Annotated in this window: 237 protein-coding genes, 7 pseudogenes, 3 riboswitches and 1 other annotated feature (2 of these 248 cut by a window edge); of the genes and pseudogenes, 193 read left to right on the top strand and 51 right to left on the bottom strand. The window is 36.3% G+C overall.

What is annotated here, in order from left to right:
• The 3 genes in view from nagA to phnF are tightly spaced (at most 4 nt apart) and all read left to right on the top strand, a layout consistent with a single transcriptional unit that may run on beyond the window.
• On the top strand, positions 1-93 hold the end of the coding sequence (gene nagA, locus AC1M36_RS19265) for an N-acetylglucosamine-6-phosphate deacetylase (protein WP_479846114.1). It extends 1050 nt beyond the left edge of the window; only the last 93 of its 1143 coding nucleotides appear in the window; the start codon falls outside the window, past its left edge; it ends in the stop codon at positions 91-93.
• A 4-nt stretch (positions 94-97) separates the two neighbouring features.
• Positions 98-886, top strand: a complete 789-nt coding sequence (gene nagB / locus AC1M36_RS19260; protein ID WP_336452182.1) for a glucosamine-6-phosphate deaminase — start codon at positions 98-100, stop codon at positions 884-886.
• Positions 816-1547, top strand: coding sequence for a phosphonate metabolism transcriptional regulator PhnF (gene phnF, locus AC1M36_RS19255; RefSeq protein ID WP_336452181.1), 732 nt, complete (start codon positions 816-818; stop codon positions 1545-1547). Before nagB ends, phnF begins: the two co-directional genes overlap by 71 nt.
• Before the next feature lie 74 nt (positions 1548-1621).
• Here the strand turns inward: phnF and AC1M36_RS19250 are convergent, their stop codons facing one another.
• Positions 1622-2440, bottom strand: a complete 819-nt coding sequence (locus AC1M36_RS19250; RefSeq protein WP_479846107.1) for an HAD family hydrolase — start codon at positions 2438-2440, stop codon at positions 1622-1624.
• A 165-nt stretch (positions 2441-2605) separates the two neighbouring features.
• Between AC1M36_RS19250 and glcT the strand changes: the two genes are divergently transcribed.
• The 4 genes from glcT to ptsP all read left to right on the top strand — a co-directional run bounded on the left by glcT (position 2606) and on the right by ptsP (position 7964).
• The gene (gene glcT, locus AC1M36_RS19245) at positions 2606-3454 is read left to right on the top strand and encodes a glucose PTS transporter transcription antiterminator GlcT (RefSeq protein ID WP_336452179.1); all 849 of its coding nucleotides are present in this window, start codon (positions 2606-2608) and stop codon (positions 3452-3454) included.
• Positions 3455-3790: 336 nt separating this feature from the next.
• Positions 3791-5854, top strand: a complete 2064-nt coding sequence (ptsG, locus tag AC1M36_RS19240) for a PTS glucose transporter subunit IIABC (RefSeq protein WP_479846106.1) — start codon at positions 3791-3793, stop codon at positions 5852-5854.
• A 134-nt stretch (positions 5855-5988) separates the two neighbouring features.
• Positions 5989-6252, top strand: a complete 264-nt coding sequence (gene ptsH / locus AC1M36_RS19235; RefSeq protein ID WP_000411078.1) for a phosphocarrier protein HPr — start codon at positions 5989-5991, stop codon at positions 6250-6252.
• Positions 6252-7964, top strand: a complete 1713-nt coding sequence (ptsP, locus tag AC1M36_RS19230) for a phosphoenolpyruvate--protein phosphotransferase (protein ID WP_336452177.1) — start codon at positions 6252-6254, stop codon at positions 7962-7964. The genes ptsH and ptsP overlap by 1 nt, the downstream gene beginning before the upstream one ends.
• Before the next feature lie 65 nt (positions 7965-8029).
• Here ptsP and AC1M36_RS19225 read toward each other — a convergent pair whose 3' ends face one another.
• From AC1M36_RS19225 to AC1M36_RS19215, 3 genes are all read right to left on the bottom strand, one after another.
• Positions 8030-8389, bottom strand: a complete 360-nt coding sequence (locus AC1M36_RS19225; RefSeq protein WP_336452176.1) for a DUF3915 family protein — start codon at positions 8387-8389, stop codon at positions 8030-8032.
• Positions 8390-8717: 328 nt separating this feature from the next.
• Positions 8718-8936 (bottom strand): hypothetical protein, encoded by a 219-nt coding sequence (locus AC1M36_RS19220; RefSeq protein ID WP_336452175.1) that lies wholly within the window; start codon positions 8934-8936, stop codon positions 8718-8720.
• Positions 8937-9154: 218 nt separating this feature from the next.
• Entirely contained in the window at positions 9155-9772 is a 618-nt protein-coding gene (locus tag AC1M36_RS19215; RefSeq protein WP_336452174.1) for a nitroreductase family protein, read from the bottom strand.
• Between the two features lie 360 nt (positions 9773-10132).
• Between AC1M36_RS19215 and AC1M36_RS19210 the strand changes: the two genes are divergently transcribed.
• The 4 genes from AC1M36_RS19210 to AC1M36_RS19195 all read left to right on the top strand — a co-directional run bounded on the left by AC1M36_RS19210 (position 10133) and on the right by AC1M36_RS19195 (position 13868).
• Positions 10133-11425: a GGDEF domain-containing protein gene (locus AC1M36_RS19210; protein ID WP_336452220.1), complete on the top strand. Its 1293-nt coding sequence runs from the start codon at positions 10133-10135 to the stop codon at positions 11423-11425.
• Positions 11426-11517: 92 nt separating this feature from the next.
• Complete coding sequence (locus AC1M36_RS19205) at positions 11518-12648, top strand: serine hydrolase domain-containing protein (RefSeq protein WP_336452173.1); 1131 nt, start codon at positions 11518-11520, stop codon at positions 12646-12648.
• 4 nt (positions 12649-12652) lie between these two features.
• A complete protein-coding gene (locus AC1M36_RS19200) occupies positions 12653-13531 on the top strand; it encodes an NAD(P)-dependent oxidoreductase (RefSeq protein WP_336452172.1) in 879 nt (292 codons plus the stop codon).
• A 4-nt stretch (positions 13532-13535) separates the two neighbouring features.
• The gene (locus AC1M36_RS19195) at positions 13536-13868 is read left to right on the top strand and encodes a DUF3909 family protein (RefSeq protein WP_336452171.1); all 333 of its coding nucleotides are present in this window, start codon (positions 13536-13538) and stop codon (positions 13866-13868) included.
• A 120-nt stretch (positions 13869-13988) separates the two neighbouring features.
• Here AC1M36_RS19195 and AC1M36_RS19190 read toward each other — a convergent pair whose 3' ends face one another.
• From AC1M36_RS19190 to AC1M36_RS19165, 6 genes are all read right to left on the bottom strand, one after another.
• Positions 13989-14264 carry a hypothetical protein gene (locus tag AC1M36_RS19190; RefSeq protein WP_241818003.1) on the bottom strand — a complete coding sequence of 92 codons (276 nt, stop codon included), beginning with the start codon at positions 14262-14264 and terminating at the stop codon, positions 13989-13991.
• Positions 14265-14576: 312 nt separating this feature from the next.
• The gene (locus tag AC1M36_RS19185; RefSeq protein WP_336452170.1) at positions 14577-15089 is read right to left on the bottom strand and encodes a cupin domain-containing protein; all 513 of its coding nucleotides are present in this window, start codon (positions 15087-15089) and stop codon (positions 14577-14579) included.
• Entirely contained in the window at positions 15067-15705 is a 639-nt protein-coding gene (locus AC1M36_RS19180) for a methylthioribulose 1-phosphate dehydratase (RefSeq protein WP_336452169.1), read from the bottom strand. Before AC1M36_RS19180 ends, AC1M36_RS19185 begins: the two co-directional genes overlap by 23 nt.
• Entirely contained in the window at positions 15702-16361 is a 660-nt protein-coding gene (locus tag AC1M36_RS19175) for a 2-hydroxy-3-keto-5-methylthiopentenyl-1-phosphate phosphatase (protein WP_336452168.1), read from the bottom strand. Before AC1M36_RS19175 ends, AC1M36_RS19180 begins: the two co-directional genes overlap by 4 nt.
• Positions 16358-17602 carry a 2,3-diketo-5-methylthiopentyl-1-phosphate enolase gene (gene mtnW / locus AC1M36_RS19170; RefSeq protein WP_479846105.1) on the bottom strand — a complete coding sequence of 415 codons (1245 nt, stop codon included), beginning with the start codon at positions 17600-17602 and terminating at the stop codon, positions 16358-16360. The genes AC1M36_RS19175 and mtnW overlap by 4 nt, the downstream gene beginning before the upstream one ends.
• A 64-nt stretch (positions 17603-17666) precedes the next feature.
• A riboswitch (SAM riboswitch) is annotated at positions 17667-17772 on the bottom strand.
• A gap of 52 nt (positions 17773-17824) precedes the next feature.
• Positions 17825-19015 carry a pyridoxal phosphate-dependent aminotransferase gene (locus AC1M36_RS19165; protein WP_336452166.1) on the bottom strand — a complete coding sequence of 397 codons (1191 nt, stop codon included), beginning with the start codon at positions 19013-19015 and terminating at the stop codon, positions 17825-17827.
• A gap of 14 nt (positions 19016-19029) precedes the next feature.
• On the opposite strand from AC1M36_RS19165, the gene AC1M36_RS19160 reads away from it, so the two are divergent.
• From AC1M36_RS19160 to AC1M36_RS19145, 4 genes are all read left to right on the top strand, one after another.
• Entirely contained in the window at positions 19030-19896 is an 867-nt protein-coding gene (locus tag AC1M36_RS19160; protein WP_336452165.1) for a carbon-nitrogen family hydrolase, read from the top strand.
• Positions 19897-19969: 73 nt separating this feature from the next.
• Positions 19970-20111, top strand: a riboswitch (SAM riboswitch).
• A gap of 90 nt (positions 20112-20201) precedes the next feature.
• Entirely contained in the window at positions 20202-21380 is a 1179-nt protein-coding gene (mtnK, locus tag AC1M36_RS19155; protein ID WP_336452164.1) for an S-methyl-5-thioribose kinase, read from the top strand.
• Positions 21377-22465, top strand: a complete 1089-nt coding sequence (mtnA, locus tag AC1M36_RS19150) for an S-methyl-5-thioribose-1-phosphate isomerase (RefSeq protein WP_336452163.1) — start codon at positions 21377-21379, stop codon at positions 22463-22465. Before mtnK ends, mtnA begins: the two co-directional genes overlap by 4 nt.
• A gap of 222 nt (positions 22466-22687) precedes the next feature.
• Complete coding sequence (locus AC1M36_RS19145) at positions 22688-22849, top strand: YvrJ family protein (protein WP_017151057.1); 162 nt, start codon at positions 22688-22690, stop codon at positions 22847-22849.
• 44 nt (positions 22850-22893) lie between these two features.
• On the opposite strand, the gene AC1M36_RS19140 is transcribed toward AC1M36_RS19145, so the two are convergent.
• Complete coding sequence (locus AC1M36_RS19140) at positions 22894-23670, bottom strand: 3-hydroxybutyrate dehydrogenase (protein ID WP_336452162.1); 777 nt, start codon at positions 23668-23670, stop codon at positions 22894-22896.
• Positions 23671-23864: 194 nt separating this feature from the next.
• Between AC1M36_RS19140 and AC1M36_RS19135 the strand changes: the two genes are divergently transcribed.
• From AC1M36_RS19135 to AC1M36_RS19120, 4 genes and pseudogenes are all read left to right on the top strand, one after another.
• Positions 23865-24197, top strand: a complete 333-nt coding sequence (locus tag AC1M36_RS19135; RefSeq protein WP_336452161.1) for a PadR family transcriptional regulator — start codon at positions 23865-23867, stop codon at positions 24195-24197.
• Positions 24197-24964, top strand: a pseudogene (locus AC1M36_RS19130) (DUF1129 domain-containing protein). The gene AC1M36_RS19135 and the pseudogene AC1M36_RS19130 overlap by 1 nt, the downstream one beginning before the upstream one ends.
• 52 nt (positions 24965-25016) lie before the next feature.
• Positions 25017-25778: a DUF1129 domain-containing protein gene (locus AC1M36_RS19125; protein ID WP_479846104.1), complete on the top strand. Its 762-nt coding sequence runs from the start codon at positions 25017-25019 to the stop codon at positions 25776-25778.
• A gap of 20 nt (positions 25779-25798) precedes the next feature.
• Positions 25799-26557, top strand: a pseudogene (locus AC1M36_RS19120) (DUF1129 domain-containing protein).
• Between the two features lie 195 nt (positions 26558-26752).
• Here the strand turns inward: AC1M36_RS19120 and AC1M36_RS19115 are convergent.
• Positions 26753-27370 carry an ImmA/IrrE family metallo-endopeptidase gene (locus AC1M36_RS19115; RefSeq protein WP_336452160.1) on the bottom strand — a complete coding sequence of 206 codons (618 nt, stop codon included), beginning with the start codon at positions 27368-27370 and terminating at the stop codon, positions 26753-26755.
• 412 nt (positions 27371-27782) lie between these two features.
• On the opposite strand from AC1M36_RS19115, the gene AC1M36_RS19110 reads away from it, so the two are divergent.
• The 3 genes from AC1M36_RS19110 to AC1M36_RS19100 all read left to right on the top strand — a co-directional run bounded on the left by AC1M36_RS19110 (position 27783) and on the right by AC1M36_RS19100 (position 29961).
• A complete protein-coding gene (locus AC1M36_RS19110) occupies positions 27783-28076 on the top strand; it encodes a DUF3928 family protein (RefSeq protein WP_336452159.1) in 294 nt (97 codons plus the stop codon).
• A gap of 120 nt (positions 28077-28196) precedes the next feature.
• Complete coding sequence (locus AC1M36_RS19105; protein ID WP_336452158.1) at positions 28197-28646, top strand: NUDIX hydrolase; 450 nt, start codon at positions 28197-28199, stop codon at positions 28644-28646.
• 139 nt (positions 28647-28785) lie between these two features.
• Positions 28786-29961 (top strand): acetyl-CoA C-acetyltransferase, encoded by a 1176-nt coding sequence (locus AC1M36_RS19100; RefSeq protein ID WP_336452157.1) that lies wholly within the window; start codon positions 28786-28788, stop codon positions 29959-29961.
• A gap of 47 nt (positions 29962-30008) precedes the next feature.
• Here AC1M36_RS19100 and AC1M36_RS19095 read toward each other — a convergent pair whose 3' ends face one another.
• A complete protein-coding gene (locus tag AC1M36_RS19095; protein ID WP_336452156.1) occupies positions 30009-30767 on the bottom strand; it encodes an AAA family ATPase in 759 nt (252 codons plus the stop codon).
• A gap of 10 nt (positions 30768-30777) precedes the next feature.
• Positions 30778-31013: pseudogene (locus AC1M36_RS19090) on the bottom strand (hypothetical protein).
• A 180-nt stretch (positions 31014-31193) separates the two neighbouring features.
• Here AC1M36_RS19090 and AC1M36_RS19085 point away from each other — a divergent pair.
• The 3 genes from AC1M36_RS19085 to AC1M36_RS19075 all read left to right on the top strand — a co-directional run bounded on the left by AC1M36_RS19085 (position 31194) and on the right by AC1M36_RS19075 (position 32883).
• The gene (locus tag AC1M36_RS19085; protein WP_420792347.1) at positions 31194-31619 is read left to right on the top strand and encodes a DUF4184 family protein; all 426 of its coding nucleotides are present in this window, start codon (positions 31194-31196) and stop codon (positions 31617-31619) included.
• 61 nt (positions 31620-31680) lie between these two features.
• Positions 31681-32433, top strand: coding sequence for a hypothetical protein (locus AC1M36_RS19080; protein ID WP_479846103.1), 753 nt, complete (start codon positions 31681-31683; stop codon positions 32431-32433).
• 264 nt (positions 32434-32697) lie between these two features.
• The gene (locus AC1M36_RS19075; RefSeq protein ID WP_336452153.1) at positions 32698-32883 is read left to right on the top strand and encodes a hypothetical protein; all 186 of its coding nucleotides are present in this window, start codon (positions 32698-32700) and stop codon (positions 32881-32883) included.
• A 32-nt stretch (positions 32884-32915) separates the two neighbouring features.
• Here AC1M36_RS19075 and AC1M36_RS19070 read toward each other — a convergent pair whose 3' ends face one another.
• Positions 32916-33341 (bottom strand): DUF3997 domain-containing protein, encoded by a 426-nt coding sequence (locus AC1M36_RS19070; RefSeq protein ID WP_420792346.1) that lies wholly within the window; start codon positions 33339-33341, stop codon positions 32916-32918.
• A 156-nt stretch (positions 33342-33497) separates the two neighbouring features.
• Between AC1M36_RS19070 and AC1M36_RS19065 the strand changes: the two genes are divergently transcribed.
• The 3 genes from AC1M36_RS19065 to AC1M36_RS19055 all read left to right on the top strand — a co-directional run bounded on the left by AC1M36_RS19065 (position 33498) and on the right by AC1M36_RS19055 (position 35207).
• Entirely contained in the window at positions 33498-33953 is a 456-nt protein-coding gene (locus AC1M36_RS19065; RefSeq protein ID WP_336452151.1) for an RDD family protein, read from the top strand.
• A 580-nt stretch (positions 33954-34533) separates the two neighbouring features.
• Positions 34534-34632: a flagellar motor protein gene (locus tag AC1M36_RS19060; protein WP_098336102.1), complete on the top strand. Its 99-nt coding sequence runs from the start codon at positions 34534-34536 to the stop codon at positions 34630-34632.
• Positions 34633-34697: 65 nt separating this feature from the next.
• On the top strand, positions 34698-35207 hold the full coding sequence (locus tag AC1M36_RS19055; protein ID WP_336452150.1) for an SDR family NAD(P)-dependent oxidoreductase: 510 nt from the start codon (positions 34698-34700) through the stop codon (positions 35205-35207).
• A gap of 73 nt (positions 35208-35280) precedes the next feature.
• Here AC1M36_RS19055 and AC1M36_RS19050 read toward each other — a convergent pair whose 3' ends face one another.
• The gene (locus tag AC1M36_RS19050) at positions 35281-36381 is read right to left on the bottom strand and encodes an ABC transporter ATP-binding protein (RefSeq protein WP_336452149.1); all 1101 of its coding nucleotides are present in this window, start codon (positions 36379-36381) and stop codon (positions 35281-35283) included.
• A gap of 239 nt (positions 36382-36620) precedes the next feature.
• Between AC1M36_RS19050 and AC1M36_RS19045 the strand changes: the two genes are divergently transcribed.
• Positions 36621-38315 carry a glycoside hydrolase family 13 protein gene (locus AC1M36_RS19045; RefSeq protein ID WP_479846102.1) on the top strand — a complete coding sequence of 565 codons (1695 nt, stop codon included), beginning with the start codon at positions 36621-36623 and terminating at the stop codon, positions 38313-38315.
• Positions 38316-38508: 193 nt separating this feature from the next.
• On the opposite strand, the gene AC1M36_RS19040 is transcribed toward AC1M36_RS19045, so the two are convergent.
• Entirely contained in the window at positions 38509-40269 is a 1761-nt protein-coding gene (locus tag AC1M36_RS19040; RefSeq protein ID WP_336452147.1) for an alpha-glycosidase, read from the bottom strand.
• Positions 40270-40585: 316 nt separating this feature from the next.
• Between AC1M36_RS19040 and AC1M36_RS19035 the strand changes: the two genes are divergently transcribed.
• From AC1M36_RS19035 to malR, 4 genes are all read left to right on the top strand, one after another.
• Positions 40586-41845: a sugar ABC transporter substrate-binding protein gene (locus tag AC1M36_RS19035; protein ID WP_336452146.1), complete on the top strand. Its 1260-nt coding sequence runs from the start codon at positions 40586-40588 to the stop codon at positions 41843-41845.
• A 77-nt stretch (positions 41846-41922) separates the two neighbouring features.
• Positions 41923-43224 carry a carbohydrate ABC transporter permease gene (locus AC1M36_RS19030; RefSeq protein WP_336452145.1) on the top strand — a complete coding sequence of 434 codons (1302 nt, stop codon included), beginning with the start codon at positions 41923-41925 and terminating at the stop codon, positions 43222-43224.
• Positions 43225-44067, top strand: coding sequence for a maltosaccharide ABC transporter permease MalD (gene malD / locus AC1M36_RS19025; RefSeq protein ID WP_336452144.1), 843 nt, complete (start codon positions 43225-43227; stop codon positions 44065-44067).
• Between the two features lie 276 nt (positions 44068-44343).
• The gene (gene malR / locus AC1M36_RS19020; protein ID WP_336452143.1) at positions 44344-45366 is read left to right on the top strand and encodes a maltose operon transcriptional repressor MalR; all 1023 of its coding nucleotides are present in this window, start codon (positions 44344-44346) and stop codon (positions 45364-45366) included.
• Between the two features lie 13 nt (positions 45367-45379).
• On the opposite strand, the gene AC1M36_RS19015 is transcribed toward malR, so the two are convergent.
• Together AC1M36_RS19015 and AC1M36_RS19010 are read right to left on the bottom strand one after the other, a co-directional pair.
• Positions 45380-46543, bottom strand: a complete 1164-nt coding sequence (locus tag AC1M36_RS19015) for an aminotransferase A (protein ID WP_479846101.1) — start codon at positions 46541-46543, stop codon at positions 45380-45382.
• Between the two features lie 99 nt (positions 46544-46642).
• A complete protein-coding gene (locus AC1M36_RS19010; RefSeq protein ID WP_017151082.1) occupies positions 46643-46843 on the bottom strand; it encodes a hypothetical protein in 201 nt (66 codons plus the stop codon).
• A gap of 309 nt (positions 46844-47152) precedes the next feature.
• On the opposite strand from AC1M36_RS19010, the gene AC1M36_RS19005 reads away from it, so the two are divergent.
• Complete coding sequence (locus tag AC1M36_RS19005; RefSeq protein ID WP_479846100.1) at positions 47153-48427, top strand: ATP-binding protein; 1275 nt, start codon at positions 47153-47155, stop codon at positions 48425-48427.
• A gap of 251 nt (positions 48428-48678) precedes the next feature.
• On the opposite strand, the gene AC1M36_RS19000 is transcribed toward AC1M36_RS19005, so the two are convergent.
• Positions 48679-49422, bottom strand: coding sequence for a DUF3967 domain-containing protein (locus tag AC1M36_RS19000; protein WP_336452140.1), 744 nt, complete (start codon positions 49420-49422; stop codon positions 48679-48681).
• Between the two features lie 238 nt (positions 49423-49660).
• Between AC1M36_RS19000 and nucA the strand changes: the two genes are divergently transcribed.
• Together nucA and comJ are read left to right on the top strand one after the other, a co-directional pair.
• Positions 49661-50095, top strand: a complete 435-nt coding sequence (gene nucA, locus AC1M36_RS18995; RefSeq protein WP_336452139.1) for a DNA-entry nuclease — start codon at positions 49661-49663, stop codon at positions 50093-50095.
• 41 nt (positions 50096-50136) lie between these two features.
• Positions 50137-50526 carry a competence protein ComJ gene (gene comJ, locus AC1M36_RS18990; RefSeq protein ID WP_336452138.1) on the top strand — a complete coding sequence of 130 codons (390 nt, stop codon included), beginning with the start codon at positions 50137-50139 and terminating at the stop codon, positions 50524-50526.
• Between the two features lie 172 nt (positions 50527-50698).
• Here the strand turns inward: comJ and metE are convergent, their stop codons facing one another.
• The 3 genes from metE to AC1M36_RS18975 all read right to left on the bottom strand — a co-directional run bounded on the left by metE (position 50699) and on the right by AC1M36_RS18975 (position 55834).
• Complete coding sequence (gene metE / locus AC1M36_RS18985; protein WP_336452137.1) at positions 50699-52987, bottom strand: 5-methyltetrahydropteroyltriglutamate--homocysteine S-methyltransferase; 2289 nt, start codon at positions 52985-52987, stop codon at positions 50699-50701.
• A 129-nt stretch (positions 52988-53116) separates the two neighbouring features.
• A riboswitch (cobalamin riboswitch) is annotated at positions 53117-53305 on the bottom strand.
• Between the two features lie 346 nt (positions 53306-53651).
• Positions 53652-54206: a PadR family transcriptional regulator gene (locus AC1M36_RS18980; protein ID WP_336452136.1), complete on the bottom strand. Its 555-nt coding sequence runs from the start codon at positions 54204-54206 to the stop codon at positions 53652-53654.
• Positions 54207-54298: 92 nt separating this feature from the next.
• A complete protein-coding gene (locus tag AC1M36_RS18975; protein WP_336452135.1) occupies positions 54299-55834 on the bottom strand; it encodes an MDR family MFS transporter in 1536 nt (511 codons plus the stop codon).
• A gap of 582 nt (positions 55835-56416) precedes the next feature.
• Here AC1M36_RS18975 and AC1M36_RS18970 point away from each other — a divergent pair.
• A complete protein-coding gene (locus AC1M36_RS18970) occupies positions 56417-56929 on the top strand; it encodes a hypothetical protein (protein WP_336452134.1) in 513 nt (170 codons plus the stop codon).
• A 28-nt stretch (positions 56930-56957) separates the two neighbouring features.
• Here AC1M36_RS18970 and AC1M36_RS18965 read toward each other — a convergent pair whose 3' ends face one another.
• A complete protein-coding gene (locus AC1M36_RS18965) occupies positions 56958-57191 on the bottom strand; it encodes a phage holin (RefSeq protein ID WP_336452133.1) in 234 nt (77 codons plus the stop codon).
• Between the two features lie 455 nt (positions 57192-57646).
• Here AC1M36_RS18965 and AC1M36_RS18960 point away from each other — a divergent pair, with 455 nt between their 5' ends.
• Complete coding sequence (locus tag AC1M36_RS18960; RefSeq protein ID WP_336452218.1) at positions 57647-58267, top strand: YkyA family protein; 621 nt, start codon at positions 57647-57649, stop codon at positions 58265-58267.
• 30 nt (positions 58268-58297) lie between these two features.
• Here the strand turns inward: AC1M36_RS18960 and AC1M36_RS18955 are convergent, their stop codons facing one another.
• Complete coding sequence (locus AC1M36_RS18955; RefSeq protein WP_336452132.1) at positions 58298-58756, bottom strand: YkyB family protein; 459 nt, start codon at positions 58754-58756, stop codon at positions 58298-58300.
• 179 nt (positions 58757-58935) lie between these two features.
• Here AC1M36_RS18955 and AC1M36_RS18950 point away from each other — a divergent pair, with 179 nt between their 5' ends.
• Positions 58936-60474, top strand: a complete 1539-nt coding sequence (locus AC1M36_RS18950; RefSeq protein WP_336452131.1) for a Ppx/GppA family phosphatase — start codon at positions 58936-58938, stop codon at positions 60472-60474.
• Positions 60475-60581: 107 nt separating this feature from the next.
• Positions 60582-62690, top strand: a complete 2109-nt coding sequence (locus tag AC1M36_RS18945; RefSeq protein WP_336452130.1) for an RNA degradosome polyphosphate kinase — start codon at positions 60582-60584, stop codon at positions 62688-62690.
• A 306-nt stretch (positions 62691-62996) separates the two neighbouring features.
• Here AC1M36_RS18945 and AC1M36_RS18940 read toward each other — a convergent pair whose 3' ends face one another.
• Positions 62997-63230, bottom strand: coding sequence for a hypothetical protein (locus tag AC1M36_RS18940; RefSeq protein ID WP_174099227.1), 234 nt, complete (start codon positions 63228-63230; stop codon positions 62997-62999).
• A gap of 99 nt (positions 63231-63329) precedes the next feature.
• Positions 63330-64187, bottom strand: coding sequence for a metallophosphoesterase (locus tag AC1M36_RS18935; RefSeq protein ID WP_336452129.1), 858 nt, complete (start codon positions 64185-64187; stop codon positions 63330-63332).
• Between the two features lie 296 nt (positions 64188-64483).
• Here AC1M36_RS18935 and fadH point away from each other — a divergent pair, with 296 nt between their 5' ends.
• From fadH to AC1M36_RS18920, 3 genes are all read left to right on the top strand, one after another.
• A complete protein-coding gene (gene fadH, locus AC1M36_RS18930; RefSeq protein WP_336452128.1) occupies positions 64484-65248 on the top strand; it encodes a 2,4-dienoyl-CoA reductase in 765 nt (254 codons plus the stop codon).
• A 266-nt stretch (positions 65249-65514) separates the two neighbouring features.
• Positions 65515-66732: an EAL domain-containing protein gene (locus AC1M36_RS18925; RefSeq protein WP_479846099.1), complete on the top strand. Its 1218-nt coding sequence runs from the start codon at positions 65515-65517 to the stop codon at positions 66730-66732.
• Positions 66733-66915: 183 nt separating this feature from the next.
• On the top strand, positions 66916-67416 hold the full coding sequence (locus AC1M36_RS18920) for a DUF3993 domain-containing protein (protein WP_336452126.1): 501 nt from the start codon (positions 66916-66918) through the stop codon (positions 67414-67416).
• 11 nt (positions 67417-67427) lie between these two features.
• Here the strand turns inward: AC1M36_RS18920 and AC1M36_RS18915 are convergent, their stop codons facing one another.
• The gene (locus AC1M36_RS18915; protein ID WP_336452125.1) at positions 67428-67670 is read right to left on the bottom strand and encodes a glutaredoxin family protein; all 243 of its coding nucleotides are present in this window, start codon (positions 67668-67670) and stop codon (positions 67428-67430) included.
• A gap of 234 nt (positions 67671-67904) precedes the next feature.
• Here AC1M36_RS18915 and AC1M36_RS18910 point away from each other — a divergent pair, with 234 nt between their 5' ends.
• The 12 genes from AC1M36_RS18910 (at position 67905) to AC1M36_RS18855 (ending at position 76675) form a co-directional block, all read left to right on the top strand.
• The gene (locus AC1M36_RS18910) at positions 67905-68141 is read left to right on the top strand and encodes a YkuJ family protein (RefSeq protein ID WP_000055151.1); all 237 of its coding nucleotides are present in this window, start codon (positions 67905-67907) and stop codon (positions 68139-68141) included.
• A gap of 208 nt (positions 68142-68349) precedes the next feature.
• Positions 68350-68499, top strand: a complete 150-nt coding sequence (locus AC1M36_RS18905; protein WP_174099232.1) for a hypothetical protein — start codon at positions 68350-68352, stop codon at positions 68497-68499.
• A gap of 75 nt (positions 68500-68574) precedes the next feature.
• A complete protein-coding gene (locus AC1M36_RS18900) occupies positions 68575-69093 on the top strand; it encodes a ribonuclease H-like YkuK family protein (protein ID WP_336452124.1) in 519 nt (172 codons plus the stop codon).
• Between the two features lie 87 nt (positions 69094-69180).
• Positions 69181-69372 (top strand): antirepressor AbbA, encoded by a 192-nt coding sequence (gene abbA, locus AC1M36_RS18895; protein WP_336452123.1) that lies wholly within the window; start codon positions 69181-69183, stop codon positions 69370-69372.
• Positions 69373-69619: 247 nt separating this feature from the next.
• On the top strand, positions 69620-70063 hold the full coding sequence (gene cbpB / locus AC1M36_RS18890) for a cyclic-di-AMP-binding protein CbpB (protein WP_336452122.1): 444 nt from the start codon (positions 69620-69622) through the stop codon (positions 70061-70063).
• Positions 70064-70542: 479 nt separating this feature from the next.
• A complete protein-coding gene (locus AC1M36_RS18885) occupies positions 70543-71400 on the top strand; it encodes a LysR family transcriptional regulator (RefSeq protein ID WP_420792344.1) in 858 nt (285 codons plus the stop codon).
• A gap of 71 nt (positions 71401-71471) precedes the next feature.
• On the top strand, positions 71472-72194 hold the full coding sequence (gene dapD, locus AC1M36_RS18880) for a 2,3,4,5-tetrahydropyridine-2,6-dicarboxylate N-acetyltransferase (RefSeq protein ID WP_174099237.1): 723 nt from the start codon (positions 71472-71474) through the stop codon (positions 72192-72194).
• 58 nt (positions 72195-72252) lie between these two features.
• Positions 72253-73383 (top strand): N-acetyldiaminopimelate deacetylase, encoded by a 1131-nt coding sequence (locus tag AC1M36_RS18875; RefSeq protein WP_336452121.1) that lies wholly within the window; start codon positions 72253-72255, stop codon positions 73381-73383.
• Between the two features lie 192 nt (positions 73384-73575).
• Entirely contained in the window at positions 73576-74124 is a 549-nt protein-coding gene (locus AC1M36_RS18870) for a peroxiredoxin (RefSeq protein ID WP_336452120.1), read from the top strand.
• A 73-nt stretch (positions 74125-74197) separates the two neighbouring features.
• A complete protein-coding gene (locus tag AC1M36_RS18865; RefSeq protein ID WP_336452119.1) occupies positions 74198-74656 on the top strand; it encodes a TlpA disulfide reductase family protein in 459 nt (152 codons plus the stop codon).
• A gap of 399 nt (positions 74657-75055) precedes the next feature.
• A complete protein-coding gene (locus tag AC1M36_RS18860) occupies positions 75056-75922 on the top strand; it encodes a cytochrome C oxidase assembly protein (RefSeq protein ID WP_336452118.1) in 867 nt (288 codons plus the stop codon).
• Between the two features lie 87 nt (positions 75923-76009).
• Entirely contained in the window at positions 76010-76675 is a 666-nt protein-coding gene (locus tag AC1M36_RS18855) for a potassium channel family protein (protein ID WP_431613207.1), read from the top strand.
• Positions 76676-76720: 45 nt separating this feature from the next.
• On the opposite strand, the gene rnjA is transcribed toward AC1M36_RS18855, so the two are convergent.
• A complete protein-coding gene (rnjA, locus tag AC1M36_RS18850) occupies positions 76721-78388 on the bottom strand; it encodes a ribonuclease J1 (RefSeq protein WP_336452116.1) in 1668 nt (555 codons plus the stop codon).
• Positions 78389-78391: 3 nt separating this feature from the next.
• A complete protein-coding gene (locus AC1M36_RS18845) occupies positions 78392-78604 on the bottom strand; it encodes a DNA-dependent RNA polymerase subunit epsilon (RefSeq protein ID WP_003199941.1) in 213 nt (70 codons plus the stop codon).
• Between the two features lie 593 nt (positions 78605-79197).
• Between AC1M36_RS18845 and AC1M36_RS18840 the strand changes: the two genes are divergently transcribed.
• A complete protein-coding gene (locus tag AC1M36_RS18840) occupies positions 79198-79971 on the top strand; it encodes a Cof-type HAD-IIB family hydrolase (RefSeq protein WP_336452115.1) in 774 nt (257 codons plus the stop codon).
• 60 nt (positions 79972-80031) lie between these two features.
• On the opposite strand, the gene def (AC1M36_RS18835) is transcribed toward AC1M36_RS18840, so the two are convergent.
• Entirely contained in the window at positions 80032-80586 is a 555-nt protein-coding gene (def, locus tag AC1M36_RS18835) for a peptide deformylase (RefSeq protein WP_336452114.1), read from the bottom strand.
• Positions 80587-80776: 190 nt separating this feature from the next.
• Positions 80777-80923 (bottom strand): YjcZ family sporulation protein, encoded by a 147-nt coding sequence (locus tag AC1M36_RS18830; RefSeq protein ID WP_000274566.1) that lies wholly within the window; start codon positions 80921-80923, stop codon positions 80777-80779.
• 512 nt (positions 80924-81435) lie between these two features.
• Here AC1M36_RS18830 and pdhA point away from each other — a divergent pair.
• The 5 genes from pdhA (at position 81436) to AC1M36_RS18805 (ending at position 86839) form a co-directional block, all read left to right on the top strand.
• Positions 81436-82551 (top strand): pyruvate dehydrogenase E1 component subunit alpha, encoded by a 1116-nt coding sequence (pdhA, locus tag AC1M36_RS18825; protein WP_017151120.1) that lies wholly within the window; start codon positions 81436-81438, stop codon positions 82549-82551.
• 3 nt (positions 82552-82554) lie between these two features.
• Positions 82555-83532: a pyruvate dehydrogenase complex E1 component subunit beta gene (gene pdhB / locus AC1M36_RS18820; protein ID WP_017151121.1), complete on the top strand. Its 978-nt coding sequence runs from the start codon at positions 82555-82557 to the stop codon at positions 83530-83532.
• Between the two features lie 89 nt (positions 83533-83621).
• Positions 83622-84911 carry a pyruvate dehydrogenase complex dihydrolipoyllysine-residue acetyltransferase gene (gene pdhC / locus AC1M36_RS18815; RefSeq protein WP_479846098.1) on the top strand — a complete coding sequence of 430 codons (1290 nt, stop codon included), beginning with the start codon at positions 83622-83624 and terminating at the stop codon, positions 84909-84911.
• Positions 84912-84916: 5 nt separating this feature from the next.
• A complete protein-coding gene (lpdA, locus tag AC1M36_RS18810) occupies positions 84917-86329 on the top strand; it encodes a dihydrolipoyl dehydrogenase (protein ID WP_336452112.1) in 1413 nt (470 codons plus the stop codon).
• A gap of 276 nt (positions 86330-86605) precedes the next feature.
• Positions 86606-86839 carry a hypothetical protein gene (locus AC1M36_RS18805; protein ID WP_336452111.1) on the top strand — a complete coding sequence of 78 codons (234 nt, stop codon included), beginning with the start codon at positions 86606-86608 and terminating at the stop codon, positions 86837-86839.
• Here the strand turns inward: AC1M36_RS18805 and AC1M36_RS18800 are convergent.
• The gene (locus AC1M36_RS18800) at positions 86836-87228 is read right to left on the bottom strand and encodes a DUF1885 family protein (protein WP_336452110.1); all 393 of its coding nucleotides are present in this window, start codon (positions 87226-87228) and stop codon (positions 86836-86838) included. The genes AC1M36_RS18805 and AC1M36_RS18800 overlap by 4 nt on opposite strands.
• A 135-nt stretch (positions 87229-87363) precedes the next feature.
• Here AC1M36_RS18800 and AC1M36_RS18795 point away from each other — a divergent pair, with 135 nt between their 5' ends.
• From AC1M36_RS18795 to AC1M36_RS18775, 5 genes are all read left to right on the top strand, one after another.
• Positions 87364-87660: a DUF3055 domain-containing protein gene (locus AC1M36_RS18795; protein ID WP_003199960.1), complete on the top strand. Its 297-nt coding sequence runs from the start codon at positions 87364-87366 to the stop codon at positions 87658-87660.
• A 201-nt stretch (positions 87661-87861) separates the two neighbouring features.
• Entirely contained in the window at positions 87862-87990 is a 129-nt protein-coding gene (locus tag AC1M36_RS18790) for a GapA-binding peptide SR1P (protein WP_000536782.1), read from the top strand.
• A gap of 61 nt (positions 87991-88051) precedes the next feature.
• Complete coding sequence (locus AC1M36_RS18785) at positions 88052-88183, top strand: GapA-binding peptide SR1P (RefSeq protein WP_336452109.1); 132 nt, start codon at positions 88052-88054, stop codon at positions 88181-88183.
• Positions 88184-88245: 62 nt separating this feature from the next.
• A complete protein-coding gene (locus AC1M36_RS18780) occupies positions 88246-88377 on the top strand; it encodes a GapA-binding peptide SR1P (protein WP_336452108.1) in 132 nt (43 codons plus the stop codon).
• Positions 88378-88439: 62 nt separating this feature from the next.
• Positions 88440-88571, top strand: a complete 132-nt coding sequence (locus AC1M36_RS18775) for a GapA-binding peptide SR1P (RefSeq protein ID WP_336452107.1) — start codon at positions 88440-88442, stop codon at positions 88569-88571.
• A gap of 31 nt (positions 88572-88602) precedes the next feature.
• Here the strand turns inward: AC1M36_RS18775 and AC1M36_RS18770 are convergent, their stop codons facing one another.
• Both AC1M36_RS18770 and AC1M36_RS18765 read right to left on the bottom strand, forming a co-directional pair.
• Positions 88603-89433 carry a protein-glutamine gamma-glutamyltransferase gene (locus tag AC1M36_RS18770; RefSeq protein ID WP_479846097.1) on the bottom strand — a complete coding sequence of 277 codons (831 nt, stop codon included), beginning with the start codon at positions 89431-89433 and terminating at the stop codon, positions 88603-88605.
• 75 nt (positions 89434-89508) lie between these two features.
• A complete protein-coding gene (locus AC1M36_RS18765) occupies positions 89509-90981 on the bottom strand; it encodes an aminotransferase class I/II-fold pyridoxal phosphate-dependent enzyme (RefSeq protein WP_479846096.1) in 1473 nt (490 codons plus the stop codon).
• Between the two features lie 609 nt (positions 90982-91590).
• On the opposite strand from AC1M36_RS18765, the gene AC1M36_RS18760 reads away from it, so the two are divergent.
• Complete coding sequence (locus AC1M36_RS18760; RefSeq protein ID WP_336452104.1) at positions 91591-91860, top strand: UPF0223 family protein; 270 nt, start codon at positions 91591-91593, stop codon at positions 91858-91860.
• 82 nt (positions 91861-91942) lie between these two features.
• On the opposite strand, the gene AC1M36_RS18755 is transcribed toward AC1M36_RS18760, so the two are convergent.
• A complete protein-coding gene (locus AC1M36_RS18755) occupies positions 91943-92569 on the bottom strand; it encodes a YktB family protein (RefSeq protein ID WP_336452103.1) in 627 nt (208 codons plus the stop codon).
• Positions 92570-92776: 207 nt separating this feature from the next.
• Between AC1M36_RS18755 and AC1M36_RS18750 the strand changes: the two genes are divergently transcribed.
• A complete protein-coding gene (locus tag AC1M36_RS18750) occupies positions 92777-92965 on the top strand; it encodes a hypothetical protein (RefSeq protein ID WP_001250169.1) in 189 nt (62 codons plus the stop codon).
• 88 nt (positions 92966-93053) lie between these two features.
• Positions 93054-93845 (top strand): inositol monophosphatase family protein, encoded by a 792-nt coding sequence (locus tag AC1M36_RS18745; RefSeq protein ID WP_479846095.1) that lies wholly within the window; start codon positions 93054-93056, stop codon positions 93843-93845.
• 44 nt (positions 93846-93889) lie between these two features.
• Here AC1M36_RS18745 and AC1M36_RS18740 read toward each other — a convergent pair whose 3' ends face one another.
• Positions 93890-94069 carry a DUF5325 family protein gene (locus AC1M36_RS18740; protein WP_336452101.1) on the bottom strand — a complete coding sequence of 60 codons (180 nt, stop codon included), beginning with the start codon at positions 94067-94069 and terminating at the stop codon, positions 93890-93892.
• Positions 94070-94209: 140 nt separating this feature from the next.
• On the opposite strand from AC1M36_RS18740, the gene typA reads away from it, so the two are divergent.
• The 3 genes from typA (at position 94210) to AC1M36_RS18725 (ending at position 96882) form a co-directional block, all read left to right on the top strand.
• Positions 94210-96054, top strand: coding sequence for a translational GTPase TypA (typA, locus tag AC1M36_RS18735; protein ID WP_336452100.1), 1845 nt, complete (start codon positions 94210-94212; stop codon positions 96052-96054).
• A 236-nt stretch (positions 96055-96290) separates the two neighbouring features.
• A complete protein-coding gene (locus AC1M36_RS18730) occupies positions 96291-96593 on the top strand; it encodes a YlaH-like family protein (RefSeq protein ID WP_336452099.1) in 303 nt (100 codons plus the stop codon).
• Between the two features lie 13 nt (positions 96594-96606).
• Positions 96607-96882 carry a hypothetical protein gene (locus AC1M36_RS18725; protein WP_479846094.1) on the top strand — a complete coding sequence of 92 codons (276 nt, stop codon included), beginning with the start codon at positions 96607-96609 and terminating at the stop codon, positions 96880-96882.
• A gap of 36 nt (positions 96883-96918) precedes the next feature.
• Here AC1M36_RS18725 and AC1M36_RS18720 read toward each other — a convergent pair whose 3' ends face one another.
• On the bottom strand, positions 96919-97119 hold the full coding sequence (locus AC1M36_RS18720) for a YlaI family protein (RefSeq protein ID WP_026049164.1): 201 nt from the start codon (positions 97117-97119) through the stop codon (positions 96919-96921).
• 141 nt (positions 97120-97260) lie between these two features.
• Between AC1M36_RS18720 and AC1M36_RS18715 the strand changes: the two genes are divergently transcribed.
• A complete protein-coding gene (locus tag AC1M36_RS18715; RefSeq protein WP_336452097.1) occupies positions 97261-97713 on the top strand; it encodes a pyridoxamine 5'-phosphate oxidase family protein in 453 nt (150 codons plus the stop codon).
• A gap of 278 nt (positions 97714-97991) precedes the next feature.
• Positions 97992-99320 carry a PhoH family protein gene (locus tag AC1M36_RS18710; RefSeq protein ID WP_336452096.1) on the top strand — a complete coding sequence of 443 codons (1329 nt, stop codon included), beginning with the start codon at positions 97992-97994 and terminating at the stop codon, positions 99318-99320.
• Between the two features lie 180 nt (positions 99321-99500).
• Here the strand turns inward: AC1M36_RS18710 and AC1M36_RS18705 are convergent, their stop codons facing one another.
• A complete protein-coding gene (locus AC1M36_RS18705; RefSeq protein WP_336452095.1) occupies positions 99501-99998 on the bottom strand; it encodes a molybdopterin-binding protein in 498 nt (165 codons plus the stop codon).
• A gap of 153 nt (positions 99999-100151) precedes the next feature.
• Between AC1M36_RS18705 and AC1M36_RS18700 the strand changes: the two genes are divergently transcribed.
• The 3 genes from AC1M36_RS18700 (at position 100152) to pyc (ending at position 105519) form a co-directional block, all read left to right on the top strand.
• Positions 100152-100439 (top strand): Fpa/YlaN family protein, encoded by a 288-nt coding sequence (locus AC1M36_RS18700; protein ID WP_336452094.1) that lies wholly within the window; start codon positions 100152-100154, stop codon positions 100437-100439.
• 123 nt (positions 100440-100562) lie between these two features.
• On the top strand, positions 100563-101744 hold the full coding sequence (locus AC1M36_RS18695; RefSeq protein WP_336452093.1) for an FtsW/RodA/SpoVE family cell cycle protein: 1182 nt from the start codon (positions 100563-100565) through the stop codon (positions 101742-101744).
• A gap of 328 nt (positions 101745-102072) precedes the next feature.
• Positions 102073-105519 (top strand): pyruvate carboxylase, encoded by a 3447-nt coding sequence (pyc, locus tag AC1M36_RS18690; protein WP_336452092.1) that lies wholly within the window; start codon positions 102073-102075, stop codon positions 105517-105519.
• A gap of 116 nt (positions 105520-105635) precedes the next feature.
• Here the strand turns inward: pyc and AC1M36_RS18685 are convergent, their stop codons facing one another.
• The gene (locus AC1M36_RS18685; protein ID WP_336452091.1) at positions 105636-106583 is read right to left on the bottom strand and encodes a COX15/CtaA family protein; all 948 of its coding nucleotides are present in this window, start codon (positions 106581-106583) and stop codon (positions 105636-105638) included.
• A 487-nt stretch (positions 106584-107070) separates the two neighbouring features.
• On the opposite strand from AC1M36_RS18685, the gene cyoE reads away from it, so the two are divergent.
• The 7 genes and pseudogenes from cyoE to amiF all read left to right on the top strand — a co-directional run.
• Complete coding sequence (cyoE, locus tag AC1M36_RS18680; protein ID WP_479846113.1) at positions 107071-107994, top strand: heme o synthase; 924 nt, start codon at positions 107071-107073, stop codon at positions 107992-107994.
• Between the two features lie 96 nt (positions 107995-108090).
• Positions 108091-109140, top strand: coding sequence for a cytochrome c oxidase subunit II (gene coxB / locus AC1M36_RS18675; protein WP_336452089.1), 1050 nt, complete (start codon positions 108091-108093; stop codon positions 109138-109140).
• A 60-nt stretch (positions 109141-109200) separates the two neighbouring features.
• Positions 109201-111036, top strand: coding sequence for a cytochrome c oxidase subunit I (ctaD, locus tag AC1M36_RS18670; protein WP_336452215.1), 1836 nt, complete (start codon positions 109201-109203; stop codon positions 111034-111036).
• Positions 111036-111659 (top strand): cytochrome c oxidase subunit III, encoded by a 624-nt coding sequence (gene ctaE, locus AC1M36_RS18665; protein WP_000557899.1) that lies wholly within the window; start codon positions 111036-111038, stop codon positions 111657-111659. The genes ctaD and ctaE overlap by 1 nt, the downstream gene beginning before the upstream one ends.
• Before the next feature lie 3 nt (positions 111660-111662).
• On the top strand, positions 111663-112001 hold the full coding sequence (gene ctaF, locus AC1M36_RS18660; protein WP_017151147.1) for a cytochrome c oxidase subunit IVB: 339 nt from the start codon (positions 111663-111665) through the stop codon (positions 111999-112001).
• Between the two features lie 88 nt (positions 112002-112089).
• Entirely contained in the window at positions 112090-112995 is a 906-nt protein-coding gene (gene ctaG / locus AC1M36_RS18655; RefSeq protein WP_479846093.1) for a cytochrome c oxidase assembly factor CtaG, read from the top strand.
• Positions 112996-113457 (top strand): annotated as a pseudogene (gene amiF / locus AC1M36_RS18650) (formamidase); the annotation flags it as partial. It abuts the gene before it with no gap.
• Between the two features lie 45 nt (positions 113458-113502).
• Here the strand turns inward: amiF and AC1M36_RS18645 are convergent.
• The gene (locus AC1M36_RS18645) at positions 113503-113868 is read right to left on the bottom strand and encodes a YugN family protein (RefSeq protein WP_336452087.1); all 366 of its coding nucleotides are present in this window, start codon (positions 113866-113868) and stop codon (positions 113503-113505) included.
• Between the two features lie 201 nt (positions 113869-114069).
• Between AC1M36_RS18645 and AC1M36_RS18640 the strand changes: the two genes are divergently transcribed.
• The 6 genes from AC1M36_RS18640 to AC1M36_RS18615 all read left to right on the top strand — a co-directional run bounded on the left by AC1M36_RS18640 (position 114070) and on the right by AC1M36_RS18615 (position 117494).
• Positions 114070-115107, top strand: coding sequence for a CAP domain-containing protein (locus tag AC1M36_RS18640; protein ID WP_336452086.1), 1038 nt, complete (start codon positions 114070-114072; stop codon positions 115105-115107).
• Positions 115108-115196: 89 nt separating this feature from the next.
• Positions 115197-115610 (top strand): YlbD family protein, encoded by a 414-nt coding sequence (locus AC1M36_RS18635; protein WP_336452085.1) that lies wholly within the window; start codon positions 115197-115199, stop codon positions 115608-115610.
• A gap of 12 nt (positions 115611-115622) precedes the next feature.
• Complete coding sequence (locus AC1M36_RS18630) at positions 115623-115868, top strand: YlbE-like family protein (protein WP_336452084.1); 246 nt, start codon at positions 115623-115625, stop codon at positions 115866-115868.
• Positions 115869-115945: 77 nt separating this feature from the next.
• Positions 115946-116518 (top strand): histidine phosphatase family protein, encoded by a 573-nt coding sequence (locus AC1M36_RS18625; RefSeq protein WP_336452083.1) that lies wholly within the window; start codon positions 115946-115948, stop codon positions 116516-116518.
• Positions 116519-116637: 119 nt separating this feature from the next.
• Positions 116638-117090: a YlbF/YmcA family competence regulator gene (locus AC1M36_RS18620; RefSeq protein ID WP_336452082.1), complete on the top strand. Its 453-nt coding sequence runs from the start codon at positions 116638-116640 to the stop codon at positions 117088-117090.
• A 137-nt stretch (positions 117091-117227) separates the two neighbouring features.
• Positions 117228-117494 (top strand): YlbG family protein, encoded by a 267-nt coding sequence (locus AC1M36_RS18615; protein ID WP_026049165.1) that lies wholly within the window; start codon positions 117228-117230, stop codon positions 117492-117494.
• A 71-nt stretch (positions 117495-117565) separates the two neighbouring features.
• Here the strand turns inward: AC1M36_RS18615 and AC1M36_RS18610 are convergent, their stop codons facing one another.
• Positions 117566-117955, bottom strand: coding sequence for a DUF7147 family protein (locus AC1M36_RS18610; protein ID WP_336452081.1), 390 nt, complete (start codon positions 117953-117955; stop codon positions 117566-117568).
• Between the two features lie 567 nt (positions 117956-118522).
• Here AC1M36_RS18610 and rsmD point away from each other — a divergent pair.
• Together rsmD and coaD are read left to right on the top strand one after the other, a co-directional pair.
• Positions 118523-119089: a 16S rRNA (guanine(966)-N(2))-methyltransferase RsmD gene (gene rsmD, locus AC1M36_RS18605; protein WP_336452080.1), complete on the top strand. Its 567-nt coding sequence runs from the start codon at positions 118523-118525 to the stop codon at positions 119087-119089.
• Positions 119086-119577: a pantetheine-phosphate adenylyltransferase gene (gene coaD / locus AC1M36_RS18600; protein WP_017151158.1), complete on the top strand. Its 492-nt coding sequence runs from the start codon at positions 119086-119088 to the stop codon at positions 119575-119577. The genes rsmD and coaD overlap by 4 nt, the downstream gene beginning before the upstream one ends.
• On the opposite strand, the gene ylbJ is transcribed toward coaD, so the two are convergent.
• Entirely contained in the window at positions 119569-120801 is a 1233-nt protein-coding gene (gene ylbJ, locus AC1M36_RS18595) for a sporulation integral membrane protein YlbJ (RefSeq protein ID WP_479846092.1), read from the bottom strand. The genes coaD and ylbJ overlap by 9 nt on opposite strands.
• Before the next feature lie 113 nt (positions 120802-120914).
• On the opposite strand from ylbJ, the gene AC1M36_RS18590 reads away from it, so the two are divergent.
• Together AC1M36_RS18590 and AC1M36_RS18585 are read left to right on the top strand one after the other, a co-directional pair.
• Complete coding sequence (locus tag AC1M36_RS18590; protein ID WP_336452078.1) at positions 120915-121706, top strand: patatin-like phospholipase family protein; 792 nt, start codon at positions 120915-120917, stop codon at positions 121704-121706.
• On the top strand, positions 121699-122724 hold the full coding sequence (locus tag AC1M36_RS18585) for a SepM family pheromone-processing serine protease (protein ID WP_336452077.1): 1026 nt from the start codon (positions 121699-121701) through the stop codon (positions 122722-122724). The genes AC1M36_RS18590 and AC1M36_RS18585 overlap by 8 nt, the downstream gene beginning before the upstream one ends.
• Positions 122725-122844: 120 nt before the next feature.
• Here the strand turns inward: AC1M36_RS18585 and AC1M36_RS18580 are convergent, their stop codons facing one another.
• Positions 122845-124086, bottom strand: a complete 1242-nt coding sequence (locus AC1M36_RS18580; protein WP_336452214.1) for a nucleotidyltransferase — start codon at positions 124084-124086, stop codon at positions 122845-122847.
• 153 nt (positions 124087-124239) lie between these two features.
• Here AC1M36_RS18580 and AC1M36_RS18575 point away from each other — a divergent pair, with 153 nt between their 5' ends.
• From AC1M36_RS18575 to AC1M36_RS18565, 3 genes are all read left to right on the top strand, one after another.
• Positions 124240-124740, top strand: coding sequence for a YceD family protein (locus tag AC1M36_RS18575; RefSeq protein WP_336452076.1), 501 nt, complete (start codon positions 124240-124242; stop codon positions 124738-124740).
• Positions 124741-124801: 61 nt separating this feature from the next.
• The gene (gene rpmF / locus AC1M36_RS18570) at positions 124802-124975 is read left to right on the top strand and encodes a 50S ribosomal protein L32 (protein ID WP_001984764.1); all 174 of its coding nucleotides are present in this window, start codon (positions 124802-124804) and stop codon (positions 124973-124975) included.
• 202 nt (positions 124976-125177) lie between these two features.
• Entirely contained in the window at positions 125178-125699 is a 522-nt protein-coding gene (locus AC1M36_RS18565) for an RsfA family transcriptional regulator (RefSeq protein WP_336452075.1), read from the top strand.
• A 28-nt stretch (positions 125700-125727) separates the two neighbouring features.
• On the opposite strand, the gene AC1M36_RS18560 is transcribed toward AC1M36_RS18565, so the two are convergent.
• Positions 125728-126201, bottom strand: coding sequence for an N-acetyltransferase (locus AC1M36_RS18560; RefSeq protein ID WP_479846091.1), 474 nt, complete (start codon positions 126199-126201; stop codon positions 125728-125730).
• Positions 126202-126511: 310 nt separating this feature from the next.
• On the opposite strand from AC1M36_RS18560, the gene AC1M36_RS18555 reads away from it, so the two are divergent.
• From AC1M36_RS18555 to pyrE, 40 genes and pseudogenes are all read left to right on the top strand, one after another.
• The gene (locus tag AC1M36_RS18555) at positions 126512-127393 is read left to right on the top strand and encodes a 2-dehydropantoate 2-reductase (RefSeq protein WP_336452073.1); all 882 of its coding nucleotides are present in this window, start codon (positions 126512-126514) and stop codon (positions 127391-127393) included.
• Positions 127394-127472: 79 nt separating this feature from the next.
• The gene (gene bshC, locus AC1M36_RS18550; RefSeq protein WP_336452072.1) at positions 127473-129089 is read left to right on the top strand and encodes a bacillithiol biosynthesis cysteine-adding enzyme BshC; all 1617 of its coding nucleotides are present in this window, start codon (positions 127473-127475) and stop codon (positions 129087-129089) included.
• A gap of 371 nt (positions 129090-129460) precedes the next feature.
• A complete protein-coding gene (rsmH, locus tag AC1M36_RS18545) occupies positions 129461-130393 on the top strand; it encodes a 16S rRNA (cytosine(1402)-N(4))-methyltransferase RsmH (RefSeq protein ID WP_336452071.1) in 933 nt (310 codons plus the stop codon).
• Positions 130394-130410: 17 nt separating this feature from the next.
• Entirely contained in the window at positions 130411-130773 is a 363-nt protein-coding gene (gene ftsL / locus AC1M36_RS18540; protein ID WP_336452070.1) for a cell division protein FtsL, read from the top strand.
• Between the two features lie 21 nt (positions 130774-130794).
• On the top strand, positions 130795-132942 hold the full coding sequence (locus AC1M36_RS18535) for a penicillin-binding transpeptidase domain-containing protein (protein ID WP_336452069.1): 2148 nt from the start codon (positions 130795-130797) through the stop codon (positions 132940-132942).
• 100 nt (positions 132943-133042) lie between these two features.
• Entirely contained in the window at positions 133043-134965 is a 1923-nt protein-coding gene (locus tag AC1M36_RS18530; RefSeq protein WP_336452068.1) for a stage V sporulation protein D, read from the top strand.
• Positions 134966-135251: 286 nt separating this feature from the next.
• Entirely contained in the window at positions 135252-136727 is a 1476-nt protein-coding gene (locus AC1M36_RS18525; protein WP_431613208.1) for a UDP-N-acetylmuramoyl-L-alanyl-D-glutamate--2,6-diaminopimelate ligase, read from the top strand.
• A gap of 22 nt (positions 136728-136749) precedes the next feature.
• On the top strand, positions 136750-137724 hold the full coding sequence (gene mraY, locus AC1M36_RS18520) for a phospho-N-acetylmuramoyl-pentapeptide-transferase (RefSeq protein ID WP_241815805.1): 975 nt from the start codon (positions 136750-136752) through the stop codon (positions 137722-137724).
• Positions 137725-139077, top strand: coding sequence for a UDP-N-acetylmuramoyl-L-alanine--D-glutamate ligase (gene murD, locus AC1M36_RS18515; RefSeq protein ID WP_336452066.1), 1353 nt, complete (start codon positions 137725-137727; stop codon positions 139075-139077).
• A 90-nt stretch (positions 139078-139167) separates the two neighbouring features.
• Complete coding sequence (gene spoVE / locus AC1M36_RS18510) at positions 139168-140259, top strand: stage V sporulation protein E (RefSeq protein WP_336452213.1); 1092 nt, start codon at positions 139168-139170, stop codon at positions 140257-140259.
• Between the two features lie 108 nt (positions 140260-140367).
• The gene (gene murG, locus AC1M36_RS18505; RefSeq protein ID WP_336452065.1) at positions 140368-141462 is read left to right on the top strand and encodes an undecaprenyldiphospho-muramoylpentapeptide beta-N-acetylglucosaminyltransferase; all 1095 of its coding nucleotides are present in this window, start codon (positions 140368-140370) and stop codon (positions 141460-141462) included.
• Between the two features lie 60 nt (positions 141463-141522).
• Complete coding sequence (gene murB, locus AC1M36_RS18500) at positions 141523-142428, top strand: UDP-N-acetylmuramate dehydrogenase (protein WP_336452064.1); 906 nt, start codon at positions 141523-141525, stop codon at positions 142426-142428.
• A gap of 98 nt (positions 142429-142526) precedes the next feature.
• On the top strand, positions 142527-143297 hold the full coding sequence (locus tag AC1M36_RS18495; RefSeq protein ID WP_336452063.1) for a cell division protein FtsQ/DivIB: 771 nt from the start codon (positions 142527-142529) through the stop codon (positions 143295-143297).
• A 124-nt stretch (positions 143298-143421) separates the two neighbouring features.
• Positions 143422-143538, top strand: a pseudogene (locus AC1M36_RS18490) (DUF1290 domain-containing protein); the annotation flags it as partial.
• Between the two features lie 158 nt (positions 143539-143696).
• Entirely contained in the window at positions 143697-145004 is a 1308-nt protein-coding gene (ftsA, locus tag AC1M36_RS18485) for a cell division protein FtsA (RefSeq protein ID WP_336452062.1), read from the top strand.
• A 39-nt stretch (positions 145005-145043) separates the two neighbouring features.
• Entirely contained in the window at positions 145044-146201 is a 1158-nt protein-coding gene (ftsZ, locus tag AC1M36_RS18480; protein ID WP_336452061.1) for a cell division protein FtsZ, read from the top strand.
• A gap of 486 nt (positions 146202-146687) precedes the next feature.
• Positions 146688-147605 (top strand): sigma-E processing peptidase SpoIIGA, encoded by a 918-nt coding sequence (gene spoIIGA / locus AC1M36_RS18475; protein ID WP_336452060.1) that lies wholly within the window; start codon positions 146688-146690, stop codon positions 147603-147605.
• A 19-nt stretch (positions 147606-147624) separates the two neighbouring features.
• The gene (gene sigE / locus AC1M36_RS18470) at positions 147625-148344 is read left to right on the top strand and encodes an RNA polymerase sporulation sigma factor SigE (RefSeq protein ID WP_174099297.1); all 720 of its coding nucleotides are present in this window, start codon (positions 147625-147627) and stop codon (positions 148342-148344) included.
• Between the two features lie 172 nt (positions 148345-148516).
• Positions 148517-149296: an RNA polymerase sporulation sigma factor SigG gene (gene sigG, locus AC1M36_RS18465; RefSeq protein ID WP_336452059.1), complete on the top strand. Its 780-nt coding sequence runs from the start codon at positions 148517-148519 to the stop codon at positions 149294-149296.
• A gap of 151 nt (positions 149297-149447) precedes the next feature.
• Positions 149448-149726, top strand: coding sequence for a YlmC/YmxH family sporulation protein (locus AC1M36_RS18460; RefSeq protein WP_174103545.1), 279 nt, complete (start codon positions 149448-149450; stop codon positions 149724-149726).
• Positions 149727-149842: 116 nt separating this feature from the next.
• The gene (pgeF, locus tag AC1M36_RS18455) at positions 149843-150652 is read left to right on the top strand and encodes a peptidoglycan editing factor PgeF (RefSeq protein ID WP_336452058.1); all 810 of its coding nucleotides are present in this window, start codon (positions 149843-149845) and stop codon (positions 150650-150652) included.
• A 6-nt stretch (positions 150653-150658) separates the two neighbouring features.
• Positions 150659-151333 (top strand): YggS family pyridoxal phosphate-dependent enzyme, encoded by a 675-nt coding sequence (locus AC1M36_RS18450; protein WP_336452057.1) that lies wholly within the window; start codon positions 150659-150661, stop codon positions 151331-151333.
• 19 nt (positions 151334-151352) lie between these two features.
• Positions 151353-151817 (top strand): cell division protein SepF, encoded by a 465-nt coding sequence (locus AC1M36_RS18445; RefSeq protein ID WP_003199801.1) that lies wholly within the window; start codon positions 151353-151355, stop codon positions 151815-151817.
• A 6-nt stretch (positions 151818-151823) separates the two neighbouring features.
• Positions 151824-152087, top strand: a complete 264-nt coding sequence (locus AC1M36_RS18440; RefSeq protein WP_336452056.1) for a YggT family protein — start codon at positions 151824-151826, stop codon at positions 152085-152087.
• Positions 152088-152102: 15 nt separating this feature from the next.
• Positions 152103-152876, top strand: coding sequence for a YlmH family RNA-binding protein (locus AC1M36_RS18435; RefSeq protein WP_336452055.1), 774 nt, complete (start codon positions 152103-152105; stop codon positions 152874-152876).
• Between the two features lie 91 nt (positions 152877-152967).
• Entirely contained in the window at positions 152968-153474 is a 507-nt protein-coding gene (divIVA, locus tag AC1M36_RS18430; RefSeq protein WP_016116021.1) for a septum site-determining protein DivIVA, read from the top strand.
• Positions 153475-153525: 51 nt separating this feature from the next.
• Positions 153526-153750 (top strand) — a binding site (T-box leader).
• A 73-nt stretch (positions 153751-153823) separates the two neighbouring features.
• The gene (gene ileS2, locus AC1M36_RS18425) at positions 153824-156589 is read left to right on the top strand and encodes an isoleucine--tRNA ligase (RefSeq protein ID WP_336452054.1); all 2766 of its coding nucleotides are present in this window, start codon (positions 153824-153826) and stop codon (positions 156587-156589) included.
• A gap of 217 nt (positions 156590-156806) precedes the next feature.
• Positions 156807-157136, top strand: a complete 330-nt coding sequence (locus AC1M36_RS18420) for a TraR/DksA C4-type zinc finger protein (protein WP_336452053.1) — start codon at positions 156807-156809, stop codon at positions 157134-157136.
• A gap of 123 nt (positions 157137-157259) precedes the next feature.
• A complete protein-coding gene (gene lspA, locus AC1M36_RS18415) occupies positions 157260-157718 on the top strand; it encodes a signal peptidase II (protein ID WP_336452052.1) in 459 nt (152 codons plus the stop codon).
• Positions 157719-157722: 4 nt separating this feature from the next.
• The gene (locus tag AC1M36_RS18410; RefSeq protein WP_336452051.1) at positions 157723-158631 is read left to right on the top strand and encodes an RluA family pseudouridine synthase; all 909 of its coding nucleotides are present in this window, start codon (positions 157723-157725) and stop codon (positions 158629-158631) included.
• A gap of 203 nt (positions 158632-158834) precedes the next feature.
• Complete coding sequence (pyrR, locus tag AC1M36_RS18405) at positions 158835-159377, top strand: bifunctional pyrimidine operon transcriptional regulator/uracil phosphoribosyltransferase (RefSeq protein WP_174103535.1); 543 nt, start codon at positions 158835-158837, stop codon at positions 159375-159377.
• A 146-nt stretch (positions 159378-159523) separates the two neighbouring features.
• Positions 159524-160807, top strand: a complete 1284-nt coding sequence (uraA, locus tag AC1M36_RS18400) for a uracil permease (protein ID WP_479846090.1) — start codon at positions 159524-159526, stop codon at positions 160805-160807.
• A 147-nt stretch (positions 160808-160954) separates the two neighbouring features.
• Positions 160955-161869 (top strand): aspartate carbamoyltransferase, encoded by a 915-nt coding sequence (pyrB, locus tag AC1M36_RS18395; RefSeq protein ID WP_336452049.1) that lies wholly within the window; start codon positions 160955-160957, stop codon positions 161867-161869.
• Positions 161853-163139 (top strand): dihydroorotase, encoded by a 1287-nt coding sequence (pyrC, locus tag AC1M36_RS18390; protein WP_336452048.1) that lies wholly within the window; start codon positions 161853-161855, stop codon positions 163137-163139. Before pyrB ends, pyrC begins: the two co-directional genes overlap by 17 nt.
• The gene (locus tag AC1M36_RS18385) at positions 163136-164233 is read left to right on the top strand and encodes a carbamoyl phosphate synthase small subunit (protein ID WP_336452047.1); all 1098 of its coding nucleotides are present in this window, start codon (positions 163136-163138) and stop codon (positions 164231-164233) included. The genes pyrC and AC1M36_RS18385 overlap by 4 nt, the downstream gene beginning before the upstream one ends.
• Positions 164218-167436, top strand: a complete 3219-nt coding sequence (gene carB / locus AC1M36_RS18380; RefSeq protein WP_336452046.1) for a carbamoyl-phosphate synthase large subunit — start codon at positions 164218-164220, stop codon at positions 167434-167436. The genes AC1M36_RS18385 and carB overlap by 16 nt, the downstream gene beginning before the upstream one ends.
• On the top strand, positions 167433-168212 hold the full coding sequence (gene pyrK, locus AC1M36_RS18375) for a dihydroorotate oxidase B electron transfer subunit (protein WP_336452045.1): 780 nt from the start codon (positions 167433-167435) through the stop codon (positions 168210-168212). The genes carB and pyrK overlap by 4 nt, the downstream gene beginning before the upstream one ends.
• Positions 168209-169120, top strand: a complete 912-nt coding sequence (pyrD, locus tag AC1M36_RS18370; protein WP_336452044.1) for a dihydroorotate oxidase B catalytic subunit — start codon at positions 168209-168211, stop codon at positions 169118-169120. The genes pyrK and pyrD overlap by 4 nt, the downstream gene beginning before the upstream one ends.
• Positions 169121-169122: 2 nt before the next feature.
• On the top strand, positions 169123-169839 hold the full coding sequence (pyrF, locus tag AC1M36_RS18365) for an orotidine-5'-phosphate decarboxylase (RefSeq protein ID WP_336452043.1): 717 nt from the start codon (positions 169123-169125) through the stop codon (positions 169837-169839).
• Positions 169836-170468 carry an orotate phosphoribosyltransferase gene (gene pyrE, locus AC1M36_RS18360; RefSeq protein WP_336452042.1) on the top strand — a complete coding sequence of 211 codons (633 nt, stop codon included), beginning with the start codon at positions 169836-169838 and terminating at the stop codon, positions 170466-170468. The genes pyrF and pyrE overlap by 4 nt, the downstream gene beginning before the upstream one ends.
• A 92-nt stretch (positions 170469-170560) precedes the next feature.
• On the opposite strand, the gene AC1M36_RS18355 is transcribed toward pyrE, so the two are convergent.
• The gene (locus AC1M36_RS18355) at positions 170561-171145 is read right to left on the bottom strand and encodes a LysE family transporter (protein ID WP_336452041.1); all 585 of its coding nucleotides are present in this window, start codon (positions 171143-171145) and stop codon (positions 170561-170563) included.
• A gap of 117 nt (positions 171146-171262) precedes the next feature.
• Between AC1M36_RS18355 and AC1M36_RS18350 the strand changes: the two genes are divergently transcribed.
• Positions 171263-171820 carry a helix-turn-helix domain-containing protein gene (locus AC1M36_RS18350; protein ID WP_336452040.1) on the top strand — a complete coding sequence of 186 codons (558 nt, stop codon included), beginning with the start codon at positions 171263-171265 and terminating at the stop codon, positions 171818-171820.
• Positions 171821-171950: 130 nt separating this feature from the next.
• Here AC1M36_RS18350 and AC1M36_RS18345 read toward each other — a convergent pair whose 3' ends face one another.
• Both AC1M36_RS18345 and AC1M36_RS18340 read right to left on the bottom strand, forming a co-directional pair.
• A complete protein-coding gene (locus AC1M36_RS18345; protein ID WP_336452039.1) occupies positions 171951-172205 on the bottom strand; it encodes a YbeF family protein in 255 nt (84 codons plus the stop codon).
• Positions 172206-172368: 163 nt separating this feature from the next.
• A pseudogene (locus AC1M36_RS18340) lies at positions 172369-172440 on the bottom strand (transporter); the annotation flags it as partial.
• A 189-nt stretch (positions 172441-172629) separates the two neighbouring features.
• Here AC1M36_RS18340 and AC1M36_RS18335 point away from each other — a divergent pair.
• The gene (locus AC1M36_RS18335; protein ID WP_336452038.1) at positions 172630-173007 is read left to right on the top strand and encodes a YoqO family protein; all 378 of its coding nucleotides are present in this window, start codon (positions 172630-172632) and stop codon (positions 173005-173007) included.
• Between the two features lie 154 nt (positions 173008-173161).
• Here the strand turns inward: AC1M36_RS18335 and AC1M36_RS18330 are convergent.
• Together AC1M36_RS18330 and AC1M36_RS18325 are read right to left on the bottom strand one after the other, a co-directional pair.
• A pseudogene (locus AC1M36_RS18330) lies at positions 173162-173628 on the bottom strand (aminopeptidase P family N-terminal domain-containing protein); the annotation flags it as partial.
• Positions 173629-173921: 293 nt separating this feature from the next.
• On the bottom strand, positions 173922-175631 hold the full coding sequence (locus tag AC1M36_RS18325; protein WP_336452037.1) for an Rqc2 family fibronectin-binding protein: 1710 nt from the start codon (positions 175629-175631) through the stop codon (positions 173922-173924).
• Between the two features lie 104 nt (positions 175632-175735).
• Here AC1M36_RS18325 and AC1M36_RS18320 point away from each other — a divergent pair, with 104 nt between their 5' ends.
• From AC1M36_RS18320 to spoVM, 17 genes are all read left to right on the top strand, one after another.
• A complete protein-coding gene (locus AC1M36_RS18320) occupies positions 175736-178456 on the top strand; it encodes a calcium-translocating P-type ATPase, SERCA-type (RefSeq protein ID WP_336452036.1) in 2721 nt (906 codons plus the stop codon).
• 99 nt (positions 178457-178555) lie between these two features.
• Positions 178556-179431 carry a YicC/YloC family endoribonuclease gene (locus tag AC1M36_RS18315; protein WP_336452035.1) on the top strand — a complete coding sequence of 292 codons (876 nt, stop codon included), beginning with the start codon at positions 178556-178558 and terminating at the stop codon, positions 179429-179431.
• Between the two features lie 67 nt (positions 179432-179498).
• Positions 179499-179762, top strand: a complete 264-nt coding sequence (remA, locus tag AC1M36_RS18310) for an extracellular matrix/biofilm regulator RemA (protein WP_001251459.1) — start codon at positions 179499-179501, stop codon at positions 179760-179762.
• A gap of 13 nt (positions 179763-179775) precedes the next feature.
• The gene (gmk, locus tag AC1M36_RS18305; RefSeq protein WP_174101783.1) at positions 179776-180393 is read left to right on the top strand and encodes a guanylate kinase; all 618 of its coding nucleotides are present in this window, start codon (positions 179776-179778) and stop codon (positions 180391-180393) included.
• Position 180394: 1 nt separating this feature from the next.
• Positions 180395-180607 carry a DNA-directed RNA polymerase subunit omega gene (gene rpoZ, locus AC1M36_RS18300; protein ID WP_174101784.1) on the top strand — a complete coding sequence of 71 codons (213 nt, stop codon included), beginning with the start codon at positions 180395-180397 and terminating at the stop codon, positions 180605-180607.
• Positions 180608-180810: 203 nt separating this feature from the next.
• The gene (gene coaBC / locus AC1M36_RS18295; protein ID WP_336452034.1) at positions 180811-182016 is read left to right on the top strand and encodes a bifunctional phosphopantothenoylcysteine decarboxylase/phosphopantothenate--cysteine ligase CoaBC; all 1206 of its coding nucleotides are present in this window, start codon (positions 180811-180813) and stop codon (positions 182014-182016) included.
• A complete protein-coding gene (gene priA / locus AC1M36_RS18290) occupies positions 182013-184418 on the top strand; it encodes a primosomal protein N' (RefSeq protein WP_336452033.1) in 2406 nt (801 codons plus the stop codon). Before coaBC ends, priA begins: the two co-directional genes overlap by 4 nt.
• Before the next feature lie 11 nt (positions 184419-184429).
• On the top strand, positions 184430-184906 hold the full coding sequence (def, locus tag AC1M36_RS18285) for a peptide deformylase (RefSeq protein ID WP_003199655.1): 477 nt from the start codon (positions 184430-184432) through the stop codon (positions 184904-184906).
• Positions 184907-184922: 16 nt separating this feature from the next.
• Positions 184923-185867: a methionyl-tRNA formyltransferase gene (gene fmt, locus AC1M36_RS18280; protein ID WP_336452032.1), complete on the top strand. Its 945-nt coding sequence runs from the start codon at positions 184923-184925 to the stop codon at positions 185865-185867.
• A complete protein-coding gene (gene rsmB, locus AC1M36_RS18275) occupies positions 185864-187198 on the top strand; it encodes a 16S rRNA (cytosine(967)-C(5))-methyltransferase RsmB (RefSeq protein WP_479846089.1) in 1335 nt (444 codons plus the stop codon). The genes fmt and rsmB overlap by 4 nt, the downstream gene beginning before the upstream one ends.
• Positions 187199-187202: 4 nt before the next feature.
• Complete coding sequence (gene rlmN / locus AC1M36_RS18270) at positions 187203-188291, top strand: dual-specificity RNA methyltransferase RlmN (protein WP_336452030.1); 1089 nt, start codon at positions 187203-187205, stop codon at positions 188289-188291.
• Between the two features lie 4 nt (positions 188292-188295).
• Entirely contained in the window at positions 188296-189048 is a 753-nt protein-coding gene (locus AC1M36_RS18265) for a Stp1/IreP family PP2C-type Ser/Thr phosphatase (RefSeq protein ID WP_336452029.1), read from the top strand.
• 8 nt (positions 189049-189056) lie between these two features.
• Positions 189057-191030 (top strand): Stk1 family PASTA domain-containing Ser/Thr kinase, encoded by a 1974-nt coding sequence (gene pknB / locus AC1M36_RS18260; protein WP_336452028.1) that lies wholly within the window; start codon positions 189057-189059, stop codon positions 191028-191030.
• A 287-nt stretch (positions 191031-191317) separates the two neighbouring features.
• Positions 191318-192199, top strand: a complete 882-nt coding sequence (gene rsgA / locus AC1M36_RS18255) for a ribosome small subunit-dependent GTPase A (RefSeq protein ID WP_479846088.1) — start codon at positions 191318-191320, stop codon at positions 192197-192199.
• A gap of 2 nt (positions 192200-192201) precedes the next feature.
• Positions 192202-192846 (top strand): ribulose-phosphate 3-epimerase, encoded by a 645-nt coding sequence (gene rpe, locus AC1M36_RS18250; protein ID WP_336452026.1) that lies wholly within the window; start codon positions 192202-192204, stop codon positions 192844-192846.
• A gap of 105 nt (positions 192847-192951) precedes the next feature.
• The gene (locus tag AC1M36_RS18245) at positions 192952-193593 is read left to right on the top strand and encodes a thiamine diphosphokinase (protein ID WP_479846087.1); all 642 of its coding nucleotides are present in this window, start codon (positions 192952-192954) and stop codon (positions 193591-193593) included.
• A 66-nt stretch (positions 193594-193659) separates the two neighbouring features.
• On the top strand, positions 193660-193740 hold the full coding sequence (gene spoVM, locus AC1M36_RS18240; protein WP_001213600.1) for a stage V sporulation protein SpoVM: 81 nt from the start codon (positions 193660-193662) through the stop codon (positions 193738-193740).
• 71 nt (positions 193741-193811) lie between these two features.
• Here spoVM and rpmB read toward each other — a convergent pair whose 3' ends face one another.
• Positions 193812-194000 (bottom strand): 50S ribosomal protein L28, encoded by a 189-nt coding sequence (gene rpmB / locus AC1M36_RS18235; protein WP_000124776.1) that lies wholly within the window; start codon positions 193998-194000, stop codon positions 193812-193814.
• Positions 194001-194377: 377 nt separating this feature from the next.
• Between rpmB and AC1M36_RS18230 the strand changes: the two genes are divergently transcribed.
• From AC1M36_RS18230 to dxr, 37 genes are all read left to right on the top strand, one after another.
• On the top strand, positions 194378-194740 hold the full coding sequence (locus AC1M36_RS18230) for an Asp23/Gls24 family envelope stress response protein (RefSeq protein ID WP_336452024.1): 363 nt from the start codon (positions 194378-194380) through the stop codon (positions 194738-194740).
• A 22-nt stretch (positions 194741-194762) separates the two neighbouring features.
• The gene (locus tag AC1M36_RS18225) at positions 194763-196439 is read left to right on the top strand and encodes a DAK2 domain-containing protein (RefSeq protein ID WP_336452023.1); all 1677 of its coding nucleotides are present in this window, start codon (positions 194763-194765) and stop codon (positions 196437-196439) included.
• A gap of 365 nt (positions 196440-196804) precedes the next feature.
• A complete protein-coding gene (gene recG, locus AC1M36_RS18220; protein WP_336452022.1) occupies positions 196805-198853 on the top strand; it encodes an ATP-dependent DNA helicase RecG in 2049 nt (682 codons plus the stop codon).
• A gap of 90 nt (positions 198854-198943) precedes the next feature.
• Complete coding sequence (gene fapR / locus AC1M36_RS18215) at positions 198944-199537, top strand: transcription factor FapR (RefSeq protein ID WP_336452021.1); 594 nt, start codon at positions 198944-198946, stop codon at positions 199535-199537.
• Positions 199534-200526 carry a phosphate acyltransferase PlsX gene (gene plsX / locus AC1M36_RS18210; RefSeq protein WP_336452020.1) on the top strand — a complete coding sequence of 331 codons (993 nt, stop codon included), beginning with the start codon at positions 199534-199536 and terminating at the stop codon, positions 200524-200526. The genes fapR and plsX overlap by 4 nt, the downstream gene beginning before the upstream one ends.
• A 14-nt stretch (positions 200527-200540) precedes the next feature.
• Entirely contained in the window at positions 200541-201491 is a 951-nt protein-coding gene (gene fabD, locus AC1M36_RS18205; protein ID WP_336452019.1) for an ACP S-malonyltransferase, read from the top strand.
• Positions 201485-202225, top strand: a complete 741-nt coding sequence (fabG, locus tag AC1M36_RS18200; RefSeq protein WP_336452018.1) for a 3-oxoacyl-[acyl-carrier-protein] reductase — start codon at positions 201485-201487, stop codon at positions 202223-202225. Before fabD ends, fabG begins: the two co-directional genes overlap by 7 nt.
• Positions 202226-202296: 71 nt before the next feature.
• The gene (acpP, locus tag AC1M36_RS18195; protein ID WP_000786063.1) at positions 202297-202530 is read left to right on the top strand and encodes an acyl carrier protein; all 234 of its coding nucleotides are present in this window, start codon (positions 202297-202299) and stop codon (positions 202528-202530) included.
• A 59-nt stretch (positions 202531-202589) separates the two neighbouring features.
• The gene (gene rncS / locus AC1M36_RS18190; RefSeq protein ID WP_336452017.1) at positions 202590-203327 is read left to right on the top strand and encodes a ribonuclease III; all 738 of its coding nucleotides are present in this window, start codon (positions 202590-202592) and stop codon (positions 203325-203327) included.
• Between the two features lie 148 nt (positions 203328-203475).
• Positions 203476-207048 (top strand): chromosome segregation protein SMC, encoded by a 3573-nt coding sequence (gene smc / locus AC1M36_RS18185; RefSeq protein ID WP_336452016.1) that lies wholly within the window; start codon positions 203476-203478, stop codon positions 207046-207048.
• A gap of 14 nt (positions 207049-207062) precedes the next feature.
• A complete protein-coding gene (gene ftsY, locus AC1M36_RS18180; protein WP_174101814.1) occupies positions 207063-208052 on the top strand; it encodes a signal recognition particle-docking protein FtsY in 990 nt (329 codons plus the stop codon).
• Positions 208053-208185: 133 nt separating this feature from the next.
• Positions 208186-208518, top strand: coding sequence for a putative DNA-binding protein (locus AC1M36_RS18175; RefSeq protein ID WP_000891062.1), 333 nt, complete (start codon positions 208186-208188; stop codon positions 208516-208518).
• A gap of 12 nt (positions 208519-208530) precedes the next feature.
• Positions 208531-209880 carry a signal recognition particle protein gene (gene ffh, locus AC1M36_RS18170; protein WP_336452015.1) on the top strand — a complete coding sequence of 450 codons (1350 nt, stop codon included), beginning with the start codon at positions 208531-208533 and terminating at the stop codon, positions 209878-209880.
• A 101-nt stretch (positions 209881-209981) separates the two neighbouring features.
• Positions 209982-210254: a 30S ribosomal protein S16 gene (rpsP, locus tag AC1M36_RS18165; RefSeq protein WP_000268748.1), complete on the top strand. Its 273-nt coding sequence runs from the start codon at positions 209982-209984 to the stop codon at positions 210252-210254.
• Positions 210255-210268: 14 nt separating this feature from the next.
• Positions 210269-210496 (top strand): KH domain-containing protein, encoded by a 228-nt coding sequence (locus tag AC1M36_RS18160; protein WP_174101817.1) that lies wholly within the window; start codon positions 210269-210271, stop codon positions 210494-210496.
• Between the two features lie 120 nt (positions 210497-210616).
• On the top strand, positions 210617-211132 hold the full coding sequence (gene rimM, locus AC1M36_RS18155) for a ribosome maturation factor RimM (RefSeq protein ID WP_336452014.1): 516 nt from the start codon (positions 210617-210619) through the stop codon (positions 211130-211132).
• Entirely contained in the window at positions 211132-211866 is a 735-nt protein-coding gene (trmD, locus tag AC1M36_RS18150; RefSeq protein WP_336452013.1) for a tRNA (guanosine(37)-N1)-methyltransferase TrmD, read from the top strand. The genes rimM and trmD overlap by 1 nt, the downstream gene beginning before the upstream one ends.
• A gap of 147 nt (positions 211867-212013) precedes the next feature.
• On the top strand, positions 212014-212358 hold the full coding sequence (gene rplS / locus AC1M36_RS18145) for a 50S ribosomal protein L19 (RefSeq protein WP_017151244.1): 345 nt from the start codon (positions 212014-212016) through the stop codon (positions 212356-212358).
• Between the two features lie 101 nt (positions 212359-212459).
• Entirely contained in the window at positions 212460-213011 is a 552-nt protein-coding gene (gene lepB, locus AC1M36_RS18140) for a signal peptidase I (protein WP_336452012.1), read from the top strand.
• A 22-nt stretch (positions 213012-213033) separates the two neighbouring features.
• Positions 213034-213912, top strand: a complete 879-nt coding sequence (ylqF, locus tag AC1M36_RS18135) for a ribosome biogenesis GTPase YlqF (protein WP_336452011.1) — start codon at positions 213034-213036, stop codon at positions 213910-213912.
• A 55-nt stretch (positions 213913-213967) separates the two neighbouring features.
• Positions 213968-214741, top strand: a complete 774-nt coding sequence (locus tag AC1M36_RS18130) for a ribonuclease HII (RefSeq protein ID WP_336452010.1) — start codon at positions 213968-213970, stop codon at positions 214739-214741.
• 194 nt (positions 214742-214935) lie between these two features.
• Positions 214936-216096 carry an ADP-forming succinate--CoA ligase subunit beta gene (sucC, locus tag AC1M36_RS18125; RefSeq protein WP_003199470.1) on the top strand — a complete coding sequence of 387 codons (1161 nt, stop codon included), beginning with the start codon at positions 214936-214938 and terminating at the stop codon, positions 216094-216096.
• A gap of 19 nt (positions 216097-216115) precedes the next feature.
• A complete protein-coding gene (gene sucD, locus AC1M36_RS18120) occupies positions 216116-217018 on the top strand; it encodes a succinate--CoA ligase subunit alpha (protein WP_336452009.1) in 903 nt (300 codons plus the stop codon).
• Positions 217019-217106: 88 nt separating this feature from the next.
• A complete protein-coding gene (gene dprA / locus AC1M36_RS18115; RefSeq protein WP_336452008.1) occupies positions 217107-217976 on the top strand; it encodes a DNA-processing protein DprA in 870 nt (289 codons plus the stop codon).
• Between the two features lie 144 nt (positions 217977-218120).
• Positions 218121-220199: a type I DNA topoisomerase gene (gene topA / locus AC1M36_RS18110; protein ID WP_336452007.1), complete on the top strand. Its 2079-nt coding sequence runs from the start codon at positions 218121-218123 to the stop codon at positions 220197-220199.
• Between the two features lie 51 nt (positions 220200-220250).
• Positions 220251-221555, top strand: coding sequence for an FADH(2)-oxidizing methylenetetrahydrofolate--tRNA-(uracil(54)-C(5))-methyltransferase TrmFO (gene trmFO / locus AC1M36_RS18105; RefSeq protein WP_336452006.1), 1305 nt, complete (start codon positions 220251-220253; stop codon positions 221553-221555).
• A 65-nt stretch (positions 221556-221620) separates the two neighbouring features.
• A complete protein-coding gene (gene xerC / locus AC1M36_RS18100; protein ID WP_336452005.1) occupies positions 221621-222520 on the top strand; it encodes a tyrosine recombinase XerC in 900 nt (299 codons plus the stop codon).
• A 42-nt stretch (positions 222521-222562) separates the two neighbouring features.
• Positions 222563-223105, top strand: a complete 543-nt coding sequence (gene hslV, locus AC1M36_RS18095) for an ATP-dependent protease proteolytic subunit HslV (RefSeq protein ID WP_003199482.1) — start codon at positions 222563-222565, stop codon at positions 223103-223105.
• 22 nt (positions 223106-223127) lie between these two features.
• Positions 223128-224519, top strand: a complete 1392-nt coding sequence (gene hslU / locus AC1M36_RS18090) for an ATP-dependent protease ATPase subunit HslU (protein ID WP_336452004.1) — start codon at positions 223128-223130, stop codon at positions 224517-224519.
• Positions 224520-224596: 77 nt separating this feature from the next.
• The gene (gene codY / locus AC1M36_RS18085) at positions 224597-225376 is read left to right on the top strand and encodes a GTP-sensing pleiotropic transcriptional regulator CodY (RefSeq protein WP_000421288.1); all 780 of its coding nucleotides are present in this window, start codon (positions 224597-224599) and stop codon (positions 225374-225376) included.
• A gap of 350 nt (positions 225377-225726) precedes the next feature.
• On the top strand, positions 225727-226428 hold the full coding sequence (gene rpsB, locus AC1M36_RS18080; RefSeq protein ID WP_012094919.1) for a 30S ribosomal protein S2: 702 nt from the start codon (positions 225727-225729) through the stop codon (positions 226426-226428).
• Between the two features lie 82 nt (positions 226429-226510).
• A complete protein-coding gene (gene tsf, locus AC1M36_RS18075; RefSeq protein WP_336452003.1) occupies positions 226511-227398 on the top strand; it encodes a translation elongation factor Ts in 888 nt (295 codons plus the stop codon).
• Positions 227399-227464: 66 nt separating this feature from the next.
• A complete protein-coding gene (gene pyrH, locus AC1M36_RS18070; RefSeq protein WP_336452002.1) occupies positions 227465-228187 on the top strand; it encodes a UMP kinase in 723 nt (240 codons plus the stop codon).
• Between the two features lie 2 nt (positions 228188-228189).
• Positions 228190-228747 carry a ribosome recycling factor gene (gene frr, locus AC1M36_RS18065; RefSeq protein ID WP_336452001.1) on the top strand — a complete coding sequence of 186 codons (558 nt, stop codon included), beginning with the start codon at positions 228190-228192 and terminating at the stop codon, positions 228745-228747.
• Between the two features lie 85 nt (positions 228748-228832).
• Entirely contained in the window at positions 228833-229609 is a 777-nt protein-coding gene (gene uppS / locus AC1M36_RS18060) for an isoprenyl transferase (RefSeq protein WP_336452000.1), read from the top strand.
• 17 nt (positions 229610-229626) lie between these two features.
• Positions 229627-230418 carry a phosphatidate cytidylyltransferase gene (locus AC1M36_RS18055; protein ID WP_336451999.1) on the top strand — a complete coding sequence of 264 codons (792 nt, stop codon included), beginning with the start codon at positions 229627-229629 and terminating at the stop codon, positions 230416-230418.
• Positions 230419-230438: 20 nt separating this feature from the next.
• Positions 230439-230686 carry the start of a 1-deoxy-D-xylulose-5-phosphate reductoisomerase gene (dxr, locus tag AC1M36_RS18050; protein ID WP_336451998.1) on the top strand. 895 nt of this gene lie beyond the right edge of the window, so 248 of the gene's 1143 nt are visible here — the first part of the coding sequence; it begins with the start codon at positions 230439-230441; the stop codon falls past the right edge of the window.

The following is a 230686-nucleotide window of genomic DNA, read 5'->3' as shown; positions in this document are numbered from 1 at the left end:
TCAGGGAAAGATGCAGATTTTGTTGTCATGACTGAAGATTTACATGTATATGACACAGTTCGATTAGGAATTCATATGAAGGAAGGGAAGTGAGTAGATGAATATTCTTGTTGTAAAAACGCCAGAAGAATTAGCAGAAGCAGGTTATAAATTAATTGAAGAAGTTGTAAAATCAAAAGAAAATTCAACATTAGGAATGGCTACAGGAAGCTCTCCACTTGGTATTTATGCAGAAATGAGAAAAAATAAACTTGATACAAGCCGTGTAACCACTGTAAACTTAGATGAGTACGTAAATTTACCACACGAAGATAAAAACAGCTACCATTATTTTATGCAAGAACAGTTGTTTGATCATCTTCCATTTAAAGAAACTTATGTACCAAATGGGATGGCAAGTGATTTAGAAGAAGAGTGCAAGCGTTATGAAGGCATTCTAGCAGCTAACCCAGTTGACCTACAGATTCTTGGAATCGGTGAAAACGGTCACATCGGATTTAACGAGCCAGGAACAGCTTTTGATTCTCCAACTAACATTGTAGAATTAACAGAGTCTACACGCCAAGCAAACCTTCGTTTCTTCGAAAAAGAAGAAGATGTACCAACTCATGCAATTACAATGGGGATTGGTAGTATTATGAAAGCGAAGCAAATTCTACTTGTTGCTATGGGACCGAAAAAAGCAGAAGCAATCAAAGAACTACTGCAAGGTGAGTATAGCGAAGCGTGTCCTGCTACAGTACTGCAACGTCATCCGAATGTAACCGTAATTGCTGATCCAGAAGCTCTATCTTTATGCAGTGAGGCGATTGCTGATGAACATCGACAAGTATTCACCATTTCCGATCTATTATCAGATTCAAGAGTGGGTGAAACAGCTAATTGAGGACGGTGAATGGACGCCGGGAGATAAAATTCCATCTGAGAATGAACTTTGTGATAAGTTCGAAGTAAGTCGCATGACAATCAGACAGGCAATTAATAATTTAGTGGAACAAGGGTATTTATACCGAAAACGTGGAATTGGAACATTTGTTCAACTTCCAAAAGTGGAGCAGAAACTGCAAGGGATGACGGGATTTACAGAAGATATGCTTTCCCGTGGTATGAAACCAAGCAGTCAGTTATTAAGCTTCCGTCTCGTTCCAGCTACTGCTAAAATAGCAGAACGGCTTAAAATTCAAGAGGGAGAATCGGTATATGAAGTGAGACGTATTCGTCTAGCTGATGACGAGCCGATTGCTTTTGAGACAACATATTTGTCACCAACTCTTGTAAAAGATATTAACGAAGAAATTCTGCAACAATCTTTATACGAACATTTAGAGAAAAAGTTAGGCTTTAAACTTGTTCGTGCTACCCAAGCAATTGAAGCTTCAATTGCAACAGATGATGAAGCAGAACATCTGCATATACCTAAAAAAGCACCTGTGCTTGTAATGCGACAATGGTCATATTCAGAAGGCGAATTACCGTTAGAATATGTAAAATGTATTTATCGTGGTGATCGTTATAAGTTTATTACGAGTATTTCACGAAACAAGTAATATACCTCATTTTTTGAAACATAGTAAACTTTCGATCAATTAGGTATGTAAAGAAATAAAAATACGACTCATCCTTATATGGAGTGAGTCGTATTTTTATTTTGCTTTGAATTGAAGGCTAGAACGTGTTCGACAGCATCTTTTACAGAGTCTACGACATAATGAGAATGCTCTTTTACTGCGTCATCTGCTTGCGCCATGGCAAAGCTATGAGGTGTTAGTGCGAACATTGGAATATCGTTATAAGAGTCACCAATACAAGCAATTTCTTCAGGATTTATTTGGAATTCCTGTAATAAAACTGAGATAGCTGAGCCTTTACTAATATTGGGTGGCATAACATCTAGGCACTGTTCAGCAGAAATAAAAGTGCTGACCTTCCCATGGAATCTTTCATCAATTTTCTTCTGAAGAGCTTGTAAGTCCTCTTTCATGCCACCAACAGAAATTTTATTTGGGAAGATTGTATCATCAATTTTTTCTAATAAATTTGGTTCTTCAACAGAAGTCATTGTGACTTGTTTTTCAAGTTCATGGATAAAAGGTGTTTTTTCTTCGATGTAATAATTATGTTCATCACTTACATAACGAAAATACGGTTCCTCTTTTGTCATAGCTAACAAATCGGGTAAAATATTTGAATCAAATGTCGCTGACAATAGTTGTTTATTGTCATGTGTATATACAAAGACACCGTTCACACTGATGCGGTGAAAATGAGCACCAACCTCTTTCATTAAACCAGCAATTTCATTATCTAGCCTACCAGAGGCGAAACAAAGAATTACATTTTGTTCTGCGAGACTACGAAGTGCGGCAATATCTTCCTGATCAATGATGCCTCCATGTTGCATCATTGTACCATCAATATCGCTTACAAACATTTTAATCATGTTGCTCTCTCCTTTCTATGTACATATGCTCTTACATTATACGTATATCGTACAATCATGTCTAAAAAATGAATTTTTCTAAAATGGTAGATGTTTTGCATTGACGAAAAAGAAGGATGTTCTGTAACATAAAAGCAGGCTATTTAAGTACGAGGGTGGTGTTATATGAATAATTATCTAGAAATTAAAAAAGTTTTAAATAATAATGTCATCATTGCGAGCCATCCGGAACATGAGGAAGTAGTAGTGATTGGCAAGGGAATTGGATTTGGAAAAAAAGCAGAAGATATGTTAGATGCGGAACAAATTGAAAAAATGTTTGTTTTAAAAAATGAACGGGACCGTGAACAATATAAACTTTTAGTGCCACATGTGAGTGAAAAGTTAATTGAATTGATGAGCGATATTATGCTGTACATTCAAGAAAAAGCGCAGTCACCATTAAACGAGCATATTCATATTGCCTTAACAGATCATATTTCTTTTGCAATTAAAAGACTGAAACAAGGCTTTACAATAGATAATCCTTTTTTAGTTGAAACAAAAATGCTGTACCCTGAAGAATATAAAATCGCTGAGGGAGTTGTACAACTTCTGAATTCCCGCTTGCAAATTACATTACCAGAAGGGGAAATTGGTTTTATTGCACTTCATATTTATAGTTCACTCACAAATTCTGATTTATCGTCTGTTAATCAAAACTCCCGTCTTATTGCACAGCTTGTTTCTTTAATTGAAACAAACTTACACCTTACATTAGATCCAGAAAGCATTCATTATTTACGTCTTATTCGTCATTTGCAATATGCAATTGAACGAGTGAAAAAGGGAGAAAAGGTAGAAGAATCGCAAGGGTTTGCTGATTTGTTAAAAGCAGAGTATCCAGTTTGTTATAATTTAGCTTGGAAACTTGTGAAGGTGATGCAAAAAGAATTACAGCTTCCTGTATATGAAGCGGAGAGCATTTATTTAACGATGCACTTGCAAAGATTAGTAAAAGCAGAGCACGTGTAAAAGGCATATATTTTGTCTAAAATGAAAACGTTAAAAAAAATGATTGAATCGCTTACAATTGTTTTGTATAATAAGTCATGCAAAGTTATACAAAATTCGACAAACAAATGAAAGCAAATAACGAAAACGTTTGCTTTAAAATAGTGAACTTATAAGTAAACCTATTTTTGACACGTGTTACTGATTCGATCAGGCATGAGTGGAGAAAAGTCAGGAATGTAAGCTAGAGAAAGGGACATACTACCCTTTGTATAGCTACCGTTCTATCTTTTTTTTCCTCATGCCTTTTTGGCGTTTGTCGAAAAGTACAATATAGATAAGAGAGGAAGGGTTTCCATGTTTAAGAAGATCTTTGGTGTTCTTCAAAAAGTCGGAAAAGCGCTTATGCTCCCAGTAGCGATTTTACCGGCAGCAGGTATTTTACTTGGATTTGGTAACGCATTTCAGAATGAAACGTTAACAAATTTCATTCCTGCTTTAAAAGCAGATTGGTTTGTCATGGTTGCAAAAATCATGGAACAATCTGGTGATATTATTTTCGCAAACCTAGCGTTATTATTCGCAGTTGGGGTAGCGATTGGTCTAGCGGGTGGAGACGGGGTAGCTGGATTAGCAGCGTTCGTCGGCTACTTAATTATGAACAAAACAATGAGTGTTTTCTTAGAAGTAGACAAGCTAGTAAAAGTAACAAGTACTGGATCTGACCCGGTTAAAATCGGTTTTACAGATCCTGCGTATGCGAATGTATTAGGGATTCCAACACTGCAAACAGGGGTATTTGGTGGTATTATCGTCGGGATATTAGCGGCGTATTGCTATAATAAATACTTCAATATTGAATTGCCACCATACTTAGGATTCTTTGCAGGTAAACGTTTCGTACCGATTGCAACGGCAGCATTCTCTTTATTATTAGGGATTTTAATGTGTTTCATTTGGCCTACGATTCAAGGTGGTTTAAATACGTTCTCACATCAAATGATTGATGCAAACAAAACGTTAGCAGCATTTATTTTTGGATTAATTGAACGTTCCTTAATTCCATTTGGACTACATCACATTTTTTATTCACCATTCTGGTTTGAATTTGGCCAATATACGAATGCGGCAGGCGAGTTAATTCGCGGTGACCAAAAAATCTTTATGGCACAGTTAAAAGACGGTGTAGAATTAACAGCTGGTACATTTACAACAGGTAAATACCCATTCATGATGTTTGGTCTTCCAGCAGCAGCTTTAGCAATGTATCATGAAGCTCGTCCAGAAAATAAAAAATTAGCAGCTGGTATTTTAGGGTCCGCTGCGTTAACATCTTTCTTAACAGGTATTACAGAACCACTTGAATTTTCATTCTTATTCGTTGCACCAGTATTATTCGGAATCCATGCTGTATTTGCTGGTTTATCGTTTATGACAATGCATATTTTAGGTGTTAAAATTGGGATGACATTCTCTGGTGGTTTAATTGACTTTATGTTATTCGGTGTACTTCAAAACCGTACACCATGGTGGTGGGTAATTGTTGTTGGTCTTGTACTTGCAGTGATTTACTACTTCGGATTCCGCTTTGCAATCCGTAAATGGAATTTAAAAACACCTGGTCGTGAAGTAACAACAGATACTGATGGCGCAGGGAAAACAGAAGCAGGCGAACTTCCACGTGAAGTACTAGTAGCGCTTGGTGGTAAAGAGAATATCGCTTCTTTAGATGCTTGTATTACACGTTTACGTGTTCAAGTTAACGAACAAAAAAATGTAAACAAAGATCGTTTAAAAGAACTTGGGGCAGCAGGAGTACTTGAAGTTGGAAATAACATTCAAGCGATTTTTGGACCGAAATCAGACACACTAAAATCACAAATTCATGATATTATGTCAGGTCGCACGCCTCATGTTGAAAAAGAAGAACTTGTAAAAGTAGAAGAGCCTGTACAAAAAGCTGATACAAATGAAGCAATTGTATCTCCAATTGAAGGTAAGATTTTACCGATTACAGAAGTACCTGACCAAGTGTTTTCAGGGAAAATGATGGGTGATGGATTTGCAATTGAGCCAACAGAAGGAACAGTAGTTTCTCCAGTTGACGGTGAGATTGTCAACGTCTTCCCGACAAAACATGCGATTGGTATTCAATCTGAAGGTGGAAAAGAAATTTTGATTCACTTCGGTATTGATACTGTAAAATTAAATGGTGAAGGTTTTGAAGCACTTGTAGCGCAAGGTGATCAAGTGAAACAAGGACAACCTTTATTAAAAGTAGATTTAGGATTTGTAAAAGAAAATGCACCATCTATTATTACACCAATTATTTTTACAAATTTAGCGCAAGGACAACAAGTTGAATTGAAAAAAGAAGGTAATGTCAAGAAAGGTGAAACAGCTATTATTGACATTCAGTAAGAAATTGACGCAAAATGTTTATAATTATAATAGGCGATGTGGTTGACCGGACATCGCCTATTATATACAATAGATGATGTAGTACTCACGTCTATACAACTAAAAAATACTGTATTTAAAGGAGATAGATTATTATGGAAAAAATCTTTAAAGTAACTAGTGACTCAGGAATTCATGCTCGTCCAGCAACTCTACTTGTTAACACTGCAAGCAAATTCGGTGCTGACATTAACTTAGAGTATAACGGTAAAAACGTTAACTTAAAATCAATCATGGGTGTTATGTCTTTAGGTATTCAACAAGGCGCAGAAATTAAAATCACTGCAAATGGTGATGATGCAGCTCAAGCACTAGCAGCTATCGAAGAAACTATGAAAAACGAAGGATTAGGAGAATAATGACTCTTAATATTCAAGGGATCGCTGCATCAAGTGGGATTGCTATTGCAAAGGCTTTCAGACTTGAAAATCCTGAATTTAACATTGAAAAGAAAACGATTACGAACGAAGCTGCAGAAATTGCACGCTTAGACGCTGCGCTTGAGAAAGCAAAAACTGAATTAGAAGCAATTAAAGACCATGCTTTTGCTGAGCTTGGTGCTGATAAAGCTGCTATCTTTGAAGCACATTTACTAGTACTAAATGATCCTGAACTAGTAAATCCAGTAAAAGATAAAGTAAACAATGAAAAAGTAAATGCTGAATTTGCAATGGATGAAGTTGCAACAATGTTCATTACTATGTTTGAAAACATGGATAACGAATATATGAAAGAGCGTGCAGCGGATATTCGCGACGTAACAAAACGCGTTCTTGCACATTTACTAGGAATTAACTTCTCAAATCCAAGTACAATTTCTGAAGAAGTAATCATCATTGCTGAAGATTTAACACCATCTGATACAGCTCAATTAAACCGTAAATATGCAAAAGGTTTTACAACTGATATTGGTGGACGTACATCTCACTCTGCAATTATGGCTCGCTCTATGGAAATTCCAGCTGTTGTTGGTACAAAAGTTGTTATGGAGAAAATCCAAAATGGCGATATGGTAATCATCGACGGTTTAGATGGAGAAGTAATTGTAAATCCATCTGAAGAAACTCTTCGCACTTTCCAAGAAAAGAAAGCGAAATTCGAAGAACAAAAAGCTGAATGGGCTAAATTAAAAGATCAAGCAACTGTAACAAGCGATGGACATCATGTTGAGCTTGTTGCAAACATCGGAACACCAAATGATGTACAAGGTATCATTGACAATGGTGGAGAAGGCGTTGGTTTATACCGCACAGAATTCTTATATATGGGTCGTGACAACCTTCCAACAGAAGAAGAGCAGTTCGAAGCGTATAAAGCAGTTCTTGAAGGTGTAAAAGAAGGTCAACCAGTTGTTGTTCGTACACTTGACATCGGTGGAGATAAAGAACTTCCATACTTACATTTACCAAAAGAAATGAACCCATTCTTAGGTTACCGTGCAATTCGCTTATGCCTTGAAGAACAAGATGTGTTCCGTACACAACTTCGTGCATTACTTCGTGCAAGCGTATATGGTAATTTAAAAATTATGTTCCCAATGATTGCAACTCTTGATGAATTCCGTCAAGCAAAAGCAATTTTATTGGAAGAGAGAGAGAGACTTGTTCAAGCTGGTACAACTGTTTCTGAAGATATTGAAGTAGGTATGATGGTAGAAATCCCTGCTTCTGCGGTATTAGCAGATCAGTTTGCTAAAGAAGTTGATTTCTTCTCTATCGGAACAAATGATTTAATCCAATATACAATGGCTGCTGACCGTATGAATGAGCGTGTATCTTACCTATACCAACCGTATAACCCATCTATTTTACGTCTTGTAAAAATGGTTATCGATGCTGCTCATAAAGAAGGAAAATGGGCTGGTATGTGTGGTGAGATGGCAGGAGATTCACTTGCAATCCCATTATTACTTGGATTAGGTTTAGATGAATTTAGCATGAGTGCAACATCTATCCTTCCTGCAAGAACACAACTAAGTAAGTTGTCAAAAGCAAAAATGGAAGAGTTAGCACAAAAAGCATTAACAATGTCAACTGCTGAAGAAGTTGTTGAATTAGTTAAAAGTATTTAATAGTAAAAAGAAAACCTGAGACCGATTTGAAATCGGTCTCAGGTTTTTTGTACAAGGTTAATCTTCTAACAAATTGCAATTGCGATTATATCCTCTGGGCAAACACGTAATAATCCTTTAAAATCGTCTTTGTGTCTGTTGTTATCACCTGAATCATGGTGATGATCGTTTCTGCAGTTATTCTTGGAGAAGAGAGCCACACCACAAGAAAAACCTTCGAATACTACATCACGGAACGTACCACAATCTTTAACTTTTAGAAGAGAAATTTTTGTTCCAATTGAAATGTTAACAAGGACATTGCATAGTGATTTTCTTTGAAAATCATCATTTCTAGAATCATCTTTTCTAAAATCATCTTTTTTACACCCATCGTCAAAGTTACAACCTCTGAAGTCATCACGACATCCAAAAGATCCAAACATAATTCTTCACCCCCTTCACACTTATAATGTATGTAAGTTCCATATGTGGTGATTGGACATAGCGTGGAATTTTTGCTGGGATATTTTCTTATTTTAAATGACTAGATGGGTATTTGTTACTTAGTGGTATTTGGATAAGGACAAATGACAGGGGAAGATAGATTGCAACTTTTATTCGTGTGTTTTTTTATTCAAGCATCGGAATTTTAGGGGGAGTTATTTTGTATTTCTCATCTTTGAATCAACAAGAATCTTTAGGGGAGATTTGGCTATTCGCGAATAACCGGATACATAGAAAAAGACACCTTCATTTATAACGAGGTATCCTTTACACTTTTCTACTTTTATATAAAACGATTGCATATACGGGAAGAGCCAACAGTAATGGTACGATAGATTGTGAGATATGTAGTCCTTCTTCTAGCTGTAGTGCCTTTTCTTTTGGAAATTGTAATATTGTAATATTTGTGGCATCACCAATAAAGTATAGAAGCAGAACAGTTACGGTATAGCTTAAAAATGCAATAAAGCTTCCATATGAATTCAATGAAAATCCCTCTCTTGTTATCTGTTTGTTACCATTGTATCATAATTGTAACAAAAAAACACCCTTTATATTTCAGTATGTAACAAAATTCGACAAAACACTACGGTTCAAAGGGGGAAAGAGGAGTGTTTTGTTATTTATATATGTTGAAATATTACAAAGAAATGACATAAAAACCGAAGGAATCTCCTTCGGTTTTTATGTCATTGTGAGACGGTTTACTTTACCCATTCGGCTACTTGTTCGACATTCATACGTGGTGCTGGATGTCCTTTTAAAGTCGATTCTCCAATTGTAATTAACATGATTGGTACATAGCGAGAAGAAACATTAAATTCATCCATTAGTGCTTGTGGATTAAAGCCGCCGATTGCACAAGTATCCCAGCCAGTTGCCTTTGCTGCAAGCATAAGCTGCATTGCTGCTAGAGATGCATTAGAGAAGGCTGCATCTCGTGGATATTGTTCACGTTTATATGCAGATTCAATATTTTGTGCCAAACGTTCTTTGGCCTCTTCCTTCATAAATCCTTGCTCTACGATTGGTCCATATACAGGATCAATGTTTTTATTCGCTTCTAAGTCACCTAAAATAGCGACTACTGCAGAGGCGTCAAGAATTTGTTGTTGATTATAAGCGATTGGATGTAAACGACTTTGTACATCTTTACCTTGGAAAACAAGAAACTTCCAATGTTGTAAGTTCCAAGCTGATGGTGCTTGGCACGCTGCTTTCAAAATTTCTTGTAATTCTTCTTTTGAAATTTCCTTTTCAGGATTGAATGCACGATTAGATGTTCGTTCATATAAAACAGTAAAAAAATCTTGCTGTGTCATAATATACCTCCAAGTTTTATATCGATTTACAAAAAATACTATATGTAATTTTCACTTACGTTTTGTAAGTTATCACTGTAAAAGAATATAATACCTTTATTTTAATTGTCAAGTTGTTGAGAATAGAATAAAAAGAGGACATTCGTACAATCGCTGCCGTTCATAAAGTCATACAATAAAAAGATGATTCACAGATTAAGAAAGAAATATGTAAAGAGAAGCTCCTGTCAGTGGGAGGGTTCTTCGTTCCTGCTGATACTCAGCCCTCATCAATCGGGTTCTTTTGATAGCGGTCCCTTATAGAAAAGGATAGTGAAGAATTCAGTAGAACAGGATATATGAAGTGAGTGAAGACCAGTGGTGAACATACTACATTTTTTATTAGAGAATACGGTTTTTCAAAATGTATTACAAGATCTCCATGTAAATGTACTTTATATAGAAGAAGGGTGTAATCACCAGTATACGATTGACAATATACATCCCAAATGTATGTTTATAGCAAATAGTTTTGAAGAAGGAGAACTATTATATGAAAAAGTGCGACCACAAATTGTAATCATTTATGTGTCGAATGGTGCACAAGTAGAGTATATAAAACACATATATAATTCAATGAGTTCTTTTATTATTATTTGGGATCAGCCGGTGACATCAAAATTTGTAGATCTACTTACAATAGGGGTACGTAATATTGTGATGGCTCCTGTTACACCGCAGGTTGTGCTAGAAGAGGTAAACAAAACTCTTTACCAATTATCACTATTGCAGCAATTGACTATTCAACAAGAGCTTCTTCAAATGATGTTTGATTTTCAAAATGATTTATTATTTATTGTAGAAGATGATGAAATTGTCGACTGTAATACGAACTTTTTAAGTTTTTTTGGATATGAAAATTTACTTTCATACCGTGAGAATCATATGGTATTTGCGGAACATTTTATTCAAGAGAATGGATATTACACAACAAATCACGATATAACTTGGCTCGATGATTCTTTAGAGCAATCCAGAAAAATAAAAATGTATAATTATGAAGGTGAAGAGTTCGTTTTTTTATTACGTGCCGTATCTGTACCAGAAGATTTGTCTAGGTTTATTGTTAAGTGTACCGATATTACGGAATTAGATGAATTATATCAAGAGCAAGAACAGCTTGCTGCAATTGATTCTTTAACAGAAATATACAACCGTTTGAAGTTTCAACAATTATTAGAAGAAAACTGGAAAAGTGAGAAACGAATGAATCAAACAATGGCGGTTATTCTTTTTGATATAGACGATTTTAAAAAAGTGAATGACACATATGGACATGATTTTGGTGATTTAGCATTAATTCAATTAGCCGAACTTATGAAATCTAAAATAGCATCTCAGCATATTCTGGCACGGTGGGGGGGAGAAAAATTTATTATATTAGCAACAAATACGACGGAAAAAGAGGCTTTCCAAATTGCTGAATCGCTACGTTTTTTCATTGAAACAAAACAATTCTCTAGTATTTCAAAATTAACCGCAAGTTTTGGAGTTGCTTTATATGAGCAAGGAATTACAAAAGAGGAATTGATGCAACGAGCAGATATTGCTTTATATGAAGCGAAAAAGAATGGGAAAAACCAAGTACGTTTATATAGAGAAGAAAAAATGTGAATTTTTCGCAACAAAGTGTTGCGATTTTTTTCTGTTGTTTGATAATAGAAAGAGGGCGCCATTTATGATGAAGTAACTGTGGAGGTTTTTAAATGTTAAAAAGATTGATTATGATGGTCTTGTGTTGCTTTTTAGTATGCGGAATTGTGTACTATTTTTGGGATACGCCGGAGAAGCCAAAAGCGCCAATAGCAAAGGCAATCCCTTCTGTTAAATCTAAATTGCAGGATAATTTGGAAGAAAAAAAGCGACCATCAACTGATTATGCTAGTATTGCACAAAAGTTAGATCAATATTTAATAGATAAAGACTTTAATGGAACGGTTCTTGTCAAGGATAAAGGTCATGTGTTACTCAATAAAGGTTATGGATATGCGGATGTGCAAAATAAAATTAAAAATACACCACAAACAAAATATCGCATCGGTTCAATTACTAAGACTGTTGTGGCAACATCCATTTTACAGTTGCAAGAGCAGGGGAAAGTAAATATTCGGGACAATGTAAATAAATATATCCCTTCGTTCCCCGCAGATAAAAATATTACATTATACCACCTTCTCACACACACTTCTGGTTTACCAGGGAAGGGAAAAGGAAAAGTGAATGCTGCATCCCGTTTGGCTTTAGTTACTTGGATTGGAAACCAGCAAGTAGCTTTTCCACCCGGTACTGGCTGGGAATACACTGACTATAATTATATGGTGCTTGCTTATATTATAGAAAATGTATCTAAGAAGTCTTTGGGGGAATATGTAAATGAGAATATATTTGCGCGAGCAGGCATGCATGAGTCAGGTATGGGGAAAATGGCGCCAGGAGAGAGACATTTCACGAAAGGGTATAAAAAGGAAAATAATATACTTGTACCAGCTCCAAAATTAGCAATGAACTGGCTATATGGCTGCGGCGAGATGTATACTACAGTTGGGGATATGAAGAAATTAGATGAAGCGATTATAAATGGAAAACTTCTTTCACAGAAAAGTATACAAGCAATGTTTATACCTTCAGCAGAAAAAAAGTATGCATTGAGTTTTTATATTTATTCTGATTATTTTCATAATCATGGTGTAGTAGCTGGTTGGAATACATTTAATAATTTTAATAAAGATAAGAGAACGTTTGTTATCTTATTTTCAAATGTACAAAATAGCATAAATGATGATTTCAATAAGGAATTTCGAAAAATGGTAAGTGACTTATTAGAAAAAAGGGGATGAGTAGATGAAACAAGTAATTTCATCAATAGGTTTTATAGGTACAGGTGTTATGGGGAAAAGTATGGTACATCATTTATTACAAGGTGGTTATACAGTATATGTATATAACCGTACGAAAGAAAAAGCAACTTCTTTATTAAATGAAGGAGCACATTGGTGTGATTCACCAAAAGAATTAGTAAAGAATGTAGATGTTGTTATGACGATGGTAGGATATCCGCATGATGTAGAAGAAATTTATTTCGGAACAGAGGGAATTCTAGAATATGCAAATGAAGGAACAATTACAATTGATTTTACAACATCGACACCAACGTTAGCAAAACGTATATATGAAGATGGAAAAACAAAAAATGTACATACTTTAGATGCACCAGTATCGGGAGGCGATATTGGAGCGAAAGAAGGAAAACTTGCCATTATGATTGGTGGAGATGAAGATGTGTATGAAGCTTGTTTGCCGTTATTTGAGATATTAGGGGAAAACATTCAATTACAAGGGCCGGCAGGAAGTGGACAGCATACAAAAATGTGTAATCAAATTGCAATCGCTTCTAATATGATAGGAGTTTGTGAAGCGGTAGCATATGCAAAGAAAGCAGGATTAGATCCAGATAAAGTATTACAAAGTATCTCAACTGGAGCAGCTGGTAGTTGGTCATTAAGTAACTTAGCTCCGCGTATGCTAAAGGAAGACTTTGCACCAGGGTTTTATGTAAAACACTTCATGAAGGATATGAAGATTGCATTAGATGAGGCTGAAAAGTTAGAATTACCTGTACCAGGTTTAACGCTCGCGAAAGACTTATATGTACAATTAATAGAAGCAGGAGAGGAAGACAGTGGAACACAAGTGTTATATAAAAAATACATAAGGGGGTAATATGATGAATTTAGAAAAATTTGATGGAATGATTGATGCTGTGCAGCGTACAACTTGTATGCCGATTAATGATAAACAACAAGCAGCATTTAAACAAAAATATGATTTTGAGCCAACATTTGAATATGGACGTGATGAGAATGACCATTATGTTATTCGAACATCAAAGAAAATGCTAGAAGAAATGGAATTTTATTTAGCTTTAAAGTACGATCGTGAAGGTATCGATCTTTATATGCATGCTGAAATTGATGGCGTATGTTATGTATCTGTTAGCTACGGAGAAGATGCTCTTCATTTACAAGAACTATTTCAGTTTTTGGAAGATAATAAATAAAAAAGTCCTTGTTTGAGGACTTTTTTATTTTGTTTAAAATATTTTTTTGAAAGCTGGAGGCTCATTTTGACAAAGGTAGGTTGCATGAAAGTAGGTGTATGGAGAGGATATAGTAATGGATTATAAGCTAGAAGCACGACGAGAGCGTTCAATTGGAAATGGAATGATTTGGGCCATATGATTGCGATTGAATTGTTTTGTGCGAGCGTGACGTAATATATATAATGAAAAGAGAATAGCGACAGGAATAGCACCGTACAAGCCAAAAAGTAAAGCGCTTACAGAAGATGCGACAAAACCTAACATACCAATTTCTAATTCCTCCATAATTGCCCCAAGAATAGCAGGAATAGCCCCACAAGTAACCCCAAGTATAAGTGCTATAATTAAATTCATGTTCTTCCTCCTTTTTTTTACAGTTTTTTCGATACATTTTCTATTATTTGTATTATAACACAATTTAAACAGAATTTTCAGAAAAAGTTCAAAAAATGTTCAAAAATTATTGATAAATATACTTGATAAAATGGAAAAAGAAAAAATGAGGATCATTCATTCTAGGTGATGAATTTACGAAGTAGGAGAAAATAAAAAAGCAGGCTTATTTCAAAAATATGAAATAAGCCTGTTCCATAGGAGGATGTATATATGTAGAGTGAATAAAAGGAAGGAAAAGGGGGTCCAATTCCTTTTATTCAACTAACTACCTTAGTAAATAGGAACCCAACCTTCCGTTGTAACAAAGATACGAATGGCTACAACTTGGCGATCATCTTGTAATGTGAAATAATGTCTTGCATTTTCAGGTACAGAGATTAAATCACCAGGCTCAAGTTCAACATCGAAGAAGCGACCATCTTTGTCTTGGATGGCAAAGATGCCATGCCCACTGACAATAAAACGAACTTCATCGTCAGTATGATGATGCTCTTGTTTAAAGTTAATTAATAACTCATCGAGGTTAGGTGTTGCCTTTGAAAGGGAAATAACATCATGTGCTTTATAACCTCGACGTTCTGAAACATCAACAATTTCTTTAGAGAATACTGTTAAAATTTCTTTTTTGTCTTCATCAGTTAAGGAGTAGTTTTCTTTTAAATGAGCAGGAAGCTTTGAAATATCCCATTTCTCATATAAAACGTTTTCTCCTTGTAAAAATTGCTTCACTTCTACTTCATTTTCAATGCGGGTATTTATTTCATGAATACGAATTTGCGCCATATGAAACGCCTCCTTGAATTGATAATAGTTTTATATGAAATTGGAATAAAAACTCATATGCTTCTAATCGTTTCTTTGTATCAAAGCTATCTTTTCCCCAAACGGTAATACCGTGGTTTCGGATTAATATAGCCCCTGAATCTTCATGGATGTGCTTCTTGAATTTTTCCCCAAGCGAAGGGATGTGGGCATCATTTTCAATAATTGGAATGTGAATGGTTGCACCTTCTTCCCAAATATCAAGAGCTTTAATAATTTCTTGGTTACGAAGAATAACTTCTTCTTTATATAAATTTGTGATGACATTATTATCAGTTGTATGGACATGTAGGACGCAACCAGCATTTGTATGATTGTAAATATGCGTATGCAATATGGTTTCGGCAGAAGGACGTAAATCGGTATCTAAGACTGGTTTTCCTTGATAATCAACTAATAGGAAATCATCAGGTGTTGTTTTTGTTTTATCCTTCCCGCTTGCTGAGATAAGAAAAGTAAGTGGTTCGTGATTTACTTTTATAGAAATATTTCCACTTGTTGCTGGAAACCAGTTGCGATTGGTTAATTCTTTTTTTAGTTCACTTAAGTTATGCCATTGATGAAAAAGTTGTTTCATAGCTTTACCTCCAACAAGTGCTGTAATTCCGTTTGAATATCATAAAATGTTTCAAATGGTGTGTAAGGAATATGGTGTTCTTCACATTTTGTAATAAGAAAATCCCGGGCGAATACTTTGTCGGCTTGTTTGGCTGCTTGTAAATCTGTGATGGAGTCGCCTATTACAATATGAAGATCATCGTTAGAGCTAAGATGTCGAATTAATGTTGATTTACAAAGACCACAAGCATAATTACAATGTTCATCGCAAGGGTGTGGCCATTTTACTTTGATGAATTCTTCAGAAAAATCAGTTTTATTGCAATAAATTCGATTTTCTGGAACGAGTCCTTCTAAGAGGGGATGAACGAAGAAATCCATTCCTCCAGAAATAACATAAAAAGAAATATTATTTTCATTTATAAACTGTAAAAATTCTTCAAAACCAGTGCGTATACTAGCCGTTTCTTTTAGGAACTTGATGATATTATCATGCAAAGTTGTTGGTAATAATTTAAAAAGTTGTGAGACTCCTTCTTGAATAGAAAGATCTTGTGATAATATCCTTCGTTTTATTTCCTCAGCTTCTGGTGGAGCGAATTTTTCCATAATGGCAACGATATTATCATTGTTCGTAATCGTACCATCGAAGTCACAAAAAATTTGAAGACTCATAGTTTCACCTCGTAAGATGGATTTCCCCATAATTGTAGTGCAGCATGTAAATCAGTGTTATCTACTTCATGCAATGGTGTTCCTTGCAAAGCGGCATCAATTGCTGCTCGGAATGCTTTTCCTCCGCCTTGTGCACTGCTTGGATGACCGTGAATACCACCACCTGCATTAATGACAACATCCTTGCCAAAATCGCGAAGGATAAATGGAACAAAACCAGGATGAATACCAGCTGATGGAACAGGGAAGCTTCTTTTTAAATCGGAAGCTTCTTTTGTTAGTGCTTCTGTAATAAGAAGGGCTTCTTTTTTTTCTAATGCAACACTGCCGTATGGCGATGGAAATAAAGAGAAGTCTGCACCAGCATAACGAAGCAATTTTCCAAGTAACAATGGTGAAGAAAATCCGTATAATTTTGATGATGCATAAGCACCGCTAACAGCAGGATGAGCCATGATAGGAATAGAAATATCTTTATCCTCTGCAAGTGATTGTAGTACATCTAATCCGTACGCGAAGACATTAAAAAGTAGGATATCTGCACCGGATTCAATTGCTCGTTTGGCATGTTCTTTTAAATCATAAGTACGTCCCGTTAAATTCACTGCATATAAAGTCTTATGACCATATGTTTCGTATACAGATTGTAATACTTCTTTTCCAGCATGAATTCGTTTCGTAAGTGGCGTTAATGAGTTTTCAAATAAAATCTCATCATCTTTTACAATATCTACACCGCCAATTGCTTGATCACGTAGTTGAGTTTTTAAATATCCGATATTACGTCCAAGCATTCCCTTGAAAATACTCATTAGAAGTGGACGATCGTGAATATGTAAGAGATGTCGAATACCTTCAATACCAAATTTAGGACCAGGGAAATGTTTTTTTAAGTCATCTGAAAATGTTAAATCAATTAATTTAACTTCACCATCTAATGATAATTTTCCAAATGTTGTTGTTAAAATGGCCGGTAAATCAGGACTGAAATTTAGTGATGGATAATGAATTTTAATGAGTCCACGCGTTACTTTTTTTCCAAGGTACGCATTTACATGTTCTTGTTCTTCTAACTTTTCGACATGAATGACATTGCCTTTATGTTGTTTTAATTGTTCTTGTAATAAGTGTGGTAAATGGGTCCATGAACCAATTGTCAAACCGAGAGCAATTTGTTCTGCTTTTTTGTTTACATTATGAGAATCATCATGGATTAAATAAGTTGCTGTTATTCCGCTCATTTTCATAACCTCCTAGTTAAATAAAAAAACCTCTCAGCTAAGGAGAGGTTTTTTTACAACCAGCTCCTTATCTGTCAGCGTAATGCTGCGAGAATTAGCACCGTGCCTACAATTGTAGATCGGTTGCCGGGTTTCGTCGGGCTCGTCCCTCCACCTGCTCTTGATAAGAAGTATTTAGAAATGTTTAAATTTTTTCGATATCTGAATTTTGACAGAGTTTCTTTATAGTGTCAATGTTTTTTTGAAAATTTTTAATTTCTGGATTCGTTGAATAGCTTCTTGTAATCGCTCTTCTGTATGTAATAACCCAATACGAACGTAGCCTTCGCCATGTTCACCGAATCCGACTCCAGGTGCAACTGCTACATGTGCTTGTTCTAACAATAAGTCAGTAAATTGTTCTGATGTATACTCATTAGGAACAGGAAGCCATGCGAAAAATGATCCCTTCGGTGCGACAACATCCCATCCAATTGAACGGCACGCTGTAATGAGTGCATTTCTCCGTGATTCATAGCGTTCTACAAGTTCATTTACACAAGATTGTGAACTTAATAGCGCCTCACAAGCCGCCTCTTGCACAGCACCAAAAATGCTGACATACATATGATCTTGCAATAAATTAATTGTTTCAATGACACTTTCGTTACCGATCGCAAAGGCGATACGCCAGCCAGCCATATTAAATGTTTTTGATAGTGTATAAATTTCAATGCCAACATCTTTTGCGCCGTTTGCTTGTAAGAAGCTAGTTGGTTTGTTGCCATCAAAGCCAATTGCTCCATAAGCGAAGTCGTGAACTACTAAAATATCATTTTCATGTGCAAATGATATTGTTTGTTCAAAGAACGTTTTTGATGCAATAGCACCAGTTGGATTATTAGGATAATTTAAAAACATCAATTTGGCTTGTTTGGCAATAGCATCATTAATTTTAGTGTAATCCGGTAAAAAATCATTTTCTGCTAATAATGGCATCGTCTCAAACTTTGCTTTCGCTAAAGCGACGCCTGATAAATAGTCAGGATATCCTGGATCAGGTACAAGTATTGTGTCACCAGGATTTGTAAAACAAAGCGGTAGTTCAACCAGCCCTGCTTTACCACCAAATAAGATAGCGACTTCTGTTTTAGGGTTTATTTTGACTCCGTATTCACGTTTATAGAATGTCGCAACGGCTTTTTTTAAGCTTTCATGTCCGCGGAATGGCGGGTATTTGTGATGAACTGTTTTTTCTGCTGCACGTTGTAAAGCTGTTACGATATGCGGCGGTGTTGGTTGATCTGGATTGCCTTGACCTAGATTGATAACATCATGCCCTGCTTCAACGACTTTGTTAACTTTTGCAACAAGTGAAGCAAAAAATTGTGTTGGTAATGATGTTGTAATCTCGGAAGGTTGAAAATGTTTCATACTTTCCACCTCTTTTGAAAGTTGTTACAATTCTAGTGACAAATGATATAACCTTTCTAAGTTTTTGTAAAGAAAAAATAATTGAAGATGGGGTCGATAGAATGAAAGTCGCATGTATTCAAATGGATATTGCTTTTGGTAATGTAAAAATAAATATTGAAAATGCAAAGAAAAAAATAGAAGAAGCGATGCAAGGAAACCCGGACATTATCGTATTACCAGAACTTTGGACGACTGGTTATGATTTAGAGAGAGTGCCGGAAATTGCAGATGGGGATGGTATTCAAACAAAGCAACTTCTTTCAGAATGGGCCCAACAATATTGTGTGAATATTGTTGGGGGGTCTATTGCGAAACAAACAAAGCACGGTGTTATGAATACGATGTATACAGTGAATCGGGAAGGAAAACTACAAAGTGAGTATAGTAAGGTTCATTTGTTCCAGTTGATGAATGAACATAACTATTTAATAGCAGGTGATAAAACAGGAGAATTTACATTGGATGGTGTACAGTGCGGTGGTGTCATTTGTTACGATATTCGTTTTCCAGAATGGCTGCGTGTTCATACTGTAAGAGGAGTAAATGTATTATTCGTTGTAGCAGAATGGCCGCTTGTTCGCTTAGCTCATTGGCGCTTACTTCTTCAAGCGAGAGCAATTGAAAATCAATGTTATGTGGTTGCATGCAATAGAGCAGGAGAGGATCCAAATAATGTGTTTGCTGGACATTCTCTAATTGTTAATCCATGGGGAGAAATTGTAGCAGAAGCAGGAGAAGAAGAGTCTATTTTGTATGGGAATGTAGAGTTAGAAAAAATTAAAGAAGTACGAAAGGGAATTCCTGTTTTTGCTGATCGACGTCCGGAATTATATAAATAAAAATATTGACAAATGATTTTTATTCTTGTTATATTCTGTAACAGAAACTTAAAAATTTGAATAAATCATGCAACTCTTATCAAGAGCAGGTGGAGGGATTTGGCCCGATGAAACCCAGCAACCGACCGTAATACCATTGTGAGATGGGGCGCTTATGCGCCAAAAAGGCACGGTGCTAATTCCAGCAGAAAGGATGGCTTTCTGACAGATAAGAGGGGAGAAGATCAACTTCAAACCTCTTTCTTCATGGAAAGAGGTTTTTCTTATAATGAAAAGCCTCTGAATTTAATAAAGGGGGATAAAAAATGGGATATTGTTCATTAACAAAAGAAACAGCAGTTGAGTATGTAAAAGAGCAGGGGTACTTTGAGCAAAAAGCAAAGGTGACTTGCCATGAAATAGGGGATGGGAATTTAAATTATGTATTCCGGCTCCATGATGGAGAACGCGGTATCATTGTAAAACAAGCTCTCCCGTATGCGAAAGTCGTTGGGGAAAGCTGGCCACTTTCGCTAAGAAGAGCCACAATTGAAAGTCAAGCATTGCAAGTTTTTGCGAAATATGTACCAGAATATGTTCCGAAAGTATATGGTCACGATGAAGAGTTAGCTGTAACGGTAATGGAGGATTTATCATCTCTTACTATTACTCGTAAAGGTTTGATTGAAGGGGAAGATTATCCACTTTTATCCCAGCATATTGGACGCTTTTTGGCACACGTTCTTTTTTATACGTCAGATTTTGGTCTATTAGCAGAAGAGAAAAGGGTGCTAGACGGAAAATTTGTAAATCCTGATCTTTGCAAAATTACAGAAGATCTTGTGTTTACAGATCCGTTTGGAAATTATGATACAAATAATTATGAGAAAGAATTACAGCCTACATTAGATGAACTTTGGTGTGATAAGAAATTGAAATTACAAGTAGCGCAGTATAAATATAAATTTTTAACGAGAAAAGAAGCACTAATTCATGGCGATTTACATACAGGTAGTATTTTTTCATCACCTTCTGAAACAAAGATAATTGATCCAGAGTTTGCAACATTTGGGCCATTAGGATTTGATCTAGGTCAATTTATAGCAAATTTATTATTAAATGCGCTATCAAGAGAAGAGAAGCGAAGTGTATTATTCTATCATATTGAAAAAACATGGAGTAATTTTGTAGAAGTATTTACAAAGCTATGGGTACTAGAAGGAGTAGAATCATATACAAAGGAGAAACAATGGCTTGCAATTGTACTGCAAAATATTTTTGCTGATGCAGTTGGATTTGCTGGGTGTGAAGTCATTCGTCGAACAATTGGATTAGCACACGTAGCAGATTTAGATGGAATTCAGGATAAGAATAGAAGAATTCAAACTAAAAAGCATGCATTAAACTTGGGCAGAGAACTATTGTTACATGAAACGACAGGTGCAGATACTCGATTGTTCCAAACGTTATTTCAATATATTGTTTCAGGGAAGGTGAAAGCATGATGACAACAGTTGCCATTCCGCGTTCTATAAGCTGGAAAGGAGATTCTATTGCATTATTAAATCAAACGAAATTACCGCATGTTGTAGAATATAAAACGTTAACCAGTATTGAGGATGTGTGGAAAAGTATTGTTATGTTAGAAGTGCGCGGGGCACCTGCAATTGGTATTACCGCCGCTTTTGGTTTAGCACTTGCCGCAAAAAAATATAATGCTGCGAATATCACTGACTTTGAAAAACAATTTAAAAGAGATTGCAATTATTTAGCAACCTCACGTCCGACAGCTGTTAATTTATTTTGGGCAATTGATCGTATGACTGCTTCTATCAAGCAAGTAACAACTATTAAAGAAGCAAGGAAAATATTAGAAGAGGAAGCACTTAAAATTCAGCAAGAAGATGAAAGTGTATGCCGTAGCATAGGAGAGCATGCTTTAACTAGATTTAAAGATGGTGATCACATTTTAACGATTTGTAATGCAGGAAGTATTGCTACAGCTCGTTATGGAACAGCGCTAGCTCCGTTTTATATTGGAAAAGAGCATGGGGTGAACTTACATGCTTATGCATGTGAAACAAGGCCGGTTTTACAAGGAGCGCGCCTTACTGCCTGGGAATTGCAACAAGCTGGTGTTGATGTAACGCTCATTACAGACAATATGGCAGCCCATGCGATTCGAACAAAAAATATTTCTGCTATCATTGTAGGAGCAGATCGAATTGTTGCAAACGGTGATACGGCAAATAAAATAGGGACATTGAATTTAGCTATACTAGCGAAATATTTTCATATTCCTTTCTATGTTGCTGCTCCGCTTTCTACATTTGATATTACGAAGAAAACAGGGGCTGAAATTGTGATTGAAGAACGCGATGAATCTGAAGTTACAAAGGTTTTTGGAAAACAAATTGCTCCAGAGGGCGTCGGTGTTTATAATCCTGCATTTGATGTAACTCCGCATGATCTTATTACTGGAATTATTACTGAAAAGGGAATTCTACAAGGAGATTATTCAGTAGAGATTGCTTCATTATTCGAGAACACAAGCTCAACAAATACGCATGGAAAGGCCGGCATAAAGTAGTGGAAGAGAGCATCCGCTCATGGGTAGAGGCGGTCAGTTCCTTTTTTAGCCACATGCCATATGAAAACAGAAGGGGAAAATGAGTGGTGAACCTCTTTTGTTTTTATAACTGTGACTTATATGACGGAAAATGAAAAGGTATATAATATACAGTATTTTATTTTTTTATTGCCAAATTTCCTTTCTTTTTTCTATTTATTTAAAAGAAAGGAGGAGAAGTAGATGGAGGAATGGATATCTATGATCGGTAATGTTGGATTTCCAATTGTTGTGACTTTATATTTACTGCATCGTATTGAAAGTAAATTAGATGGTGTAATTGTTGCAATTGAGAAATTACCACAACAGATGACAAGGTATGAAGCTCCGCATGAAACAAAATGACAAAAGGCTTTGCTCTCAATGAGCAAAGCCTTTTGTTACAAAGATTATTGTGCTGTATATCCCCCATCAATAACGACCGCTTGGCCAGTTATTCCTTTTGTTTTTTCGCTTGCTAAAAATAAAGCATAGTCAGCAATTTCCTCTACAGCTAGCAATCGTTTTTGTGGTACGAGTGGATAAATAACATCCTCTAATACACGCTCTAGTGGAACATTTCTTGTTGTTGCTAAATCTTGGAGTTGATTTCGAACAAGCGGTGTATCAACATAGCCGGGGCAGAGGGCATTTACCGTAATTCCATGTGTAGCGCCTTCTAAAGCGGCAACTTTTGTCAAACCAATCACACCGTGCTTTGCACTATTATAGGCAGCCTTTCCAGCAAATCCAACAAGCCCATTAATAGAGGCGATATTAATAATGCGTCCATACTTTTGCTTTTTCATAATTGGAAAAGCATGTTTTATTGCGATGAAAGGTGCGATTTGCATAATTTGAATCAGAAGTTCAAATTTATCGGTTGGGAACTCTTCAATAGGTGAAACGTGTTGCATACCAGCATTATTTATTAACACATCAAGTGAGCCGAATTTTGTAACAGTTTCAGAAATAGCCTCGGATATTTCTTTCTCAGATGTAACGTCACATCTTAGACCTATTGCTTCATAACCTTCCCTGCATAACTGTTCAGCAGCTTCCTTCGCACGATCTTCAAGACGATCACTAATCACAACTTTTGCTCCTTCTTTCGCAAAAGCATTTCCCATTTCATAACCAATTCCACTTGCAGCACCTGTTAAAAAAACGACACGATTTGAAACCATGATGAGAGCACTCCTTTATATAAAATTTGTCTTAGTGCTCTATTTAGAGGGAATGTAATGAAAATCCTGCAAAGATTTGGAAAAATATACTGAACTATCTTGTTTTGCAAAATAGCTTTTGCTATACTATTTTGTAAAGCAAGATACTTACGCTTATCTATCTTGTAAAACAAGATAGAGGGAGGATTTGAATTATGTCGACAAGTCAAATGCTGAAAGGGATTTTAGAAGGGTGTCTCCTTGCAATTATTTCTGAAGGAGAAATATATGGATATGAAATGAGTGAAAAGCTAGCTAAGTATGGTTTCACTATGGCAAGTGAAGGAAGTATTTATCCGTTATTAATAAGGATGCAAAAGGAAGGGCTAATAGTAAGCACAATGAAGGAATCTCCATCTGGTCCAAAGCGAAAATATTATACATTAACAGAAAGAGGTGAAGATGCGTTAGATGAGTTTATGGAGCGTTGGGGGACAATGCAGAGTAGTGTAGAGCGTTTGCTAGAAGGAAAAGGGAGACGACGATGATGCTATCTACCGAAGCGAGAAAATTCCTATTAGATATGAGCTTGTTTTTAACAGCAAAGGGTGTAAAAGAAAGTGATGTTGAGAGCTTTTTAGAAGATGCAAAGTTACATTTAATCGAAGGTGAAATGGACGGGAAAAGTGTAGCAGATATTTTTGGAAGCTCACCAAAAGAATATGCAAATGAACTTGTTAAAGTAATGGAAAAAGATCGCAGGGAGAGCTGGAAACAAATCGGATATACAGTGATGAATATTGTTGCGTTTTGGATTATTGCCTCTATCTTAGTTGTAAATGATAGTGGGCAATTACAGATTTCAGTTGTTCAATGTATTGGCTATGGGATGTCACTAATGGTTGCGCTTGTAGTGCCCAATCTGGCTTTTCGTAAAATGGCTTTTCGATTACATTTTTCAAAATAATTGTTTGTCCAAGCGTTATTGATGGCAGTTCCGATGGTTTTATTAGGAGCAGTAATTATACTGGATATCATCTATCCTACACCAATGATTCAATTAACTCAGTTGCAGAGCTATATGATAGCAGGCGCAATCTTCATCGTAACAGTAATTATAAACGTGTACTTTGAAGGATGGTATAAAGTTTTATATTTAGTGGTTCCACTTGCTATTATGCTCGTCTTTAAAACATTTACATCAGAGGATTTAATTCCGATGTTATTTCAGATTGTGTGTTTGTATGGCAGTCTATTTATTCTTATTATTATTGAATTTATTATGAAGGCGAATAAAAGAGAGACAGCTAGGTAAATTTGGTAGCTGGTATATGCTCATTAAATAGTTAAATAAAAGGAGGAAAATAATGTTTTCAAAGGAAGCGCAGAAATTTCTAGATGATACAACAGTATATTTAGTAACGAAGGGAGTAAAAAAGGAAGACATTGATTCTTTTATAGAAGATGCAAAACTTCACTTAATAGAAGGAGAAAAGGATGGGAAAACAGTTGCAGATATTTTTGGAGATTCACCAGAGGTATATGCTGAAGAGTTAGCAAAAGAAATGGAGCTTGATAAAAAAGAAAACATGAATCTATTCATTTCCTTTATCATTGGAGTTCTTGCGTATTGGTCTGTTCCAGATCTTTTATTTCATGGGGTGAATGAGCCGGTATCTATATCATTAATCAGCTTAATCGGTTATCCAATAGTATTGGCTATTAGCATTCCTATGGGGATCATTGCTTTTCGTAAATCTACATTTATAACAAGTAAATTAAAGGAATTCTCTATTTTGTATATATGTATATCCCTTTTACCAGTCGCGTTGATTGTTTTGGTTATGCTACTAAATAAATGGTATGAACCACCGCTCTTTTATTTATCACCAGTGCAAAGTTATCTATTAGGTGGATTATTACTATGTGTATTGGCCATTATCAATATGCGTTTAGCAAGCTGGATGGGCTTACTTCAAGTAGCTGCATTATTTACCATTATGTTTGTGTTTGAATGTACAGCAATTAAAGATACGAATTTCGGAGCACTGGAACCGCTCTTTTTATATGGAAGTTTAATTCTATTGATGAAAATAGATTTGAAAAGAACGGAGACTTCTAACATATAAAATAGATGGGAGGTAGAACAATGCTTATAAAAGAATCACAAAAATTTATAGAGGAGACACGCGCATATTTACGAGTAAAGGGGATTAAAGAATCTGACATTACTTCCTTTTTAGAAGATGCAGAGCTTCATTTAATAGAGGGTGAAAAACAAGGAAAGACAGTCGTTGATATTTTTGGGGATTCACCGAAAGAGTTTGCCAAACAGCTTGCTAGAGAGATGGAGGTTGATAAGAAGGAGAATTATAGTTGGTTAGTCTATTTCATTGTGAATGCATTGGCGTTCACAATGGTGAAGAGTGTATTTTTTAGTCAGGTAGATCATCGTTTATATTATTAGTTAATCTAAATAATTGGTTATCTAATTATATTTGCTATAGGTGTTATGATATTGATTTTTGGGATGCGAACAGCTGCTTTTAAACGTAAAGGAATTGAATTCATTATTATGTGTACCACTGGAGCGCTGTATTTCTTATCAATTTTTAGCATCGCACTATTAAATGAGTTTTATGGTACGACAGTTATATAATTTACTACAGGGCAAAGCTATTGTATTGTAGGTGCTATATTCCTCATAGCAGCATTTGTAAATATAAAGGTTGGTGGTTGGTTTACTCTATTATATTTAATGATTCCTATTACAATAGAGTATGTATTCTTCAAAATAGATTTGTCAAGTGTGCCAGGTCTGTATATAAAACAATTCATATTTTTAGCTATTTTATTTGTCCTTGTAATGATTCATATGAAATTAGAGAAAAGAAAAGCGAATATATAAGATTAAGAGAGAAGTAGCTTATATACAACTTTATTTTAATGTTTCGACATATGAGTTGTTGCTACAAAGAATGGTAATTTTCACTTACTTTCTGTTTTTACTTGGCATGGGCAGGAAGGGAATTTGACCGCTTCTATACATAGTCAGACTCTCTTTCCCACCTACAAGGTTTATTTTAAACAGTAACTGATATGGTTACTGTTTTTCTCTGTGTAATAAAGAACTCTGTAAAGATAATGCTCGCTGTTCTTTTGTTAATAAAGATTCAATGTGTACTTGATCAGGGCGAGGTACGATTGGGTACATAAGATTGGTGGAAGAAGGGTGATGCTCAGAACCGGTTGGAGAATGTGGATCTGCATGGGTAAGCTTTCCATTAATACGCCTTGTAAATAAAATATGTCCTATTTCATGAGCAAGTGTATATATATTTTTCATAGGAGAAGCAGCATTAGTAAGAATGATATAACCTGTGAGGATTTGGTTTATAACGAATGAGTAGGCACATGCAATTACAGATTGTTCTTTAAAATAATTACTCCCAATATAACAAATATAAATATCACAATCGGGAACTTCTGATGAACAGGTGTTAAAAAAGGAAGAAACTTTAGGTTGATTTTTGACAGAATCCATATAGCTAATTTCACCATCATGAAATCTAAAGGATTCATTTAGTATAATGACATCTTTCATTTGAAATGAAATGGGGTGCCAGATTGATTCAGCAACTGCTAAGTCTTTGGCAATGCGATCTTCTGTAATATCAGAGCCTGGGGCAATGCAAATACATATATTTACGTACGGATCCATTAGAAACACCTCAAATGGAAAATAGTTTATTAATATACTATGTGAAAGGAAAAGGGTATGTATGGATATAATCCCTATAAATTAGGTGTATTTTGGTGTGTTGGAATTGATGAGAAAATAGAATATCTATATATTCGCAATATGTTTTATCTCGTATTAACAGGCAGTAAGACTCATACCTCAAAATTCAGCGAAAATAAAGAAGTTAGATGAGAGAACTGCTCGTAAAATCTCGATTGGTAAGGAATGATTAAAGTTTTCTTTTATGAATAGCTATGTTTTTACCTGAGAATATATAGAGGAGTGGATAATATGGATATAAGGATGAATGGAAGAAGTCGGAAAATATTCATAGTTTAATTCAATTATATGTGATTCATTCTGCTATAGTAAAAGAAAAGGGGGAGAATGTATGTATACATTAAAAATTGTTTCAGATCGAGAAGCTGTTTATCAGTTTGCAAGTTATGTAAGGGTCGTTCAAGGGGTAGAGAATGTATATGTAGAAGTTGGAGAAGCTTTATATGAACATCCACTTATGAAATTTTATGTACATGTAACGATTGAAGAGACATATGAAAAGCAAAAAGCATTACAGGAAATTGCTCGATTAGTAGAATTAGGACGTTTTACATATGTTCATTATCGAAATGAAGAGATTGAAAAGGCGTTTGAAGCAGTTAAATATGAAAGTTTTCGAAAATAAAAATGATTAGAAGGGAGCAGATGCTCCCTTTTTTTGCTAGTAGGAATATTTTTTTTCATCGCACAAAAAAATAAGGAATTTTGCTATGATAAGGAAGGGTGAGGAAAGGAGAGATTTATAATGGGGTATATCGAAGAGTTGCGAAAATCAGTCGGTACAAGACCGTTAATTCTTGTAGGATCAGCTGTGATCATTTTAAATGAAAAACAAGAGGTATTGCTTCAATACCGCTCGGATACATATGATTGGGGTATACCAGGTGGTGCAATGGAGTTAGGTGAAACGACGGAAGAAACGGCTCGGCGAGAGCTTTTTGAAGAAACAGGATTAGAAGCGAAGGTGTTGCAGTTTCTTGGTGTCCTTTCTGGGAAAGATGTGTATTATCGTTATCCAAATGGAGATGAAATTTATAATGTAATTCATCTATACCAAGCGCATCACGTGAGTGGAAAAATAGAACTTGATGAAGAAGGGCTGGATCTCAAGTATTTTCCTGCTGAAAAGTTACCGAATTTAAATAAAACAACAGAGAAAATTTTACAAAAATTCTTATATGCATTAACGGAATAGAGGGTTGATTCCCTCTATTTTTACTATATCAAATATTTTGATTTTTTAGTATGTTTGTAGTATGATAAGTTCAGATATACATCTTCTGCTATTCCATCCAAAAACTTACTAGGGTACATAAGAGAGGGGCAAGTGCAAGATGCATAATGTTGTCATTACAGCCGCAGTTCGTTCGCCAATTGGAACTTTTGGAGGAGCACTAAAAAATGTAACGCCAGTAGAACTAGCTGTTCCTGTGCTTCAAGAAGCTGTCAAAAGAGGTGGAGTAGACCCTCATGAAGTGGATGAAGTCATTTTAGGACACTGTATTCAAAGAACAGACGAAGCAAATACAGCGCGAACAGCTGCATTAGCAGCAGGGTTTCCAGAAACAGTTACAGGTTACACAATTCAGCGTCAATGTTCTTCAGGTATGCAAGCGATTATGTCAGCAGCAATGCAAATTCAGCTAGGTGTAAGTGATGTTGTTATTGCGGGTGGAGTAGAAGCGATGAGCTCAAGCCCTTATGCATTAAAACAGCACCGATGGGGACAGCGTCTTCAACATGGAGAAATTCGTGATACGGTGTGGGAAGTTTTAGAAGATCCGATCCATCATATTATGATGGGAGAAACAGCTGAAAATTTAGTTGAACAATATGAAATTACAAGAGAGGAACAAGATGAAGTTGCGTTGCGTAGCCATCAATTAGCGCTTCAGGCGATTGAATCAGGTTATTTTGATGAACAAATTGTTCCTATTACGATAAAAGAACGTAGAAAAGAAGTAGTATTTTCAAAGGATGAACATCCGCGTGCTGATATTACAGCTGAAAAATTAGCTGGACTTAAGCCGGCATTCCGTAAAGGTGGGTCCGTAACGGCAGGGAATGCGTCCGGTATTAATGATGGAAGTGCGGTTTTAGTATTGATGAGTGAAGAAAAGGCTAAGGAAAAAGGTTTACAACCGTTAGCTAGAATTGTTGGCTATTCTGTAGCTGGGGTAGATCCGAAAGTTATGGGAATCGGTCCAGCACCAGCAATTCGTAAGGGGTTAGAGAAAGTAAATTGGTCATTAGAAGATGCCGATTTATTAGAGATTAATGAAGCTTTTGCAGCACAATATTTAGCGGTTGAGAAGGAACTTGGATTAAACCGTGAGAAAGTAAACGTTAACGGAAGTGGTGTTGGTCTTGGACATCCAATTGGTTGCACAGGAGCGCGTATTACGGTAAGTTTAATTCACGAATTAAGAAGACGTGGACTAGAAAAAGGTATTGCATCTCTTTGTGTCGGTGGTGGCATTGGGGTAGCATTATTTATAGAAGCGTTGTAAAAAGAAGCAGCAATTGCTGCTTCTTTTTTATTGATGAGAGTTCAAATTCATGATTGAAACAAATGATGGAATAACCGATCACGATTTTCAAAGAAGAGTTTTGTTGTTTGATAGTGTTCAGTTTCTTCTAAAGTCGATTCATGAATTCCTTCTTGTGTTAAAGAATATATAGTGGACTCTGGGTAAGCCATTAAAATAGGAGAATGTGTTGCGATGATGAATTGTGATCCTTGTTTAGCTAATTCATGCATCCGAATAAGCATAGAAAGTTGCCTCATAGGAGACAAAGCGGCTTCAGGCTCGTCTAAAATATATAAACCTTGTTCTGAAAAACGCTTCATAAATAAGGAAAAGAATGATTCCCCATGAGATTGGTCATGTAAGGATATACCACCGTATGAATCAATTACCTTATTGCCTAATATGGCATCCTCATTTGCATCCACCTCATCAATATAGGAAGCAACGTTATAAAATGACTCTGCCCGCAGAAAGAACCCATCTTTAGGTGTAGCAAAGCTTTTGGCAACTCGAATATACTTGTGTAAGGAAGAGTGAGAATCGTAAGTAGTGAAACGAAAATTTTTTGTACCACCTTCTGCATTAAATCCTAAAGCGACAGCAATTGCTTCTAGTAATGTTGATTTTCCAGTTCCATTCTCTCCGATAATAAATGTTACATTAGGATGGAAAGTGAGTGATTGCAATGTTCGGATCGCAGGTAAACAATACGGGTACACGGAAAAGCTAGGAATCTGTTCTTTTTGCAAGGAGACACTTTTTAGAAAGGGCGTATGTTCATTCAATATATAAACCTCAATTCATTGATGATTTCGTTTCTAATATGGCTGCAAATACAAGGGTTAGACAGCTTGTGAATAAGATGGTAAATTGGAGAGCATCAAAACCTAAGCCTTCCCAGCCATATGTATTTCTCTTTAAGGTAAAATCAATAATACGGTAATAGGACCTGATAGTGCTGGAATATATTTTACTATTTTTAAGTGTTTTCATAGAAGAAATCCTATGTATGTGCTTATGAAAAAGTACAATAAGACTAAGTAAAAAGGCGAGAACGAATGACAATTTAATCCCTACTGATCTTCTATATACTACATAAAAATTGTATCATTTAAAGTATAGATATTCCAATGTCAAAATAAGTGTTGCATAAAAAGAATTGATATCGTTATGATAGATTATGTTCTACTTACTATCGTTATGTAGCATCAATCCCATGGAAGTTTACTTCAGGGAAAGGAATTTTGGTGTTTCTCTATTCTACAGTATTTGGTATGCTTACACATGTTGTGTGGGATACGTTTTCCCATAAGACGGGTTATTTTGTTATGAATCTATCCTTTCTACAACAAACTATTTATTCGATACCAATATATAAATTGATGCAACATGGGAGTACATGTTTTGGCTTTATATTCATTATATTTGTTCTTTTGAAATATAGAGATTCTCCCCAAAAAATGGATAGGGTTTCAGGGAGAGAGAAAGTAAAATACTGGGGATGGTCCATGATCACAGCGCTTGGGATATTTATTGCTCATGCATTGTTAGACCCGTATTTTCAAATTTTACATATAGGGAGTATAATAGTATCCGGACTTACAAGTGTTTATTTGGTATATTCATTGTTTCAGTAGTATATCAAATAAGGAGATCATTTAGTGAACTATGAATGAGAGTGTTAGGAGTAATAAAAAGATGAAGATATGGAAAAGTATTTGTATTTTATGTAGTTTTCTCATTATATTAAGTGGTTGCTTCCAAAAGGAAGAAAAAAAAGATGCTAAGAAGAAAGAGTCAATTCCAGAGACGACTGAATATGGTGGCAAGGAATTAAAGAAAGTCGGACAAGCTGTAAAAGAAAAAGGATGGGGAACGTTTAAATTAGAACAACTAAAACATGTGAATCAAACGTTTGAAGTAACTCCGATGAAAATACATGTGCAAGATGTAAAGGTTATTGCATTATCACAAATGAGCCAAGAGGCAAAAGATACATTGAAAGTATATACAGCATTGACTCCAGAAGAAGTGCAGCGCAGGCTTGGAGATAAAGTTAATCGAGAAGATGCTGAGTTGTACGCTTCGTTAAGTGGAAAAGATATTAAAGATAAAATACGTTATGTTGAAATTACATATAAGGTAGAAAATAGTGGAGATAAAGATATGCAATTTTTCTCTTTGAATGATGTTACAATTAATGAAACACAGCAATTTAATGTTCCAAAACAAAACTTTCTATATGAAGAGGACACGCTTGTAGGTACAAAAAGTGTTGCAAGAGAAGAGTACAAATCAGGCGAGACAAGGGAAGGAATAATTGGATTAATACTCGAGGATGAGAAAAAAGAGGTTACTCAAATCGCATTTACAACAGATGTTCTGGCCACGGGCGATACACATGAAACAGTTGTAGAACCGCAAACATTTAACATCTCACTGTCTAAGTGAGATGTTTTTTTGTATATATAAATTCAAGTTGAAAAATCGACATAAACCTCTTCTTTTTAGTTTGAGAGAGGATCTGAAGCGGTCAAATCTTTTTTCTGCCCCATGCCAAGTAAAAATAGAAAGAGAAAACAAGTAGCGGCTACCTTTTTTTCTTCGAATGAGCGACTTATATGTTGAAAGACTAAAATGGATTTACATAGAAAATGAACAGGAAATTTGTCAAATCAAAGCGAATGTATTATAAAGTGCAAAGGGGGAAGGGAAATGGAAAAAAGATGTTACGAATGTGGTAGTAAAGAGATAGAAAAAGCAACGATAGCACCAAACCAAAAAAACTATCTTACTTTATTTGCACAAACAGTCGCGGAGGTAGAAATTTGTAAAAAATGCGGTACTGTTATCACAATAAAAGAGAAGCATCCAAGTTATCTAAATCAACAGATGGACTGAAAAAGTTTTGATTTTGAAACAAACAGCCGTTTTTAGGTGTTTGCTGACTGTTTATTTTGCTCGTCTAAATACACTTCTACGGTTTGTAATTGTTTAGAAATTCGAAATGCTTCCTTTTGTTCCTGAAATTGTTTTTCATTATAAGGACCAAAACGTCGATTGTTGTTCATATCAATAATCCAATAATGTTCACTCTGTTTATTTATAATACTAGATTCCGGGTTATTGGGATCAGATTTTTCTTCAATTTGTTTTGCAATAATATATGTATCGTCCCAAGCAATTTCTACAATTTTAGCTGGTACATATTGCGTAGCGTATATAGCGTCTTGTTTTGGAAAAAGTTCAAATGCATTTCCGGAAGTATTTATTAGTTCATATTCATCATTGATGGTGTAAGCTGAGTGGCTAGAATTTGCTGTGCAACCAGTCAGCAACATAATGGCAATTGCGGTCATCAATCGCTTCAATATGAGGCCCTCCTTAAAAATACTTATTGTAAACACATTGTACAGGAAACGGAAAGGAAACGCCAATATATGAGTTATTTACAATGGTTTTTAGAAATGGTACGATGAAGCAGGTAAAGAAGGATGTAAAGGAGTCGACATAAAATGAAGTTAAAGATGCATCGTCCAGCGATGGTAATGAATCGCATAGGTGCCTCCATTATTGATATGTTTTTTATCTCGGTTATGTACGGTGCGGTTGTGGCCATTGTAACAGGAAATTATGGAGCCATTTTCAATCGTTTTAATATAAGCTTAGGTGACTACCGATATGATCTTATGATTGTTTTTATATTAATGGCTATATATTTTATTTTTGTTCCATTCATATGGAACGGTTGTACAATTGGTAAAAAAATTACACGAACAAGACTTATATCATTAACAAGTGAAAAGTTAACAATTCAAACGCTAACAGTACGGTTCTTTGTATTGTTATTACCAAACATATTGCTACTAGGAATTCCATCTATTTGTAATGTATATATGATGTTGTTCCGTCAAGATAATTGTGGCTTCCATGATCTAATTATGAAAACGAAAGTGATGAGTCTCGTTTAAAGAATAATAGAATGATAAAGGTTTATATTTTGTAAAGCCCCTTTTTGAAAGGCAATATGCTATTCAAAGAGGGGTTTTATTTAGGTTTATCCCGCTACTTTAGGGCAGTAATACTCTCACCTCAAAATTCGGCGAGAGCAATGTCCGGCTCTAGCGGCTAGAATCTCCGGTCGTTTCGCCCCCTCGGACGAGGCAAAAAGCGCCTCTCTGCCTAGGGCGCGGGCGTCCTGCGATTCTGAGTGAGCCGCTTCCGCTCTTCTAAAGAAGTTAGGTGGGAGATAAACTGCCCGTAAAGGCCCGATTGGTGAGGGCTAATAATCAGTAGGGGATGAAGAAACCCCACTGATTAAAGTTTCACTTTATTAAAAAACATGTGTATCCTTAAAGTTTTATAAAATTTGATAAATTTAATTGGTATAGTGAAGTTCATATAAGGATGAACATCTCTTATAGAGTACCTCCATATTGACGTAGGATGTGTTAGAAAGTCGGTTTTTAACACATCCTATTTTAATTAGATTGAAAATTAAGAAAATGATATAATAAAGAAAACGTGTTATACAACAAGGGGGAGATCGAAATGACAGAAAGTAGCTTAATTTTTTGGGGGATACTTATTTTTATCGGTCTAGCTTTTGATCAATATAATAGTAAGAAAAAAGAGAAAATAAACAAGTAAACGGTTACAAATAATGATATTGACTTTTCCTGCTTGCAGAGCTACAGGCGAAAGGAGTATACTGAATGACGGTAAGACTTACAGAAGGGGTAATGACGATGAAGCTTGCAGGAAAAGTTGCCGTTGTAACTGGCGGTGGCATCGGTATTGGACGTAGTACAGCTCTTTTGTTGGCAAAACAAGGTGCAAAAGTAATTGTGACGGATATTGATAAGGAAAATGGACAAGCAACAGCAGAGGAAATTGTAGATTTAGGTGGAGAGGCACTTTTTGTTACTCATGATATGGCGAAACAAGGAGATTGGCAACGTGTCATTGAAGTAGCGATTGACGCTTATAATCGTATTGATGTGTTATTTAATAATGCTGGCTTATATAAAATAGATTCTATTTTCTCGCGGCAACAAGAGAACGATTCCAATGTACTTTGTATTAATGATGTTTGGATAGAAATAAAACAATTGACATCATCGTTTATGAAACACCAAGAAGAAGTAACGCTAACTGATTTACCTATTTTTGGTATTATTAGTACAAAAGAACAGTCACTTCATACAGTAGGAACCCTAGTATAATAATAGAAAACCGCCCAAAATACATATGTGGACGGTTTTTTTGTATTTGTATGATGCAAAGAAAAGTGCTATTTTAGCGAATGCGTTTTTCAGTTTTACTATCAAAGAAATGTGCTTTATTCATATCAAATGCAAGTTTAATTTGATCACCGTGTGCAAAAGTATGTCTTGCATCAACGCGTGCTGCAAAATCTTGATTTCCAAGTTTCATATATAAAATAGATTCTGCCCCTAATAATTCTGCAACTTCAATTTGAGTTGTAAATATTGTTCCTTGTGAAGCTTCTAAAAATAGAAGTTCATCATGAATATCTTCTGGACGAATCCCTAGTACAACTTCTTGATTCACATAACCTTGTTCGCGTAATAATTTCATTTTGCCTTCAGATACTTTAATCTTTACTTTATCATCTATAACAAAGTCTTGTTCTGTTAATTTACCACGGAAGAAATTCATTGCAGGAGAGCCAATAAATCCACCAACGAAAATATTTTCTGGTGTTTCATATACTTCTTTCGGAGAGCCGATTTGTTGAATCTTTCCATCTTTCATAACGACAAGGCGTGAAGCCATTGTCATCGCTTCTGTTTGATCATGTGTTACATAAATTGTTGTTGTTCCAAGTTTTTGATGCAGTTTAGAAATTTCTGAGCGCATCGCTACACGTAATTTTGCATCTAGATTTGATAACGGCTCGTCCATTAAGAAAACTTTTGCGTCACGGACGATCGCACGACCTAGCGCAACACGTTGGCGTTGTCCACCAGATAATGCTTTTGGTTTTCGATTTAAATATTCCGAAAGTCCTAAAATTTGAGCTGCGTCTTTTACACGGCGATCAATTTCGTCTTTTGGGATTTTACGAAGCTTTAATCCAAATGCCATGTTATCGTAAACGCTCATATGTGGATAGAGTGCATAGTTTTGAAAAACCATTGCAATATCTCGATCTTTTGGAGGAACATCATTCATTACTTTACCATCAATAGAAAATTCCCCTTTTGAAATGTCTTCGAGTCCAGCTACCATTCGTAATGTTGTGGATTTTCCACATCCAGATGGACCAACGAAAACGATAAACTCTTTATCTTGAATATGCAAATTGAAGTCTGTTACTGCTGTGACGTTATTATCATAAATTTTATAAATATTTTCTAACTTTAGTTCTGCCATGACTTTTCCCCCTAGAAAAAATTATGCAAACGTTTTCTTTGAATTCATTATATACGAATGAATTCAAAAAATAAATAAAAAGGGATAAAAAAATAAAACGTTTTCATAATTTGTGTGGAATGAACAGTAAAATCACTTAAATAGATTATAAAAATTGTAAGCGCTGTTTTCATTTCTTTTAAAATCTGTTATCATTCATTAGTGAAAACGTTTGCGCCTGGATTTTTTTGATTTAAAAAATGAAATGGGGTAGCATGATGAAAAAACAATGGTGGAAAGAAAGTGTTGTATATCAAATTTATCCACGTAGCTTTATGGATAGTAATGGTGATGGGATTGGTGATCTTCGCGGAATTACTGCAAAGCTTGATTATTTACAAAACTTAGGTATAGATGTTATTTGGTTATCACCAGTCTATGAATCTCCAAATGATGATAATGGCTATGATATTAGCGATTATCGAAAGATTATGGATGAGTTTGGGACAATGGAAGATTGGGACGAATTATTAAGCGAAATGCATAAACGTAATATGAAATTAATGATGGATTTAGTTGTTAACCATACGTCCGATGAGCACGATTGGTTTATCGAATCTCGTAAGTCAAAAGATAATCCATATCGAGATTACTATATTTGGCGTCCTGGGAAAGATGGAAAAGAGCCAAACAACTGGGGGGCAGCTTTTAGTGGCTCCGCTTGGCAGTATGATGAAACGACAGGTGAATATTATTTACACTTATTCTCTAAAAAGCAACCAGATTTAAATTGGGATAATGAACGGGTGCGAAAAGAGGTTTATGAGATGATGGAGTTTTGGCTTGAAAAAGGGATTGATGGTTTCCGTATGGATGTGATTAACTTTATTTCCAAAGAAGAAGGATTTCCAGCTGTGAAGACAGAGGAAGAAGGTTATGTATCTGGACATCAACACTTTATGAATGGACCGAATATCCATACATATTTGCATGAAATGAATCAAGAAGTATTGTCCAAATACGATATTATGACAGTTGGTGAAATGCCTGGTGTAACAACAGAGGAAGCTAAACTTTATACAGCTGAAGAACGTAATGAACTACAAATGGTATTTCAGTTTGAACATATGGATTTAGATTCTGGAAAGGGAGGAAAGTGGGATGTAAAACCATGTTCACTCCTTACATTAAAACAGAATTTAACAAAATGGCAGAAAGCGTTAGAACAAACAGGATGGAATAGTTTGTATTGGAATAATCATGACCAGCCTCGTGTTGTCTCTCGTTTTGGTAACGATAAAACATATCGCATAGAATCAGCGAAAATGTTAGCGACGGTACTTCATATGATGAAAGGGACTCCTTATATTTATCAAGGAGAAGAAATTGGGATGACAAATGTTCACTTTGATTCGATTGATGACTACCGAGATATTGAAACGCTGAATATGTACCGTGAAAAAGTAATAGAACGCGGTGAAGATGAAGAAACAGTAATGCAATCGGTTTATATAAAAGGGCGAGACAATGCTAGGACACCAATGCAATGGGATGCCACTGTGCATGGTGGGTTTACAGCGGGGCAACCATGGATTGGATTAAATCCTAATTATAAAGAAATCAATGTAGAACAAGCGTTACAAGACTCGAACTCTATTTTTTATTACTATAAAAAATTAATTGAACTTCGTAAAAAACATGAAATGATTGTGTATGGAACGTATGATGTAATTTTAGAAGAACATCCTTCAATTTTTGCTTATGTAAGAACATGGGAAGATGAAAAATTACTTGTTATTGCGAACTTTACTGAGGATAACTGTATATTTGAAATGCCAGAAGGGCTAAATTATAATAGTTCAGAATTGTTGATACACAATTATGATGTACAAGATGCAGGGGTTAAGAGTATCGATTTACAGCCATATGAAGCGAGAGCATATAAATTAAAATAATGAAAAGCCTTGTGTAATCTCTGACACAAGGCTTTTATATTTTACCTCGCTATTCACGGACAGTAATACTCTCACATCAAAATTCAGTGAAAGCAAAGAAGTTAGGTAGGAGATAAACCGCCCGAAAAAACCCGATTGGTGGAGGCTAATAATCAGTGGGGATGAAGAAAACCCCACTGATTAAAGTTTCACTTTACCATTTCAAAATTGAGAAACCATATGGTGGAAGTGTAACTTGTAATGAGTTTGTTTCCGCTGAAAATTCTTCTTTTGTATATAGGTTGATGATTTTTTTACTAGAAATATCAAAAGGTACAGGAGCTGAGATTTCATGATTTGTTGAATTTAAAACAAAGAAAATTGTTTCTTCTCCATATGTTTTCGTATAAGAAATGTAACCCTGTTCATCATTTGCTTCAATACATTGAAATGTTCCGTGGCCACCAAATGCTTTGTATTGTTTTCGCAATGAAATTAATGTTTGTATATGTTTAAATAATACTTTATCTTGCTTATCTTCATCCCAAATCATACATTTTCGGCACTCAGGGTCCATCCCGCCATCCATCCCAATTTCATCACCATAATAAATGCATGGTGAACCGATGAAAGAAAGATGAAATACATAGAGTAGGTACATTTTATCTTTCTTTCCGTTACAAGTTGTTAAAATTCTCGGTGTATCATGACTGTCTAATAGATGAAAAGCCGCTTCGTTTACGTTCATGGAATACGAGTGAAGAGATGCTGTAATTTGTTCCATAAATTCACTTGCTTGAATCGTTTCATTTGCGAAATAAGAAAGGAGTGCATTTGTTATAGGGTAACTCATTACCGCATCAAATTGATCACCTTGTAACCATGGCAGAGCATCATGCCAAATCTCTCCTAGAATATAGACTTCAGGGTTAATGGTCTTTATTTCGTTACGGAACTCTCTCCAAAAGCTATGATCGACTTCATTTGCTACATCAAGCCGCCAGCCGTCAATGTGAAACTCTCGTACCCAATAACGCCCTACTTCAAGTAAGTATTCTTTTACATCAGGATGGGCTGTATTTAATTTTGGCATATATGGTGTAAAGGCAAAAGTATCATAGTTCGGAATTGGTTTTGTTACTACCGGAAATTCATGAATATGAAACCAGTCGATATAGCGAGATTTCTCACCTTTTTCTAGAACGTCTTGAAACTTATCAAAGAAGTAGCCACTATGATTAAAAACAGCATCTAACATTACTTTTATACCACGTTCGTGGCACGCATTAACAAGCTTTCGAAACGTTTCCTTCGTCCCAAACTGTGGATCAATTTCCATATAGTCAATCGTGTCGTACTTATGATTAGAGTGTGCCTTAAAGATAGGTGTAAAGTAAATGCCGGTAATCCCGAGTTCTGCAAGATAATCAAGGTGCTCGATAATACCTGCAAAATCTCCACCGAAAAAATTAGTAGCTGTAGGATCAGTACTTCCCCATGGAAGTGTATGTACTGGATTGCATCCAGCATCTCCATTAGCAAATCTCTCTGGAAAAATTTGGTACCATACTGTATCTTTTATCCATGAAGGAGCCCTAAAAACATCCTGTTCATGAATAAATGGAAAGCAAAAAAAGTTGCCTACATCATCATGAGGTGTTTCGTGGAAAAAGCCACGTTCCGTATAAATGGTCGTTTCTGTATTGCTTTTTAATTCAAACCCATATCGTAAGCGCTTGAATTTCGGTTCAATTGAAATGAACCAATAATCAAATAAATTTGTTGATCCGCTTTTTTTCATCGGTATGTTTGATGTAATCCATTTTCCATCTTGCCATTCATAAGGATCGCCATGAATGAGTGAGACGATATCCACATCATTTTTTTTTGTACGCAATCGAATATGAAGTGTTTTTTTATCGTAAGCGTATGCATAATTATCTTTTGGTCTATGGTATATAGCTTCTTTAAACATATAGAAAATCCCCCTTTGATATTTCTATAAATAAGAATATATTGCAAACGATTGCTTTTGGTATTACTTTAATATTGCTTATAAGAGTAGTATTCATTTCATATAAAGTCAATGGATATAAAGAATAATGTTATAATTTTTTTGAAAAATATAGAGAGAAAATATTTGCAAAAAATATAAAAGAATGTATAATGATAGACAAATGGCGCAAACGTTTTCATAGATTGGAAGATTGTTTGCGCTCCTATTAAACAAGCGAGTGAAAACGTTTTCATTTATTAAACTAGTACATATATAACTTGGGGAGGTTTTGAGGGTGAAGAAAGCATTATCATTATTAACAGTTTCAGCTTTGACAATTGGTATGTTATCGGCGTGTGGTCCGAAAGATTCAGGGAAAAAGGAAGCAAGTAAAGAAAAGAGAGATTATGATCTTCTTGTTTGGGAAGATCTTAAAAAAGGTCCTGCATTAGAACCAGCGGTAAAGAGCTTTGAAAAGAAATATAACGTGAAAGTAAAAGTGGCTGAAATTCAAATGACCGATCAAACAAAAAAACTACGTCTTGATGGTCCAGCAGGTACAGGTCCTGACGTTGTAACATTACCGCATGATCATATTGGAAATGTGGTTACGGAAGGTTTAATTGATGAAGTAAAAGTTGATGATGCTGTGAAGAACAAATTTACGGACTTATCTATAGAAGCTCAAACATATAAAGGGAAATTATATGGTTTACCAAAAGCAATTGAGACACCTGTTTTTATCTATAATAAAAAGCTTATGCCAAAGGCACCAGAAACAATGGATGAATTATACAACTTCTCGAAAGATTTCACGAAAGATGGGAAATATGGCTTTTTAGCATTAGGAGATAATTTGTATTTTGCGAATGCATTTATGGCTGGTATGGGAGGATATGTATTTGGTGAGAAAGATGGTAAACCGAATACAGCGGACATCGGGTTAAATAATGATGGAGCCGTACAAGGTATGGAATATATTCAAAAATGGTATAAGGAGAATTTATTTCCCAAAGGTATTATTGGTGAATCTGGTGGGGCAGCTGCAGATGGATTGTTTAATGAAGGAAAAGCTGCATCCATTATGAACGGTCCGTGGGCATTTCAAGCTATGGAAAAAAACGGAATTGATTATGGTGTAGCACCGATGCCTAAATTACCAAATGGTCAACCAATGAAAACTTTTGTTGGTGTAAAAGGATGGCATGTAACGAGTTTCTCAAAAAATAAAGATTTAGCAACGAAATTTGTTGATTGGGTAACGAATGAAGAAAATGCAAAAATTCGCTATGAAAAATCAAAAGAAATTCCTCCTGTAAAATCAGTAATGGAAGATCCAATGATTAAAGACAGTGAAGCTGCAAAAGCGATAACTACACAGGCTGAGACAGGTATTCCGATGCCGAATATTCCAGAAATGCAAGAAGTATGGGAGCCAGCAAGGTTTGCATTAGAGTTACTTGCGGCTGGAAAACAAGAACCCAAACCAGCACTTGATGAAGCTGTGAAACAAATTAAAGGAAACATTGAAGCAAATCATAGTAAGCAAAAATAAGACGGAATTCGTATCTCTTATAAAGGGGAGGTACGAATTCTCCTCCTTCCAAGGGGAAGAAAAAAGGGGGAAGAAATATGCACACATCCATTGAACCAGTGAAAGAAGCGAACGGTTCAAAACACCGTAAAACAGCTGTGATGTTGTCAATCATTCCAGGTGTTGGTCAAATATATAATAAACAATATGTAAAAGCACTGATCTTTCTTGTATTAACAGGTTCATTTATTGTAGCATTTGCTGATTTGTTAAATATGGGATTGTGGGGAATTGTCACGCTCGGTACAGAAGTTCCTCGGGATCACTCTATCTTTCTATTAGTAGAAGGAATTTTAGCACTAATCGTTATTGCATTTGGATTAAGCATATATGCTTTTAATTTATATGATGCCTATCAAAATGGGAAAAAGCGTGATGTAGGAATACCATTAAATTCTGTGAAAGAACAATACCGTAATTTATTAGATCAAGGTTTTCCATATTTGATGGTTTCCCCAGGATTTTTGCTATTGATTTTTGTAGTTGTGTTTCCGATTATTTTCGTATTTTTAATTGGATTTACAAACTATGATTTGTATCATTCTCCACCAGCGAAATTAGTAGAGTGGGTTAGTTTCAAAAACTTTATTGATATTTTCACTTTACCAATGTGGAGAGATACATTTTTAAGCGTATTCTCTTGGACTGTGATTTGGACTTTTGTTGCAACGACATTGCAAGTAGCTCTTGGTATTTTCTTAGCGATATTAGTAAATCAACCTGGTATTAAAGGGAAAGCAGTAATTCGTACAATCTTTATTTTACCGTGGGCAGTTCCAGCATTCGTATCTATTCTTGTCTTTGCTGGTATGTTCAATGAATCATTTGGAGCGATTAACAACCAAGTATTAGCGCTATTTGGAATTGAAAAAATTGCGTGGATGACAGATCCGTTTTGGGCAAAAATCGCTTTAATATTTATTCAAACATGGCTTGGTTTCCCGTTTATCTTTGCAATGACAACAGGAATATTGCAATCGATTCCAGGGGAATTGTATGAAGCTGCTACAGTAGATGGGGCAACCGCTTGGCAACAATTTCGGAAAATCACATTGCCACTTGTTTTGTATGCAACAGCACCAATCTTAATTACACAATATACGTTTAACTTTAATAACTTCAGTATTATTTATCTGTTTAATGGCGGGGGGCCTGCAGTGTCAGGACAAAATGCAGGTGGAACGGATATTTTAATTTCCTGGATTTATAAATTAACGATGACATCAGCACAATATGGAAAAGCAGCCGCACTTACGATGATTTTATCGTTAATTGTTATTTCAGTGGCGTTATGGCAATTCAAAAGAACAAAATCATTCCAAGAAGAGGATATGATGTAAATGAATATAAAACGACAGAAGATGTTGCGTCTTTCATTAAGTTATTTCGTAATTTTCATAATGTGTGTCATTATTTTCTATCCATTATTATGGATTGTTGGCTCATCGTTTAATCCAGGAGATAGTTTATCTGGATCAAGTATCATTCCGAAAAATGCAACGCTAGATCATTATCGAGAATTATTAGATCTTGATAAAAGTAATTATTTACTTTGGTACAAAAATACGCTGAAAGTTAGCGTTTTGACAATGACTTTCTCGGTACTATCCATTAGCTTCACTGCATATGCTTTTTCAAGATATCGCTTTGTCGGAAGAAAGAATGGATTATTAACGTTTTTAATTCTACAAATGATACCGAATTTTTCAGCGTTAATCGCACTCTATGTGTTAGCTCAATTGACAGGATTAATTGACACGCATTTAGCGTTAATTTTAATTTATGTCGGCGGAGCAATTCCAATGAATACGTGGCTTATGAAGGGTTACTTTGATACGATTCCAAAAGAGTTAGATGAGTCAGCTCGTATGGACGGGGCAGGACACTTCCGGATTTTTTGGCAAATTATTATGCCGCTTGCAAAACCGATTGTGGCAGTTGTAGCGCTGTTTACCTTCATCGGTCCGTTTACAGATTTTATTTTAGCGAGTATCATTTTACGTACGCCAGAAAATTATACATTAGCTGTTGGATTATATGAAATGGTAGCGAAGAAGTTTGGTAATGAATTTACAACATTTGCAGCCGGGTCTGTATTGATTGCAATCCCGATTTCAATTTTGTTCTTATCATTGCAAAAATACTTTATTTCGGGTTTAACAGCTGGAGGTACGAAAGGGTGAAAATGGGACATTATGTCCCATTTCTCTTTTTTAGGGAGAATTTCGATTCATATGACATTGTAAGGGGAAAGATGTGAAAAAAATAGTATATTATAGTATAGGAAAATAAGCTTATATCCCTTACAATACATGGAGAGGGAGAATATTAGTTTACATTAATATAATTTTTTGAGGAATGAAATAAAGTAATGGCGGCTTTCGTTTTCTCCTATTACCTGTAGAACTACGGGATAAAAATAGATATGAATGAAGAATGAGAAGAGAGGAGGAGATTTTATGACAGTTACCATTAAAGATGTAGCGAAAAAGGCAAATGTTGCACCATCTACAGTTTCTCGTGTAATTGCTGATAACCCAAGTATAAGTGAAAAAACAAAGCGCCGTGTTCGTAAAGTAATGAACGAATTAGGATATCACCCGAATTTAAATGCGAGAAGCCTTGCCAATCAAACAACAAAAACAATCGGTCTTGTTATGCCGAGTTCTGCAAGTAAAGCATTTCAAAATCCATTTTTCCCAGAAGTAATTCGAGGGATTAGCTCGTTTGCACATGTCGAAGGTTATGCGCTATATATGTCAACTGGTGAAACAGAAGAGGAGATTTTTAATGGCGTTGTAAAGATGGTACAGGGGCGTCAAATTGGCGGAATTATCCTGCTGTATTCACGTGAGAACGATCGTATTATTCAATATTTACATGAACAAAATTTCCCATTTGTTTTAATTGGAAAACCATACGAAAGAAAAGATGAAATTACATATGTAGATAATGATAACTATACAGCTGCAAGAGAAGTAGCAGAATACTTAATTTCACTTGGACATAAACAGATAGCGTTTATTGGCGGTGGTTCGGATTTACTTGTTACAAAAGATCGTTTAGCTGGAATGAGCGATGCTTTAAAACTAGCTGACATTATGTTGCCAGATGAATATATTTTACATTTTGATTTCTCAAGAGAGAGTGGTCAGCAGGCTGTAGAAGAGTTAATGGGACTCGAAAAACCACCAACAGCAATTATGGCAACAGATGATTTAATAGGTCTTGGGGTATTAAGTGCGCTTGCAAAAAAAGGAGTGGCCATACCGAAAGATGTTTCAATCGTCAGTTTTAACAATGCTTTATTATCTGAAATTGCGAGCCCACCGCTTACTACGGTCGATGTGAATATTTATCAATTAGGGTATGAAGCTGCAAAAGCGTTAGTTGATAAGGTAGAGCATTCTGAGTCTACTTCAAAATGCATTATTATTCCGCATAAATTATTGAAGCGTCAAACTTGTGATCATTATGCGTAAAAAGCTAAGAGGCTTACCTCTTAGCTTTTTGTTTTAAAAATTCTTCTAAACGATCGCAGCCTTCTTTTAGTGTTTCCATACTATAAGCGTATGAAAGACGGATATACCCTTCACCATACTCTGAAAATGCTGTTCCTGGAACAACAGCGAGTCTAGCTTCTTTGACAAGCTCAATGGCAAAATCAAATGATGAAGATGTAAGATTCCCGATGTATGGGAATAAGTAAAAGGCACCAGTTGGTTTCTCAACAGTTAAGCCCATTTGAATGAGTCTGTTATATACGTAATCACGGCGCTTTTTATATTGATCACGCATCATTCGTGGTGCATCTTTTGCCGCTGTTAATGCTTCAATTGCAGCGTATTGTGCGATTGAAGTTGCACATGTAACGTTATATTGATGCACTTTTAAAATATGCTGTGCTACATAGCTTGGAGCAAATAAAAAGCCAATGCGCCATCCTGTCATTGAATGTGATTTTGATAGACCATTAATAACAATTGTTTTATCTCGCATTTCTGGAAAATGGGCAATGGATGTGTGACTTTCTTCATATACAAGTTCGCTATAAATTTCATCGGAAAGAACGAAAATGTTTTTATCTTTTAAAACAGATACAATATCTTGCAGCTCTTCTTTTGACAGTGTAACACCAGTCGGATTAGAAGGATAAGGTAAGACAATACACCTTGTTTGATCTGTAATTGCATTTTGAATCGCATCCGCTGTTAAGCGAAATCCAGTTTTACGAACGTCTACAAAAACAGGTGTTGCACCGCATAGTCTAATAATGGGTTCATAGCCTGGATAAATAGGGGCTGGTAAAATAACTTCTGTTCCAGGCTCTAAAATGGTACGAAATGTGACATCAATCGCTTCACTAGCACCGATTGTAACGATGGTTTCGTTCTCAGGTGAATAGTGTAAATCGTAATTTTCCTTTAAAAAATGACAAGCTGCTTTGCGTAACTCTAATAGGCCAGCGTTGTGAGTATAACTCGTGTAGTTTTCTGTGATTGCTCGTTTTGCAGCTTCCTTTACTAAAGAAGGTGTTGGAAAATCTGGTTGTCCAATTGTTAAAGAAATGAGATTATCATAGTTTTGAATCATATTAGAGAACTGGCGTATACCAGAAATTTGAATATCTTTTACTTTAGGATTAATGAATTGTTCCATCTTGTTCTCCCTTTCTGCCGCTTGAAAATTAATTTCATTTTACCATATTTGCAATATTTTCGCTTGGTAGCGAAAAAAAAAGCCGCATAAAGCGACTTTTTAATAACCATATTCCCAATCTATTTCATCTTCATTCCAAAGAACCGAAGATACTTTTCCGAGATACATAACAGATTCATTCACAGCGCATGTGCAATGTTCTTCACCAGTTTTGTCTTGTAATTCTTCGTATACTGATTTATCCACATTTTCGAGAACAACCAAATTTTCCTCTTTTAAAACAAGCGTAGTTCCTGCCATATTTATCTTCCTCCTACTAAAATAATGGTCACTTATTTGTAAACATAGATAGTATGGATTATATGCTGTATGTTGTTATAGTTGTCCGTTTACTGGACTGTTTTATATTTTATTTTTAATCCGTATTCATTGTATCTTGCATTGTGATAATTTGGTACAGGGTTTACAATCATTTCGGAAATTTGTAACATTTATAAACGGTTATTCACAAATGATTTACAAATATGTTAAGAAAAATCTAAATTTTAAAACAAAAGTGACTATAAAATGATATAATCATATCAAAATACATGTAGAGGATGAAAGGGTATGGAGCTAATCCGTGACTTAATGATCCAAGTTGCTATCATTATTTTGCCACTGTTTTTATATGAAGCGATTCGTCTAAATCGCTATCAAGATATGCTTCCAAAGCCCAATCGCTATTTTATTATGTTTTTATCTAGTATTACGCTTGTTCTTTCTATGACGTATTCGATTTGTTTTGGCGATGTTTGTGGTTATAATTTCCATCCGATTCCAATTATTAGTGCTTTTTTGTACGGTGGGATTGCAGGGGTTATCCCGGCTTTTATCTTTGTTATATACGAATGGTTTTTGAATGGTTTACAGTGGTTTCGAATCATAGAAGTTTTATGTCTTGCAATTATTCCTTTATTGTTATCAAAAAAGTGGTCTGTATTTCCAAGAGAAAAAAAACTTATTTTAGCTCTTATTATTTCATCTTTGTATGTTCTTGTCGGTTTAGCATGTAGTATGTTTGGAATTTTATTGAGAGTAGGCTTTACGCCACCTATATCGCATTTATATAGTGAATACATATTCGCTTCTCTTGTTATGGTTATGACGATGGTATTTCAAGTGTATTTAACAGAGTATTTAAATGAAAATGCATTGTTACGTACGGAAATGCAAAAGTCTGAAAAGCTGAACATTGTAAGCGAGCTAGCGGCGAGTGTAGCACATGAGGTTCGAAACCCCCTTACAGTTGTTCGTGGTTTTATTCAGCTATTAGAGAGTACAGAAGATATGAAGAATAAAGATTATATGCGTCTTGTACTAGCTGAGCTTGATCGGGCTGAACAAATTATTTCAGATTACTTAAATTTAGCTAGACCACAAATTGAAAAAAAGGAACATATATGTTTATCTGCGCAGCTCATAGAAATGACTACTTTAATGTCTTCGTTTGCAGCTATGCAAGGCGTTTATTTACAAGTTGAAATTTCTGAGAATCTTTATACAATCGGTGATAAGACAAAGTTAAAACAAGCAATTATGAATATCGTTAAAAATGGAATTGAAGCGATTCAAGAAAACAAAGGGTATTTAAAAGTAACCGCTGTTCAAAAAGATGATTTTATTATAGTGCGAGTAAAAGATAGTGGTGTTGGAATGACGAAAGAACAGTTAGCTAGGCTTGGACAACCGTATTATTCATTAAAAGAAAAAGGAACAGGTCTAGGGCTTATGGTTACCTTTAGCATTTTACAAGCACATAATGGTACGTTGGAATATAAAAGTGAGAGTGGGAAAGGAACAGAAGCAATTATTACATTACCAGCAGTTAGAAATAAGGAATAAAAGTTAAAAAAACAACATAATCCCCTTCTTTTTAGTTGGGAGAGAGGATCCAGCCATGTATAGAAGCGGTCAGATCCTTTTCCTGCCTCATGCCAAGTAAAACAGAAAGAGACAACAAGTAGCAATCACTGTTTCTTTTTCACGTGAGCGGCTTATATGTCAAAAGTTAAAATGGATTTGTATACGTGAAAGTGAAAGGTCTGTAAAACTTCTACCTTGGATGATGAAAAGCGAGCGATGAAGGTTTTACTTTATTCATTTGTTTTTTCTGGTTTAACTCGAACAAATAAATTTTTAAATGATTGAAATAAACTTTGCTCTTTTGAGGCGGCGATTAGTCGTTTTGTCTCTTGAATTTCACGAATGACTTGCATAAGTTGTGCATCTCGATTGTTGTCTTTCGTGTAAACTTGATTGACAAGCTTGTTCATTTTTTCTTCTTGTTTTGATTCACGCTTATACATATGATTCATCAATAAATCCATTTTTTCTTTTTGCAGGGCATCTGTTTGGGCAGCGTGATCAATAAGTTTTTGTAGCATTTCTTCCTGTGTTCCTTCTTTTACATAGACTTGTTGCATTAATTCATCTAGTTTTTCATCTTTTAAGCGATTCTGAGTAATTAAAGTTGAGTTTTGATGAATAATTGCTTCGTTTAATTGCGCAAGCATCTCAAGCTTTAGCATGAATTCTTCAAAGTTTCGACCTTCTTCTTTTGATTGAACTTCTTGATTTTTCTTTATCACCGGCACAGGTGGATTTTCTTTTTCTTTTAAAATGATAGGAATTGTTTCTGTGATGTCTTCTTGCAGTGTAGCTGCTCGTTCATGGATGGATTTTAAAAGCTTCATATCATCCATTTTATATATACGAGCATCAGCGGTTTTTGTGATTATATACCCATGTTCTTCTAAAAGTTGACTATATTTTCGAACTATATGTTTCGGGATTCCTGTTTTATTTGTAACATCTTTCGTTTTATATGTCGCCTCCATAACATTTCCTCCCCAAAAAGTATCGTATATACAAATTCCATCTTTTATTTGGACTTCCTTTGAAAAAGAATGTCGGAAGCCCAGAAGTTTTCTACATGATTAGCGAAAAGTTGCATAAAAATGAATATTTTTGGCGTAAGGGAGAGGAAGGGATAAAATAATGTCTGAAAACATGTATCGAGAAAGTTTGTTATAATAGCCTGGAAAAAGAAATTGGGTCAAAAACGGAGGTACATATATGAAACAATTAAAAGGCATTATTATTTCGATTATTGCAATTCTTTCTATTTTGGTTGCTGTTTATGAAGCGTTTATACTAGAGGAACCAAAGAACCAGAAAGAAGTTACATATGATCAAGTTCTAGAATTTCCAAAAGAACGCTATCCCGAGACAGGAAAACATATTGCAGATGCGATGAAAGAAGGACATTCTAAAGTGTGTACGATTGATCGAAGTGGTGCAGCTGATAGAAGAAAGTTGTCTCTAGCTCCATATCCAGCGAAAAAAGGGTATGATCGTGATGAATGGCCAATGGCGATGTGTAAAGAAGGTGGAAAAGGTGCACATATTGAATATATTAGTCCAGCCGATAATAGAGGTGCAGGTTCGTGGGTTGGGAATAAACTAGATAAGTATCCAGATGGTACGCGCGTGAAGTTTATAGTGAAGTAGTAGAAAGCTATTCTAATCAGTGATTGAAGGGAATGGTATATATGGAATTAACAATTTCTTATTCACAATTAATTGTGATGAATTATGATGGAGAACAGCCTTATGTAGACTGGACGAATGAAGATTTTGAGAGAGGATATGTCGAAACAGAAGGTGTAATTATTTTTGAGGCGATTTCTGATTATACATGTGAAATCAAAGCGACTATTGGAACGCATACTGAGAAAGAAGGTATAGTGAGAACGGTATCAGCACCATTTACTGTAGGTAGTGAGGGTGTTTTTATAAGCAGCATTCTTTCAAGTAAATTACATATTTCTATTCCGCAAGGTGAATATATGTTAGTGATGCAAGCAATCCCGCTTGAAGAACCGACAGATAATGAGCTGTACAAGGTTCGGTATGAATTGTTTTTCGAAGAGAAAGAATGAAAAAGCCACTGCAATGTGGCTTTTTATTTGTACGAGTTTATGATTAGCACTTGAATGTCGCTTGGGTCTTTTATCATTTTTATAGGGTATCACTGATGCGAATTGAGAAGAAAGCTAGTTGAAAATGTATAGTATTAAAAGAAGATGTCTCAAAAAGACATCTTCTTTTTAATTATGCGTTTGTTTTTAGAAGAGAACGAGCCTCTTTAGCTGCTTGAACCATATGCTCTAAAGCAGGGATAACTTCTTCTGTTCTTCTTGTTTTTAAACCACAATCTGGGTTAATCCAGAAGTATTTTGGATCACATACTTTTAAGGATTGTTCTACAATTGTATACATTTCATTTTTACTTGGAACGCGAGGGCTATGAATATCATAAACTCCTAAACCGATTCCTTTTTCATATGTTGTATGTTCTAATGTATGAATGAATTCACCATGGCTTCTTGATGTTTCGATAGAAATAACATCAGCGTCTAATGCGCGAATTGCATCAACGATATCTTCAAAGTTGCTGTAGCACATATGTGTATGAATTTGTGTTTCGTTCGCTACAGAAGAAGTTGCTAAAAGGAATGAATGAACAGCCCATGTAATATATGCGTCCCAATCTTTTTCTTTTAGTGGCATACCTTCTCGGAGCGCTGGCTCGTCGACTTGAATAACACGAATACCGGAAGATTCAAGTAATTCGATTTCATGGCGAAGTGCTAATGCAATTTGATAAGAAACTTCTTTTCGTGAAATATCATTTCGTACGAATGACCAATTTAGAATTGTTACAGGACCTGTTAACATACCTTTTACAACTTTATCTGTAAGGCTTTGTGCATATGCAGTTTCCTTAATTGTCATCCCATCAATAAAGGCAACATCACCATAGATTACAGGTGGTTTTACACAACGAGAGCCGTACGATTGTACCCAACCGTTCTTAGTGAAAGAGAATCCAGCAAGTCGTTCGCCAAAATATTCCACCATATCCGTTCTTTCAAATTCACCATGTACAAGTACATCAAGACCAATATTTTCTTGATGACGAATCCACTTCTCAGTTTCTTTTTCGATAAATTGTTCATATTGTTCGTTTGTAATATCACCACTTCGCCATTGTTTACGCGTTTGACGAACTTCAGTAGTTTGTGGGAAGCTACCGATTGTTGTTGTTGGAAGTAGTGGTAATTGTAATGCTTCTTGTTGCAGTGCATAGCGTTGTTCGAATGGAAGAGGACGAGAAAAGTCTTCTTCTTTAAGAGCTGCTCGTGCTGCTTTCACATCTTCACGATTACGTGCAGCTGAAGAACGTATAGTCTCATGAGCAGTACGGTAAGTAGTTAATTCAGTACTAACACTTTCTGCACCTTCAGAAAGTGCACGTTTAATTACTGTAAGTTCTTCTAACTTTTGGTTTGCAAATGCAAGAGCATCAAAAAGTTCTTTTGATAAATGTGTTTCTTCTGTTTTGTCAATTGGAGTGTGTAGTAAACTACAAGAAGGTTGAACAATCCAATCTTTCGGTGTAACACGACCCTTTAATGTTTTAAATAAAGAAAGGACTTCATCGAGATCAGCTCTCCAAATGTTGCGGCCATCTATACAACCAACAGCTAAAATTTTATCTGTTGGGAAACCATGCTCTAAAATAGCTTTTACATTACCTTCTTTACCGTGAACAAAGTCCAATCCAATGCCGGATACAGGGAAGGTAATAATCTCTTCATAGTTTTCTTCTACGCTATCAAAATAAGTTTGTAGAATAAGAGATAAATGTGGAACTTCTTTACGAATTGTTTCATAAAGTTTTTTTGCTTCCACGATTTCTTCTTTTGTTAAAGATGCAAAGATTGGTTCGTCAATTTGTACGAAGCGTGCGCCAGCTTCATGTAATTCAGTTAATAGTTGTACATAAGGAGCAACTAGTTGTTGTAAGATTGTTGCAAATTGATTCTCTTTATATCCTTTTGCTAATTTTAAGAATGTATACGGCCCTAATATAACTGGTTTCCCATCGATTCCTAGCTCTTGTTTTGCTTCTTCATATAAGCGAAGAGGTCGATTGTCTTTTAAAGAAATATCTAATCCTTCTTCATATTCAGGAACAATATAATGATAATTCGTGTTAAACCATTTTGTCATTTCGGAAGCAACGTGATCTTTAGAGCCTCGTGCCATTGCGAAGTATACATCAAGATAAGAAGAGAACTCAGAAAAACGTGATGGAATAAAGCCGAGCATGTAGGCTGTGTCCAGCACATGATCATAATATGTAAAGTCGCCAATTGGAATTAAATCGATTCCTTTTTCTTGTTGAACTTTAACATGTTGCAGACGAAGCTCTTTCATTGTTGTTGAAAATTGTTGCTCATCAATCTTATTTGACCAAAAAGCTTCCAACGTTTTTTTCCATTCTCGGTGTAATCCAATACGTGGATATCCTAAACTACTTGTTTGAATTGCCATTTAAATTTCCTCCCTAATTGAAAGTAAGCATTTCCGTTTACTCGGAAATGCATGTAACGAAAAGTATAAAGGTACAGAAAATAGCCCTTTCTCCTCGTTCATAACACCTAATCATCATCCGTGAGTCTATCAGTGTTGTTAAAATAGGCAGGTCTCCTGACTTATGCTTTATACGATTTCTTTCACCTTCCCGTTTTCACAGTGGTATAGAAAAGAAGTCTTTGCACTTACAGTGGCGGGACCGCGTTGGAATTTCACCAAACTTCCCTTTTAAACACGAAATAAGAAACTCCGTGTACCTATTTTCCTTTATGAAAGGAATTTAACAAGCGAATATGATATTGAAACAAATTCTAACACAATTTTTAAAATTTTGTCTACTGTTTTGAAATAAGAATATTTTAAAGTTTTTAATTCTTATTATTCAGAAAAATAAAGTTACTAAAATTGAAAAAATAATAAAGAAAGATGTTTTTCATCATTAACTCGCATCCAAGAATAACGAGAAAATATGAGGTGAGTGTTAAAAGAAAACAAGAAGACGAATGTTTCTTGATTAGAAAGTAGATAAGAACAAAAATAGAGAAAAACTGCTCGTAAGAACTTGATTAATGAGAATTCTTACGAGCAGTGGGAAGAAAAGCATCCAGGTATAGAAGTTTTACTATATATCCATTCCAATTTCAGAAAGACATCCAGCGCTTGCATCCTTATGTAGCTCATTTAACCAACGTAATTCAACGGTAATATGTTCAATAACACTTTTTAAAATATAAAGTTGTGCACGTGGAACATTTTCTTTGCTATGTTTGTATATGGTTTGCATTGTATGTAAATATTGAATCGTGTCATCCCTCTTTTTTTCTAAAATAGGAATGAGTGTTTTTTCATCACCAAAATGAGCGAAAGATAGTGCTGAATAGATTGGTTTATATATTTGGTTTTTTGCTTCAAATTGTTTTAAAAGCAGTGTATGGAAAAGTTCTATTCCTGTTTTAGTTATATGAAAAATAGTCTTATCTGGTCGATTGGTATCTCGTACTACGTTTGTAATTGCAATTGCCCCTTGCTTTTCTAATTGTTCAAAAGCGTAGTAGAGGGAGCCTTTTGCATATTTAATATAACAATCCATTTGCCGTTCTTTCATTGTGTGCTGCACTTCATATGGATGTTTATCTCCTTCGAGTAGTAAACCGAGAATGACTAGTTTCATACTCATGCTGTCTCAACTCCTGTAATATAAACTTTATACATAGTATAAACGGTATATCTCTTTCGATAAAGAGATATACCGTTTCATTTTGTCATATATTAACTTACTTGTTTTTGTTTTTTCATTGTTCCAGTTAAGAGACGTTCTTTACCCATCATTGTAATGCAGATAATACTTAGAATAGCTGGGATAAGCGCCCAGAAAAATGTATCAGCAATAGATGTCGCAAGTGCTTGTTTAATTCCACCCAATATTTGAGGTGGGATCTTTTCAGTGGCATGCGGTGATAATAAAAAGCTTGTATCCCCACCTTTGGGTGCCATCTTTGCTAACTCTGGAGGAAAAACAGTTTTTAATTTGTCAGTGAAAATATGGTTTTGAATCGTACCAAAAATTGTTACACCAAGCGTCATACCGAGAGAACGGAAGAATGAGTTTGTGGATGTGGCAGAACCCCGGTCTCTCATTTCTAAGTTATGAATGGAAGACATACTTAAAACAGAGAAAGAGAAGCCGACTCCAAGTCCAGCAAGAATCATAAAGAGTGTTACGAGTACGCGGGGTGTTTCCATTGTTAAGGTGCTGAGTAAATAGATACCAAGTACAAAGAAAATGCCTGACACGACCATAATGTTACGGTAACTTGTTCGTGAAGCGAATTGTCCACCTGTTTGGCTTCCAATTACAGAACCAACCATCATCGGTGTTAAAATTAATCCGGCATTTGATGCTGAGCCACCAAGGACGCCTTGGACAAAGATTGGAATATAAACTGTGCAAATAATAAAAGCTGCTCCATAGAAAAAGGCAACACCTTGACTTGCTGCAAATAACTGCTTTTTAAATAAATGGAAAGAAATAATCGGTTCTGTAGCTCGTTTTTCTACAAAGACAAAGATAATGAGCATAATAGCAAAAGTAGCAAATAATCCAAGAATCATATTGGAATTCCATGCGTATTCCTTACCACCAAGTTCTAGTGCAAACATTAAGCAAACAATGCTTATTACAAGTGTAATAGCACCAGCCCAATCAATTTTTTGTTTTTTATATTGTAGAGATTCTTTGTAGTACTTGGAAATGAAGAAGAAAGAAATAAGACCTAATGGAATATTGATATAAAAGACCCAGTGCCAACTTATATAATCAGTAATATAAGCACCTAATAAAGGGCCGAATACGCTTGATGTTCCAAAAACTGCTCCGAATAATCCGGTCATTTTCCCGCGTTTTTCTGGTGGGAATATATCATACATGATTGTGAAGGCAATTGGCATGAGGGCACCGCCACCAACCCCTTGAATTGCTCTATAAATACTTAGCTGTTCAATGCTTGTTGCTGTACCACAAAGAATAGAGCCGACTAAGAAGAGAAGTAATCCGCCGATATAAAAACGTTTACGACCATACATATCCGAAAGCTTTCCGAAAATCGGCATTCCTGCCATTGTTGCTACCATATAAGCTGATGTGACCCAAACAAATTTGTCAAATCCTCCTAGATCTCCAACAATTGTTGCCATGGCAGTGGCAACGATTGTATTGTCCATTGCTGCCATTAAAATACCAAGTAACAATCCAGCAACAACAAATTTTGTTTTACTTACTTTGTTTTGAGATGTTTGTTCTTGCAAACATACCCCTCCTTTTATATAAGATTCACTGCTCTTTAAGATAGTGGCTCTCGCTTTAATATGTCTTTATGTACGACTATGATTTCATTATTCCTTTTATATAAAGTGCCATAAAGAGATAGAAAGTATAAATCATATTATAGTCAAATTTGACTAAAAGGCAAATTTTTTTACTTACTCCATCTATTTGTGGGAAGTAAGATCCTCAGCTCGATATTCAAGGAAAGCATAGAAGTTAGGTGGGAGATAAACGGTTCGTAAAAGTTCGATTGGTGAGGGCTAATAATTAGTAGGGGATGGAGCCTCGACTGATTAAGGTTTCACTTTATAGCTTTTAATATCGAAGAAACAAAAGGAAGTTAGTGGATGACATGGTGTATAGCTATTTAAAATGGTTTTTTAATCGCGTTGTCGAATAAGATAAAGAAGAAAGATAAAAAATGGTGAAGATTTATATTTTTTATTGAAAGAAAATGGGAGGGTGCTTTAAAGGGAACGAATTGGAGAATGGTGTTTTATTATTGAAGAGAGCAGAATAAATTTGTACAGATAATAACATCTGGAATGAGGTGAATTGTTATTGTGAAAATGTGGGAAATAAGTATGGGTAAAGAAGTGTTCCCTTTGTCTTTACAGCCTGTTATGTGGATGGAAGGTGGTTCGAAAGAAGTTACGAGCAAACAATCTAATCCAAATGTAGCAGTAACATTACAAATTCGCAGTCAAAAAGAGAAGTGTTTTTCACAAAAAGTTGTTTATGATGTACATGAAATTCTTTTTATTCAATTAGAAGTTGAAAACATAGGAAGTGAAGGGGTTTCTCATGTGATCGTTAGTCATATGATTCGGGACCATTTTGCATATATCCCCAACACATTACAAATACAAAAAGGAAAGGGAGAGTTTTTATTTCAACTTGTAAGATGGCGTATTGATGAATTACTATCAGGTGAAAAGGCTCAATTAACCTGTCAGGTAAAAGCATCACGTATACCAATCCCGTCCAGTATTTCATTACGTGCTACATACACGTTCCAGCAGAAAGGTCAATTATATGGGCCACTACAAACAAACGAAGTGATGTTGATACAATAAAAGAGGAACCCGGACATGGGTTCCTCTTTTATTGAAGGTTATGCTTCTTTAGTAATTCTTTTTGTTCCAGGCCTTTTTTTCCTACATAGTTATTTTTATATCCAAAGTATAAAATAAATAAGAAAGAACCAACATTTATGATTGCATCAATTTGGTCATTTGTAATAAATGAAAGCCCGAACGATTCAAATAATAGTTTTAATGATAAGAGAAATCCGGCTAAAAAACGAAGGATGTCTGAAATGTTTTCTCTTTGTAGCATTTTCTTCTCCTTTCGATAATGGCTATATACTATATATATGAAATAGAAAAGAAGATGAATACAAGTTGTAAGAAGAAATGGATGATAAGAACGTCCATTTTTTGTTTTGCAAAAAAACATTATTGTTATAGAGGCATATAGTAGTGTAAAAGAGGATTTTCGTAACAAATTTTTCTCTTTTGTTACAAAAAAACAGTATCTTGTAACAAAAGTCTTTAAAAATAGATATAAACATCATATAATTGTGATGGATGTGTCAATACATTTTTGCACAATGGTTTTTCATTTAAAAAGTGTAGGGGAACAATCTCTACACTTTTCCTTTTGGGGAAATAAAAAGAATATTTGTAAATTGTTGCAAGTAAACCTTTACACTGTGTAAAATGGACAAGAAAAGATTGTAGGGGGAAAAGAAGTTGAAATATAATAAAATAGCAATTGTAGCAGTTTTATCTATGACATTATTAGCTGGTTGTTTCGGACCAAAACCAGAAGAGGAATTATATGTAGCATTTGAAAATGCTGCGAAACAAGAAAAGCCGATGTTTGAAGAAGCAAAAAAATTAGAGACATTAGAAAAAGAAGGTCAAACATTATATGATCAAATTGTGCAAGAAGGAAAAGATAATAATCAAGTTGTGAAAGAGAAGTTAGATCAAGCAATGAAAAATACAGCAGAACGTGGAAAAGTAATCGATAAAGAGAAAGAAGCATTGAACAAAGCACAAGAAGAAGTAAAATCAGTTGAAAAATATGTGAAAAAAATCGAGAATGGTAAATTAAAAGAACAAGCAGATAAAGTGAAAAATACATATGAAAAACGACATGAGTCTTTTAAGAAGATGTATGATAACTATAGTAAATCTTTAAAGTTAGAAAAAGAATTATTTACAATGCTTCAAGATAAAGGAGCAAAATTAAAAGATATTAGTGATAAAGTAAAAACGGTGAACGAATCTTATAAAAATATTGATGCTGAAAAAGATAAGTTTAATGAATATACAAAATCATATAATACAGAAAAAGTAGCATTTTATAAACAAGCGAACATTAAAATAAAAGAAGAGAAAAAATAAAGCAGGTTGGCCGTTATGGCCAAACCTGCTTTATTTTTTTGTGTACGTACGACGATACCAAGGAATCGGTTCGCTTAATTTTTTTTCTTGTTTTAGTGCTTCCGGCCCAATGTAGTCTTGAAGTGTTTTTTTCGCTATTGCTAAAGAAAGAGTTGTTTTTGGGTTTCTATAGGAAGATTCGAGGCTACCGAGATGCGGGAGATTACTGAAATCATCTTTTGTAGGAGGAATATGAAAAAAGTAGTCACCTAATCGAACGAGAACATCTGATTGTTGCTGACTAAAACGCGGATTTCTAGAGAAATGCAACCCTTCTTTTATTGCTTTCTTTTCATTAATCAAACGCTCCAAAGCAATCTTTTTCAACCAATATAAATATTTAGGATTTGTAGCAGCTTTGGCATGCCGGTTCACAATGAAAATAGATTGAGCCAATCGATCGATAGAATGTTGCTTGTATGACTGAGACTGTGGTTGTGAAGGTTTCATAGTGGGACCCCTTTCTAGTTTTTCAATATTATAGCATAAATAAAAATAGTTTTTATTATATGCAAAAAATGATTGTATATATTTTCAATATTAATGCAATATTGTTACAAAAAACAACTATTTTGTATAATAGTGATAGGAACGTTTTCTAGAAATTTGATGACGAAAGAGTGAGAATTGTGAAAGATATATTGAAACAGCAATATGCCATTATTGATATTGGTTCAAATACGATGCGATTGGTGATTTATGAAAAACAAAATGGGGGCTTTTATAAGGAAATTGAAAATACAAAAGTTGTGGCACGGTTAAGAAATTATCTAATAGATGGTATGCTAATAGAAGAAGGAATGAATACACTTTTGCAAACATTGCTTCAATTTCAAGAAAGCACAAGGTTTCATGGATTACATAATGTGTTATGCGTTGCGACAGCAACTATTAGACAAGCAAAAAACCAAGAAGAAATAAAAAAGCTTGTAGAAGGAAAAACTGATTTTGTACTTAGGGTATTATCTGAATATGAAGAAGCACGTTATGGTTATTTAGCTGTGATGAATTCAACTTCTTTTACGGAAGGAATTACTGTCGACATTGGTGGAGGAAGTACAGAGGTTACATATTTTCGTGATCGAGAAATTATAGAATATTATAGCTTTCCTTTTGGAGCACTTTCTTTAAAACAACAATTTATTCATCATGAGACACCAACTGCAGAAGAATTAGAAGAGTTAAGAAGATATTTATGGTATCAATTTGAAACGTTACCTTGGTTAAAGGCAAAAAGGTTACCTCTTATTGCGATAGGTGGAAGTGCTCGGAATATGGTGAAGATTCATCAAAATATAATTTCTTATCCAATAGCAGGTTTACATTTATATAAAATGAAAGAAGCGGATATACGAGGTGTAAAAGAGGAATTAGAAAGTCTTTCTTTTGTAGAATTACAAAAATTGGATGGGTTAGCAAAAGATCGGGCGGATACAATTATTCCAGCGGTAGAAGTATTTTATATGCTAACAAATATCATACAAGCTCCGTCCTTTGTATTAAGTCGGAAAGGGTTACGAGAAGGTGTTTTTTATGAGGAACTTACAAAAAATTTAGGTGTTTCTTATTATCCAAATGTGATAGAGGAGAGTTTACATTTATTGTCCTATGAATATGAAATGGATATGAAATTTGTTGTTCAACTTATCAAGTACGGAACGTTAATTTGCAAACAGTTAGAAGAGTCTGGAATTATATCTTTTTCAGAAAAAGATTGGTGTATATTTTATCAAGCTGCAAAAGTGTTTAATATTGGAAAATACATAGATGCAGAAGCAAGTCGTCTACATACATTCTATTTATTAGCGAACAAAACAATTGACGGCATGATGCATAAAGAGCGTATTAAACTTGCACTCATCGCATCTTATAAGTCGAAAATGTTATTTAAACAGCATTTGGAACCATTTGAAGGGTGGTTTGATAAAAATGAACAGAAAAAGATTCGTTTGTTAGGAGTAATTTTGCAATTTTCTGCCGCTTTAAATGTGAGGCAAAGAGCACTGATTGAAAAGATTGAAGTGAAGAAAAATAAAGAGGGGCTTGTCTTTCATATTGTGTGTGAACAATCGGCTTTAGCGGAAAAAGTGCAGGCTGAAAAGCAAAAAAAACAACTTGAAAAAGTATTGAAGATGAACATTCAACTCTTGTTTGAAGGGGAATATTAAGTTGTACGGATGTCTTTACAAAAAATTTACACTTAAATAATTTGGGATTTGATACAATAAATGTAATTAAATTATATTGAAAAAGTTTCAAAGGGAAGTGTGAGAAAATGGAATTGATGAAGGAGAATCCTGTAAAATTCAATGATACAGCTTACTATAATAATCGTGAATTAAGTTGGCTTGCTTTTAATGAACGTGTTTTGCAAGAGGCACAAGATGAAAGTAATCCACTTTTGGAAAGATTAAAGTTTATTAGTATTTTTAGTTCAAATTTGGATGAATTTTTTATGGTACGTGTTGCAGGATTAAAAGATCAAGTAAAAGCGGGTTTTAATCAACCAGAAAATAAAGCTGGTTTAACACCGAAACAGCAGCTAAATAAAATTGCTACAAAAGCTCATGAATTGATGACAGTTCAGTATAATACATTTAAAAATGCTATATTGCCAGCGCTTGAAATGGAAGGTATCGAGCCGTTAACGTTTCAAGATTTAACGAAAGAACAACGTGAATTTATTGAAGAGTATTTTGATGAACAAATTTTCCCTGTGTTAACCCCCGTGGCAATAGATGCGTATCGCCCGTTTCCTATGTTGTTAAATAAAAGCTTAAACTTGGCTACTATTTTGTATGATGGAAAACAAACAGAGGAAGAGAATCGAACAAAGCTTGGAATCGTTCAAGTGCCATCATTGCTCGAACGTTTTATTTTTTTACCGAGTGAAGACCAAAAACATAAATTTATTTTATTAGAAGACGTAATTAGTAGCTTTACTCATAAATTATTTACAGGATACAAAGTATCCTCTGTTACTCGTTTTCGTATTACACGTAATGCGGATTTAACAATTCATGAAGAGGGTGCACGAGATTTATTAAAAGTGATTGAAAAAGAGTTAAAGAAACGTAAATGGGGAGCGGCTGTTCGTTTAGAAATTGGTAAAGAGCATGTGGATGAAAGAGTTTTAGCTTTATTGTATGAAGTGTTAGAAGTGAAAGATGAAGATGTATATATGATGGATGGACCATTAGACCTAACATGCTTATTCTCCTTATATAAAAAATTAGCACCTTTATATGAGCATCTTGTTTATCCAGCTCTTATACCGCAGCCACCTCAAGATTTAGATGATGAAGAAGATATATTTGAAAAAGCGATAGAGCATGATATTTTACTACATCATCCATTTGAATCATTTCAGCCAGTTATTGATTTTGTACGTGATGCGGCAGATGATTCCAATGTACTAGCAATAAAACAGACGTTATACCGCGTAAGCGGGGATTCGCCGATTATTCAGGCGTTAAAGACTGCAGCGGAGAAGGGAAAACAAGTAACAGTACTTGTTGAATTAAAAGCACGTTTTGATGAAGAAAATAACGTCCATTGGGCGAAGGAACTCGAACAAGCCGGTTGCCACGTTATTTATGGTGTAAGTCATTTGAAAACACATAGTAAAATTACCCTGGTTGTAAGAAGAAAACACGGAAAAATCGAAAGATTCGTACATTTAGGGACAGGAAATTATAATGATGCGACAGCAAAATTATATACAGATTTTGGCTATATTACATCCCGAAAGGATTTCGGGGTAGATGCGACAAATTTCTTTAATTACTTGAGTGGTTATACAACAAAGCCACATTTTCATTACTTGTCAGTAGCACCGTTTGATATACGTCATCAATTTATGGAATTGATCGATGAAGAAGTTCGTTATCATAAACAATATGGAAATGGACATATTGTGGCAAAGATGAACTCATTAACAGATAAACCGTTAATTCAAAAATTATATGAGGCATCACAAGCTGGAGTAACAATAGAGCTTATCGTTAGAGGAACGTGCTGCTTGCGGCCTGGTATTAAAAATATAAGTGAAAATATTCGTGTGATCAGCCTTGTTGGACGTTATTTAGAACATAGCCGTATTTATTATTTTCATCACAATGGGGATGAAAAAGTGTACTTATCTTCAGCCGATTGGATGACAAGGAACATGGAAAAACGGGTAGAAATTTCATTTCCAATTTTAGGATTTGAAATGAAAGCACGAATCAAAGCAATTTTGCAGCTTATTTTAGCGGATAATGTAAAAACACGTGAACAAAATAAAGATGGTGAATACTATTATGTAATAAATAATGGTTCACAAGAAATTGATAGCCAAGTGAAGTTATTTAAGATGGCTTATCAAAATACAGATGCGGAGTAATGTGTAAATTCAAAAATGATATAAAACCATATTTTTTAGTTGGGAGAGAGGATTCGTCCATACATAGAAGCGGCCCGATTCTTTTTTAGTCCCATGCTAAGGGAAAAAAAGGGGGAAAATGAGTGGAAGTCCTCTTTGAGTTTCCTAGCAGTGACTGATGTGCCAACAAATTAAAATGAATTTATATATGCAATAGTTAAGTTTAATAATTTGAGAACAAGTAAACTCCTGAATTCAAGATCATGAGAATACGACGAAAAAAGCCTCTTACTAAATAAAGAGGCTTTTTCATAGTTTTTGTTTATATTAATAATAATACGGCTGGCACGGACCTCCGTAACAAGGAAACGGCGTTGGCGGATATGGCGGTGGGTATGGAGGGTAGTAAGGTGGTCTAGGACCAAATGCTAATGCTCCGCCAATTAAGCCGCCAGCAAGTCCTGCTAAGAATGGAACGCCGAAGAATGGTAAGAAGCGTGAGTCACTTACTGGGCCAATAGGTCCTGAACGAACTAGATAGGGCTGAGGATATGGGTACATAAAAAAACCTCCTTTATTGGACTCATTGTTATCATATGGTGAAAAAGCATGGATGAGCGAGTACAAGAAAGGATATATAAGAAAATAGGCAATTATAGGTTACAAGTGCTGGAGAGTAAATACTGTAATTTCAGGGATGGACAAAAAACGAAAAGGAACACGCGTTCTTCCAAGGCCGCGATTTACATAAAGAAGTAATTCTTGGATATGATAAAAACCTTCGATGTAATGTTTTGCTAGTGCTGGGGTAACGATTGCACCTAAAAAGGGAAGTTGTACTTGTCCACCATGGCTATGTCCAGAAAGCTGGAGATTCACTGGAAAGTTAGCAATTTTAGGTGCTATATCAGGTTCATGTACGAGTACTATAGTATATAGCTCTTTCTGCACATGTTGTAGTGTTACGTCGATTTCTGGTTTACCAAGAAGCATGTCATCGATTCCAAAAATAGAAATCTCGCTATTATCTAATAAGCGAATACGTTTTTCGGTATTTTGTAATACTTCAAAACCTGCATTACTCATAATTTGACTATAGTATTCGGTTCCATACCCACCATGATCGTGATTTCCATAGATTGCAAATTTACCAAAGGGTGCACGGATGTTTCGTAAAATTGAAGAAACAAAAGGAATTTCACTATATGTTTGGTAGTCATCGATTAGATCACCAGTAAAAAGAACAATATCGGGTGCAGTCTTATTTATTTTTGAAACGATTGTAGAAAGGTGTTGGAGAGAAAAATAGTATCCTAAATGTAAATCACTAAATTGAACAATTTTCATACCATGAAAGTTTGGTGGAATGAGTGGAGAGCTCAGTGTATGATGAGTCAAAGAAAGACAGTACGGTTCAATATACTTTGCATAGTAATAACCGATACTAGCCGTAATACAGGTATAGAAACAAGATCGTATTCCGTTTTTTATAAAATTTCTTCTTGTTATTTGTTTCATAGAAATATGAATGGGCCTATATAATAAAAAAAGTGGGATAAGTATTATATGAATGTGGTGTAGGCCACAACAGCTCTCCTTTCTTTTTATCTCTTCTTAAAGAAGTATAATTGAGTCGATTAACCTTGTCATCTAGTGAAAATACGATTTAGTAGAATAGTCTAGAGTTAAGAGAATGGTTATTATGAAAAAAAGGGATTGTATATAAAGATATCAGAAAAGTTTAAAAATATAAAGATTTCTATTAAATAAAGTGGTAAAATGAATGTGCATTCATTTTTTGGGAGGGGATATATTTGAAAGAAAAAGTAGTGATTATAACTGGTGGTTCAAGTGGAATGGGAAAAGGAATGGCAACTCGTTTTGCGAAGGAAGGAGCACGCGTTGTTATTACGGGACGTACGCAGGAAAAACTTGAAGAAACAAAAAAAGAGATTGAGCAATTTTCAGGGCAAGTATTGACGGTACAAATGGATGTTCGTAATATTGAGGATATAAGTCGTATGATTGAATATATTGATGAAAAATTTGGACGTATTGATATTTTAGTTAATAATGCAGCAGGAAATTTCGTTTGTCCTGCAGAAGATTTATCTGTTAATGGTTGGAATGCAGTTATTAATATTGTATTAAATGGAACATTTTATTGCAGCCAAGCAGTAGGGAAGTATTGGATTGAGAAAGGGATAAAAGGAAATATCATTAATATGGTAGCGACATATGCATGGGATGCAGGACCTGGTGTCATTCATTCTGCAGCTGCGAAAGCGGGTGTATTAGCAATGACGAAAACACTTGCTGTTGAGTGGGGGCGTAAATATGGCATTCGCGTTAATGCAATTGCTCCTGGACCAATCGAACGAACAGGCGGGGCGGATAAATTATGGATTTCAGAAGAGGCAGCTAAGCGTACATTGCAAAGTGTTCCACTTGGGCGGCTTGGTACACCAGAAGAAATAGCAGGCTTAGCTTTTTATCTATGCTCTGATGAGGCTGCATACATAAATGGGACATGTATGACAATGGATGGTGGACAGCATTTACATCAGTATCCGTTTTAAAGGGGATTATATAAAGTGAAACGTAGGGATTAAACCCCCATTTATGCGAGGTAAAATGTGACGAATTTGTGACATATGAAAGAAAGGTATTTACAATAGGTTTTATATAAGGTATATTTAAGACCTCTTTTTTCTTCATAGTAGAATTGCTAATTCCCCTTAGCATTTTACCCCTCTAATCCCTTCAGGAAAACTGAAGGGATTTTTTATTATTTTTCTATACATATCATGTTATAATTTTTGAAAAGTAAAGGGAGGGAAACATTTTGATAGATGCATTAGATGTAATGAGTAATTTGGATAAAGTCCTTCCTTATTATCAAGCTATTTTTAGTGCTGATGAGCATACAGTAATTGGATATGAGGTAGTAGGGCGTATCCAAACGGAAGAAGGGATACAAAGTCTTTCTTCTTTTTTTCATGATGATTCCATTCCGGGTGAATTCCAACTAGAGGCAGATAATGTCATAGTAGAAAAAGCATTAGAACGCTATTTGGAAACAAATCAAAATTTTTTATTGTTTATACATCGTAATGCAAACATATTAATGAATGATGAAGATGAAAGTTTACTTCATTTATTGTTAATGTATGAAAAAAAAGGATTAAATTTAGGACGTATCGTTTTAGAAATAACAGAGCACGAGTGCAAGGAAGATATAGAACAATTTAATCATTTACTGATGTATTACCGTACATATGGTATTCAAATTTCCATTAACAAAGTGGGAACAGGTACGAGTAATCTGGAACGGATTAGTGTACTAGCACCGGATATTTTAAAGGTGGATTTAACGAATTTAAGACAAACTGCACTCTTACAATCTTATCAAGATATTTTATATTCCTTGTCGTTATTAGCAAGAAGAATTGGTGCGACATTATTATATGAAGAGATTGATGCTTTTTATCAGTTGCAATACGCTTGGAAAAATGGCGGAAGATATTATCAAGGAAATTATTTAAAAGAGTGTTTACCAGACTTTATTGAAGCGGATATTTTAAAAGAACGTCTTGGTAATGAGTGTCATCAATTTATCCAGCATGAAAAGAAAAAACTACAAAAAATTTATCAATTGACAGAAACATTGCGTGATCAAATTGGGAATGTTTTATCTAAGCAGAAAAAGAATGAAGACGTTAATGATTGGTTGTTACATTTTAGTCAACATGTATCACATTATAGTTTTCGAATCTTTATTTGTAATGAAGACGGCTTCCAGCAATCGGGAAATATTATGAAAAAAGATGGTGAATGGATTGTTATGCCAGAGTATTATATGAAAAATTGGAGCTGGCGCCCATATTTTTTAGAAAATATAATGAAAATGAGATTTGAAAATAAAGCAAGACTCTCTGACTTATATGCAGATATAGAAACAGGAGAGATGGTACGAACATTTTCCTTTCCAATTGATGAAGAGCATTTTTTATTTATTGATTTGTCCTATGAATTTTTATATGAAGAAGATGTTTTATTTTAATGCACGGAGCAATTCGTGCATTTTTTTTGTTTGTTTTTATCATAAATTGGTAATAGTGAAAAAGATGGCAAAAATGCTGTCTATCATTGTAAAGATTTTACGAACGAAACCATCCCTTTCTTTGCATAATCATTGTTACAATGAATACTACAAAGACAAGCTCTGTTAAAGGAAGGTGAAAGAATGAGAAAATATGGAATTTGGTTTGTTCTATTTCTGTGTGTTGCCTTTCTAGTTGGGTATAGTGTGACAACGGTTCTTGGTAAAGAAGAAATAAAAGTGGATCGAAAAGAAGTATTTACAACGATTCAAAAGGGATATGAGGCACAATTTTCAATTCGTGGGAAGCATTTATCGATGAGTAAAATGTATGATGCATTATCACCTTATTTTACAAATAACTTTCTTCAAGTTTTTACGGATGAAAATAGTAATGGTGATAAACAAAGTGGCGAATATTTACTCCCTACAAAAGAAGCTCCTTTTTCTTTTACTTCTCAAACAAAATTAGCATATGGTGAAGAACATAGACTTTTATATGTATATGAACGGATGAAAAATGAACAATATCAAATTATTACATTGCAAAAGGAAGAAGGGAAATGGAAATTAGCTGGTTATCATGAGAGTCAGCAACTTTTGACAGAAATGCAAAAATTACAGGAGTTGAAAGAAGAGGAATAGGTAAAGGGTACCTATTCCTCTTCTAAATTTAGTAATTGTTGTAATTTTTCAATTTGAAAACCAGAGACAACTTCTCCATCAATGACAACAGTTGGAGTTGAGTATGAGTTATAGTCATATAAAAGACGGTTGCGAGCAGAAGCATCCTTTTTGACATCAAATTCTTCGTATGTTATGTTATTGTGCTTTAAAAACTCTTTTACAATGGTGCAGGGTGGGCAATCTGGTTGTGTATAAACCTCTACTTTTTTCATTATTAAATCCTCCTCTTTTTCTGCTTTTTATTATATTCCGCAGCTATAAAAACCGCAATAAAGGAAGATAAAGATTTTCTTTCTGCTTTTTACTTCTTTTTTCGACAAATTTTAGTTGAGTTTCTTGCCAAGAAGCTTTATCCTAGAGTGTGGAACATTTTTTCTGTTATGACGGATAGAATGAGTATAGCTGTAAAACCTATTGGTAGGAAGATTAGAGAAAGGGGAGATTTCATGTCTCTACTCCAAGGAATTTTAACTCGACTTGTTAGTCTACAAGAACAAGCTGAAAGCGGTGAAGTAGCACAACGCTATTTTGAAGTGAACGGTGAACGTAAATGTAGCGTGAAATTTTTTGATAAAAGTGAAATGTATGAGTTAGAAGTGTATCAACAAGGCGAAAAGCCACAAGTATATCAATTCGATAACATTGACATGGTTGCAATTGAAATTTACGATATTATTTCTTGATACATACAAAAAAGGTACCGCGAGAAGCGGTGCCTTTTTTGGTTATTATAATAACTAATAGTAAGAGGATAAGGAATTGAAGAAGATATGGGGAGATAACGATAAGAAAAAAACGATTGCTGGGGGATGATTAAAGTTTCACTTTATATGTATAAGATTTTTTTGATCTTCCTACACTGGTATTAAAAGTTAGAAAGGAATGTGGAATGTGGAGCGATTACCAATTGTTGTTTGTCCAAAATGTCATATGTCATTTGAAATGGATCAAGTATTAACAGCGCAGTCTAATCAAAATGTAATTTATATTTGTCCAGCATGTAAGTATTCCATCCGAAATATAGAAACGAGTAAAGGATAATAAAGTCATATTTTGTTCTTTTGTCCCATACAATGAGAATGCAAAAAGTCTGTCTAATTGAAGGGACGTGACTATATGGACGGTGAGTATCGATTTTATAATGTATCAGAGAGGCATATGGATTTTGAAACAGTTTTCTCACGCATTTGCACTTTTATTGAAAGGGATCCCCGAAATTTATACCGCTTATCTATTGGAACAGATTCACAAGCGCATCAAAAAGATACCCGTTTTATTACAGCAGTGCATATTCATCGTGTTGGAAAAGGAGCATGGGGATGTTTGAAACATAAAGCAGTACATAAAAAGCCACCGACCTTACGTGAAAAAATATATTTAGAAACACAATTTAGTCAAGAAGTTGCCTGTTTGTTTACACCGGAACATATAAGGCGTATATGGGAGATTTTACATCCATATGCTCATGAAGGAGCTGGATTTGTAATGGAAATTCACTTAGATATTGGAAATGATGGATTAACAAAAGAGTTCATTTCAGATATGACAGCAAAGGTTAAAGCAATGGGACTAACTGCAAAAATTAAACCTGATGCTTATGCAGCTTTTAGTTATGCAAATCGCTATACAAAATAAAAAAACTGAATCTTTCATCTATTAAATTAAACGAATATTTTATATAATAAATAATAAGAAAAAGCATAAGCATAAGGAGAGGGGTATATGCAGAAGGAAATTACTTTAACAACAGAAGAAAAAAGCTTGTTGTTAGATATTTTATTTCGCCAAAATTATGCTAGTGAAATTCTAGCTGTTGAGCTTACAGATATTGAAAATGGCTTAAAAAAAGCTGATATTTCCCAGTATAGAAGAATTACAAGGTTATTTAATCGATTAAAAAATGAAGGATACTAAGTGCTACCAGAAAGGTAGTCTTTTTTTTGTGTTCTATGGTAGAATGAACTGTGTATCATTATTTTTGTTGGAATAAATAAGGACAAAATAATAATATGAAAACGCTATCATAAGATGTGAATAGAAATGGGAAATAAAGTGAAACTTTTAATCGTGGATATGATTAACTCTAAACAGTAAGCCTTATGGATTGTCGAATGGAGATCATGTTAGCAGGAAAAAAGGGAGAAAAAGTGGGGGATATAATATGATTAGTATTCCAAAAGATGAGTTTCAACAAGTTCTTGTTAAGGATTTAATGATTTCATCAGAAAAAGTCGCGCATGTTCAAATTGGAAATAGCTTAGAACATGCTTTGCTTGTTCTTGTAAAGTCGGGATATTCTGCGATTCCTGTTTTAGATCCAATGTATAAATTGCATGGATTAATAAGTACTGCGATGATTTTGGACGGTATTTTAGGGTTAGAACGCATTGAATTTGAAAAGCTGGAAGATATGAAAGTGGAGAATGTAATGAAAAAAGACATTCCGCATCTTGGACTTGAGGATTCATTTGCTAAAGCATTAGAAATGACAATTGATCATCCATTTATTTGTGCTGTAAATAATGATGGGTACTTTGAGGGGATTTTGACAAGGCGTGCTATTTTAAAATTGCTGAATAAAAAAGTGAGACAATATAATCGATAAAGAAGGGTAAGCGACTTCGTAATGAAAAAGAAGTCGCTTTTTTACCATGCGTCTCTTTTCATTTTATCCCGCATTAACAGGCAGTAAGACTCCCACCTTAAAACTCAGCAAAAGCAAAGAAGTTAGGTGGGAGACGGGCTGCCCGTAAAAGCCCGATTGGTTAAGGCTAATAATCAGTGGGGATGAAGAACCCCACTGATTAAAGTTTCACTGTATCCGGTTATTCGTGTTTAGTAAGACCACCAACCTTTAAGAGAGAAGCGAGAGAGGCGGAGGCTAATAATGAGCGGGAGATGAAGCCACCTCCGCTGATTAAATTTTCGCTTTTATATAATAACTGGAGTAAACAGGTATAAAAGGTTAGGTGAAAATGCCGATTCATCTGAGCTTTTTGAAAATAAAAATGAAATAATGCATGTTAGAGAATAGTGCAACGTATATATTAAAGTTACATGTAAGATGAGGAAAGAGGGAGAAAGTTGCAAATTGATGATTTTCAAATGATGGTTGTTTTAGCACAGGAATCCAATATGAGAAAAGCTGCGGAGCGCCTATTCGTTTCACAGCCTGCACTTAGTCAACGATTACAATCAATGGAAAAACAGTGGGGAATGAAATTTTTTATTCGTTCTCAAAAAGGATTGACGATAACACCAGAAGGGGAAAAAGTGGCCAAATATGCAAAAGATATGTTGCAAAGAGAAGAGGCAATAAAAAGTGAATTAGCAATCTATCGTACAGAAACATATGGAACATTAAAGATAGCTGTGGCATCTGTGATTGGCCAATATTGGTTACCACCTGTTTTAAAGAGGTTTGTACAAAAATATCCATTTGTTAAAGTTTCTCTTTTTACAGGGTGGAGTAGTGAGGTGCAAAAGCACTTTTATGAAGGGGATGTGCATGTAGCTATATTGAGAGGGAAACAAGAATATAAAGGGCATAAAGAGCAATTGTTTGAGGATGAGTTGTATTTAGTTGACACGGAAATTAAAGATATTTCTATGCTGAAAGATACAAACAGACCGTTTATACAATTTAAAAGTGATTCGACATACTATGGACAAATCCAGAATTGGTGGTATGGTTTATTTTCTAATCCACCTAAACGAACAATTGTAGTTGACCAAATTGAAACATGTAAGCAACTCGTTTTAAATGGAATTGGTTATGCACTGCTGCCTTCTACTGTTTTAAAAGAAGTGAGAGAAAAGACGTATAAAACACCTGTTCAATTGACTCGAGAAACGTGGTTATTGACAAGTGATTCTGCAAGGCAATTGAAACAAGTACAAGCGTTTTTGGATATTATAGAAGAAATTCAAATGGAAAAATAAGATTATTGTCTTGCTAGTAGCTCTTTCGTTTGGTAGAGTAACATTATAAATGGATTTAGGAGGCAACAAGCATGAAAATGATGGATGCAAACGAAATTATTTCGTTTATTCAAAAAAGTGAGAAGAAAACTCCTGTAAAGGTATACATAAAAGGGGATTTAAAAGAAGTAACATTCCCTGAAACGGTACAAGCATTTGTAAACAAAAAAGCTGGTGTTTTATTTGGAGAATGGTCTGAAATCAAGGCAGTTCTTGAAGAAAATAAAAAGTATGTTGTAGATTATGTTGTCGAAAACGACCGTCGTAATTCTGCGATTCCAATGCTTGATTTAAAAGGCATTAAAGCTCGTATTGAGCCAGGTGCAATTATCCGTGACCATGTTGAAATTGGTGATAATGCAGTTATTATGATGAATGCAACGATTAATATCGGTGCAGTAATCGGTGAAGGTTCAATGATCGATATGAATGCAGTGCTTGGTGGACGTGCTACAGTAGGTAAAAACTGTCACGTTGGTGCTGGTGCTGTACTTGCAGGTGTTATCGAGCCACCTTCTGCAAAACCAGTTATCGTTGAAGACGATGTTGTAATTGGTGCAAACGTAGTTGTTCTAGAAGGAGTAACAGTTGGTAAGGGTGCAGTTGTTGCAGCAGGAGCGATTGTGACAGAAGATGTACCACCATATACAGTAGTTGCAGGAACACCAGCACGTGTTATTAAAGAAATTGATGAGAAGACAAAAGCGAAAACAGAAATTAAACAAGAACTTCGTCAATTAAACCCAGAAAAATAAAGAACGAAAGCGTAAGGGCAAATAAGCTCTTACGCTTTTTATAAATGGTGGTGGAGACATGACAGTCGGTAAATTTGTACAAATTCGTAGAGACTTACATAAAATTCCAGAGTTAGGTTTTCAAGAGTGGAAAACACAACAATATATTTTAAATTATATCGGGACTCTTCCTAGTGAATATCTTGAAGTGAAAACATGGAAAACAGGTGTTATCGTTAAAGTAAATGGGAAAAAATCAGAAAAAACAATTGGCTATCGTGCAGATATTGATGGCTTACTAATTCCAGAGGAAACAGGATATGAATTTGCTTCTGTGCATGAAGGCATGATGCATGCATGTGGTCATGATTTTCATACTACAATTGGTTTAGGACTTCTAACAGCTGTTGTAAATGAAAGAATAGATGATGATCTTGTTTTTCTATTCCAACCAGCTGAAGAAGGCCCAGGTGGAGCACTTCCTATGTTAGAAAGTGAAGAATTAAAGGAATGGAAACCAGATATGATTCTTGGTCTTCATATCGCACCTGAGTACCCAGTAGGAACAATCGCAACAAAAGAAGGATTGCTATTTGCAAATACATCAGAACTATATATCGATTTAAAAGGAAAAGGTGGACATGCAGCATATCCACATACTGCAAATGATATGATTGTTGCGGCAAGTCATCTTGTTACACAGCTCCAATCGGTAATTAGCCGTAATGTAAATCCACTTGATAGTGCAGTTATTACAATTGGTAAAATTACAGGAGGTACAGTTCAAAATATCATTGCAGAAAAGTCTCGTTTAGAAGGGACGATTCGAACTTTATCTGTAGAATCAATGAAACGAGTGAAAGGTAGAATTGAAGCAATTGTTGCAGGGATTGAAGCTGCATTTCAATGTGAAGCTGTTATCGATTACGGAGCAATGTATCATCAAGTATATAACCATGAAGCATTGACACGAGAGTTTATGGGATTTGCGTCAGAACACACTGATATGAATGTTATTACATGTACAGAGGCAATGACGGGAGAAGATTTTGGATATATGCTTCGTGAAATTCCAGGTTTTATGTTCTGGCTCGGTGTAGATTCTGAATATGGTTTACATCATGCAAAATTACAGCCGAAAGAAGAAGCAATTGAACAGACCATTGCTTTTTTAAACCAATATATAAGTTGGAAAGGGAACAGGGTTTAAACCTGTTCTTTTTTGATTTAAAGGATTGTAATATATAATGCATTTTTTTTGTAATTCTAACACAATACTTTATAATGGTAGATGGAGGGACAAGTTGTTAGTGATTTTTAAATGAAAATGACTGCAAACTCATCTCTCTTATATACTACAAGAGTGGACATATATGATAAAAAATTATGGAGGTTGATACATATGGCAGAACGTATGGTAGCAAAACAAGCTCCACGCTTTGAAATGGACGCTGTTATGCCAAACAAAGAATTTGGTAAAGTAAGTCTTGAAGAAGTTATGAAACAGGACAAATGGACAGTACTTTTCTTCTATCCAATGGATTTCACTTTCGTATGTCCAACAGAAATTATCGCACTTTCAGATCGTTATGATGAGTTCGAAGATTTAGATGCGGAAGTAATTGGTGTATCTACTGATACAATCCATACTCACTTAGCTTGGATTAACACTGACCGCACGGAAAACGGTTTAGGTGAATTAAAATACCCTCTAGCTGCTGATACGAACCATGTAGTATCTCGTGATTACGGTGTATTACTTGAAGAGGAAGGTATTGCACTTCGTGGTTTATTTATCATTAGTCCAGAAGGTGAATTAATGTACCAAGTTGTACATCATAACAACATCGGCCGTGAAGTTGATGAAGTAATTCGTGTTCTTCAAGCTCTTCAAACTGGTGGACTTTGCCCAGCAAACTGGAAACCAGGTCAAGCAACTTTAAATGTTTAATTTTATCGTGAAATATAGTGGTCTAACAATAATTTTGTTAGGCCTTTCTCTACATCTGTAAGGGAGGGGAATTATGAAATTACGTCAACCAATGCCTTCTTTAGACGGTGCAACAACAGTATTAAATGGAGAAGTGGTACGTGAATCACTAATTGGAGAAAAGCCAACACTTATTCATTTTTGGTCTGTTAGTTGTCATTTATGTAAAGAAGCAATGCCAGATATTAATACATTCCGTGATGAATATAAAGAGCAATTAAATGTTGTTGCAGTTCATATGCCACGTTCAGAAGAAGATTTAAACCTTGAGCAAGTGGAAGTAGTTGCAAAAGAACACGGCATATCTCAAACAATTTTGGTAGATAATCAACACAAGATTACAGATGCATTTGAAAATCAATATGTACCAGCGTATTATGTGTTTGATAAAAATGGTGTGCTTCGTCATTTCCAAGCAGGTGGAAGTGGGATGAAAATGCTTACAAAACGAGTAAATCGTGTGTTAGATGAAGCGAAACAAGAAGCTGAATAAAATTTGTATTTTTCTACTTACGCGTTAGGGGTAGTTTGGAAGTAGAAGTTTCTTTTGATATGCGCAAAAAACCTCCTTTTTGATTAGGAGGTTTTTGTTTTTATCTCATATTAACGTGAAGTAAGCCCTTACCTCAAGGTGTAGAGAGATAGAGTGAGAACAACTACCTGCAAAAGTTTGACTCGTGAGGAATTTCGGTTAGTAAAGGATAAAGGATGTCTCGGCTAATGGAAGTTTCAATTTATAAATAGTCGGAGAAATGAGAGATACGCCTATTGGTTGTTAATTGAGAAATGAAAATTGTAATACAGGAAATAGAACCGTATGTTTTAGTTTACTTTTTATACGGAAAATGTGTAAAATCAATGTGATACATAGAAAAAAAGGGTGGGGAATCAGGTGCAGATTGGCAGTGCAATCTTATGTTTCTTTTTATATGCATATGTTATTATTGCAGCGGTTTATTTCGGGATAAGTTTTTATGCATATCGTCTAACAAATAAACGCGAATATGAAGAAACATATAAATGGGTGAAAGGTTATTTATCACCAGTATTAGAAATCATGAATGGATTTGTTCTTTTTTTATTCATTGGCTTAATTGCTTTTTCAACAAGCTTAGTTGGGAATAAGACAACGTTATTTGTAATTGGCGTCATTATTTTTATGCTTTTAGGTATTCGAATAGGCAATGCTGTGTTTTGGAATGAAAGAAAAATTGACGGATGGACAGGTATGCTGATTCCAAGTATGTTAGCAGCTATCGTTACGAATATAGAACATGAATATAATCAATTACATTTTTGGTTAATCATCGTATTAACAATTCTTTCTGTCTTGTATATAAGTACAGTATTTTTAACATATTGTGCAAATGAAAAAGGTGATTCTCATGGACTCCGATTTTTTCGAAGTCGAGCGTTATTTTGGAGTGTTCCCACGATGTTGGTCATTGGAATCATTGCACTTGTTGTAAATGGATATAACTTTGCTGGGTGGAGAGCGTTTTTAGAAACTTGGTGGATTTTTATCATTTCATTTTGTGCATTTTTAGGAGCAACACATTATTTGTTTCATCAACATCATTATAAATGGGCGCTCTTATTTGCTTTTACACAGCTCTTATTTGCTTTTTTTGGTCAAGAAACATTATTATTTGTGTTTCAAACGTTTAGCTCATTTGGAAACATTTTCGTATTCGGTATGCTTATTTGTATCATCGCATTTTATTTGCAGCAGTATTTCTATATACAAAAACAAAAATAAGTATAGGTTAGTTGCTATTCTTTTTAGTGAATATAAAGTGTGCTACAATAAATATGGACAGGACTTGATATTATTGGAGGAATTCATGTGAGTGAGAAAGAGAAAGAATTTGCCGTCATTGGACTTGGACGTTTCGGAGGCAGTATTTGTCGTGAATTGGCTCAATTAGGTATGGAAGTAATGGCCATTGACCTTGATGAAGATAAAATAAATGAATTTGCAAATATTGCTTCACATGCAGTGATTGCTGATTCAACAGATGAAATGGTGTTAAAAAGTCTCGGTATTCGTAATTTCGATCATGTTGTTGTTGCAATTGGTGATAATCTGAATGCAAGTATTTTAACGACGCTTATTTTAAAGGAATTAGGCGTGAAAAATATTACGGTTAAGGCGCAAAATGATTATCATGAAAAAGTGTTAAGTAAAATTGGAGCTGACCATATTGTTCACCCAGAGAGAGATATGGGAAAACGAATTGCAAATAATATCGCTTCAAGCAACGTATTAGATTACTTAGAGCTTTCAGATGAGCATAGTATTGTAGAGATTATTGCGAATAAAAAGATTGATGGGCACTCTTTAATTGAACTGGATATTCGTGCGAAATTTGGATTAAACATTGTTGCAATTAAGCGAGGGAAGGAAGTTATTGTTTCTCCTCGAGCTACAGAAAATATCCAGGTCGGAGATATTTTAATTGTAATTGGTCATGATGATGAAGTGGATCGCTTTAAACATTATTTACGATAGAATGAAATGAAAAAGGACAATGCTCAGGAGGCATTGTCCTTTTTCTTATATTTCCATAATGATTGGTAAAATCATTGGACGACGTTTTGTTTTTTCGTATAGGAATGGTGCCAATGTATCTGTAATCTCATTTTTAATTTCAGACCATTGTGTCGTTTTTCGCTCCATTACTTTTTCGAGATGTGTTGTAATTAACGTTTGAGCATCATTGATTAAATCGCTACTCTCACGCATATAAACGAATCCTCGAGAGATAATATCAGGTCCTGCTGCAACCTTAAATTCTTTCATATCGATGCTAACAACTACAATAACAAGTCCTTCTTCAGAAAGAATACGACGGTCGCGGAGTACAATGTTACCAATATCACCAATACCGTTTCCATCAATATAAACAGAACCGGATGGGATTTTTCCAGCAATGTTTGCTTCATCTGAACGTAAGGCAAGAACATCACCATTGTCCATAATGAAGCAATTTTCTTCTGGAATACCACAATCGTTTGCTAATTTCATATGCATACGTTGCATACGGAATTCACCATGAATTGGCATGAAATATTTAGGTTTAATAAGACGTAGCATTAACTTTTGTTCTTCTTGTCCACCATGTCCGCTTGTGTGAATATTTGAAAGCTTACCATGAATAACATCGGCACCAGCACGGTATAACATGTTAATCGTACGGCTTACGCTAACTGTATTTCCTGGAATCGGTGAAGAAGAGAAAACAACTGTATCGCCAGGAATAATTTGAATTTGACGGTGTGTCCCATTTGCGATACGGGATAGTGCCGCCATCGGTTCGCCCTGACTACCTGTACATAAAATAACGACTTTGTTAGCTGGTAGTCGATTGATTTGAGACGCTTCTATAAATGTATCCTTTGGACAGCGAATATAACCAAGGTTGTGACCAATTTCAATTGCCGCTTCCATACTTCGGCCAAATACAGCCACTTTGCGATTATTTTCAACAGCAGCTTCAACAACTTGCTGCAGGCGATGAATATTTGACGCAAAGGTTGCAAAGATAATACGACCTTCCACTTTGCGGAAAATATCCTGAATACTATCGCCAACGCGGCGTTCAGACATAGTAAAGTTAGGCACTTCACTATTGGTACTATCAGATAAGAGACAAAGTACACCATCCTTACCGATTTCCGCCATTTTTGTTAAGTCAGCTGGTTCACCTACTGGTGTGAAATCAAATTTAAAGTCTCCTGTATGAACAATTTGTCCTTGCGGTGTTTTCACCACAACACCGTATGAATCTGGAATACTGTGTGTTGTGCGGAAGAACGATACAGATGTCTTTTTGAATTTGATGACATCGTCTTCTTGAATTTCGTATAGTTTTGCTTTTCGAAGTAATCCGTGCTCTTCTAATTTGTTTTTAATTAAAGCAATTGCTAATTTCCCGCCGTAAATTGGAATGTTCACTTGACGTAATAGATAAGGGATACCACCAATATGATCTTCATGACCATGCGTAATAAATAAACCCTTAATTTTATCTTCGTTTCGTACAAAATACGTGTAATCAGGAATCACATAATCGATTCCGAGAAGTTCGTCTTCTGGAAACTTAATTCCAGCATCAATTATAATAATTTCATCTTGAAATTGGACAGCGTATGTATTTTTGCCGATTTCACCAAGTCCACCAAGAGCGAAAACGGCTGCCTGATCATTTTTTAGGAATTTCATAAATTATACGATCTCCGTTAATGTTAAATCAGCATTTTGCTTTTCGTATTCAAGATGAGCGCCAGTAACAGATTGGACAAACTCAATATTATATGCGAACTTTTGTAATTTTGTACGAACGTCTCTTTCAGATTCAGCTTCTAAATATAAAACTTTTGTATTTTCACGTACTGGAACCTCAGTCATCTTTTCTTGATAGAATACTTTAAAAATCATTGGAAAAACCTCTCCTTGTCAATGTTTTGCATTATCTGTTACCTATTATAAAGCAAATAGTCGTGATTTTCATGTTTTTTCGAATGAGAATGAAGAAAAAGCCCGAAATGGGCACGATTTAAGCCATGGTCTTTTTCCGGACTAAATCGTTTAAATACCGTTTTAGCTTTTCCTTCAGCTTCTTCAGCATGATTACTCCTTCCTTTCCTTATTTTCAAATATGCATACTTATTTCTTGTTTATTAGTAGTAACTCTTCATCTCTATATACTAGGAAATCATAGAAGATAAATGAGGCGATTACCATCCGGATGTTCAATGATCTTATTGGCTCATACAGAGGTAATCCCGTGTTACGTTTTTTACTCTCACACGCACTATGTCCCCAGCTATGAATATAGTATGAGATAGATTGGAAAAGAAAATTCATTCAAACAAGTATCGATGTTCTATTGATAGTATATGCATACTTCGTAAATAAGGTTAGAAAGTGAACGCTTTCTTCACAGATGTTTAATATGTTATACTTTTTTTTAGGATTTGAAAAGAAGTAGTCAATGTAGGAATATAGAAGGGCTAGAAAGGATTTTGAAAATGAATGATAAAATCGTCTTTTTTGATATTGATGGAACGCTACTCGATCATGATAAAAAAATTCCACAATCTACAAGAGAAGCAGTACGTATGTTGCAAGAAAAAGGAGTACATGTGGCTATTGCGACAGGGCGTGCGCCTTTCATGTTTGAAGATATTCGTAATGAGCTTAATATCCATAATTATGTTAGTTTTAATGGGCAATATGTTGTATTCGAAGATGAGGTTATATTTAAAAATCCACTACAACCTAATGCGTTACATACATTTACAACATTTGCGAAACAAGAGGGATATCCACTTGTTTATTTAGATCATAAGGATATGAAGGCGACAGTAGAATACCATGATTATGTAAAAGAAGGCTTTGGTAGTCTGCAATTTGAGCATCCGTTATATGAACCAAGTTTCTATGAAAATCGTGACATTTATCAAACTTTGCTTTTTTGCCAAGTGGATGAAGAAGAAAAATTTATTCATGATTATCCAGATTTTCATTTTATTCGTTGGCATGCGTATTCTATGGATATTATCCCAAATGGAGGTTCAAAAGCAAAGGGAATTGAAAAATTCATTGAAAAATTAGGGTTTAATCGTGAACAAGTCTATGCTTTTGGGGATGGATTAAATGATTTAGAAATGATTGAAGCAGTCGGAACAGGCATTGTAATGGGGAATGGCCATGAAGAATTGAAAAAACTTGCTAATTATGTGACAAAAGATGTGAGCGAAGATGGGATTCTTCACGGTTTACAATGGGCGCGTTTATTGTAATAAAAAAGTATGAGAACCATTTCAGTATAGAAAAAAGCAGGAGCTAAAGTTCCTGCTTTTTTATCTTTCGAATGGTTTTGCATCATCAGGAGATGCAAATGGATTTTCTTGATTAATGTGGTCATAGAACATTACGCCGTTTAAATGATCAATTTCATGTTGAAATACAATTGCTGGTAACCCTTTTAAACGTAATTTTACCTCTTCGCCATCGATAGTAGTTGCTTTAACTGTAATTCGTGTATAACGCGGAACATAGCCAGGTACTTCACGATCTACAGATAAGCATCCTTCTCCGCCTGATAAATATGTACGTTCAACAGAATGACTAATAATTTTTGGATTGAATAAAGCATAGCTGTATAATGTCTCATTTGTATCAGTAACATGAACAGCAATCATTCTTTTTGAAATGCCGATTTGTGGTGCAGCAATCCCGATTCCTGGACGTAAATTATATTTTTCAACCATTTCAGGGTTTTGACTGTTTATTACAAGTTCAATCATTTCTTTAAGAGTACGTACATCTTCTTCACTTGCTGGCAGAGGTACTTCTTCTGCTACTGCTCGTAGAATGGGATTTCCTTCACGAATTACATCATTCATTGTAAGCATTCACAATCTCTCCTTTCTCCTTTAGTCTACCAAAGGAGCTGAAAAAAGTCATGATAAAGTGCATAGTGTCTGTATAGTTTGGGCGGATTAAGAGTATGCCAAGTAGGCATTTTCCTCATCGGTATGTGCTTAATACAAAAGAAAAGACGGCAGAGCCGCCTGTTTCTTTCTATAGTTGTTTTGTTTTACATTAACGAATGCAAGCAGCACCAACGATAATTAAAAGGATAAACAACACAACGATTAAGGCAAAGCCGCGTCCGGATCCTCCGCAAGAACCTCCATAGCCATAGGAAGGATATGAACAAGTTGGATAACAATATGTGTATCCGTACATGAGATGACCTCCTTTATCATTTCCCGCGAATACTGCGGTTATTATAATGTATGGTAGAGTGGTTAGGGGTGTATAGACATTCGCCTAGAAAAGGAAGATGTGATTGCATATTTTTGTCATAAAGAGAGAAAAACTAAGAAGAATTAATCGTTTACATATTATTCTACGATGAAAAAAGGGTTAAAAAGGGAATAATATAACAGTAGGTTATCACTTACTAATACAGATGTGAAAATGAAAACACCTATGTATAGTGGAAACCTCAATGTTATTCATAAAAAAATCGTAACCAAAGTAATTGACATCGTGATTAGAATAGTTGTAAACTAAAAAACGTGATCAAGATTGTATTAATATGTTTCTGGAAAAACATTAGTACAGATTGTTAGGTACACAAAATTATTCTCAACCGACAAGGTTTCCTGTCGGTTTACATGGTTGCGTTTTCTTTCTAGCTGATTGCTAGTGAAAGCGTTTCAGAATATGGTTCAAGAGAGGAAGAGGTGAACGGAATGGGTACTAAAACAAAAAAGACCCTATTTAATGTTGATGAGCAAATGAAAGCTATCGCAGCTCAATTTGAAACATTACAAATTTTAAATGAAAAAGGCGAAGTTGTGAATGAAGCAGCAATGCCTGAATTAACTGATGATCAATTAAAAGAATTAATGCGCCGTATGGTGTATACTCGCGTACTAGATCAACGTTCTATTTCTTTAAACCGTCAAGGACGTTTAGGTTTCTACGCACCAACAGCTGGACAAGAAGCTTCTCAATTAGCAAGTCATTTCGCACTTGAAGCAGAAGACTTCATCTTACCAGGATATCGTGATGTTCCACAATTAGTATGGCATGGTTTACCATTATACCAAGCATTCTTATTCTCTCGTGGACACTTCATGGGTAACCAAATGCCTGAAAATGTAAATGCACTTGCTCCACAAATTATCATCGGTGCGCAAATCATCCAAACTGCTGGTGTTGCGTTAGGTATGAAACTACGTGGTAAAAAATCTGTTGCAATTACTTACACTGGTGACGGCGGTGCTTCACAAGGTGACTTCTACGAAGGCATGAACTTTGCGGGCGCATTCAAAGCTCCAGCAATCTTTGTTGTTCAAAACAACCGTTATGCAATCTCTACTCCAGTAGAAAAACAATCTGCAGCAAAAACTGTAGCACAAAAAGCAGTAGCAGCAGGTATTTACGGAATTCAAGTAGACGGTATGGATCCATTAGCTGTATACGCAGCAACTGCTTTTGCTCGTGAGCGTGCAGTAAATGGTGAAGGTCCTACTTTAATCGAGACTTTAACATTCCGTTATGGTCCACATACAATGGCTGGTGATGACCCAACTCGTTACCGTACAAAAGATATCGAAAACGAATGGGAACAAAAAGATCCAATCGTACGCTTCCGTGCATTCTTAGAAAACAAAGGCCTATGGTCTCAAGAAGTAGAAGAAAAAGTTATCGAAGAAGCAAAAGAAGATATCAAACAAGCAATTGCTAAGGCTGACCAAGCTCCAAAACAAAAAGTAACTGATTTAATGGAAATCATGTACGAAGAAATGCCTTACAACTTAGCTGAACAATATGAAATTTACAAAGAAAAGGAGTCGAAGTAAGCCATGGCTCAAATGACAATGATTCAAGCAATCACTGATGCTTTACGCGTTGAAATGAAAAATGACCCTAACGTACTTGTATTTGGTGAAGACGTTGGTGTAAACGGCGGTGTATTCCGTGCTACTGAAGGCTTGCAAGCTGAATTCGGTGAAGACCGTGTAATGGATACTCCACTTGCAGAGTCTGGTATCGGCGGACTTGCAGTTGGACTTGCACTTGAAGGTTTCCGTCCAGTTCCAGAAATCCAATTCTTCGGTTTCGTATACGAAGTAATGGATTCAATTTCTGGTCAAATGGCTCGTATGCGTTACCGTTCTGGTGGACGTTGGAATGCTCCAATCACAGTTCGTTCTCCATTCGGTGGCGGCGTTCATACTCCAGAACTACACGCTGATAGCTTAGAAGGATTAGTTGCACAACAACCAGGTCTAAAAGTTGTTATTCCATCTACTCCATACGATGCAAAAGGTCTTTTAATCTCTGCGATTCGTGACAACGATCCAGTTATTTACTTAGAGCATATGAAATTGTACCGTTCATTCCGTCAAGAAGTACCAGAAGGCGAATACACAGTTGATTTAGGAAAAGCTGATGTAAAACGCGAAGGTACAGATGTATCTGTTATCGCATATGGTGCGATGGTACATGCTGCATTAAAAGCTGCTGAAGAACTTGAAAAAGAAGGTATCTCTTTAGAGGTTGTTGACTTACGTACAGTTCAACCATTAGATATCGAAACAATCATCGCTTCTGTTGAAAAAACAGGCCGCGTTGTTGTTGTTCAAGAAGCTCAGAAACAAGCTGGTATTGCAGCAAACGTTGTAGCGGAAATTAACGACCGTGCAATCTTAAACTTAGAAGCTCCGGTTGTACGTGTTGCAGCTGCTGATACAGTATTCCCATTCTCTCAAGCTGAGAGCGTATGGTTACCAAACCATAAAGATATTGTTGAAGCTGTTAACAAAGTAATGAACTTCTAATTTTAGTTTCATGTGCAAAAGAAATCAGCACATGCTGATTTCTTTTGTACTATTCCATAATAATGATATGAATCAGGGGGATGAATTCCGTGGCATTTGAATTTAAACTACCAGATATTGGTGAAGGTATCCACGAAGGTGAAATCGTAAAATGGTTTATTAAACCAGGCGATGAAGTAAACGAAGATGATGTACTTCTTGAAGTACAAAATGATAAAGCAGTAGTAGAAATTCCTTCTCCGGTTAAAGGTAAAGTACTTGAAGTACTTGTAGAAGAAGGTACAGTTGCAGTAGTAGGAGATACTTTAATTAAGTTTGACGCTCCTGGATACGAAAACCTTAAATTTAAAGGTGACGACCATGACGACGCTCCAAAAGCTGAAGAAGTGAAAGAAGAAGCTCCAGCAGCGGCAGCTACTCCAGCAGCAACTGAAGAAGTTGTAAATGAGCGCGTAATTGCTATGCCATCTGTACGTAAATACGCTCGTGAAAAAGGTGTAGATATCCATAAAGTAGCTGGTACTGGCAAAAACGGTCGCGTTGTAAAAGTTGACATCGATGCATTTGCTAATGGTGGACAAGCAGTAGCAGCAACTGAAGCTCCAGCAGCAGTAGAAGCTACTCCAGCAGCAGCGAAAGAAGAAGCACCAAAAGCACAACCAATCCCAGCTGGTGAATACCCAGAAACTCGTGAAAAAATGAGTGGTATTCGTAAAGCGATTGCGAAAGCAATGGTTAACTCTAAACACACAGCTCCTCACGTAACATTAATGGACGAAGTAGATGTAACAGAACTTGTTGCTCACCGTAAAAAGTTCAAAGCTGTTGCAGCTGACAAAGGTATTAAATTAACTTACCTTCCATACGTTGTAAAAGCTTTAACATCTGCATTACGTGAATTCCCAATGTTGAACACTTCTTTAGATGATGCATCTTCAGAAATCGTTCATAAACATTACTTCAACATCGGTATCGCAGCTGATACAGACAAAGGTCTATTAGTACCAGTTGTTAAAGATACAGATCGTAAATCTATCTTTACAATCTCTAACGAGATTAATGAGCTTGCTGGTAAAGCGCGTGAAGGTCGTCTAGCTCCAGCTGAAATGAAAGGTGCTTCTTGCACAATTACAAACATTGGTTCTGCAGGTGGACAATGGTTCACTCCAGTTATCAATCACCCAGAAGTAGCAATCCTTGGTATTGGCCGTATTGCTGAGAAACCAGTTGTGAAAAACGGTGAAATCGTTGCAGCTCCAGTATTAGCATTATCTCTAAGCTTTGACCATCGTTTAATTGACGGCGCAACTGCTCAAAAAGCATTAAACCAAATTAAACGTTTATTGAACGACCCACAATTATTAGTAATGGAGGCGTAATAACAATGGTAGTAGGAGATTTCCCAATTGAATTAGATACAGTCGTTGTTGGTGCAGGTCCTGGTGGATATGTTGCAGCAATTCGTGCAGCACAATTAGGTCAAAAGGTAGCAATTATTGAAAAAGCTAACCTTGGTGGCGTATGCTTAAACGTTGGATGTATTCCATCTAAAGCGTTAATCAATGCAGGTCATCGTTATGAGAATGCAAAACATTCTGATGACATGGGTATCACTGCTGAGAACGTAACAGTTGATTTTACAAAAGTTCAAGAATGGAAAAACGGCGTAGTTAAGAAATTAACTGGCGGTGTTGAAGGCCTTCTTAAAGGTAACAAAGTTGAAATCATTCGCGGTGAAGCTTACTTCGTAGATGCTAACACATTACGTGTAATGACTGAAGACGCAGCTCAAACTTATACGTTTAAAAATGCTGTTCTTGCAACTGGTTCTACACCAATTGAAATTCCTGGATTCAAATATTCTAAACGCGTTATCAACTCTACAGGTGCATTAAGCTTACCTGAAATTCCTAAAAAACTTGTTGTAATCGGCGGCGGTTACATCGGTATGGAATTAGGGACTGCATATGCTAACTTCGGTACAGAAGTTACTGTAGTAGAAGCTGGCGATGAAATCTTAGCTGGTTTTGAAAAAGCAATGAGCACAGTTGTTAAACGTGCCCTTCAGAAAAAAGGCAACGTAACAATTCATACAAAAGCTATGGCTAAAGGCGTTGAAGAAACAGAAAACGGCGTAAAAGTTAGCTTCGAAGTTAAAGGCGAAGTACAAACTGTAGAAGCAGATTACGTATTAGTAACTGTAGGTCGTCGTCCAAATACTCAAGAAATTGGTCTTGAGCAAGTTGGCGTTAAAATGACTGACCGCGGCCTAATCGAAATCGATGAGCAATGCCGTACAAATGTACCAAACATCTATGCAATCGGTGATATCGTTCCTGGACCACCATTAGCTCACAAAGCTTCTTACGAAGGTAAAGTAGCTGTTGAAGCAATTAGTGGCCATGCATCAGCAATCGATTACATCGGAATTCCTGCAGTATGCTTCACTGATCCAGAATTAGCATCTGTTGGTTACACTAAGAAACAAGCTGAAGAAGCTGGAATGACGGTAGTTGTATCTAAGTTCCCATTTGCTGCAAACGGTCGTGCTTTATCATTAAACAGCACAGACGGTTTCGTACAACTTGTAACACGTAAAGACGATGGTCTTCTTGTAGGTGCACAAGTTGCAGGTGCAGGTGCTTCTGATATTATCTCTGAGATTGGTTTAGCTATCGAAGCTGGAATGACAGCAGAAGATATCGCTCAAACAATCCACGCTCACCCAACATTAGGTGAAATCACAATGGAAGCAGCAGAAGTTGCTCTTGGAATGCCAATTCACATTGTAAAATAATAAGAATAAGCAAAATAACCGGCCTCCTATCTTTTCAGAGGCCGGTTATTTTTTGTTTAATAAATCTATCTATAAATACTTTAGAAGAGCTTGCAAGATCATTATGTGTATTTGTCGAATGGATATGTAATACTATATATCAAAAATGGAAATGCACGTAAATATAATAGAAATAAACTGGAGACAAATCCAATACATCTTTTCGTATTATGTAATGGATTTGTATTTAGTACCATATCTTATTATAAAATAGAGCATGTCAAAGGAGACGGTTCCATGAAAATCATCCATGTTATATTTTATCATTTTCTTTTATGGAGTGGATTTTCTATTGTGTTATTCTTATCAAATGGTGATAAGCTTCATTATAAAGTGATGCTTTTTTTCGTGTTCCTTTACTTAGCATATGTAATTGCTTATGTTGTTCTTAGTGTAAGAAAGCAAGCACTATTTCTTACTTGTGCAAATAGTATGTTCTTTTTAATAATATCTTGCTTGTTTAAAAATTAGCGTTTATAAAAGTACATTGTTCTTCCGTTAAATAACTTTAATTCACCCTCTAGTTTCTTTGCTAAAAAACGGCAGAATTCATTTGCTTTTCCTTTATCCCCAAATGTAGCGGTAGAAGGTAAGGAGATTTGAACGAAAGCTTGCTCGTTTTCTGTTCCAACCCCCACATAAATAGAATTATATCGATCGTGACTAGATTTTAGTTCAAGTGTAGTCTCTGATGTATTAAGTATCTCATATGGAAATGCCACGTTAGTATATGCATAACTAACTTGCGCACCAGTTTGGGAAGTAATTGTTTGATAATAATGAAAAAGTTGTTTTACATCTTCTAATGTGACAGCTTGTTGCTTAGATTTAGATACAAGTTTAATAAATGCATGTTGCATAAAGAATTTCCTCCTGACATAATATATATAGCTATTTTAACACTGTTGTAAATTTTTTGACAATTAAAAAGGGATCATTACTCATTCTGTTTAATATATACAAGTAGAAAGTGCTTTGAAGAACGGAGGGAGTAAATGTTTGAAAAATTGTATGATGAACATGAAAGTGTGAAGGTACGATTTTTAGGATTTATGACACATGAAAACCGTTATGATTTTGGGGTTATTTATACAAATATGTTTTTTGGGAAACCTCTTGTTGTTTGTATGCAGACAGGAAGAGCGACTCTACTAGGTCAAGACGATGTAGATAATGTTCAACATTTACAGCAAGTCTTTAAATTACAATCGGAGGAGGAAGCGGATGATTTAGCACAGTTTTTTAAATTTCTTGTACCGCCAACTTCCTTACATGCTGAATATGAAGAATAAATAAATGAAACAGTCGTATGTATTAAGATATGACTGTTTTTTTTTTTTTTTTGTTATTGTCGCATACTAATATAAAATTATTTTTTTAATGTGTTATACTAAAAACCTATTGACGGAAAAAGTATAACATATTAAAATAAAGACAGAAAGTTAAGCGGTTACAAAAGTTTTTGGGATTATAAACTTAGGGGGAAATAGAAAATGGGAACAATCGTATGTCAAGATTGTGAAAGTACAATTGCACACTTCGAGGATGAGAAAGTAACAGTACTTTACGGGAAATGCGGATCTTGCGGATGTGATCACAAGGAGCATACAAAAGCCCAATAATATATAGGAATCTTGCTACTGAAAAAGTTTTTAGGACCTTAAACTTAGGGGGAAATGAAAAATGGGAGCGATCGTATGTCAAGTTTGTGAAGGAACAATCGCGTACTTTGAAGATGAAAAGACAACAGTACTTTACGGGAAATGTGGATCTCATTGCGAATGTGATCACAAGGAACATACAAAAGCCCAGTAATATATAGAACGTGTAAATGTAAAGAGTTTCAATCATAATTCAAACTCAGGGGGAAATGAAAAATGGGAACAATCGTATGTCAAGTTTGTGAGGAAACAATTGCACACTTTGAAGATGAAAAGACAACGGTACTTTACGGAAAATGTGGATCTCATTGCGAATGTAATCACAAGGAACATACAAAAGCTCAGTAATATATAGAACGTGTAAATATAAAGGTTTTTAATCATAATTCAAACTCAGGGGGAAATGAAAAATGGGAACAATCGTATGTCAAGTTTGTGGTGGAACAATTGCACACTTTGAAGATGAAAAGACAACAGTACTTTACGGAAAATGTGGATCTCATTGCGAATGTGGTCACAAAGAGCATACAGAAGCCCAATAATTAAAAGCGCCTGCATATTTGCAGGCGTTTTTTAATAAATTGTAGTTGTGTGACCAATGGTTGCAACAATTGCATCATCTCGAATGGGAATAAATTTGAGTGTTGTTTGTAGAGTATTAGTAGAAGTATATTGGCTCATGAGGCGGCTATCTATGCGGGTAATAAAATCTGTTAAATATGCTGAGATAAAGGCATAGGGAATTCTTCGTTCATTTAATAAATAAATGATTTGTTCCTTTGTTTGTACTCCTACACCGTGCCCATAAAAAAAGGAATTACCTAAATAAATGGCGTTCTCTCCTTGCCATTCAACTGAAGCTGGATTCACTTGTGGGTTTTTAAAGTAAACAAGATCGCCAGGAACGATATCCCCACCGGTTTTTGTCACCAGTTTTAAATCTCGATCATAATCCCATGTATATAGTAGAAGGTTTGCGAATAAGTGATTAAAAGTTTGATCATCATATAAAGCTAAAAGTGCTTTGTAAAAAATAATAATCATTGCTGTTGCACATTCTGTTCCGTACTTTTTCCCATTTTTAAAAATATCTCGTATCGCGACAGAGGGTAGTATATTTGGGAGTAGTTGAAACCCTCCCAGCGGTGTCCTTTTCCAAAATTCAGGGTTACAATAGGACTCTTGGAATGTACGGAACTGAAGGCCGCTTTGAAAGAGTTCTAAGGCTGATGTAATAATATGAATTCGTAAATTCAGATCAAAACTGAGTTGATTAGCTGTTTGGAATGCATATACTTCTTGATTTCCGGTCATAATGGCTAAGATTTGTTGCTTCTCAGTAGCGAACGGTTCGTTTTCACTCGTTATATAAGGATGTACAATGGAACGACCAATCACAATCATAACTGTATCCCCACCTATACGTTACATTCTTTAGTATGGTATGAGTAAACGGAAAAATGGTGAAAAAAAAGCCTATCAACTGATAGGCTTATATTCTTTAATAACGCGTAATGTCTGTAATGTCATGTCTTCGGGACCTTGTACTGGTAGACCCGCTTCTAAATTTTTATGAATGTAATCTAAGTTTTCTTGTGTAATAATTTCACCTGGAGTAAAAATTGGAATCCCTGGTGGATACACCATTACAAAATCAGCTATAATACGACCGGCAGCATTTTCAAATGGGATGACCTCTGTCTCTGAATAAAAAGCATCTCGAGGAGAGAGAGCAAGTACAGGGATTTCTGGAATTTCAACTTGTACTTGAACACCTTTGTCAGCTCGATCTTTAAATGTCGTTGCTAGCTCTTGTAAGGCTTTAATAAGAATGTTTGTCTCATCTTTTGTATCACCTAATGTAACAAGGCATAAGATGTTATATAAGTCTGAGAGTTCAACTTCAATGTTATAATGCTCTCTTAACCATAACTCTGCTTCATGGCCTGTAATTCCTAAGTCCTTTACAGATACAATTAACTTTGTTGGATCGTAGCTAAACGTGGCATCTGTACCTAACATTTCTTTTCCAGGACAATAAAGATGTTCGATGTCGTTTATGGCGTTACGAACCTGCTCAGCTAGATGTATTGTCTCTGTTATTAATGTCTTTCCTTCAGTTGCAAGTCGTTTTCTTGCAACATCAAGAGAAGCAAGCAAAATGTAAGAAGTCGATGTTGTTGTAAGCATACTAATAATGGATTGGACATGCTTTACATTCACAAGCCCCTCTTTTACATTTAGAATGGAGCTTTGTGTTAATGAACCGCCGAGCTTATGCACACTTGTCGCTGCCATATCTGCACCAGCTTGCATAGCTGACATCGGTAATTCGTCATGGAAATGAATATGAACGCCATGAGCTTCATCAACTAATACAGGTATTTCGTAGGAATGAGCTAATTCTACAATTTGCTGCAGGTCTGCAGCGAACCCAAAGTATGTTGGATTAATAACGAGTAATCCTTTTGCATCTGTATGTTCCTCGAGTGCTTTTTTTACAGATTGAATCGTAATCCCATGTGAAATACCGAGCTTTGGATCAATTTCAGGATGAATGAAAATTGGTTTTGCACCTGAGAAAATAATGGCTGACATTACAGATTTATGAACGTTTCGTGGTACAAGAATTTTATCTCCTGGGCCACAAACGCTCATCACCATTGTCATAATTGCACCGCTTGTACCTTGAACGGAAAAGAAAGTATGATCTGCACCAAACGCAGCAGCGGCTAAATCTTGAGCCTCTTTAATCATACCCTTCGGATGATGTAAATCATCGAGCGGTGCGATATTAATTAAATCAATTGCTAATGCATTATGCCCAATAAATTCGCGAAACGTAGGATCCATTCCTTGTCCTTTTTTATGACCTGGGATATGGAATTGAATTGGATTTCGCTTACTGTGCTCTACTAAAGCGGTAAACAATGGTGTTTTGTATTGGGACAATCTATACACCCCTTCTTCTTAGTAATATTTATTATTGATTTGTTTTATGTGTATCTTGTTCAATAAGAAAGTTATCTCCCTTTGTATAGTTATATAACCGTCTAGAAGAACTTGATTTGTTTACTTACCATTCAAAAGTTTTTTCATGGAAGCTTCACTTTATTTTCAATAAAACAAAAGCATTATATCACCAATGATTATATATGTATAGGGAAAATGATTATTTTTATTATATGCATAATTAGTAGTAAGTTTATCCCATTGTGTGTGAGTAATAAACGCTCATCTTAAGGTTTAAAGAAAGCGAGAAGATACATGAAATCTCAGCAATAGAAGTTTTGTTTTATCCTGCTCGTAGTCAGACATACCTTTACAGCGGAATTTAGCGGAAGTAAAGGAGTAAGGCGAGGGGAAATAATACTTAAAGTTACATTTTTAGTTGGCTGAAGAGTTATGTTTTTTATTACTCTGCGATTTTCAATCTGGCGGGAGATAATTCCATCATAAAAGGGAAATAGTGTATAATGCAAAGTGGCCATAGTGAAGAAGGATGGAAGTCATATTTTAAGATAGCACAATGGTAAGAATAAAAATGAATGAGGTGTACATATGGAATATCAATACCCACTTGATTATGACTGGTCAAATGATGAGATGATTGCAATCGTGACATTCTATGAGGCGATTGAAAAGGCATATGAGAAAGGTATCGCAAGAGAAGAACTGATGAGACTATATCGTCGCTTTAAAGAAATTGTACCATCGAAAGCGGAAGAGAAGAAAATTGACAAAGAGTTTCAAGAGGTAAGTGGTTACTCAATATATCGGGCAATTCAAAGAGCGAAAGAAGTAGAAGAACAAAAGATTGTAAAAATGTAAAAAGATTTTGAAAAATAAAACGCATAGTGCTATAATGGGATAACAACTTAAAACGGACAATATAAATATTGTCCGTTTTCTACTATCGATTGCAAATTTTATATAAAGGAAGGAGTGAGTGCATAGTAGTTTCAACCTTCGCAAGAAATTGTTCATCAGTAAGTGTTGAAGATTCTTCTGGCGAGATGTGAATACCAACTAGTAACTCTGCTTTTTTTATAGTGGCTAAGCGTTCAATCATTTTTTGTAAATCATTTGCTTCAAGCGTGTTATGTAGTTTTACATCCGGTTTAGTATGGTCAATGGACCAAACGAAGTCATTTGGTATATTTGTTTTTAAATCATTTAAATGTTCTAAGAAGGCATGAGCCGCTTCCACTTTCTGTGGACACTCATAAATTAAACCAAAGTATATGAAAGCATGAGTACCCCATAAACCGATTTGAAAATGTGGTAGCATTTTATATCCGCGTTTATTTGTTGAAAAAGCAACCCAAGTATCGTTTGGTGGATTGACTTTACGACGTGCATGTTTCGCAACATGATAGAAAAAATTTTCACCAGTTTGTTCTGATAAATAATGAGAAAATTGCTCGCCTAGAGCTTCTAATTTAGGATGAATATTCGTTTTAATAGCATTCATTCGTTCTTCGAGACCATCAACTGTAAAGACAGCAAAGTCAGTTGATTTAAATGTTTGTAATGTCATGATAGTTCCTCCAACTCCTAGTTTGTTTCTAATTTTAGCATAGCTTGTACGATTCATAAAAAAATAGTACAAAAAAATTTTCGGTAAAAAAATATAATTTTGTTGCATAGATGATTTATCCAACATAATATAGTATAAAACAAAAAATCAGAAAATTAAGTTAATTCTAGTCCGAGGGCAGACGAATATTGGGAGGAGGCAATAAAAATGAGACAGGTGATTAACGCATTAAAGAGAACAGATGCTGAAAAAAGAATTCCAGTGCTAAGATTGGAGTTAGATTATGAATTAGCAACACTATATGATGCAATGATGGAAAATGATAATCAGAAAAAAGAAGAGTGCGTGCAAAAATTAGAAGTGCTAAGACTTGAAATGATCCGTTTAGAAGCGTAATAATAGTATATGTATAAAAATTAAGTTGGTGCGAACCTTATAAAGGGTTCGTTTTTTCTGTGAACAGTATAGATCGGAGTGTTAAAACATGCAAGAGGTATGGAAAGAAATCGATACAAATGCGAAACAGTGGATTCGAGAAGCTGGTAAGCGTTTAATGGCATCATTGCAAAAGACACTTACCATAGAGACGAAATCAAATGCAGCTGATCTAGTAACAAATATGGATAGAGAAACAGAACAGTTTTTTATTAGGAAAATTAAACAAACATTCCCGGACCATTATATTTTAGGAGAAGAAGGATATGGGGATGAAGTAGCTTCTTCTGATGGAGTCGTTTGGCTAATTGATCCAATTGATGGTACGATGAATTTTGTTCATCAAAAAAGAAACTTTGCGATTTCAATTGGTATTTATGAGAACGGTATCGGAAAAATTGGGCTTGTCTATGATCCAGTTCATGATGAACTTTATCATGCTGTAAAAGGAGAAGGGGCCTTTTGTAACGATGTATTCATTCCTCCTTTAAAGAAAAGTGCGATAGAACATGGAATAATTGCTTTAAACGCAACTTGGCTAACCGATAATCCATTACTTAATATGGAGAAAATGATGCAGCTTGTAAAATTAGCAAGAGGAACACGTTCATACGGATGTGCAGCATTAGAAATGGTCTATGTTGCAACAGGAAGATTGGATGCTTACGTGACGCCTAGACTATCTCCTTGGGATTTTGGTGGTGGAATGATTATTGTAGAAGAAGTCGGTGGTAAGGTAACGACATTCCATGGTACTATGCTTTCTATTGTGGAGAAGAGTAGCGTATTAGTTGCAAAGCCTGGAGTGTATGAAGAGTTATTACCATATGTATCACAGTAACAAAAAAGTAAGAGGCTCAAGACGCAGCTTCTTACTTTTTTGTGTTACTGTGATTTACGCATTTTGCGTTTTGTTATAAATCCATATCCGACTGTAACAAATGTACCAATAATGCAAATAATAATACCGATGGGACTATTTTCAGCAACCATAATGCCAATACCAATTAAGAAAATAACACCGATAATAGCTGTTAGTAAAAAGCGATATTGAATGTGTTCCATATCTTCACCCTCCAATTTCATTTTACTTTCACAAAAGTAAGAATACAACTATATTTTCATTCTTGATTTTATTTTGATTGCCATTGTATCCCCTTCGCTCTTATAATAGAGAAGGATTAAAAAGACACTAGGAGTTGGACATGTTGAAAAAACGACAAGATTTACGTAATATAGCAATCATTGCCCACGTTGACCATGGTAAAACAACACTTGTTGACCAATTATTACGTCAAGCGGGGACGTTCCGTGCAAATGAGCACGTAGAAGAGCGTGCAATGGATTCAAATGATTTAGAAAGAGAACGCGGTATTACTATTTTAGCGAAGAATACAGCGATTCATTATGAAGATAAACGAATTAACATTTTAGATACACCTGGACACGCTGACTTCGGTGGTGAAGTAGAGCGTATTATGAAAATGGTTGATGGTGTTTTACTTGTTGTTGATGCATATGAAGGTTGTATGCCACAAACACGATTTGTTTTAAAGAAAGCACTTGAGCAAAACTTAACTCCAATCGTTGTTGTAAACAAAATTGACCGTGACTTTGCTCGTCCAGACGAAGTGGTTGATGAAGTAATTGATTTATTCATCGAACTTGGAGCAAACGAAGATCAGTTAGAATTCCCTGTTGTATTTGCATCAGCAATGAATGGAACAGCAAGCTTAGATTCAAACCCAGCAAATCAAGAAGAGAATATGAAATCATTATTTGATACAATCATTGAACATATTCCAGCACCAATCGATAATAGCGAAGAGCCACTTCAATTCCAAGTAGCACTTCTTGATTACAATGACTATGTTGGTCGTATCGGGGTTGGACGTGTATTCCGCGGTACAATGAAAGTAGGACAACAAGTTGCGTTAATGAAGGTTGATGGAAGTGTAAAACAATTCCGTGTAACAAAATTATTTGGTTACATTGGATTAAAACGTCAAGAAATTGAAGAAGCAAAAGCCGGAGACCTAGTAGCTGTTTCTGGTATGGAAGACATTAACGTTGGTGAAACGGTATGTCCAGTTGAGCATCAAGAGGCATTGCCATTATTACGTATTGATGAACCAACACTACAAATGACATTCCTTGTAAATAACAGCCCATTTGCAGGTCGCGAAGGTAAATATATTACATCTCGTAAAATCGAAGAGCGTCTTCGCGCGCAACTAGAAACGGATGTAAGTTTACGTGTAGACAATACAGAATCTCCGGATGCATGGATTGTATCTGGACGTGGAGAGTTACATTTATCAATCTTGATTGAGAATATGCGTCGCGAAGGATATGAATTACAAGTATCTAAACCAGAAGTAATCATTAAAGAGGTTGACGGCGTAAGATGTGAGCCAGTAGAACGTGTACAAATTGATGTGCCAGAAGAATATACGGGTTCTATCATGGAATCTATGGGAGCACGTAAAGGTGAAATGTTAGATATGGTAAATAACGGGAACGGTCAAGTTCGTCTTACATTTATGGTTCCAGCACGTGGCTTAATTGGTTATACAACAGAATTCTTAACTTTAACTCGTGGTTACGGTATTTTAAACCATACATTTGATAGCTATCAACCAGTACATGCTGGTCAAGTTGGTGGACGTCGTCAAGGTGTTCTAGTTTCACTTGAAACAGGAAAAGCATCACAGTATGGTATTATGCAAGTTGAAGACCGTGGCGTAATCTTCGTTGAACCAGGTACAGAAGTGTATGCAGGTATGATTGTTGGGGAACATACACGTGAGAATGATTTAACAGTTAACGTTGTAAAAATGAAGCAACAAACTAACATTCGTTCTGCAACAAAAGACCAAACATCAACAATGAAAAAACCGCGTATTATGACTTTAGAAGAGTCATTAGAATACTTAAATGATGATGAATACTGTGAAGTAACACCAGAATCAATTCGTCTTCGTAAAAAGATTCTTGATAAGAGCGAACGCGAAAGAGCTGCTAAGAAAAAGAAATCTGTAGAAGCGTAAAAAAATGAGAAAGCTGCCTTTTTATGAAAAGGCAGCTTTTTTATTTGGTTATTTTTTAGAAAATTTACTCTTTTATCTGGACAGTATTTTTTCTGCAAGGTACTCTTATAGTAGGTAACGTAGAGTTTGGAAATTAAGAAGTAAGGCACTACTAGTTTGTGGGTTGAATTAGGTTCATATGGTTTATTTTAGCTAGGGGATCTTTATTCATCTTTGCTAGATAAGGGGGAAGTGTAATGCTAGAGAGAATGTCATTTTTTGCAAAGCTATATAATGTAGATATGAATCCAGAGGTGGGGATGTGGCTGCTTTATGGTACAATGATTATTTTGAGTGCACTTGTATATAATTTGGGTTTTGCTAGGAAATTATCGCCATTACAAAATGTTGTAATTTATGTGGTATTAGCAATTGGGAGTACGGTTCTAACTTTTTTTGCGGTTTTTTTACCAGTGGGAGAAGGGCTCGTTGTGGCAGCGATTGTGCTCGGCATTTATAGATTGCGCTTACATCAAGCAAGGAAACAGAGAGCGAACTAAGGGGGGATGTTTTATGCGTTCTGTACAAGATACATTATACAATTGGCTTACGATTAAAACTGTTGCGGAAGCACGCCCGCATGATGAAGCTGCACAAGAAACATATTTACTATTTCATAGCATGCTACATGAAGATCATCAATTACGAGAGGTAATGGTGGAAAAGAAAGAAGATATGTATTTGGTTACATATGAACGAGAAGGGGAAAAACATTCTACAAGATTTCCAGTAGAGCTTATAGATTGTTTCTTAGATCAAATGAAACGAGAGCCGGAGAAATATAAATAAGTCCTCATCTGAATGATTAAGGACTTATTTGGCAGTTTACCACTCATCTTCTATTGTTTTATCACGATATAAGTGGAATTTTCCGGTTGCATGGCGTTCCATTGTACGTTCTGCAATACGTTCTGTGCATTCCATGCACATATATGTATGAATAGGACGGTTACGAAGCCTTTTGGCCATAGGATTTTCGTCATCTAACTCTTCTTTTTTATCACAAAGCATGCATTTGACTCTCATTTCGTCACCTCAATACAAATTCTATCGATATAAGTATATCATGTAAATTTGATATTTTTGAACTATAGGGGGAAAAAATAATATTTTCGCAATTCAAAAAATAAGTTATTATTAGGATGAAGAAAATTTGGAGGTGGAAATATGGCAAATGTAGTAGAACCTACATTGACAGATTCTTTAGTTCAATCTTTACGTGAAGGGCATATTATTACAATTGCAACGATTGATTTTGAAAAGGCTATTCCAAATGTAAGTGCTATTTCATGGGTATATGCAATGAATAAGACAAGCATACGATTTGCAGTTGATCAACGCTCCCGCATTGTGGAAAATTTACGCCATCAGCCAGGGCTTGTACTTACTGTAATGGCAAATGAATCTGTATTTTCCATTAGCGGTGAAGCAAAGATTTTAAAGGAGAGATTAGAAGGTATTCCGCTTAAGTTAACTGTAGTAGAAGTATCTGTTCAAGAAGTGCGTGATGTTATGTTTTATGGAGCAAAGCTTACTTCGGAACCAACATATGAAAAAACATATGATCTTCGTGCTGCTGAAAAACTTGATAATCAAGTTTTGACAGCAATGAAAGAATGATAGAAATGGATGAGCGCTATAATTGTTCATCCTTTTCTACTATTTTAACTAAAGTGAATAGCTGGCCTTTGCTGCATGTTAGAATATAAATTTTGATGAATGAATATCATATCTAGTTATAAATGCGACAAATGATTAAGAAAAGTTTTAATTTCTATGAATTTCGATTCTACCTCGTTAATACATTACATATAATTATAACAATGGTTCGTCCATATCACGATCATGGATGAAACCCTTGTTCTACAAATTTAAAAGTGGAGTCAGGGGGTAACAGGTTGGATAAAATTTATGTGTTAGATACGAATGTACTTTTGCAGGATCCTTTATCTATTTTTTCTTTTGAAACAAATGAGGTAGTGATTCCAGCAGTTGTATTAGAAGAGGTTGATTCGAAAAAACGCTACATGGATGAAGTTGGACGAAATGCTCGTTATGTATCTAAATTGATAGATAAATTTCGCGAATTAGGAAAATTGCATGATAGTATACCTCTTGAAAATGGAGGGACATTTCGTATTGAATTAAACCATCGCTCATTTGTTCAACTACAAGATATTTTTGTTGAAAAAACAAACGATAATCGCATTTTAGCTGTGGCGAAAAATTTATTTTTAGAAGAGCAAGAGAAAGAGAGTGGAAAGTCTGTCATTTTAGTCAGTAAGGATGTGCTTGTAAGAGTAAAGGCGGATGCTCTTGGTTTACAAGCGGAAGATTATTTAAGTGATCGTGTAATTGAAGTGGACAATATATATTCAGGTTTTTTAGAAGGCTACATATCAAAAGAAAAATTAAATCATTTTTATGAAAAAGGAGAGCTTCCTTTATCAGAAATTGCAAATCATCCATTTTATCCGAATCAGTTTATTGTGATGAAAGATGCGCTTGGTGGTTCTAGCTCTGCACTTGGAATTGTTGATTTTTCAGGAAAAAAAGTGAAGAAATTGGTTTTTCATAATGAGCAGGTTTGGGGCATACGTCCGCGGAATGTGCAGCAAACTATGGGATTGGAATTATTGCTTCGTGAAGATATTCCGCTTGTAACATTAACGGGTAAAGCGGGAACTGGTAAGACTTTACTTGCTTTAGCCGCTGGGCTTATGCAAACGGAGGATTTAGGTTTGTACAAAAAACTCCTTGTTGCCCGGCCAATTGTTCCGGTTGGAAAAGATATTGGTTATTTACCAGGGGAAAAAGAGGAAAAATTAAGACCATGGATGCAGCCGATTTTCGACAATCTAGAGTATTTATTTAATACAAAAAAACCAGGGGAATTAGATGCGATTTTAGCAGGGATGGGTTCAATTGAAGTAGAGGCGCTTACTTATATAAGAGGACGAAGTATTCCAGATCAATTTATTATTATTGATGAGGCACAAAATTTAACGAAACATGAAGTGAAAACAATATTAACAAGGGTTGGAGAAAAGAGTAAAATTGTCTTAATGGGAGATCCGCAACAAATTGATCATCCTTACTTAGACGAATATAATAATGGTTTAACGTATGTTGTAGAGAAATTCAAGGAACAAAAAATTAGCGGACATGTAAAGTTTGTAAAAGGAGAACGTTCAAATTTAGCGCAACTAGCAGCAGATTTATTATAAAGTAAAACTTTAATCAGTGGGGTTTTCTTCATCCCCACTGATTATTAGCCCTCACGAATCGGGCTTTTATGGGCAGCTGACCCCCACTTACCTGCTTTGCTTTTTCTGAATTTTGAGGTGGGGGTCTTACTGCCTGTTAATGCGGGATAAAAAGGAGTGGGACTTTGTCCCGCTCCTTTTCTAAATAATTGTAAACTTACGGATGTTTCGAATTGGATTGTTTATATTAGAACCATTACCAAAATAAAGGTGAACAGGTCCGTCTTCTCGTAATGGTGTTCCGTCTTTTGAAAATCCAAGAATAACATTGTTTGCTTCTTCTAATGAAAGACTGATTGTATCATGCAGTGTATGAATTTCAACATGCGTCGCTTCAGCTGCAATTTCGGCGTTTTTTAAAAAGGGATGAAGTGGTATGCCAAACGTGCCTGTAATGAGCTGTTCTTTTTTAAATTTTTTTACGCTTTTTTGAATAGGTGGGAAAGCGGCGCCATCACGGATTTCGCGATCCCAATGTTCAGAAGTATGCTTGAGATAGTCTTCTAATTCTGATGTTTCTTCTTTCGTTTCGGTGAAGTAAGTTGTTAAATCTACTTTTCGATCATCAAAAATCCAAACACTTGGATCAAGTGTGATTGGAAAACGGACTTTTCCGTTTATAAATAAGATTTCACTCATTGTTGTTCCCCCATTTGTATTATGCTCCCACTTTTCAGTATAATAGCATTAGACACGATTGTCACAAAAAATGTTTCTATTGCAATTTATTAAAACTATCGCTAATATTAATAGATAGGATAGGAGAGTAGGACGGAAACGGAGGGAATCAATTTGGCGTCTGAGACAGTAGCAAATCATCAGGAAAAGGCACTTGCCCTTCTACAAGCGGATGCGGAGAAGATTTTAAGACTTATTAAGGTGCAAATGGACCATCTTACAATGCCGCAATGTCCATTATATGAAGAAGTGCTCGACACACAAATGTTTGGACTATCCCGTGAAGTTGACTTTGCGGTTCGTCTTGGTCTTATTGCAGAAGAGCAAGGAAAAGACATGTTAGGAGAGCTTGAACGGGAATTATCAGCACTTCATGAAGCTTTTACAACCAAACAACAATAAAGGGTTCAAATAAGGGGGCTCAAACTGGCTAAGTTTGAGCTTTTTATTTGTATAATAAAGCAGGAAGAATTCCAATACATATGGAATACAACAATTAAACTGAAAACAGAAAGAGGATATTGAATGAAAAAAGTATGGAAGTCGATGGATTATTCATTATTGCTTCCACTTGTTATTTTATGTGTACTGGGAGTTATAATGGTATACAGTGCTAGCTCTATTGTAGCGATTACAAGGTTTGAAAAAGCGGCTAATTACTTTTTTAATAAGCAATTAATCGCATTAAGTATAGGTACAGTATTGGGATTAGGGATAATCGCTGTGATTCCATACCAGTTTTGGAGAAAAAGAATTGTTTTATTACTCATGATGCTAGGAAGTATTGGTTTGCTATCGTTAGCGTTATTATTAGGAAAAGAAACTAATGGTGCGCAAGCTTGGGTATTTGGTATACAGCCAGCTGAATTTGTTAAACTAGCTATCATTATCATACTCGCGCGTTTCTTTGCAAGAAGGCAAGAAACGGATACGTCAGTATGGAAAGGATCGGCAGGTACAATTCTGTTTATAGGGTTAATTATATTTTTAATCCTAAAACAAAATGATTTGGGGACAGTTCTATTAAACATTGGTATTGTTGGAATTATGTTCCTTTGCTCGGGTATTCCGATTAACAAGTGGATAAAGCGTATTTTATTAAGTACAATTGTATGGATTCCGCTTTTGTATTTAGTCGGTAACTTTGCATTGAAGCCTTATCAAAAAGCACGTTTTTCAGTGTTTTTAAATCCATTTGAAGATCCACAAGGTGATGGATTCCAATTGGTAAATTCTTTTATTGGTATTGCTTCGGGTGAATTAAACGGAAGAGGTCTTGGGAATAGTATACAAAAATTTGGATATCTACCGGAGCCTCATACAGACTTTATTATGGCAATTATATCGGAAGAGCTTGGTTTTATCGGAGTAGCGATTGTTTTGATTAGCTTGTTGCTTATTATTATTCGTTCACTTCGAATTGCTCAAAAGTGTAAAGAGCCATTTGGAAGTTTAATTGCTATAGGTATTGCTAGTATGCTTGGTGTGCAGACGTTTGTTAATATTGCTGGTATGTCTGGGCTAATGCCTCTTACTGGCGTGCCTTTGCCGTTTGTCAGTTATGGTGGCAGTTCTTTAATGGCGAATTTATTTGCAATGGGTATATTGTTGAACGTAGGTAGCTATGTGAAACGACAAGAGCAGCAACAAAAAGAAATATATGAGAAAAAAGAACAAGGTGAGCCACATCTTGTTGTTGTGAAATAGAAAGGCTTTGTGTTGGATGCACAAGGCCTTTTTATTATGATATTTTAAATAAGTTATACTTTGCGGGATTAAAGCGCTAATAGAGTGTCATATTTATTTTAATGTGTTATACAATAAAGCTATCAGAAAAAGAAGAGTTGTGCTATACTATTTTTGTGAAACAAATTGATCAGAAAACTTATCATTTGTTGAAAAATAAGGTATGATGTATAAAAATAAAGTGAAGCTTTCCGATTATAGTTTAGAAAAGAAAGTGAAGAACTTCACGCTCTTTAGGGCGTGTACCTATTTAATCTCTAGAGTGGTAGGAAAGTAGAGGGGGAAAATCATGACAAAGCTGCAACGTATTCAAAAAGTATTAGTAGCTAACCGTGGAGAAATTGCAATTCGTGTATTCAGGGCCTGTTCAGAACTTGGGTTAAATACAGTTGCAATTTATTCAAAAGAGGATAGCGGTTCTTACCATCGCTATAAAGCAGATGAGTCTTATTTAGTGGGAGAAGGAAAAAAACCAATCGATGCTTACCTTGATATTGAAGGTATTATTGAGATTGCGAAAAGCAATCACGTGGATGCAATTCACCCCGGATATGGTTTCTTGTCAGAAAATATCCAATTTGCTAGACGTTGTGAAGAAGAGGGAATTATCTTTATCGGACCAAAAAGTAAACATTTAGATATGTTTGGAGATAAAGTAAAAGCAAGAACACAAGCGCAATTAGCTAATATTCCAGTTATCCCTGGTAGCGATGGACCTGTTAATTCACTAGAAGAAGTTGAAGAGTTTGCTAAGCAGTATGATTACCCGATAATTATTAAAGCATCACTTGGCGGTGGCGGCCGCGGTATGCGTATTGTGCGTAGCGGTGATGAATTAAAAGAATCTTATGATCGTGCAAAATCAGAAGCAAAAGCAGCTTTTGGTAATGATGAAGTGTACGTTGAAAAATTCGTTGAAAAACCTAAACATATAGAAGTACAAATATTAGCGGATGAAGAAGGCAACGTTGTGCATTTATATGAGCGTGATTGCTCTGTACAACGTCGTCATCAAAAAGTAGTTGAAATTGCACCGAGTGTGTCACTATCAGATGAACTTCGTCATCGTATTTGTGAAGCAGCAGTAAAGTTAACGAAAAATGTTAACTATTTAAATGCTGGTACAGTTGAATTCCTTGTAAAAGGTAATGACTTTTATTTCATTGAAGTAAACCCGCGTGTTCAAGTAGAACATACAATTACAGAAATGATCACAGGAATTGATATTGTTCAGTCTCAAATTTTGATTGCTGATGGACACTCTTTACATAGTTCAACAGTGAGTGTACCAAAACAAGAAGACGTTATTGTGCATGGATATGCAATTCAATCTCGCGTAACAACAGAAGATCCGCTTAATAATTTTATGCCTGATACAGGGAAAATTATGGCGTATCGTTCAGGTGGTGGTTTTGGCGTTCGTCTTGACACAGGTAACAGTTTTCAAGGTGCAGTTATTACGCCATATTATGATTCACTACTTGTTAAAGTAACAACTTGGGCACTTACATTTGAACAAGCAGCTGCGAAAATGGAGCGTAACTTAAAAGAATTTCGTATTCGTGGTATTAAAACAAATATTCCATTCTTAGAGAATGTAGTAAAACATAAAAATTTCTTATCAGGAGAATATGATACATCGTTTATAGATGCTTCACCTGAATTGTTCGTCTTCCCAAAACGTAAAGACCGTGGAACGAAGATGTTAAGTTATGTAGGTACAGTAACAGTAAATGGTTTTCCTGGAGTAGGTAAGAAAGAAAAACCGATTTTCTCGGATGCACGTATACCAAATATGAAATATTCTGAATCAGTTCCAGATGGAACGAAACAAATTTTGGACGAACGTGGTGCAGATGGGCTAGTAAAATGGGTACAAGATCAGAAGCGTGTACTATTAACGGATACTACATTCCGTGATGCGCATCAATCATTACTCGCAACACGTATTCGTACAAAAGATTTAAACAAAATCGCTGAGCCAACAGCTAGAATGCTACCAAATTTATTCTCAGCGGAAATGTGGGGCGGTGCAACATTCGATGTTGCGTATCGTTTCTTAAAAGAAGATCCATGGGAACGTTTATTAGATCTTCGTGAAAGAATGCCAAATGTTTTATTCCAAATGCTTCTTCGTTCATCGAATGCAGTTGGTTATAAAAACTATCCAGATAATTTAATTCAAAAATTTGTAGAATGTTCAGCGCAAGCTGGTATCGATGTATTCCGTATTTTTGATAGCTTAAACTGGGTAGAAGGTATGAAGGTTACAATTGATGCTGTAAGAGAGAGCGGTAAAATTGCAGAGGCAACAATGTGTTACACAGGGGATATCCATGACCCAATGCGTAGTAAATATGACTTGAATTATTATAAAAACTTAGCAAAAGAATTAGAAGCATCAGGAGCACATATTCTAGGTATTAAAGATATGGCTGGATTATTAAAACCAAATGCAGCTTACGATTTAGTGTCTGCTTTAAAAGAAACGGTATCGATTCCGATTCACCTCCATACACATGATACAAGTGGAAATGGTGTTTTAACGTATACGAAAGCAATTGAAGCGGGTGTTGATATTGTCGATGTAGCTGTAAGCTCAATGGCAGGTTTAACATCACAACCAAGTGCAAATACGTTATATTATGCATTAGGCGGAAATGAAAGACAACCAGATGTGAATGTCGATTCGTTAGAAAAACTTTCACATTATTGGGAAGATGTTCGTAAATATTATGCACCATTTGAAAGTGGTATGAATGCACCACATACAGAAGTATACATGCATGAAATGCCAGGGGGGCAATATAGTAACCTTCAACAACAAGCGAAAGCAGTTGGTTTAGGAGACCGATTTGATGAAGTGAAAGTGATGTATCGTCGTGTCAATGATATGTTTGGTGATATTGTAAAAGTAACACCATCATCAAAAGTTGTTGGTGATATGGCACTATTTATGGTGCAAAATCACCTTACAGAACAAGATATTTTTGAGCGTGGACACTCGCTAGATTTCCCAGGTTCTGTTGTAGAAATGTTCTCTGGAGATCTTGGGCAACCATATGGTGGCTTCCCGAAAGAATTACAAAAGATCATTTTAAAAGGGAAAGAGCCATTAACAGTAAGACCAGGGGAATTATTAGAGCCGGTTGATTTTGATGCTTTAAAAGAAGAATTATTCCATAAACTTGGACGTGAAGTAACTATTTTTGATGTTGTTGCATATGCACTATATCCAAAAGTATTTATGGATTATCAAAAAGTAACTGGATTTTATGGGAATGTATCTGTACTTGATACACCAACGTTCTTCTATGGTATGAGGCTTGGTGAAGAAATTGGTGTGGAAATTGAACGTGGTAAAACATTGATTGTTAAATTAGTGTCAATTGGTGAACCGCAACCAGATGGAACTCGTGTACTTTACTTTGAATTCAACGGGCAACCGCGTGAAATTGTTGTCAAAGATGAAAGTGTTAAAGCAACAGTTGCACAGCGTGTGAAAGGAAACCGTGAAAATCCAAATCATATAAGTGCAACAATGCCAGGAACGGTCATTAAAGTCGTTGTACATGAAGGCGATGAAGTGAAAAAAGGCGATTCTATGGCAATTACAGAAGCGATGAAGATGGAAACGACGGTTCAGGCGCCATTCAATGGGAAAGTGAAGAAAGTATATGTAAAAGATGGCGATGCGATTCAAACGGGAGATTTACTCATTGAACTAGAACAATAATAATAAAGAAAAGAGCTGCCGAAAAGCAGCTCTTTTTTCGTGTTCGTAAAACAGATTCTTCACGGGTGGAAGTTTTACTTTATATAAAAATAATAACTTGCCATAGTGGCAAGTTATTAAAATGATTGTTTCTTTTTCGCTGTAGTTGATTGGTGTGTGTCTTGTGCGTTTGCTTTGCTTCTTGTACCTAACATAACTAAATAACATAATACGGCAAAGAGACAAGAGATAAAGAGCGAATGTAACAGTGCCATTGGCAAGCTTGCATCTGTATATATAACTAAAACACCAACAATCGCTTGAAGGGTAACGAGAATAAATGAAGTGATCCATCCCCAATATACAACTCGTTGCTTTTTATAATGACGAATAGCAAGAATCATCGCATATAGAATCCAAGCGAATATTAACATTGCTGCGATCCTGTGACCCATTTGAACCCATTCGTGTAACTGGGTAGGCCATGGTCTATTTTTACTACAAAGTGGGAAGTCTGGACATGCTAAACTTGCACGTTCATGACGTACTAGTGCCCCTGTATAGACGACAATATAGCTGTAAATTGTTACACCATAAATATGAAATTTCATTTTTTTGTCCATAATGAGAGAGCGTGCATCGAATTTTTTGTCAATCTCAAAAATAAGACATGCTAGTAAAATAACAGAAGCAAATGAAATTAAGGAAATACCAAAATGAATAGCAAGTACAGCAGGTACTTGTCCCCATACAACTGCGGCGGCTCCCATTAATGCCTGTGCAACTAGAAATACGAAAGATAAAATAGCGAGCGTTTTTGTTTCACGTACATGCTTATAATATTTCCATGATAATATACAAAGAAGTGTAACGAGAATCCCTGCAGATCCTGATGTTAAACGGTGACTTAGTTCGATAATTGTTTCCATTGACAAATTTGAAGGAACGAATTCACCATTACAAAGTGGCCATGATTTACCGCAACCTTGTCCTGAACCTGTTTTTGTAACTAATGCCCCTCCCAGTAAAACCAATAGTAGGTCGAGACTTGTAATGACTGCTAACCATTTAATAAAACGTTGCAACCTTTTCACCATCTTTCTGTTATGAAGTTATTGCGAAATATTTTCATTCCATCAATTTTATAGAACAAAACGCGCTACAGTCCTATGATATATAAAAAATAATAAAATAGCAAAGGAATGGGTGGATTGATAAAGTGCTTGCAAAAAACAAAAGAACGGAATAAAAAACACCTATTTTAGGGCGAAATACTTCTATTATAAAAAGAAATAGGGCCAAATATGACAAAATAGTTTATTATAGAAGATAATCTCATGTTATGATAGGGAGTAATAGGAGAAACTTTTTTGTTGTTCGACACAAAAAGTTCATGTTTTCTTCACAAATTGTTCGGGAAATATGATTTAATATATTCGAGTATGAGCGTAGATTAGTAGTAGAGTGAGAAAACACCATTTCTACTGTAATAATATTGCTATATAGAAGCGTATTACTTTCTTTAGTAAAGACGCGAAAGAAGGATGAAAGTTTTAAGAGGGGGTTGAAATGATGAACCATGCAACAAGTGAGCTGCATGATGAGTCAGCTATAACAGATGTACCGGAAACAACACGTGTACAAGATTTATTAGCGCTCGTTAAGATGGGGATTGTAAACTCAAATACACTTACGGTGTTTACAGGGTTTTGGTTGGCTTTACACTTTAATGGATTAAATGCTACGAACCATTTGGATAAAATGTTCTTTACAATTGTCGGCTCGGCTTTAATTATGGCAGGATCATGTAGCTTGAATAATTATATTGATCGGGATATCGATCACTTAATGGAACGGACAAAAAATCGTCCGACAGTAACAGGAAAATATAAACCTGGGTTTGCCTTAACATTAGGTATTACTTTATTGCTTCTTGGTTTTGTATTCTTGTTATTTACAACACCAATGGCAGCAATTATAGGTTTTATTGGTGCTTTCACATATGTTGTTTTATATTCACTATGGACAAAACGAGCATATACACTAAATACAGTAGTAGGTAGTGTATCTGGAGCAGTTCCACCTTTAATTGGCTGGGCAGCAATTGATCCTAGTTTAGGTCATTCGATTGCTTGGATGCTATTTTTAATTATGTTTATTTGGCAAATCCCACATTTCCTCGCGTTAGCGATGAAACGTGTTGATGAATATCGAAATGCAGGTATTCCAATGCTTCCTGTTGTACATGGATTTGATATTACAAAACGTCAAATCATGATTTGGACAGTATGTTTATTACCACTACCATTTTATATGAGTGGACTGGGAGTAACATTCATGGTAATTGCAACATTGCTTAACATTGGATGGATCGTATTAGGATTCTATGGATTCCGTAAGAAGGATGACATAAAATGGTCCATACAAATGTTTGTCTACTCCTTGAATTACTTGACAATCTTATTTGTGTCAATGATTGTAGTTACATTCTTCTAAGACAACGACATGAGGGGATTTCTTTACGTTGAGATTTACTTTACTTACTATAAATAAAGTACAATCTAATTCACAAAGAAAGTGGGGGTTGTTTGTATGAAGAAACAGTGGCGACTGCTTTCATTCGTTTCACTGCTGGCTTTACTGTTAGGGGGATGCGGTAAAGCCTTTCAATCTACTTTAATTCCGCAAGGTGAAGTAGCAAAAATGCAATATGATTTACTCTTGTTAGCAAGTGCGATTATGGTAGGCGTTGTACTTGTAGTTACTATTATTTTCTTGTATGTAATTGTGCGTTTCCGACAAAAGAAGGGTCAAGAGGATTATATCCCGAAGCAGGTTGAAGGAAATCACAAACTAGAGATTATATGGACAGTCATTCCGATTATTCTTTTGCTAATATTGGCTGTTCCGACTGTTACATATACATTCAAACTTGCTGATGTAAGTGCGATGGAGAAAAAGAATATTGATAAAGATACAATCGTTGTTGATGTAACAGCGAATCTTTATTGGTGGGAATTTTCTTATAAATCAGAAAAGATAGTGACTTCGCAAGACTTAGTTATCCCCACAGGTAAAAAAGTGTATTTGAATCTGAAAGGTGCTGATATTAAACATTCATTTTGGGTTCCATCTTTAGCTGGAAAAATGGATACGAATACAGATAATGTCAACAAAATGTGGTTAAAGGCAGATAAGTCAGGCACTTATAATGGTTTTTGTACAGAATTTTGTGGCCCATCACATTCTTTAATGCAATTTAAAGTAAAAGCTGTTGATGAAAGCGAGTACAAAACTTGGATTGCAGATATGAAGAAACTTGATGGTAAGAAAGAAGTAGCTTCCACAAAAGAACAAGAAGGTAAAGAAATATTCAACAAAAGCTGTATCGGTTGTCATGCAACTGGATCAAATGATAGTAGACCACCTTCTGCACGTATCGCACCAAACCTAGCAAATTTTGCTGATCGCGATATGGTTGCCGGCATTGCTGAAAATAATGAAGAAAACCTAAAAAAATGGCTAAAGGATCCTGAAAATATGAAGCCAGGAAATAAAATGACTGGTAAATATGGCAACTTAACGGACGACGAAGTAGAGGCATTAAATGCATATTTGAAAACGTTAAAAGTTGAGAAGTAAAGAGGGATTATTTGCGAAGGGGAGGTTGAAAACGTGAGTTCTGTAGCAAAAAAACAGGGGATGGGTGCTGTTATATGGGATTATTTGACGACAGTAGACCATAAAAAGATTGCCATTCTCTATTTAATTGCAGGTGGATTATTTTTTATCATTGGCGGAATAGAAGCATTATTTATCCGTCTTCAATTAGCCATTCCGAATAATGCTTTTCTTGTTGGGGATGCTTATAATCAAGTATTAACAATGCACGGTACAACAATGATTTTCCTCGCAGCTATGCCGCTCGTGTTTGCATTTATGAACGCTGCTGTGCCACTTCAAATTGGGGCACGCGATGTGGCGTTTCCATTTTTAAATTCACTTGGATTTTGGTTGTTTTTCTTTGGTGGAGTATTTTTAAACTTAAGTTGGTTTTTAGGAGGAGCACCTGATGCAGGGTGGACATCTTATGCATCGTTATCTCTTGCTTCTGAAGGTCATGGTGTTGACTTTTATGTACTAGGATTACAAATATCGGGTATAGGTACACTGATTGGTGGTATTAACTTCCTTGTAACAATTATTAATATGCGTGCACCTGGAATGACATATATGCGTATGCCGATGTTTACATGGACAACATTTGTAACGTCTTCACTTATTTTATTTGCTTTTCCTCCATTAACAGTTGGATTGGCACTACTTATGTTAGATCGTTTATTTGGTACAAGTTTCTTTAACCCAGCTTTAGGTGGTAATACGATTATATGGGAGCATTTATTCTGGATTTTTGGTCACCCAGAAGTGTACATTCTTATACTCCCAGCTTTCGGAATATTCTCAGAAATTTTCGCTACATTTTCTAAAAAACGACTATTTGGTTACTCATCTATGGTATTTGCAACAGTGTTGATTGGATTTTTAGGATTCATGGTATGGGCGCATCACATGTTCACAGTTGGTCTTGGTCCTGTTGCAAATGCTATTTTTTCAGTTGCAACAATGGCAATTGCAGTTCCGACCGGTATTAAAATATTTAACTGGCTCTTTACAATGTGGGGCGGGAGTATCAGGTTTACAACGCCAATGATGTGGGCGGTTGCTTTTATTCCATCATTCGTAATGGGTGGTGTAACAGGAGTCATGCTTGCCTCGGCTCCGGCTGACTATCAATTCCACGATAACTATTTCGTTGTGGCGCATTTTCACTACGTAATCGTTGGTGGGGTAGTGTTCGGATTACTAGCAGGTGCACATTATTATTGGCCGCTTATGTTTAACAGAGTATTAAATGAAACACTAGGGAAAATTACATTTTGGTTGTTCTTTATTGGTTTCCATTTAACATTCTTTATCCAACATTTCCTTGGGTTAATTGGTATGCCACGTCGCTACTTTACGTATTTACCAGGACAAGGGTTAGAAACGGGGAACTTAATTAGTTCAATTGGTGCTATATTTATGGGACTTGGAACGATTGTTCTTCTATTCAATGTTGTGAAAACATCATTATCTAAAGAAAAAGCGGGACGTGATCCATGGGATGGTCGTACTTTAGAATGGACAATGCCAGCCCCAACACCAGAATATAATTTTAAGCAATTACCATTCGTTCGAGGATTGGATCCGTTTTGGATTGAGAAACGTGAAGGAAATAAAGAAATGACACCGGCAGAGCCTGTTAGTGACATTCATATGCCTAACCCTTCATTTTCACCATTTGTTATATCTCTTGGATTATTTATAGCGGCATTTGGTGCAATGTATATGCAAGGTGGAAAAGATAAGTTTTGGCTCTTGGTTGCAATTATTGGACTTATCATTACGTTTGGTGCAATGTTCTTACGTTCAGTAATTGATGACCATGGTTATCATATTCATAAAGAAGACTTAGATGATAAGGGGGGCACAGCGTAATGCATGTAGAGGAAAAATTAACAAATGAAACATTTCCAGCAGAACCTGAAAAAGCAACCCTTGAGGGAAAAAATAAGTTTGTTGGATTTTGGTTATTTCTTGGAGGCGAAACAGTATTGTTCGCTTCCTTATTTGGCACATATTTAGCGCTGAAAAATTCTACAAACGGCGGCCCCACTTCTCAAGAAATGTTTCAAATGCCACTTGTTTTTATTATGACGATGCTTTTGTTAACAAGTAGTTTAACAAGCGTATATGCGATGTATCATATGAAGAACTTTAACTTTAAGCAAATGCAGCTTTGGTTAATTGTTACAGTACTATTAGGATTGGGATTTTTAGGATTTGAGATTTATGAATTTTATCATTATACACACGAATTCAAGCATACGATGAGAAGTAGTGCATTTGGTTCAGCGTTTTACGCACTTGTTGGAACTCATGGATTGCACGTATTGTTTGGATTGTTATGGATCTTAACATTAGTTTTTCGGAATGCGAAGCGGGGACTGAATTTATATAATGCCCCAAAGTTTTACGTTGCATCTATTTACTGGCACTTTATTGATGTAGTTTGGGTGTTTATTTTCACTGTAGTATATTTGATGGGAATGGTGGGATAAACAATGGCGATAAAGCAAACAAACACAAGTAACTCAAAGGTAGATCTCGTTTATCGTAGAAAAAAAAGTGCAGAAGAAATGAGACATCAAGTGATTACATTTGGTTTAATGATTTTCTTAACGATTGTAGCTTTTGTGGCGGTCGCTTATCCGAAAACATTTAGTCCTCTTTTCTCGGTACCATTTATTCTACTGTTAGCTGTTGTGCAAGTAATATTTCAATTGTACTATTTCATGCACATGAGTCATAAAGGACATGAAGCAGCAGCTTTTTTCCTATATTCGGGATTATTAGTAGGATTGTTAACAATTTTAGCTTTTATGACGATTGTCTGGGTTTAAAAAAGTAAAGAATAGGGAGCTTGAAGTTATCTTCGCTCCCTTTTTCCTATGAGGGTAAGGAGTTCATATTGAAAGGGTGGGTGTAAAAGTGAGCAACTTATGGATATTTGGTTTTCAAGCTTTATGGAGCCCGATCTTTTTACTGTTTATAGTTTCTGTCCTTATCTGTTACTTTCTTATTATCGGGCCATATAGGAATCGGTTCGAAAATGCAGAAAAGGTAAACAAAATGCAGATATTTTATTTTACGGCGGGAATAATCCTTCTATATATTGTGAAGGGGGGACCTGTTGATTTACTTGGGCATATTATATTCAGTGCACATATGTTTGAGATGGCGGTGATGTATATCGCAGTACCTCCGCTATTACTATTAGGAATACCGATTTGGTTATATCAATATATTACATCCTTTAAGGTTGTTCAAATTATATTAATGCTGTTTACAAAACCGCTTATTGCGCTGTTTGTATTCAATGGTTTATTTTCTTTTTATCATTTACCAGTAGTTTTTGATACTGTAAAACAAAGTCAAATTGCACACCCTATCTTCCTTGCGGTTCTATTTTTTACAGCAATCATGATGTGGTGGCCGATGCTAAATCCATTACCAGAGTATCAAACGTTAAGTGAAATAAAGAAAATAGGGTATATGTTTGCAAATGGTGTATTATTAACACCAGCTTGTGCATTAATCATTTTTGCAAGTGAATCATTGTTTGCTACATATACAGATCCCAGTGCCTGGATGAAAGCGATGGAGCTTTGTGTGCCTGCAGGGACACTAACTGACTTAAATATAACCGGACCAGAGTTTTTACATTGGATGCCAATTGTACAAGATCAACAAACAGGTGGTATCATTATGAAAATTGTCCAGGAAATAGTGTACGGTATGATTATTGGTTATGTATTTTTTAAATGGGCACGTAGAGAGCGCAAAAAAGATGAGGAGCAACTACAGGCAGTGCCTCCATATTTGCAAACGAAATAAAAAGGTGCGAACGTCCTAATTCGTATCTCTGGATATAGCACACAAGTGAGTGAGCAATGGATGTTAACGAATCGTTCGAATGCATGGTAAAATTTGATGTATAAATTATCTGTAAATTTAGCAGGATATGATGGCGTGTTTTATTACTTTAGCGAAGGGCAAGTGTGTAATTTTGATGGCACTACATTAGTACAAGGGCACTGAAATCCGTGGGAGATTGTTACTGCAGAAGTGTATACGGAATTAGCAGATCAAGCTAGATTAGGATGGGGGCTTGAAAATAATATTTACAATTTAGGGCCTAGAGGTTATGTAGCTACGCCAGGAGGGGTAAAAGAAAACCCATACACATTTGTAAAAGATTTAACAGAAGGCAAGTATAAAGTTCCGTGGGAAGATAAGATTAAAGTAAAAGACGGGTCTATATATGGGTATCCAGTTAAAAAGACAATTCATTCTTAATTTGTAAACAAAACAGGCGTGTCCATATAGACACGCCTGTTTTGTTTATTCAATAACTTGAAATTCCTTTAGCTCTTTTTCAATGTTTTGCAGAAGTTGTTCGCTTTTTTGAAGTACGTTTGTAGGGAAATTTTCATTTTCTCCATATTCAACACCATGTGGATAATAATGTTTTCCTAACAATGGAGGAAGTAATTTCACTTGTGCATGTCGCCCTCCGATTTCTCCTTCTACAGCAAGTCCTTGTACCCGTAAATAGTATACATCCTTTAATATTTCAAATTTATAGTCGTATGTAACTCGCTCATAATCCCATTGCCCAGCAAGTACAAAATGTTGATTTTGCATGACCTCCGTTAATAATGTGAAATCAACTACTGCACCTATAATTTTTGAATTTGTAAATTGCATGGAATCCCTCCTTATTTTTATTTGATACCCTTTAATTTTATAATAGTATGAATAATGAGAAATCGCAATTCGTATTGAGAGAAAAGGGGGAATCACAGCTTTTTTCATAAAAATATGATATAGTGAAAATAGTATAGTACACAAAAGAGAAAAAATATTTGTGTATATCTCAATTTTATGTTTGACCAGGAGGTACATTGTTTGAAGAAATTATTACGTATCGTAATGATTACGGTTTTTATTTTAGCAATTGATTTGTACGGGAAATTACTCGTTTCACAATATATATTACAGCCATCTCATTCTAAGCAGGAACATAAGATTGTTAAGAAAAAGAAACAGATAAATGAAGGATTCCCAGAGACAATTTCCCAATTAATAGGGGGAGATTCAGAAAGTTTATTAGCAAAATGGGGTGAGCCAGCTCGAATTGAACCTTCGGCGTATGGTTACGAGTGGTGGATTTATAATCAGGATTTGTCAAAATATGTACAGTTTGGTGTTGCAGAACATAAAATTGTAACAGCTTATGCTGCCGGGGATCAACTGGATGTAGCACCATTTCGTATGAATGAAAAATATGAGGAGACGTATAAAAAAAATCCATTCTCACATGAAATTTCTTTGAAAGAAGGAAGGAACAGCTATCAATTTGAATTATCTGATGCTGAAATTGCAGAACAACCACTTGTTTCGATAGAAGAAGATAGTTGGGCGCAGTTATATTTTGACAGATTCACACATGAACTTGTTGGAATTCGGTATATGGATGACGAGGTATTGCTTCGACAACGACCGTATCAGCTTGTTTATTCTGGAGAATTAGGGGCGGAACAACCAATCACTCCAGAAAAGATGACACAAATAGAACAGGGGAATATGCAACAAATTCTAGATTTGACTAATATTATTCGTAGTCGTCATCAATTACCACTATTAACATGGGATCAACAAACAGCTGAAGTGGCTTTTGGACATAGTAAAGATATGAAAGAAAATAATTATTTTTCACATGATTCACCCAAATTCGGGACTTTAGGAGATCGATTACAACGCGGTCAAGTTGCATTTCAACTTGCAGGTGAAAATATAGCAGCGCAGCATACTGATGGCATCGCTGCAGTACAAGGATGGCTGAATAGTGAAGGGCATCGGAAAAATTTGTTAAATGAACAATTTACTGGACTAGGTGTTGGAGTCTTTGATAAATTTTATACGCAAAATTTCATTAGAAAATAGGGGAAGGTGCATGAATCGTTTAAAAATAGGCGAACCATGCGCCTTTTTTTTCTTACAATATAGTAGATACATCTGAAGAGGTGAGGATTATGACAAAAACAAAAGGACCATTACATCCTTCTGTTCAACAATTTAAAGAGTTTGTAAACCATCACCCTAAAATGGTTCATGAAGTTCGAAATGGTCAAAAAACATGGCAACAATTTTATGAGGAATGGTATTTACTTGGAGAGCAAGATGAAATGTGGAAGGTCTATAAAGCAGATGGTGAAGCACTTTCTTCTCCAGCACAAGAAAATAATGATGAAAAAGCTGCTGATTTGATGGGGCAAATGCTTTCTTTTTTTAAAAAATTAGATGCAGAGCAAATGCAGCAACATCTAGCTAATGTAACAAGTGCGATAGGGAGTGTACAACAGGTTATTCAGCAATTTCAAGGAAATCGTACACGACCTGAGCAAAGAACTTCTGAAAATAATCCATTTTTCTTTCGGAAAGATTAGGAGGAAAAGAGGATGAGGGCAGAGCTTATGGAATTTATAAAGTCTGATAAAGATTTAGAGCGCTATATTCGTGAACAACCCCACTGGTATCGAAAGTTATCCCGTAATCCGGAAGAAAAAGAGGCATTTGAATTAGCTGCCTTACAGTATTATAAAAAGACAATCCCAGATAAAGTTGCAAAATTTCAAAATCAATTGGCGGTTGCTTCTATTATGATTGACATGTTTCAATATATGAAGCAGCAAAATGCAACGTAATTGGCAGGAAAAACTATGTCCGTCATACGAAACTTTTGATACAATAGAAACGGATTATTGAAAAAAGGAGTTATAGCATGACGGAAATTTGTTTAGTACGACATGGACAAACTGATTGGAATTTTCAAGAGATTATTCAAGGGCTTGAAGATATTCCGCTTAATGAAGTTGGGAAAAAGCAAGCGAGTCAAAGTGCAGCTGCACTAAAATTGGAAACGTGGGATGTAATTATTAGCAGTCCTTTAATTAGAGCACAGGAAACAGCACAGGCAATTAGCGATGCTGTTGGGATACAGTCCATTCTTCTTGATGAACGTTTTGTTGAACGGAATTTTGGAGAGGCTTCAGGAAAACCAGTTCCTACAGTTAGAGAACTTATTGCAGAGGGAAATGTAGAGGGTATGGAGACAGATGAAGAGATTGTAAATCGTTGCTTTGCTGCATTGCAGGATGTTGCACAAGTACATGAAGGTAAGCGCATTATTATTGTTGCACATTCACATGCGATAAAAGCAATTTTACACGCAATTTTACCTGATGAAATTACATTTAAAACGCCACTGAAAAATGCATGTATTAGTTATGTAAAAGAGGAGAATGGAAGCTGGGACGTACTACGATATAATATCGCAGAGCATATTTGTGTATAAGAAATGATGATGGGTGAGTGTTTTCGGCAATAGAAATTTTCAATTTGTATGTAGATGTGATACTCAAATTAGTAGTTCTGCTTTAAATGTGTTATGATGGGTACTCGGAGGTGTCTCTCATGATTGTAGCGACGCTTGAAAGCGTAATGATATTAGAAGCGGCAGAACAGCTTGCAAAAGCGATTGTCTGTTCAGATATAGCAGAGAGTTATCGTGAATGTTATAAGGCGTTACAGGAAGATTTGGAGGCTCAAACATTAATTGGTCAATTTACAGTAATGAAAGAGCGATATGAAGAAGTGCAACGCTTTGGAAAATACCATCCTGATTATACTTTCGTTTCGAAAAATATGCGGGAATTAAAACGTTCTGTAGACTTGCATGAAAAGATAGCTGCTTTTAAAAAAGCAGAAAACGCTTTGCAAAAATTATTAGATGAAGTCAGTGTAGCAATTGGTTCAGAAGTATCATCTGCTATTAAAGTTCCTACTGGAAATCCGTTTTTTGATGCAGGTGGATGCGGAGGCGGTTGTGGCTCTGGTGGAAGTTGTGGTTGTAAAAAAACGGGGTGATATGCCCCGTTTTTTAGAATATGAAAGAAACCGTATACAGAACTCATTCTACAACGTACTATAATTTCACAAATTTCTGATTAATGTTTATAAGATACAATAATATGAGTATATAAAAGGAGAAGATGGAGAAAATTATGTTCGGGCAACGACAAAGTATGATTGTTTATTTACATTCATTGAAACATGCCAAGATTTTAAGGAAATATGGTAATATACATTACATATCAAAGCGTTTGAAATATGCAGTCGTATATTGTGATATGGAACAAATAGAGCATATGATGCAAAAACTAAATAAACTTCCTTTTGTGAAAAAAATTGAGCAATCATATCGCCCGTTTCTTAAAACGGAATTTGAGAATTCACGTCCGGATCGCGCGAAAGAATACGACTATAGTTAAAGAGAAAGGCCCCCACTAATTTTGGTGGGGGTTTCTTTATATTAATAAAAATACAATGAGTATAAAAACTGTTACTGCATTGGGGGAATGAAATGATTCATTCGTAAAATGCCAATAAGGTGATTAAAATATAATTCTTTTTCTGGAAAAATTGTAGAAGGTTTTACTGTAAAGGAAGTAATCTTTTTCCCGATTTGTTCAGCTGTTTCTTCGAATAAGACGATTCGTTTACTTTTTGAATCCTCAAGTATAGGAATCCCTTCACGGCATATGTATAGCGGTTGGAAGTCACCAACTGTGGTCGGTTTAAGAACAACAACTAGTGAGCATACTTTTTTATCGTTTTTTAAGGTTTCGAATTGTAACATATGTGAGACACGATCTTTATTTGTATTTGCAATCTCAAGTAATTCATATAAATCGGAGTAGCCTTCTCCTAGTTCAATAAAACGTTGAATCATATTATTTCCTCCTCTTTCTTTTACTGTATCATTTCATTTTTAAAATGAAAAGCAGGCAAAGAAAAAAACCCTGCAAAGCAGGGCCCTTCTTATACTAGTATGTACTAGTAAGAAGGCAAAGGGAGAGGAGAAACCGGAGGAAGAACTTATGGGGAAACGTAAGTCTTCTCCGCGGTTGGCAACAACATCGAAGGTGATGTTGTTATATTTATTTATGTCCAATCTAAATGAAGATATACATAATGAATTTAAAATTTATCGTAGGCTTTTTATTTTTCTTTCTTTTATTTTATGATAGGATAAAAAAGATAAAGTGAACCTTGTGTTAGTAGAGAGGGTTATACTCGCAAATAGCGAGATGAATATACATATGGAACACTGAAAAGTTATCATGCAATTGATGGCTTTTTAAAGAAATAAATTATTTTTCCTTTTGATAGGCAGCGAATTCGATTACTCTTTAATGGGAAAATATATAGAAAACAGTGGAATTTGATAGCGATTACGGGAGCGGATATGCGTTTGTAATAATCGCTCGATAGATTGAAATAAAGGTAGTGACAGCGAATGAGAGTAGTTTCTGGAAAATGTAAAGGGCATCCGCTTAAGGCTGTGCCAGGTAATACAACGCGACCGACAACAGATAAAGTAAAAGAAGCCATCTTTAATATGATTGGTCCTTATTTTGAAGGAGGGATTGCTCTCGATTTGTTTGGAGGTAGCGGAGGGCTTGGAATTGAAGCACTTAGCAGAGGGATTGACAAAGTAATTTTTGTTGATCGAGATAATAAAGCGGTGAAGGTGATTCATCAAAATTTAGAAAGTTGCAGAGTACATAATCAAGCTGAAGTGTACAGAAATGATGCAGAGCGTGCTGTAAAGGCACTGATTAAACGTGAATTATCATTTGACCTTATACTGCTGGATCCACCATACAAAGACCAAAAAATCATTTCATTAATTAGTGTTATAGATCAACATGGATTATTGAATAAAGATGGATTGATTATGGCAGAACATGGGGACGATGTAATCTTACCTGAGACAATTGGGGGACTTGTAAAGGTAAGAGCAGAAAATTATGGTATTACGGCAATTTCGATTTATAAGTATGAAGGTGAGGGGACCGAATGACAAGTATAGCAATTTCTTCAGGGAGTTTTGATCCAATAACTCTTGGGCATTTGGATATTATTAAAAGGGGCGCAAAGGTGTTTGACGAAGTATATGTTGTCGTTTTAAATAATTCTTCTAAAAAACCGTTCTTTTCAGTCGAAGAGCGCCTAGAGTTAATTCGAGAAGCAACAAAAGATATTCCAAACGTAAAAGTTGATTCACACAGTGGACTGTTAGTTGAATATGCAAAAATGCGTAATGCAAACGCAATTTTGCGTGGTTTACGTGCAGTTTCTGATTTTGAATATGAGATGCAAATTACATCGATGAATCGTAAGTTGGATGAAAATATTGAAACCTTTTTTATTATGACGAATAATCAATATTCATTTTTAAGTTCGAGCATTGTGAAGGAAGTGGCTCGCTATGGTGGAAATGTAGCTGGTCTCGTTCCTCCTATTGTTGAGCGCGCTTTAAAAGAAAAGTTTCAAACCCCGTTAAGATGAACGGGGTTTTTCTTTGTTTATTATGCGCAAGAATAATAAAATAACATATAGATATAAACAAAGTAGTGTAAAGGCGGGACCGTAGTCAAGCAATAATTCCCAAGTTTTCGTTAGAATAGAAGAATGGTTTAATAAAAATACAGGAATATCTTGTTGATTCGGTGAAAAAGAATGTAAATTTTCATAAAGTGGTACCCAAAATATAAAAGTGTAAATTGGGGCTAGAATGCTTTGGATAATCCTTGCAAAAAAATATGGTTTAAAGCGAATATCAGTTTCGGCTAAAATACTGGCTACCTGAGCTTGAATAGAAAGGCCGCTGAATGCCAAAATAAAGCTCGTTACCATTGCTTGTTCAAGAATTGTAGTCTGATTGGTTTGGCTAATCATTTGGCTACCTAGTGTCATTTCAAAAAGTCCTGATAAGATGGGAATGCTAAAGTGTGGCGATAGTTGGAAGAAAGTTAAAATGTTTTGCATAATAAAAGCTAGTGCTGCCGTGAGTTGGAAGACAGTAATCATTTTATTTAAAACGGAGAATAAAATAATAAATCCACCAATCATGAGTAAAGTTTGAATAGAGGAGATAATCGCATCACCAAGTATTTTTCCGATTGGTCTGTTTTCTTGTAAACGTGTTTCGTGGAGAATTGAAAATGCGTGTTGTAAGGGACGTTTTTGAGTGGATTGTTTTTCTTTTATGTAAGTATTGTTATTACCATAAAAACGCATAAGTAATCCGACAGTAAAGTTGCTAACATAATGTGCAACAGCTAGTATGAAACCTAATTTTGGATTATTAAAAAAGCCAATAGAAATAGCTCCAAAAATAAATAATGGATTAGAAGAGTTTGTAAACGATACGAGTCGTTCTGCTTCGATTTGTGTTAACTGATTACTTTGGCGAAGTCTCGCGCTTAATTTGGCGCCTGAAGGAAAACCGGAGGCCATTCCCATTGCCCAGACAAAGCCGCCGATACCAGGTACACGAAAGAGCGGACGCATAAGCGGCTCTAATATAACACCAATAAACTTTACAACACCTATACTAATTAAAAGCTCCGCAACGATAAAAAAAGGTAGTAGCGAAGGAAAGACAACTTCCCACCATATATTTAACCCGCGAATAGAAGATTGCAAAGCGGCTTGGGGGTGAAGTACGAGAGAAAATGTTAGAAAGAGCATCGTTATGGTGAGAAAAGCTGTTTTCCATTTTTCATACATTTTAACGTAACCCCCTTTGTCCCAAAAACGTTCATTTCAGTATACGTGGATACATGGTGAGTTTAGACCATAAGTATGAAAAAGAGGATGAAAAAATTTTAAGGGTGAGGGAAATGAATGAACCGAAAATAGGCTTAGCTCTTGGATCTGGAGGCGCAAAAGGTTTTGCACATGTAGGAATTATTAAAGTGCTACGTGAAGCGAATATCTCTATCGATATGATTGCAGGAAGTAGCATGGGAGCGTTAATTGGGACATTTTATGCGGCGGGTTGTGACGTTGAGCGGCTCTATCGAATGGCGGCTGTATTTAAAAGAAAGTATTATTTGGATTTTACTGTACCCAAAATGGGATTTATTTCTGGAAAACGTGTAAAAGATATGATTAAAATGTTTACATATAATAAAAAAATAGAAGAGTTAGATATCCCAACTGCAGTTGTGGCCACTGACATTTTAAAGGGGGAAAAAGTTGTATTTACAAGCGGTCCTATTACTGATGCAGTGAGGGCGAGTATTTCTGTGCCAGGAGTGTTTGTACCAGAGAAAATAGACGGTCGCTTACTAGTAGATGGCGGGGTGATTGATCGTATCCCTGTATCCGTCGTCAAAGACTTGGGCGCTGATATTGTAATTGCTGTGGATGTATCTCCCATTAAGGTAAACGGAGAAGTCACATCTATTTACGATGTTATTATGCAGAGTATTGAAATTATGCAACATGAACTGGTTGTTAATCGGCAAATTGCTTCAGATTTAATGATGCGTCCAGCAGTAGAGCAGTTTAGTTCTCGTGCTTTTACCAATATTGAAGACATTATTCGAGTTGGAGAAGAAGAGGCTGAAAAACACATTCAGAAAATTTACTTATTAATTGAGCAGTGGAAGGAGAAAAATAATGTTTAAGCGTTTTCGGTTTCTCTATGCAATTTTAATTGGGGTTATATTGGCAATGTTACTTGTCTATGTACGCCTTCCATATTATATAACAAAGCCAGGCATGGCGGCAAAATTAGAACCCTATGTACAAGTTGATGGTGGAAAGAAAGAATCAGGTGATTTTATGCTCGTGACAGTTTCAATGGGGCCTGCAAATGTTATAAATTTAATAGCTGCCCAATTTAATAAATATAATCACATTTCTAAAGCAGAGGAAATTTTACAAAAAGGCGAGAGTGATGAGGAGTATCAGTTTCGCCAAGCGTATGCAATGAAAGAATCTCAAAATGCAGCAATTTATAATGCTTATAAACGTGCAAATCGTTCAGTTTCCTTTCAAGAGAAAGGAGTATTAGTTGCTGGGGTTGCTAAAAATATGTCCGCCGAAGGAAAATTAAAACTTGGGGATGTAATTATTGCTGTTGATGGTCAGCCTTTTGAAGCGATAGACCAATTTATTGCGCACATGGCAGGAAAAAAAGAAGGTGAAGTAGTAAATATTGAATATATTCGAGGGGAAAAGCATTTATCGGAAAAGTTAACACTAAAACAAATTCCTGATGGTAAGGGGCGTGTAGGAATTGGAGTTTCAATTGCTCCTTATAAAGAATTAGTAGTAGATCCAAAAGTGAAAATCGATTCACATGAAATTGGTGGTCCTTCAGCGGGATTAATGTTTACATTAGAAATTTATAATCAATTAATTGAAAAAGATATGACAAAAGGCCATGAAGTTGCTGGGACAGGAACGATTAATGAAAATGGAGAAATTGGTCCAATTGGGGGTATTCAACAAAAGGTTGTAGCAGCTAGTGATGCAGGTGCAGAAATATTCTTTGCTCCAAATGAAAAAGGGGCACCGAAATCGAATTATAAAGAAGCGCTTGAAGCAGCGAAAGATATTAAGACGAAGATGAAAATTGTACCAGTAGATACATTGGATGATGCGTTAACATATTTAGAAAAAATGTCAGAAAAAAAGTAAACCTCTCGCTACAGAGAGGTTTTTTTATACTATTCGCGGGAAGTAAGACCCCTACCTTAAAATTCCGTAAAAGAAGTTAGGCGGGAGAGTAATTGCCCGTAAAAACTCGATTGGTGAGGGCTAATTAAAGTTGTTCGTCGTTTCATCGTACCGAATAGGATGTTGCGTTATATCCTTTTGTATACATTTTGTGCGTGAAGGTTCTTGTAGCACTGAAAAATAAACAGCATTTGCCTTTCGATCTATATCTAGAGCTGGGTGCCTGAATGTCTTCGCATGAGTAAGAAGCGGGAGTCCCAGATTTTTTTTTTGTTTTGAAAGATAAGTTTGTCCTTTTTGTGACATACCAAGTAAACGGATATATGGTGAATGTTGTTCTATATGTGCCGCTTCCATTTCCTCTTTTGTTGTATTCGTTAAAATATGTGTACATGCTCTTTGTAATCTAGTCCATGTGTAACGTTTTGTTTTTAACGCTTCCATGAAAGTGAGAAATGAGGAGGCATTATGGATTTTTGATAAAATACGATGCTCCAATCCTTCCTCTATTTCATATATATGTTGTAATTCCTGAGAAGACATCGTAAGGAGTTTGTATTTGAAAAATGGGAAATAATTCTCCCAACAATGTAGCGTATGATATGTTTGTTTATAGCATTCTAAAAGAGATGCAGTATCATTTGATACAAATGGATAAATGGTCTTGAATGAATCATTGTTACGAAATAACTGTTTGCGAATGCTAGTTGCACTTGCGATATGATTATCTTGAAAGGTTTCGTCATGGTAATGGGAGGCGAACCTTTCGATGGTATGTGCATGAATTGAACTCTTTTGCGAAAGAATTGCTTCGATGTAATGTAAGCCTAATATATTATTTGGTTGGGACATATCAACAGTATTGGCATCCGATAAAATTTGTGAGAAGGCTTGAGATGTTGCTTTGGCATAGCTGTTTCCAGCATCCATAAATTGCTGCACAAGTTGATTGAAAGTATCATTTTCTTTTTGACGTAAAGAAATGGTGTTATAGAAATTTTGAACTTCTCCATCCTCACTGCCGAAGCAAATTTCAGAAACGCCAAGGGCATCTAAAATAGAAATGGCTCCGTTAGCAAATGTTTCGGCTTTTTGTGTTGCGAATGCATAAGGAAGCTCAACCACAAGATCTATACCACCAGCTAGAGCCATCTTGGTTCGATACCATTTTGATACGAGAGCTGGTTCGCCGCGTTGTAAAAAAGGTCCGCTCATGACAGCAATTGTAATGTCAGACTGTGTTAACTTTTTTGTTTGTTGCACATGATAAGCATGACCGTTATGAAAGGGGTTATATTCAACAATAATACCGCTTGCCTTTATGATAATCTCTCCTTTCGATGTAGCATCTTTTCTAAAAACATGATAATCTATATATTATTTCCTATAATGACTTCATTATAGTGTAAAGAAAAAACATTGACAAATATAAAATGGCTAGCTATAATTTTGTTTGTTGCCTTGAGGTGATATGATATGAAATGGTCCATCCATCAATTAAGCAAATTGAGACATAAAGGATTGACATTGGATGAGATGGTAGATGTAAGTGAGCTAAAAGAAGTCGAGAAAGAAATTCGCGAAATTAATCCTGTTCATGTAACAGGTAGAGTTGATTTTGGCTCCAGTAAGTTTACGTTTCATCTACATATAACTGGAAGCATGGTTTTACCATGTTCTCGCTCTTTAGTAGATGTAACATTACCATTTGACATTAAAACAACTGAGGTGTTCCAAACTTCAGTAGAAGAGTACGAAACGGAAGCGGAAATCCATTACTTAGAAGGAGAAGTACTTGACTTACTCCCTATAATCAAGGAAAATATACTTTTGGAGATTCCAATGCAAATTTTCAGTGATGATGTTTCCGGTGGAGCACCGACGCAAGGTCAAGACTGGCAAGTGATTTCGGAAGAAAGCAAAGAAAAGCCTGTTGATCCAAGGTTAGCAGGACTTGCGAAGTTTTTTGACAAATAATCGGAAGACTGGTTCAGGCCTTCATATGAAAATAACTATTTCTTTTAAGGAGGTGGGAAGAATGGCTGTACCTTTTAGAAGAACTTCTAAAACAGTAAAAAGAAAGCGTCGTACGCATTTCAAATTATCAGTACCTGGTATGGTAGAGTGCCCAAGCTGTGGTGAAGCGAAATTAGCTCACCGTGTATGTAAAGCATGCGGTACTTACAAAGGTAAAGAAGTAATCAGCAAGTAATTGCAGAAATAAACGCAGAAGATATTCTTCTGCGTTTATTTTTTGTTTTTTTTCTGTTAGGAAGAAGAGATTTTTCATTATACCCCTCGAAAAATAATGGTGAAGTGAAAGGGGAGAAAAATATATTCTTTACATGTTCGTATTCTATCTTTTCTAGTAACTGCATATGTTTAATAAAAAATGCATAAGGAGGACTAGAGGGATGGCGACAACAAGACAAGATGCATGGACTGATGATGAAGATTTACTTCTGGCAGAAGTGGTGCTCCGGCATATTCGTGAAGGCGGAACGCAACTTTCCGCATTTAAAGAAGTAGGTAGACATTTATCCCGTACACCTGCGGCATGTGGATTTAGATGGAATTCTTACGTTAGAAAGCAATATAAAGAACGTATTGAAGAGGCGAAACAAATTCGTAAGGTAGAAAATTATGAAGTAAGACAACCGAAAGTGGCGAAGTGTTCTCCTGTATCGATTACATTAGAGGATGTCATTGCTTTTTTACAAAAATATAAAGGTGAAGAAGAAGTAAAAGAATCTCATCAAAAAATTGAGTTGTTACAAAAGGAAAAAGAACAGCTTCTTCAGCGATTAGCTGTATATGAAGAAGAGTATCGTACTTTGCTTGATTATATTGATCGAAAAAGAAGTGTGATGGTGCTAGAAACAAAAGGAAGAGATACAATTTATGAGCATGAAACATTAGAAAAGTTGAAAAAATAAAAACAGCTGAATAACAGCTGTTTTTATTTTATGCTGATTCTTCACTTGTAACCGCATTCAAATTAGTTTCTGGATGCCAAATATAAAATTCACCATCAGTCGTTGATACTTGCCTAAAATTTTGTTTATCCCAAAACGCAGCAGATTGAATGCGGGCTGTTGTTTTGATTGGAAATTGTAGCTGTTTTGCGTAGTTAACAAGCATTTGACCAAAACCTTGTTTTTGAAAGTTTGGTAATACTTCAAGCTTTGAAAGTTCTACGTAAGTTCCAGTAATCTCAAGATTTGATTCACCATGTCTCCTCATGTACAAGCTCATACGTGCGATAAGGGATCCACCGTAATAAATGCCGTAAAAAGGAGACTCGCTGCCGTTTTCAATAATATTTGCTTGTAATTCTTCAAACATGGAGAGTTCTTGAGCACCGCAGCCCTTAAATTTTTTAAATTCGTCTAATGTTTTATAATTGATGAGCAAACGCTCAACTTTTGGGAATGTCATTACATCACATCCTTTTCTCGTTTTGAAAAATAAAGAAAAGTATAAATATTTTCAATAATATTATAACTCATTTTTTCATTTTTATGAAGAAAATAGAATATTTCTTTCAGTATTTTTTTGAAGTGTTTGTTACACTAGTCATAGGAAGGCGATTTATACATATTTATGAAATGTACTTTCGATTGTTGAAATATAAATAAGATATAATCAATGTTAGGACAAGTATAGAGAGGAGGGAATCAGAAGGCTTCTAATTAATGGAAGAATATATTTCTTTTTAGTACTTGTTAGGAGCTTCTGAAGGAGAGAGATGAGAATTGGGATTGTTGGTCCGGGAGCGATTGGTCTGTTATTTGCCTTTTATTTAAAAAAGAACAAACAGGATGTTACATTATTTACAAGAACAGTAGAACAAGCTGAAAAGTTAATGCAGGAGGGGATAAGGTGTATTCGTAAGGGAGAAGTGGAAACGGTATTTATAAATGTTATGCCGTTAGAGAATATTGTAGACGAACAAATGGACTATACGTTCATTGCTGTTAAACAATATCATTTAGCGAATATACTTCCTTTCATAAAAGAACAAAGACGGATTATCTTTTTACAAAATGGGATGTCTCATCTGCATATCTTGCAAGAAATAAAGTGTAAAAATGTAGCGGTGGGGATTGTAGAGCATGGGGCAAAAAAAGAAAATGAATATACAGTGAAGCATACAGGGGTAGGGGTTACAAAATTTGGGGTAGTACATAGTGATTTGTCTCAATTTGGATCACTATTAGAATGTTTTTCTCTAAAATATTTTCGGGTGCAAGTAGAAGAAAATTGGAAACAGACGATGTGTTATAAACTTGTAATAAATGCCTGCATTAATCCGCTAACAGCTTTATTCGGTATACAAAATGGAGAATTGTTGTCGAATCCTTATTTTTATAAAGTTATGGAGCAAATATTTCAAGAGGTTGTGTTTCTTACAGGGGAGGGCGAAAAAGAAGAGCTGTGGCAATTGGTTTGTCGTGTATGTGAAACTACAGCCAATAATACATCTTCTATGTTAGCTGATGTAAGAGAGAATCGAGAGACGGAAGTTGATGCTATTATTGGTTATGCGATAGAAGAAGCGAGAAAACAACAAAAACAAGTTCCCACACTACAATTTTTATACAATTCAATAAAAGGATTAGCACTATAAGAGATATTCTTTGCTTTTACATCAAACATTGACTACAATTTGGATTGGTGAGAGAACAGGATAGGAAAGGAAGAATTATATGGAGATAAAAGAAATCTCTGTTCCACTACAAGGTGTTGTAGCGGACTATATGAAGGATAAAAAAGAAGTGCAGGCATACTTCGATTATCCGTTAACAGAAGATGGATTCGGACAACGTCTGCATGATTTGCGCAATAGGAAGTTTTTCCGTCAGGACTTAGTGGCACATTTATTAGAATATAATACGAATTTACATGCTGGAGAGCATACTCTTCGGAATATAGAGGCGCTAGCGGATGAAAATACATATGTTGTTGTTGGAGGACAACAGGCAGGGCTATTAACAGGACCTCTTTATACTGTGCATAAGATTATTTCGATTTTACAGCTTGCAAAAGAAAAAGAAGCAAGTTTAGGAGTCCGCGTCGTTCCAGTTTTTTGGATTGCTGGTGAAGACCACGATATCGATGAAATTAACCATGTGTTTGTAATGAAAAATAAAAAAATAAAAAAGACAATTTTTCATGATCGTTATCCGAAAAAGGCGAGCGCGTCTGAATCTGACATTTCGATAGAAGACTGTAGAAAGTGGCTGGAAGAAATTTTCAAGACATATCCAGAAACGAATTTTACAAAGGATGTATTACAGGTTGTTGAAAATGCTTTGCAGAATTCACGTACATATGTAGATTTCTTTGCGCATCTTATTATGAAATTATTTGTAGATTCAGGCTTGATTCTCGTTGATTCGCATCATCCAGCGTTAAGGAAATTGGAAGTCTCCTTTTTTAAACAAATACTAAGTCGATATAAAGAAGTGCAGATGAGTCTTCAAAAACAACAGCAATTAGTAAGGGAGCAAGGATATAAGCCAATTATTGAAACGAAACCAAATGCAGTGCACATATTTATGCAAATTGATGAAGAACGTGTGTTGTTAGAAGAAGAGAATGGGAAATTCGTTGGAAAAGATGGTACTTATTCGTTTTCGTATGAAGAATTGATAGCAGAAATGGAAAAAAATCCGGAACGGTTTAGCAATAATGTTGTAACAAGACCGCTTATGCAAGAATATATATTCCCGACATTAGCGTTTATTGGAGGACCTGGTGAAATTGCTTACTGGAGTGAATTACAGCAAGTATTTCATGTGTTTGGTTTTCGTGTGCCTCCTGTTGTTCCAAGACTTACAATTAGTTACATGGAACGCGGTATTTTAACAGATTTACATGATTTACAACTACAAGAGAGTGATCCGTTTGTAAATGACATAGGTATGCTACGTGAAGATTGGCTTTCTAACCGAATAGAAGAGCCAATTGATAGTCAGTTTGCAGAGGCGAAAGAGAAAATCGTAGAAATTCATACCTCTTTACAACAGTTTGTGAAAAAAATAGATCCTGGATTGCAGCAGTTTGCTGAGAAAAATGAATGGAAAATTAAAGAGCAAATGGAGTTGCTAGAAAGAACGTTAAAGCGGAATGTTGAGAAAAAACATGAAGTAGAGCTGAATAAATTCCGTCGTTTGCAATATGCGCTTCGCCCGTTAGGTGCTCCGCAAGAACGGGTATGGAATATATGTTATTATTTAAATCAGTTTGGATTAGACTTTGTTGAACGAGTGATGAAGCAATCCTACTCTTGGGACGGAAAACATCATATTATAAAACTATAAAATCTTGCTCTTAGGAGCAGGATTTTATTTTTGATTTGTGGAATTAACTGTAAAGTGTTTTTTTCTGAATTATCGAACGAATCAATCAGGAGTATGATATTGACAATGAAACGTGTGCATATGACAAAATAGAACAAAATGTAAACGTATTATTGTGCTTTTCGACATGTTTTTATTTAATTTCCCGCAAAAAATGATAAAATTTAGTATATAATAAAGTGAAACTGCGATTTGTGGCTATTAAAATTCCACTGACGCCAAGTTGGATGTGACATGTTTTCGGAGTATTAATTTCCTGGCACATTGTGAGGTTTATTAAAAGGAAAAAGGAGACATTCAACGTAATTATTTTGCAAAAAGTAGGTGCAACAATGTTTAAACACGTAACAGTTCTTTTACAAGAAACAGTAGATGGTTTGGATATAAAACCGAGCGGTACATATGTGGATTGTACGCTAGGTGGCGGGGGACATAGTTCTTATTTATTATCCCAACTAACGGAAGGGGGAAAATTAATTGCATTTGATCAAGATGAGATTGCGATTCAAAATGCAAAAGAAAAATTTTCTTCTTATGGTGATCAATTTGTAACAGTGAAGAGTAATTTTCGCTATTTATCAGAGAAATTACACGAATTAGGAATAACAGAAGTAGATGGCATTTTATTTGATTTAGGTGTTTCATCCCCACAATTAGATACACCAGAACGTGGTTTTAGTTATCATCATGATGCACCCTTAGATATGAGGATGGATCAAGATGCCTCATTAACGGCATATGATGTTGTGAACAACTGGTCATATGAACAACTCGTAAGAATCTTTTTCCAATATGGTGAAGAAAAATTCTCAAAGCAAATTGCAAGGAAAATTGAAGCATATCGTGAGAATAAAGCGATTGAAACAACAGGAGAGTTAGTGGAGTTAATTAAAGAAGGAATTCCTGCTCCAGCGCGTAGAACGGGTGGACATCCTGCAAAACGAGTATTCCAAGCGATTCGGATTGCTGTAAATGACGAATTGAAAGTGTTTGAAGAAGCGCTAGAATCTGCGATTGGGATGGTCAAGCCTGGCGGAAGAATTAGTGTTATAACGTTCCATTCGTTAGAAGATCGTATTTGTAAAACAACATTTAAACGAAATAGTTCAACGCCACAGCTTCCTCCAGGATTACCAATTATTCCGGATGAATTTAAGCCGAAATTAAAACTTATTACAAGAAAACCGATTTTACCTTCTGACGAAGAGTTAGAAGAAAATAATCGAGCTCGTTCTGCAAAGTTACGGATCGCTGAAAAACGATAAAAAAGGGAGAGAGAGGTATGACAAATTTAGCTGTAAAGTATAAACAACAACAAGTACAAGACCAAGTACAAACTCAAGTTCCACAGCCAAAAGCACAACCAAAGGTAAAAACAAAGATTACAAGAATTGAAAAAATATTGTATGTGGCTTTTGTTGGCTTTTTATTATACGCTTGTGTTGCTTTTATTGGAAATAAAGCGGGACTGTACCAAGTTGATGCGGAAGCAGCAAAAATAGAGAATTCAATTGTAAAACAACAAAAAACAAATCAAGAATTACAAGCTGAAGTGGAAAAGTTAAGCCGCTATGAGCGTATCGCAGAAATCGCAAAAAAACACGGGCTAGAAATTAATGCGAATAATGTGAAAGGTTTACATTAATATAGTAGGTGTGAAGAAAATATGAAGATGAATATGAACAAATTTCATACCAATAAAGGAGCAGGTTACTTTATGATATTTTTCCTCCTGCTCTTTTTGCTGTTGTTAGCCCGATTCTTTTATATTCAAGCAACAGGAACGGTACATGGTCAAGATTTAAAGAAACTTGCACAAGACAAGCACAATAAGAATGGCGTACTGGAAGCGAGTCGTGGAACGATTTATGATCAAAATGGACATGTGTTAGCGCAAGATGCGAATTCATACAAGCTTGTTGCGACATTAAAAGGTGCAAAACCTGTAAAAGATAAAGAGGATACCGCAAAAAAAATCGCAGGTGTACTTGGGCAAGGCGAAGATGAAATTTTAGCTGCTTTAAACAAAGATAAGAGTCAAGTAGAGTTCGGAACGATAGGAAAGAACTTGACGAAAGAGAAGAAAGATCAAATAGAGGCTCTTAATATACCAGGCATTTCATTTGTTACTGAAAAAGCTAGGGTGTATCCAAATGGCGATTTCGCATCTTACGTGTTAGGTCATGCAAAGCCTGATGATAAAGGAATTGCGAAGGGGTTTTTTGGATTAGAAAAGAGTTTAGATAAGTACTTACGTGCTTCGAATGGAAGTGTAGCGTATACAGGAGATCGTAAGGGTGTTTCTCTCGATGGTGGAAAACAAAGTGTAAAGCCACCGAAAAATGGACAAAATGTGTATTTAACAATTGATCAACGAATTCAAGGTTTTTTAGAAGAGGCAATGAAAGCAGCTGATCAGCACTATGAACCTTCTATGCTAATTGGAGTGGTTGCAGATCCAAAAACAGGAAAAGTACTAGGGATGTCCAGTCGACCTAGCTATGATCCGAATAAGCGCGATATTGAATACTTTTTAAATGATCCAATTGCAAATGCATATGAACCAGGGTCTACGATGAAAATATTTACATTAGCTGCAGCGATTAATGAAGGTGTATATAATGGCCAAGAATATTACCAGTCAGGTACGTATCCCGTTGGAAATCGTAAAATAAAAGACCATAATGGTGGTGCAGGTTGGGGATCTATTACATTTGATGAAGGCGTTGAGCGCTCTTCTAACGTTGCGTTTGCCATTTTAGGAGATCAAAAACTGGGTGCAGATCGTTTCCGACAATATATTCATAAGTTTGGACTAGATGAAAAAACTGGTATTGACTTACCTGGTGAAGGTGAAAATACAATTATATTTGACCAGCAGATTCAACAGGTAACAACTGCATTTGGGCAAGGATCAACTGTAACGCCGATACAGCTTGTGCAAGCTGCAACTGCAATTGCGAATGATGGAAAAATGATGAAACCGTATGCCATTGATCGAATTGTAGATCCAATAACGAATAAAGTGGAGTTACAACACAAACCAGAAGAGGTAGGCAAGCCGGTTTCAAAAGAAACAGCAGCGCAAGTAAGACAATTATTAGAACAAGTTGTTACATCACCAAAAGGCACGGGGAATGCGTATAAAATTGATGGATACTCTGTTGGTGGTAAAACAGGGACAGCGCAAATTCCGGATGGAAAAGGTGGATATATGACAGGAAGAGAAAATTATATTTTCTCATTCCTTGGTATGGCACCAATGGATGATCCACAGTTAATTGTTTACTTTGCAATTAAGCAACCGAAATTAAAAGACAATGAATACGGAGCACAACCTCTTGCAGAAATGTTCAAATCTGTAACGAAAAATAGCTTAGAGTATTTAAAAATTAAACCGAATGAAGTGAAAGATCCGAAGAAATATGTGAAAGAGCAGCAGACGGTTGTACCAGATGTAACTGGAAAAACAATGGAAGAAGCGAAGGCGACATTAGAAAAATCTAAATTCCGTCCGATTATACTAGGTCAAGGAAAAGTAAAACAACAGGTACCAAAAGCGACTGAAAAAACATTGAAGGGCGATCGAATCTTCTTAGTAGGAGAGAAACCGTTGATGCCAAATGTACAAGGATGGGCACTTCGTGATGTAATGAATCTAGCAAAAACGTTAAATCTTAATTTGAAACCATCTGGTACTGGATATGTGACAGAACAAAGCGTGGCGGAAGGAACGCCGTTACAAGCAGGTACGGAATTAGCTGTAACACTTGTACCACCGCTTGAACCACAGCAAGAGGCTGAAACACCATAATGTTTTAAGTGTATATAATACAAGAAGTGCAAGAGGTTCTAACTGAACAGGTACAAGCATATATTGGAACAAGCTAGGCGTAAAGGAGGCTTGTTCCAATATGCGTGTATCAAATGTAACAGTTAGAAAACGACTCATTTTTATACTGATATCAGGTATACTCATTTTTACAATTATTGATATTCGTCTTGGATATGTACAGTTTTTTCTTGGGAATATGTTAACAGATCGTGCGAAGGATTCTTGGAGTCGTAATATTACTTTCGAACCTGAACGAGGAAAGATTTTAGATCGAAATGGTGTGGAGCTTGCAACGAATAAAAGTGCACCAACTGTCTTTGTTGTACCAAGACAAATTGAAAAACCAGCAGAGACTGCAGAGAGGTTAGCTGCAGTTTTAGGTGTGCAAAAAGAGGAAATTTATAAACGGATTACAAAAAAAGAGTCTATTGTAAGATTGGATAAAGGTGGAAGGAAAATTTCTCATGATAAAGCAAAGGAAGTGCGTGCTTTAAGTTTAAAAGGTGTTTATATTGCTGAAGATTCTATTCGGTACTATCCTTTTGGAAAATATTTATCGCATGTACTAGGCTTTGCTGGTAGTGATAACCAAGGGCTTATGGGACTCGAGGCATATTATGATAAAGAGCTAAATGGTGATAAAGGCCATGTGCGCTTTTTTGCAGATGCGAAAGGACAAAGAATGCCGAATGTTGGAGATGATTTCAAAAAACCAGAGGCCGGTTTAGATTTGAAATTAACGATTGACTCTCGAATCAATACGATTATAGAGAGGGAAATGAATATCGCAGATTCTACGTATAACCCAGATGGTATGATAGCAATCGCGATGAACCCGAAAAATGGTGAGATTTTAGGGATGTCGAGTCGGCCAAGTTTTGATCCAGCAGATTTTCAGAGTGTTTCACCAGAAGTATTTAATCGAAACTTACCTGTATGGAGTACATATGAGCCGGGATCCACTTTTAAAATCATTACATTAGCCGCTGCCTTAAATGAAAAATTAGTAGACTTAGAGAAAGATACGTTTTATGATGATGGAGCAGCTGAAGTTGGGGGAGCTAGGCTACGGTGCTGGAAAGCCGGTGGTCATGGCAGTCAAACATTTTTAGAAGTTGTTCAAAATTCTTGTAACCCAGGTTTTATTGAGCTTGGAGACCGGCTTGGGAAGGAAAAGTTATTCCAATACATTCATGATTTTGGTTTTGGGCAAAAAACAGGAATTGATTTGCAAGGAGAAGGAAAAGGGATTTTATTTAACTTAGATAAGGTTGGCCCTGTTGAACAAGCAACCACTTCTTTTGGGCAAGGGGTTTCTGTTACACCAATTCAACAAGTCGCTGCGGTAGCAGCAGCAGTAAATGGTGGGACATTATACCAGCCTTATATTGCGAAAGAGTTTGTTGATCCATTGAATAATCAAGTTGTAAGAAAGAAAACACCAGTTGCAAAAAAGAAGGTTATTTCCAAGGAAACATCAGAAAAAGTTCGCTATGCGTTAGAAAATGTTGTAGCGAAAGGTTCTGGTAAAAAGGCGTACGTTGATGGTTATCGTGTTGGTGGAAAGACGGGAACCGCTCAAAAGGTAAAAGACGGGAAATACTTGGACAATAACTATATTGTATCTTTTATTGGATTTGCTCCAGCAGATGACCCGCAAATCGTTGTGTATGTTGCGGTTGATAATCCAAAAGGAATTACGCAATTTGGTGGTGTTGTTGCTGCGCCAATTGTAGGGAATATTCTTCGTGATGTGCTTCCTGTTATGGGAGTAGAGCCGCGTAAGGAGCAAGTTGAAAAGGAATATAAATGGGGAGATACAGATACACCTACAATAGAAGTTCCAGATTTAATTGGGATGAAGAAGAAAGAATTACAAACGCAACTTGTAGACTTGCAGCTGGATGTAAGTGGTGAAGGCGATAAAGTAATTAAACAATCACCAGAAGCTGGTGCCAAAGTAAAAGAAGGTTCAAAAATTAGAATTTACTTCGGTAATTAAAAGTCAGAGATTGTGTTTTATGATACAATTGGTGGAAGTTGAGTTAATATAAATATCTGTTTTCATAGAAATTTATTTTCTATGAAAACAGAGTATATTGCTCTCGAATATAAGAGATAGAGTGAAAAATTTATCAGTGGGCTATTATACGCCATACTGATAAAAGAGTCTGATTTTCTAGGGCTCTTAGGAAATGCTTCCTTTCTCAATTTTTAACGAATGAAGGATGGGAAGAACTACTTATTAAGTAAGAGATAAATAAACAATGTAGAGAGGGTTTAGTGAAATGAAGTTGCACACACTTGTATCATGTTTGCATGATTTTCCAGTTGTTCCAAAAGAAAATCCAGAAATTACATCCATTGAAGCAGATTCACGAAAAGTGACAAATGGAAGCTTATTTGTATGTATGAAAGGGTATACGGTTGATAGCCATGATTTTGCTAAGCAAGCAGCCGCGCAAGGTGCGGCTGCTATTGTTGCGGAAAGACCGATTGATGTTGACGTTCCAGTTGTACTTGTGAAAAATACCTATCGTTCTTTAGCGGTTTTAGCTGATTACTTTTACGGACAGCCAACGCATAAGTTACATTTGATTGGAATTACAGGTACAAATGGAAAGACAACAACGTCGCATATTATGGATGAAATTATGCGAGCACATGGTCATAAAACAGGGCTAATTGGAACAATTAATATGAAAATCGGTGATGAAACATTCGAGGTGAAAAATACAACGCCAGATGCACTGACACTTCAGCAAACGTTTCACCGTATGGTTGAGCAAAATGTAAATAGCGCAGTAATGGAAGTTTCTTCACACGCATTAGATCTTGGCCGTGTACATGGCTGTGATTATGATGTGGCCGTATTTACAAATTTAACGCAAGATCATTTAGATTATCATAAAACGATGGAAGAATATAAACATGCTAAAGGTTTGCTGTTTGCTCAGCTTGGTAATAGCTATCATCATGGTCGTGAAAAGTACGCAGTGTTAAATAATGACGATCCAGTAGCAGAAGAGTATATGAGAAGTACTGCGGCTACAGTTATTACGTATGGAATTGATACACATAGTGATATTATGGCAAAAGATATTGTGATGACGAGCGGTGGAACAACATTTACTCTTGTTACGCCAAGTGAGAGTAGAGATATTACGATGAAGTTAATTGGAAAGTTTAACGTATACAATGTTTTAGCGGCGATAGCAGCGGGTCTTGTTTCGGGTGTATCTCTACAAACAATTATTGATGTTGTGAAAAAATTAACTGGAGTTCCAGGACGTTTTGAAGTTGTGGATGGCGGTCAGGATTATACAGTCATTGTTGATTATGCACATACACCAGATAGCTTAGAAAATGTATTAACTACGGCAAAACAATTTGCGAAAGGGAATGTGTACTGTATTGTTGGTTGTGGCGGTGATCGTGATCGGACGAAAAGGCCAATTATGGCGGGTGTCGCTACAGAATACGCAACACATGCAATCTTGACTTCAGATAATCCGAGGAGTGAAGATCCAAAAGCAATTTTAGATGATATGTTAACAGGTGCAAAAGGAAATAATTATGAAGTAATTGTTGATCGAAAAGAAGCGATTTTCCATGCAGTTTCAGAGGCGAAAGCAGAAGATATTATTATCATTGCTGGAAAAGGGCATGAAACGTACCAAATTATTGGCAAAGAAGTACATCATTTTGACGATCGTGAAATTGCAAAAGAGGCAATCACTGAACGTTTAAACAACAAAGAGTAACAACATGAGAGGGGGACTACATGTGCTTGAACAAGGTTTATTAGTAACGGCTGGGGTAGCTTTCTTAATTTCAGTTGCCCTTTCGCCATTGTTTATTCCATTTTTACGTAAGTTAAAGTTTGGGCAGAGTATTCGTGATGAAGGACCGAAATCACATCAAAAGAAATCAGGAACACCAACGATGGGTGGTATTGTCATTTATGTATCTATGATGGTGACAACACTTATTATGGCAATTAAATTTAAACATTTAGGTGCGGAAGTATCATTATTGTTATTAGTTACATTTGGCTATGGATTGATTGGCTTTTTAGATGACTATATAAAAGTTGTTAAAAAAAGAAATCTTGGTTTAACATCAAAACAAAAATTAATCGGTCAGTTAGTTATTGCAATTGCATTTTTTGTAATCGCAAAAGGACAGGGATTTGATACAAATTTAATGATTCCAGGAACCGATATTAAATTTGATCTACACTGGGCGTATTTTATTCTTGTACTGTTTATGCTTATTGGTGGATCAAATGCAGTCAATTTAACGGATGGTCTAGATGGATTATTATCAGGAACAGCTGCAATTGCATTTGGAGCATTTGGTATTATTGCAGTTGCGCAAAATCAGTATGCAGTAGCGATTTTCTGTATGGCGGTTGTTGGAGCGGTACTTGGATTTTTAGTATTTAATGCAAATCCAGCTAAGGTGTTTATGGGAGATACAGGCTCTCTTGCTTTAGGTGGTGCAATAGCTGCTGTAGCCATTTTATTAAAACAAGAACTATTACTTGTTGTAATTGGCGGCGTATTTGTAATGGAAACATTATCTGTTATTATTCAAGTTATTTCATTTAAAACGACAGGGAAACGTGTCTTTAAAATGAGTCCACTGCATCATCATTACGAATTATGTGGTTGGTCAGAATGGCGTGTTGTTGTAACATTCTGGTCTGTAGGATTTTTATTGGCAGTATTAGGAATTTATATCGGGGTGTGGATGTAATTGAAAACTGTAACTGATTATCAAAATAAAAATATTCTTGTATTAGGTATTGCGAAAAGTGGCTATGCAGCAGCAACTTTGCTAAAAAGCTTAGGTGCAAATGTAATTGTAAATGACGGAAAACCTTTAGCTGAAAATGTATTAGCTGCAGAATTGCAAGCAAAGGGAATGGATGTTGTATGCGGTGGTCATCCAATAGAATTGTTAGAAAGAAATATTTCACTTGTTGTAAAAAATCCAGGGATTCCGTATTCTAATCCACTACTTGTTGCAGCGAAAGAAAAACAAATTCCGATTGTAACAGAAGTAGAACTCGCGTATCGTATTTCAGAGGCCCCATTTGTTGGGATTACAGGATCTAATGGTAAAACAACAACAACAATGCTAACATTTGAAATGCTGAAAGAAGGGCAGAAACATCCTGTTATTGCTGGAAACATAGGTACGGTAGCATGTGAGGTTGCGCAGGCGGCGAAAGAAAATGAAGTAGTTGTTACAGAACTTTCATCATTCCAGTTAATGGGAGTGGACACATTCCAACCCAAAATTGCAGCATTTTTAAATTTATTTGAAGCGCATTTAGATTATCATGGCACAAAGAAAGAGTATGGTTTAGCGAAAGCGAATATTTTTAAAAACCAAACTGAAGCAGATTACAGTGTAATGAATGCTGATGATGCAGATGTAATGGCCTTATCAGCAAATAGTAAAGGACAAAAAATATTATTTTCAGCCACGAAAGTAATTGAAGATGGTGCATGTATAAAAGATAGTGCTCTTTATTTTAAGGGTGAGAAAGTTGTTGAAATCAAGGACATCGTTTTACCAGGTAAACATAACTTAGAAAACATTTTAGCAGCAATGAGCATTGCAAAATTACTAGGTGTAGCAAATGAGGCTATTGTTACTGTATTAAAACGATTTACGGGTGTAAAGCATCGTCTAGAGTATGTAACAACGATTAACAATCGTAAGTTTTATAATGATTCCAAAGCAACGAACATGTTAGCGACGGAAAAAGCTTTATCAGCATTCGCGCAGCCTGTTATTTTACTAGCAGGTGGGCTTGATCGAGGAAATGAATTTGATGATTTAATTCCATATTTTGAACATGTAAAAGCAATTGTGACATATGGACAAACTGCACCAAAATTAGTAAAGGCAGCGGAAAAAGCAGGATTAGATATGATTGAAACTGTCGATAATTTAGAAGAGGCAGTAGAACGAGCATATGCTCTTTCAGCAGATGGAGATGTAATTCTTCTTTCACCAGCATGTGCGAGCTGGGATCAATTTAAAACATTTGAAGAAAGAGGAGACATTTTTATACAAGCTGTGCATAAACTTATATAAAGTAAACAAAACATCAGTAGGCTAACACCTACTGATGTTTTGTTACATAGAACAAAAAAGCTTCTTCAAAAGAGGTGGTGCTCATTGCCAATGAAGAAAACACCTGATTTTATTTTAATTATCGTTACGCTTTTGTTGTTAACAATTGGAATGATAATGGTCTACAGTGCAAGTGCTGTCTGGGCTTCCTATAAGATGGGTGATTCATTCTTTTTTGCAAAACGACAGCTGTTATTTGCGGGGCTTGGTGTAGCTGCTATGTTTTTTATTATGAGAATTGACTATTGGACATGGCGAACCTATTCGAAGGTGATTTTACTGGTTTGTTTTATTCTCCTTATCCTTGTTCTGATTCCTGGAGTTGGACTTGTTCGGGGGGGAGCGCGAAGTTGGATTGGGGTTGGAGCATTTTCGATTCAGCCATCAGAATTTATGAAATTTGCGATGATCATTTTTTTAGCTAAATTTTTAGCAGAAAGGCAAAAGTTAATCACTTCTTTTAAAAAAGGACTACTTCCAGCGCTTAGTTTTGTATTTGTTGCATTTGGCATGATTATGTTACAACCAGATTTGGGGACAGGGACAGTAATGGTTGGGACATGTATCGTAATGATTTTTATTTCAGGAGCACGCGTTTTTCACTTTTCGATGTTAGGGTTAATCGGAGTAGCGGGGTTTGTTGGATTAATTGCATCAGCACCATATCGAATGAAACGAATTACTTCATACTTGGACCCATGGTCAGACCCGCTCGGGAGTGGATTCCAAATTATTCAATCGCTACTTGCAATTGGTCCTGGTGGTTTATTTGGGCTTGGACTTGGACAAAGTAGACAAAAATTTCTTTACTTGCCGGAGCCGCAAACTGACTTTATCTTTGCGATTTTATCGGAAGAATTAGGTTTTATTGGTGGGTCGTTTGTGTTATTATTATTTAGTCTGTTATTATGGCGCGGGATTCGTATAGCATTAGGAGCGCCGGATTTATATGGTACGTTTTTAGCAGTAGGTATTGTGGCGATGATCGCGATTCAAGTGATGATTAATGTTGGTGTTGTAACAGGATTGATGCCTGTTACGGGTATTACTTTGCCATTTCTAAGTTATGGTGGGTCAAGTTTGACCTTAATGCTAATGGCAGTTGGCGTATTATTGAATATAAGTCGTCACTCTCGCTACTAAACCCTGTTTATAAGACAGGGTTTTTCGTGTGTAGAAAACGGAAAATATATGAATAAGTATATGAATATATAAAATTGAATTTAGAACAGAGAAGCGGAGGAATTTGCAGTGCGAGTATTAGTTAGTGGTGGTGGCACAGGAGGTCATATATATCCAGCTCTTGCTTTAATTAGGGAAATAAAAAAAATACATCCTGAAGCAAGGTTTTTATACATTGGTACGGAGAATGGACTAGAAAGTACAATTGTTCCCAAGGCAGGGATACCATTTCAATCAATTGTTATTAGTGGATTTAAAAGAAAAATATCCCTTGATAATGTCAAAACAGTGATGCGTTTTCTAAAAGGGGTGCAAGATAGTAAAAGGTATATTCGTCGTTTCAATCCAGATGTTGTAATTGGTACAGGAGGCTATGTATGTGGTCCAGTCGTTTATGCTGCAGCAAAATTAGGAATTCCAACGATTGTACATGAACAAAATAGTGTACCTGGTGTAACGAATAAATTTTTAAGTCGCTATGTGGATAAGGTAGCTGTTTGTTTTGAAGCGGCAGCTGAACATTTTCCAAAGTCGAAAGTTGTTATGACAGGAAATCCACGTGCATCAGAAGTAATGAATCAAAATGGCATGAAAGGAAAGCGTTCTGTTGGATTATCTCTTCCTAAAAAATCTGTGCTTATTTTTGGTGGGAGTCGCGGAGCAAGACCGATTAATGATGCATTTGTAGCAGCAATTGAACAATTTGGTAACAAAGATTATGAAGTATTGTATATCACAGGTGAAGTGCATTATGATAAAGTCATGGAAGCTGTAAAACAAAAGGGAAATCCAAGTAATGTAATCATTAAACCATTTATTCATAATATGCCAGAGGTACTTACTGGCGTGGATCTTGTTGTTTCCCGTGCTGGTGCTACAACGTTAGCAGAGTTAACAGCTTTAGGAAAACCAAGTATTTTAATTCCAAGTCCTTATGTGACAAATAACCATCAAGAGAAAAATGCGAGATCAGTTGTCGATAAGGGAGCAGCAAAAATGCTTCTTGAAAAAGATTTGACTGCTGAAACACTTCTTCATGATATTGATGAAATTCTATTAAATACACAAACATTACAAAATATGAAACTAGCTGCTACTCAGTTAGGAATGCCAGATGCAGCGAATAAGTTATTTGAAGTGATGAAAAAGCTTGCACAGAAATAACGTTAGGTGAATGCCCTGCATACTACTGTAATACGGAGATTTCATATGGGGGAGATCATCATGAAACAATTAGCAAAGGAACTTATCGAAGAAGAAGTTGGTAAAGTATTAGAAAATGAAGCGTTAGCTCGTTATACAACTATGAAAATAGGTGGGCCAGCTGATATTCTAATCGTGCCAAGTAGTGTGATTGGTGTGGAAAAAACTTTAGGTTTAGTAAAGAAATATCACGCAAAGTGGACAGCAATTGGACGTGGGTCTAATCTTCTTGTATCTGATAAAGGTATTGAAGGTGTCGTAATTCGTTTAGGAGAAGGATTAGATCACCTAGAAGTAGAAGGAACTACTGTACGAGTTGGAGGAGGATATCCTCTTATTAAGTTGTCAACATTACTTAGTCGCCAAGGTCTAGCTGGATTAGAATTTGCTAGTGGTATCCCAGGGAGTATGGGCGGGGCAGTATATATGAATGCTGGTGCACATAAATCAGATATGTCAGAAGTTTTAACGAGAGCTCGTATTATGTTTGAGGATGGTACAATGAAGTGGCTAACAAAAGAAGAGATGGAATTTTCTTATCGGACTTCGGTACTACAAACAAAACGTCCTGGCATTGTAGTAGAAGCGGAATTACAATTGAAAGCAGGCAATCGTGAAGAAATAGTAAGTATCATGCAAAAGAATAAAGACTATCGCCGTGAAACGCAGCCATGGAACCACCCTTGCGCTGGCAGTATATTTAGAAATCCTCTACCCAATTTTGCTGGAGATTTAGTGGAAAAGGCAGGTCTACGTGGATATCAAATCGGTGGTGCGAAAATTTCTGAAATGCATGGGAATTTTATTGTCAATGCAGGATCTGCATCAGCACAAGACGTACTGGATTTAATTGCGTTTATCAAAAAAACAATTAAAGAAAAATTTGGTGTCGATATGCATACAGAAGTAGAAATCATTGGAAGATAGCTGTTATTTGTTCCGCTCATTATCATTTATGGTATAATAAGAAGATAAGAACGGCATGCATTACATGCCGTTCTTTATGTTACATAGGGGGATCGTACATGAAAAATAGTAAAGTGATTAAACTACAAGATCGTGTACCAAAACTAAAGAATCAAAAGAAAAAGAATAAAAAGCCTGTCAATCAGAGATTAATTTTATATGTATCAATTTTGTTTTTACTAGTACTTTTTTTAATTTACTTTCGATCTCCACTTAGTAATATAAAAAAGATAAGTGTTTTAGGAAATCATTATATGACAGATGCACAAGTCATGAAGGAATCTGGAATTACATATGAAACGAGCTATTTTCGAGTGACAGCACATAAGGCGGAAAAGAATTTAACAAAACGAAATGAAATTAAAAAAGTGAATGTCAAAAAGCGTTTTCCAAATAAAATTGACATTCATATTGAAGAGTATGTAACGATAGGGTATATAAATAAAGGCGGGAAATTACAACCGCTTTTAGAGAATGGCAAAACGCTTGAGATACTACCGAACGGGAAGTTACCTGTTGCAGCTCCGATTTTTGAGCCGTTTAAAGAAAAGAAAATGAAAGAGTTAATTGAAGAACTAGAAAAATTAACTCCAACTATCCTCAGGTCTATTTCTGAAATTCATTATGCTCCAACGAATGCAAATGAAGATCATCTTACTTTATATATGAATGAAGGCTATGAAGTGAGTGCAACGATACAAGATTTTGCAAAGCGTATGGAAGCATATCCATTGATTATAAAAAATATAGAATCAGGTAGAAAAGTTTTAATTGATTTAGAAGTGGGCGCATACTTTAAATATTTAGATGAGGAAGAAAAAAAGAAGTAGAGTAGTAGTTTTATTTCTTTTTAAATACAATAATGACAAGTTTGTTCTTCTATGTGTAAATTTCATTACAATTAGAATCAATTGGGTGAAAATAGCTAGATTTTCTTTGATTCATATTAGGATTGGTACAAGTTTAGCTTTTCTACGAGTACATCTTAGTGTAGACTTATATTTGGCGGTAATCTTTGCATTTGAAATCGAGTTATTTCAAAATAAAGCAGTCATTTATAGGTTACTGTAACATCAATAAGTGAATGTTAAATAAAAATAAGAAAAATACAGGGTTAAAAAAGGGAAACGCATAAAGACGTTGAATATTTTTCTTATAAATAGTAAAGCTGCGATTGTTGTTCCATATATTGACTTGTATGGTATAAATAAAGAAGGAGGTGCCAAAGAATGAACAGCAATGAAATATATGTTAGTCTTGACATCGGTACATCCAATGTTAAAGTCATCATTGGTGAAATGGTTAATGACGGCTTAAACATTATTGGTGTTGGAAACGTAAAATCAAATGGTTTGAAAAAGGGCTCCATAGTTGACATAGACGAAACTGTTCGATCAATTAAAAAAGCAATTGAACAAGCTGAGCGTATGGTAGGAATTCACATTGAACAAGTTGTTGTAGGAGTAAATGCCAATCAGGTACAGCTTCTTCCTTGTCACGGAGTTGTCGCTGTTTCAAATGAAGATCGTGAAATTGGAAATGAAGATGTCTTACGCGTTCTGGATGCAGCACAAGTTGTATCAATTGCTCCTGAACGTGAATTTATTGATGTGGTGCCTCGACAGTTCATTGTAGACGGTCTTGATGAGATTAACGATCCACGCGGGATGATCGGTGTAAGATTAGAAATGGAAGGCACATTAATTACAGGCTCAAGAACGTTACTACATAATTTACTACGTTGTGTAGAAAAAGCGGGCCTTGAAATTGTTGATATTTGTCTTCAACCTTTAGCAGCTGCGACGGTTGCTTTATCTTCTGATGAGAAAAATAGAGGTGTAGCTCTTGTAGATATTGGCGGGGGATCTACAACTCTATCAATTTTTCAAGATGGAGAGTTACAAGCAACAAGTGTATTGCCTTTAGGTGGAGATCATATAACGAAGGATATTGCTATAGGACTTAAAACTTCAACTGAAAATGCGGATCAAATTAAGTTGAAATATGGACATGCTTTTTATGATACGGCATCTGAAGAAGAGGTATTTACGGTTCCTATTATGGGAAGCGATCAAACAGAACAATATTCACAACTAGAGTTGTCTGATATTATTGAGGCACGTGTAGAGGAAATCTTGATGTTTGTTCAGGAAGAGGTCCGGAAGCTAGGAGTAAAACAAGTAGCGTCTGGTTATGTACTTACTGGAGGTATTGCTTCTATGCCGGGTGTTCTTGATCTTGCATATGATATTTTACATGAAAATATTCGTATAGCAACTCCAGATTATATTGGTGTTCGTGAACCTCAGTATACAATTGGGGTTGGATTAATTAAACATTCTTATCAAAAAGCGAAATTGCGTGGGAAAAATGTTCAGGAAAAGGAAGAACATTTTGAGCCAGTACCAGCACCAATGCCAATGCCGGTACAGCAACAACCTGCAAAGCAAACAACTCGCAAGCAGAGTAAAAATAATGAAGACAATGAGCGTATGATGTCAAAAGTGAAACGTGTATTCCGCTATTTATGGGATTAAAATTGCACACGAAAAATGAGGTTCTAGGGGGATTTCGACATGTTAGAGTTTGATACTACTCAAGATCAATTAGCGAGCATAAAAGTTATCGGTGTCGGTGGTGGCGGAAATAATGCTGTAAACCGTATGATTGAGCACGGTGTACAAGGTGTAGATTTCATCGCCGTGAACACTGATGCACAAGCATTAAATTTATCAAAAGCTGAAACAAAAATGCAAATTGGCGGGAAATTAACGCGTGGACTTGGTGCCGGCGCAAACCCTGAAGTAGGAAAAAAAGCCGCTGAAGAAAGTAAAGAACAAATCCAGGAAGCGCTTCGCGGTGCAGATATGGTCTTTGTAACAGCTGGTATGGGCGGTGGAACTGGTACGGGTGCAGCACCAGTTATCGCACAAATCGCAAAGGAACTAGGCGCGTTAACAGTTGGTGTTGTAACACGCCCATTTACATTTGAAGGTCGCAAACGTGCAACTCAGGCTATATCTGGGATTGCAGCATTTAAAGATAATGTAGATACAATCATTGTTATACCGAATGATCGTATTTTAGAAATTGTAGATAAAAATACACCAATGCTTGAAGCGTTCCGTGAAGCGGATAACGTATTACGACAAGGTGTACAAGGTATTTCAGATTTAATTGCTACACCTGGTCTTATTAACTTAGACTTTGCAGACGTAAAAACAATTATGTCTAACAAAGGTTCTGCGTTAATGGGTATTGGTGTTGGAACTGGTGAAAACCGTGCGGCAGAAGCAGCAAAACGCGCGATTTCTAGTCCATTATTAGAAACATCTATCGATGGTGCACAAGGTGTTCTTATGAATATTACTGGGGGCACAAATTTAAGCCTATATGAAGTGCAAGAAGCGGCAGATATCGTTGCTTCAGCTTCAGATCCAGAAGTAAATATGATTTTCGGTTCTGTAATTAATGAGAGTTTAAAAGATGAAATTGTTGTTACTGTAATTGCAACTGGTTTTGATGATAGTGTTACAGTTCAGCCGCCAAAACCATTTGTACGTCCTACAGCAACTACAAATCACGCGCAACAGCAACAACCAGCAGCTCAACCATCAAAACAACGTGAAGTAAAACGCGAAGTGAAACGTGAAGAGCCTGTTGTGCATGAACGTAATACAGATTCAGATGATATTGATATTCCAGCATTTTTACGTAACCGTCGTAGACGATAAGAAAGAAAGGAGCCAATGGCTCCTTTCTTTTTTATTACATAACCTTAAATGTTTTCAGATGAAAGCTTTTATCGTGCTATTTGTAAATATATAAATTCATTTTGATTTTTCCAATACATAAGTCCCGGCTATGAAAGCAACGGGAGATCTCCATTCACTCATTCTGTTTTCACATGGCATGGGGCTAAAAAATACCCTGATCGCTTCTATCCATAGTTGGATGCTCTCTCTCATCTAAAAAGAAAGGTTTTATATGTTTTTTTTATTTGTATTTATATAGTAAGATTATCCTCTAAAATATAGAAAGCAAGAAAGCTAGATGAAGATTACAGAAAAAGTTTATTATTTGCAGGCTTGCAATATATGCCTCACGACAGATTATGTCTGGAAACCACAAAATAACAAAAAAACCCCTCCATAAATTGACACACTTTCCTATTGGATATGCTTTATACTAGTCTCAACTCAAAAAAAGAGGTGAATGGTTTGGTTGTTTACGCCGACGCTGTTTGGTTGTTAAACGCCTGCATTGATTTTCTTTTACTTTTATTAACAGCAACTGTGTTGAAAAAGAAGATCAAAAGATGGAGGCTTGTGCTAGGAGCTTTTATTGGTTCTACAATTGTTATTTTTGCCTTTACTCCTTTTGCTTCTATGATGACACACCCAATTATGAAACTATTGTACTCGTTACTTATTGTGTATACAGCATTTGGTTTTTCTACTTTTAGAAATTATACACAAACTGTTTTTACCTTTTATTTTGTAACATTTATGGTAGGAGGAGGATTAATTGGAACTCATTTTTTCCTAAAAACGAACGAAATGGTCGATGGATTAGTTCAGGCGAAAGCAATTTCTTATGGTGATCCAGTAAGTTGGATATTTGTTATTTTGGGATTTCCAATTATTTATTACTTTTCAAAAAAACGTATTGAAAATGTAGAAGTGACTAAAATTCATTATGACCAAATTGTACAAGTGAATATTAGACTTGCCGAAAATGAAATGAAACTAGATGGATTAATTGATAGTGGAAATCAGCTTTATGACCCTTTAACGAAGACTCCCGTTATGATTATGCATGTATCATCATTAGAAGATTGTTTACCAACATGGTTGACAGAACAGATCTATTCCAAAACAGAGATTCCACAAATACCAGAAAATGATTCAGGTTGGGCAACGAGGCTACGTTTCATTCCTTTCCGGGCTGTAGGAGTGGATCATCAGTTTTTATGGGCAATTAAACCAGATGTTGTTCAAATTCATCATGAAGGAAGCGATATGATTGTAAACAAAGTATTAATTGGTTTAAATACGCAGCAATTGTCTACAAATGGAGAGTATCAATGTATTATACATCCGAAAATGTTGATATCACCAAAAGTGACAATTGCTTAATTATGAAAGGTGGGAGAATATGGCGAAAATAAAATTTTATTTCATATATCTTTGGTATAAAGTATTGTTGAAACTCGGGATTAAGACCGATGAAATTTACTACATCGGTGGAAGTGAGGCATTGCCGCCGCCTTTAACAAAAGAGGAAGAAGAAGTACTCCTTAATAAATTGCCAAAAGGTGATCAAGCGGCACGGTCATTACTCATTGAACGTAATTTACGGCTTGTTGTGTATATAGCCCGTAAATTTGAAAATACAGGAATTAATATTGAGGATTTAATTAGTATAGGAACAATTGGGCTTATTAAAGCTGTGAACACATTTAATCCCGAAAAGAAAATAAAGTTAGCAACGTATGCATCACGTTGTATAGAAAATGAAATTTTAATGCACTTACGTAGAAATAATAAAAACCGCTCTGAAGTATCATTCGATGAACCCTTAAATATAGATTGGGATGGAAATGAGTTATTATTGTCAGATGTTCTTGGAACCGATGATGATATTATTACAAAAGATTTAGAGGCTACCGTAGATAGGCATCTTCTTATGAAAGCACTACATCAATTAAATGATCGTGAAAAGCAGATTATGGAGCTTCGTTTTGGTCTTGCAGGGGGAGAAGAAAAAACACAAAAAGACGTGGCAGATATGCTGGGAATTTCACAATCTTATATTTCTCGACTTGAAAAGAGAATTATAAAAAGGCTTCGAAAAGAATTTAATAAAATGGTATAAAGAATCCCTTTACAAGCTAATAGTATTAAGGGAAGTATAGAAAACCAATCGGTATTCCGATTGGTTTTCTAGTATTTTTCTTTAAAGTTGAGAGAAAAAAACGATATGCATAAAATTCCCTCCAAAGGAGATACTTTACACTGTACAGCAACTCCCGATAGGAGGGAACACTTTGACGAGAAACAAAGTAGAGATTTGTGGTGTTGATACAGCTAAACTTCCAGTACTAAAAAATGAAGAGATGCGTAAATTATTTCGAGAAATGCAAAGTGGAGAGACTAGCGCAAGAGAAAAATTAGTAAATGGAAACTTACGCCTTGTACTGAGCGTCATTCAGCGATTTAACAACAGAGGAGAATTTGTTGATGATTTATTTCAAGTCGGCTGCATTGGACTTATGAAATCCATTGATAACTTTGACTTAAGCCAAAATGTTAAATTTTCAACATATGCTGTGCCAATGATTATTGGGGAAATCCGTAGATATTTACGTGATAACAATCCAATTCGCGTCTCTCGTTCACTGCGAGATATCGCGTATAAAGCATTACAGGTAAGAGAAAAGTTAATTGCTGAAAATTCAAAAGAGCCAACGGCAATGGATATTGCAAAAGTGCTTGAAGTGACACATGAAGAAATCGTTTTTGCACTTGATGCCATTCAAGATCCAGTATCATTATTTGAACCAATCTATAATGATGGGGGCGACCCTATATTTGTAATGGATCAACTAAGTGATGATAAACAAAGGGACGAGCAATGGGTCGAAGAATTGGCATTGAAAGAAGGAATGAAACGATTAAATGATCGTGAAAAAATGATTATTCGAAAACGTTTTTTTCAAGGGAAAACACAAATGGAAGTTGCCGAAGAAATTGGAATTTCTCAAGCACAAGTATCACGCCTTGAAAAATCAGCAATTAAACAAATGAATAAGACAATTCAAGGATAAGGTCTCATCGGTTAAGATGAGACTTTTTTATGTTGCGCGCCTCGAGATTCTGTTCATAGGAAAGATTACGTGTTCATATAATAACAATAAAGTAAAATTGAAGGAGAAGACTTATCAACTACAAATAGTGACATAGAAGGGGAGAATGACAATGATGCGGATTTCAGAGTTTCAAATTAAGGATGTTGTAAATGTCTCTGATGGAAAAAAGCTTGGAAACATTAGCGATATAGATATTGATATGAACACTGGGAAGATTCAAGCTGTTATTATTTCAAAACAGGCACGAATGCTAGGTATATTTGGGAAAGAGGCGGAGTTTGTTATTCCATGGAAGCAAATTGTAAAAATTGGAGAGGATGTCATATTAGTAAGAGCTGATCATGTCAATTCTGTAACAGAATCAATACAAACACCGACAATTTCTTAAAGAATATTACAAATTCCTCTTTTTTTTATGTTGTCATTATGGAAAAATAAAAGTATGGTAAAATAGACAGGAAGTACCATGCTTTTTTATGTTATTTTATTAAAAGGAGCCGCTTTATGAGAGAACCATTTATATATGAGGACGGTATATTATATTTACAAGCGTGGAAAGAACTTGGAAATATTACTGCAGGATTTACGACGAAAGATGGTGGAGTAAGTACAGGCTCCTTCCAGGCGATGAATTTAGGATTACATGTGAATGATACGATGGAGAATGTTCATGAAAATAGACGTATTTTAGCGGACAAGCTACAAAAACCATTAGAAAATTGGATTTGTTCAGAGCAAGTTCATGATCGTCACGTTGAAAAAGTAGGACAAGGGGAAAAAGGGCGAGGAATCTACTTATATGAAGATGGTATTCCAAATACAGATGGTATTTATACGACTGATAGAGATGTATGTTTAACATCTTGCTATGCCGATTGTGTTCCACTCTATTTCTATGCACCATCGCATGGTATGATAGGACTTGCACATGCTGGATGGAAAGGAACTGTAAAAGAAATTGCAAAAGAAATGATTCAAAAGTGGAGTGCAGAAGGAGTGCCAGCTCATGAGATTTATGTTGCAATTGGACCAGCCATTGGGTCCTGCTGTTATGTAGTTGATGATCGTGTATTATCAGCAGCAAAACAAGCGGTAAACGGACCTGTTCCATATAACGTGATTTCAGACGGACAATATGCAATTGATTTAAAAGAAATCAATCGTATATTATGCTTACAGGCGGGCATAAAAGATGAGCATATTGTGATGTCGTCTCTTTGTACAAGCTGTGAAGAACAATTGTTTTTCTCACATCGTCGTGATCGAGGAAAAACAGGAAGAATGTTGAGTTTCATAGGCTTTAAGGAGGATTGAAAACAAGTGGTAGTGCAAGAGAATTTAGCATTTGTAAATGAGGAAATCAAAAAAGCGTGTGAACGAGCAGAGCGCTTGGTAGAAGAGATTAAGCTCGTTGCAGTAACAAAAACAGTAGGAATTGAAAAAACAAATGAAGTAATAGAAGCTGGAATTACTGATTTAGGTGAGAATCGTAATGAAGGTTTTTTACAGAAGTATGAGCATTTTGGTTCAAAAGTAAATTGGCATTTCATCGGTTCATTACAAACGAGAAAAGTAAAAGAAATTATTAATGAGATTGATTATTTGCATTCATTAGATCGCATTTCACTTGCAAAAGAAATTCAAAAACGTGCTACAAAGCAGGTTCGATGTTTTGTTCAAGTAAAAACATCATCTGAAGAATCAAAGCAAGGGATAGCAGTTGAAGAAACAATTACATTTATTCGTGCTCTGCAAGAATTTGATAAAATTGAAGTTGTTGGATTAATGACAATGGCACCATTTACTGGGGAAGAAGCAGAGATTCGTCATTGTTTTAAGGCATTGCGTGGTTTGCAAAAACAAGTGCAAGAACTAGGGTTACCATACGCTCCGTGTAAAGAACTATCGATGGGAATGTCAAATGATTATACAATTGCAATTGAAGAAGGTGCTACATATATTCGTTTGGGAACGATTTTAGTAGGAAAAGCGTAAAAGGAAGGAGAATGTTATTATGAGTTGGTCAAAAGTAAAATACTTCTTTTTTGACACACCTGAAGAGCGAGAAGCTTACGAAAAGGAAAAGGAGCAAGCTGAAATGAAAAAACAACAAGATCCCCCAGAGCAGCAGGATATTCCACTTACGAAAGCACAGCCGAAACAAAATATTGTAAGTATTGAAACAGCAAAACAGTCTTCTAAAGTTGTTTTGTTAGAACCGCGTACATATTCGGAAGCACAAGGGATTGCGGATCATTTAAAGGGAAGAAGAGCGGTTGTCATTAATTTGCAAAGAATGTCAACAGATCAAGCTGTGCGTATCGTTGACTTTTTAAGTGGTACTGTATACGCTATAGGCGGGGATATTCAAAAACTAGGACCGAAAACATTTATTTGTACACCTGAGACTGTAGATATTGTTGGGGCCATTTCTGAGTTGTTCGGTGAAGAGGAAGAGACAAATATAAAGAGGTGGTAATACGCCATGACGATTATTTTAGAAGCATTGCTTTGGATCATCCAGATTTATTCCTGGGCGCTTATTATCTATATTCTCCTATCGTGGTTTCCAGGGGCAAGAGAATCAACATTTGGTGATTTTCTATCGCGTATTTGTGAACCGTATTTAGAGCCGTTTCGGAGATTCATCCCGCCTTTTGGAATGATTGATATTTCTCCAATTGTTGCAATTATTGCGTTGAGATTGGCTAGTAGTGGTTTAGTAAGTTTGTTTAATTATTTCCTGTAATAAGAGGTTAAATGAATGAACATCTATGAGCATTTTAGACCTGAAGAAGCGGTCTTTGTTGATAAAGCGTTAGAATGGAAACAGATGGCTGAAGAATATCATCAAGTGAAATTAACGGATTTTCTTGATCCGCGCCAGCAACAAATTGTTGCTACGATAATTGGCAATCAAGGAGATGCGACTTTACGACTTTATGGTGCTACGCCAAAAGCGGAAAGAAAAAGAGCTCTTATTTACCCGAGTTATCTCGATTTAAAAGAAGAAGATTTTCAAGTTGAAGTATTAGAAATTGACTATCCTTCCAAGTTTTATACGCTTGAACATAGGCAAATATTAGGTGCATTTATGTCTCTTGGTCTAACGAGAGAAAAATGCGGTGATATTTTGCTTCAAGAAAATCGCGCCCAAATTATAGTTGCAAAAGAAATTGTTTCGTACATTGAAATGAATTTACAATCGATAGGGAAAATGAAGGTCTCACTCTCCTCTGTACAAGCAGATCGAGTATTACGATTGCAAGAAGAATGGAGAGAACAGTCTGGAACTGTTTCATCACTTCGATTAGATGTCCTGCTAGCTGAAATGCTCCATGTATCACGGCAGAAAGTACAGCCGTTTATAAAAAACGGTCTTGTGAAAGTGAATTGGAAAACGGTTGAGCAAACTGCATACGAGTGTTTTCCAGGTGATGTGTTTTCAGTTAGGGGACATGGCCGAAGTAAATTATTTTCTATAGAAGGAAAAACGAAGCGCGACAAATGGAGAGTTTTGTATGGTATACTAAAATGATTGGTTTTTTAGAAGGAAAATCTCTTGTTTTGTCGAAGAAAAGATATAATTAAAAGAGGAAAATTTAGATAACTACTTGGAGGTGGCGTTTGTGCCGTTAACACCATTAGATATTCATAACAAAGAATTTGGTCGCGGATTCCGTGGCTATGATGAGGATCAAGTAAATGAGTTTCTTGATCAAATTATCAAGGATTATGAATTGGTCATTCGTGAGAAGAAAGCATTAGAAGAAAAAGTTGCTCAGCTAGAAGGGAAATTAGATCATTTCTCTAACATTGAAGACACGTTAAATAAATCTATCGTTGTTGCACAAGAAGCAGCGGAAGAAGTAAAGCGTAATGCACAAAAAGAAGCAAAATTAATTGTTCGTGAAGCAGAAAAAAATGCAGATCGTATCATTAATGAAGCTTTAGTAAAATCAAGAAAAGTTGCATTTGATATTGAAGAGCTAAAGAAACAAGCGAAAGTATTCCGCACGCGTTTCCGTATGCTATTAGAAGCACAGCTTGAAATGTTGAACAATGATGATTGGGACAAATTAATTGAGTTAGAAGAAGAAGTGGACGAGCTGTTAAAGAAAGAAGAAACAGTGTAAGCTTGACGTTTTTCTCATTATTACATATAATTTTAAACAACATATTTATTAAGAAAAACGAAGATAGGGATAAGTACCTTTTTCACACCTTATATAGCGAACTGAGGATGGTGTAAGCTCAGGATAAGGAGATAAATGGGAATATCACCCTGGAGTTCCACGCTGAACCAAAAAAGTAAGCGTAGGCGTATATTCGCGTTAAGAATATAAAGAGGACTAATGCATACATGCATGGTCTACTAGGGTGGTACCGCGGGAGACCTTCTCGTCCCTTTTTGGGGATGAGAAGGTCTCTTTTTTATTCCATTTTTTAGGGTCTTTCTTTTATACATTCGAGGAGGAAATAAGCATGGAGTACAAAAATACATTACTAATGCCGAAAACAGAATTCCCAATGCGTGGGAATTTACCAAAACGTGAGCCTGCAATGCAAGAAAAATGGGCTGAGATGAATATTTACGAAAAAGTACAAGAACATACAAAAGGTCGTCCTTTATTTGTGCTGCATGATGGTCCTCCATATGCGAATGGTGACATTCATATGGGACATGCGTTAAATAAAGTATTAAAAGATTTTATTGTTCGTTACAAATCGATGACTGGATACTGTGCACCATATGTGCCAGGCTGGGATACACATGGTCTACCAATTGAACAAGCTTTAACAAATAAAGGCGTAAAGCGTAAAGAAATGACGGTTGCAGAATTCCGTAAATTATGTGCAGAGTATGCATATGAACAAGTAAATCGCCAACGTGAGCAGTTTAAACGTCTAGGTGTGCGTGCTGATTGGGATCGTCCATATATTACGTTAGAGCCAGCATATGAAGCGCAGCAAATTAAAGTGTTTGGAGAAATGGCGAAGAAAGGTTATATCTATAAAGGACAGAAGCCAGTTTATTGGTCTCCAACAAGTGAATCTGCTTTAGCTGAAGCTGAAATTGAATATAAAGATAAGAAGTCAGCATCTATTTACGTAGCATTCCCTGTAAAAGACGGGAAAAATGTATTAGAAGGTGACGAGAAATTTATTATTTGGACAACAACACCTTGGACACTACCAGCAAACCTAGGTATTTCTGTTCACCCAGAACTTGAATATAGCATTGTGAAAGTAAATGATGAAAAATATATCATCGCTTCTGAACTATTTGATACAGTTGCGAAAACATTAGAGTGGGAAAATACTGAGGTTGTGAAAACAGTTAAAGGTAGCGAACTTGAGTATACAGTTGCGAAGCACCCATTCTATGATCGTGATTCTTTAGTTATGCTTGGAGAGCATGTTACAACAGATGCTGGTACAGGTTGTGTACATACAGCACCTGGACACGGGGAAGACGATTTCCTTGTTGGTAAACAATATGGATTAGAAGTTCTTTGTCCGGTTGATGATAAAGGTGTATTAACAAGTGAAGCACCTGGATTTGAAGGTTTATTCTATGATAAAGCAAATAAACCAATTACGGAAAAACTAGAAGAAGTTGGTGCGTTATTAAAATTAACATTTATTACGCATTCTTATCCGCATGACTGGAGAACGAAAAAACCAATTATCTTCCGTGCGACAGCGCAATGGTTTGCATCGATTGAAGCATTCCGCAGTGAATTATTACAAGCTGTTGAAGAAACGAAGTGGGTACCAGCATGGGGTGAAACTCGCCTTCATAATATGGTTCGTGACCGTGGTGACTGGTGTATTTCTCGTCAGCGTGCGTGGGGTGTACCAATTCCTGTCTTCTATGCAGAGAATGGTGATCCAATCATTACAGATGAAACAATCAATCATGTAGCGGACCTATTCCGTGAGAATGGTTCTAACGTATGGTTCGAGCGTGAAGCGAAAGAGTTATTACCAGAAGGATTTACACATCCATCTAGTCCAAATGGTGAATTCCGTAAAGAAACAGACATTATGGACGTATGGTTTGATTCAGGTTCTTCTCACCAAGCTGTTCTAGAAGAGCGTGAGGACTTGCAGCGTCCTGCTGATTTATACTTAGAAGGATCTGACCAATACCGTGGTTGGTTTAACTCTTCATTATCAACAGCAGTTGCAGTAACTGGTAAAGCGCCGTATAAAGGTGTTCTAAGTCATGGGTTCGTACTAGACGGTGAAGGCCGTAAAATGAGTAAATCTATCGGAAACATTGTAGTACCGAAGAAAATCATGGATCAATTAGGCGGAGATATTTTACGACTATGGGTATCTTCTGTTGACTATCAATCTGATGTACGTATTTCAGATGATATTTTAAAACAAGTTGCAGAAGTATATCGTAAAATCCGTAACACATTCCGTTTCTTATTAGGAAACTTATCTGACTTTAATCCAGGTCAAGATGCAGTAGCAAAAACTGAACTACGTGAAGTAGATCGATATATGCTAGTGAAATTAAATGACTTAATTACAAAAGTAAAAGAAGCATATGAAACATATGATTTTGCGGCCGTGTATCATGCAATTCATAATTTCTGTACAATTGATTTAAGTTCATTCTATTTAGATTTTGCAAAAGACATTTTATATATTGAAGCTGCGAATCATTCGGACCGCCGTGCAATTCAAACAGTACTTTATGATGTTCTTGTTGCATTAACAAAGCTTGTAACACCAATTTTACCTCATACAGCGGATGAAGTATGGCCATATATTCCTGGTGTTGTAGAAGAAAGTGTTCAGCTAACTGATATGCCAGAAGCAGTGGAAGTAGAAGGTGCTGAAGCGTTAAAAACAAAATGGGATGCATTTATGACACTTCGCGACGACGTATTAAAAGCGTTAGAAGTTGCTCGTAATGAAAAAGTAATTGGTAAGTCATTGAATGCAAGTATTACACTTTATCCAACTGCAGAAATGAAACAAATGTTAGAGTCTATCAGCGAAGATTTAAAACAATTGTTTATTGTTTCTGAGTACAAACTTGGTGGCACAATGGAAGAGGCCCCAGCAGATGCTCCGAAATATGAGCATACAGCTGTTGTTGTAGCGCAGGCAACTGGTGAAACATGTGAACGTTGCTGGGTTGTTTCTGAAACAATTGGTAAAGACGCTGAACATGAAACATTATGTGAGCGTTGTGCGACAGTTGTAAAAGAAAATTATGTGAAATAATGATGTGATAGTAAAAAACTGACTGCTAATTACTGCAGTCAGTTTTTTTGTATTCAGTAAAGATTTTTCTTGGCATGCGGTAGATGTATCGAGAATTTGATTGTTAAAGGTTTCTATTGGATTTTAAGCACTTTCCTATGAAGGAAAAATGTGTGAGCGGTAAGTGAGAAAATTTCGGACACACTAACGGTACATTGCAGCCGGGAGGAATGTACACGTGAATGAAATCTACATGGAAATCAAAGAAGAATTGCAATTGATGAAAAAAGAATTACAGGAGCGACTGGCAAAAGAAGCGATGCGCACGTATCATGTGGAATTTGGACAAGAGATAGGGTATGAAATGAAGGAAGATGCGAAAAAGAAATTATTTTTACATGATATAAGAGAAGATTTAAAAGATGTGGAACGAGCATTATTTAAAATGGAAATCGATATGTATGGAATTTGTGAAGAAACTGGGAGATATATTCCTGTAAAGCAAATGCAAATGATGCCAACAGCACGTACAGTTCATGAGTTTTTGTATGATAAAGTAAATATTTGATAGGCACAACGATATTATATTACCTTTTTTCGTTTTATTTTATTCTTCCGTAAAGGTTCATTGTGAAAAGGCCGTAGCTATGCTAAAATTTTGAGGTACACTGTCTTTGTGGGGGAAATGAAAATGATATATTATTTAATAGCCTTATTTGTCATTACTGTCGATCAGGTATCGAAATGGTTAATTGTAAAGAACATGGAATTAGGTACAAGTATCCCGATTATCGATAATGTATTATACATAACATCACATCGGAATAGAGGAGCTGCCTGGGGTATTTTAGAAGGTCAAATGTGGTTCTTCTATGTTATTACAGTTGTTTTTGTAGGATTTATCGTATTTTATATGAAAAAATATGCAAAAACAGATAAGCTCTTAGGGGTCTCATTAGGTCTTATTTTAGGCGGAGCAATTGGCAATTTTATTGATCGTGTATTTAGACAAGAAGTGGTGGATTTCATTCACGTGTATATTTTTTCATACAATTATCCGGTATTTAACATAGCTGACTCAGCTTTATGTATAGGGGTTGTATTGATTATTATTCAAACATTATTAGAAGGAAAGAAAATGAAGGAGTAAATGAATGAGCGAAGTAGTACAAGTAACAGTTGCAAAAGAACAAAAAAATGAACGGATTGATAAGTTTGTTGCCAGTGTCAATAATGAGTGGTCACGTACACAAGTGCAGCAATGGATTAAAGATGGTGTCGTAACTGTAAACGGAAACACCATTAAAGGAAATTATAAAGTAAAAGAAAACGATGAAATTGCAGTAGCAATCCCAGAACCAGAAGAACTAGATATTCGTGCAGAAGATATGAACTTAGAAATTTATTATGAGGATGCAGATGTATTAGTTGTTAATAAACCACGCGGTATGGTTGTACATCCAGCTCCTGGACATACAAGTGGTACTCTTGTAAATGGACTAATGTATCATTGTACTGATTTATCAGGGATTAACGGTGTAATGCGCCCTGGTATTGTGCATCGTATTGATAAAGACACCTCTGGTTTATTAATGGTTGCTAAAAATGATATGGCACATGAATCTCTTGTCAATCAGCTTGTGGCAAAAACAGTTACAAGACGATATAAAGCAATTGTTCATGGGATGATTCCACATGATAAAGGAACGATTGATGCACCGATTGCTCGAGATAAAAAGGATCGTCAAAGTATGACGGTTGATGAAAATGGGAAACATGCTGTTACACACTTCCAAGTGTTAGAGAGGTTCAAGGACTTTACACTTGTTGAATGTCGTTTAGAAACAGGGCGTACGCATCAAATTCGTGTTCATATGAAATATATTGGATATCCACTTGCAGGAGATCCCAAATATGGTCCGAAAAAAACATTAGATATAAATGGACAGGCGCTTCATGCAGGGATTTTAGGATTTGATCACCCTCGTACTGGTGAATATGTTGAGTTTGAGGCACCGATTCCAGAAGTATTTGAAGAAACGCTAAATATTTTACGGAAATAGTATTGACAAATCATAAGAAAACTGAGATACTGACTACAGTTAAATAATGATCCTTTAACACAGCCCCGTGAGGTTGAGAAGGTAACGGTTTGAAATACTTAGGGTATGTTGTACCCTTTTTTCAAAAGTCCTCTCGCACACGCTGAGAGGACTTTTTTTATACCATTCCTCTCACGCAAGAAAAAAGCTTGGAGGTGTAGAGCATGCAAGAAAAAGCTGTCGTTTTAGATGACCAAATGATTCGCCGCGCTTTAACACGTATTAGTCATGAAATTGTGGAACGTAATAAAGGTGTTGATAATTGTGTTCTTGTCGGAATTAAAACACGTGGTATCTTTATTGCAAAGCGTTTAGCAGAACGCATTGGTCAAATTGAAGGAAAAGAGATTGAAGTAGGGGAATTAGACATTACACTATATCGTGATGATTTAACACTTCAATCAAAAAATAAAGAACCGTTAGTAAAAGGTTCGGATATCCCTGTAGATATTACGAAGAAAAAGGTAATCCTTGTAGATGATGTATTATATACAGGAAGAACAGTTCGAGCGGCAATGGATGCTCTTATGGATTTAGGTAGACCATCACAAATCCAACTTGCGGTTCTTGTAGACAGAGGTCATCGTGAATTACCAATTCGCGCTGATTATGTAGGGAAGAACATTCCAACATCAAGTGAAGAACGTATTGAAGTTGATTTGCAAGAGACAGATCAGCAAGATCGAGTAAGTATATACGATAAGTAAAACCCTTTTAAATGTAGTCCTGTGAGGCTGCCAAAGGGTCTTGACTTTCGTATGTCAAATTTGACATACGAAAGTATAGGACTCTTTGTGCACAGTCACAAAGAGTTTTTTTATTGCAAAGTTTTAAACTGAAGGAGGATGTAACAATGGAACAAAAGCCAGTGTTAGACATTCATGAAGTACCGAAGCCCGGAAAATGGTTATTTTTAAGTATACAACATTTATTTGCGATGTTCGGATCAACAGTGCTTGTTCCATTTTTAACAGGACTGAATCCATCAGTTGCTTTAATTTCAAGTGGATTAGGAACACTAGCGTTCCTTCTTATAACAAAAGGTCAAGTGCCAGCATATCTAGGATCATCATTCGCATTTATCGCACCAATTATTACAGCAAAAACAGCTGGTGGGCCGGGAGCAGCAATGCTTGGTGGGTTACTAGCGGGACTTGTTTATCTCTTAATTTCAATCGGAATTAAGAAATCAGGATCTGAGTGGATTATGAAATTACTTCCACCAATCGTAGTGGGTCCAGTCGTAATGGTTATCGGATTAGCACTAGCACATACAGCGGTTAATATGGCGATGAATGATGCAGGTGGAAAGTATAGCTTTACACATTTCTCAGTAGCGTTAGTAACATTAGCAATTACAATCATTTGCTCCATATTCGGAAGAGGGTTTTTCAGCATCATACCAGTTTTACTTGGAATCATCGGGGGATATATCTTTGCTTACTTCCAAGGGCTTGTAGATTTAAAACCGGTAGCTGAGGCAAAATGGTTTGATGTACCAGACTTCACAGTACCATTTGTAACATATACTCCAGAGTTTTCATGGAAGATTGTACTCTTAATGGTACCAGTTGCACTCGTAACAATCTCAGAACATATCGGACATCAAATTGTACTTGGAAATGTTATTAAGAGAGATTTAATTAAAAAACCAGGTTTACATCGTTCAATCTTTGGGGATGGGGTAGCAACATTAATCGCATCTGTAATAGGTGGACCGCCGAATACAACATACGGTGAAAATATCGGCGTGTTAGCAATTACGAGAGCTTACAGTGTATACTTATTCATCGGATCAGCAGTATTTGCGATTATGTTTGGGTTTATCGGTAAGATTTCAGCACTGATTCATTCGATTCCAACACCAGTTATGGGCGGAGTATCAATCTTACTTTTCGGTGTAATCGCATCAAGTGGTTTACGCATGATGGTAGATGATAAAACAGATTTAAGCGACAAACGCAATTTAATGATCGCATCGGTTATACTTGTAATCGGTATTGGTGGGGCGGTACTCCATGTCGGAGAATCATTCCAAGTAGAAGGAATGGCACTAGCAGCAATTGTAGGTGTACTGTTAAATCTACTACTACCAGAAATAAAACAAACAAAACAATCTAAGCAGATTGCTTCATAAAACAACCTTTTAATTCAGTCCTGTGAGACCGAAAAGGGTGGCTTCTTTCTTGCACCCTAGTCTCACATGACTAGGGTATTTTTATGCAGTTATTGTTATATAAATTCAGAAGTGTTATTATAAAAATTAGAAAGATGAGGGATGACGATGAACCATTTGTTAACGATGAGTGAATTATCGGAGCAAGAAATTTCAGAAATCCTAAAAGACGCAGAAGATTTTGCGAATGGAAAAGAACTAAAAAAAACAGAGCAAACATTTGTAGCGAACTTGTTCTTTGAAAATAGTACGAGAACGAGATTTAGCTTCGAAGTTGCTGAGAAGAGGTTAGGGCTTGATGTATTAAACTTTTCAGCAGATTCATCTAGCGTACAAAAAGGAGAAACTTTATACGACACGATAAGAACACTAGAATCAATCGGAACAAAAGCGGTAGTCATCCGCCATGAGCAAGATCGCTACTTTGATGAGCTAAAAGATCAGGTAAATATCCCGATCTTGAATGCTGGTGATGGATGCGGAAATCACCCAACGCAGTGCTTACTAGATCTTCTAACAATTAAACAAGAGTTTGGCAGATTTGAAGGTTTGAAGATTGCGATAGTAGGGGATATTCGCCATAGCCGAGTAGCACGTTCTAATGCAGAAGCATTAACGAAACTTGGTGCGACAATTTACTTCGCAAGTCCAGAAGAGTGGAAAGATGAAGAAAACACATTTGGAACTTACAAAGACTTAGATGAACTTGTTCCAGAGGTTGATGTGATGATGCTACTTCGTGTACAACATGAGCGTCATGATCATTATGAAACAGACATTATGAAAGAGTACCATGAGAAACACGGATTAACAGTGGAAAGAGAGAAGCGTATGAAAGAAGGAAGCATTATTATGCATCCAGCTCCCGTAAACCGTGATGTTGAAATTGCAAGTAAACTTGTTGAGTGTGAGCGTTCACGCATATTCAAGCAAATGGAAAATGGAGTTTACGTAAGAATGGCTGTACTAAAACGCGCCTTACCAAATGTATTAGGAGGAATGAAACATGAATTATTTGTTTAAAAATGGTCGGTATCTAAATGAAGAAGGAAAAATTGTAGCAACAGATCTTCTCATACAAGACGGTAAAATTGCGAAAGTAGCAGAAAATATTACGGCAGATAATGCTGAAGTAATCGATGTGAACGGAAAATTAATCGCACCTGGACTAGTAGATGTACACGTTCATCTTCGCGAACCGGGTGGTGAACATAAAGAAACAATTGAAACTGGTACACTTGCAGCAGCAAAAGGTGGATTCACAACAATTTGTGCAATGCCAAATACACGCCCAGTCCCAGATTGCAAAGAGCATATGGAAGATTTACAAAAACGTATTAAAGAAAAAGCACATGTAAATGTATTACCATACGGAGCAATTACAGTACGCCAAGCAGGTTCTGAAATGACAGACTTTGAAACGTTAAAAGAACTTGGGGCATTTGCTTTCACTGATGACGGAGTAGGCGTACAAGATGCAAGTATGATGCTTGCTGCTATGAAACGTGCAGCGAAATTAAATATGGCAGTCGTTGCACACTGTGAAGAAAATACACTTATTAATAAAGGTTGTGTACATGAAGGGAAGTTTTCTAAGGAACATGGATTAAACGGTATCCCATCAGTATGTGAATCTGTACATATTGCCCGGGACATCTTACTTGCAGAAGCAGCGGATTGTCACTATCACGTATGTCACGTAAGTACAAAAGGGTCTGTACGAGTGATTCGTGATGCAAAACGTGCTGGAATTAAAGTGACAGCGGAAGTAACACCGCACCACTTAGTACTATGTGAAGATGATATCCCATCAGTTGATCCAAACTTTAAAATGAATCCACCGCTTCGTGGAAAAGAAGACCATGCAGCGTTAATTGAAGGATTATTAGATGGAACAATTGATATCATTGCAACAGATCATGCACCACATGCTACAGAGGAAAAAGCGCAAGGTATTGAAAGAGCACCATTTGGAATTACTGGTTTTGAAACAGCATTCCCACTGCTGTATACAAATCTTGTGAAAAAAGGAATTATCACATTAGAACAGTTAATTCAATTCTTAACAGAAAAACCAGCTGATACATTTGGTTTAGAAGCAGGTCGCCTGAAAGAAGGAAGAGCGGCTGATATTACAATTATTGATTTAGAACAAGAAGAAGAGATTGATCCAACAACATTCTTATCAAAAGGAAAGAATACGCCATTTGCAGGCTGGAAGTGTCAAGGATGGCCAGTTATGACATTAGTTAGCGGTAAGATCGCATGGCAAAAGGAGAGTGCATTAGTATGAAAAGACAACTTATCTTAGAAGATGGAACAGTATTAATTGGAAAAGGTTTCGGCGGTGAAATCGAAAAGTCAGGTGAGGTTGTATTTACAACAGGAATGACAGGATATCAAGAAACATTATCTGATCCATCATATTGCGGTCAAATTGTAACATTTACGTATCCATTAATCGGAAACTACGGCATTAACCGTGACGATTTTGAATCAATTCACCCATCTGTAAATGGTTTAATCGTAAACGAAATATGTGATCACCCATCTAACTTCCGAAATGAGATTTCGTTAGATGAGTATTTAAAAGAAAGAAACATTCCAGGTTTAGCAGGAATTGATACGAGAAAATTAACAAGAAAAATTCGTCAATACGGTACATTACGTGGACGCCTTTGCAACATGGACGCGGATGTAGAATATATCGTGAGCCAATTAAAAGCGACAGTATTTACAGATCATGTAAAACGCGTGTCAACAAAAGATCCATATCCAAGCCCAGGCCGTGGTCATCGTGTTGTACTTGTTGACTTCGGAATGAAACATGGTATTTTACGAGAATTAAATAAACGCGATTGTGATGTAATTGTTGTACCTTACAATACAACAGCAGAAGAAATTTTACGCCTTAGCCCAGATGGAATTATGTTAAGTAATGGACCTGGAGATCCAAAAGATGTACCAGAAGCAATCGAAATGTTAAAAGACATTATCGGTAAAGTTCCTTTATTCGGAATTTGCTTAGGACATCAATTGTTCGCGCTAGCATCTGGTGCGAATACAAGTAAGTTGAAATTTGGTCACCGTGGTTTAAATCATCCAGTAAAACATCTTGCAACTGGAAAAGTAGCAATTACATCTCAAAACCATGGTTATGCAGTAGAAGAAGAATCAGTTAAAAATACAGAACTTGAGATTACGCATGTTGCTTTAAACGATGGAACAGTAGAAGGTCTTCGTCATAAGAAGTTCCCAGCATTTACAGTACAATACCATCCAGAAGCTTCAGCAGGACCAGAAGATGCAAATGATTTATTCGAAGATTTCTTAACAATGATTGAAAACTTCAAGAAAGAAGGGGAAGAGTTATGCCAAAACGCCTAGACATTAACACAATTTTAGTAATCGGATCAGGACCAATTGTAATTGGGCAAGCAGCGGAGTTTGACTACTCTGGTACACAAGCTTGTCAATCTCTGAAAGAGGAAGGTTACAAAGTAATCCTTGTTAACTCTAACCCAGCAACAATTATGACGGATACTGCAACAGCAGATAAAGTATACATTGAGCCATTAACATTAGAATTCGTAAGCCGTATTATTCGTAAAGAACGTCCAGATGCAATCTTGCCAACATTAGGTGGTCAAACAGGCTTAAACATGGCTGTTGAACTTGCAAAATCAGGCGTACTTGACGAGTGCGGAGTTGAAATATTAGGAACAAAATTATCAGCAATCGAGCAAGCGGAAGATCGTGATTTATTCCGTACATTAATGCAAGATTTAAATGAACCAACACCACCAAGTGAAATTATTCATAACCTTGATGAAGCATATGGGTTTGTAAAAGAAATTGGTTACCCAGTAATCGTTCGTCCAGCATTCACATTAGGAGGAACGGGCGGCGGAATTTGCCATAATGAAGAAGAGTTAATTGAAATCGTAACAAGTGGTTTAAAACATAGTCCAGTAACACAATGTCTATTAGAGAAAAGTATTGCTGGTTGTAAAGAAATTGAATATGAAGTAATGCGTGATTCAAATGATAACGCAATTGTAGTATGTAACATGGAAAATATCGATCCAGTTGGGGTTCACACAGGTGATTCAATTGTTGTAGCACCGAGCCAAACATTAAGTGATCGTGAGTATCAAATGTTACGCAACACTTCATTACGAATCATTCGTGCATTAGGGATTGAAGGTGGATGTAACGTTCAGCTTGCACTTGATCCATATAGCTTCCAATACTATGTAATCGAAGTAAATCCACGTGTAAGTCGTTCATCTGCACTTGCATCTAAAGCAACTGGATATCCAATTGCGAAGTTAGCAGCGAAAATTGCAGTCGGCTTAACATTAGATGAAATTGTAAACCCAGTAACGCAAAAAACATATGCATGTTTCGAGCCAGCATTAGACTATGTTGTTTCAAAAATTCCACGTTGGCCATTTGATAAGTTTGAATCAGCGAACAGAACGCTTGGTACACAGATGAAGGCAACTGGTGAAGTTATGTCAATCGGACGTAACTTAGAAGAATCATTATTAAAAGCAGTTCGTTCTTTAGAGCTTGGTATTTACCACCTAGAGTTAGATCACTTAAAAGAGCTTGATAAAGAAACAATGAAAAAACGTATTATTAAAGCCGATGATGAGCGCCTGTTTATTGTAGCAGAAGCAATCCGTCAAGGTGTAACGAAAGAAGAAATCAATTCATGGTGTGAAATGGACTTCTTCTTCTTACAAAAAGTTGAAAACATTGTAAATATGGAACGTAAGGTAAAAGAAAATGTAGGTAACATGGAAGTATTACAATCTGCAAAAGAAATGGGCTTCAGTGATCACTACATTGCAGCTGCTTGGAATAAAAAAGAGCGTGAAATTTACGATATGCGTAAAGAAAACAATCTGACACCAGTGTTCAAAATGGTAGATACTTGTGCAGCAGAATTCGAATCTGCAACACCTTATTACTACAGCACATACGGTGATGAGAATGAGTCAATTGTGACAGATCGTAAGAGTGTAGTTGTACTAGGGTCTGGTCCAATCCGCATTGGTCAAGGTGTTGAGTTTGACTATGCAACAGTTCACTCTGTATGGGCAATTAAAGAAGCTGGATATGAAGCGATTATTATTAATAATAACCCAGAAACGGTTTCAACAGACTTCAGTATTTCTGACAAATTATACTTTGAACCATTAACAATTGAAGATGTAATGCACATTATCGACTTAGAGAAACCAGAAGGTGTTATCGTTCAGTTTGGTGGACAAACGGCAATTAACTTAGCGGCGAAATTAGAAGAGCATGGTGTGAAAATTTTAGGAACATCACTTGAAAATCTAGACCGTGCAGAAGACCGTGATAAGTTTGAAGCAGCATTAACGCAGCTTGGTATCCCGCAACCAGTTGGTAAAACAGCAACGACTGTAGAACAAGCGGTAGCAATTGCTGAAGAAATTGGTTATCCAGTATTAGTAAGACCATCTTACGTACTTGGTGGACGTGCGATGGAAATCGTATATCGTCAAGAAGAATTACTGCACTACATGAAAAATGCAGTAAAAGTTCATGCTGATCACCCAGTATTAATTGACCGTTACATGGTTGGTAAAGAAATTGAAGTAGACGCAATTTCAGACGGTGAGAATGTATTCATTCCAGGTATTATGGAACATATTGAACGCGCTGGAGTTCACTCTGGTGACTCAATCGGAGTATATCCACCACAAAGCTTATCTGCAAAACTAAAAGAACAAATTATTGAAAATACAATTGCACTTGGAAGAGGATTAAACATTGTTGGATTACTAAATATCCAGTTTGTAGTATTCAAAGATCAAGTGTATGTAATTGAAGTAAACCCACGTGCGAGCCGTACAGTACCATTCTTAAGTAAAATTACAGGTGTACCGATGGCGAATGTGGCAACGAAAGTTATTTTAGGTCAAAACCTTGTAGAACAAGGCTATAGAACTGGCTATCACCCAGAAGAGAAAGAAGTGTATGTGAAAGCTCCGGTATTCTCATTTGCGAAACTACGCTCAGTTGATACAACATTAGGACCTGAAATGAAATCAACAGGGGAAGTAATGGGTAAAGACTTAACACTTGAAAAAGCATTATACAAAGGGCTAGTTGCTTCTGGAATTAACATTCCAACGCACGGATCAGTAATCATTACTGTAGCGGATAAAGATAAAGAAGAAGCGATGGAAATTGCAAAACGCTTCCATGAAATTGGCTATAACTTATTAGCAACAGCTGGAACAGCAAAATCATTAACAGAACAAAACATTCCAGTGCAAGTTGTAAACAAAATTGATTCTGAAGACTACAACTTACTTGATATCATTCGTCAAGGAAAAGCGCAGTTTGTTATCAATACATTAACAAAAGGAAAACAGCCAGCGCGTGATGGTTTCCGCATTCGTCGTGAGTCTGTAGAAAATGGTGTAGCTTGCTTAACATCACTTGATACAACAAGAGCGATTTTAAGAGTATTAGAATCCATGACATTCTCAGCTCACTCAATGAAAGAAATTGCGCCAACAAAGCTTCACGAGGTGGTACATGCATGATGCAAAAGCAAAATATGATCGTCGTTAATCAAACAGAAATCGCAAAAAACATTTACGAATTAGTGCTTCAAGGTGATCTTGTACAGCAAATGAACGAACCAGGGCAATTTGTACACATTAAAGTAGCAGAAGGCATTACGCCTCTGCTACGCCGCCCAATTAGCATTTGTAACGTTGATCAAGAGAAAAACGAATTTACAATGCTATACCGTGCAGAAGGACAAGGAACAAAAACGCTAGCAAAGAGAAAACAAGGTGAACTTGTAGACGTATTAGGACCGTTAGGCCATGGATTTCCTGTAGAAGAAGCAGAAGCTGGGCAAACCGCTCTGTTAGTAGGAGGCGGAATTGGTGTCCCACCTCTTTATGAGCTATCACAACGCCTTGTTGCAAAAGGTGTACGTGTGATCCACATCTTAGGTTTCCAAACGAAAGATGTTGTCTTCTATGAAGAGAAATTTGCAGAACTTGGCGATACGTATGTAGCAACAGTTGATGGTACACATGGTACAAAGGGATTTGTAACAGATGTAATTGACGCATATGGAATCGAATTTGACATTTTATACTCATGTGGACCTTTAGCGATGTTACGTGCATTAGAAGGTCGTTATAAAGAGAAAAAAGCCTACATTTCATTAGAAGAACGTATGGGTTGTGGTATTGGAGCATGTTTCGCCTGTGTATGCCACTTGCAAGAAGATCCAAGTGGACATTCTTACAAAAAGGTGTGTAGCGACGGGCCAGTATTTCCAATCGGGGAGGTTGTACTATGAACAGATTGCAAGTTGAATTACCAGGATTATCATTAAAAAATCCAATCATCCCAGCATCTGGTTGCTTCGGATTTGGTCGTGAGTATGCACAGTTTTATGATTTAAGCATGCTTGGATCAATTATGATTAAAGCAACGACAGAACACCCTCGTTATGGAAATCCAACGCCTCGTGTTGCAGAAACACCAGGTGGAATGTTAAATGCAATCGGACTTCAAAATCCTGGGTTAGAAAAGGTAATGACTTCCGAATTACCATGGTTAGAGCAATTCGATCTTCCTATTATTGCGAATGTTGCTGGTTCACAAGCTGAGGATTATGTAGCAGTAGCAAAGGAAATTTCGAAAGCACCAAATGTTCATGCGCTAGAATTAAATATTTCTTGTCCAAACGTAAAAACGGGTGGTATTGCTTTTGGGACCGTCCCAGAAATTGCTGCTGATTTAACGAAGCGAGTAAAAGAGGTTTCTGAAGTACCGGTATATGTGAAATTGTCACCGAACGTGGCAAACATTGTGGAGATTGCAAAGGCGATCGAAAATGCAGGTGCTGATGGTTTAACGATGATTAATACATTGCTTGGTATGCGTCTAGATTTAAAAACAGCAAAACCAATTTTAGCAAACCGTACAGGCGGATTATCAGGCCCTGCCATTAAGCCAGTGGCGATTCGTATGGTACATGAAGTAAGTCAGGCGGTTAACATTCCAATTATCGGAATGGGCGGTATTGAATCAGCGGAAGATGTAATTGAGTTCTTCTACGCTGGTGCAAGTGCAGTTGCAGTTGGTACAGCGAACTTTGTTGATCCGTTCGTATGTCCAACAATTATTGAAGAATTACCAGCGTTATTAGATGAGTTAGGATTTGATCATATTTCGGAATGTCGGGGAAGGAGCTGGAAATAAACATGTCAAAGTCTTTAATCGTTGCACTGGACTTTCCAGGTAAAGCAGAGGTAGAACAGTTTTTAAACCACTTTGAAGAGGAACAGTTATTTGTCAAAGTTGGGATGGAACTATTTTATAAAGAGGGACCTGCTATCATTACGTATTTAAAAGAAAAAGGACATCAAATTTTTCTAGATTTAAAGCTTCATGATATTCCGAATACAGTCAAAAGCGCAATGCGCAGCCTAGCTAGTCTAGACGTTGATATGGTAAATGTTCATGCTGCTGGGGGAAGCAGTATGATGAAAGCTGCGCTTGAGGGATTAGAGGAAGGTAAACAAGAAGGAAAAGAGAGACCGATTTGTATTGCAGTTACACAACTAACAAGCACTTCGGAAGCTATGATGAAAAAAGAGATCGGCATTGAGAAAACGTTAGAAGAAGCGGTTGCTCATTATGCAAAATTAACGAAAGAAAGTGGACTTGATGGAGTTGTTTGTTCAACACTTGAAGTTCCAAAATTACGTGAAGTATGCGGAAATGAATTTGTAACAGTAACACCGGGGATTCGTCTGGCAAGTGATGATGTAAATGACCAGGTGCGCGTAGCAACACCGAAACGTGCGAGGGAACTTGGCTCAAGCTACATCGTAGTTGGACGTAGTATTACAAAAGCAGAAAATCCGCTTGAAGCGTATAAAACAGTAAAACAACAGTGGGAAGGTGTAACAATATGAAAAAAGAAATCGCATCGCATTTATTAGAAATTGGAGCAGTATTTTTACAACCAAATGATCCATTTACATGGTCTTCTGGTATGAAATCACCAATTTATTGTGATAACCGTTTAACATTATCTTATCCAAAAGTGCGTCAAGCGATTGCTTCAGGATTAGAGACGTTAATTAAAGAGCACTTCCCAACTGTAGAAGTTATTGCAGGAACAGCAACTGCGGGTATTGCGCACGCAGCATGGGTAAGTGATCGTATGGATTTACCAATGTGCTACGTACGTAGTAAAGCAAAAGGTCATGGTAAAGGGAATCAAATTGAAGGAAAAGCAGAAAAAGGTCAAAAAGTAGTTGTAGTAGAAGACCTTATTTCAACTGGTGGTAGTGCAATTACTTGTGTAGAAGCACTTCGCGAAGCGGGTTGTGAAGTATTAGGAATCGTATCAATCTTCACATATGAGCTTGAAGCAGGAAAAGAAAAACTAGCAGCAGCAAACGTAGCATCATATTCTTTAAGTGACTACAGCACATTAACTGAAGTGGCAGCAGAAAAAGGTATGATTGGACAAGCTGAAACGAAAAAATTACAAGAATGGCGTAAAAATCCAGTTGATGAGGCTTGGATTACAGCGTAATTCTAAAAAACACGACCGCGGGGGAAACGCGGTCGTGTTTTTTATGAGAAACAAATGTGATAGATAGGGATTTTTTGTGATTTCAAAGATACTTACTGTAGAAGAATGGATATAGCGCTAAATACTAATAAAACCGCCATGGCGATATTAAATTGTTTCCTATATTGCAATAAAAACTTTTGAAACATCGCTCCAAAGAGGCTCCAACTAAATGTACTCATTAAACCGACTATTCCTAAAAATAAGGAGAAAAGAAGATAACTAGAATATGAATTGTAATAGGGGATAATAAAAGTTGCTACGACGGTAAGTCCGAAAAGAATTCCTTTTGGATTAATAAATTGTAATAAGATACCGATGAAGAAAAGGTTTTGATCTCTATCCGCATTTTCTTTAGAAGTCCCACGGCTGGTGAGTGTTTTAAAAGCCAAATATAACATATAACCTACACCTAAAAAAGTTAAAGGAGTTTCAATGATTGGCATCGCGTTAGTGAGAATAATATTAAAAATACTACATAATAACGTGAGGACGAAGAATCCAAAACTAACTCCTAAACAAAATTTAAATGTTTCTTTTAGACCATGTTTATTCGCAAATGTCATTGCCATAATATTATTGGGGCCTGGAGTAAAACTACTAATAACAACAAATAACAAAAACGAAAATAAAGGCATTGTTAACCCTCCCTTTTATGGATGTATGTTATAATATCCAAAATGAACACTATAACGTTATTTGTTTTATTATACATAACGGACGTTATAGTGTAAATGGTATAGGAGTGATTTTTTATGGAAGAAATTCATCTTATTCTTGCCAAAAATTTAAAAGCGATTAGGGAGAAGGAAAAATTAAGTTTAGAAAAAGTCTCTCAATTAAGCGGGGTCAGTAAAGCGATGATTGGGCAAATTGAAAGGGGGGAGTCAAGCCCAACTTTGACGACGATTTGGAAAATAGCGAATGGATTAAAGGTTTCCTTCACTTCTTTAATAAATAATCCGCAGCCTGATACTACAGTTGTTTTAAGAAATGAAATTCAAGTATTGTCTGAAGACGGTGGGAGATATAGAGTCTATCCTCATTTTCCGTTCCAAGAGGATAGACGTTTCGAAGTATATTCTGTTGAAATTGAAAAAGAAGGCATATTACATTCTGATTCTCATAAAGAAAGAACGGAGGAATTTATCACTGTTTTTGATGGAGAAGTAACGATTCGCGTAAGTGAGGCTGAGTATCAATTAAAAAGTGGGGATGCTATTAGATTTAAGGCAGATCGACCACATACATATTATAATTCTGGAGAAACATTGGCTAGAATGAGTATGACAATATATTATCCAAATGAATAGAAAAAGTAAAAAAAAGTTGACTTCCTTTATTTGGAAAGTAAGTCAACTTTTTGCTTGTATAAGAACAAATAGAATTATTAAATGTTTAATTTTTATTTATCATATTTTTAAAATGACTATATAAAAGATATTAGTGTTTCCCTTCTATAACCTCATATCCTTTTACAAATAATAAAGTCATATAAGAAACGATAAATGAGAAAATGCTATACATGCCGACCCAAAAGAAAAAGGATGGGGGAAACAATGTAACTCCTAATATAAGAAAAATAGCAAACGTTACAATTGGCATCACATAATACGTTCTTGTTTTACGCGTCCCAATTACTGAAACGATAAAAATAAGTAATGGACAAATAAATAAGACGAAAATGAATTCACTCATGGTTATGTCCCCTTTTCTTAAGAAGTAATGTGCTTCTTATTAACGTTTTAAAATAATTGCTCTCTTAGTATAATTTCGGCATAGAATTTGAAAAACCTTGTTAAAATCGGTTTATTTCAACAATTAAAAAGAGAACCACAAGCAAAGAAAAACTTACTTACGGTCATAAAAGGAACATCGCTACAATTGTGGTGACGATTAACCCAATTATGACGGGTAAAAAATTTCGGCGTGCAGAAGTGTTAAGTCTACTCCCATTATGCTCACATCCTTTAGGCATTTGTGTAGTTTATTTTATGAAAGGAATGTGAGTGTGTGTGCATAGGAAGAAAGAAAAAATATAATTTCATGTACTGTAATGACAAGTTGAAAAATGGATGTTAAAATACAAATAATCCTAAAAATGGAATAAAGGGAGAGGCTTATGCTCAAGAAAATAGGTTTTTATGGTGTAATAATTTGTTTCTTGTTATCTATTGTTTTAAGGAGTTTTATAGATAGTGATTGGATAGCAGTTATTCTTGCAGTAGGTGCGGTGTGCGCATTCATAGGTCGTTGGGATGAATTAAAAACATATAGTAGAAAAAAGAAGATTGTTGTAGGAACTGAGTTGGTCATTTTAGTATCTACACTACCATTCATATTAATGGCAGGTAACAAACAAATAAATAGGATGCCAATCTTTCAAGGGTGGCTATTTTTTGCTGAACTAGTATATTTAATTGTAATTTTATTGGTGGTTGGAATAATTGTCACAAAAGTAAATGGGAAACTATTAGTAGATAACGAATCTAAAACATAAAAAGTGCTACCTCGCTAAGAGATAGCACTTTTTATTATTTTATAGAATGAGCCTTTTGCATTTTTTTAATCAATCGAATTTGTCCCCGATGATTAATTTCGTCTTCAAAGACATGAAACCATTTGAAATAGTTATTTGCAGGTTTATCGTGTCAAAATGGTGTCGTTTTATATAACCATTCATCAGGCAGTGATTGAAACGCTGCAATTTTAATCGTTTCGATTTCGGACTCTTCTTTAATAGCACGGATTGTTTCTACTAGTTCACTTACTTGTACAAGGTCGATGCTTGTATATTTTCTTAACGCACTATATCGTTGTAAGGTCATATTGTTTTTTCGATGGCTAACTTTTTGATGTTTAATCTGGTTATCTGATTTGCAATCTCTTGTTCCATGTTTCCTTTATGCATAATGATTTCAGATTCTTGTACCTGTGTTTTTGCTTGATCGACATAGCGGAAATCTGTAATGAATACAGCTTTAGTTGCGGATAGTAATACGGTTCCAGCGCTACCTGTAAATCCAGTTGCATACTGGCGATTTTCCTTTTTTGTAATGAGTAGCCCGTATACTCCATATTAATCTAGTTGTTCTTGTATTTTCTCTATTCTTGAAGTCATTTTGATTCCTCCCTTTCACCTTCTATATGAAGCAATAATTGTGCCAATGTGATTTTCTTTGTATAAGAAACGATTACTACCTAAGATATCGAAAAGTTAAGGGATAATAACTCTCATTTGTGTCTATATTTTTTACATGAAACATATAAAATGTCAATTTTTTTATCATTTATATTGGCATAATGGAGGGGAGATGAGGCGGTAGAGTTTTTATTAAAGACGGATTATATAATTTTATAAGAAAACACGCAGTGATTACTCACAATCATTGCGTGTTTGTGTTTCCTATAATCTTAAGCTTTTAATTTCATCACCGTATCGGCATCTGGTGTTACATACAATGTTTGTTGATTATCATATGTAACAAAACCAAGTTTTGCACCACTCGGTTTTTTGACATGACGAATCTTTGTGAAATCTACAGGAACAGAGCTAGAATCTTTTGCTTTACTGTAATAAGCAGCGAGTTTAGCAGCTTCTAATAACGTTTCTTCAGTAGGTTCTAATGAACGAATGACAACGTGAGAACCAGGAATATCTTTCGTATGTAACCAAATTTCATCACGACGTGCAAATTTGGTTGTTAAATAATCATTTTGTTTATTATTTTTACCAACTAAAATCTCAGTTCCATCACTAGCGATATATTTATCAAGCACTGGTTTTGTAGGTTTTTTCTTTGCATTCTTTGATTTGCGGTTACGCATATAACCTTCTTCAGCTAATTCTTCGCGAATCTCTTCAATATCTTTTGAAGAAGCAGCTTCCATTTGTTGCAGTAAGCTATCAAAATAAAGGATCTCCTCATTTGTTTTTTCAATTTGTTCTTCTACAATCGCGACAGAATTTTTTGCTTTTTGATACTTTTGGAAATAACGTTGTGCATTCTCTGACGGTGTTTTGAGTGGATCTAACGTAATCTTTACAGTTCGACTATTTTCATCGTAGTAGTTCACAACTTCAATTTCTTTGTCACCTTTTTTTAATGCATACATGTTAGCTGTAAGAAGCTCTCCGAATAATTGGAATTTGTCTGCTTTTCCTGCATCTTGTAAAGTTTTCTCTAACTTTATTAATTTTTTTTCATTTTTTGTTTTTTCGTTATGCATAAATCGTTCTAAATCATGAGCTTGCTGTTTTACACGATCGCGCTCTGCTTTCCCAAAGAAGAAGCGATCTAATAGCTCACTAACGGATGAAAATGTTTTTTCATCTCCCTGTAAGTGAGAAAGAGGGAATAAATAAAAGAATTCTTTTCCGTTTGCTATTATCATTGTTGGTTCATATTGGTGTACTTGCAGTGGTTTTTGGAATGTGAAAAATGCTTCTGATAATGCCTTTTCATTTACCATACCAGCTGTTTTTACAACTTCTTTTGCGAATAGCGGAGAAATCCCCATAAATGCTCCTACAAGTTGTTTATCCATATTTCCCGCTAAAAAGTCTAGTGGCCTAATAAATTCATCTTTTGTTTCAATCTGCAAGGGATTGATTTTATGCTGAGCTGGTGGTGCAACATATTCAGCTCCAGCATATACAGTACGATGGCGGTTTACCGCTAAAGAAACGTGCTTTAGGCTATCTAAAATAATATTCGTTTTCGCGTCTACTAAAATAATATTGCTGTGACGGCCCATAATTTCAACGACTAATGTTTTTAACGATTCATCACCAATTTCGTTACGGCTTCGAACGGTAATTTGAATGATTCGTTCTAAATCGATTTGTTCAATTTTTTCAATAAATCCACCTTCTAAATGTTTACGAAGAAGCATGCAAAACATTGGTGGTAACGCCGGTGAATCATAGCTTTGAGTTGTAAGGTGCATACGTGCATATGTAGGATGCGCGGAAAGAATTAATTTTTGATTTTTTCCATTCGCTCGAATATGTAACAAAATCTCATATTTTGAAGGTTGATATATTTTTGAAATTCTTCCTGTTTGAAGAGAATTTTCAATTTCATGTGTAATCGCTCTTGTAAATAATCCATCGAATGCCATTATGAACACTCCTTTCTAACTAAATGTTAATTATAGCATTTTTTTGGACGGGGCTGAATAAGCTTTCATTAGAGCATGTCTGCAATCAGGAGGTCGATAGCGAGATGAATTGGTATGAAATGCGTGCAAATGAAGTGGAAGAAAGAACGAATACGAATGTGAAAGTAGGACTTTCAGAGCAAGAAGCGGAAGGGCGCTTAAAAAAGCTAGGTCCAAATGAATTACAAGAAGCAAAGCGGCCTTCTGCAATCGTTGTATTTTTATCACAATTTAAAGATTTTATGGTACTTGTTTTATTTGGTGCAACGATTATTTCAGCATTTTTAGGAGAGTATATTGATGCAATTGCGATTGTAGCAATTGTGATTATTAATGGGATTCTTGGTTTTTTTCAGGAACGAAAAGCAGAAAAATCACTTGAAGCTTTAAAGGAACTAGCCGCCCCGCAAGTGATAGTTTTACGAAATGGAAAATGGATAAAGGCACCATCAAAAGCACTTGTTCTTGGGGATGTCATTAAATTCTCTAGCGGGGATCGTATTGGAGCTGATATTCGTCTTATTGAAGCATCTAGTTTATATATTGAAGAATCGGCATTAACAGGTGAATCTGTACCTGTTCAAAAGAAAGTGGAAGCATTGAAAGGTCAAGATGTTGCGATTGGGGATCAAAAAAACATGGCATTTATGGGGACAATGATAACGAGAGGTTCTGGAGTCGGTGTAGTAGTAGCAACAGGAATGAATACGGCTATGGGACAGATTGCGAATATGTTACAAAATGCGGAACAAATGGAAACACCGCTGCAAAGAAGGTTGGAACAACTCGGAAAGATTCTAATCATTGTGGCACTTATTTTAACAGCGCTTGTCGTATTAGCTGGGGTCTATCAAGGAAATGAAGTGTATCATATGTTTTTAGCGGGTGTGTCACTTGCTGTTGCAGCAATTCCCGAAGGACTACCAGCGATTGTTACGGTCGCATTATCACTTGGTGTACAACGTATGATTAAGAAAAGAGCGATTGTACGGAAATTGCCAGCTGTCGAAACTTTAGGATGTGCTTCTGTTATTTGTTCAGACAAAACAGGAACGATGACGCAAAATAAAATGATGGTCACGCATATGTGGTCAGGCGGCGAAACATGGCATGTAACAGGGCAAGGGTACGAGCCTGTTGGGGCATTCATGAAAGGTGAACAGAAGATTAATCCAGCATCTGCAAGGTCGTTATATCAACTGTTAACATTTGGATGTCTATGCAATAATGCTAACATAGTAAAGAAGAAAAAAACGTATGTCTTAGATGGGGATCCGACAGAAGGTGCGCTTGTTGCAGCAGCAATGAAAGCTGGGATATCACGTGAAGCATTAAAAGAGAAGTTTGAAGTTATTCATGAGTTCCCTTTTGATTCCACACGTAAGATGATGAGTGTTATCGTTCGGGATCGTGAGGGTAAAAAATTTGTAGTCACAAAAGGAGCACCTGATGTTCTTTTACAAATGAGTCAAACCATCTTGTGGGGAAATAAACAGCAACCTTTAAGTGAATTATACCGTAAAGAAGTACAGGCGGCTATTCATAGTCTTGGGAGTCAAGCGCTCAGAACAATTGCAGTGGCGTTTAAGCCATTAAAGGTAACGGATTCAATTGAACATGAAAGAGAAGTAGAAAAAGATTTTATGCTTGTCGGGATACAAGGAATGATAGACCCGCCAAGACCAGAAGTAAAACAGGCTGTAAAAGAGTGTAAAGAGGCTGGTATTAAAACGGTAATGATTACAGGAGATCATAAAGTGACAGCAATGGCTATTGCAGAACAACTAGGAATCTTACCACCAAATGGTCGCGTTGTAGAGGGTGTAGAGTTAGCAAGCATGTCTGTAGATGAACTAGAAGATATTGTGGAAGATACTTATGTGTTTGCACGTGTATCACCGGAACATAAATTGAAAATTGTAAAGGCCCTTCAAAATAAAGATCATATTGTGGCGATGACAGGTGACGGAGTGAATGATGCTCCGGCTATTAAAACAGCTGATATCGGGATTGCGATGGGAATTACCGGAACGGATGTGGCCAAAGAAGCTTCCTCTCTCGTATTGTTAGATGACAATTTTGCTACAATTAAATCGGCAATTAAAGAAGGTAGAAACATATATGAAAATATTCGGAAATTCATTCGTTATTTATTAGCTTCAAATGTTGGGGAAATTTTGGTAATGTTATTTGCGATGATGCTCGCACTGCCACTTCCAATGGTTCCGATTCAAATTTTATGGGTGAATTTAGTAACAGATGGTTTACCAGCAATGGCACTTGGGTTAGATAAAGCTGAAGGGGATGTTATGCGCAGAAATCCAAGGCATCCGAAAGAAGGGGTGTTTGCAAGGGGGCTTGCTTGGAAAATTGTGAGCCGAGGATTTTTAATTGGTATTGTAACCTTACTTGCATTTATTATTGCGTTTAATCAGCACCCAAATGAATTGAAATACGCGCAAACAGTAGCTTTTGCTACACTTGTTTTAGCACAGCTTATCCATGTATTTGACTGCCGGAGTGAACACTCTATATTCCATCGTAATCCTTTTGGAAATATATATTTAGTTGGAGCAGTTATTATTTCGGTGTTATTAATGCTTGTGGTTATTTATTATCCACCATTGCAACCGATTTTTAGTACAATGCCAATTCAAGCGAGAGATTGGTTATTAATCGTTGGTTTATCGTCTATTCCAACATTTTTATTAGTCGGCTCTTTATTGACAGGGAAAAAGGAGAAAAAGAAGCCTGTATTATATAAGAAAGGACTAAACTTGAAATAGTCAATGATATGAAAATGTGATATAATTTACAAAAGGTAGTAGAGTTGCATCTCTATTACCTTTTTCATTGAGTTATTTCATGCCTTGGATGTGATAAAGATGATTTCTAGTATGACAGGATTTGGACGAGCGAAGGTGGAAAACGACGCTTTTCAAATTACAGTAGAAATGAAGTCAGTGAATCATCGCTTTTTAGAGATGAACATTCGACTTCCGAAACAAATGATGGTTTTTGAAGATAAAATTCGTAAGTTAATTGCAGAACAAGTTCGCCGTGGGCGTATTGAAGTGTCCATTATTATTACTGGGGAAGGGCTTGTTGAAAGAAAGTTAAGTGTGAATTGGCCGCTTCTTGAGCAGTATAAATCCATTATGGAAGACGTGAAAATGAAATTTCAATTACAAGATTCCATTACACTTCAACAATTAATGACAATGCCAGAAGTAACGACGATTGAAGAAATGGAAAATGTAAATGAACAATTTGAGCAAAATTTATATGAAGCTGTTCGCCAAGCTGCTCGTATGTTAAAAACGATGAGGGACGGCGAAGGAGAACGATTACATAAAGACATAGCATATCGTTTACAAGAAATTCACAATTGTGTGAATGCGATTATCCCGCATGCCCCAATTGTTATTCAAAGATATCGTGAACGATTAGAAAGTCGCTTGAAAGAATTACATAATCAGGATTTAGATGAGCAACGATTATTAACCGAGGTAGCGATGTTTGCAGAGCGCTCGGATATTCATGAAGAATTAGTTCGTTTACAAAGCCATTTAGATCAATTTCGTGAAGCGCTTGAGATTGCGGAGCCTGTTGGAAGAAAAATGGACTTTATTGTACAGGAGATGCATCGAGAGATTAATACGATTGGCTCTAAGGCAAACGACTTAACAATTTCAAAATATGTTGTAGAAATGAAAAATAACCTTGAAAAAATTCGTGAACAGGTACAAAATATTGAGTAGCTGTCAAAAAATATATAAAGTTATACGTGGTGGAGAAATCGGATAGACTTACTAGGAGGCGCAAACTATGGCCATGCGGTTTTTAAATATTGGATATGGAAACATCGTATCTGCTCATCGAATTATTGCTATTGTAAGTCCGGAGTCAGCTCCTATTAAACGAACGGTACAGGAAGCGCGTGAACATAACGTGTTACTTGATGCTACGTATGGGAGAAAAACAAGGGCGGTTATTGTTATGGATGATGGGCATATTGTATTAAGTCCAATTCAGCCAGAGACGATTGCACATCGTTTAAATAATAAAGAAGATTTAAGTGAGGAAGGGTAGGTTTTACATATTTATGAGAAGTAGAAGAGGGTTGCTCATCGTTCTTTCAGGACCTTCTGGCGTTGGGAAAGGGACAGTTCGTAAAGAGCTGTTCAGCCATGAAGATACAAAATTTCAATACTCTATTTCAGTAACAACACGTAAACCACGTGAGGGTGAAGTGGATGGTGTAGATTATTTCTTTAAAGAGAGAGAAGAGTTTGAAGAAATGATTCGTAATGAAAAGTTACTTGAGTGGGCAGAGTTCGTTGGAAATTACTATGGGACACCAATTGATTATGTCGAAAAGACATTACAAGAAGGTAAAGATGTGTTCTTAGAAATTGAAGTTCAAGGAGCAATTCAAGTGAAGAAGGCCTTCCCAGAAGGTGTATTTATTTTCTTGGCTCCTCCAAGCCTATCAGAACTAAAGAACCGAATCGTAGGTCGTGGTACAGAGACTGAAGATGTAATTGAAAATCGTTTAACTGTAGCAAAAGAAGAAATCGAAATGATGGACGCTTATGACTATGTGGTAGAAAATGATCAAGTAGAACTTGCTTGTGAACGAATTAAAGCTATTGTGGTTGGTGAACATTGCCGCCGCGAAAGAGTAGCAAAATATTACAAAGAAATGACGGAGGGTATATAATATGTTAAATCCATCAATTGATTCATTACTAAAAAAAATCGACTCTAAATATACATTAGTAACAGTAGCAGCAAAACGTGCTCGCGAAATGCAAATGGCTAACGACTGTGCAGTTGAAAAGCCTGTTTCTCATAAATGTGTGGGTAAAGCATTAGAAGAAATTGACGCAGAATCGTTAAATTATGTACCAAGCGAAGAGAAAGTGTCTGAGTAAGGCATTCTCTTCGACAAATGAAAACATAGACTTTATACTTTTCTATGTAACGGTAACAACCTATTTACAAGTAGGTTGTTATTTTTTTACGATAGAACTGAGCTAAAAAGAAATAGGTTTTATTTCGTGAACTGCTAGCGCTGACAAGCTAAAATAAATATATTTCAACAGAATAAGTTTGAAAAAGAAAGAGGACGAGTCATATGCTAAAAGGAAAAAAGATACTTCTATGTGTAACAGGAGGCATTGCTGTTTTTAAAGCGGCTGCGTTAACAAGTAAATTAACACAAGCAGGAGCACTTGTAAAAGTAATGATGAGTGAATCAGCGATGAAGTTTGTTACACCTCTTACATTTCAAGCGCTTTCTCGCCATGATGTATACACGGATACGTTTGATGAAAAAGATTCTGCAGTTATCGCTCATATTGATTTAGCAGATTGGGCGGATGTTGTACTTGTTGCTCCAGCGACAGCGAACTGTATCGGAAAACTAGCAAATGGTATTGCTGATGATATGATTACAACAACATTGTTAGCTACTACAGCACCAGTTTGGATTGCACCTGCTATGAATGTGCATATGTATGAAAATAAAATTGTTCAAAAGAATATGATGACGTTAAAATCGTTAGGATATACATTTATTGAGCCTGGAGAAGGTTTTTTAGCGTGTGGATATGTTGCGAAAGGTCGATTAGAAGAACCGGAAACAATTCTTGCTCGATTGCAAGGAGCTTTTTCGGAATATAAACCATTAAAAGGGAAGAGAATTTTAGTAACAGCTGGCCCAACTCGAGAAAAAATTGATCCAGTACGTTTTATGACAAATTTTTCTTCAGGGAAAATGGGTTATGCTCTAGCTGAAGTTGCGGCTAATTTAGGAGCGGATGTCATTCTTGTTTCAGGTCCGACTGCGATAACACCGCCTGTAAATGTAACAACTGTGCAGATAGAATCTGCACAAGAAATGTTAGAAGCCGTCATGCAACATTATGGATTTATGGATGTTGTCATTAAAACAGCTGCAGTAGCAGATTATCGCCCAAAAATTGTACATGATCAGAAAATGAAAAAGCAAAATGGCGATGCTGTTATTGAATTAGAAAGAACAATCGATATTTTGAAAACACTCGGTGAGAAAAAAGAACATCAGGTACTTGTCGGTTTTGCCGCTGAAACGACAAATATAGAAGAATATGCAACGAAAAAATTGCGTGAAAAAAATGCGGATATGATTGTTGCGAACGATGTAAAAGCACAAGGAGCAGGATTTGGTACAGATACGAATATTGTAACAATGTATAGAAAAGATGGAGAAGTTATTCGACTGCCTCTTTTAACAAAGAAAGAAGTTGCACGTGAAATCTTACTGCAAATCGAAGTGATGTTAGAAGAGGATTATGTATGAAATTTGCAAGTGTAATCGTTGATGTACCGGCACGTCAAACAGACCGCCCGTTTGATTATGTTATCCCAAAGAAATGGGAAGATATTGTACAAACAGGTATGCGTGTAGTCGTTCCATTTGGTCCAAGAAAATTACAAGGTTTTATTATTGAAATAAAAGATTCAGTTGATGTGGAAAGTAAGAAGTTAAAAGCATTACATGAAATACTAGATGTTACCCCAGTTTTAAATGAAGAATTGTTGAAAATTGGATTTTGGCTAACGGATGAAACGTTATGTTATACAATTTCAGCTTTTCAAGTTATGCTTCCAACTGCAATAAAAGCAACGTATAAAAAGCGACTACAGCTCCATAAACCAGAAGAAGTAGCGCCGGAAATCCGTGATTGGTTTCAAGGAAAAGAAGCGATAGATTGGGAAGAAATTGCCACGCATCCACATATGTATCGTACGATTCAAAAAGAGATAACAAGTGGAACGATTGAAGTCATCTATAAAGTAAAGGATAAAGTGCAAAAGAAGAAACAAAGAGTGGTTCAGCCAGAATTGCCACAGGAACAATTAGAGGCAGCTGCATTTGAACTAAAAAGTAAAAAGCAGCAAGATGTACTGTATTACTTTGTAGAAAATTATCACAGTGTGGCATTAAAAACGCTAACAGAAGAACTACAAATAACAGATGCACCAATAAAGTCGCTTGTGAAAAAAGGATTGCTTTTAGAAAAATATGTTGAAGTATATCGTAATCCATATGACGATGAGGCTTTTGAACAGACAAAGCCATTTCCACTCACAGATGAACAAAAACAAGTGATTACACCTATTTTGTCATCTATTGAAAATGAAACATATAATCCATTTTTACTATATGGTGTTACAGGAAGCGGTAAAACAGAAGTGTATTTGCAATCCATTGCTGCGGTGTTAAAAAAAAGAAAAGAAGCCATTGTCCTCGTTCCAGAAATTGCGTTAACGCCGCAAATGGTGGACCGTTTTAAAGGACGATTTGGCTCGCAAGTTGCGGTTCTTCATAGCGCGCTTTCTGTTGGGGAAAAATATGATGAATGGCGGAAAATTTTACGAAAAGAAGTAAAGGTGGTCGTTGGAGCACGCTCTGCTATTTTTGCGCCATTTGAAAATTTAGGAATTATTATTATTGATGAAGAACATGAATCAAGCTATAAACAAGAAGATAATCCAAAGTATCACGCTAGAGATGTCGCCGTCTGGAGAGGTCAATATCATAATTGTCCCATCGTACTCGGCAGTGCAACACCAACACTTGAATCATTTGCTAGAGCGAAGAAGGGCGTTTATGAGCTATTAACAATGCAAAAGCGTATGAATGAACAGGCTTTGCCGACAGTAGAAGTTGTTGATATGCGTGAAGAACTGCGGGATGGAAATCGCTCTATGTTCTCTAAATTACTTCATGAGAAAATAGCGGATCGATTAGAAAAGAAAGAACAAATGGTGCTTTTTTTAAATCGAAGAGGTCATTCAACATTTGTTATGTGCCGTGATTGTGGTTATGTCGTACAATGCCCTCATTGTGATATATCACTCACTTATCATAAAATGAATCATCGTTTAAAGTGCCACTATTGTAGTTATGAGGAAAGTATGCCAAATGCTTGTCCTGCTTGTAATAGTTCATATATTCGTTTCTTTGGTACAGGAACACAAAAGGTAGAAGAAGAAATTACAAAGTTATTTCCAGAGGCACGGGTTATCCGTATGGATGTTGACACGACGAGCCGTAAAGGCATGCACGAAAAGCTATTAAAAGCGTTCGGTGAAGAGAAAGCAGATATCTTACTTGGTACACAAATGATTGCGAAAGGGCTTGATTTTCCAAAGGTTACACTTGTTGGTGTCTTGACAGCTGATACGATGCTGCATTTACCAGATTTCAGGGCAAGTGAAAAAACGTATCAGTTATTAACACAGGTGAGTGGACGTGCAGGACGGCATGAATTACCGGGAGAGGTAGTAATTCAAACGTACACGCCAGAGCACTATAGCGTAGAATTAGCAAAAGATCAGCAGTACGATGTGTTTTTCGAACAAGAAATGCAAATGAGAAAAATGAGGCAATATCCACCGTACTACTATGTTGCGCTTGTAACCGTTTCGCATCCAGAGTTATTAAAAGCAGTACAAGTAACGGAAAAAATTGTCGGTTATTTACGAACGCATTGCTTGCAGCAAACAATGGTGCTAGGACCAGTTGCTTCAGCAATTCCAAGGATAAAAGATAGATATCGATACCAATGCATGATAAAATACAAGCGGGAACCAAACTTAAAGTACGTGCTCAAAATGGTGAATGAACATTATCAAGCGGAAATGCAAAAAGATTTGCAGATCTCAATCGACTTTAATCCAACAATGTTAATGTAGCGGAGGAAAATATGGCAGTTTTAGAGATTGTAAAGCATCCAGATGAAGTATTAGAAACCCCATGTGAACGGGTAATGAACTTTGATAAAAAGTTAGTGAATTTGTTAAAAGATATGCACGAAACAATGTTAGTTGCAGATGGTGTTGGTTTAGCGGCACCACAAGTTGGCGTAAGTTTGCAAGTGGCAGTTGTTGATATTGGTGATGATACGGGAAAAATCGAGTTGATTAATCCGGTTATTTTAGAAAAACGCGGTGAACAAGTAGGTCCCGAAGGCTGCTTAAGCTTTCCGGGACTTTATGGTGAAGTGGAACGTGCGGAGTATATTAAGGTACGGGCGCAAAATCGTCGTGGTAAAATCTTTTTATTAGAGGCAGATGATTTTCTAGCACGCGCAATCCAACATGAAATCGATCATTTGCACGGTGTATTATTTACATCAAAAGTGACCAGATATTATGAGGAAAACGAATTAGAAGAGATGTAAAAGGAGCGGTTTTTGAATGATAAAAGTAGTATTTATGGGAACACCGGACTTTTCTGTACCGGTGCTTCGTCGTCTTATTGAGGATGGATATGATGTAATTGGTGTTGTAACGCAGCCTGATCGTCCAGTAGGTAGAAAAAAGGTTATGACACCAACACCTGTTAAGGTTGAAGCGGAAAAACATGGTATCCCGGTGTTACAACCGTTAAAAATTCGTGAAAAAGATGAATATGAAAAAGTATTGGCATTAGAGCCGGACTTAATTGTAACAGCTGCGTTCGGACAAATTATACCAAACGAAATTTTAGAAGCACCAAAGTATGGATGCATTAATGTTCATGCTTCATTACTTCCAGAACTTCGTGGTGGTGCACCAATTCATTATTCCATCATGCAAGGAAAAGAAAAAACAGGTATTACAATTATGTATATGGTAGAAAAATTAGATGCTGGTGATATTTTAACGCAAGTAGAAGTGGAAATTGAAGAACGAGAAACAACGGGCTCATTATTTGATAAATTGAGTGAGGCAGGAGCACACTTATTATCGAAAACAGTTCCACTTTTAATACAAGGAAAGTTAGAACCGATTAAGCAGAATGAGGATAAAGTAACATTTGCTTACAATATTAAACGTGAGCAAGAAAAGATTGATTGGACGAAAACAGGAGAAGAGGTTTACAATCATATTCGCGGTTTAAATCCATGGCCAGTTGCTTATACAACTTTAGCAGAACAAGTTGTAAAAGTATGGTGGGGCGAAAAAGTTCCTTTAACCATGCAGGCTGAAGCGGGTTCTATTGTAGCAATTGAAGAAGATGGTTTCGTTGTGGCGACAGGAAATGAAACTGGAGTGAAAATTACTGAGTTGCAGCCATCTGGTAAAAAACGTATGAGTTGTTCGCAATTTTTACGTGGAGCAAAACTTGAAATTGGTACGAAGTTAGGAGAAGACGCATGAGACAAAATGTTCGTGAGTTAGCTCTTGATGGTTTAATGCAAGTAGAAAAAAGCGGTGCTTATAGCAATTTGCTTTTAAATAATTTAATTGAAAAAAGCGCGATTGATCGAAAAGATATCGGTCTATTAACAGAAATTGTATATGGAACGATTCAACGCCGAGATACGCTTGATTACTATTTACAACCATTTTTAAGAAAAAAGGTAGAGGCATGGGTGAAAGTTTTACTACGTCTTTCCTTATATCAAATGTTATATTTAGACCGTGTTCCAGAAAGAGCGGTAATTCATGAAGCAGTTGAAATCGCAAAAAAACGTGGTCATAAAGGGATTGCAGGCATGGTAAACGGCGTATTGCGTTCCATTCAACGTGAAGGTGTGCCTGCTTTAGAGGAAATACAAAATCCAATAAAACGTCTTGCTGTTGCAACGAGTCATCCAGAGTGGCTTGTACAAGAATGGACGACAGCGTATGATTTAGAAACAGCAAAAAAAATGTGTGAAGTGAACTTAATTCCACCTGTTTCAGCTGCGCGTGTAAATGTTGATAAAGGAACAGTAGAAGAAGCGATGGTCTTGTTACAAAATGAAGGAGTAGAAGCAAAACATGGAGATTTATCTGAAGATGCTATTCAAATTGAAAAAGGAAATGTAGCACATACAGAAGCATTTCAAAAAGGCTTCCTTTCTATTCAAGATGAAAGCTCTATGCTTGTTGCGCGCGCTCTAGAACCAGAAGAAGGAGATATGGTTCTAGATAGCTGCGCGGCACCTGGCGGAAAAACAACACATATTGCAGAACGCTTAAAGGGAACTGGACAGGTAATGTCACTTGATTTGCATCCACATAAAGTTCGTTTAATTCAGCAACAAGCGAAGCGCCTTGGTCTAGAAAATGTTGAAACAAAGGCACTTGATGCTAGAAAAGTTCAAGAGCATTTTGGAAATGAAAGTTTTGATAAAATATTAGTAGATGCACCTTGCTCTGGGTTTGGTGTAATTAGACGTAAACCTGATATTAAATTAGGTAAAGGAAAAGGAGATAGTGAAAGACTGTCGACAATTCAGCTATCGATACTAGAAAAGGTAGCTCCTCTGTTAAAAGCAGGTGGTCGCCTTGTTTATAGTACGTGTACAATTGAAAAAATAGAGAATGAACAAGTAGTAGAGCAATTTTTACAAGAACATCCTGAATTTGAATGGGATACTACTATAAAAGAGCGCATGCCAGAAAAGTTACGTCCTTATATAAATGAAGGACAAGTACAAATTTTACCGCATTATTTTGCAACAGATGGCTTTTATATTGCTTGTTTAAGAAAGAAGGTGTAGCATCATGGAAACGACTGTAAGAAAACAAAAGAAAAATCTAGAAACGAAAAAACCATCTATTTACTCTTTACAACTTCATGAAATGCAAGATTGGTTAAAGGAACAAGGGGAACCGAAATTCCGTGCAGGTCAAATTTTTGATTGGTTATATAAAAAACGAGTGAAAAATTATGAGGATATGACAAACCTTTCCAAAGGATTGCGTGATAAATTGTCGAATTCCTTTGATATAACTACTTTAAATACGTTAGTAAAACAAACATCTTCAGATGGAACGATTAAATTTTTATTCCAACTATACGATGGTTATTCTATTGAAACAGTATTAATGCGACATGAATATGGAAATTCCATTTGTGTAACAACGCAGGTCGGATGTCGTATTGGATGTACGTTTTGTGCATCTACACTAGGTGGTTTAAAACGAAATCTAGAAGCTGGGGAAATTGTAGCACAAGTAGTGGAAGTGCAGCGTGCGCTTGATGAAACGGAAGAGCGCGTGAGTTCCCTTGTTGTAATGGGTATTGGTGAGCCGTTTGATAACTACGATAATTTAATGTCGTTCTTACGAATTATTAACCATGAGAAAGGGATTCATATTGGTGCACGTCATATGACGGTTTCAACAAGTGGAATTATCCCAAAAATTTATAAGTTCGCTGAAGAAGATTTGCAAATTAATTTTGCGATTTCATTGCACGCTCCAAATACAGAATTACGTTCAAAATTAATGCCAATTAACCGTGCTTATAAATTGCCGGATTTAATGGAAGCTATTAAATATTATGTAAATAGAACGGGGCGTCGTATTACATTTGAATATGGCTTATTTGGAGGAGAAAATGACCAAGTTGAGCACGCTGAAGAACTTGCTCAATTATTAAAAGGTGTAAAGTGTCATGTGAACTTAATTCCGGTAAACTACGTACCAGAACGTGATTATGTAAGAACGCCACGTGAGCAAATTTTCTTATTTGAAAAAACGCTAAAAGACCGTGGAGTGAATGTAACGATTCGCCGTGAACAAGGTCATGATATTGATGCTGCCTGCGGTCAGTTGCGTGCAAAGGAGCGCAAAGAAGAGACGAGGTGACAAGATGAAAGCCGTGTTTCTATCGGATAAAGGTAAAGTTCGTCAACATAATGAAGATAGTGCAGGAGTTTTTCATAATTTAGATGGAGATATTTTAGCTGTAGTAGCTGATGGAATGGGAGGTCATCGAGCAGGCGATGTTGCTAGCTCGATGGCCATTCAATTATTTCATGATTATTGGAAGCAAACGTATAATATGGATACACCAAAAAAAGCAGAAGAATGGTTACATACAAATGTTGAAATGATTAACGAGAGAGTATACGAATACTCGAAGAAGCATACGGAATGTAATGGTATGGGAACTACTGTTATTGTTGCGATTTGTACGGCGGGATTTGTAACAATTGGACATATAGGAGATAGTCGTTGTTACATGTTATCAGATGGAGAGATTTCACTTATAACTGAAGATCATTCACTTGTAAATGAACTGGTGAGGTATGGTGAGATTTCAAAAGAAGATGCAGAATATCATCCAAAAAAGAATGTGCTTTTACGAGCGCTTGGAACAGAAGAAAAAGTTGGATTAGATGTGAAAACATTAGTGTTAGAAGAAAATGATCAACTGCTTCTTTGCTCTGACGGATTATCAAATAAAGTTGCTATGGATGATATGCGAAAAATTTTGCTATTAAACGAACAACTCGAGACAAAGGGAGAGTGTCTTGTTCAACTTGCGAATGATCGTGGTGGAGAAGATAATATTACCCTTGTCATTGTTGATTATACGGGTTCGGCAAACGAAAGTAGGTGAATTACAACGTGCTGATTGGAAAACGCCTAAATGACCGCTACAAGCTACTGAAAATGATTGGTGGCGGAGGAATGGCCAATGTATATTTGGCTCATGATGATATACTGGGCCGGGATGTAGCGGTAAAAATATTACGACTCGATTATGCAAATAATGATGAGTTTATTAAACGTTTCCATCGAGAAGCGCAATCTGTTACAACGTTGTCGCATCCGAATATTGTGAGTATGTATGATGTTGGGGAAGAAGATGGGATTTATTATCTTGTTATGGAGTATGTACCTGGGCAAACATTGAAGCAATACATAAATCAGCGTGGAATGTTACCTATAGGAGAAGCTCTTGATATTATGGAACAGTTAACATCTGCAATGGCACATGCTCATCATTTTGAAATTGTACATCGAGATATAAAGCCACATAACATTCTAATTCGGAATGATGGAGTTGTGAAAGTAACCGATTTTGGAATTGCGACAGCTACAAGTGCAACGACGATAACACATACGAACTCAGTGCTCGGTTCGGTTCATTATTTGTCTCCAGAACAGGCACGCGGAGGGATAGCGAATAAACAATCGGATATTTATTCACTAGGTATTGTTATGTTTGAATTGTTAACAGGGCGACAACCATTTTCAGGGGAGTCCGCAGTTGCGATAGCCTTAAAACATTTACAGAATGAAACACCGTCTCCAAAACGCTGGAATCCAGATATTCCGCAAAGTGTAGAAAATATTATTTTAAAAGCAACTGCAAAAGATCCATTTCATCGATATCAGTCTGCTAATGCGATGAAGAGAGATGTTGAAACAGCACTATATCCAGAACGTATTAATGAACAACCGTTTTATATACCGGAAGATATGGAAGCGACGAAGGCCATTCCGATTATTCAACAAGAGCAATTGTTTGGAAATGTAAGTGATGAAACAATTGTACTGAATGGAAACAAAGCGGATGGACAGATAAAAAATGAAGAAGCCAAACCAAAGGTGGAAAAAAAGCGAAGTAATAAATGGTTGAAAGTACTAATTACAACATTTGTACTTTTAGCAATTGGTATAACGTTAGCTCTTACTGTAATTCCAGGATTCTTTATACCAAAAGATGTGAAAATCCCGGATGTATCTGGTATGAAGTATGAGACTGCTGTTAATGCTCTTGTTGAGAAAGGATTTGAAGTTGCTGAGCCCAACATTATTTATACAGATGATGTTGAAGCTGGGAAAGTAATTAAAACAAATCCAGTAGCAGGAAGAGTTGTAAAGGAAAGTTCTAAAATCACAATCTATCAATCCGGTGGGAAAAAAAAGAACAAAATGAGTAATTTAATCGGAAAAGATTTTGAGAGTTTGAAGGACGAATTAGAAGGAAAATATAAAATTATCGTTCCATCCTATATTGAAAGCGATAAACCGAAAGGTCAAATCTTAGACCAGAGTCCAGCCGCTGATCAAATGATTGTGGAAGCGGAGCAAGATGTGAAAGTTTGGATAAGTAAGGGTCCTTATCAAATTAGGCTTGGTGATTTTTCGGGTTGGACCGAAAATTATGTGAATAGCTATTTGAATGAAAATAAACTGATCTCTAATATAAAAAGAGATTATTCGGATACAGTTGAGAAAGGTTTAGTGATTTCGCAATCACCAAAACCGGGAACACCGTTAAAAGAAGGAGATAAAGTAACGGTTACTATATCAGATGGGCCAAAACCGAAAGTAACGAAGACTGTAAAAGTAGATAATATTTCAATCCCATATGAGTCTCCTGTAGAAGGGGAGAAAAAGCCGCAGACAATAGAAATCTATAAAGAAGATATGGCGCAAAAAATGGATAAGCCGATTGAAACACGAACGATAACGGAATCAACTACTATTTCTTTAGAATTTGCGATTCAAGAAGGAACAAAAGGACATTATAAGATTGTTCGAGATGGAACAACAATCATTGATAAAGAAGTGCCATATCCGGCCGAGTAAAGGTGTGTCTCCATTTAGTGGATTCCACCTTCTTTGTATGGACAGTGGAATTTGTTGCTCGTGCCTGTTATGCTGTTAACATAGGCAGAAAAAGGACGAGAAATTGTGATTTGAAATAGAGGAACAGCCTAAAGGTGAAGTAGGTATATAAAGGGTAATCTAAACTGGTAAACAGTCAATTTTATCTCAGTGCTCCGCCTCAAGGTTTTGAGAGAGGGCTAGTATATAACCCTACTTAATTAGGCACTGGTAATCATTTCACTTTATATAGAATAAAGGAGAGTTATATGGCAGAAGGAAAAATTATAAAAGCTTTAAGTGGTTTTTATTATGTGCAGCATGAAGGTGGTATTACACAATGCCGTGGTCGTGGTGTATTCAGAAAAAATAAAATTACACCGCTTGTAGGAGATCAAGTGATTTTTCAAGCAGAGAATCCGAATGAAGGTTATGTTTTGGAGGTTTTTGAGCGAAAGAATGAACTTGTTAGACCGCCAATCGCCAATGTTGATCAAGCAATCCTTGTTTTCTCAGCAGTTGAACCAGATTTTAACCCTGGATTGTTAGATAGGTTTCTAGTTTTAATTGAATATCATAACATTAAACCGATTATTTGTATTAGTAAAATGGATTTAGTTAGTGAAAAAATGCGAGAAACCGTTGAATCTTATGCAAAGGATTATCGTGAAATGGGATATGATGTGTTATTTACTTCTATCAACACATCAGAAAGTATTGATATTTTAAAACCATTTTTAGAAGGCTGTGTATCAGTGGTTGCAGGACAATCTGGTGTAGGAAAATCGTCCATGTTAAACGTATTACGCCCAGATTTAGCGCTGAAAACAAATGATATCTCTTCGTATTTAGGGCGTGGTAAGCATACGACAAGGCACGTAGAATTAATTGCGGTTGGAAGTGGGCTTGTGGCAGATACACCAGGGTTTAGTTCCTTGGATTTTATTGATATAGAAGTCGAAGATCTTACACATTGTTTTCCAGAGTTGAAAGAAGAGAGTCAATACTGTAAATTTAGAGGGTGTACACATCTTTCGGAACCGAAATGTGCGGTGAAAGCTGCGGTTGAGGAAGGAAAGATAACTCATTACCGTTACGAACATTACAAACAATTCGTAGAAGAAATTAGAGAGAGAAAGCCGAGGTATTAGTTATGATTAAAATTGCACCATCGATTTTATCAGCAGATTTTTCGAAATTAGGGGAAGAAATTAAAGATGTAGAAAAAGGCGGAGCGGATTATATCCATGTCGATGTAATGGATGGACACTTTGTTCCAAACATTACAATCGGTCCATTAATTGTAGAGGCAATTCGTCCAATTACATCGTTACCATTAGATGTACATTTAATGATTGAACACCCTGATAACTATATCCCTACTTTTGCAAAAGCTGGAGCGGATATTATTACTGTTCATGTGGAAGCTTGCCCACATTTACATCGTACGATTCAATTAATTAAATCACATGGTATTAAAGCTGGAGTTGTATTAAATCCACATACACCAGTTTCAATGATCGAAAATGTATTAGAAGATATTGATATGGTATTGCTTATGACAGTAAATCCAGGTTTCGGTGGACAGAAGTTTATTCATTCTGTATTACCGAAAATTAAGCAAGTTGCAGAAATGGTCAAAGAGCGTAATTTACAAGTAGAAATCGAAGTTGATGGTGGTGTAAATGCTGAGACTGCGAGGTTGTGTGTAGAAGCAGGGGCAAATGTTCTTGTAGCTGGATCGGCAGTATACAATCAAAAAGACCGCGGTGAGGCAATTCGCGTAATTCGTGGATAAGGAATAGATGTAAGAAAATTTTCATGACCTGTTAGAATGGGAAAAATGTGAAAAGGCAATCTACCGACTGGCAGATTGCCTTTTTCTATAGAAGGGGAAGAAAAGATGATTATTCATATTTTAGCTGGAGGGCCTGAGGAATACTGTGCTGATTTCTCTTTATATGAAAATGAGGAAGTGATATGGGCAGCGGTTGACCGAGGGGTATATCGTTTGTTGCAAAGAGGGGTCATGCCGACTGTTACATTTGGTGACTATGATTCAGTTACAGAAGAAGAATTAGAGTGGATGCAAAAGCAAACAGATGAGTTGCATATTGTTCCTCGTGAAAAAGATCAAACGGATTTAGAAATTGCGATTCATTGGGCATTGGAGCAAAAACCAAAATTGATTCGTATTTTTGGAGCTACAGGTGGAAGGCTTGATCACGGATTAGCGAATATACAAATGCTTTTAAAAGGACTGGAAGCGGATACTGAAATGTATATTGTTGATCATAAAAACGAAATCTCTGTAAAAAAAGTAGGTACATATATAATTGAAGAAAAGGAGCAATTTCCATATGTATCTTTTGTACCTGTTACGGAAATTGTAAACGGTATTACACTTCGAGGCTTTAAATATCCTCTTGCTGATAAAACGATAGAATGGGGATCGACGCTTTGTATTAGTAATGAACTCATTGCGGAAAAAGGTACTTTTTCATTTACTTCTGGCATATTAATGGTGATAAGAAGCACTGATTGAAGAAACACTTTTGCTACTTGCATCATATAGTAAACAAGTGGAGTAATGGGGATTAGGAGGGAAACCATGAGATTTTATACAATTAAGTTACCTAAATTTCTTGGTGGAATTGTTCGCGCGGTGTTAAATACCTTTAAAAAGGACTAAAAAAGCACCATTAATGGTGCTTTTTTCATGAGGATAATAAAAAAAGAGCCTAGTGGCTCTTTTTTTTATTATTAAACACGTTCGATTTTGCCAGATTTTAATGCTCTAGCAGAAACGTAAACACGTTGAACTTTACCGTCGATGCGTACGCGAACTTTTTGAAGGTTAGCGCCCCATTTACGTTTTGTAGCGTTCATTGCGTGAGAACGAGAGTTACCAGAACGAGCTTTTCTTCCAGTAATAGCACAAACACGAGCCATCTATATTTCCCTCCCTTAACTACCTTACCATACGTAATTTTTCAATGTTAGTCTTTTATGCGATGCTAAAAACACTACTATAATTTAACACAACTAAAAAGAGAATGCAACAGTGTATAAAAAAGAAATCAAGAAAAATTACTTGACACTAAACTTCAGTAAAGAAAAGTAGAAATCAAGAAAAATCACTTGACATATTATAGTAGTACATGTTGTATAATAACAATGGACTATTTTGCTCATCGTAGAAAAGTGTAATAATAACTATAAAATATGAGAGCGAAAAGAAAGAACGATGGAATTTTCTTTAAAAAGATTATATGATAGTAATTAAAGTAGTCTAGCTCACTTTCACCATTTATGAAGGGGGAAAAGAGATGTCAATTGAAATTAAAACGAAGTACGGTCAAATTGATATTAGTACAGATGTAATTGCAACGATTGCTGGAGGTGCCGCTGTAGATTGCTACGGTATCGTTGGTATGGCTTCAAAAAATCAATTAAAAGATGGATTAACAGAAATTTTACGAAAAGAAAACTTCACTAGAGGCGTTATTGTTCGTAAAGAAGAAGATGAAGTACATATTGATATGTATATCATTGTGAGCTATGGTACAAAAATTTCAGAGGTAGCACATAACGTCCAAACGAAAGTAAAATATACATTAGACCAAACGGTAGGACTAGCAGTAGATTCTGTAAACATCTACGTACAAGGAGTTAAAGTAATAAACTTGTAATGTGCATTAAGGAGGAAAATCTGTGTCAATTCAAAAAATTGATGGGAAACGTTTATCACAAATGATTATTCAAGGAGCGAATAATTTAACAAACAATGTTCAGCTTGTTGATGCATTAAACGTTTTTCCAGTTCCAGATGGCGATACCGGTACAAATATGAATTTATCAATGACTTCAGGCGCGCGTGAAGTGAAAGCAAATCCTTCGCAGCATGCTGGTAAAGTCGGCGTAAGTTTAGCAAAAGGATTATTAATGGGAGCCCGTGGTAACTCAGGTGTTATTTTATCCCAGTTGTTCCGTGGCTTCTCTAAATCTATTGAGCAAAAAGAAGAATTAACAACAGTTGATTTTGCAGCAGCTTTAGAAGCTGGTGTAGAAACGGCGTATAAAGCGGTTATGAAGCCGATTGAAGGAACGATTTTAACAGTTGCAAGAGAAACGGGTAAATATGCAGTCACAGTTGCGAAAAAACAGCGCGACTTTGTTTTGTTTATGGAAGACGTTGTAAAAGAAGCAAATGCATCGTTAAATCGTACGCCAGATTTATTACCTGTATTAAAACAAGTTGGCGTTGTAGATAGCGGTGGTAAAGGTCTTGTAGTTGTATATGAAGGCTTTTTAGCTGATTTAAAAGGAGAAACAATTTCTTCTGATGTACCAGCGCAACCATCTATGAATGAAATGGTACGTGCGGAGCATCACCGTAGTGTACAAAGCCAATTGAGTACAGAAGACATTAAATACGGATATTGTACAGAATTTATGGTGAAATTAGAGCCTGAAAAAGTAAAGGAACATAATTTCTCGGAACAAAAATTCCGTGAAGATATTAGCGTATATGGAGATTCTCTACTTGTTGTATCAGACGATGAAATCGTAAAAGTTCATATTCATGCGGAGCATCCAGGAGATGCGATGAACTATGGTCAACGTTATGGTAGTTTAATCAAGATTAAAGTAGAAAATATGCGTGAACAGCATACTGCTTTATTAGATGAGCCAGCGACAATGCCTGAAAAAGTAACTCCAGTGAAAGAGAAACAACCATATGGTATTGTAACTGTAGCGATGGGATCTGGAATTAAGAACTTATTCGAGAGCATTGGTGCAACGCAAGTTATCGAAGGTGGTCAAACGATGAATCCAAGTACGGAGGACATCGTGAAGGCAATTGAAGAAGCGAATGCTGAAAAAATTATCATTTTGCCGAACAATGGTAATATTGTGATGGCTGCAGAACAAGCTGCTTCTGTTGTTGATCAAGAAGTTATTGTAGTGCGTTCGAAAACTGTTCCGCAAGGGATGGCAGCTATGTTAGCATTTAACCCAGCTGGAACGCTAGAAGAAAATGAAGAGAATATGAAAGAAGCGCTTACGCATGTGAAAACAGGTCAAATTACGTATGCAGTTCGTGATACGGAAATTGACGGCGTATCAATTCAAAAAGATGATTTCATGTGCATTGCAGATGGAAAGATTGTATCTACAAATGCTAAAAAAGTAGGTGCAGCGAAGCAATTGCTAGAAAGTATGATTGATGAAGATTCTGAAATCGTAACGATCTTGCAAGGTGAAGATGCAGCAGATGAAGAGGTTGCAGAGTTAGTTGCATTTGTAGAAGAGAAGTTTGAAGATGTAGAGGTAGAAGTTCATCAAGGAAATCAACCTGTATATTCTTTCATTTTCTCTGTAGAATAAGATAAAGTTCTTCTAAGGGATAAATTGTTTACTTGCTAATGAGCAAGAACAAATGACATATATTGTCTATGGTTCTTATTCAAAAGGCTAGCATATTGATGATAAAAAGAGCCTTACTATTATAGTAAGGCTCTTTTCTTTCGTATACAAAGGGATGTCAGTAGAGAAGCAGTGAATATTATAGTGAGTAAAGATGTAAGAGTAGTTTCCTTTCGAATGCCTATGATAGAATAGAACAGGTGGAAGAGAACGATTGCAATTAAGATAGAACTTGAGATAGTTGCTATGTATTACATGTGAAAATAATTCCGCAAGATTAAACGAGGATGAAATAAAGAAAAATGATGTGACGGAGCGTGAAAATCTTGAATGAAGTTGTACAAATTCCTGTTACGGATGTAAAGGGAGTCGGGGAAGAAACATCTGAATTATTACATGAGATGGGAATTTATACAGTTTCCCATCTATTAGAGCATTTTCCGTACCGTTATGAAGATTACGCGATGAAAGATTTGGCAGAAGTGAAGCATGAAGAGCGTGTAACAGTGGAAGGGAAGGTACATAGTGCTCCTCTATTACAATACTACGGGAAGAAAAAATCGCGTCTTACTGTTCGTATACTTGTTGGTCGGTATTTAATTACGGCTGTATGTTTTAATAGACCGTATTATAAGCAAAAATTGAAGCTTGATGAAACGGTGGCGATTACTGGTAAATGGGATCAGCATCGTCAAACGATTTCCGTGTCTGAGCTTCACTTTGGTCCAGTCGTACGTCAACAAGAAGTGGAACCTGTGTATTCAGTAAAAGGGAAATTAACAGTAAAACAAATGCGTCGTTTTATTGCGCAAGCTTTAAAAGAATACGGTAACTCCATAACTGAAGTATTGCCAGATGGTTTACTGAGTCGTTACAAGTTGTTGCCACGATATGAAGCTCTTCGGGCACTGCATTTCCCGGTTGGTCAAGAAGATTTAAAGCAGGCGCGTCGTCGATTTGTATATGAAGAATTTTTTTTATTTCAGCTCAAAATGCAAGCTCTTCGTAAAATGGAAAGAGAGAGTTCGAAGGGAACGAAAAAGGAGATTTCAATGAAAGAATTAGAAGAGTTCATTGATGCACTTCCATTTCCACTTACTGGTGCGCAGCGCCGCGTTGTTTCTGAGATTATGAAAGATATGCAGTCCCCGTACCGGATGAATCGGTTATTACAAGGGGATGTTGGATCGGGAAAAACGGTCGTAGCTGCAATTGCTCTTTATGCAGCAAAACTTGCACATTATCAAGGTGCGTTAATGGTTCCTACAGAAATTTTAGCTGAACAACATTATCAATCGCTAGCAGAGACATTTTCTCATTTTAATATGACTGTAGAATTATTAACAAGTTCAGTTAAAGGGGCACGTCGTCGTGAGATTTTAGCAAAACTTGAACAAGGAGAAATAGATATTCTTGTTGGGACACATGCTTTAATTCAGGATGAGGTCATTTTCCATAGGCTTGGACTTGTTATTACTGACGAACAACACCGTTTTGGTGTGGCGCAGCGCCGCGTTTTACGGGAGAAAGGTGAAAGTCCAGATGTGCTGTTTATGACGGCGACACCAATTCCTCGTACATTGGCGATTACTGCTTTTGGAGAGATGGATGTTTCTATTATTGATGAAATGCCAGCTGGACGTAAAGTGATTGAAACGTATTGGGCAAAACATGATATGTTAGAGCGTGTCCTTGGCTTCGTAGAAAAGGAAGTGAAGAAGGGGAGGCAAGCTTATGTCATTTGTCCGCTTATTGAAGAATCTGAGAAGCTTGATGTGCAAAATGCAATTGATTTGCATAGTATGCTGTTGCATCACTATCAAGGGAAATTTCAGGTTGGATTAATGCACGGACGTCTATCTTCTCAAGAAAAAGAAGATGTAATGGAGCAATTTAGTGAAAATAAAGTGCAAATTCTTGTTTCGACAACGGTAGTTGAGGTTGGTGTTAACGTACCAAATGCAACCGTAATGGTAATTTATGATGCGGAGCGCTTTGGTTTATCACAATTGCATCAGCTTCGAGGACGTGTTGGTCGTGGAAGTGAGCAGTCGTATTGTTTATTAATTGCAGATCCGAAATCGGAAACTGGAAAAGAGCGAATGCGCATTATGACGGAAACAAATGATGGATTTGTATTGTCGGAAAAAGATTTAGAGTTACGAGGTCCTGGAGATTTCTTTGGAAGTAAACAAAGTGGTCTGCCAGAGTTTAAGGTAGCTGATATGGTACATGATTATCGAGCGTTGGAAACAGCGAGACAAGATGCAGCCATACTGGTTGATTCAGAAGCGTTTTGGCATAACGAGCAGTATGCGCCGCTTCGCGTGTATCTTGAAGGAACAGGTGTGTTTCAAGGAGAAAAGCTTGATTAAAAGTCGAATGTGCGAAATTTTTTGTTGCATTCTACTTTTAATGATTATATACTACTGTTAGTACCTAGTCATAAAAATGGATGGTGCGGTATGAAAAAAAGAAGAAACAAAAAAGAAAGACAATTAGTATTACAGCAAACAATAGAAGCGAACCCGTTCATAACGGATGAAGAGTTGGCAGAGCAGTTTCAAGTGAGCATACAAACAGTTCGCCTGGATCGTATGGAATTATCTATTCCTGAACTACGAGAGCGGATTAAGCATGTAGCGACGAAGCAGCATGAAGAAGATGTAAAGTCTTTACCGTTAGAAGAGGTTGTTGGTGAAATTATTGATATAGAATTAGATAGACACGCTATTTCTATTTTTGAAGTAAAAATAGAGCATGTATTTAAAAGAAATCAAATTGCACGTGGGCATCATTTATTTGCCCAAGCAAACTCACTAGCTGTTGCGGTTATTGATGAAGAGCTAGCTTTAACTGCAAAGTCTACCATTCGATATATTCGTCCTGTAAAATTAGGAGAACGCGTTATTGCTAAAGCTCGCGTTGAAGATGTGGAGAATGATAAAGGTCGGACGGTTGTCAAAGTGCGTAGCTTTGTTGGCGAAGAACTTGTTTTTTCAGGCACTTTTGAAATGTATCGATCTAGTAATTATAGTGAGGAAGGTAACAATTTATGAAAATCGCAATAGATGCAATGGGCGGCGATCATGCTCCAAAAGCAGTTGTATTAGGAGCAATGAAAGCTATTAAGGAATATTCGGATTTACATATTACCCTAGTAGGGAAAGAAGAGGAAATTCGTCAGCATTTAACAAATGAAGAGCGTATTACTATACTTCATACAGACGAAATGATTGAAGCGACGGACGAGCCAGTAAGAGCTGTTCGCCGTAAAAAACAAGCTTCAATGGTACTTGCAGCACAGCAAGTAAAGGAAGGTGTAGCAGATGCTTGTATATCAGCAGGCAGCACAGGAGCTTTAATGGCTGCTGGATTGTTTGTGGTAGGACGGATGGAAGGGATTGAACGACCTGCTTTATCACCCACAATGCCAACTGTTGATGGAGAAGGCTTTGTTATGCTAGATGTTGGAGCGAATGTCGACGCAAAACCAATTCATTTATATCAATACGCGGTTATGGGTTCTGTTTACGCTGAAAAAGTAAGAGGGATTCAAAATCCACGTGTTGGCCTTTTAAATGTTGGTACAGAAGATGGTAAAGGAAACGATCTTTCAAAACAAGTATTTGCTATGTTAAAAGATGCACCGATTAACTTTGTTGGAAATGTTGAATCAAGAGATTTACTACAAGGTGTAGCAGATGTAGTTGTATGTGATGGTTTTACTGGAAATGTAGCATTAAAATCATTAGAAGGAACAGCACTTGCGTTATTCTCTATGCTAAAAGAACAATTAATGAGTTCATTTACAAGCAAATTAGCAGCAGCAGTATTAAAACCAAAACTTATGGTATTAAAAGATAAAATGGATTATTCGGAGTATGGCGGAGCAGCATTATTTGGATTAAAAGCTCCGGTCATTAAGGCTCATGGTTCTTCTAATGATCAATCGATATTCAGTGCGATTCGTCAAACGAGAGAGATGGTAGCGAAAGAAGTAATTCCTACAATTTCAAGTGTAATGGAGAAAGAGCCGCTTCAATAAGAGGAGGATTTGAAATGGGAAAACTAGCATTTCTTTTTCCGGGCCAAGGTTCACAGGCAGTTGGAATGGGTAGACAGTTAGCAGAGAATCATAAAGAGGTTGCAAAAGTATTTCAAAAAGCAGATGAAGTTTTACAGGAGTCTCTTTCAGAGCTGATTTTTGAAGGGCCACAGGAAAAACTGACACTAACGACAAATGCACAGCCTGCATTGTTGACGACAAGCTTTGCGATTTTAACAGCTTTGAAAGAATATGATATTACACCAGACTATGTGGCAGGACATAGTCTGGGGGAGTATAGTGCGCTTGTAGCAGCTGGAGCATTGACATTCGACGATGCTGTGTATGCTGTGAGAAAACGTGGTGAGTATATGGAAGAAGCTGTTCCGAGTGGAGAAGGGGCAATGGCCGCTATTTTAGGAGCGGATCCAGATGTTCTGAAACAAGTTACAGAAGAAGTAACAAATGAAGGTTATGCTGTGCAAATTGCTAATATGAACAGTACAAAGCAAATTGTCATTTCTGGAACGAAACAAGGAGTAGAACTCGCTTCTCAAAGAGTGAAAGAAAAAGGTGCAAAACGAGCAATTCCGCTCCGTGTGAGTGGTCCGTTCCATTCTTCCTTAATGAAACCAGCAGCTAAAAAATTTCAAGGTGTTTTAAATGAAATTACAATCCAAAATGCAAATGTTCCAGTTGTTGCAAACGTTACGGCAGATTGTATTACGCATAGCGCAGAGATTAAAGAAAAGCTAATTGAACAACTCTATTCACCTGTTTTATGGTACCCATCCATTGAACGTATGGTAGAACAAGGGGTAGACACATTTATTGAAATTGGACCCGGAAAAGTGCTAGCTGGTCTTATGAAATCAATCGCTCCATCTGTGAAAGTATATGCGATATATGATGAAGAGACATTGAAAGATACCATTTCAAATTTGAGAGGAGAAAGCGGATGTTAAAAGGGAAAGTAGCATTAGTAACAGGCGCATCACGCGGGATTGGTCGTGCAATTGCAATTGATTTAGCGAAGCAAGGTGCGACGGTTGTAGTGAACTACGCTGGTAATGAGCGAAAAGCAAATGAAGTAGTCGATGAAATAAAAAAACTTGGCTCAGAAGCAATCGCAGTAAGAGCTGATGTTGCTAATAGTGAAGATGTTGCAAATATGGTAAAACAAACTGTAGACACATTTGGACAAGTGGATATTCTTGTGAATAATGCAGGAGTAACGAGAGATAATTTATTAATGCGTATGAAAGAAGAAGAATGGGATACAGTTATTAATACAAATCTAAAAGGTGTATTCTTATGTACGAAAGCCGTATCTCGCTACATGATGCGTCAACGTCATGGACGTATTATTAATATTGCTTCTGTTGTTGGTGTTACAGGAAATCCTGGTCAAGCGAATTACGTTGCTGCAAAAGCAGGTGTAATTGGATTGACAAAAACGTCTGCTAAAGAATTAGCTAGTAGAAATATAACTGTAAATGCCATCGCTCCTGGATTTATTGCTACCGATATGACGGACGTACTGGCAGAAAACTTAAAAGAAGAAATGTTGAAATTGATCCCTGCTGCTAAGTTTGGAGAAGCGCAAGATATTGCGAATGCTGTAACATTTTTTGCTGCTGATCACAGCAAATATATTACAGGACAAACTCTGCATGTTGATGGCGGTATGGTAATGTAATAAAAGAAACGATTTCACCTAGTTTTTTTGTGAAATATTTAATATAATATTTGAGGGGAGGTGAATGAATTATGGCAGATGTTTTAGAGCGTGTAACGAAAATCATCGTGGATCGTTTAGGAGTAGAAGAAACAGAAGTAGTACCAGCTGCAAGCTTTAAAGAAGATTTAGGAGCAGACTCCCTAGATGTAGTTGAACTTGTAATGCAATTAGAAGATGAGTTTGAAATGGAAATTTCTGATGAAGAAGCAGAAAAAATTGCTACTGTTGGCGATGCTGTGACTTACATAGAGAGTCATCTATAATGTTTGAGTGAAGTCCCGTTTTATAGCGGGGCTTTCTCAGCTTATATCTGGAGGGACCTATGCCGTACCGAAAATATAGAGAAAAAAAATATGAAACAAAATATCGTGAAGCTTTTAAAACGTTTCAACAAAAAATAGGTATTACGTTTACAGACGAAAAATTATTGATTCAAGCATTTACGCATTCATCGTATGTGAATGAGCATCGAAAAAAGCCACATGAAGACAATGAACGTCTTGAATTTCTTGGAGACGCTGTATTAGAACTAACTGTATCGCAGTATTTGTTTCAAAAATATCCGACAATGAGCGAAGGAGAACTAACAAAGTTGCGTGCGGCTGTTGTGTGTGAGCCATCTCTTGTCCGCTTTGCGAATGAATTGTCATTTGGGAATCTAGTTCTATTAGGAAAAGGTGAAGAAATGACAGGTGGGCGTGAACGACCGGCTTTATTAGCGGATGTCTTTGAAGCGTTTATTGGTGCCCTTTATCTTGATCAAGGATTGGATACAGTGTGGGGATTCTTAAAAGAAATCGTATATCCAAAAATTAATGAAGGTGCTTTTTCTCATGTGATGGATTACAAGAGTCAATTACAAGAATTAATTCAGCGTGATGGTAGCGGTAATATTGAGTATCAAATTTTGCAAGAAAAAGGACCTGCTCATAATCGAGAATTTGTGTCACGTGTTACACTAAATAGCGTGGCTCTTGGTCTTGGTAGCGGTAAGTCAAAAAAAGAGGCAGAACAACAAGCTGCTGCAGAGGCGTTGAAAAAGTTAAAAGAACAATCATAAGGAATCCCCCTTTACATGAGGGGGATTCCTTGTGCATAGAATGAAACTTTATTTTTATTTGGATATAAAAAGATAAATATGAATCCGTGCAGTAGCTTGTTTTTACAGATATAGACTATAACAACGGAGAATAGGGGGAAGGCCTTTCGTGTTTTTAAAGAGATTAGAAATAGCAGGATTTAAATCCTTCGCAGAGCGTGTATCTGTTGATTTTGTTCCGGGTGTAACATCTGTAGTTGGTCCGAACGGAAGTGGAAAGAGTAATATTACCGATGCAATCCGCTGGGTACTTGGTGAACAATCGGCAAAATCATTACGCGGTGCAAAGATGGAGGATATTATTTTTGCAGGAAGCGATACGCGAAAAGCAGTTAATGTTGCAGAGGTAACATTAACTTTAAATAATGAAGATCAGCGTTTGCCGATTGAATATAATGAAGTATGTGTAACACGCCGTGTTTCTCGTTCAGGAGATAGTGACTTTTTTATTAATAAACAGTCCTGTCGATTAAAAGATATTGTTGATTTATTTATGGACTCTGGTATGGGACGAGAAGCCTTCTCGATTATTAGTCAAGGGAAAGTAGAAGAAATTTTAAGTAGTAAATCTGAAGAACGTCGTGGTGTATTTGAAGAAGCGGCGGGTGTATTAAAATATAAACTTCGCAAAAAGAAAGCTGAAGGTAAATTAGCAGAAACTCAAGAAAACTTAAATCGTGTGCAAGATATTATTCATGAACTAAGTAGTCAAGTAGAGCCGCTCGAAAAACAGGCCTCTATTGCGAAAGACTATCTTGAGAAAAAAGAAGAACTGGAAAAAGTAGAAGCCGCTCTCATTGTATATGAAATTGAAGAATTACATGAAAAATGGGAAGCACTTAGAAAACAGTTTGGACACAATAAAGATGAAGAAGTAAAAATGTCAACGCATTTACAAAAAAGTGAAGCAGAGCTCGAGGAATTACGTGGACAATTGCAAGCAATTGATGAATCTGTAGATTCCTTGCAAGAAGTCCTCCTTCTTTCTAGTAAAGAGTTAGAAAAGTTAGAGGGACAGCGTGAATTGTTAAAGGAAAGAAAACAAAATGCAACAACGCATTGTGCCCAGCTTGAACAGTTAATTATTGAGTTAACAGAAAAAACTAAGGTTTATGATGGAGAAATCGAAACAAGTACGGAAGAACTCATGAATTTCGCAAACCATGTAAAAGAGTTAGAGCAGAAGCTGCACGAAAATGAGAAACTTCTTTCTACATATGCAGAAAACCTGGAAGAGAAAATTGAGCATTTAAAAGGGGATTACATTGAACTTTTAAATCAACAAGCAAGTCATCGTAACGAACTATCTATGCTTGAGGAACAATTTAAACAACAAAACTCTAAAAATCAACGCCTTGATGAAGAAAATGAAAAATATGTACAAATGCGTATGCAAATTACAGCTAAAAAGGCAAAACTTGTAGAGGGTTACGAGCAAGTAAAAGAGAAAGTTACAAGCGTTATCACAAATATACAAAAAACAGAAGCGGCGCTTGGAAAATGTAAGGCGCAATATAGTGAAAATGAAACAAAATTGTATCAAGCGTATCAATTTGTTCAACAAGCGCGTTCTAGAAAAGAAATGTTAGAAGAGATGCAAGAGGATTATTCTGGATTTTATCAAGGTGTACGTGAAGTATTGAAGGCCCGTGAAGGTAAGTTACATGGCATTGAAGGTGCGGTAGCTGAGCTGCTTACTGTACCGAAAGAATATGAAATTGCAATGGAGATTGCACTTGGTGCAGCGATGCAACACGTTGTTGTACAAACAGAAGAGCATGCTCGCATGGCAATTGCCTTTTTGAAGCAAAATCGCCATGGACGTGCAACGTTTTTACCGCAGGCTGTTATTAAGGGAAGGTCATTAACCTTTGAACAACTAAGAATGGTAAAGCAACATCCATCGTTTGTAGGCGTCGCAGCAGAATTGGTACATTATAATAATAAATATGAAAACATAGTTTCGAATTTATTAGGAACGGTTGTTGTTGCAAAAGATTTAAGAGGTGCAAATGAGTTAGCGAAGCAGTTGCAATATCGTTACCGTATTGTAACGGTGGAAGGCGATGTTGTGAATCCTGGTGGTTCTATGACTGGTGGGGCTGTAAAACAAGCGAAATCTTCTTTATTAGGACGTCAGCGAGAATTAGAAGAGTGGAGTAAGAAGCTTGCTGAAATGGAAGACAAAACTTCTAAGTTAGAAAACTTCGTTAAAGCGCTAAAACAAGAAATTCAAGAAAAAGAAGCTAAAATAAAAGAGTTACGTTACGATGTAGAACAAGAGCGCGTAGATGAGCAAAAATTAAAAGAAGAAATTAATCAGCTAGAGTTAGAAGAGCATCGTATTAATGATCGTTTGTCTATCTATGATTTAGAAATAGAAGGCTTTTTACAAGATCAAGTTAGGATGCAAGGGCGTAAAGAAGAGTTAGAAGGAATTTTAGCGAGTCTTCAAAAAGATATCACAGAGCTGGATGGAAAAATTGCTGCCTTAACAAAGCAGAAAAGCGAGCAACATTCTTCGAAAGAAAAAATTCAAACGGAGATGACGGAGCTGAAAGTACAAGCTGCAGAAAAGCAGCAACGTTTGTCCAACCAAAAAGAAAAAGTGGATCGCTTAACGAAAGAACAAGAAGAAGCGCAGCGAACGCTTGTAAAAACAAAAGAGGATTTAGCGTTCTTAAAGCAAGAAATGACATCCAATTCGAGTGGTGAAGAGCAAATTACCAATATGATTGAAAAGAAAGCGCACGATCGAAATCAAACATCAGAATTAATTAGTTCTCGTCGTGAGCAACGTCTAACTCTGCAGGAACGGGTAGAATATATAGAACGTGAAGTAAAAGAAACAAAAGGGCGACATAAATATGTTCTTGAGATTCTAAAAGATCAAGAGGTGAAAATCAATCGTCTTGATGTTGAATTGGAAAATAGGTTGCAACATTTACGTGAAACGTATACGATTTCATTTGAAGCAGCAAAACTGAAATATACAATGATGATGCCTGCAGAGGATGCGCGTAAAAAGGTAAAATTAATTAAATTATCCATTGAAGAGCTTGGAACAGTGAACTTAGGCGCAATCGATGAATATGAACGTGTAGCTGAAAGGCATACATTCTTACTAGAGCAAAGGGATGACTTGGAAGAAGCGAAGGCAACGTTACATCAAGTTATTACAGAAATGGATGAAGAGATGAAAAAACGCTTTTCTACCACATTCCAAGCGATTCGAACAGAGTTCCAATCTGTATTCTGTGAATTATTTGGAGGCGGAAGAGCAGATTTAGTAATGACGAATCCGCAAGATTTATTAAATACGGGCATTGATATTGTAGCGCAGCCACCAGGTAAGAAATTGCAAAACTTAGGTTTATTGTCAGGTGGAGAACGTGCTTTAACTGCAATTGCATTGCTATTTGGTATTTTAAAAGTACGGCCTGTTCCGTTCTGCGTACTAGATGAAGTGGAGGCTGCTCTTGATGAAGCGAATGTAGCTCGTTTCGCGCAGTATTTGAAGAAATTTAGTGATGAAACGCAGTTTATTGTTATTACACACCGAAAAGGTACAATGGAAGAGTCCAATGTACTGTACGGGGTAACAATGCAAGAATCAGGTGTTTCTAAGCTTGTGTCCGTTCGGTTAGGTGACGGAGAAGAAGAGCTTGTTACAAGCGAATAGGAAGGATGAGAAGAATGAGTTTCTTTAAAAAGTTGAAAGAAAAAATTTCAAAACAAACAGATACTGTAACAGAAAAATTTAAACAAGGGTTAGAAAAAACGAGAAATTCATTTGCGGATAAAGTAAATGATTTAGTATATCGCTATCGTAAAGTTGATGAGGATTTCTTTGAAGAATTGGAAGAAATTTTAATTGGTGCAGATGTTGGTGTTGCAACAGTAATGGAGCTTATCGATCAGCTGAAAGAAGAAGTGCAGCGTCGTAACATTCAAGATCCAAAGGAAGTACAAGCTGTTATCTCAGAGAAATTAGTAGGAATTTACAAAGGTGATGAAGAGTTTAGTAATGAAATTAACATGCAGCAAGATCAATTAACGGTTATTTTATTTGTTGGTGTTAATGGTGTTGGAAAAACGACAACAATTGGTAAAATGGCTCATAAGTTTAAATCAGAAGGTAAGTCTGTTTTATTAGCAGCAGGGGATACGTTCCGTGCAGGAGCGATCGAACAGCTAGAAGTATGGGGAGATCGCGTTGGTGTGGAAGTAATTAAGCAAGGGTCTGGTTCCGATCCAGCAGCTGTTATGTATGATGCTGTTCAAGCAGCAAAAGCACGTAAAGTAGATGTCTTGCTATGTGATACGGCAGGGCGCTTACAAAATAAAGTAAACTTAATGAAAGAACTAGAAAAGGTAAAACGTGTTATTGAACGCGAAGTTCCCGGTGCTCCTCATGAAGTTTTGCTTGTTATTGATGCAACGACAGGACAAAATGGTTTAAGTCAAGCAAAAACATTCCGCGAAGCAACGAATGTTTCAGGTATTGTTTTAACGAAATTAGATGGAACTGCTAAAGGTGGTATTGTATTAGCAATTCGTAATGAGATGGACGTACCAGTGAAGTTTGTTGGACTTGGAGAGCAAATGGACGACTTGCAGCAATTTGATCCAGAACAATATGTGTATGGTTTATTTGCGAACTTAGTAGAAAAAGAAGAAGTATAAAGTGAAAGAAGCGGTATTCCCGCTTCTTTTTTATAAAAAATATAAGATGTTAAGAAAAAAACTTGACACTCTTTTATACTCCATGTAAACTAATCCATGTAAAGGGAAATCACTTAACAAAGGATGATCCAACATGCTCGAAAAAACAACGAGAATGAATTATTTATTTGATTTTTATCAATCGTTGTTAACGCAAAAACAAAGAAGTTATATGTCGCTTTATTATTTAGATGATTTATCTCTTGGTGAAATTGCGGAAGAATTTGATGTAAGTCGCCAAGCCGTGTATGATAACATTAAACGGACTGAAGCGATGCTTGAAGAATATGAAGAAAAATTAGTATTACTTCAAAAGTTTCAAGAGCGACAGCGACTTGTTGCAAAGCTTAAACAGCTAATCAGCGAAGAAGAGCATGTGAATGAAGAAATGAAACAAGTTGTTGAAGCTATCGAAAAATTAGATTAGGAGGGCGGCAATATGGCATTTGAAGGATTAGCCGACCGACTTCAACAGACGATGCAAAAAATCCGCGGCAAAGGAAAAGTTTCTGAAGCCGATGTGAAAGAAATGATGAGAGAAGTTCGTCTTGCTCTTTTAGAAGCGGATGTTAACTTTAAAGTAGTAAAAGATTTTGTAAAGCGTGTGTCTGAGCGTGCTGTCGGACAAGATGTAATGAAAAGTTTGACACCTGGACAACAAGTAATTAAAGTTGTACAGGAAGAACTGACAGAACTTATGGGCGGAGAGCAAAGTAAAATCGCTGTCGCTAATAAGCCACCAACTGTTATTATGATGGTTGGACTTCAAGGGGCAGGTAAAACAACGACAACAGGTAAGCTAGCGAATTTGCTTCGTAAAAAGCATAATCGTAAACCGATGCTTGTTGCGGCAGATATTTACCGTCCTGCAGCAATTAAACAGCTTGAAACATTAGGGAAGCAATTGGACATGCCTGTTTTCTCATTAGGAGATCAAGTAAGTCCTGTTGAAATTGCGAAACAAGCGATTGCAAAAGCAAAAGAAGATCATCATGATTATGTTTTAATCGATACGGCAGGTCGTCTGCATATTGATGAAGACCTAATGGATGAATTAGCGAAAGTGAAAGAAGTTGCGAAACCGGATGAAATCTTCCTAGTTGTCGATGCGATGACAGGACAAGATGCGGTCAATGTTGCACAAAGCTTCCATGAACAGTTAGGTTTAACAGGTGTTGTTTTAACGAAATTAGATGGTGATACGCGCGGTGGTGCAGCATTATCTATTAAAGCAGTAACAAACACACCAATTAAATTTGCTGGTATGGGTGAGAAGTTAGATGCAATTGAAGCGTTCCATCCTGAACGCATGGCATCTCGTATTTTAGGGATGGGTGACGTTCTAACATTAATTGAAAAAGCGCAAGCTACAGTTGATGAAGAAAAAGCAAAAGAACTTGAGCAAAAAATGCGTACGCTTTCGTTTACACTTGATGATTTCCTTGAGCAACTTGGACAAGTGCGTCAACTTGGACCGCTTGATGAATTGCTAGGAATGCTTCCTGGTGCAAATAAAATTAAAGGGCTGAAAAATGCACAAGTTGATGAAAAACAAATTGGGCATATTGAGGCAATTATTCGTTCTATGACAATCTTAGAGCGAGAACAACCGGAAATAATCAATGCTAGTCGTAAAAAACGTATTGCCAAAGGTAGCGGTACAACCGTACAAGAAATCAATCGTCTACTGAAACAGTTTGAAGATATGAAGAAAATGATGAAGACGATGACAGGCATGCAAAAAGGTAAGAAAAAAGGACTAGGTGGATTGAAGTTTCCATTTATGTAAGGAAAAAAAGATGGCTCTGTTAAGAAAAAATACTTTACAAAGCAATAGTCTTTTTGCTAATATAATTATCTGTGTGAAATAAATTCGGAGGTGCTTTATAAATGGCAGTTAAAATTCGTTTAAAACGTATGGGAGCTAAAAAAACTCCTTTCTATCGTGTAGTTGTTGCAGATTCTCGTTCTCCTCGTGACGGACGCTTCATCGAGGAAATCGGTACTTACAACCCAGTTGCTCAACCAGCTGAAGTGAAAATCGACGAAGAAGCAGCATTAAAATGGTTAGGAAACGGTGCGAAACCATCTGATACAGTTCGTAATCTTTTCTCTAACCAAGGTATCATGGAGAAATTCCACTTATCTAAACAAGGTAAGTAATTGAGGCAATGGCTATGAAAGGGTTAATCGAAACGATCGTCAAGCCTCTTGTAGATCATCCTGAAGATGTAAAGGTTACACAGGAACTTTGCAGCGGAGAGATAAAGTATCGATTAACCGTACATCCTGAGGATGTTGGGAAAGTCATTGGAAAGCAAGGGCGAGTTGCAAAGGCGATTCGAATGCTCTTGTATTCAGTGGGACATCATAATCATGAAAAAGTTACACTGGAAATTCAATAAATGTGAAAAGGGCGAGGATTTATTCCTCTCCCTTTTTTAACATTTTAAGAGAAGTTGCATGTTCCATATATGGAATGGAGATGCTTAAAATATATAGAAAACAGGGGTGACATGCTGTTTATGACAAAATGGTTTAACGTAGGGAAAATTGTAAATACTCATGGTGTTAGAGGAGAGATCCGTGTCATTTCTCGTACTGATTTTCCGGAAGAGCGATATAAGGTAGGGAATACGTTATACATATGGGGAGATAGAGGAACAGAACCACTCCCAGTAAAAATCACTTCTCATCGTCAACATAAAACATTTGATTTATTGACATTCGAAGGCTATAACAATGTAGATGAAGTGGAGAAGTTTAAAGGTTCTTTATTAAAGGTACCGGAAGAGCAATTGGGCGAGCTTGCTGAAGGTGAGTATTATTATCATGAAATTATTGGTTGTAAAGTTGTAACAGAGGATGGAGAACCGCTAGGTGCAATTAAAGAGATTCTATCTCCTGGTGCAAACGATGTATGGGTAATTAAGCGTCCGAAAGGGCAAGATCTTTTAATTCCATACATTGATGATGTTGTACTGCAAGTTAACATCGAAAATAAACTAGTAACCATTCATGTAATGGAAGGATTGCTATAATGAAAATTGATATTTTAACATTATTCCCAGAGATGTTCACTGGTGTGTTTGGATCTTCGATTTTAAAAAAAGCACAAGAAAAAGAGGCAGTGGAGCTTAGGGTTGTAAATTTTCGTGATTATACAACAAGCAAGCATAACAGTGTAGATGATTACCCGTACGGCGGTGGGGCGGGTATGGTTTTAACTCCGCAACCCATTTTTGATGCTGTAGAAGAATTAACGAAGGACACAGAGTGTAAACCAAGAGTTGTGTTAATGTGCCCGCAAGGAGAACGCTTTACACAGAAAAAGGCAGAAGAGTTTGCTAGCGAAGAACATGTTATTTTTGTGTGTGGTCATTATGAAGGGTATGATGAGCGAATTCGTGAACATCTTGTAACGGATGAAATTTCTATTGGTGACTATGTGTTAACTGGTGGGGAATTAGCATCCATGGTTGTTACAGATAGTGTTGTACGCCTTTTGCCGGGAGTACTAGGGAATCAGAATTCACAGATTGAGGATTCTTTTAGTACTGGTTTATTGGAGCATCCACATTACACGCGTCCTGCTGATTTTCGTGGTATGAAGGTACCAGATGTACTTATGTCAGGAAATCATAAGTATATTGAAGAATGGCGCCATAAGGAATCATTACGCCGTACATATACGCGTAGACCGGATTTACTTGAAGAACGTGAGTTATCGAAGCAAGAAAAAAAATGGCTTGAGCAGATTAAAGAAGAACGATAACAACTTCATATATTTTCTATTGCAACAGGCCTAGCAATATGCTATTATAACATTTGTGCTACTGAAAGCAGTAGCCGTATTAACGATGTTCCGCTGTAATTTATTAATGACTTTATAAGAGCATCTGTTTAAAGGAGAGAATTGAATATGCAACAATTAATCGCAGAAATTACAAAAGGCCAATTAAAAACTGACCTACCTTCATTCCGTCCTGGTGACACTTTACGTGTACACGTAAAAGTAGTTGAGGGTACTCGTGAGAGAATTCAGCTTTTTGAAGGTGTTGTAATTAAACGTCGTGGTGGCGGAATTAGTGAAACGTTCACAGTTCGTAAGATTTCTTACGGTGTAGGTGTTGAGCGTACATTCCCAATTCACACACCAAGAATCGCGAAAATCGAAGTACTTCGCCGTGGTAAAGTACGTCGTGCTAAGTTATACTACTTACGTAACCTTCGCGGTAAAGCAGCACGTATTAAAGAAATTCGATAAGACATGTATGGGAGCTTGTAAATGCACAAGCTCCCTTTTTCCAATCTATATGAAATTTTGATATAATACGGGCAGCTTACATAATTGTGGAGGGGAAATACATGAAGAAAGAGAAGAGTTCGCTTTGGGAATGGATAAAAGCAATTTTGATTGCTGTTGTGTTAGCTGGTGTCATTAGACAGTTTTTCTTTGCACCAATTCTTGTAGATGGTGTATCAATGTCACCGACGTTACATGATCGTGATCGAATGATCGTCAATAAGATTGGCTATCACATTGGAGAACCGAAACATTTTGACATAATCGTATTCCGAGCAACAGAAGAAAAAGATTATATTAAACGTGTTATCGGCTTACCAGGCGATGAAGTTGAATATCGTAATGATAAACTGTATATTAACGGAAAACCTTATGAGGAACCGTATTTAGACAAGCAGAAAAAACAACTTGCTGATGGACCACTTACATATGATTTCAAACTTGAAGAAATTACAGGTAAGAAAACAGTTCCAAAAGGTCAATTGTTTGTACTAGGTGACAATCGTCGTTTTAGTAAAGATAGTCGTACAATTGGAACGATTTCGATGGACCAAGTAATTGGAAAAGCGAATATGTTATATTGGCCATTAAAAGATGCACGTATTGTGAAATAAATGAAAAAAAGAAGGTGGCAACATGGCAATTCAATGGTTTCCAGGGCATATGGCAAAAGCGAGGCGTCAAGTAACAGAAAAGTTAAAGTTAATCGATGCTGTAATTGAACTTGTAGACGCTCGTTTACCTTTATCTTCCCGAAATCCGATGATTGATGAAATTATTACACATAAACCAAGATTAGTCGTTTTAAATAAGGCTGATATGGCAGATGATCGTTTAACGAAGCAATGGATCGCTTATTTTGAAGAGAAGGGTCATAAAGCGATTTCGATTAATGCACAAGCTGGACAAGGTATGAAAGAAATTACAGCGGCATGTAAAGTACTTGTAAAAGAAAAATTTGATAAAATGATTGCAAAAGGGATTAAACCGAGAGCGATTCGCGCATTAATCGTTGGGATTCCAAACGTCGGGAAATCTACGTTAATCAATAAATTAGCAAAGAAAAACATCGCGAAAACAGGTGATCGACCAGGTGTTACAACAGCTCAGCAATGGATTAAAGTAGGTAAGGAAATGGAGTTGTTAGACACGCCGGGGATTTTATGGCCGAAATTTGAAGATGAATTAGTAGGACTTCGTCTTGCGACGACTGGTGCAATTAAAGATTCTATTTTAAATTTACAGGATGTAGCGGTCTATGCGCTTCGTTTTATGGAAAAACACTATCCAGAACGCTTACAAGAGCGTTATAAATTAGATTTAATTCCAGAAGACATCGTAGAATTATTTGATGCGATTGGAAAGAACAGAGGCTGCTTAATGGGTGGTGGTCTTGTTGATTATGACAAAACATCAGAACTTGTTCTTCGAGAACTTCGTGGTGGTAAACTCGGGAAAATGACATTTGAAACACCAGATGAGTTTGTAGAAGAAGTAGAGGTAGAAGAAGTATAAGACGTGCGTTTGTGCGTCTTTTCTTTTTGGCCGTATTTAAAAGGAGTGTACACTGATGCAAAAAATTACGATACAAGAAGTGGAAGGTTTGCTAAAAGAAATTATGAATGAAGAAGATGAACGGTTTCAAATGTTGACGAAAGACGAACGGAAAGGTGTCCAAAAGTTAATTTTGAAGTGGTATAAACAAAAAGAGTTAGAACAAAAGGAAAAAGAAAAGTTTTTTGAAATGTCAAAGTATGAAAAAACGCTACGTGAAAAAGGACTTACATACATTGCTGGTATCGATGAAGTGGGAAGGGGACCTCTAGCAGGACCTGTTGTAACGGCAGCTGTGGTCCTTCCGGAAGATTTTTATATTCCAGGATTAAATGACTCGAAAAAATTAAGTGAAGCAAAACGTGAGCGTTTTTATGATGAAATTAAAGAGAAAGCTATTGCAATTGGTGTTGGAATTGTGTCACCACAAGTTATTGATGAAATAAATATTTATCAAGCAACGAAACAAGCAATGTTAGATGCAATTGCAAATTTATCATGTACACCAGAACATTTATTAATTGATGCAATGAAACTTCCTACCCAAATTCCACAAACGTCTATTATTAAAGGAGATGCAAAAAGTATTTCTATCTCAGCCGCATCTATTATTGCAAAGGTTACACGTGATCACATGATGAAGGAACTAGGTAAGAAACATCCTGAATATGGTTTTGAACAGCATATGGGTTATGGAACAAAACAACATTTGCAAGCGATTGAAACGTATGGTGTGTTAGAGGAACACCGAAAAACATTTGCGCCAATTAAAGATATGATTCAAAAGTAAGCTGTGAATCCACAGCTTATTTTTTTATTTTCGCATATTAACATTACTATTTTCAAAAAAGAATAAAGCGATTTCAGTTTTCTGACACTTTATTGTAGACAGCGTGGCAATCATTTTATACAATGGCAATGTAGTGTTTTTTAAACATTAAAAAACTTTTTGAGTAAAACAGGAAAACAGGGGAGGATGGGACCATGAATATCCATGAGTACCAAGGTAAGGCAGTCCTTAGAAGCTATGGGGTTAGCGTTCCGAACGGGAAGGTTGCCTTTACAGTTGAAGAAGCTGTAGAAGCAGCGAAAGAATTAGGAACAGATGTATGTGTAGTAAAAGCGCAAATTCACGCTGGTGGACGCGGCAAAGCTGGCGGTGTAAAAGTTGCGAAAAATTTAGATGAAGTTCGTACATATGCGGAAAGTATTTTAGGTACTACGCTTGTTACGCATCAAACAGGTCCTGAAGGTAAGGAAGTAAAACGCTTACTTATTGAAGAAGGTTGCGATATTAAAAAAGAATATTATGTAGGTCTAGTTTTAGACCGTGCGACTTCTCAAGTTGTTTTAATGGCTTCTGAAGAAGGCGGAACAGAAATTGAAGAAGTAGCAGAAAAAACACCAGAAAAAATCTTTAAAGAATATATTGATCCTGCAGTAGGTCTGCAAGGCTTCCAAGCACGCCGTATTGCATTTAACATCAATATTCCAAAAGAGCTTGTAGGACAAGCTGTGAAGTTTATGATGGGATTATATCGTGCTTATATCGAAAAAGATTGCTCTATTGCAGAAATCAATCCACTTGTTACAACAGGTGATGGAAAAGTTATGGCATTAGATGCAAAGTTAAACTTTGATTCTAATGCATTATATCGTCATAAAGACATTCTAGAACTTCGTGATCTTGAAGAAGAAGATCCGAAAGAAATTGAAGCTTCTAAATACGACTTAAACTATATTCCTTTAGATGGAAATATTGGTTGTATGGTAAATGGTGCAGGATTAGCAATGGCAACAATGGATATCATTAAACATTACCATGGCGATCCAGCTAACTTCTTAGATGTTGGTGGCGGTGCTACAGCTGAAAAAGTTACAGAAGCTTTCAAAATTATTCTTTCTGACAAAAATGTAAAAGGTATTTTCGTTAACATTTTTGGTGGCATTATGAAATGTGATGTAATTGCAGAAGGTGTTATTGAAGCGACAAAACAAGTAGGCCTTGAATTACCACTTGTTGTTCGTCTGGAAGGTACAAATGTTGAGTTAGGTAAGAAGATTTTAAATGAATCTGGTTTAAATATCGTTGCAGCAGAATCTATGGCAGACGGTGCGCAAAAAATTGTTTCACTAGTGGGCTAATAGAAAGCGGGGGAGAAAAATGAGCGTATTAGTTAATAAAGATACAAAAGTTATTGTACAAGGTATTACTGGTTCACAAGGTTTATTCCATACAAAACAAATGATTGAATATGGTACGAAAATTGTCGGTGGTGTAACACCTGGTAAAGGCGGCACTGAAATTGAAGGTGTACCTGTCTTTAATACAGTAGAAGATGCTGTGAAAGCAACGGGCGCAAATGCTTCAGTTGTGTACGTTCCACCCGCTTTTGCGGCTGATGCAATTATGGAAGCTGTTGATGCAGAGATTGACTTAGTAGTATGTATTACAGAAGGCATTCCTGTATTAGACATGGTTCAAGTTAAGAAATATATGGTAGGTAAACAGACACGTTTACTTGGACCAAACTGCCCAGGTGTCATTACACCAGATGAATGTAAGATTGGTATTATGCCAGGATATATTCATAAAAAAGGCCATGTAGGTATTGTATCTCGATCTGGTACATTGACATATGAAGCTGTACATCAATTAACACAAGAAGGCATTGGTCAATCTACTGCTGTAGGTATCGGTGGTGACCCTGTCAATGGTACAGACTTTATTGACGCGTTAAAAGCGTTTAATGAAGATGCAGAAACACATGCTGTTATTATGATTGGTGAAATCGGCGGAACAGCAGAAGAAGAAGCTGCTGAGTGGGTAAAAGCAAATATGACAAAACCTGTTGTTGGATTTATCGGTGGTCAAACAGCGCCTGCAGGAAAACGTATGGGCCATGCTGGTGCCATTATTTCTGGCGGCAAAGGTACAGCTGCTGAAAAAATTAAAACAATGGAAGCTTGTGGTATCAAAGTCGCTGAAACACCAGCTGTTATGGGCGAAACTTTAATCTCTGTTTTAAAAGAAAAGGGATTATTTGAAACTTGTAAAAACTACTAATCTTTTTGAAAGACACCTTCGTGCTAGAAGGTGTCTTTTTACACTTTTTTTGTTTACATAATAAAAATTATGGGTAAGGAGAATGGTGATGAAAAAGGAACGATTGCTTCATCTTCATTATGTATTAGCAGATCATTGGAAAGCATTAACTAACTTACTGCGTATAGATCCAGAGATAAAGAAACTGTACAGTTTTAGCTCCGTGGAATTTGAAAAATATGCTGGATTAACTCCGAAAAAATCTTCTGAATTAGTTCGCTTCTTACAAACATCTATCCCCGCACAATGTACACGTCATTTAGAAGAAAATCATATTTTTTACGTCACAATATGGGATGAGGATTATCCGGAATTATTACGTGAAATACCAGATCCGCCTTTCGTTTTATATGGAAAAGGAAAGAGAGAATTATTAGGGAAAATAAATAAAATTGGAGTAGTTGGAACAAGAAAACCTTCTTTATACGGGAAAGAGAGCATACAATCTCTTTTAAAACCGCTAATAGATAAAGAATGGTTAATTGTAAGTGGTTTTGCAAGTGGAATTGATACGATTGCTCACCAAATCGCAGTGCAGCAACATAGTTCTACTATCGCTGTCTTAGGCCATGGATTGCAGTATATGTACCCGAAAGATAATTGGTATTTTTATAAAATATGGAAGAATGCTGTACTGTTATTAACAGAATATCCGCCACATTATCCACCTAAAAAATGGTATTTCCCAAAAAGAAATCGAATTATAAGCGGTCTTTGTAAAGGAGTTCTAGTAGTGGAAGCGAAATCAAAAAGTGGCTCGCTTATTACAGCAGATCTCGCTTTAGAACAAAATAGGGAGGTATTCGCTCTTCCAGGTCCTATTTTTACGGAAAGTGCAGCAGGAACAAACCAACTCATAAAGCAAGGAGCAAAACTTATTCAGAAAGCAGAGGATATTCTTGAAGAATTTTTAAATTAACCGTATATTTTTATGTTTTTATTAAACAATTATTGACAAATGGTAGATTGGCACTGTATGTTATACTCATTCTTGATTGACAAAAACAAGAGAAATCAATAAGATTAATGAAGACTTGAATCCACCTCTTAAGGAGGCACTAGCATGTCAGATTACCTCGTAATCGTGGAGTCGCCTTCTAAGGCGAAAACCATTGAGAAATATTTAGGGAAAAAATACAAAGTCGTCGCGTCTATGGGACATGTTCGCGATTTACCTAAAAGTCAAATGGGGATAGAAGTGAAAAATAACTTCACCCCGAAGTATATTACCATCCGTGGTAAAGGTCCTGTTTTAAAAGATTTAAAATCAGCAGCAAAAAAAGCAAAAAAAGTCTATCTCGCGGCCGATCCAGACCGCGAAGGAGAAGCGATTGCTTGGCATTTAGCCAATACGCTAAATGTGGATATTGAATCAGATTGCCGGGTTGTTTTTAATGAAATTACAAAAGATGCGATTAAAGAGTCATTTAAGCATCCTCGTGCAATTAATATGGATTTAGTCGATGCACAGCAAGCAAGACGGATACTTGATCGTCTTGTTGGTTATAATATTAGTCCTTTATTATGGAAGAAAGTCAAAAAAGGATTAAGTGCAGGACGTGTACAATCTGTAGCGGTTCGTTTAATTATTGATCGTGAAAAAGAAATTCAAAGTTTTATTCCGGAAGAGTTTTGGACAATTAAAACAGAATTTGTAAAAGGAAAAGACACATTTGAAGCATCTTTTTACGGTGTAAACGGAGAAAAGGTTCAATTAACAAACGAAGAGCAAGTAAAAGACATAATTGAAACAATGAAAGACAATGCGTTTTCAGTTGAAAATGTAACAAAAAAAGAGCGGAAACGTAATCCTGCATTACCATTTACAACGTCTTCCTTACAGCAAGAAGCTGCACGTAAATTAAATATGCGAGCAAAGAAAACAATGATGCTTGCGCAGCAGTTATACGAAGGGATAGATATTGGTAAACAGGGAACTGTAGGTCTTATTACGTATATGAGAACAGACTCAACGCGTATTTCAGAAACAGCTCAAGAAGAAGCGCGCTCTTACATTACTGAAGCGTTTGGCTCGGAATACATAGGAACAGAGAAGAAGAAGGAAGCAAAAAAAGCGAATGCACAGGATGCGCATGAAGCAATTCGCCCAACTTCTGTGATGAGAAAGCCAGAGGAACTGAAGAGTTTCTTAAGTCGTGACCAACATCGTTTGTACAAATTGATTTGGGAGCGATTTGTTGCAAGTCAAATGGCATCTGCTATAATGGATACTGTTACAGCTAGACTCATTAATAATAATGTTCAATTCCGTGCAAGTGGATCAGTAGTGAAATTCCCAGGCTTTATGAAAGTATATGTGGAGTCGAAAGATGATGGTGCGGAAGAAAAGGATAAAATGCTACCGCCTTTAGAAATAGGGGAAACTGTATTTTCAAAAGATGTGGAGCCAAAGCAGCACTTTACGCAGCCGCCACCACGTTATACAGAGGCTCGTTTAGTTCGAACGCTTGAAGAACTTGGAATCGGAAGACCGTCTACTTACGTACCGACACTTGAAACGATTCAAAAGCGAGGATATGTTGCATTAGACAATAAACGATTTGTTCCGACTGAACTTGGAGAAATTGTAATTGAACTTATTTTAGAGTTTTTCCCAGAAATTATTAACATTGAATTTACGGCCAATATGGAGCAAAACCTTGATGAAGTAGAAGAAGGGAAAGCAAATTGGGTAAAAATCGTTGATGATTTCTACGTAGGCTTTGAACCCCGTTTAGAAAAAGCGGAAAAGGAGATGCGTGAAGTCGAAATTAAAGATGAACCGGCTGGGGAAGATTGTGAATTATGCGGTCATCCGATGGTCTTTAAAATGGGCAAATACGGGAAGTTTATGGCTTGTTCTAATTTTCCAGATTGTCGTAATACAAAACCGATTGTGAAAGAAATTGGTGTAACTTGCCCCAAATGTGATAAAGGCCAAATTATTGAACGTCGAAGCAATAAAAAGAAACGTCTTTTCTATGGATGTGGTACGTATCCAGAATGCGACTTTGTATCTTGGGATAAACCGATTGGCCGGAAATGCCCGAAATGTGAAGGTATGCTCGTAGAGAAGAAGCTGAAAAAAGGCGTTCAAGTACAATGTATTTCTTGTGATTATGAAGAAGAACAACAAATGTGAGCGTAACTGCTCACATTTTTTTCGGGATTGAAAAGGAAAGGTGATGAATACATGACAACACAAGTAGTAAACGTCATTGGCGCAGGTCTTGCAGGAAGTGAAGCCGCTTATCAAATTGCAAAACGTGGTGTCCAAGTAAAATTATATGAAATGAGACCAGTAAGACAAACACCAGCTCATCATACAGATAAATTTGCCGAGTTAGTATGTAGTAACTCACTTCGTGCAAATACATTAACAAATGCTGTTGGTGTCATTAAAGAAGAAATGCGCAAAATGGATTCTGTTATTATTCGTGCGGCAGATGAGTGTTCTGTTCCGGCAGGAGGAGCACTTGCGGTAGATCGTCATGAATTCGCAGCAAAAGTAACGGAGTATGTGAAAAATCATCCAAACGTAACTGTGATGAACGAAGAAATGACAGAAATTCCAGAAGGGCCAACTGTTATCGCAACAGGTCCACTTACATCTCCAGATCTTTCTGCACAACTAAAAGAGTTAACGGGTGAAGATTATTTTTATTTCTATGATGCAGCTGCACCAATTGTAGAAAAAGAAAGCATCGATATGAATAAAGTGTATTTAAAATCCCGTTATGATAAGGGGGAAGCCGCTTATTTAAATTGCCCAATGACAGAGGAAGAGTTCGACCGTTTTTATGATGCTTTAATTGCTGCGGAGACAGTGCCATTAAAAGAATTTGAGAAGGAAGTATTCTTTGAAGGGTGTATGCCTGTAGAAGTAATGGCAAGCCGTGGTAGACAGACGTTGTTATTTGGACCGATGAAACCAGTGGGGCTAGAAGATCCGAAAACAGGTAAAACACCATACGCTGTTGTTCAATTACGTCAAGATGATGCAGCAGGAACATTATACAATATTGTTGGGTTCCAAACACATTTAAAGTGGGGACCTCAAAAAGAGGTATTACAATTAATTCCTGGACTCGAAAATGCAGAAATTGTACGCTATGGTGTTATGCATCGTAATACGTTTATTAATTCACCAAAGTTACTTCGTCCAACATACCAATATAAACATCGTGATGATTTATTCTTTGCTGGACAAATGACAGGTGTAGAAGGATATGTAGAATCGGCTGCTTCAGGGCTATTAGCAGGTATTAATGCAGCGCGTCTTGTAAAGGGAGAAGAGCCTGTTGTATTACCTCCTGTAACTGCAATGGGAAGTATGGCGAATTATATTACTGCAACAAACGCGAAAAACTTCCAACCGATGAATGCAAACTTTGGTTTATTTGCACCGTTAGAAAAGAAAATTAAAAAGAAACAAGAGCGAAACGAAGCATACGCAACACGCGCTTTAGAAACAATTCAAAATTTTGTAAATATTTAGTTAAATTTCTTGCAAAGGCTACTGAGTTGTGATACGATTTAGTAGCCTTTATTGAGGTGAGTTATATGAATGTGAAGAAATTGTTACAATTATTCGTTGGATATTTACAAATTGAAAGAAATTATTCAAAATATACAATTGCAAGTTATCAAAATGATTTAGAACATTTTGTGCAATTTATGGAGCGAGAAGGCATATCCTCTTTTTTAGATGTTACATATGTAGATGTTCGTTTGTATTTAACGACGTTACACGATGAAAAGCTAGCCCGTAAATCTGTCGCGAGAAAAGTATCAAGTTTACGAAGTTTATATCGTTTTCTGATGCGTGAAGGATATCGAGAAGATAATCCATTTGCACTTGCGTCACTCCCCAAAAAAGAATGGTCAATCCCAAAGTTTTTGTACGTTGAAGAATTAGAGAAATTGTTTGAAGTTTCTGGAACGGAAACACCACTTGGTCAAAGAAATCAAGCCTTGTTAGAGCTTATCTATGCGACGGGGATTCGTGTGAGCGAATGTGTAAGTCTACAACTTGCTGATATTGATTTTTCGGTAGGAACAATTCTAGTGATGGGAAAAGGCAAAAAACAAAGGTACGTTCCGTTTGGAAGTTATGCACAAGATGCTTTAATTACTTATATAGAAAACGGGAGAAAACAGTTAGCTAAAAAAACAGAGGAACACTCTCAAATGGTGTTTTTAAATGCAAAGGGTACGCCGTTAACAGATCGAGGTGTGCGTTATATTTTAAATGAGCTCATTAAGAAAGCGTCTCTTACAATGAAAATAAGTCCACATATGTTAAGGCATACATTTGCTACACATATGTTAGATGAAGGGGCAGATTTACGAACTGTGCAGGAGCTATTAGGTCATGAAAATTTATCAACGACACAAATTTATACGCATGTTTCAAAAGAAAGATTACGTTCTGTTTACATGAAGCACCACCCACGGGCATAAATTGCTTTTAAAGCTATAAAAACATGTAAAGGAGTTTTTTCTATGGGAAATTTCCACGCTACAACGATATTTGCCATTCACCATAATGGAGAGTGTGCTATGGCTGGCGACGGACAAGTGACATTTGGTAATGCCGTTGTGATGAAGCATACAGCACGCAAAGTTCGAAAGCTATTTCAAGGGAAGGTGTTAGCTGGATTTGCAGGTTCCGTTGCAGATGCGTTTACTCTTTTTGAAATGTTTGAGGGGAAATTAGAAGAGTATAATGGAAACCTACAACGTGCTGCAGTTGAAATGGCGAAACAATGGCGTGGTGATAAAATGCTGCGTCAATTGGAAGCGATGTTAATCGTTATGGATCAAACAACGTTACTTCTTGTTTCAGGAACAGGAGAAGTAATAGAACCGGATGATGGCATTTTAGCAATCGGTTCAGGTGGACATTATGCGCTTGCAGCGGGTCGAGCTTTAAAACAACATGCAAGTGAACATTTAACAGCAAAAGCAATTGCCAAAGCCAGTTTAGAAATTGCTGGTGACATTTGTGTGTATACAAATCACAACATTATTGTGGAAGAATTGTAGAATCGTAAGGGAGGCATTTTATATGCATTTACATTTTACTCCGCGTCAAATTGTAGAAAAATTGGATCAATATATTATTGGGCAAAAAGATGCAAAAAAAGCAGTTGCAGTAGCGCTTAGAAATCGATATCGTCGCAGTAAATTAGCAGAAAACTTACGCGATGAAATTGCTCCAAAGAACATTTTAATGATTGGACCGACAGGGGTCGGAAAGACAGAGGTAGCACGACGAATGGCGAAGCTCGTTGGAGCACCTTTTATCAAGGTTGAAGCGACGAAATTCACAGAAGTTGGATATGTCGGCCGAGATGTAGAATCTATGGTACGTGACCTTGTGGAAACTTCAGTTCGCATCGTAAAAGAAGAACTGGTTGTGAAAGTTAAAGATAAGGCTGAAGAACAAGCGAATCAACGACTTGTTGAAATTTTGGTGCCAAGTCCGCAAAAACAATCTGGATTCAAAAATCCGTTAGAAATGTTATTTGGCGGAAATCAAAATGTGAATCAGACATCTGAAACACAAGATAACGCTGAAATTGAAAATAAGCGCCGAGAAGTTGAAAAGAAACTTGCTTCCGGTTTACTTGAAGAGGAAATTGTATCGATTGAAGTGACGGAACAACAGTCCTCTATGTTTGATATGTTACAAGGAACTGGCATGGAACAAATGGGGATGAATTTCCAAGATGCATTAGGAAGTTTTATGCCGAAAAAAACCAAAAAACGCAAACTTTCTGTAAAAGAAGCAAGAAAAGTCTTGACAAATGAGGAAGCACAGCGCTTAATTGATATGGATGAAGTTACACAAGAGGCTGTTTATCGTGCTGAACAGCTCGGAATTATTTTTATTGATGAAATTGACAAAATTGCTGGTAAGCAGTCGAATAGCGTGGATGTATCGCGTGAAGGTGTGCAACGTGATATATTACCAATTGTCGAAGGATCGAACGTTGCAACGAAATATGGATCGGTGAAAACAGATTATATTTTATTTATTGCGGCTGGTGCCTTCCATATGTCCAAACCGTCTGATTTGATTCCAGAACTGCAAGGAAGATTTCCAATCCGAGTGGAATTAACAAAATTATCGGTAGATGATTTTGTTAAAATTCTTGTAGAACCTGATAATGCTTTAGTGAAACAATATATAGCACTATTAGCAACTGAAGGTATAGAAATTGAATTTTCTGACGATGCTATTCGTAAGATTGCTGAGATTGCTTATCAAGTTAATCAAGATACGGATAATATTGGAGCGAGAAGACTTCATACCATTATGGAGAAGCTTCTTGAAGATTTATCGTTTGAAGCATCTGAAATTACGTTAGAAAAAATAACGATAACCCCTCAATATGTAGAGGAAAAATTAGCAACGATTGCTAAAAATAAAGATGTGAGCCAGTTTATTTTGTAATAGTGTCATCAGGTGACTCGCCCTAGTTTCCAAGTGATGAAAAAATATGTGAGTAACATGTAGGAGGAAGTTTAGAAATGGAATTATTAGCAAAAACGAGAAAATTAAATGCGTTATTACAGAGCGCAGCAGGAAAGCCTGTAAACTTTAGAGAAATGTCAGACACAATGTGTGAAGTAATTGAAGCGAACGTATTCGTAGTAAGTCGTCGCGGTAAATTATTAGGATATGCAATTCACCAACAAATCGAAAACGAGCGTATGAAACAAATGCTTGCAGAGCGTCAATTCCCAGAGGAGTATACGCAAAGCTTATTTAACATTACAGAAACATCTTCAAACTTAGATGTAAATAGTGCATATACAGCATTCCCTGTAGAAAACAAAGAATTATTCGGTCAAGGTTTAACTACAATTGTACCAATCGTTGGTGGTGGTGAGCGTTTAGGCACATTAGTGTTAGCTCGTCTTGGTCAAGAATTCTTAGATGATGATTTAATTCTTGCTGAGTACAGCTCGACTGTAGTAGGTATGGAAATCTTACGCGAAAAAGCGGAAGAAATCGAAGAGGAAGCACGTAGTAAAGCTGTTGTTCAAATGGCAATTAGCTCATTATCATATAGTGAGTTAGAGGCAATCGAGCACATCTTCGAAGAATTAAACGGAACAGAAGGTTTACTTGTTGCAAGTAAAATCGCTGATCGCGTAGGAATTACTCGTTCTGTAATCGTAAACGCACTTCGTAAATTAGAAAGTGCGGGTGTTATCGAGTCTCGTTCTTTAGGTATGAAGGGAACATACATTAAAGTATTAAATGACAAGTTTTTACATGAGCTTGCTAAATTAAAAACAAACTAATGTTTAAGGAAAGCTCTCCTCATTTGAGGAGGGCTTTTTATTATTTTTTAGAAATTTGTTGTAGTTTTATGGTGGCAGATTTTGGTTCTTTGATGTGAAAGGTTGCTTGAAGTGGAGGGAAAGTGGTAATACTGGGACTGAAAAAGATTAGTAAACTAATAACGAAAAAGAAAGTTTTACATTGTTCGCATTTTCGACTTGATTGTAATATTTCATTATGATATAGTAAGCAGTGGTGTCAGTACAAAGTACACACGTTTACTGATTTAAGTGTTGGTGCTACGCTTGTAGTTTCGCTTAGAGATGAAGTAAACGGAGGATATCAAAAACCATTTAGGAGGAACTAAATTATGTCAGTAATTTCTATGAAGCAATTGCTTGAAGCTGGTGTTCATTTCGGACATCAAACTCGTCGTTGGAACCCAAAAATGAAACGTTACATTTTCACAGAGCGTAACGGTATCTACATCATCGACTTACAAAAAACTGTGAAAAAAGTTGAAGAAGCTTTCAACGTAATGCGTAACATTGCTGCTGAAGGTGGAGACATTTTATTCGTAGGTACAAAAAAACAAGCACAAGAAGCTATTAAAGAAGAAGCAACTCGTGCTGGTATGTACTTCGTTAACCAACGTTGGTTAGGTGGAACGTTAACAAACTTCCAAACAATCCAAAAGCGTATCAAGCGTCTTAAAGACATCGAAAGAATGCAAGAAGATGGTACATTCGATGTACTTCCTAAGAAAGAAGTTGTTCAACTTAAAAAAGAGTTAGAGCGTCTTGAGAAATTCTTAGGCGGTATTAAAGATATGAAAGGTCTTCCAAGTGCATTATTCGTAGTAGACCCTCGTAAAGAGCGTATCGCAGTTGCTGAAGCACGCAAATTAAACATTCCAATCATCGGTATCGTTGATACAAACTGTGATCCAGACGAAATCGATCACGTAATTCCAGCAAACGATGATGCAATTCGTGCTGTAAAACTTCTTACATCTAAAATGGCAGACGCGATCCTTGAAGCAAAACAAGGTGAAGAAACTGTTACTGCGTAACAAATTTGGAAAGGTGATAAGGGGTTCGGCCTTTTATCACCTTTTTTAAGGTATAAATACATATTTTAGGAGGATGAAAAGTATGGCAATTACTGCACAAATGGTAAAAGAACTTCGCGAAAAAACTGGCGCAGGTATGATGGACTGCAAAAAAGCTTTAACAGAAATGAATGGCGACATGGAGAAAGCAATTGATTTCTTACGTGAAAAAGGTATCGCTAAGGCTGCTAAAAAAGCAGACCGTATTGCTGCTGAAGGTTTAACTTACATCGAAACAAACGGTAACGATGCTTTAATCTTAGAGTTAAACTCTGAAACTGATTTCGTTGCGAAAAACGAAGGTTTCCAAGCTTTAACAAAAGAATTAGCAGCTCACTTATTAGTTAACAAGCCTGCATCTGTTGAGGAAGCTATGACTCAAACAATTGCAAACGGCAAAACAGTAGAAGAGCACATCAATGAAGCAATCGCTAAAATTGGTGAAAAACTTACACTTCGTCGTTTTGAAATCGTAACAAAAACTGATGCAGATGCATTCGGTGCTTACTTACACATGGGTGGACGTATTGGTGTAGTAACAGTTCTTGAAGGTTCTACTGATGAAGCGGCTGCTAAAGATGTAGCAATGCACGTTGCAGCAGTTAACCCTAAATACATCGACCGCGATGCTGTAACAGCTGAAGAAGTTGAGCATGAGCGTCAAGTATTAACGCAACAAGCTTTAAACGAAGGCAAGCCTGAAAAGATCGTTGCTAAAATGGTTGAGGGTCGCCTAGGTAAATTCTTCGAAGAGATTTGCTTACTTGACCAAGCTTTCGTTAAAAACCCTGACTTAAAAGTTCGTCAGTTCGTTGAGTCTAAAGGCGGAACAGTAAAAGGATTCGTTCGCTACGCTGTTGGTGAAGGTATCGAAAAACGCGAAGACAACTTTGCTGAAGAAGTAATGAACCAAGTAAAAGGTAACAACTAATACAGATTAGGGAACACTTTGTGTTCCCTTTTTTAAAATAAAGATGTAAGCAATTGGAGGTTCATTATGAGTAAACCGAAGTATAATCGTGTCGTTTTAAAGCTAAGCGGTGAGGCTTTAGCAGGTGAAAAAGGATTTGGAATTAACCCAGCTGTTATTAAATCAGTTGCAGAACAAGTGAAAGAGATTGCAGAACTTGATGTAGAAGTTGCTGTTGTTGTCGGTGGCGGTAACATTTGGCGTGGGAAAATTGGAAGCGAAATGGGCATGGATCGTGCAGGAGCGGACTACATGGGCATGTTAGCAACTGTTATGAACTCATTAGCTCTTCAAGATAGTTTAGAGAACATTGGCATTCAAACACGTGTTCAAACTTCTATTGAAATGCGTCAGGTTGCAGAGCCTTACATTCGTCGTAAAGCAATTCGTCACTTAGAGAAAAAACGTGTTGTTATTTTTGCAGCAGGTACTGGTAACCCGTACTTCTCTACAGATACAACTGCGGCATTACGTGCAGCGGAAATTGAAGCTGACGTTATTTTAATGGCGAAAAATAATGTAGATGGCGTATATAATGCAGATCCATCTATTGATCCAACAGCAACGAAATATGAATCACTTACTTACTTAGATGTATTAAAAGAAGGTTTAGGAGTAATGGATTCTACTGCTTCTTCTTTATGCATGGATAACGATATTCCATTAATTGTATTCTCAGTTATGGAAAAAGGTAATATTAAGCGTGCCGTTTTAGGCGAAAATATTGGAACAATTGTAAGGGGGAAATAAATATGGGACAACAAGTCTTAAAAACTGCAAATGAAAAAATGGAAAAAGCAGTAGCTGCTTATTCTCGCGAATTAGCTTCAGTTCGTGCTGGTCGTGCAAGTGCGGCTGCTTTAGATAAGGTACAAGTTGATTATTATGGTGCGCCAACACCTGTTGTACAATTAGCAAACATTACAGTTCCTGAAGCGCGTTTACTTGTCATTCAACCTTATGATAAAACGTCTATCGGTGATATTGAAAAGGCGATTTTAAAAGCAGATTTAGGTTTAAACCCTTCTAACGATGGATCAGTAATTCGTATTGCATTCCCTGCGTTAACAGAAGAGCGTCGTAAAGACCTAGTAAAAACTGTTAAAAAATATGCTGAAGAAGCAAAAGTTGCTGTTCGTAATGTACGCCGTGATGCTAATGATGATCTTAAAAAGCTTGAAAAAGCTGGCGATATTACAGAAGACGACTTAAGAGGGTACACAGAAGATATCCAAAAAGAAACAGATAAATATATTGCAAAAGTTGACGAAATCGCAAAAAACAAAGAAAAAGAAATCATGGAAGTGTAATAGCGATACCTTCGCAAATATGACCCTCTTCTTAAGGGGGTCTTTTTACACTTTTAGGCATACGTCTGCTTGTTGGAGGGTATGAATGATGTTTAAAAAGTTTCCTTTTTTTAAAGGTAAAAAGGTCACATCGTTTGATCATCTCATTGAAGAAGTGAAAAAGGGATATATCCCGGAGCACATTGCGATCATTATGGATGGTAATGGAAGATGGGCGAAAAGAAGAGCAATGCCTCGTATTGCTGGACATCATGAAGGAATGCAAGTAGTAAAAAAAATTACGAAATTTGCTAGTAAACTTGATGTAAAAGTGCTGACCCTTTATGCTTTTTCTACTGAGAACTGGAAAAGACCGAAAAAGGAAGTCGACTATTTAATGAAGCTTCCAGAAGAATTTTTAGGTACATTTTTACCAGAATTGATTGAAGAAAATGTACAAGTTCGAGTAATTGGACAAAAAGATCGTCTTCCTACGCATACGCGCAGAGCGATGGAGAAGGCCATGGAAGATACAAAAGAGAACACGGGATTAATTCTCAATTTTGCGTTAAACTATGGAAGTCGCGATGAAATCGTTTCTGCTGTGCAACATATGATGAAAGACAGCGAAGAAGGGAAAGTTCGTTCAGAAGATATAAATGAAGAAATGATTTCTTCATATTTAATGACAAGTTCTTTACCTGACCCAGACTTGCTTATTCGTACAAGTGGGGAATTGCGTATTAGTAATTTCATGCTATGGCAAATTGCGTATTCGGAGCTTTGGTTTACAGATGTGTATTGGCCAGATTTTACCGAGGAACATTTGCTAAATGCGATTACAGACTTTCAACATAGAGGGCGCAGATTCGGAGGCGTGTAGAAAGAGAGGGTTTGGTAGTGAAACAGAGAATTATTACTGGAGTGATTGCTGCCGCGCTATTCATTCCCATCGTATTTTACGGTGGCGTGCCTTTTACAGTTTTAGTGTATGTACTTGCTTCTATTGGATTATATGAGTTAGTTCGTATGAACAAGCTTACACTTATTTCGGTACCAACGTTTTTAGCTGCATTATTATTATGGATTATTTTAGTTCCAAGTAATGCACTAGGTATTTTTGACCGGATTGGATTAGATAAATTAGAAATCACATTTTTGATTGTTTTATTACTTTTATCATATACAGTCCTTTCGAAGAATACATTTACTTTTGACAATGCTTCATTTTTACTTATGGCAACAACGTATGTTGCAATGGGGTTCTTATATTTAAATGAAACGAGAATAGCAGGAATCCATTATGTGTTTTATGCATTATTTGTCATTTGGGCAACTGATTCAGGCGCATATTTCATAGGGAAAGCAATTGGAAAAAGAAAATTATGGCCAGAGATTAGTCCGAATAAAACGATAGAAGGTTCATTAGGTGGTATTGTTTGTGGGATTGTCGTTGCTTTTGTATATAATATGTTCTTCACAGTTCATGAAAATGTTGGAATGCTAATTATTGTTACAATTGCGATCTCCATTTTTGGACAAATTGGTGATTTAGTACAGTCTGCATTTAAACGTCATTACGGTGTGAAAGATTCAGGTACAATCTTACCTGGACACGGCGGGATATTAGATCGAACAGATAGTTGGTTGTTCGTATTACCGATTTTACATTTCTTACATTTCATTTCATAATAAAACGAGGGGTTGGAGTTATGAAAAACATTAGTTTATTAGGTGCAAGTGGATCAATTGGAACACAAACTTTAGATGTACTGCGCTCGCACCCAGACCAATTCCGTCTCGTTGCTTTTTCTGTAGGGAAAAATATTGAATATGCAGTAAAAGTCATTCAAGAATTTTCTCCTCAGCTTGTTTCTGTACAAAGAGAAGAAGATGTTGTAAGGTTACAAGCCGTTTCTGGAAATACAAAAGTAGTTTACGGTGAAGATGGATTATTAGA

The organism is Bacillus sp. Medicinal_06 (genome assembly GCF_056711665.1).
The sequence above is the reverse complement of the archived record's forward strand: the minus strand, read 5'-3'. Positions and strand labels throughout refer to the sequence as shown.

What these genes read in the sequence shown, in the direction of transcription:
- nagB (WP_336452182.1), top strand. Translation starts at nt 98, where the DNA reads ATGAATATTCTTGTTGTAAAAACGCCAGAAGAATTAGCAGAAGCAGGT.
- phnF (WP_336452181.1), top strand. Translation starts at nt 816, where the DNA reads ATGAACATCGACAAGTATTCACCATTTCCGATCTATTATCAGATTCAA.
- AC1M36_RS19250 (WP_479846107.1), bottom strand. Translation starts at nt 2,440, where the DNA reads ATGATTAAAATGTTTGTAAGCGATATTGATGGTACAATGATGCAACAT.
- glcT (WP_336452179.1), top strand. Translation starts at nt 2,606, where the DNA reads ATGAATAATTATCTAGAAATTAAAAAAGTTTTAAATAATAATGTCATC.
- ptsG (WP_479846106.1), top strand. Translation starts at nt 3,791, where the DNA reads ATGTTTAAGAAGATCTTTGGTGTTCTTCAAAAAGTCGGAAAAGCGCTT.
- ptsH (WP_000411078.1), top strand. Translation starts at nt 5,989, where the DNA reads ATGGAAAAAATCTTTAAAGTAACTAGTGACTCAGGAATTCATGCTCGT.
- ptsP (WP_336452177.1), top strand. Translation starts at nt 6,252, where the DNA reads ATGACTCTTAATATTCAAGGGATCGCTGCATCAAGTGGGATTGCTATT.
- AC1M36_RS19225 (WP_336452176.1), bottom strand. Translation starts at nt 8,389, where the DNA reads ATGTTTGGATCTTTTGGATGTCGTGATGACTTCAGAGGTTGTAACTTT.
- AC1M36_RS19215 (WP_336452174.1), bottom strand. Translation starts at nt 9,772, where the DNA reads ATGACACAGCAAGATTTTTTTACTGTTTTATATGAACGAACATCTAAT.
- AC1M36_RS19205 (WP_336452173.1), top strand. Translation starts at nt 11,518, where the DNA reads ATGTTAAAAAGATTGATTATGATGGTCTTGTGTTGCTTTTTAGTATGC.
- AC1M36_RS19200 (WP_336452172.1), top strand. Translation starts at nt 12,653, where the DNA reads ATGAAACAAGTAATTTCATCAATAGGTTTTATAGGTACAGGTGTTATG.
- AC1M36_RS19195 (WP_336452171.1), top strand. Translation starts at nt 13,536, where the DNA reads ATGAATTTAGAAAAATTTGATGGAATGATTGATGCTGTGCAGCGTACA.
- AC1M36_RS19190 (WP_241818003.1), bottom strand. Translation starts at nt 14,264, where the DNA reads ATGAATTTAATTATAGCACTTATACTTGGGGTTACTTGTGGGGCTATT.
- AC1M36_RS19185 (WP_336452170.1), bottom strand. Translation starts at nt 15,089, where the DNA reads ATGGCGCAAATTCGTATTCATGAAATAAATACCCGCATTGAAAATGAA.
- AC1M36_RS19180 (WP_336452169.1), bottom strand. Translation starts at nt 15,705, where the DNA reads ATGAAACAACTTTTTCATCAATGGCATAACTTAAGTGAACTAAAAAAA.
- AC1M36_RS19175 (WP_336452168.1), bottom strand. Translation starts at nt 16,361, where the DNA reads ATGAGTCTTCAAATTTTTTGTGACTTCGATGGTACGATTACGAACAAT.
- mtnW (WP_479846105.1), bottom strand. Translation starts at nt 17,602, where the DNA reads ATGAGCGGAATAACAGCAACTTATTTAATCCATGATGATTCTCATAAT.
- AC1M36_RS19165 (WP_336452166.1), bottom strand. Translation starts at nt 19,015, where the DNA reads ATGAAACATTTTCAACCTTCCGAGATTACAACATCATTACCAACACAA.
- mtnK (WP_336452164.1), top strand. Translation starts at nt 20,202, where the DNA reads ATGGGATATTGTTCATTAACAAAAGAAACAGCAGTTGAGTATGTAAAA.
- mtnA (WP_336452163.1), top strand. Translation starts at nt 21,377, where the DNA reads ATGATGACAACAGTTGCCATTCCGCGTTCTATAAGCTGGAAAGGAGAT.
- AC1M36_RS19145 (WP_017151057.1), top strand. Translation starts at nt 22,688, where the DNA reads ATGGAGGAATGGATATCTATGATCGGTAATGTTGGATTTCCAATTGTT.
- AC1M36_RS19140 (WP_336452162.1), bottom strand. Translation starts at nt 23,670, where the DNA reads ATGGTTTCAAATCGTGTCGTTTTTTTAACAGGTGCTGCAAGTGGAATT.
- AC1M36_RS19135 (WP_336452161.1), top strand. Translation starts at nt 23,865, where the DNA reads ATGTCGACAAGTCAAATGCTGAAAGGGATTTTAGAAGGGTGTCTCCTT.
- AC1M36_RS19125 (WP_479846104.1), top strand. Translation starts at nt 25,017, where the DNA reads ATGTTTTCAAAGGAAGCGCAGAAATTTCTAGATGATACAACAGTATAT.
- AC1M36_RS19115 (WP_336452160.1), bottom strand. Translation starts at nt 27,370, where the DNA reads ATGGATCCGTACGTAAATATATGTATTTGCATTGCCCCAGGCTCTGAT.
- AC1M36_RS19110 (WP_336452159.1), top strand. Translation starts at nt 27,783, where the DNA reads ATGTATACATTAAAAATTGTTTCAGATCGAGAAGCTGTTTATCAGTTT.
- AC1M36_RS19105 (WP_336452158.1), top strand. Translation starts at nt 28,197, where the DNA reads ATGGGGTATATCGAAGAGTTGCGAAAATCAGTCGGTACAAGACCGTTA.
- AC1M36_RS19100 (WP_336452157.1), top strand. Translation starts at nt 28,786, where the DNA reads ATGCATAATGTTGTCATTACAGCCGCAGTTCGTTCGCCAATTGGAACT.
- AC1M36_RS19080 (WP_479846103.1), top strand. Translation starts at nt 31,681, where the DNA reads ATGAAGATATGGAAAAGTATTTGTATTTTATGTAGTTTTCTCATTATA.
- AC1M36_RS19075 (WP_336452153.1), top strand. Translation starts at nt 32,698, where the DNA reads ATGGAAAAAAGATGTTACGAATGTGGTAGTAAAGAGATAGAAAAAGCA.
- AC1M36_RS19070 (WP_420792346.1), bottom strand. Translation starts at nt 33,341, where the DNA reads ATGACCGCAATTGCCATTATGTTGCTGACTGGTTGCACAGCAAATTCT.
- AC1M36_RS19065 (WP_336452151.1), top strand. Translation starts at nt 33,498, where the DNA reads ATGAAGTTAAAGATGCATCGTCCAGCGATGGTAATGAATCGCATAGGT.
- AC1M36_RS19060 (WP_098336102.1), top strand. Translation starts at nt 34,534, where the DNA reads ATGACAGAAAGTAGCTTAATTTTTTGGGGGATACTTATTTTTATCGGT.
- AC1M36_RS19055 (WP_336452150.1), top strand. Translation starts at nt 34,698, where the DNA reads ATGACGGTAAGACTTACAGAAGGGGTAATGACGATGAAGCTTGCAGGA.
- AC1M36_RS19050 (WP_336452149.1), bottom strand. Translation starts at nt 36,381, where the DNA reads ATGGCAGAACTAAAGTTAGAAAATATTTATAAAATTTATGATAATAAC.
- AC1M36_RS19045 (WP_479846102.1), top strand. Translation starts at nt 36,621, where the DNA reads ATGAAATGGGGTAGCATGATGAAAAAACAATGGTGGAAAGAAAGTGTT.
- AC1M36_RS19040 (WP_336452147.1), bottom strand. Translation starts at nt 40,269, where the DNA reads ATGTTTAAAGAAGCTATATACCATAGACCAAAAGATAATTATGCATAC.
- AC1M36_RS19030 (WP_336452145.1), top strand. Translation starts at nt 41,923, where the DNA reads ATGCACACATCCATTGAACCAGTGAAAGAAGCGAACGGTTCAAAACAC.
- malD (WP_336452144.1), top strand. Translation starts at nt 43,225, where the DNA reads ATGAATATAAAACGACAGAAGATGTTGCGTCTTTCATTAAGTTATTTC.
- malR (WP_336452143.1), top strand. Translation starts at nt 44,344, where the DNA reads ATGACAGTTACCATTAAAGATGTAGCGAAAAAGGCAAATGTTGCACCA.
- AC1M36_RS19015 (WP_479846101.1), bottom strand. Translation starts at nt 46,543, where the DNA reads ATGGAACAATTCATTAATCCTAAAGTAAAAGATATTCAAATTTCTGGT.
- AC1M36_RS19010 (WP_017151082.1), bottom strand. Translation starts at nt 46,843, where the DNA reads ATGGCAGGAACTACGCTTGTTTTAAAAGAGGAAAATTTGGTTGTTCTC.
- AC1M36_RS19005 (WP_479846100.1), top strand. Translation starts at nt 47,153, where the DNA reads ATGGAGCTAATCCGTGACTTAATGATCCAAGTTGCTATCATTATTTTG.
- AC1M36_RS19000 (WP_336452140.1), bottom strand. Translation starts at nt 49,422, where the DNA reads ATGGAGGCGACATATAAAACGAAAGATGTTACAAATAAAACAGGAATC.
- nucA (WP_336452139.1), top strand. Translation starts at nt 49,661, where the DNA reads ATGAAACAATTAAAAGGCATTATTATTTCGATTATTGCAATTCTTTCT.
- comJ (WP_336452138.1), top strand. Translation starts at nt 50,137, where the DNA reads ATGGAATTAACAATTTCTTATTCACAATTAATTGTGATGAATTATGAT.
- metE (WP_336452137.1), bottom strand. Translation starts at nt 52,987, where the DNA reads ATGGCAATTCAAACAAGTAGTTTAGGATATCCACGTATTGGATTACAC.
- AC1M36_RS18980 (WP_336452136.1), bottom strand. Translation starts at nt 54,206, where the DNA reads ATGAGTATGAAACTAGTCATTCTCGGTTTACTACTCGAAGGAGATAAA.
- AC1M36_RS18965 (WP_336452133.1), bottom strand. Translation starts at nt 57,191, where the DNA reads ATGCTACAAAGAGAAAACATTTCAGACATCCTTCGTTTTTTAGCCGGA.
- AC1M36_RS18960 (WP_336452218.1), top strand. Translation starts at nt 57,647, where the DNA reads ATGACATTATTAGCTGGTTGTTTCGGACCAAAACCAGAAGAGGAATTA.
- AC1M36_RS18955 (WP_336452132.1), bottom strand. Translation starts at nt 58,756, where the DNA reads ATGAAACCTTCACAACCACAGTCTCAGTCATACAAGCAACATTCTATC.
- AC1M36_RS18945 (WP_336452130.1), top strand. Translation starts at nt 60,582, where the DNA reads ATGGAATTGATGAAGGAGAATCCTGTAAAATTCAATGATACAGCTTAC.
- AC1M36_RS18940 (WP_174099227.1), bottom strand. Translation starts at nt 63,230, where the DNA reads ATGTACCCATATCCTCAGCCCTATCTAGTTCGTTCAGGACCTATTGGC.
- AC1M36_RS18935 (WP_336452129.1), bottom strand. Translation starts at nt 64,187, where the DNA reads ATGAAACAAATAACAAGAAGAAATTTTATAAAAAACGGAATACGATCT.
- AC1M36_RS18920 (WP_336452126.1), top strand. Translation starts at nt 66,916, where the DNA reads ATGAGAAAATATGGAATTTGGTTTGTTCTATTTCTGTGTGTTGCCTTT.
- AC1M36_RS18915 (WP_336452125.1), bottom strand. Translation starts at nt 67,670, where the DNA reads ATGAAAAAAGTAGAGGTTTATACACAACCAGATTGCCCACCCTGCACC.
- AC1M36_RS18910 (WP_000055151.1), top strand. Translation starts at nt 67,905, where the DNA reads ATGTCTCTACTCCAAGGAATTTTAACTCGACTTGTTAGTCTACAAGAA.
- AC1M36_RS18900 (WP_336452124.1), top strand. Translation starts at nt 68,575, where the DNA reads ATGGACGGTGAGTATCGATTTTATAATGTATCAGAGAGGCATATGGAT.
- abbA (WP_336452123.1), top strand. Translation starts at nt 69,181, where the DNA reads ATGCAGAAGGAAATTACTTTAACAACAGAAGAAAAAAGCTTGTTGTTA.
- cbpB (WP_336452122.1), top strand. Translation starts at nt 69,620, where the DNA reads ATGATTAGTATTCCAAAAGATGAGTTTCAACAAGTTCTTGTTAAGGAT.
- dapD (WP_174099237.1), top strand. Translation starts at nt 71,472, where the DNA reads ATGAAAATGATGGATGCAAACGAAATTATTTCGTTTATTCAAAAAAGT.
- AC1M36_RS18875 (WP_336452121.1), top strand. Translation starts at nt 72,253, where the DNA reads ATGACAGTCGGTAAATTTGTACAAATTCGTAGAGACTTACATAAAATT.
- AC1M36_RS18870 (WP_336452120.1), top strand. Translation starts at nt 73,576, where the DNA reads ATGGCAGAACGTATGGTAGCAAAACAAGCTCCACGCTTTGAAATGGAC.
- AC1M36_RS18865 (WP_336452119.1), top strand. Translation starts at nt 74,198, where the DNA reads ATGAAATTACGTCAACCAATGCCTTCTTTAGACGGTGCAACAACAGTA.
- rnjA (WP_336452116.1), bottom strand. Translation starts at nt 78,388, where the DNA reads ATGAAATTCCTAAAAAATGATCAGGCAGCCGTTTTCGCTCTTGGTGGA.
- AC1M36_RS18845 (WP_003199941.1), bottom strand. Translation starts at nt 78,604, where the DNA reads ATGATTTTTAAAGTATTCTATCAAGAAAAGATGACTGAGGTTCCAGTA.
- AC1M36_RS18840 (WP_336452115.1), top strand. Translation starts at nt 79,198, where the DNA reads ATGAATGATAAAATCGTCTTTTTTGATATTGATGGAACGCTACTCGAT.
- def (WP_336452114.1), bottom strand. Translation starts at nt 80,586, where the DNA reads ATGCTTACAATGAATGATGTAATTCGTGAAGGAAATCCCATTCTACGA.
- AC1M36_RS18830 (WP_000274566.1), bottom strand. Translation starts at nt 80,923, where the DNA reads ATGTACGGATACACATATTGTTATCCAACTTGTTCATATCCTTCCTAT.
- pdhA (WP_017151120.1), top strand. Translation starts at nt 81,436, where the DNA reads ATGGGTACTAAAACAAAAAAGACCCTATTTAATGTTGATGAGCAAATG.
- pdhB (WP_017151121.1), top strand. Translation starts at nt 82,555, where the DNA reads ATGGCTCAAATGACAATGATTCAAGCAATCACTGATGCTTTACGCGTT.
- lpdA (WP_336452112.1), top strand. Translation starts at nt 84,917, where the DNA reads ATGGTAGTAGGAGATTTCCCAATTGAATTAGATACAGTCGTTGTTGGT.
- AC1M36_RS18805 (WP_336452111.1), top strand. Translation starts at nt 86,606, where the DNA reads ATGAAAATCATCCATGTTATATTTTATCATTTTCTTTTATGGAGTGGA.
- AC1M36_RS18800 (WP_336452110.1), bottom strand. Translation starts at nt 87,228, where the DNA reads ATGCAACATGCATTTATTAAACTTGTATCTAAATCTAAGCAACAAGCT.
- AC1M36_RS18795 (WP_003199960.1), top strand. Translation starts at nt 87,364, where the DNA reads ATGTTTGAAAAATTGTATGATGAACATGAAAGTGTGAAGGTACGATTT.
- AC1M36_RS18790 (WP_000536782.1), top strand. Translation starts at nt 87,862, where the DNA reads ATGGGAACAATCGTATGTCAAGATTGTGAAAGTACAATTGCACACTTC.
- AC1M36_RS18785 (WP_336452109.1), top strand. Translation starts at nt 88,052, where the DNA reads ATGGGAGCGATCGTATGTCAAGTTTGTGAAGGAACAATCGCGTACTTT.
- AC1M36_RS18780 (WP_336452108.1), top strand. Translation starts at nt 88,246, where the DNA reads ATGGGAACAATCGTATGTCAAGTTTGTGAGGAAACAATTGCACACTTT.
- AC1M36_RS18775 (WP_336452107.1), top strand. Translation starts at nt 88,440, where the DNA reads ATGGGAACAATCGTATGTCAAGTTTGTGGTGGAACAATTGCACACTTT.
- AC1M36_RS18770 (WP_479846097.1), bottom strand. Translation starts at nt 89,433, where the DNA reads ATGATTGTGATTGGTCGTTCCATTGTACATCCTTATATAACGAGTGAA.
- AC1M36_RS18760 (WP_336452104.1), top strand. Translation starts at nt 91,591, where the DNA reads ATGGAATATCAATACCCACTTGATTATGACTGGTCAAATGATGAGATG.
- AC1M36_RS18755 (WP_336452103.1), bottom strand. Translation starts at nt 92,569, where the DNA reads ATGACATTACAAACATTTAAATCAACTGACTTTGCTGTCTTTACAGTT.
- AC1M36_RS18750 (WP_001250169.1), top strand. Translation starts at nt 92,777, where the DNA reads ATGAGACAGGTGATTAACGCATTAAAGAGAACAGATGCTGAAAAAAGA.
- AC1M36_RS18745 (WP_479846095.1), top strand. Translation starts at nt 93,054, where the DNA reads ATGCAAGAGGTATGGAAAGAAATCGATACAAATGCGAAACAGTGGATT.
- AC1M36_RS18740 (WP_336452101.1), bottom strand. Translation starts at nt 94,069, where the DNA reads ATGGAACACATTCAATATCGCTTTTTACTAACAGCTATTATCGGTGTT.
- typA (WP_336452100.1), top strand. Translation starts at nt 94,210, where the DNA reads ATGTTGAAAAAACGACAAGATTTACGTAATATAGCAATCATTGCCCAC.
- AC1M36_RS18730 (WP_336452099.1), top strand. Translation starts at nt 96,291, where the DNA reads ATGCTAGAGAGAATGTCATTTTTTGCAAAGCTATATAATGTAGATATG.
- AC1M36_RS18725 (WP_479846094.1), top strand. Translation starts at nt 96,607, where the DNA reads ATGCGTTCTGTACAAGATACATTATACAATTGGCTTACGATTAAAACT.
- AC1M36_RS18720 (WP_026049164.1), bottom strand. Translation starts at nt 97,119, where the DNA reads ATGAGAGTCAAATGCATGCTTTGTGATAAAAAAGAAGAGTTAGATGAC.
- AC1M36_RS18715 (WP_336452097.1), top strand. Translation starts at nt 97,261, where the DNA reads ATGGCAAATGTAGTAGAACCTACATTGACAGATTCTTTAGTTCAATCT.
- AC1M36_RS18705 (WP_336452095.1), bottom strand. Translation starts at nt 99,998, where the DNA reads ATGAGTGAAATCTTATTTATAAACGGAAAAGTCCGTTTTCCAATCACA.
- AC1M36_RS18695 (WP_336452093.1), top strand. Translation starts at nt 100,563, where the DNA reads ATGAAAAAAGTATGGAAGTCGATGGATTATTCATTATTGCTTCCACTT.
- pyc (WP_336452092.1), top strand. Translation starts at nt 102,073, where the DNA reads ATGACAAAGCTGCAACGTATTCAAAAAGTATTAGTAGCTAACCGTGGA.
- cyoE (WP_479846113.1), top strand. Translation starts at nt 107,071, where the DNA reads ATGAACCATGCAACAAGTGAGCTGCATGATGAGTCAGCTATAACAGAT.
- coxB (WP_336452089.1), top strand. Translation starts at nt 108,091, where the DNA reads ATGAAGAAACAGTGGCGACTGCTTTCATTCGTTTCACTGCTGGCTTTA.
- ctaD (WP_336452215.1), top strand. Translation starts at nt 109,201, where the DNA reads ATGGGTGCTGTTATATGGGATTATTTGACGACAGTAGACCATAAAAAG.
- ctaE (WP_000557899.1), top strand. Translation starts at nt 111,036, where the DNA reads ATGCATGTAGAGGAAAAATTAACAAATGAAACATTTCCAGCAGAACCT.
- ctaF (WP_017151147.1), top strand. Translation starts at nt 111,663, where the DNA reads ATGGCGATAAAGCAAACAAACACAAGTAACTCAAAGGTAGATCTCGTT.
- AC1M36_RS18645 (WP_336452087.1), bottom strand. Translation starts at nt 113,868, where the DNA reads ATGCAATTTACAAATTCAAAAATTATAGGTGCAGTAGTTGATTTCACA.
- AC1M36_RS18635 (WP_336452085.1), top strand. Translation starts at nt 115,197, where the DNA reads ATGACAAAAACAAAAGGACCATTACATCCTTCTGTTCAACAATTTAAA.
- AC1M36_RS18630 (WP_336452084.1), top strand. Translation starts at nt 115,623, where the DNA reads ATGAGGGCAGAGCTTATGGAATTTATAAAGTCTGATAAAGATTTAGAG.
- AC1M36_RS18625 (WP_336452083.1), top strand. Translation starts at nt 115,946, where the DNA reads ATGACGGAAATTTGTTTAGTACGACATGGACAAACTGATTGGAATTTT.
- AC1M36_RS18620 (WP_336452082.1), top strand. Translation starts at nt 116,638, where the DNA reads ATGATTGTAGCGACGCTTGAAAGCGTAATGATATTAGAAGCGGCAGAA.
- AC1M36_RS18615 (WP_026049165.1), top strand. Translation starts at nt 117,228, where the DNA reads ATGTTCGGGCAACGACAAAGTATGATTGTTTATTTACATTCATTGAAA.
- AC1M36_RS18610 (WP_336452081.1), bottom strand. Translation starts at nt 117,955, where the DNA reads ATGATTCAACGTTTTATTGAACTAGGAGAAGGCTACTCCGATTTATAT.
- rsmD (WP_336452080.1), top strand. Translation starts at nt 118,523, where the DNA reads ATGAGAGTAGTTTCTGGAAAATGTAAAGGGCATCCGCTTAAGGCTGTG.
- coaD (WP_017151158.1), top strand. Translation starts at nt 119,086, where the DNA reads ATGACAAGTATAGCAATTTCTTCAGGGAGTTTTGATCCAATAACTCTT.
- ylbJ (WP_479846092.1), bottom strand. Translation starts at nt 120,801, where the DNA reads ATGTATGAAAAATGGAAAACAGCTTTTCTCACCATAACGATGCTCTTT.
- AC1M36_RS18590 (WP_336452078.1), top strand. Translation starts at nt 120,915, where the DNA reads ATGAATGAACCGAAAATAGGCTTAGCTCTTGGATCTGGAGGCGCAAAA.
- AC1M36_RS18585 (WP_336452077.1), top strand. Translation starts at nt 121,699, where the DNA reads ATGTTTAAGCGTTTTCGGTTTCTCTATGCAATTTTAATTGGGGTTATA.
- AC1M36_RS18575 (WP_336452076.1), top strand. Translation starts at nt 124,240, where the DNA reads ATGAAATGGTCCATCCATCAATTAAGCAAATTGAGACATAAAGGATTG.
- rpmF (WP_001984764.1), top strand. Translation starts at nt 124,802, where the DNA reads ATGGCTGTACCTTTTAGAAGAACTTCTAAAACAGTAAAAAGAAAGCGT.
- AC1M36_RS18565 (WP_336452075.1), top strand. Translation starts at nt 125,178, where the DNA reads ATGGCGACAACAAGACAAGATGCATGGACTGATGATGAAGATTTACTT.
- AC1M36_RS18560 (WP_479846091.1), bottom strand. Translation starts at nt 126,201, where the DNA reads ATGACATTCCCAAAAGTTGAGCGTTTGCTCATCAATTATAAAACATTA.
- AC1M36_RS18555 (WP_336452073.1), top strand. Translation starts at nt 126,512, where the DNA reads ATGAGAATTGGGATTGTTGGTCCGGGAGCGATTGGTCTGTTATTTGCC.
- bshC (WP_336452072.1), top strand. Translation starts at nt 127,473, where the DNA reads ATGGAGATAAAAGAAATCTCTGTTCCACTACAAGGTGTTGTAGCGGAC.
- rsmH (WP_336452071.1), top strand. Translation starts at nt 129,461, where the DNA reads ATGTTTAAACACGTAACAGTTCTTTTACAAGAAACAGTAGATGGTTTG.
- ftsL (WP_336452070.1), top strand. Translation starts at nt 130,411, where the DNA reads ATGACAAATTTAGCTGTAAAGTATAAACAACAACAAGTACAAGACCAA.
- AC1M36_RS18535 (WP_336452069.1), top strand. Translation starts at nt 130,795, where the DNA reads ATGAAGATGAATATGAACAAATTTCATACCAATAAAGGAGCAGGTTAC.
- AC1M36_RS18530 (WP_336452068.1), top strand. Translation starts at nt 133,043, where the DNA reads ATGCGTGTATCAAATGTAACAGTTAGAAAACGACTCATTTTTATACTG.
- AC1M36_RS18525 (WP_431613208.1), top strand. Translation starts at nt 135,252, where the DNA reads ATGAAGTTGCACACACTTGTATCATGTTTGCATGATTTTCCAGTTGTT.
- spoVE (WP_336452213.1), top strand. Translation starts at nt 139,168, where the DNA reads ATGAAGAAAACACCTGATTTTATTTTAATTATCGTTACGCTTTTGTTG.
- murB (WP_336452064.1), top strand. Translation starts at nt 141,523, where the DNA reads ATGAAACAATTAGCAAAGGAACTTATCGAAGAAGAAGTTGGTAAAGTA.
- AC1M36_RS18495 (WP_336452063.1), top strand. Translation starts at nt 142,527, where the DNA reads ATGAAAAATAGTAAAGTGATTAAACTACAAGATCGTGTACCAAAACTA.
- ftsA (WP_336452062.1), top strand. Translation starts at nt 143,697, where the DNA reads ATGAACAGCAATGAAATATATGTTAGTCTTGACATCGGTACATCCAAT.
- ftsZ (WP_336452061.1), top strand. Translation starts at nt 145,044, where the DNA reads ATGTTAGAGTTTGATACTACTCAAGATCAATTAGCGAGCATAAAAGTT.
- sigE (WP_174099297.1), top strand. Translation starts at nt 147,625, where the DNA reads ATGGCGAAAATAAAATTTTATTTCATATATCTTTGGTATAAAGTATTG.
- AC1M36_RS18460 (WP_174103545.1), top strand. Translation starts at nt 149,448, where the DNA reads ATGATGCGGATTTCAGAGTTTCAAATTAAGGATGTTGTAAATGTCTCT.
- pgeF (WP_336452058.1), top strand. Translation starts at nt 149,843, where the DNA reads ATGAGAGAACCATTTATATATGAGGACGGTATATTATATTTACAAGCG.
- AC1M36_RS18445 (WP_003199801.1), top strand. Translation starts at nt 151,353, where the DNA reads ATGAGTTGGTCAAAAGTAAAATACTTCTTTTTTGACACACCTGAAGAG.
- AC1M36_RS18440 (WP_336452056.1), top strand. Translation starts at nt 151,824, where the DNA reads ATGACGATTATTTTAGAAGCATTGCTTTGGATCATCCAGATTTATTCC.
- AC1M36_RS18435 (WP_336452055.1), top strand. Translation starts at nt 152,103, where the DNA reads ATGAACATCTATGAGCATTTTAGACCTGAAGAAGCGGTCTTTGTTGAT.
- ileS2 (WP_336452054.1), top strand. Translation starts at nt 153,824, where the DNA reads ATGGAGTACAAAAATACATTACTAATGCCGAAAACAGAATTCCCAATG.
- lspA (WP_336452052.1), top strand. Translation starts at nt 157,260, where the DNA reads ATGATATATTATTTAATAGCCTTATTTGTCATTACTGTCGATCAGGTA.
- AC1M36_RS18410 (WP_336452051.1), top strand. Translation starts at nt 157,723, where the DNA reads ATGAGCGAAGTAGTACAAGTAACAGTTGCAAAAGAACAAAAAAATGAA.
- pyrR (WP_174103535.1), top strand. Translation starts at nt 158,835, where the DNA reads ATGCAAGAAAAAGCTGTCGTTTTAGATGACCAAATGATTCGCCGCGCT.
- uraA (WP_479846090.1), top strand. Translation starts at nt 159,524, where the DNA reads ATGGAACAAAAGCCAGTGTTAGACATTCATGAAGTACCGAAGCCCGGA.
- pyrB (WP_336452049.1), top strand. Translation starts at nt 160,955, where the DNA reads ATGAACCATTTGTTAACGATGAGTGAATTATCGGAGCAAGAAATTTCA.
- pyrC (WP_336452048.1), top strand. Translation starts at nt 161,853, where the DNA reads ATGAATTATTTGTTTAAAAATGGTCGGTATCTAAATGAAGAAGGAAAA.
- AC1M36_RS18385 (WP_336452047.1), top strand. Translation starts at nt 163,136, where the DNA reads ATGAAAAGACAACTTATCTTAGAAGATGGAACAGTATTAATTGGAAAA.
- carB (WP_336452046.1), top strand. Translation starts at nt 164,218, where the DNA reads ATGCCAAAACGCCTAGACATTAACACAATTTTAGTAATCGGATCAGGA.
- pyrK (WP_336452045.1), top strand. Translation starts at nt 167,433, where the DNA reads ATGATGCAAAAGCAAAATATGATCGTCGTTAATCAAACAGAAATCGCA.
- pyrD (WP_336452044.1), top strand. Translation starts at nt 168,209, where the DNA reads ATGAACAGATTGCAAGTTGAATTACCAGGATTATCATTAAAAAATCCA.
- pyrF (WP_336452043.1), top strand. Translation starts at nt 169,123, where the DNA reads ATGTCAAAGTCTTTAATCGTTGCACTGGACTTTCCAGGTAAAGCAGAG.
- pyrE (WP_336452042.1), top strand. Translation starts at nt 169,836, where the DNA reads ATGAAAAAAGAAATCGCATCGCATTTATTAGAAATTGGAGCAGTATTT.
- AC1M36_RS18355 (WP_336452041.1), bottom strand. Translation starts at nt 171,145, where the DNA reads ATGCCTTTATTTTCGTTTTTGTTATTTGTTGTTATTAGTAGTTTTACT.
- AC1M36_RS18350 (WP_336452040.1), top strand. Translation starts at nt 171,263, where the DNA reads ATGGAAGAAATTCATCTTATTCTTGCCAAAAATTTAAAAGCGATTAGG.
- AC1M36_RS18345 (WP_336452039.1), bottom strand. Translation starts at nt 172,205, where the DNA reads ATGAGTGAATTCATTTTCGTCTTATTTATTTGTCCATTACTTATTTTT.
- AC1M36_RS18335 (WP_336452038.1), top strand. Translation starts at nt 172,630, where the DNA reads ATGCTCAAGAAAATAGGTTTTTATGGTGTAATAATTTGTTTCTTGTTA.
- AC1M36_RS18325 (WP_336452037.1), bottom strand. Translation starts at nt 175,631, where the DNA reads ATGGCATTCGATGGATTATTTACAAGAGCGATTACACATGAAATTGAA.
- AC1M36_RS18320 (WP_336452036.1), top strand. Translation starts at nt 175,736, where the DNA reads ATGAATTGGTATGAAATGCGTGCAAATGAAGTGGAAGAAAGAACGAAT.
- AC1M36_RS18315 (WP_336452035.1), top strand. Translation starts at nt 178,556, where the DNA reads ATGATTTCTAGTATGACAGGATTTGGACGAGCGAAGGTGGAAAACGAC.
- remA (WP_001251459.1), top strand. Translation starts at nt 179,499, where the DNA reads ATGGCCATGCGGTTTTTAAATATTGGATATGGAAACATCGTATCTGCT.
- gmk (WP_174101783.1), top strand. Translation starts at nt 179,776, where the DNA reads ATGAGAAGTAGAAGAGGGTTGCTCATCGTTCTTTCAGGACCTTCTGGC.
- rpoZ (WP_174101784.1), top strand. Translation starts at nt 180,395, where the DNA reads ATGTTAAATCCATCAATTGATTCATTACTAAAAAAAATCGACTCTAAA.
- coaBC (WP_336452034.1), top strand. Translation starts at nt 180,811, where the DNA reads ATGCTAAAAGGAAAAAAGATACTTCTATGTGTAACAGGAGGCATTGCT.
- priA (WP_336452033.1), top strand. Translation starts at nt 182,013, where the DNA reads ATGAAATTTGCAAGTGTAATCGTTGATGTACCGGCACGTCAAACAGAC.
- def (WP_003199655.1), top strand. Translation starts at nt 184,430, where the DNA reads ATGGCAGTTTTAGAGATTGTAAAGCATCCAGATGAAGTATTAGAAACC.
- fmt (WP_336452032.1), top strand. Translation starts at nt 184,923, where the DNA reads ATGATAAAAGTAGTATTTATGGGAACACCGGACTTTTCTGTACCGGTG.
- rsmB (WP_479846089.1), top strand. Translation starts at nt 185,864, where the DNA reads ATGAGACAAAATGTTCGTGAGTTAGCTCTTGATGGTTTAATGCAAGTA.
- rlmN (WP_336452030.1), top strand. Translation starts at nt 187,203, where the DNA reads ATGGAAACGACTGTAAGAAAACAAAAGAAAAATCTAGAAACGAAAAAA.
- AC1M36_RS18265 (WP_336452029.1), top strand. Translation starts at nt 188,296, where the DNA reads ATGAAAGCCGTGTTTCTATCGGATAAAGGTAAAGTTCGTCAACATAAT.
- rsgA (WP_479846088.1), top strand. Translation starts at nt 191,318, where the DNA reads ATGGCAGAAGGAAAAATTATAAAAGCTTTAAGTGGTTTTTATTATGTG.
- rpe (WP_336452026.1), top strand. Translation starts at nt 192,202, where the DNA reads ATGATTAAAATTGCACCATCGATTTTATCAGCAGATTTTTCGAAATTA.
- AC1M36_RS18245 (WP_479846087.1), top strand. Translation starts at nt 192,952, where the DNA reads ATGATTATTCATATTTTAGCTGGAGGGCCTGAGGAATACTGTGCTGAT.
- spoVM (WP_001213600.1), top strand. Translation starts at nt 193,660, where the DNA reads ATGAGATTTTATACAATTAAGTTACCTAAATTTCTTGGTGGAATTGTT.
- rpmB (WP_000124776.1), bottom strand. Translation starts at nt 194,000, where the DNA reads ATGGCTCGTGTTTGTGCTATTACTGGAAGAAAAGCTCGTTCTGGTAAC.
- AC1M36_RS18230 (WP_336452024.1), top strand. Translation starts at nt 194,378, where the DNA reads ATGTCAATTGAAATTAAAACGAAGTACGGTCAAATTGATATTAGTACA.
- fapR (WP_336452021.1), top strand. Translation starts at nt 198,944, where the DNA reads ATGAAAAAAAGAAGAAACAAAAAAGAAAGACAATTAGTATTACAGCAA.
- plsX (WP_336452020.1), top strand. Translation starts at nt 199,534, where the DNA reads ATGAAAATCGCAATAGATGCAATGGGCGGCGATCATGCTCCAAAAGCA.
- fabD (WP_336452019.1), top strand. Translation starts at nt 200,541, where the DNA reads ATGGGAAAACTAGCATTTCTTTTTCCGGGCCAAGGTTCACAGGCAGTT.
- fabG (WP_336452018.1), top strand. Translation starts at nt 201,485, where the DNA reads ATGTTAAAAGGGAAAGTAGCATTAGTAACAGGCGCATCACGCGGGATT.
- acpP (WP_000786063.1), top strand. Translation starts at nt 202,297, where the DNA reads ATGGCAGATGTTTTAGAGCGTGTAACGAAAATCATCGTGGATCGTTTA.
- rncS (WP_336452017.1), top strand. Translation starts at nt 202,590, where the DNA reads ATGCCGTACCGAAAATATAGAGAAAAAAAATATGAAACAAAATATCGT.
- ftsY (WP_174101814.1), top strand. Translation starts at nt 207,063, where the DNA reads ATGAGTTTCTTTAAAAAGTTGAAAGAAAAAATTTCAAAACAAACAGAT.
- AC1M36_RS18175 (WP_000891062.1), top strand. Translation starts at nt 208,186, where the DNA reads ATGCTCGAAAAAACAACGAGAATGAATTATTTATTTGATTTTTATCAA.
- ffh (WP_336452015.1), top strand. Translation starts at nt 208,531, where the DNA reads ATGGCATTTGAAGGATTAGCCGACCGACTTCAACAGACGATGCAAAAA.
- rpsP (WP_000268748.1), top strand. Translation starts at nt 209,982, where the DNA reads ATGGCAGTTAAAATTCGTTTAAAACGTATGGGAGCTAAAAAAACTCCT.
- AC1M36_RS18160 (WP_174101817.1), top strand. Translation starts at nt 210,269, where the DNA reads ATGAAAGGGTTAATCGAAACGATCGTCAAGCCTCTTGTAGATCATCCT.
- rimM (WP_336452014.1), top strand. Translation starts at nt 210,617, where the DNA reads ATGACAAAATGGTTTAACGTAGGGAAAATTGTAAATACTCATGGTGTT.
- trmD (WP_336452013.1), top strand. Translation starts at nt 211,132, where the DNA reads ATGAAAATTGATATTTTAACATTATTCCCAGAGATGTTCACTGGTGTG.
- rplS (WP_017151244.1), top strand. Translation starts at nt 212,014, where the DNA reads ATGCAACAATTAATCGCAGAAATTACAAAAGGCCAATTAAAAACTGAC.
- lepB (WP_336452012.1), top strand. Translation starts at nt 212,460, where the DNA reads ATGAAGAAAGAGAAGAGTTCGCTTTGGGAATGGATAAAAGCAATTTTG.
- ylqF (WP_336452011.1), top strand. Translation starts at nt 213,034, where the DNA reads ATGGCAATTCAATGGTTTCCAGGGCATATGGCAAAAGCGAGGCGTCAA.
- AC1M36_RS18130 (WP_336452010.1), top strand. Translation starts at nt 213,968, where the DNA reads ATGCAAAAAATTACGATACAAGAAGTGGAAGGTTTGCTAAAAGAAATT.
- sucC (WP_003199470.1), top strand. Translation starts at nt 214,936, where the DNA reads ATGAATATCCATGAGTACCAAGGTAAGGCAGTCCTTAGAAGCTATGGG.
- sucD (WP_336452009.1), top strand. Translation starts at nt 216,116, where the DNA reads ATGAGCGTATTAGTTAATAAAGATACAAAAGTTATTGTACAAGGTATT.
- dprA (WP_336452008.1), top strand. Translation starts at nt 217,107, where the DNA reads ATGAAAAAGGAACGATTGCTTCATCTTCATTATGTATTAGCAGATCAT.
- topA (WP_336452007.1), top strand. Translation starts at nt 218,121, where the DNA reads ATGTCAGATTACCTCGTAATCGTGGAGTCGCCTTCTAAGGCGAAAACC.
- trmFO (WP_336452006.1), top strand. Translation starts at nt 220,251, where the DNA reads ATGACAACACAAGTAGTAAACGTCATTGGCGCAGGTCTTGCAGGAAGT.
- xerC (WP_336452005.1), top strand. Translation starts at nt 221,621, where the DNA reads ATGAATGTGAAGAAATTGTTACAATTATTCGTTGGATATTTACAAATT.
- hslV (WP_003199482.1), top strand. Translation starts at nt 222,563, where the DNA reads ATGGGAAATTTCCACGCTACAACGATATTTGCCATTCACCATAATGGA.
- hslU (WP_336452004.1), top strand. Translation starts at nt 223,128, where the DNA reads ATGCATTTACATTTTACTCCGCGTCAAATTGTAGAAAAATTGGATCAA.
- codY (WP_000421288.1), top strand. Translation starts at nt 224,597, where the DNA reads ATGGAATTATTAGCAAAAACGAGAAAATTAAATGCGTTATTACAGAGC.
- rpsB (WP_012094919.1), top strand. Translation starts at nt 225,727, where the DNA reads ATGTCAGTAATTTCTATGAAGCAATTGCTTGAAGCTGGTGTTCATTTC.
- tsf (WP_336452003.1), top strand. Translation starts at nt 226,511, where the DNA reads ATGGCAATTACTGCACAAATGGTAAAAGAACTTCGCGAAAAAACTGGC.
- pyrH (WP_336452002.1), top strand. Translation starts at nt 227,465, where the DNA reads ATGAGTAAACCGAAGTATAATCGTGTCGTTTTAAAGCTAAGCGGTGAG.
- frr (WP_336452001.1), top strand. Translation starts at nt 228,190, where the DNA reads ATGGGACAACAAGTCTTAAAAACTGCAAATGAAAAAATGGAAAAAGCA.
- uppS (WP_336452000.1), top strand. Translation starts at nt 228,833, where the DNA reads ATGATGTTTAAAAAGTTTCCTTTTTTTAAAGGTAAAAAGGTCACATCG.